Origin of the sequence: Sphingobium sp. LB126, assembly GCF_002795205.1 — a bacterium.
Classification (GTDB): domain Bacteria; phylum Pseudomonadota; class Alphaproteobacteria; order Sphingomonadales; family Sphingomonadaceae; genus Sphingobium; species Sphingobium chungbukense.
In genome coordinates, this window is sequence record NZ_NETV01000001.1 from 1,938,843 (window position 1) to 2,162,344 (window position 223,502).

The window sequence follows — 223,502 nt, forward strand, 5'->3', positions numbered from 1 at the left end:
TACTGGCGGAATGCCGATGAACACCGAAGTCCATAGCGCCGGATACGCGGTCCAGGCCGAAATCCTGCTGGGCGGTGCCGGAACGCTGCGTCTCGGCAATGAATTCCAACACCAGTGGCTCAACGATTTCTGGCCGCCCGTCGCGGGAAACATGATGATGGGGCCGAATGCTTTCATCAACGTCAACGGGGGGAAGCGCGATCGTCTCGGCACATTCCTCGAATGGGAAAAGAGCTGGGATCGCGGGTTCACGCTGGTCGCCGGCATCCGCAACGATCAGGTCTGGATGAATACGGGGACGGTCGCGCCCTACGGCACCGGAATGATGCAGATGGCCGACGTGATGGCGGCCGCCGCGTTCAATGCAGCCGACCGCAAGCGGCACGATAGCAATTGGAGCGGCACGTTGCTTGCTCGATATGCGCTGTCGCCTCATGCGGAAATCGAGTTCGGCTATGCCCGGAAGGTGCGTTCGCCGAATATCTACGAACGGTATAGCTGGGGCCGCGGCGGCATGGCGAGCCGGATGATCGGGTGGTTCGGGGACGGGAATGGCTATGTCGGCAACCTCGCGCTTCGCCCGGAAAAGGCGGATACGCTGAGCGCCGCTCTGTCGGTTCATGGCGGCGGCAAGGATGGCTGGTCGCTGAAGATCGCGCCTTATTTCACTCATGTTGACGACTATATCGACGCCGTGAAGCTGGCGGACTTTACCGACACGGCGGGCAGACCGACCGCTTTCGATCAATTGCAATTCGCCAACCAGAAGGCGGAGATTTATGGCATCGACCTGTCGGCCGCCGTCCCGCTCTGGTCGTCCTCATCGGCAGGGAGCGCACGACTGACCGCGCGCGCGAGTTGGTTGCATGGCGAGAACCTGGCGGACCATGGACCGCTCTATCACCAGATGCCGTTCAACGCGGCGCTGGGGCTGGAACATAGGATCGGCGGACTGGAAACCCGGATTGACCTGACCGTCGTCGGCGAGAAGGATCGTGTCGATCCGACCCGCAATGAGCCGCGAACGGGAAGCTATGCGCTGCTTGACGTCCAGTTGGCCTATCGCATCGACAATGTGCGATTGACGCTCGGCGCGGACAATCTGTTCGACGCGGCCTATTATGCTCCGCTCGGCGGGATGTCGCTCGGGGATCTGAAGGCGACCGGCGTTCTTCGCCCGGTCCCGGGCCGGGGGCGGTCGGTCAACGCAGGCGTCACGATCTCGTTCTGACGACAATGCGTTCGGAACGAAAATCCTTGATGCAGGGGCGGGGGACAGGCGATGGCCTGTCCCCCGCCTTGTCGCAGCGTTTGGGCGCGGGTCTGGCTGCTGCAACGTGCTGCCTGGCTTTGCTGGTAGCTCTGGACGCCAATCTTTCAGGCTTGGTGTCGTCGGTGTCGCGCCGGGAAGTGAGCAGCTTCACACTGTTCACGCCAACGCCGCCGCCTCCCACTGTGCCGCCTTCTCGGCCGCGTGAGATCAAGCGGCCGCCCGATCCGCAATCTGGAATGGCAATCGCTTCAGCGCAAACGAGGAAGCAGGCGGCCGCCCCAGCGCCTTCGCCGGTGGGTGCCCCGCTGTCATCGACGTCGCCACCGACGCCCTTGATGCCTTCAATCGACGGGCCTTCGCGGACCAATTTTGCCGTCGATCCTGCGCCGGCCCCTGACAGCAAAGCCGAAAGCGTGCTCGCGTCCTATCAGGGTCAGCTCTGGGCACGAATTTCAGCGCGCAAGCCCAGGGGGCTAAACCTGTCCGGCGTCGCCATGGTGCGCTTTGCCGTCGGTCGTGCCGGCGAACTGATTTCCGTCGAGCTTGCGGCATCCAGCGGAAACGCGGCGCTGGATCGTTTAGCGCTCCGGACGGTCCGCAATGCTGGTCCCTTTCCACCGCCTCCCGCGACGGTGGAAGGGGACCAGCTCGTCTTCACGATCCCCTTCAGCTTTCATTGAGGGCGCTGAGCGGGCGGCACGTCCTCGATCGTCAACATGGCGACACGCACCCTTTCCAGATAGGATACGCGGCTGTCGTCCCCGGCCTTGATGGCGGCCTGTGCTTCGTCGACAAGCACTTGTCCGGCTCGCGGCCCATGTTCTTCGAGAAGCGCCTGCGCGGTCATGATTTCATCGGTCAGGATTGCCTCATTGCCCGCGTCGCCCGCTTTCAGTCGCAGCGACAGTTTCTTTCTATCCATTATGTCGTCCTCCCCCAGATATGCCGATCACGCGCTGGCGCTTACCAGCCAGGCCTTGGCGCCCATGCGAACGCCGTCATCGTCGCGGTTGCGCTCGAACAGCGCGGCAAGATCCCGCTGAATGGCCTCACGCACCTCTGCGCCGCTCGGCCGAACGAGATCGCCGATGTGCATTCCGTCCAGCACGAAACGCGCGGCGCTCTCGGCATCGCTGCCGGGTCCGCCAATGCGCTGATCGCCGGTCCAGACATCGAACTTGATGTCGGAGAATCCCGCGCTTTGCAGAAGGTCGATCACATAGTCCTGTTCGGCCAGCGCGAATGGCCCCGGCGCACGCGGCTGAGGCGTCGGCAAGTCGATTTGCTCGCTGATGACTCCCATGATGCTGCGCTGCCAGGGATTCTCGGCGACCGGCGCCCAGACCGCAATGTCGAGCCGCCCGCCTTCGCGGAGCATCCGGCGCAGATTGGCGAAGGCAGGGTATGGCTGGGCGAAGAACATCGAGCCGAAGCGCGAGAACAGCCGATCGAACGGCGCTTCCTCCGGCATGGCTATCGCCGCATCGCCTTGCTCGAAGCGGATATTGGCGAGGCCTGCGCGCGTTGCCCGTTCGCTCGCGGCCGCCACGAGATCGGCCGATATGTCGAGGCCCAGCGCAAATCCGGTATTCCCGACGGCCGCGGCGATCTGCCGGGTCGTCCAGCCTCCGCCGCACCCAACGTCGACCACCGTTTCGCTGGCGGTATAGGCGGCCTGGGCGAGCAGCGCCTTGCCGATCGGCTCGATCATGCCCTCGAAACGGTCGAGCTGGGCGAGCCAGCGCGTGCCTGCCTGGCCTGCCCAATCATGCGCGGCAAGGCTGTCCAGATTCTCGCCAGCATCGTCCATCAAAGTCCTCCCATCATAGTTGCGAAAAATCAGTTCCAGATTGCGGCCGCGCTGCGCCACAGCATGTAGGCGGCGACCACGAAGATCAGCAGGGCGAAGATCGTATTGAGCGCGCCCTTGTGACCCGACAGCCGGTGCGAAAGTGCTGCGCCGGCGATACCGCCGACGATGCCGCCGCCGATGAACACCGCGGCAAGTCCCCAATCGACCAGCCCGGAAAAGGCATAGTTGAGCGCGGCCGTAAGACCGAAGGCCGTTACCGCGACCAACGACGATCCGACGGCATTGCGCATCGGCATCCCCGTCGAAGCCATCAGCCCCGGAACGATCAGGAAGCCCCCGCCGATGCCGAAGAAACCGGAGAACAGGCCGGTGGCGCTGCCATAGCCAATCACCTTGGGCGCGTTCTCACGGCGGCACTGGACATCGGGATTGCCGGGATCGCCGCGCTTCTTCAGCATGAGTGCGCCGACCAGGATCATCAACAGCGCGAACAGGAACAGCAGCTTCTGGCCGTCGAAGGCCTTGCCGAGCGTCGATCCGGCATAGGCCCCCGCGACGCCGGCGGCGGCGAACATGCCCGCGCAGCGCCACTTGATCGTGCGCTGACGGGCATGGGGAACGAGATTGGCGCCGGCATTGGCGGCAACCGCGAGCGCGCTGGTGCCGATCGCGACATGGGGCGAGGCGACGCCGACGAGATAGACCATGAGGGGGACGGCGAGGATCGACCCGCCGCCCCCCACGAGGCCGAGCGTGAAGCCGACGAGCGAACCCGATCCGGCTCCGAGCAGATATTGGACAGGTTCGAGCGTCATGGCCTTACAGCGTGTTGACCGGGAGCTTCAGATAGCTGGTGCCGTTGTCTTCCGGCTCCGGCATGTGACCGCCGCGCATGTTGACCTGAATGGACGGCAGGATCAGCCGGGGCATTCCGAGCGTCGCGTCCCGCGTCTCGCGCATGGCCACGAACTGGTCCTCGCTCACTCCATCGCGGACATGGACATTATGTTCGCGCTCCTCTCCCACCGACGTCTCCCAGGCATAGGTGTCGCGCCCAGGGGCCTTGTAGTCGTGGCAGAGATGCAAGCCCGTCTGATCGGGCAGCGAGAGCAGGCGCCGGATGGACCGGAAAAGCGTGCGGGCGTCTCCACCGGGGAAGTCCGCGCGGGCCGTGCCATAGTCGGGCATGAACAGCGTGTCGCCGATGAACGCCGCATCGCCGATCACATAGGTCATGTCGGCGGGGGTGTGGCCGGGAACATGCAACGCGATCGCCTCGATCGACCCGACCTTGAAGCGGTCGCCGTCATCGAACAGGCGGTCGAACTGCGAGCCGTCGCGGGCGAAACGCGTGCCCTCGTTGAAGATCTTGCCGAACACCTCCTGCACCGTGAGGATATGACGGCCGATCGCGAGCGTGCCTCCCAACTTCTCCTGAAGATAGGGCGCGGCTGAGAGATGGTCGGCATGAGCGTGCGTCTCGAGCAGCCATTCGACCTCAAGACCTTCGCTATGGATATAGTCGATCACCTTGTCAGCCGACGCGAAGGACGTGCGCCCCGAAGCCGGCTCGAAATCGAGCACGCTGTCGATGATCGCAGCCTTGGCGGTCGCGGGATCGGAGATGACGTGGGTCACGGTGAACGTGTCCTCGTCGAAGAAGCTGCGGATGACCGCGGGCCGCGCATTGCTCGCGGCCTCGACAATGCGGGCGGCTTCACGGATTTGCGGATCGGTCATGGCCTTGTCCTTTCATTCGATAAGCGGGTGTGCCGGCTTCGCGCTAAGGGGGAGGGGCGCGCGAAGCCGGCCCGACCGGCTCAGAGTGTCTTCTTGCTGAAATACCAGTCGGTGTAGTCGTAGCCCTCGTCCTTGCGCGCCTTGGCGGCCTCGGCGGTCGCGGGCGGCGGCACGATCACGGGTTCACCGGGCTGCCAGTTTTCGGGCGTCGCGACCTTGTTCGCGTCGGACGTCTGAAGCGCGGTCAGCAGGCGGACGAACTCGTCGACCGAGCGGCCGTTCGACATCGGGTAATAGACCATTGCCCGGATGACGCCTTCGGGGTCGATCAGGAAGGTCGCCCGCACGGCGGAGGTGTCCGACGCGCCGGGATGGATCATGCCGAAGGCCCTGGCGACGTTCATCGACAGGTCGTCGATGATCGGGAAGGTGATCTCGACGCCGAACTTCTCCTCGATGCTGCGCATCCAGGCGATGTGCGAATGCACGGAGTCGATGGAGAGGCCCAGCAGCTCGCAATTGAGCGCCTTGAAGCGATCGGCCGCCTTCGCGAAGCCCATGAACTCGGTCGTGCAGACCGGGGTGAAGTCCGCGGGGTGGGAGAAGAGGACCAGCCACTTGCCCTTGTAATCGTCGAGCGAGCGTTCGCCGTGGGTGGTCTTTGCCTTGAAGGCCGGCGCCGGTTCGTTGATCCGGGGCATGGAGGGGGCGGCCACGTCTGTCATTTTATCGTCTCCTGTGAGTGAGTGGGCGACAGACATTAGATACACATTTCTATTAATCGTGATAACACGATAAACCTAATTCCTCTGATCGGATTTTTCAATCTTTTCCGAAAGCGGCGGCAAAGGCCGGATTCGCGGCGCGCAAAAGCGGGCGCGCAAACGCTTCAAAGCATCATTTAATCTAATTTATAGGGTGATCGCGGCCCGAATCAGGCGGCGGCGAGAGCCTGTCTTACCCATGCGACGAGTCGGGCGCGGTCCATCGCCCCGGCCTGACGTGCGATCTCGCGGCCGCCCTTGAAGAGTATCAGCGTCGGGATCGACTGGATGCGGTAGCGCCCCGATATGCCCTGCTCGGCCTCGGTATCGACCTTCAGCAGACGGACATGCGGTTCCAGTTCGGCGGCGGCCGCCTTGAACGCCGGGGCCATCGCGCGGCACGGCCCGCACCAGCTCGCCCAGAAATCCACGAGAACAGGCAGACTTCCGCGCCCCACATGGCGGTCGAAGGCGGTGGCATCGACATCGACAGGCTGGCCCTGGAACAGCGGCATCGAGCATCGCCCGCAATTGGGCGCAGCGCCGATCTTCGCAGCCGGAACCCGGTTGATGCTCGCACAGACCGGGCAAACCACAAGCTGGGACTCGGACATGCGGACATCTCCTATGGAACGCTATCGCTGCTTAATCGTTTACCCGCATGATGTAACCGTGTAAGAAAGGGGGTTCAAGACTTGCCTCCCTTCAGGAGTAGGAAATTTGAATCCCAGCGCAAATGAGAGTGGCGTCTGTTCGCCGGTCCAGATCGGCGATGCCGCGCCCAATTTTCAGGCGCGCACGACCCTGGGCGAAATGAGCCTGTCCGACTATCGCGGCCGCTGGGTGTTGCTGTTCTCCCACCCTGCGGACTTCACGCCCGTCTGCACCAGTGAATTCGTCGCGCTCTCGCGCGCCGGGGAGCGGTTCAAAGCGCTCAACTGCGCGCTTGTCGCGATCTCGGTCGACAGCCTCTATTCGCACCTCGGATGGATACGGGCGATCCATGAGCATTTCGGTGTCACGGTTGGTTTTCCGATAGTCGAAGATCCCTCGATGGTCATCGGCCGTGCTTACGGAATGATCGCCGACGATGCGCCCGACGCGGCGACGCTCCGTGCGACCTTCTTCATCGACCCCGACGGCATCGTTCGCGCCAAGCTCTGCTATCCCGCCACTATTGGCCGCTCGGTAGAGGAGCTGCTGCGCGTCGTCGCCGCGCTACAAATGGTCGACAGCGACAATGTGGTCACGCCCGAAGGCTGGCGCCCTGGCGATGACGTGCTGCTCCCGCCCTATCAGGATCAGGATTCCGCGCTCGATGCGGCAGGCGATGCCTGCTGGTTCCACCGGACGCGGCCCGACAAGCACAAAAAGGCAGGCAAGTGACGACATTCACCGATAGCGAACTCGATGCGATCACCGACATTCTGAAGGCGCTCGGGCATGACGTGCGGCTAAAGCTCATGCGGACGCTGCTCGAGAATGGCGAGAAGTCAGTCGGTGAACTCGAAACCATGACCGGCATCGGCCAACCGGGCCTGTCGCAACAGCTTGCCATCCTGCGCAAAGCGGAGCTGGTGCAGACGCGCCGCGATGCTAAGCTGGTCTTCTACAGCCTCGCGCCGGATGCGCTGGAAAGCACGGCAAAGCTGCTCTGCGCCTTGTCGGGCATTTCCGCGAAGGACGTGCAGCCCGGCGTGAAAGGCGCGGGGTCGCGCGCACGGGGATCGGCTGCAACCTTCGCCCGGATCTTGTGATCGCGCGTCATTGATAGGCTGGGGACATCGGATCGGCCGCTTCGTCCCCGGACACCGGCCATCATAGGAGACGCAGGATGACGCAGGATTCCGGCAAGGGCGCAAAGCCTGACGATCCAAAAGAGAAACCGCCCAAAGCGGGCCGCAAGAAGCCCGGTGCGGGCAACACCGGGAAGAGCGGCAAGCCCAAGGAAGCCGCACCGCTCGATCCGGTCGAGGAAGCGGGCATAGAGTCTTTCCCGGCGAGCGACGCTCCAAGCTGGACGCCCTGATCCGTGGCTGGTCTGATACGGGCGACCGCCCTCGTATCGGCGGCGCGGCGGCTGTTCCGGTCCAGCGAAGCCAGCCTGATCCTGCTTTCGGTCGGCGTCGGTATCCTTGCCGGCTTGTTGGCCTCGCTTCTGGGCAAAGCCGCCTGGATCATGCAATCGCTGCTCTACGGCCTCGGCACGGACCTCCGGTTGAGCGGCCTCGTCTCGATTTCGCCCGCTCGCTTGCTGGCGCTGCCGATCGGCGGCCTGGTGCTGGGTGCGCTGGTGCTGTTCACACGCCGCAAGAAACGCACCTCGATCGACGTCGTGGAAGCCAACGCGCTTCATGGCGGGCGGATTCCCCTGCGCGATACCACGATGGTCTGCGGACAAACGCTGATCTCGAACAGCTTTGGTGCATCGGTCGGCCTCGAAGCCGCCTATGCGCAGGCCGGGGGCGGCATCGCCTCGCTGATCGGACAATGGCTCAATCTGAGGCGCGGCGATCTGCGTGTGCTGGTCGGCGCCGGATCGGGCGCAGCGATCGGGGCCGCCTTCGGCGCGCCGCTGACCGGCGCCTTCTATGCTTTCGAGATCGTTATCGGCGCCTATACCCCGGCAAGCATCGCCCCTGTCGTGGCTGCGACGATTTCCGCGGTCATCACCGCCAGGACGCTGGGCGCAACCCCCTATCTGATCGCGGCGCAAAGCAGCCAGCATCTCTCGGCCGCGAACTATATCCTCTACGCAGGGCTGGGGCTGATCGCGGCCCTGCTCGGCATCGCCATCATGCGGCTCGTCTCGCTCGCGGAAGCGGGGGTTCGGCGCACCGCGATTCCCGAATGGCTGCGGCCCGCTCTGGGCGGCGCTATCCTGATCCCGCTCGCGCTCATGACACCGCATGTCTTGTCGGCAGGTCACGGCGCGTTGCACCTGACCATCGCCGGCAATATCGCGCTGGGCGCCTTGATCCTGATCTTCGCGCTCAAGTCGCTCGCGTCGATCGTCTCCCTCGGCTTCGGCTTTAGGGGCGGTCTGTTCTTCGCCTCGCTATTTCTCGGCGCGGTGCTGGGACAGATATTCGCGCGCCTGTGGGCGTTCGTCCCCGATGGCATTCCCCTGTCGCCGATGGATGCTTCGCTGGTCGGCATGGCCGCGCTGGCGGCCGCGGTCGTCGGTGGCCCGATGACCATGTCCTTCCTCGTTCTCGAAGCCACGCATGATTTCGAGATCACGGCGGTCGTGCTGACGGCCGCGCTCTGTTCGAGCACGCTAGTCCGCGAGCGGTTCGGCTATTCCTTCTCCACCTGGCGCCTGCATCTGCGTGGCGAGGTGGTTCGCAGCGCGCGCGATATTGGCTGGATGCGAACGCTCACCGCGCGGCGCATGATGCGGACCGCGCCCGCCACCGCGTCGCCGGCGATGCCGGTCAAGGCATTTCGCGAGCATTTCCCGCTCGGTTCGACAAGCCGCGTGCTGCTTCAGGACGAACAGGGTCACTATGCGGGCCTCGTTCCCACGGCGGCGGCCTTCGCCGATCCGGCGCAGACCGAAAGGCCGGTGTCCGACTTCGCAATCCTCAAGGATGTCACGCTTTCGCCGGATATGTCGATCGTGCCGATCATGGAGCTGTTCGACAGCAGCGCGGCCGACGATCTTGCCGTGGTCGATGCTCAGGGCCGGATCGTGGGAATGCTGACTGAACGCTATGTCCGCAAACGCTATGCCGACGAGCTGGATCGGGCGCAGCGCGAACTCTACGGCGAGGATTGACTTGAGCCGCCGATCTCAAGGATCGACCCGTCATCCTTGCCGGCAAGCGCCAGCAACGCTCCCCTGTGGCTCACGACGACAAGGCCGGTTCCGGTATCGCGAAGCCAGGTGTCGAGCCGGCGTGCAAGCCGCGCTTCCGTCACCATGTCGAGGCCTTCGCTCGGCTCGTCGAGCAACAGCCACGGCTTCGCCGCGAGGACCGCGCGCGCGATCGACAATCGTTTGAGTTGCCCGCCCGACAGGCGCGCGCCGCCATCTCCGACCCATTGGTCAAGCCCGTGCGGCATGGTGCGGACGTCAACCGCGAGGCAGGCCACTTCCAGCGCTGCCCAAAGCTGTTTATCGCTGAGGCCAGAGCGGGCGACACGCAGATTGTCACGCACTGTTCCCGACAGGAGCTGCGCATCCTGCGGCGAGAGCGCGAAGGCCGCTCGCACCGTCTCAGGCGGCAGCGCCTCGATAGGCTGACCATCAAGGCAAATGCCTGAATTCCGATCCGGCGGACGAATGCCTGCCAGCGTTTCGAGCAGGCTGGTCTTGCCGCTGCCGGATTGTCCAGCAATCCCCAGGCGCTCGCCAGATTCGAGCCGCACATGCACACCACCTCGATCCAGGGCGATGCTCCGCCCGATCGGCCCGGATGCACTCTTCGCCGGGATGGGAGCACTATGCGGCCCCGCCATGTCCTCCAATCGCGCGAGGGCGGCCGTCACCAGCGCGCCCCGCGACACACCCCGAATATAGCCTGACAAGGTCTCGATCGCGCCCGCCGATGCCAGCACGGCGAGCACCGTCATGGGCAAAGGGGCGTTGGAGATCGCGAGGACCGCGCCCATCGCGATACCCCCGCCAAGGGTCAGCCCGGCGTCGATGACCGCTTCGCCGCGCGCGAAACGGCGCCGTGCCCGGTCCAGTTCGGCCGTCTCGACGGCAAGGCTCCGCTCGATCGCCGGGGCCAGGTCATAGGCCAGGATTTCGGGCGAGGCCGACGCATAATCGACCATGCCAACCTTCAATCGCGCCAGCGCCGCCGCAATGTCAGTGGCGGCGATCGTGAGCAAACGGGGCGTCGCCAGATTCGCCCACAAGGCGAGGCCGGCGATCAGCGCCAGCAAGGCAAGGCTGGCCCAGGGACTGGCAAGCCATGCGAGGACGAGGCCGATCACCGCGCCGGCAAGGGCGGCGGGAAGCGCGGGCCTGCGGACAAGGCTGTCTTCGAGCGCGCCGATGTCCTGCACGAGCCGGGTCACGGTATCGCCCGCTGATACGGCCCGCACGTCGCGCACCGACAGGATGCGGTCGAACAGGCGCGCGCGGACCGTGGCGAGCGCCATCAAGGCTGCGCGATGGCCATAAAGGCGTTCGCCATAGCGCGCCGTCGTCCGGACGATCGCGAGCAGCCGGATCATCGCGCTCGGCACGAGATAGTTGAAGCCCTGCGCAGCCAGCACCCCGCCAAGGCCGGCAAGCGCGGCGCCGGTGATGAACCATCCCGACAGGCCCAGCAGCAGGACCGCGGCGATCGTCGCGGCGGCGGCGAGCGCGCCGGCGATGCGGAAAGCGCGGCGCTCGGGGGCGATGGCTTCGGCCAGTAGCCGGTCCATATCCGCGCGGCTCATGCCAGCACCATTTCGCTATCGGCGATCGCGGCCAGCTCGGCGCTGTGCGTCACCATGAGGACCGTGCGGCCCGTGGCGGCCGAAGCCAATATCCCGGCAATGTCAGCCGCCGACCTCGCATCGAGATCCGCCGTCGGTTCGTCGAGCAGCCAGAGCGGCGCGTCTTTCAGAAGCACTCTTGCGACGCCGACGCGGCGGCGCTCGCCTCCCGACAGACCCGATCCACGGTGGTCGAGCGGCAGGGACATGCCTTGCCCGCGCGCCTCGATCATCGGTCCAAGCCCGGCAGAACGGGCAGCAGCTTCAACTTCGGAGTCGTCGGCCTCCGGGCGCGCAAGGCGGATGTTGTCGGCGAGCGTTCCGGGGATGAACGCGACCGATTGTCCCGCCCAGCCTATATGGCCGGGAAGCGCGACGGTTGCCGCGTCTCGGCCGTCGATGAGAATCCGTCCCCTGCCGATGGGCGCAAGCCCTAGCAGCGCGTGCAGCAGGCTGGACTTGCCGATGCCGGTAGCTCCGCGCAGCGCGAAAGTGGTGCCTGCCGCGACGTCCAGCGTGAACGGACCGATAGCCGTCTCGCCATAGTCGATGACCACGCCGTCGAAGCGCAGCGCGGGCGGAGCCTCGATCGCGCGAGGGGAGGAAGCCGGGGACGGGGGAGCGATCTTTTCCAGGCGTTCGACCGCGGCCTCTCCGACCTGCTTGTCATGATAGGCGGCTGCGAGGCGGCGCATGGGGAGGTAGAATTCGGGCGCGAGGACGAGGACGAACAGGGCTTGTCCAAGGGTCAGCGTCTCAGGTGCGGGGAAAGGCAGGATGCCCAGCAGGTTGAAGCCGCAATAGAGCGCGACCAGCGCCACCGACAGCGCGGCAAAGAATTCGATGATGGCGCTCGAGACGAAAGCGATCTTCAGCACGTCGACCGTGCGGGTCGCCACCTCGCGGGTGGCGTCGGCAAGATGGCGGCCGATGCGGTCCTGCGCGCCGAACCCGACGATCACCGGGAGCGCACGCACGCGGTCGACGAACAGACCGGACAGGCGGCTCAATGCGTCGAGCTGGCGGGCAGCGGCGCGGGCGGCCGCGCTACCGGCGAGCGCCATGCCAAGCGCGAACGGCATGAGCGTCGCAAGCATGATCGCACCGGCTACCCAGCTTCCGAACGCGGCGGCAACCGCAATGACGAGGGGCGACAGGACCGCCGCGCGGCGGAGAGGCTGGAAGCGGGCATGGAAGCCGCCCAGGTCTTCGATCCGGTCGACAGCATCGGCTACCGCCTCGCCCAGCATCCGGCGATCTCCCGGCGCCGCGACAAGGATTCGGGGATAGACCCGGTTCCTCCAGCTCGTCTTGGCGCAGACTGCCCCGATCTCGCCGGCGTCGGTTGCACCGATCTGTATCGCGGCGCGAAGCAAGCTGGCTGCGATCAATCCGGCGACGGCGACCAGCACATTGCCATGATCGCCGCGCGCGGCCGCCGCCACACCGGCAGCAAGCGCGCCCGCCATAAGGATTGCCGCGCCGCTATCGGCGGTCCAGAAAAGGGCCGCGCCCTGTCGATCAAATTGGTTGCTCATATACTCAGTTACGAGTAATGGCTAATCATAATCTTTTCAACCGACTCAAGGCAACCATGGAAGCCGGGCCGGAATGCAAGGAGTCTTGCCATGGACATGGCCGTGATCGAACTCTCCCGGCTGCAATTCGCGCTGACGGCACTCTACCACTTTCTATTCGTCCCGTTGACCCTTGGCCTCTCCTTCATGCTGGTCATCATGGAGAGCATCTATGTGATGACGGGCCGGGAGATCTGGCGCACCGTCACGCGCTTCTGGGGCAAGCTGTTCGGCATCAATTTCGTGCTCGGCGTCGCCACCGGCATCACGATGGAATTCCAGTTCGGCACCAACTGGTCCTATTATTCCCACTATGTCGGCGACATCTTCGGCGCGCCGCTCGCTATCGAAGGGCTGATGGCCTTCTTCCTCGAAGCGACCTTCGTCGGCCTCATGTTCTTCGGGTGGGACAAATTGTCCAAACAGGCCCACCTCTTCACCACCTTCATGGTCGCCCTGGGATCGAACCTCTCGGCGCTGTGGATTCTGATCGCCAATGGCTGGATGCAACATCCGACCGGCGCCCGCTTCAATCCCGCGACGATGCGGATGGAAGTCTCCGACTTCATGGCGGTGCTGTTCAACCCCGTCGCACAGGCCAAATTCGTGCATACGGTCAGCGCCGGCTACGTCTGCGCCTCGATCTTCGTGCTCGGCATTTCGGCCTGGTATCTGCTCAAGGGCAAGTGGGTCGCCGTCGCAAAGCGCAGCTTCACCGTGGCGGCCGCCTTCGGCCTTGCCTCCTCGCTGTCGGTCGTCGTGCTGGGTGACGAGAGCGGCTATGCCCTCACCGACAACCAGAAGATGAAACTCGCTTCGCTCGAAGCCATGTGGCACACTGAGCCGGCTCCTGCGGGTATCGCGATCTTCGGCATCCCAAGCCTGGAAGGGCGCGAAACCCGCTATGAAGTGAAGATCCCCTATGTATTGGGCCTGATCTCCACGCGCAGCCTGACGGGCGAAGTCTCCGGCATTTTCGAGCTGGTCGCCAAGGCGCAAGGTCGCATCGAACATGGCATCAAGGCCTATGACGCGGTGGAGCGGCTGAAGGTCAATCAGAACGACATGGCCGCGCGAGCGCAGTTCGAGGAAGCCAAGGCCGATCTCGGCTATGCCCTGCTGCTCAAGCGCTTCGTTGCCGATCCGCGACAGGCGACGCCTGAGCAAATCGAGAAGGCCGCATGGTCGACCGTGCCCAATGTCCCGGTCATGTTCTGGGTCTTCCGCGTGATGGCTGGCATCGGCTTCTTCTTCATCGCCTTCTTCGCTGCCGCCTTCTGGATGGCGTCGGTGCGGCGCTTCGGCTGCGACAACGGGTTCTGCCGCACCTTCATGCGCGCGGCGGTCTGGATCATGCCCTTGCCGTGGATCGCGATCGAATTTGGCTGGATTTTGGCCGAAATCGGCCGCCAGCCCTGGGCGATCGACGGCGTGCTGCCGACCTTCCTCGCCGCCTCGAGCCTGACCGTCGCGCAGCTCTGGACGACGATCGTCGGCTTCACGCTGCTCTATGGCGCCCTCGCCGTGATCGAAGTCCGCCTGATGATCGCGGCGATCCGCAAGGGGCCTGACGAGCATCGCGCGCCTGCGCCGGCACCAGCGTCGCCGAACGGCTACGCGCCCATTCCTGCCGAATAAGGAGAACAGGTCATGGCACCTCCCATCGACTATGAAACGCTCCGAGTGATCTGGTGGCTCCTGATGGGTGTCCTCCTGATCGGCTTCACCCTGACGGACGGCTTCGATCTCGGCACCGCCGCCCTCCTGCCGTTCGTCGCCAAGACCGATGCCGAACGCCGCATGGTCATCAACTCGATCGGCGCGACGTGGGAGGGGAACCAGGTGTGGTTCATCCTCGGCGGCGGTGCGATCTTCGCGGCCTGGCCATTCGTCTATGCGGTCAGCTTCTCCGGCTTCTACCTCGCCATGTTCCTCGTCCTCGCCGCGCTCATCCTGCGGCCCGTGGGGTTCAAATATCGCTCGAAGAAACCCGATGCGGCCTGGCGCTCGCGCTGGGATTGGGCGCTGTTCGTGGGCGGGTTCGTTCCCGCGCTGGTGTTCGGGGTCGCGGTCGGCAACGTGCTGACCGGCATCCCCTTCCGCCTCGATACCGATCTGCGCTCTTTCTATGAGGGGAGCCTGCTCGGCCTGTTCCATCCGTTCTCGCTGGTCGCCGGGCTGCTCTCGGTAGCGATGATCGTGCTGCACGGCGCGAGCTGGCTCGCGATCAAGATCGAACGCGGCGCAGTCCACGATCGCGCCCGCACCTTTGGACAGGTCGCGGCGGGTGCCTCGATCCTGCTGTTCGCGCTCGGCGGAGTGATGATCGCCACCATGGGCTATGGCTTCCGCCTGACGCATGGGGCCAATCCGCTCGGTCCCTCCAACCCGCTGCTGTCGGGAACGGTTGCGGCGCCGGGGGCGTGGCTCGATAATTACCGGGCATATCCGTGGATGCTGATCGCACCGATCCTCGGTTTCGTGGGGCCGCTGCTGGCATGGATCGGCATCCGCAAGGGCCGCGAGGCGCTGGCGTTCGGCGGCTCGTCGCTCGGTGCCGTGGGCATCATCGCGACGGTGGGCCTGTCGATGTTTCCGTTCATCCTGCCCAGCTCGATCGACCCGGCCTCGAGCCTAACGGTGTGGAACGCCTCGTCCAGCCATGTGACGCTGTTCATCATGCTGGCGGTGACGGTCGTGTTCCTGCCGATCGTGCTCATCTATACGGCTTGGGTCTATAAGGTGCTGTTCGGCCGCATCACGCTGCGCGACGTCGACACCAACCCCGACTTCTACTGATAGGGATGACTCCGATGTGGTATTTCAGTTGGGTATTGGGTGTCGGCCTCGCCGTCGGCTTCGGCATCCTCAACGGCATGTGGCACGAATTTCATTCCGACCCCGATGACGACGCGGCCGCCTGAAGGTCGATCTGATGATTAGCGTCGGCCCTCTCGCGCTGGCGTTGGAGCGGCTGTTCGCGGTCCTCGGAATTGTTGCCTTCATGGCGGCGGCGAGCTGGATCGGCCGTCGCCATGGCAAGGACAGCGATAAGGCCGCATGGCGCGCCCTGCTCGTCGGCCTCGTCGCCGCCCGCGCGGGGTTTGTGGGCCAGAACTGGTCCGCCTTTGCGGTCGAGCCTCTGAGCATATTCTATGTCTGGCAAGGCGGTTTCTTCCCTCTCGCGGGTCTGGCGGCCGCCGCGATTTCGCTGGTGCTGTCGCTGCGCCGATCGCCCGCGCTGTTCCCTACGGGCATGGCCTTCGTTGGCAGCGCCGCGGCCGCGCTCATCGCCACGTCGCTGTTCCTCGCCTCTTCGCAGAGGCCATTGCCGCAAGGCTTGGTCCTCCACTCGCTTGCAGGCGAAGCAAGCGCGCTCGACGATCGGAAGGGCAAGCCGTTCGTCATCAATCTCTGGGCGAGCTGGTGCCCGCCCTGCCGGCGCGAGATGCCTATGCTGATCGAAGAGGCCGCGCGCTCGCCTGTGCCGATCCTGCTCGCCAACCAGGGCGAGGACGCGACGAAGGTGCGGACCTGGCTGGACGGCCAACGCCTGACCTCGGCGCATATCCTCTTGGATAGCGATCAAAGCGCCGCCGCCGCGATCGGGTCCGCGGGTCTTCCCGCGACGCTGTTCGTCGACAGCAAGGGCGTCATTCGTGAGCTGCATGTTGGCGAAATCTCCCGCGCCGCCCTGCTCGCGGGATTGCGGGAACTGGATTAATTTTGACCAAGGAGAAACCCATGACCAGACAAGTGAATATCGGGATCGGCGAGGAAGATCGGATTGCGATCTCCGAAGGCCTGAGCCGCCTGCTGGCGGACACCTACACCCTCTATCTGACGTCCCACAACTTCCACTGGAACGTGACGGGGACGATGTTCAACAGCCTCCATACCATGTTCATGACGCAATATACCGAGCTGTGGAACGCGATCGACCCGATCGCCGAACGTATCCGCTCGCTGGGTCAGCCCGCACCGGGTTCCTATGCGCAGTTCGCCAAGCTCAGCTCCCTGCCTGACGCGCCGGAATCTCCGCCCAAGGCGCTCGACATGGTGGATATTCTCGCCAAGGGCCACGAAGCGGCGGCCCGCACGGCGCGCGCCCTGTTCCCGCTGGTCGAAAAGGCGAGCGACGAGCCGACCGCGGATCTGCTTACCCAGAGAATCGCGCAGCATGAGCAAACCGCCTGGATGCTCCGCGCCCTGCTCGAAGACTGAGGCGGAATGGGCGACAGGGCGTGACCGCGCGCACGATCGCGGCCGCACCCGATCTCCCGCAATGAGAAGGAGGAATTGGAATGTCCCGAAATGAAGGCACCATAGACCGACTGTTGAGGGTGATCGTCGGCCTTGTTCTGATCGCGCTGGTATTCGTCGGGCCACGCTCTGCGTGGGGGTGGATCGGCGTCGTTCCGTTGCTGACCGGGCTTGTGGGCATGTGCCCGATCTATTCGTTGCTCGGCATCAAAACTTGCCCGAGACGCTGACAAAAACGGTCCTCATCGCATGAAATGAAACCCTGGCCGCCACGATACGAGCGGCCAGGGCTTTCGCTGGATCAGGACACCGGGGCGGCGTGTTGCTCGGAGCCCTCGCCCATTCCTTGCGCGGGCGCAGGAGCTGCGCCAGCGCGCACGCATTCCTCGATGCGGCGGCCCACATCGGCATCGACGCTTTTCCAATAGTCGATGGCGCGTTCGAGCACCGGCGAGCGGACACCGCCCAGCAAGCTGCCGGCGACCGTCTCCACGAGCCGATCGCGTTGCGCGTCATTGAAGACTTCACGCACCAAGATGCCGGGCTGCGTGAAATCGTCATCGTCGGGCCGAAGCGTGTAGGCCTGCCGCACCATGTCGCCATCGGTTTCCCAGCCATCGGCAGCAGGGCCGGTTTCGTCGGCCCAGCTCCGTCCGCCGCTGTTGGGCGCATAGACAGGGGCATTGCCGCTGTGCTGATAGGCCATCTGCCCATCGAACATATAGGTATTCACCGGCACCTTGGGCTGGTTGACGGGGAGCTGGTGGAAGTTCGTCCCGATCCGGTTACGCTGCGCGTCATTGTAAGCGAACGCGCGGCCCAGCAGCATCTTGTCCGGCGAAAGGCCGATGCCCGGCACCGTGTTCCCCGGCGAGAAGGCCGCCTGCTCGATCTGCGCGAAGAAATTATCGGGATTCCGATTCAAGGTCATCGTGCCGACCTTGATGAGCGGATAATCCTTGTGCGACCAGGTTTTGGTGAGATCGAACGGGTTGATCCGGTAGGTCTTTGCTTCGGCATAGGGCATCGCCTGCACGAACAGCGTCCAGCTCGGATGATCGCCGCGCGCGATCGCCTCGAATAGATCGCGGCGGTGATAGTCGGCATCGGCGCCGGCCATCGTCGCGGCTTCGGCATTGGTGAACTCGGCCGTGCCCTGATTGCTGATGAAGTGATACTTGACCCAGAATTTCTCGCCCTGGGCGTTGATCCACATATAGGTATGCGAGCCGTATCCGTTCATGTTGCGCCAGGTGCGCGGCAGACCGCGGTCGCCCATGAGATAGGTGACTTGGTGGGCCGATTCCGGGTTCAGCGTCCAGAAGTCCCATTGCATATGGTTGTCGCGCAGCCCACAATCGGGAAGGCGCTTCTGGCTGCGGATGAAGTGCGGAAACTTCATAGTGTCGCGGATGAAGAAGACCGGCGTGTTATTGCCGACGAGATCGTAATTGCCCTCGCTGGTGTAGAATTTAAGGCTGAAACCGCGCACGTCGCGCCAGGTGTCGGGACTGCCCGCCTCGCCCGCGACGGTCGAGAAGCGCGCGAGCATTTCAGTCGAAGCGCCCTTCTGGAACAGAGCCGCGTGCGTATAGGCGGATACGTCCTCGGTCGTCTCGAGCACACCGAAGGCGCCCGATCCCTTGGCGTGGGGCTGGCGCTCAGGAACCTTCTCGCGGTTGAAGTGCGCCATCTGCTCAAGGAAATGGACGTCGTGCAAGAGGATCGGGCCATCGGCCCCGATGGTCAGGGAATTGCGGTCGCTTGGCGCCGGCGCGCCGGTGCTCATCGTCGATCCGGTAGCATTCTTGGTATCTGGCATGGCTGCTCTCCCTCTCCGGCAGGGCCGCCGTCCGCCGACTCCCTGCGAACAATCAATGATACGCTGAATCGGCCAAGCCTCAATACAAATATAGAATAATTGTGTAAGCATGATAGACTGACGCCCGAATCTCCAACGGCAGAAAGGACAAGGCGATGGCTTCGATAGAGCTGGCGAAGATCCTGCTCGATGCGCTCGATGATGAGCGGAAGGCAGAGGCGAGCTATGCGGCCGTAATCGACAAGTTCGGCCCGGTGCGGCCCTTCTCCAACATCATTGAGGCCGAACAACGCCACGCTTCGGCGCTCGAACGCCAGCTCCGGCGCCTTGGGCTGACCGTTCCGCCAAATCCGTGGACCGGAAAGGTATCGGCGCCGGCGACGTTGAAAGAGGCTTGCGAAAGCGCCGTCGAAGGCGAGATCGAAAATATAGCGCTCTACGATCGGCTGATTCCAATGATCGACGATCCTGCCGCGCGACAGGTCATGGAAAATCTGCAAGCCGCCTCGCGCGAGCGCCACCTTCCGGCGTTCAAGCGATGCCTGGAACGCGAACAAGATCGAGGCCGCGTGTGATACAAGGAAGCTCCTCGTAGCGTCGAGAGCGAGGGCCTGAAGGAATGAAGTGTGACCAAGTTTGTTTTTGATGCGTCGATCTTTGTGCGGCCCGGGCATGAAACAGACCCCGGCGAGTATTCCGACGAAACCCGCGCCGAAATCGCGAAGCTCCGTGTCCTATATCCGGAACTGGCGCATTGGGGCGACCTGGCCCTTGGCGGTGCGTTTGGCGAAATGTCAGAAGACGTTCTGAGTATCAGTTGGGCACATTTTCTATTCGAGACGCGCGAAGAGTTTTTCCTTGGATACTGCTGCTGGCGTCAGACCCGAGGGGACTGGCATGGCGGGATCGACTTTGACAGGCTCGAAGCACTTACCGACTGGAAGTGAGCCTCGCTGGCCGGTGGTGGCGTCGGATCGGCGGGATCAGGGAACGAGGATACTGCTCGCGTCGACGCCGGTCGCGCCGGTCTTGGTGTCGATGGCCGTCACGGTAACGGCATAGGCGCCAGCCATGTCAGCAGGGAATGCGCCGGTGAAATAGCCGGTTCGGCCGCCATAGGACAGGCGGACCTCGCCGGCGGGCCGACCGTCGTGCCGGATAGTGGCCCGCACGTCATAGCGCGCCGCATCCCAGATACCGCCAGGCTCGATCGGACAACCGCACATCAAGGCGACGTTGGCCGCGAGCCGCACGCTCGCGCCTACGCCGCCGCGCTGGTGCGCAGCCGGTTCGACAAGATCGACCACGAGGCCGGGCAGTTCGAGAACCCAACCATCGCCCTGCGTCGCGGGTCGTCCCGGCACGATCCAGCGCTGGGCGGTGACGCGCACCGCTGCCTGTGGCTGTGCGAGCGGGCCATAAGCCACGACTTCGACCAACCTCGGTTCGTCGATGTCGATCCGCGTCCTGAAGGCGGCCGATGCCTCGTCGGCAAGCGGCGTGCCGCGCGGGCCTCCCGTCATGATCCGGGCCGTGTCGCCGGTCGATCCCGCCGTGCGGCCGTGTGCGAGCACTTCGCCGCTTCGCACGTCGCGGAGGATGATCTCGGCCCCGCCCATCGACGTGCCGACGAATTTGCCGCCTTCGCTGATGACGCGAATGACAAGATCGGTCGGTTCGGCCGCGGCCGTCACGGGAAGGCCGGCAAGGATAAGCGCCGACAGACGGACAAGAGCGCCTGACCTCATTGGCCTCCACCCCCGTTCCTGATCGCGCGCGCCAGGGCGGCATCCTCCCACCGAATCGAAAAGGCTCCGCGAAGCTGGCCCGGTGCAAAGCCCGTTGCCTGATCTTCGGGATAATGCGCGCGGATCGCCGCCGTCACTTCGGGCGCGATGTTTTCGCCATGACAGGCAAGGCACATCGGCATGGTGGGTATGGCGCGCATATAACGATATTCGCCGCCCTCCCGTGCCGTCCAGCGCTTGGGTCGACCTTCATCGTCGATCGGCGCGGCGGCCCAGCTCGCCATGACGCGCTGCTCCGCCGCATCGGCCTTGGCGGCGGGGTTGCGGGTCTTGAGCGCGGTGCGTCGCACACTCGCTCCACTTTCCTCCGAGAGCTGCGCCGCAAGTGCCGGGGCGATGCTCGAACAGACGCCGATAGCACCTTGCGGCCCCTCGGCCGCCATCGCGGCCGTAAGCGCGCTCAGCAATTCCTTCTGGAAACGATCGGCCAGGATCTCGGATCGTGCTTGCGCTTCCTCGGCCATCCTTGCCCGATCGTCACCCAGCTCGTGCGGCGCACAGGCCGATAACGCCAGACCAGAGAGCAACGGAAGGACCACGCGGCGCATCGGGATTTCTCAGGACTGCCCAGCAGCCGGCCCGAAGCGGTCGCACAGCATGTCGATCAGCTTGCGAACGTCCTCGTCGGCAAGGCTGTAGTAGATGGTCGTGCCGTCTCGGCGGGTCTTGACTAGGCCACCTTCACGCAGCTTTCCAAGGTGCTGCGAAACGCTGGACTGCGATTGCTCGCACAGCTCCACCATCTGCCCAACGGCAAATTCACCCTGCGTCAACCGGCACAGAATCAGCAAGCGCTGTTCATTGGCGAGCAGCTTCAGCACGCTCGCCGCTTGGGCGGCGTGCTGAGCGAGGAGCGCGAAGGGCGTATCGAGCGGCATCATCTGGTTGCAGGCTTCCCATCATCTCGGAGCACAATGTAAATGGCCGGAATAACCAGCACGGTCAGCAGCGTCGAGGACGCAAGGCCGAACAGCAGCGAAATAGCGAGCCCCTGAAAGATCGGGTCGGTCAGGATGACGGCCGCGCCGATCATTGCCGCGGCGGCGGTGAGGACGATCGGCTTGAACCGGATCGTTCCCGCTTCGAGCAGGACATCGCGCAGGGATTTGTCGGGCGTTGCCGAATGCCTGATGAAGTCGACCAGCAGGATAGAGTTTCGCACGATGATGCCGGCGAGCGCGATGAAGCCGATCATCGACGTCGCGGTGAACGGCGCGCGGAACAGCATATGCCCGATGACGATGCCGACAAGGGTCAGCGGCACCGGAGTCAAGATGACCAGCGGCAGGCGGAAGCTCCTGAACTGCGCGACGACGAGTATGTAGATCCCCAGCAAGGCGACCATGAAGGCCCCGCCCATGTCGCGGAATGTGACCCAGGTGATCTCCCATTCGCCGTCCCAGAGCATCGACGGCACGCTTTCATCCTCGGGTTGCCCATTGAGGCGGATTTGCGGCTTCACCAGCCCCTGGGCCGCCCAATCATGGTCGTCCACGGCGCGATCGACGGCCAACATGCCGTAGATCGGCGCTTCATAGGCCCCGGCAAGCTCGGCCGTCACCATGTCGGCATAGCGACCATCGCGGCGGAAGATGGCGGGGCTTCCCGTCTCGGTGCGAGCATCGACGACCGCGCCCAGGTCGATGAGCTGGCCGCCCGGCGTTTGCGCGACGGGTGTGCTCGACAAGGCCTGCGTCCAGCTCCGGTCCTTCTGTTCGAGCGCGATGGTGATCGGAAGCGGCGTGCGGCCATCGCCGCGCGGCGCATAGCCGACCGTCTGGCTCCCCATGAGCATTCCGATGCTGTCGGCGATCTGGCGCTGCGAGAGGCCATAATAGTCGATGCGGTCGCGCTGGATGTCGAGACGCAACTTGGGCCGCGGCGTTCCAAAACTGTTGTCGACGTCGACGATGAAGGGGACGGATTTGAAAATTTTCTCAAGCTCCGTCGCCGTTTTTTCGCGCGTGGCCGCATCGGGGCCATAGACCTCGGCGAGCAAGGTCGCGAGCACGGGCGGCCCCGGAGGCGTCTCGACCACCTTGATCGACGCGGTTTCAGGGAGCTTCAGCGCCTTCAACCGCTGGCGCAGGTCAAGCGCGATCTGGTGGCTCGACCGGCTGCGCTCGCCCTTGGGCAGCAGCGTCACCATGACGTCGCCCTGTTCGGGCTGCGAACGCAGGAAATAGTGCCGGACAAGGCCGTTGAAGTTGAACGGCGCCGATGTGCCGACATAGGCCTCCATAGACGTTGCTTCGGGCAGGCCGCGCACGATGCCGGCAACGTCTTCCAGCACGCGGCCCGTATTTTCGAGCGCGGTGCCTTCCGGCATGTCGACCACCACCTGAACCTCCGACTTGTTGTCGAAGGGAAGTAGCTTCACGGTCACAGCCTTGAAGTAGAACATCGAACAGGCGACCAGCGTCGCCACACCGACGCCGATCAGGAAGTTGCGCGCGGACGTGCGTGTGTCGATCACGCGATGCGCGACGCGGGCATAGAGCTGCCCCAGCTTGCCGCCGCTTTCATCGTGGCCGTGGCCCGCTGCCAGCGTCTTGCGGGCAAAGCGGATCATCAGCCACGGCGCGATCACGACCGCGACGAAGAACGAGAAGATCATCGCGGCCGAAGCGTTGACCGGGATCGGCGCCATATACGGCCCCATCAATCCCGACACGAACAGCATCGGAAGCAGCGCCGCGACCACGGTCAAGGTGGCGACCACGGTCGGATTGCCGACTTCGGCCACCGCCTCGATCGCCGCCTGGGCGCGGCTGCGGTCATCGTCCATCGCCCAATGGCGGGCGATATTCTCGATCATGACGATCGCGTCGTCCACGAGGATGCCGATGGAGAAGATGAGCGCGAACAGGCTGACGCGGTTGATCGTGTAGCCCATCAAGTTCGACGCGAACATGGTGAGCAGGATCGTCGTCGGGATGACCACGGCGGTCACACCGGCCTCGCGCCACCCGATCGCGAAGCCGATCAGCACCACGATCGAAACGGTCGCCAGCGCCAGATGGAACAGCAGCTCGTTTGCCTTCTCGTTCGCCGTCTCGCCATAGTTGCGCGTGACCGCGACCGTGACGTCATCGGGGATCAGCTTGCCTTTCAGGCTGTCGACGCGCTCAAGGATGGCGTCGGAAACGACAACGGCATTGGCCCCGGCCCGCTTGGCGAAAGCGATGCTGACGGCAGGCGCGGAATGCCATTTGCCGTTCTCGGCCCCATTGTCCGACTTCGACCAGCGCCACGCGCGGGCCTGATCCTCGCGCGGCCCCTGCGTGACGCTGGCAACGTCGCGCAGATAGACAGGGGCGCCAGCGCCGGACCGCACGGTAAGCAATCCCACTTCCTGCGCCGACGACAGCGTGCGGCCCGCGGTCACGCCGACCGCCTTGCCATCCTCGCGGATATTGCCCAGCGGGAAGCTGCGATTGGCCTGGCTCGCGGCCTCGATCACGCTGCCCAGCGGCACGCCATATTGGCGCAGCTTCGTCGGATCGGGCGCGATGCGGATTTCCTCGGGGCGTCCGCCGACAAGGAAGCTGATGCCGACATTATCGACCTTGGCGATCTCGGTGCGCAGCTTGAAGGCCAGCTCGTAGAGGCTCGCGTCGTTCCACTGGCCTGCGGCTCCGGGCTTGGGTGTAAGGGTCAGGACGACAGCCGGCACATCATTGATGCCGCGCACCGTCACCTTGGGATCGGGGATGCCGACGGGCTTCCTGTCCCAATTGGCGCGCAGCTTTTCCTCGATCCGGATCGCCGCGTCCTCGGGGTTCGATCCGACGAGGAAGCGGGCCGTCACCATCACCCCGTCGTCTTGCGCCTGCGTATAGACATGCTCCACGCCATCTACGCTCTTGACGATCGTCTCCAATGGGATGCCGACCAGTTCGGTCGCGTCGGCGGCGGAGAGGCCTGGGGCCATCACCTGAATGTCCACCATCGGCACGCTGATCTGCGGCTCCTCCTCCCGGGGGATGGAAAGAAGAGCCAGCAGACCAACGGCGATCGCCGCGAGGAGAAACAGCGGCGTCAAGGGCGAGGCAATGGTGGCCCTGGTGAGGCGACCGGAAATGCCGAGATTCATGGGCGCGTAGCCTTGGGCTTGCCGGGGGAGAACAACGTGTCGCCGGCAGACACACCGCTCAAGATCTCGACCATGGCGGGGTCGGCCGTCGGCGCGATCTGGACCGGCACCATGCTAAGCCGCTTGCCTTCGCTCACAACCTGAACCTGATCTATCCCGTAGCGCGTGGTGACGAATGTGCGCGGCACCACCAGTGCCTTGCGCGTGCCGATCTCGACCGATGCGCTCACGCGGCGGCCGACGAATTGCGTTGAGAGGCCAGGCAGCGTCGCATCGACACGAACCTGGCCTCCGGTGATCGCAGGATAGACCTGCGTCACGCTGCCCTGGCGCGACCCAGAAGGCACCCCTGCATTATTTTGTCCGCCATCATTCAATGCTGGATCGTCAACGATCACGCGCGCGCCGGGTCGGATCTGTCCGGCAACGGATTCTGGCAGCATCAAGCGTAGGACGGGCGGGCCTGCGGTGACGGTCGCGATCGACATGCCCGGCGCGACCGGCGCGCCTGCGGGAATATCGGCGCGCAGCACACGCCCGCTTGCCGGGGCGATCACCGCCCCCTGCCCCGCGACGCTGGCACTGGCGCCCTGCTGCGCCCGCGCTGCGGCAACCTGCGCGTCGGCCGCGCGGGCGGCGGCGACGGCCTGATCCAGACGCGCCTTCGCATAGACGCCGTTGTTGTAGAGGTCGCGGATGCGCGCGAGGTCCGCATTGGCACGCGCCGCTTCCGCCTGAGCGGCGGCCGCCTGCGCACCGTAGGCGCTCGTCTCGTAGCCAAGCCGCGAGTCGACGATCATGCCGATGCGCTGGCCCTTCTGCACCGTATCCCCGGCGCGCACCGAAAGGGAGGTCAATATGCCGGGGATGCGGGCGAGGACTTCGGCCTGGTCGCGGGTGGCGATCTCCGCACCAACTGCCTTCATATCCGCGATCTCCTTGGGGACGAGTCGCACCATGTCGCCTGCGGGCAATGTCGCCGACGCCTCGTCCTGCTCCGGCTGACTGCCGCACGCCGATAACGCCAACGCGGCGCTTGCCAACCAGAGCCACTTGCCCCTGCCGCTCATCATGCCGCTCATTCCCCTCTTTCGCCCTTAGCCGCCGAGCACCGGCAAACCGGCGTCTTTCCATGCGCCGATGCCGCCGGCGAGATGCGTGTCGATCGCGCTCTGGGCCTGCGCGCACTGGTCGAGCGCCTGCCCGGAACGCCGCCCGCCCGCGCATTGCAGCACGACCGTCCGTCCTTCGGGATCAGGGATGTTACGAGGTGAAAAGCCCGACAGCGGCATGTTTACTGCGCCTGCGATGTGGCCGGTCGCAAACTCGCCGGCCTCGCGCACGTCGATCAGCAGCGCTTTGCCGTCCTTCAGCATGGCGTCCAGCTCGGCGGGGCCGATCTCGCGGTGAGCATCACGTTTCTTGAATCCGAACATGGTTGCCTCTTTCAATTTGTGGATTGCATATAACGTGTAATGATTATATTAGTCAATGTCATTGAATGAGGAAGGATCGCAGATGGGCAAGCCGTTGATCGTGGTATTGGGCGCAGGTCTGGGAGGCACGATCGCCTCCTATGAGATCAAGGCCGCCGTCAAAGGCCGCGCCGATGTGATGACCGTATCCGACACGGATACCTATAGCTTCATCCCCTCCAATCCGTGGGTCGCCGTGCGCTGGCGCGAGCCGGAGGCGATTCAGGTCCATCTCCCCCCGGTGTTCGCGAAAAAGAAGATCGGCTTTACCTCGGTCGGCGCCAAGCGACTCCATGCGAGCGAAAAGCGACTCGAACTCAATGACGGAACATCAATCACTTACGATTATCTTGTAATCGCGACCGGCCCCGATCTGGCCTTTAACGAGATCGAAGGGCTGGGGCCGCAAGGCCATACCGTCTCCGTCTGTCAGACCGCACATGCCGCCGACGCGGCCGATGCCTTCGACGCCTTCGTGGAAAATCCCGGCCCGATCGTCGTCGGCGCGGTCCAGGGCGCGTCCTGCTACGGCCCGGCCTATGAATTTGCGCTGATCCTCGACACCGAGCTGCGCCGGCGCAAGATCCGTGACAAGGTGCCGATGACCTTCGTCACCGCCGAACCCTATATCGGACATCTCGGCCTCGATGGCGTCGGCGACACCAAGAGCCTGCTCGAAAGCGAGCTGCGCGACCGTCATATCAAATGGATCACCAATGCGCGCGTCGCCAAGGTCGACGCCGGCCTCATGCACGTCGAGGAAGTGAACGATGATGGCTCGGTCAAGAAGGCGCATGATCTGCCCTTCGGCTATTCGATGATGCTCCCGGCCTTCCGCGGCGTTCCCGCGGTCAGCAATATCGAGGGGCTGACTAATCCCCGCGGCTTCATCATCATCGACAAGCACCAGCGCAATCCGGCGTTTCCGGAAATATTCGCGCTCGGTGTTTGCGTCGCCATTCCGCCGACCGGACCGACCCCGGTGCCGGTGGGCGTGCCCAAGACCGGCTTCATGATCGAATCCATGGTGACGGCGATCGCCGCCAACCTCGCTTTGATCCTCGAGGGCAGGGAGCCGACCGCCGAAGCGACATGGAACGCCGTCTGCCTTGCCGACTTCGGCGATGGCGGCGTGGCTTTCGTCGCCCAGCCCCAGATTCCGCCGCGCAACGTCAATTGGGCATCCAGCGGCAAGTGGGTCCATTTGGCCAAGATCGGCTTCGAGAAATATTTCCTGCGCAAAGTCCGCAAGGGCGAGAGCGAGCCTTTCTACGAAAAGCTGGCGATGCACGTCATGGGCATCCGCAAGCTGCGTTTCTGATCGTCATTTAGCGAAGGAGTGCAAAGATGACTCTCGATCGTGCCGTGATGGCGTTCGCCGGATGTGTCGTGTTGCTGGGTGTCGTCCTGTCGCTGACCGTGCATCCGTGGTGGATCGCGCTCACCGCTTTCGCCGGCCTCAACATGATACAGGCCAGCTTCACCGGCTTCTGCCCCGCCGCGATGGTATTCAAGGCGCTGGGCGTCCGTCCGGGGACCGCCTTCAAATGATCCGCAAGAGGGCGCTCCCCCGCCCCCTCTTGGCCTGCCTGCTCGCGAGCGTCGCCATGCCGGCCCAGGCGACGACGCTGGAAGAGGCGATCGCGGCCGCCATGAACCATGCGCCCGAAATAGAAGCGGCCCGTGCTGACGCGGATGCCGCCGATGCCCGGATCAAGGAAGCCAGAGGCCAGGGCCTTCCCAGCGCGACGCTGAGCGGGACGATCGGCTATGGCCGCCTCGATCCGCAGGGCTATTTCGGGCTTCCGGCTGCGAACGTCACCCCCCGCGCTGCGCAGCTCACCATCGAGCAACCTTTGTTCATGGGCGGCAGGGTCAGCGCCGGGATCGCGCAGGCGAAAGCCGGGAGCGAGGCCGCGCACGCGGGCGAAAGCATGACGCGAAGCCAAATCGTCGTCGCGACGGTCCAGGCCTATGGGGACGTGCTGACCACGCACCGCATGGTCGTGCTCTACGAACAGATGGTCGGCCAGATGGAGGAGATCCAGCGCCAGGCTCGACTTCGCTTCAAGGCCGGGGAAAGCCCCAGCACCGATGTCGCCCAGGCCGCGGCCCGTCTTGCCGAAGCCCAGGCCGCGCTTGAAGCTGCGCGCGGCGTTGCCGTCTCGGCCGATGCGCGGTTCACCAATCTGACCGGCCTGGCGCCGCAGGATTTGCAGCCCCTTCCGGCAAACCCGGCCATGCCGGGATCGCTCGATGAAGCGCTCGACATTGCGCGGGCGAACAACCCTGCTCTCGCCCAGGCCGAAGCCGCATTGGAGGCCGCGCGCGCTGGCGCGAGAGGCGCGCGAGCGGAACGCTTGCCCACGGTCGGGGCATTCGCGGAAGGCTCCACGATCCGCGACCAGTTCTTCCCCGACTATCGTGCCGACGGCGCCACGGTCGGCGTGCGGGCGCGCTGGCAATTATTCTCCGGTGGGCGCGTCTCGGCGAAGATCACCGAAACCGACAGCGCGGTTAGAGCTGCCGATGCGCGCGAGCGTGCGGCGCGGTCCGCCGTCGATGAACAGACGATCAGCGCCTTTCAGGGCGTTCGATCCGCCGTGCTGGTCGAAACCGCCGCTGGTCAACAAGCCCTTGCCGCTGCGCAGGCACGGGACAGCGTTCGCCATGAGGTCCGCGTCGGCATGAAGCCGCAGCTCGATCTGCTTGATGCCGAACGCGAAGCCATCGCGGCCGCCGTGAGCGAGGCCCGGGCGCAAGGCGATCGCATCGTTGCAGCCTACCGGCTGCTCGCCCTCCTCGGGCGCTGAATTTTCGCACGGGAGACACTTTGCACAAGGATTGGTCCAAAAGGAGCTCATCGCCCTCGCAATCTCCGTGGCAATACGCTGCAATGGCTGTGTAGCTTTTCCATGCCAAGACGGCAGTCAAATAGGGCGCCACTCGCGACGAGGTAATGGAGACGATGGGGATGGCACTCTACATGGGCGCCGGTCCCAGCCTCATGTATGCCGCACAGGCCGCCGAAGCCTTCGATCAATTTGAGAAAGATCGAATCTGAGTTTCGTGGGCAGAACCTACGTCCTCGTGCAACGAACGGCGAGCATTGTTCAATTCTATGTTTTCGACGTAGCCTGATCAGCAGTCCTGGGCAGGAACCGGCTCCAATCAATTTGCATGAACCGTATCAGAAGGAGAATCATCCCGATTTGCAGAGCGATACCACATGAGCTTTTCAACGTGCTCGCAAAAGCGTCGCCGAGGCTCGTTCCGCGCAACCCCTCCTTGGCGCTTGCTGCGTAGAGGGAATAGGAAACGAGACCTCCCGCAAAGAACGCTGCGGTAAAATTCAGCAGGCGCACACGCGCCAGCCCCGCCGCGGCAAACAATTGCGCGAAAGGCAGCGACGAAAGAGCAAACAGCCCCAGACCAAGAATTATGTTGCTCTGCCGCGCCACCGGAGCCTCACCCGCAGCGGCAAGATTGCGCTTCTGTTTCTGCGGCAACCACCCCCCAAGACAGCCAGAAAAAGGGTGAGGCAGGACGTCATAATCATCCTGAAATAACAAATAGATGAGCGATAAGCCAAGATGGGTGAGAGAGATGCAATATACTCGTCGTCAGGGTTTTGTCAGCAAAGGTTGACGAGGTTGCTGCTTTCCATGAGGGGCATATGAGCCGATTGAGAGCCCATCCTGAGCGCCATGCGGTGTCCCGCATCGGCTGGCTGCGCGCGGCAGTGCTGGGCGCCAATGACGGCATCGTCTCTACCGCGAGCCTGATCGTCGGCGTCGCGGCTTCTGGAGCCGACAAGACCAGCATTTATGTGGCGGGCACCGCCGCGCTGGTGGCGGGCGCCATGTCGATGGCCGCCGGCGAATATGTTTCTGTCAGCTCTCAGGCTGATACGGAGAAGGCCGATCTCGCACGCGAGACGGGTGAACTTGTCGATCAGCCTGATTTCGAACGCCAGGAGTTGACAGACATCTATGTCGCGCGCGGGTTAGACGAGAATCTGGCCCTGCAGGTCGCTGATCAGCTTATGGCCCACGATGCGCTAAGCGCCCACGCGCGCGATGAGCTGGGGATTTCCGAGGTGGTGAGCGCGCGCCCGCTCCAGGCCGCTTTGACTTCGGCGCTGACCTTCAGCGCTGGCGCGCTCATGCCGCTGCTTCTCGTCTCCATCGCGCCGCAAGCCAACCTTGTGCCGATCGAGGTGGTCGCAACTCTGTTGTTTCTGGCCATTCTCGGTGCGCTTGGGGCCTGGACCGGAGGCGCGCCGCCCACGCGATCGGTGCTGCGGGTCACCTTCTGGGGGGCGCTGGCGCTGGCGGCGACCGCCGGTATCGGACGGCTGTTCGGAACGGTCGTGTAGATATCCCGCCAAATGTCGTCAGGATTCGGTCAGCCTATGCTCCTAGCTCATCGCCTGGAAAGGTGATCATCATGGCACATTCTGATCGCGCAGAGACATTCAAGGTTTGGGATGCCCCGCTGCGGCTGTTCCACTGGCTGCTGGTTGCGGCAATCACGATCGCCTTCCTGTCGTCCGAAAGCGATAGCCCGATCGCGGCCTGGCACATGGTGGCAGGATGGAGCGCGGCGGTGTTGATCGCTTTCCGACTGATCTGGGGCTTGGTCGGCGGCGAGCACGCCCGCTTTGTGGATTTCATCAGACCCTCAGCGATCGCCGGGCACATCCGCGAACTACTGGCGGGCCGACCCGAGCGCGCCATCGGGCACAATCCCTTGGGCGCGATCGCAGTGATCGCTCTTATCGGCCTCACAGGGGTCGTTCTATGGAGCGGGATTGCCGTCGCGGCAGGTGGTATGGACGAGGATCTCCACGAAGCCCTTGCCTATGGCCTGCTCGCCCTCATCGGCATCCATGTCGGTGCTGTGTTGCTGATGTCGGCGGTTACCCGCGAGAATCTGGTTCGCGCCATGATCGGCGGCCGCAAGAAACGCGCCCTCCATCCCGGAGCGCAGGACGCGCGGGCACCGGGCATCTTTGCGATGCTGCTGGGAGTCGTGGCGATCGTCCTGACAAGTATCGCGATTCTCAAGATGGAGCCGATGGCCTTCTCGCCTCAGCACCGCGAGGCGCATCATGGCGTCCCTGGCGAACGCGACTAACGACTTGCGGGGATGACCTGATAGAAGACGCTATGGCCCACCTTCATCACCCACATGGGAAAGCCCTCAAAAGACATGCGCCTGCTCGTCGTCGAAGATAATGACCGGATGGCGGCACTGATCGCCGACGGCCTCCGACGCCGAGGCTTCGTGTGCGACATCGCGCTGGATCTTGCCCAAGCCGACGACGCAATGGCCGGCGCGCAATATGACGCGATCGTGCTCGATCTTGGCCTCCCCGATGGCGACGGCATCGACTGGCTCGCCGGTCGTCGCAAATATCAGCAGATGCCGCCCGCGATCATCCAGACCGCTCGCGGCGCGCTCGAGGATCGCGTCACCGGCCTCGATGCAGGTGCGGACGACTATGTCGTCAAGCCGGTCGAGGTCGATGAACTCGCCGCGCGCATCCGCGCCCTCCTGCGCCGCCCTGGCGTTAGGACGCAACCCGTCATTGAAGTCGGCACGCTTTGCTTCGACACTGCAAGCCGCTCAGCAAGCATCGCGGATCGCAATGTCGATCTCTCCCGCCGCGAGGCCGATTTGCTGGAACTGCTGATGCGCCGGGCGGGAACAGTGGTGCATCGCGATGTCATTGAAAACGCCCTCTACAGCTTCAACGATCCGGTAACTCCCAATGCAGTGGAAGCCGCTGTCTCGCGTCTGCGCCGCAAGCTGGACGAGGCGGCGATGCCGGGCACGCTCCATACCGTTCGGGGTGTTGGCTATATGCTGAAGGACGGCCCGGCATGACGCGGCGCCGATCGGTTTCCCGGCGTTTGCGGCGCGGACTGGGTCTGATCGGTCTAATCGGCACCGTGCTGCTGCTGGCAGCGGTCGCGTTCTTTTACAGCTTCACCTTCACCCATCTCGATCCGCAAGCAGCGATACTACGCGCGATCAAGGAGATGCTGGAGCATGTCGCGCTGCCGCTGGTCGTGCTGCTGGTGCCGGTCACCATCATGGTGCAACGAGTGATCCGCCAGGCATTCCTGCCTCTGGAGGAAGCCGCCGCCGAGATCGAAGCGGCGCGCGGGCATGAACGGGGTTTTCGGATTGACGCCTCGCATATGCCTGCCGAGGCCTTGCCCTTCACCGATGCCGTCAATGATCTGCTCGTGCGCCTCGATGACGCCGTAATGCGGCAGGAGGCGTTCGCGGCCGATGTCGCACACGAACTGCGCACACCGCTGGCGCTCTTGTCGCTCGAACTCGACCGGCTCGATCATGAGGACGCCGCACGCCTCAAGAACGATGTCGCCTCGATGCGCCGGCTGATCGACCAGCTCATGCTGCTGGCGCAGATCGATGCTGCTGCGGCGGCCCAGACGCCGCTGGAGCCGGTGCCTCTCACCGAGATCGCGACTCAGGTCGTTGGAGCCGTTGCCCCTGGCATCATCGCCGACGCCAAGACAATTGAGCTGGATACCGGCGATCATCCGCCGATCGTGAATATCCGCCGCGAGGCGGTCGCCGCGGCCCTACGCAACCTGATCGAAAATGCCGCGCGCGTTACCCCTGTCGGCGGGACGATCCAGGTCCGGGTTGGCCCTGGCGCCATATTGGCGGTACGCGATGAGGGGCCGGGACTGACGCCGGATCGGCTCAGCGACCTCGTGCAACGCCACCGCCGCGCCGATCATGCGAGCAAGACCGGCGCAGGCCTCGGCCTTGCCATTGTCGAGCGGATCATGGCTGCCCACGGCGGTACGCTCACGACCGATCCTACCTTGCACGAATTGGCTCTGCGCTTTCCCGAACCCTGACCATTCCCGTCAGCATCGTGTCAGGATTCGGTCAGGGACGTTCCTTAGCCGGGCGTCATGTCCAGACGAACGATCCTGCTTTCCGGCGGCGCCACGCTTGCCTTGATCCTGACTGGCTTGTGGTGGCTTGCCGCACGACCCAACGGATCGAACCTCCCGGCGACGGAGAGCGCTGCCCGGTCTGAAAGCGGGGTTCTGGCCGTGGATGCCCGTCGCGCGACGCAAATGGGAATCCGCATTGCTCCAGCGACAGCGGCCGAGGAAGCGCCGCTCGCTACCATACCCGCGATGATTCAGCCCCCCGCCAATGCCCGTGTGGCGGTGGCGGCAACCTTTCCTGGTACGGTGGTGCGAACCCTCGTGGTCGAAGGTGACAGCGTGAAACGCGGGCAGCCGCTCGCCATCATCGCGAGCCGCGACGTGCTGACGATCGGCGCTGATCTCAGCCGGGCCCATGCGCGCAGCGGCGTGGCACAGGCCAATGCGGCGCGATTGTCGCAGCTCAGCCGCGAAGGCATCATCGCCGGCGCTCGCGCGGATGAAGCCAATGCCGTCGCTGCCGAGGCACGCGCCGACGTTTCGGAGAAATCGCGCATCCTGGCGCTGGTGAATGGCCATGGCGGCAACGGTTGTTATACGCTCACCGCCCCCATCGCGGGGCGCGTTACCAGTGCCGCGATCCAGGCGGGCAATCCGGTCGACGGCACCACCGCGCCCTATGTGATCGACGCGGCGGATCGCTATGAGGTGGTCGGGCAATTGCCGGAGCGGCTGATTGGACAAGTCCGCCCCGGCATGAGCGTGCGGCTGCTTCCCGATCTTGTGGGCCGGATCATTGCGGTGGGATCGACGATCGATCCGACCACCCGCTCGGCGAGCCTCAAGGCGGAGATCCCCGGTGGCCCCGGCATGGTCGCGGGCCGGGCCACCAGCATCGTGATCGCTGGCCCCGCGCCAGCGGACGCGGCGAGCGTGCCCGATGCCGCCGTCACCATGATTGGCGGCAAAGCGGCGGTGTTCGTCGCCGTGCGCGGCGGCTTCGTGGCCCGGTCCGTCACAAGCGGGGGGAGCAGTAACGGCCGCACCGTGCTGCTCTCCGGAGTCAGCCCAGGTGAGCCGGTGGTGATCTCTGGTACGAGCGCGCTGAAGGCGCTCGCCTCGGCGCAGTAGGTCCACCATGCTGCGTTCGCTCGTCGCCACGGCGCTTTCTTACCGCCTGCTTGTTCTTGTGCTCGCCACAATCACAGCGGGGCTTGGCGTCTGGGCCTTCACCACCTTGCCCGTCGATGCTTACCCGAACATCGCGCAGACGCAGGTGAAGCTGATCCTCAAGGCCCCCGGCATGACGCCGGAGGAGGTCGAAAGCCGCGTCATCACACCGATCGAGACGGAGATGCTCGGCATCCCCCATCAGGCAATCCTGCGCTCGACCGCCAAATATGCCATTGCCGACATCACGATCGACTTCACCGACGGCACCGACATCTATTGGGCGCGCCAGCAGGTCACCGAACGCCTCTCGGGCGTCATGGGCGATCTGCCGGCATCGGTGAGCGGCGGCCTCGCCCCGATCTCGACTCCGCTCTCCGACGTCTACATGTTCACCATCGAAGGGCCGCTGTCGCTCCAGCAGAAGCGCGAACTGCTCGACTGGACGATCCGGCCCGCGCTGCGCACGGTGCCCGGCGTCGCCGATGTCAACGCGCTGGGCGGTTATGTCCGCACGTTCGAGGTCAGGCCCGATCCCGTCGCGCTGGCGAGCGCGAAACTCTCCGTGGCCGACCTGCGCACCGCAATCGAAAGCGGCAACCGCAATGACGGCGCGGGCCGCCTCGCGAGCGGCGAGGAAGCACTGATCGTCCGCGCGGTGGGCGCGATCCGCACCGTCGAGGATCTGGGGTCGCTCGTCATCGCCAGCCGCGACGGACGGATCGTCCGGCTCGGCGATGTCGCCACCGTCGGCATTGGCAGTCTCACTCGTTATGGCGCGGTCGCGCGCGGCGGCAAAGCCGAAGCCGTGCAGGGTCTCGTCATCGCGCTGCGCGGCGCGGACGCCCGCCAGGTGGTCGATGGCGTGCGGACACGGCTCGCCGAGATGCAGAGTGGCCTGCCCGAAGGCACGCAAATCCATGTCTTCTACGACCGCTCCGATCTGATCGAGCGCGCGGTCGGCACGGTCGAGAAGGCGTTGCTGGAGGCGACCGTGCTGGTCGTCGTGCTGCTGATTCTGTTTCTCGGCGACTGGCGCGCCGCCGCGATCGTCGCGGTGACCCTGCCGATGGCGGCGCTCATCACCTTCCTGTTCATGCGCGGCATGGGGCTGTCCGCCAATCTGATGAGCCTGGGCGGCCTCGCCATCGCGATCGGGCTGCTGGTCGATGGCGCGGTGGTCGTGGTCGAAAATGTCGTCGAGCGGCTGGGGCACGCGCATGGCGAGGATACGCCCCGGCTGAACCTTGTGTTCCGCGCGACCAGCGAGGTGATCGTGCCGGTGTCGGCGGGGATCGTCATCATCGCGCTGGTGTTCCTTCCGCTGCTGTCGTTGCAGGGGCTGGAGGGCAAGCTGTTCGCGCCGGTCGCGCTCACTATCGTCTTTGCACTGCTCGGCTCCTTGCTGCTCGCACTGACGCTTGTGCCGGTACTCGCCTCCTTCGGTCTCAAGAGCGGCCATCATGGCGATCCGTGGATCATGCGCCAGCTTGGCCCGCGCTATCGCGCGCTGCTGGACGGCGCGTTCGCGCGCAAGCGTCTGGTCTATGGCCTGTCCGCCGCCGGGCTGGTGCTGGCGGGTCTGGCTTATGGCGCCGTCGGCAAGACCTTCATGCCGACGATGGACGAGGGCTCGGTGATCGTCCAGCTCACCAAGATGCCGTCGATCAACCTCAGCCAGTCGGTCGCCGGCGACATGGCCGTGCAGCGCGCACTCCTCACCGTGCCGGAGGTGGAGGATGTGATCGCCCGCGTTGGTTCCGACGAGATCGGCCTCGACCCCATGGGCCTCAATGAAACCGACAGCTTCGTCCAGTTGAAGCCGCGATCTGAGTGGCGGGGTGACAAGGACTTCGTGGTCGAGGAAATCCGCAAGGCGCTAGAGGGATTGCCCGGCATCGAAGCCAGCTTCACCCAACCGATCGAAATGCGTGTCTCGGAAATGCTGACCGGCGCGCGCGGCGATCTCGCGGTGAAGATATTCGGTCCCGATTCGCAGATGCTCGCCGATCTGGCGGGCCAGGTCCAGCACATGCTGTCCGGCATTGACGGCGCCTCGGAAGTGCTGACGGTCGCCAATGACAGCGTGGATTATCTCCAGCTCGATATCGATCGCGCGGCGGCGGGACGGTTCGGAATGCCGATCGACCAGATGCAGGATGCCCTGCGCGCGCAGGTCGAGGGCGTCCACGCAGGGATCGTCGCCGATGGGCAGAAGCGCGTGCCTATCGTGATCCGCGGCGATGACAGCATCCGCAATGATCCGGCCCGCTTCGCCGATCTGCAACTGCGCACACCCGATGGCACGCTGGCGCGCGTCAGCGACATGGCGCGGGTGGAGCGGACGCAGGGTCCGGTGAAACTCGACCATGAGAACGGCTCGCGCTTCGCACTTGTGCAGGCGTTCGTCTCGGGACGCGACCTGGTCGGCTATGTCGATGAGGCCAAGGCGGCCGTCGCTGCCAGGGTCAGGCTGCCTGCGGGTTACAGCATCGTCTGGGGCGGCCAGTTCGAAAACCAGCAGCGCGCGTCGGCGCGGCTGATGCTGGTGATCCCGATCGCATTGGCGCTGATCTTTCTCGTCCAGCTGGCAACGCTCCGCTCACTCAGGGCATCGTTGCTCATCCTCGCGAATATCCCGTTCGCGATGGTCGGCGGGCTGCTCTCGCTCTGGCTGTCGGGTGAATATCTCTCCGTTCCCGCATCGGTGGGGTTCATCGCGCTGCTCGGCATCGCCGTGCTCAACGGACTGGTTCTAGTCGCCCATTTTCGCCAGCTCCGCGCCGAGGGGCTGAGCATGGCCGAGACGGTACGGCTGGGCGCGCAGCGGCGGCTGCGTCCCGTGCTGATGACCGCGAGCATCACGGCTTTCGGCCTCGTGCCCTTGCTGTTCGCCAGCGGGCCCGGGTCCGAAATTCAGCGGCCGCTGGCGATCGTGGTGATCGGCGGCCTCATCACCTCCACTTTGTTGACGCTGATCCTGCTGCCGATCCTGTTCGAGCGCTTCGGCGAAAGCGCTGAGGAAATCGCAAATGTCTGACCTTCTGTTCACCCTCCATTGCGCCGTCCGCGACACCGAAGCGTTGCTGGTCGCAATCCGCACCGTGTCCCCGGCACCTATCCACATCTGCGCGGAATCCGTCCGCGGCCAGGATTATGACGATGCCGGAACGGCGGAGAAAGTGTCCGGCGAGCTCAAGCGGGCCACGCTCGAACTGATCGTCGGCGCGGACAGGATGCCCGACCTGCTTCATGCCGTGGAGGAGGCTCGGCGCGACCTGCCGGTCCGCTGGCGAACCACCTGCCTGCTCGATCATGGAAGGATCGCCTGATGCGGGCCATGCTCCTCGCCTGCGGCCTGCTGCTGGCCGCATCGCCAGCCCTGGCACAGCGCACCGATTTGCCGCCCGCCGACAGGGTGAATGAGGCGTTGGACAATCATCCCAGCGTTGCCGCAGCCGCTGCCCGCGTCGAGGCGGCGCGGGCACGGGGCGATATGCTGCGAAAAGGTCCGCATGAGGTGACCGTCAGCGGCAGCTATATACGCCGCACCGTCGATCGCGAAGGCGGATTCAATGAGTTCGACACGACGATCAGCCGTCCCTTCCGCCTGCCCGGCAAGGCAGCGCTTGATCGCGAGGCGGGGGCGCTGGGCGTTGAGGTTGCCCGGAACCAGATGGAGGATGTCCGGCACCAGACGGCGCTCGTCTTCTCCGGCCTGTGGCATGACTGGCTGGCCGCCGGGAGCCATTATCGCAACGATCTCGACACCGTCCGGGGGCTGGAGGCATCGATGGCGGCCGTAGCGCGGCGCGTGGCGCTGCGGGATGCCGCGCAGCTTGACCTCGATCAGGCTGCCGCCGCGCTGGCACAGGCACGCGCGCAGGCGGCCTCGTCGCTCGCCTCACGCGAACAGGCGCGCGTTACGCTTGTGGCGACCTTTCCGGACATTCCACTTCCGCCCGAGCCGCCGGAGCTGGCGATACCCGTGCTGCCTGCCGATGGGCTGGAAGCCATGCGCGATCTGGTGATCGAACGCAGCCACGAAATCGGTGCCGCCGATAAGGAGGCGCAACGGCTGGACGTCACCGCACGCCGGGTTCGCGCCGACCGCGTCGCCGATCCTTCCTTCGGGGTCCGCCTGTTCAGCGAGCGCGGCGGTACGGAAACAGGGGCGGGTGTCGTCGCCTCGATCTCGCTGGGCGGCGGTTATCGCCGTGCGGCGGCCGACCAGGCCTCGGCCGAGGCCAATGCCGCGCGCATGGAACTGGCGGCCGTGACACGCACCGTCGAGGCGATGGCCAATGCTGGTCTTTCCAACGCCCGTACCCGGTTCAATGCCTGGTCCAACGCCGAAGCGTCCGCCCGCAGCGCCGGCGATGCCGCCGCAAGGACGGCTCGCGGCTATCAACTTGGCCAGATCGACCTGGCCGATCTCCTTTATGCGCAGCGGCAGACCAATGACGCGCGCCGCATGGAGATCGATGCCCGCTCCGAAGCAAACCGGGCGCTACTCAGGCTCGAAATCGACTCGCACAGCATCTGGGCGGCGGTCGACAGGGAGTGATCGAACCACGGTGGCTTCACCCTCTGTTGTCGGACGTCCGAGGATCACGAACCGGGAGCAGCGAAAGCTGTATCGGCCAGGTTCCAACCCCCTCCGATCGCCTTGTATAATGCGACCATCTGCACAGCGGCTGTCGTCCGCGCGCGCAGATTTGCGGTTTCGGCCTCATGAAGGAGGCGCTGGGCCGCAAGCAGCTCAATTCGCGTGATATCGCCTGCGGCAAAGCGCGCTTCAGCATGATCAAAGCTGCGGCGCGAGGCATCCAGCGCCGCTTGATGACGTGTCAATGTATCCAAGCTTGCATTATAATCGCCCAAGGTGCGCTCGGCATCTCCCAGTGCCGCCAGCACGGCCTGCTCATAACCCAGCGCGGCCTGCCGCTGGGCAGCCTCCCGGACACGTATCTCCGCGCGCACACGGCCGCCGTCGAACAATCGCCAAGAGATGAGCGGCAGGATGGAGTAGCGGGTGCTGGACGAATCGAACCAGTCGCCCGGACTGAGCGCCTGGAAGCCGCCGCCGGCACCAATGGACAGCTTGGGGAAAAGCTCCGCGGTGGCGACGCCGATATCAGCGGTGCTGGCAGCAAGCCGCCGTTCAGCAGCCAGAACATCGGGGCGGCGACGCAATATGTCGGCGCGTTCCCCTACGGGCAGTGCCGGCAGGACGCGCGCCGGCGCGGCGGTATCGAGCAGCTTCAGTTCCCGTTCCGGGGGTGCGCCGAGCAGGACGCCAAGACCGAGCACGGCTCCGCGCTGACGCGCCGCAATGCCCGGTAGCATGGCATTGGCGGCAGCCCACCGCTCATAGGCTGCGTCCACATCGGCGCGGGAAACATCGCCGAGAGCGGCACGGCTGCGCATGAGGTCCAGCGTCTGTTGCAACGTTGCGACCGTCGCCTGCTGCGTAAGCAATTCTTCCCCGGCGCCAGTCGCCTCGAACCATGTGCGAGCGACCTCCGCCGCGATCCGCATACGTACACCCTGCGCTTCGGCTTGGGTCGCCTGCAACCGCGCGCTGGCGCCTTCCAGCGCCCGGCGATTGGCGCCAAACAGGTCGACTTCCCACGCAGCATCGAAGCCGGCATCATAGATTGTCTGCGACGCATCTAGTCCCGGAATGGAACCAACCGGCAGTGGGCCATTCTCGCTTTGTCGGCGGCGGTTCACGCTGGCGCCTGCGGAAACAGCGGGCAGTTGCTGACCAGCGGCCCGATCGCGCAGAGCGCGCGCTTCATCGATCCGCGCCGCTGCCTGACGGATATCGAGATTTTGCGCCAGTGCAGTGTCGACCAGTCTCTCCAGTTCAGGGTCGCCCAGCGTTGACCACCAGCGGACAAGGTCGGCAGGGGCGGACGCCCCCGCCGCTGCCTGGGTCCAGCCGCTGCCCGTGTCCACGGAAGGCGGCGCGTGATAGTCGGGGCCGACGACACAGGCGGTCAACGAAATGCAGCTGAATAGCACCACCGCAAGACGCAACTGTCGATGAGGGGGAAATATCATTGCAGACGTCCTCGAACGAAGATGGTGGCCGTGGTGAGCGACACCAGGGCGATCAGCGCCAATGGCCAAAGGCTCGCAAGAATATCGCCGGGCGACATTGCTTTCAGAAAGCTGCCTTCCACGATGATCAGAAAATGGGTGAGGGGGATCGCCTGAGCCAGCCATTGCAGCAGCGTGGGCATATTCTCGACCGGGGTAGCGAAGCCCGACATCAGAACGGATGGCACGCCGATGGCGAAGGCGCCAAGGATGGCCTGCTGCTGGGGCGCGCTGATCGCGGATATCATCAGGCCGATGCCCACCACCGACAGGATGAACAGAACCAGGCTGACGAACAGCAGCCCAAACGAGCCGTTGAACGGAATCTGGAACGGACCCGCAGCGGCCGCCATCATCAGAAGACCGAGCATGGTGCCGATGACCAGAGCGGGCAGGGATTTGGATATAATGATTTCCGGCGTGGAGGTTGGTGACACCAGCAACTGGTCGAATGTTCCCAGTTCGCGCTCCCGCGCGATCGACAGCGAGGTGATGAGCAGCGCGCTGAAGAACGCCAGGATACCGGAGAGGCCGGGCACGATGAACCAGCGGTAGGTCAGGTTGGGATTGAACCAGTTGCGCACCGCCACCGCCGATGCGGGCGCACTGCCGGCGTTTGCTTCCGCGCCAACCTCGGCAGCGATGGCGGAGAGATAAGAAGCGGTGATCTGCCCTGAATTGCTGCGCCGGCCATCGATCAGCATCTGAACGCGACCATTGTCGCCGGTGGCGATTGCGCGCGAAAAGTCCGGCTGGATATCGAGCGCCGCGATCACCTTGCCCTGGTCGATAAGATCGCGCAGCTCTTGGCTGTCGTTCACGCGATAGACCTGCGTAATGAAGTCGGCCCGGTCGAGCCGCGTGATCAGTTCATAGGACCAGCGCCCCGAATCCTGATTGTGAACGGCGATATCGACATTGCGCACTTCCAGCGTCGCGGCGAAGGCGAACACCAGCAGTTGCAACAGCGGCGGCACAAGCACCACCATGCGGCTGCGCGGGTCGCGCAGGATGCTCAGCACTTCCTTGATGAACTGCGCCCGCAGCCGGGTGAAAGCGAAATGGCTATTGTGTTGCGCCATGGCTCCTCACTCCAGATTCTTGCGCGTGGCGCGTTTTGCCAGGACGAAAAACAGAAAGCCGATGGCAGCCATCGCCAGCAGGTTCGGCACAAAGACCACCCAGATGTCCCCGGCCAGAAACACGGTCTTCAAGGAAGAAACGAAATAGCGCGCCGGGATAAACCAGGTGATAGCCCGGATCGGCGCCGGCATGGCGTCGATCTCATACAGAAAGCCCGACAGCATGAATGCGGGCAGAAAGCCCGAGAACAAGGCAATCTGCGCGGCCAGAAACTGATTGCGGGTGATGGAGGAGATCAGCAGTCCCTGGCCCAGCGCAGGCACCATGAATGTCGCCGAAAGCAAAAGGAGTGCGGCCAGTGACCCGCGCAGCGGCACGCCGAACGCAAAGACCGCCAGCGCCGTGGCCCCAAGCGTGGCGAGCATCCCGAGCGCGAAATAAGGCAGGAGCTTACCGATCAGGATTTCCGCGACCGATGCGGGCGTGGAGAGTACCGCCTCCATCGTGCCGCGCTCCCACTCGCGCGCTACCACCAGTGCGGTCAACATGGTGCCGATGATGGTCATGACGATGGCGATGGCGCCGGGCACGAGCGAACGGCGGCTCTCCAGTTCGGCGTTGAACCAGTATCGCGGCTCCAGTGTTACGCCCGCCTGAGATGCCTCGATACCGAGGCCGCCCCGCCAAGTCTGGACGACGCCCTGTGCGTAGTTGGTGACATAGTTGGCGGTATTGGGCTGCGAGCCATCGGCGATGATCTGTACGAGGGGCCGCGCGCCGCGATCGGCCAGGCGCTGCTCGAAATCCTGCGGAATGACTACAAATCCGCGCAATTCGCCCGAAACGACCCGGTCGGACACCTCGCGCCGATCATGGGCGAAAGTCACGTCCAGATAACGGGTTCCGGCGAATGCGGCGGCCAGTGACTGCGCCGAGGCAGATTCGGATTCCTGCACGACGCCGATACGCACTGCCCGCACGTCCAGTGACACCGCATAGGAAAACAGAAGCAGCAGGACCACCGGAAGGACAAAGGCGATCAGCAGCGTGGACGGATCGCGGACCGCCTGCAGGCTCTCCTTGACCACCAGCGCCCAAAGGCGTTTCGGGTCGAAGCGGCGCATGGCCTCCGGCGGCATTCGGCGATCCCGGCGCGATCCATCCGCGTCGTTCATGCGGCGACCTCGCTACGGGCGACATCGGCGAGATCTTCGGCTTCGACCAGATGAATGAACGCGTCTTCCATGGTCGGGTCCGGCCGGGCATCGCTGGCGGCACCGCGTTTGAGAGCGTCCGGCGTGTCCAGCGCGATCAGCCGGGCGCGATAGAGCATCGCTACCCGGTCGCAATATTCCGCCTCGTCCATGAAATGGGTGGTGACCATCACAGTCACGCCCTTGCGGGCAAGGCCGTTGATGTGGGTCCAGAACTCCCGCCGCGTAATCGGATCGACGCCCGAAGTCGGCTCATCCAGAAACAGCACCGGCGGGCGATGCATCACCGCGCAGGCCAGCGCCAGGCGCTGCTTGTATCCGAGCGGCAGAGAGTCCGGCGCTGACGACAGCCAGGGCTGCAAGCCGAAGATTTCGATCATTTCCTCGATCCGCGCCCGCTGCGTCGCGCCGTCCAGACCATAGACGCCAGCGGAGAACTCCAGATTCTGTCGCACGGACAGCAAGCCATAGAGCGAGAACTTCTGCGCCATATAGCCAAGCTGACCTTTGACCGCCCCGGTCGCGCGGCGCAGATCAAGCCCCGCCACATGCGCCTCACCGCTGGTGGGTTTGAGCAGGCCGCACAGCATCTTGAAGGTGGTCGATTTGCCAGCGCCATTCGGCCCGAGCAGGCCGAAGATTTCGCCCTTGCCCACCTCGAAGCTGATATTGTCGGTGGCCGTGAAATCGCCGAAGCGTTTGGTCAGGTTCCGGCAGGAAACGGCGATATCCGATTCAAGCCGGATAGGCGGCAGCCCCTCGGCAAGGGCCGATGTGCCGCCGGGGCCGCCGCCAAGCAGATCGATGAAGGAATCCTCGAAGCGGGCGGGCACGGGTTTGAGTTGCGCCGCGATCCGATCGGCAAGAGCACTTATCTGGCCGGTTCCCGCACCGGGGCGCAACACGATGCGAACACCGCTGCCCTGAATCACGCCATCGCCCACGCTGCTCAGGTCCAGCGCCTCGGCCAGCACGGCCCGGCGCTGATCGCCAACCTGTTCCAGACGGAAGCTGCGGCCGGCAAGGCGCCCGGTCAGTTCTCCCGGCGGTCCATCATAGGCAAGCCGCCCCTCGTTCAATAGCAGCACGCTGTCACAGCGTTCGGCCTCGTCGAGATAGGCGGTCGACCAGACCACAGCCATGCCCTCGTCGGTCAGCGCCTGCACCATGCGCCACAATTCCTGACGGCTGACGGGATCGACGCCGACGCTCGGTTCATCCAGAAGCAGAACGGCAGGCCGTGCCATCAGTGCGCAGGCCAGGCCGAGTTTCTGTTTCATGCCGCCGGACAGCTTGCCCGCCAGACGCCCGGTAAAGGGGGCAAGACGCGTGAAGTCGAGCAATTCGGAAAACAACTCGCCGTTTCGGTCGGCATCCATGCCGCGCAACTGCGCATAGAGCCGCATATTCTCCATGACCGACAAGTCTTCGTAGAGACCAAAGCGCTGCGGCATGTAACCGGTTGCGGCATGGATGGCGTCATTGTCGTCCACCACATCAAAGCCCGCCACCGTGGCGCGGCCGCTATTCGGCGCCAGCAGACCCGTCAGGATACGCATCAGGGTTGTCTTGCCCGCACCGTCCGGTCCAACCAGCCCGGTCAGGCGGCCAAACCGGATCTGTGCGTTCAGATCCTGCAATGCCTGCACGCCGCCGAAATGCTTGCTCACCCCATCGATGACGACCGCGACCTCATCCAGCGGGGCAGGTGGCGGGTCCGATGCTGCGCTACCGGACGCCATGTCAGCGGCCTTTGGCCTGCGCGCTGGATGCTGGCCCGGCATCGACGTCGATGGTCACCGGCATGCCCTGGCGCAGCGCGGCATCCGCATTGGTGACCACGATCCGCAGGCGATAGACCAAATCCGTGCGCAGATCCGTGGTCTCTACCGTTTTTGGCGTGAACTCGGCGCGCGGTGAAATAAACCCGATCTGGCCTTGATAAACCTTGTCGGACGAGTCGCTATGGACGCGAACCCGCATCCCGGGCGCGATGCGCCCCAGATCCGGTTCTCCGATATAGGCACGCACATAAACCGGCGCATCAAGGCTCACGCTGTAGATCGGGGTCTGGCTAACAACCATGCTGCCGGGTTCGCGCACGCGGGCAATCACGGTGCCGGTGCGCGGCGCAAGCAGCACTGTATCGGCAAGCGCAGTGGCGGCTTGCGCCCGTGCCGCTTGTGCGGCGGCGAGGCGGGCCTGCCCCGCTGCGACATCTTCCTTGCGGAAGCCTTCTGTGGCTTGTGAATAGGCGGCCCGGGCCGCATTGGCGCCGGCGACGGCTTGGTCGCGCGCGGTGCGGGCGGCATCGACCGTCTTTTGACTGGCGGCGCCTGAGGCGAGCAATTGGCTCTGACGATTGAAATTGCGCTCCGCATCTCTGGCGACAGCCGAAGCCTGATTGAGTGCCTCGCGCGCCTGGACGATCTCCTGAGGGCGCAGGCCGCGGAGCAATTTGTCGAGGTCCGCCTGAGCAACACCCACGGACGCATCGGCCGCAGCCACACCTTCCTCGAACGGCTGCGCGTCGAGGACAGCCATGCGCGCACCCGCTTCGACGTGATCTCCTTCATCGAAGTGCATCTGCGCAACACGACCGGGTTGCCGGAAGGCGAGTTGAACCTCGCGAATGTCGACATTGCCATAGAGGCGCAGAGCCTCGTCGTCATGGCTGCCACGCTGCATCCAGACCCATCCGATCCCGATTATTGCGACGACAGCGACAATAATAAAGACCCGCTTGGGAATGCCGGGCAGGCGGATGCGCTTCATTGCACTGCTCCGATTCCGCGCAGATATATAGCGAACACGCCGGGAGCATCGCGACGAATATGGGTTACATCGCCCGCCAGCATCGATTGCATGACGAGCCCCTGGATCGTGCCGATAAACAGGGTGGTGGCGGCATCCGGATCGAGGTCGGCACGCAACTCGCCTCGCACCTTTCCCGCCTCGAGCAAGCCACGAAGCCGCTCTCCATAGTGCCGGATCAGCGTCTGGGCCATGCGCTTGGGAAGAGTCTCACCCGGCCGCTGCAACTCCCCGAAAAGCATTCGTGGCACGCCCGGGTGGTCAGACACGAAATCGATATGTGTCATGAAGACCGCTTCAAGGGCGGCCTTCGGAGACGCGGCCCCTTCCGCGGCCTTGTCGACGCGGGCGAGTAAACGGTCGGTCACCCAGGACATCACCGCCTCCAGGATGGCGTCTTTGGTCGGGAAATGACGGAACAGCGCCCCCTGGGTCAGCCCCATTCGCTGCGCGATGGCCGTCGTTGTGATGTCACTTGGGTTTTGTTCTGCAGCCAGGTCGACCACCGCCTCCACGGTTGCCGCTCGACGTTCGTCCGCTGGAAGATACTTGGAGCGGTCACTCATTGCTTGCGCTTTCTAAAGAGAGTAATCTATTACTATCTATCTGCGATGTGTAGCGGTTGCAAGATGGGAAGTGCCGGAATGGAGACAGTCATTGTTCGCAATGTATGGAAGATGACCCGTGGTTGGTTGAGCTGCGTTGTTGGCCCGGCTCCTGATTCATATTGTGAGCGTGGCCGAGCCTGAATCACAGTAATGTTCCCACCTCGATCAACGCCTAGAATGCAATATGCACCAGCGGGCAGTGCGGCGGTGATTTGAGCTCTGCCATTGGCCTCGAATCGATCCATTGATCAGGAACCAGCGTAAACTGAAGCGAGAAGATGAGTGATCGAGCTACGGCAGCTTCGCTATCTAATAGCAGCCGCAGAAGCAGGGAGTTTCAGCCGCGCGGCGCGCAACCTCAACATCAAGCAGCCGACGCTGAGCCGCTACATCCTCGAAACCGAGAAGCGGCTGGGCATGGCGCTGTTCGACCGTAAGACGCGCGGCGCCACCCTGACGGCGGACGGGGCGACCTATCTGCGGGTCGCCAAGCGGATCATGAAGGAGTGGGACGAGCTGGACGCCTGGGTCAGCGCCACGACCAACGGCCATGCCGGCAAGCTGGCGGTAGGCTTCTACACGTCCTTCTCGGCGGGAAACCTGCGCGCGACCCTGAGCAAGTTCGGCGAGCGCCATTCCGAGGTGAAGCTGCGCGGGTTCGAGCGCGACCGCGAGATGCTGCTGGCCGGCATCGAGAACGGGCTGCTCGACATCGCCATCATGATCGGCGAGGCGCCGCATCCAGGGCTGATGAGCCGCTCGTTCTGGAGCGAGCGCATCCTGGTGGCGATGCCCGAAAGCCACGCGCTTGCGACCCGCGAACGCATCCACTGGACCGACCTGACCGGCGAGCGGTTCTTGCTCACCGAGCAAGATCCCGGTCCCGAGACGCGCAACATGCTCCTCGGCAAGCTCGGGATGCCGGGCTACTCACCGGAGATCGACATGGACGACATCAGGCGGGACACTGTGCTGAGCGTCATTGCGCTCGGCGGGTATATCTCGATCGTCGCGGAATCGGCGCTCGGCATCCACGTCCCCGGCGTGGTCTTCCGCGAGGTCCACGAGGCCAACGGGCACACGCGGATCGGCTTCTCGGGCTATTGGCGCGAGGACAATGAAAATCCGGTGCTGCGCCGGTTTCTTGAGTTCGTCACCGCCCGCTATTCGATGCCGTCCATGCCTGGGCCGCAACCACTGTCTCAGCAACCGGGAAAGGAGCCGTCATGACGCAAGGAAAGACACTCATCATCGTGCTGGTCACGCTCATCATCGGGTTCGGGGCGGGTTTCGTCCTGCGCCCGGTGATCGTGCCCGTCGAACGGGCGGCGATCGTGGCCGCCCCGCCAGTCGCCGCGCCGACGCCGGCCGAGCCGCGCGGGATGCAGTATTTCGCGGCGCATCTCGATGAAGCCCGGCAGGTCGTGGCGCAATGCGCGGAAGGAACGGCGCGCGGCGACGAGTGCGCCAACGCCGAGCAAGCGGTGATCGAGGCGGAAGGCCGCGAGCGGTTCAAGAAGTTCATGGGCAACTGACGGCAGGCGGCGCGCTCTCACTTCCGCTGCGCGAGCCACCGGCGAAAGCCCCTGTCCGTCGCCATGAGCTGAATGGCCATCGGCACTAGCAGTTTCTCGGGCGGCACAGGCGAACTGCCCGTCTCGGCCGCGTGTGCCTCCGCATAGGCGGTCAGCTCGCGATATACCGCAGCGGGAATGTCCACCGTGGCCTTTATCGGCTTCTCGTCGGGAAGCGGCCCCAGCTTCAATTTGCTCATCGTGCGCCTCCAACCGGCTCCAATACGAGGTCGCGGGTCAGAACCACGCGCAACGGATGCCCGGGCCGGATGGTGAGTGTCGGCTGCACGTTGAGCTGCCGCCGCACGATCTGCTGGCCGGTCTGGTTGATGGTATCCTGCGACCCGCGGCGCAGGGCGCGAGTCAGGTCATCCTCGCTGTCCGCGCCCAGCTCGGCCCCCACGCCGAGCAGCGTCGAGACGGCAGCCGCCTTGAGCAGATTGCCCCAATGCTGGTTCACGCGATCCTGCAAGCCGGCATAGCCGGCCGCATCGGCGCCGGGCTGGCGCTCGAGAACGATCGAGCGGCCGTCCGGCATGATGAGCCGATCCCATGCCAGCAGCACGCGAGTCTGCCCGGCGGCGATCTCGCTGTCATATTCGCCGATCAGCCGCGCCCCTTGCGGGATGAGCAGGATGCGGCCGGTAGGGCTGTCATAGACGTTGGCCGTCACCTGGGCAGTGATCTGGCCGGGGAGATCGGAGCGGATGCCGGTGATGAGCGCCGCGGGCACGATGCTGCCCGCCTGCACGATGTTGGGCGAGGCCGGCGCGGTCAGGCGCTCGACGCTGACCGTCCGCTGGCTGGACGCCTGCGCCATGAAGGCGCGCTTGGCGGCCTGGTCGCCCTGCGCGGCCTCGGCCGGCTGCGGAGCGGTAGCGTCGGGCGTTGCGATTGCGAGGTTCGGCAACGAAGGCATCGCAGCGGCCCCGGTGCTGCTGCCGCCGAGGAACACGCCGCTCATGCGCGCCGCGTCGCGCTCTTGGCTGATGCGCTGGCGGGCGGCTTCCTCGGCCTGGGCGCGCGGATCGGGCTGGGCGCCAACGGGCGGGACCGGGACATTCTCCCCACGCTGCTGCGCCGAGACGATCGGGCCGCCGAGGTCGCCGGGAAGCGGCGGGCCGAGTTTCGGCGCCTGGCTGTAGTCGCGCGGTCCCGATGTGATGGTCTCGGAGGTAGCGCGGCTGTCGGTGCTGTAGAGTTCCTTCGCCTCCTTCTCGCCTGCCGGCTTGAGCGCATAGATCAGCGAGCCGCCGATCCCGAGGCCGGCGACGACGCCGATGGCGGCCAGCGCCTTGCGCGACAGGCGCATGACGCGCGGCGGGTCGCCGCGAAGCTGGAAGGCTTGCGGATCAGGGCGCGGCGCTTGCGGTGCGGCCGCCTCGGGCGGGGAGTTGTCGGCCGGATCGGTCACGGCCGCCCCCTGCGTCCGTCGTCGCGCACGATGCGGATGCGCTGCTCGCTGCGCCGGTCGCCCAGGCGCAGCTCGGCGGCGGCGAACAGCCGGTCCACCACCATGTAGCGGCCCTGCACGCGGTAATTGACCAGCTCGGCATCACCGGCCGCGCCGGTCACGAATAGCGGCGGCATCTCGCCCTGCGAGATCCCGGCCGGAAACTCGATGAACACCTGGGCGGCATCGTCGAAAGCGCGCACCGGCTTCCACGGCACGCGGTCGCCCTCGATCCGGTAGCGGAAATTGAGCGCCGCGAGGTCGAGGCCGGTCGCGACGGGGGCCGAGGCGGCGGCTGCGGTATTGGCGCTGCGCAGCGCGATGAGCTGGTCCTGCGGATAGGTCCACGAGACCGACGCCATGTAGGTCGAAGCCGTCGCGCGCAGCTCCAGATGATAGGTCCGCCTGTCGGTGTTGATGACGAGGTTCGTGGAAAGGTCGGGCCGCGTGGGCTTCACGAGGATATGCACGCGGGCCGTCGCGCCGCCGCCGCTCACCGTGTCGCCGATGATCCAGCGCACGGTGTCGCCGGCCGCGACCGGCCCCGGCCCCACGAGCTTCTCGCCTTCCTGCAATGCGATGTCCGTCACCTGGCCGGGCGCGGCATAGACCTGATAGAGCGCTCCGTCGGTCCAGGGATATTGCTGGATGGCGTTGAGGAAACCGTCACGCACCGGCTGCACGCGGGCGGCGGCGTTGGCGGCCCCGACGCGCCTGCGTGGATCGGCGTGCTCGGCAGTCGCCGCCCCGGCCGCGACCGGCTTCAATTGGCCGGGGAACGGCAGGGGTTCGGGGATCGTCACCACCTCGACGGCGCGGAGTGGTTCCGCGGCCGGCGTCGCCGCGATCTCGCGCGGCGGGTCGTCATAGCGAATCGCGGGCGGCTTCGCCGATGTGGTGGCGCAGCCGGCGAGCGCGGTGGCGGAGACAAGCAGGACCGCCGAGGCGGAACGGCGAAATGGCGTGTGCGTCATTGCGACAGCTCCCTTGACCAATTCAAAGCGTTGACGAAGACGCCGAGCGGGTTCTTGCGCAGGGCGTCGGGCGTGCGCGGCGGCTGCACGACGATGGTGAGGATGGCCGACCAGCGTTCGGTCGCGGCGAGGCTCCCGTCCTGATAGCGGCGCTCGGTCCAGGCGACGCGGAAGCTGTCGGGCGAGGCCCGGATCACGCTCGACACGTCCACCGCGACCTGCACCCGGCCGACATTGGCGAAGGGGTCGTTGGCGCGGGCGTAGTCGTTGAGCGCCACCGCGCCCCGATCGGTCGTGAAGTCGTAGGCGCGCAGCCAGTTCTGGCGGACGATCACCGGATCGGCCGGGATCGCCCTGACCTGCTCGATGAAGCGGGCGAGGTGGAACGCGATCTGCGGATCGGTGGGGCGATAGCCGGCCTCGGCGGGCGCGACCGCCTGCGCCTCGCCGAGCCGATCGACCTGCACCACCCAGGGCACGATATGCCCACGCGCCGATTGCCAGACGAGACCGGCGGAAAGGCCGCCCGAGAGCGCCAGTGCGCCGAAGAAGGCGAGGCGCCAGTTCTTCGCCTGCACGCGCGCGGAGCCGATGCGATCGTCCCATTGCTGGGCTGCGCGCTGATAGGGTGTCGTGGGTTCGGGGGTCTGGCCATAGCGGATGGTGGGGCGTCGGAACATGGGAGGTCAGTCCTTCTCTTTGATGTCGGGACCGGCGCCGCCGCCGTGGCTGTCGCCAGCCTTCATGGTGTGGGCGAGGACGGTCGCGCCGTGGCTGACGGCCTCGCGACGTTTCATCGCGGCGGCCCATTCAGGCTGGGCCGACGAGCCCGCCGATGCGGAACCGCCAGCGGGCGCGGCCGCCGGGGCGGCGGGCGCGGGTCCGCCGGTGATCGTGCCGCCGGTGGCGGTGAACCCGGCGCGGGCGCCGGAGCGGAAGTTGGACTTCATCGCCGCGCCGCCCTTGACGGCCGCCGCGCGCAGCGGCGAAAGGACGGCGCTCGCCGCGCTGCCCGCCGCCGCCTGGCCGACCGCGGCCATGCCGCCCGCGACAGCGCCCGCGCCGCTCTTGCCGAACGAGCCGAGGCTGTAGGCGCTGGTCGCGCCGCCAGCCATCTGAGCGCCGCCCCGCGCGGCGGCGCCGGTCATCCGGCCGGCCGCGCCGAGGGCGGAACCGGCGGTCCCGACGCCAAGCCGTGCGGCGGCCGCGCCACCGACCAGCGCGCCGCCTGCGGCCAGCGCGGTCCCGGCCGCCGCACCCGCGCCGAGCTGCGGCCCGCCCGAGACGATGCCGTTCGCAATGCCGGGTCCGAAGATCGACAGGCCCAGCAGCGACAGCGCGGCGAGCGCGATGGCCATGACCTGATTGATGTCGGGCGCGGGGCCGAGAGCCGCCCCGGTGAACTGGCTGAACAGCGTGGTGCCGATGCCGGTGATGACGGCGAGCACCAGCACCTTGATGCCGGTCGAGACGACATGGCCCAGCACCTTCTCGGCCATGAAGGCGGTCTTGTTGAAGAAGGCGAAGGGCAGCAGGACGAAGCCGGCGAGCGTCACCAGCTTGAACTCGATCAGCGTGATGAAGACCTGCACGGCGATGATGAAGAAGGCGAGCACCACGATCACCCAGGCGAGCAGCAGCACGAGGATCAGCGCGAGGTTCGAGAACACGGCCCAAAGGCTGGAGAACTGCCCCGCCGCATCGAGCAGCGGCTTGGCGGCTTCGAGCCCCTTCGCCGCGATCGTGCCGGGCTTCATGAACTCGTCGATCGTCATCGCCCCGCCGCTGGCCTGGAGGCCGAGCCCGGCGAAGCTCTCGAACACGATGGTCGCGAGCAGCGAGAAATTGCCGATGATGAAAGCGAAGGTGCCGATGTAGAGCGTTTTCTTGACGAGGCGCTGAAGCACGTCCTCGTCCGCGCCCCAGGCCCAGAACAGACCGGCGAGCGTCACGTCGATGGCGATCAGCGTTGTCGAGAGGAACGCGACCTCGCCGCCGAGCAGGCCGAAGCCTGAGTCGATGTAGCCGGTGAAGACGTTGAGGAAATTGTCGATAACGCCGGTGTCGTTCATGGCCGGGCGCCTTCATCCGGCGCCGTGTCGCTGCCGCGCTCGATCGCGGGCGGGGGCTCGTCCTGGCGGAAGAAGCGGCGGCGGTTGGCGGCCCAGGCCGCCTCGCAGCCGCTATCCGGCATGGTGAGCGAGGCGCAGCGATCCAGCTCGCGGGCGAGCCTGGCCTGGCCTTCGTCCGCCGGCAGGACGAGCGGGGGCGCGGGCGCAGGCTCATCGGGCTGGACGGCGGCGACGATCGCCACCGTCATCATCAGCCCGGCCAGCGCCGCCACCCCTGCGATCTTCGCCGTGCGCGACATGGCGCGTCTCAGTTGCCCATGAAGCGGCGGAACCGCTCGCGCCCTTCGGCCTCCTCGGCCGCCTGGCGGGCGGATTGCAGCGCCTGCGCCCGGCCTTGCGCCGCCACGGCGGCGGTCAGGTCCGAGAGCTGCTGCGATTGCAGCGCGAGGAGTTGGTTGCCGGCCTGCGTCGCCTGAAGCGCGCCGGTCGCGGACTGGCTGGCCGAGACCAGGCTGTCCATCGTCGTGCGGGCGCCTTCGATGTTGCCGACGACGCCGGCCTGCACCTGCAAGGCATCCTGAAAGGCGCCGACGCTATCCTCCCAGCGGGCATTGGCGTTGGCGACCATCTGCGCGTGATCGCCGGTCAGCGCCGCGCCCTTGTAGCGGCCGTTGAACGCCTGCTGGATGTCCTGCACGTCGAAGGCGATGCGCTGCGCCTGGCCGAGCAGTTGCTGCGTCTGCTGAATCTGCTGCTGGAGCGTGCTCACCGTCGAGAGCGGCAGGCTGGCGAGGTTGCGCGCCTCGTTGATGAGGCTGGTCGCCTGGTTCTGGATTTGCTGGATTTGATTGTTGATCTGCTGGAGCGACCGCGCGGCGGTCAGCACGTTCTGCGCATAGTTGGTCGGGTCATAGACGATGCCGCCGAATTGCGCGTAGGCCGGCATGGGCGCGATCATCGGCACGACGGCCGCGCTGGCGAGGACGCCGGCCAGGATGGCGCGGCGCAGGGGGAATCCGGTCATAGAGGTAGCTCCTGCTGGGGTTGGCGTTGCGGATCGGGGGGAAGAAGCTCGACAGCCCAGGCGCAGCCGCGATGGCGCAGCCATTCGGCCGCGAAGCCGGCCTGGCCGTGGGTCTCGATGATGTCGGCGATGGCGAGCTGGCCGGTCTTCGACGACGCGGCGGCGAAGGTCAGTGCGACCTCGCCCAGCCCCAGCTCGAACAGGCGGTTGCCGCGCCGCGACTGGCAGTAGTAGTCGCGCTTCGGCGTCGCCCGGCTGAGGATTTCGATCTGCCGGGCGTTGAGCCCGAAGCGTTCGTAGATGGCCGCGATCTGCGGCTCGGCCGCGCGCTCGTTCGGCAGGAAGATGCGTGTCGGGCAGGACTCGATGATGGCCGGCGCGATGCTCGACGTCTCGATGTCGGCGAGGCTCTGCGTCGCGAAGACGACGCTGGCATTGCGCTTGCGCAGCGTCTTCAGCCACTCGCGAAGCTGCGCGGCGAAGTCCGGGCTGTCGAGGACCAGCCAGCCCTCGTCGATGATGATGAGCGTCGGCGACCCGTCCAGCCGCCCTTCGATCCGATGGAACAGATAGGAGAGCACCGCGGCGGCCGAGCCGGCGCCGACCAGTCCTTCGGTCTCGAAGGCTTGCATGTCGGCTTCGCCCAGCCGCTCGGCCTCGGCGTCAAGCAGCCGGCCCCACGGCCCGCCGATGCAATAGGGCGCGAGCGCCTGCTTGAGCTGCTGGCTCTGCAAGAGGACCGCGAGCCCGGTCAGCGTGCGTTCGGCCTGCGGTGCGCTGGCGAGCGAGCCCAGCGCCGACCAGATATGCTCCTTGGCCTGGGGATCGACCGTAACGCCTTCGCTGGCGAGGATCGCCGCCAGCCATTCGGCCGCCCATGCGCGCTCGGCCGGATCGTCGATACGGGCGAGCGGCTGTAGCTGGACGCCGCCGTCGCCGTCGCCGTCGTCGGATAGCCCGCCGCCGAGATCCTGCCAGTCTCCGCCCGCCGCCAGCGTGGCGGCGCGGATCGAGCCACCGAAGTCGAACGCGAAGACCTGGGCGTTCTCGTAGCGGCGGAACTGCATCGCCATGAGCGCGAGCAGCACCGACTTGCCCGCGCCGGTCGGGCCGACGATCAGCGTGTGGCCGACATCGCTGCCATCGGGGTGAAGGGAAAACCGGAACGGGGTCGAGCCTTCGGTCCTGCCGTAGAGCAAGGGGGGTTGTCCGAAGTGCTCGTCCCGTTCCGGCCCCGCCCATACTGCTGACAGGGGGATCAGGTGGGCGAGATTGATGGTGGAGATCGGCGGTTGCCGGACGTTGGCGTAGGTGTGGCCGGGCAGACTCCCCAGCCATGCCTCGATCGCGTTCATCCCCTCGGGGATGACGGTGAAGTCGCGGCCCTGGATAACCTTCTCGACCAGCCGCAGCTTCTCGGCCGCAATGGCGGGATCGCGGTCCCACACCGTCACCGTCGCGGTGACGTAGGCCATGCCGGCATAGTCGGCGCCCAGCTCTTGCAGAGCCGTGTCGGCGTCGGCGGCCTTGTTCGAGGCGTCGCTGTCGAGCAGCGTGGACGCCTCGTTGGTCATGACTTCCTTGAGGATGGCCGCGACCGATTTGCGCTTGGCGAACCATTGCCGCCTGATCCTGGTCAGCAGCCTGGTCGCGTCGGTCTTGTCGAGCATCAGCGCGCGGGTGGACCAGCGATACTCGAAGGCGAGCCGGTTCAGCTCGTCGAGCAGGCCGGGGAAGGTGACGCTGGGGAATCCCGTGATCGTCAGCGTGCGGAGATGATGGTCGCCCAGGCGCGGTTCGAGCCCGCCGGTCAGCGGCTCGTCGGCGAGCAGCGCGTCCAGGTGCATCGGCGTCTCGGGGACGCGCACACGCTGGCGCCGGGTCGAGATCGTGCTGTGCAGATAGGTCAGCGTCTCGCCGTCATCGAGCCAGCGGACCTCGGGCACGAAGCCTTCGACCAGATTGAGAACGCGGTCGCTGCGGTCGGCGAAGCCCTTGAGCAGCTCCCACGGATCGACGCCGGAGGTGGATCGGCCCTCGTAGAGCCAACCTTCGGCGCGCGCGGCTTCTTCGGCCGGCGGCATCCACAGCAAGGTGAGATAATAGGCGCTCTCGAAATGCGCGCCTTCCTCGCGGAACTGTTCGCGCCGCTCCATGTCCACGAGCGCCGAGACCGGATCGGGGAACGTGGATTCCGGGTAGTCGAGCGCGGGCGTGCGCTGTGCCTCAACGAAGATCGCCCAGCCCGAACCGAGCCGCCGCAGCGCGTTGTTGAGCCGCGCCGTGGTGGCGACCAGCTCGGCAGGCGTGGCGCTGTCGAGATCGGGGCCGCGAAAACGCGCCGTGCGCTGAAAGCTGCCGTCCTTGTTGAGAACGACGCCCTCGCCGACCAGCGCGGCCCAGGGCAGGAAGTCGGCCAGGTGGGCGGCGCGATTCCTGTATTCGCGCAGGCTCATCATGGCCGCATCCACGCCGGATAGCGGAGGTGCCGGCGGGCCACGTCCACGAACTGCGGATCGCGCCGCGCGGCCCATACGGAGAGCGCATGGCCGATGGCCCAAATCGCCAGTCCGGCGATCCAGAGCCGCAGGCCGAGGCCGATCGCGCCCGCCAGCGTGCCGTTGACGATCGCCAGCGAGCGCGGGGCGCCGCCGAGCAGGATCGGCTCGGTCAGCGCCCGATGGACCGGCGCGAAATAGCCGGCGATCGGCTCGACGGGATCGGCCGCGCCCGTCATGCGACGACGAGCCCCCCGCCGAACGAGAAGAACGACAGGAAGAAGCTCGACGCGGCGAAGGCGATCGACAGGCCGAAGACGATCTGGATCAGCCGGCGAAAGCCGCCCGAGGTGTCGCCGAACGCCAGGGTCAGGCCGGTGACGATGATGATGATGACCGCGATGATTTTCGCGACCGGCCCCTCGATGCTTTCGAGGATGGATTGCAGCGGGGCTTCCCACGGCATCGACGATCCGCCCGCATGGGCGGGTGCCGAGATGGCCAGCGCGATGACGCTGGCGGTGGCGGCGAGCATGGCGCGGCGTGCGCCATGCCGAAGGGCATGGATCATGGTGCGTCTCCGAGGTTGGGGGGTGCGAGGGGGGTCAGGCGGTAATCGCCGGTCGCGGCGTCGATCCCCTCGACGCGGGCCAGCTCGGCGAGGCGGCGGCCGTGTCCGTCGCGGACCAGCACCGCGATCAGGTCGATGGTCTCGGCCAGCAGCGCGCGGGGGACCGTGACCACGGCCTCCTGGATGAGCTGCTCCATGCGGCGCAGCGCGCCGAGCGCGGTCCCGGCGTGGATGGTGCCGATGCCGCCGGGGTGGCCGGTGCCCCAGGCTTTGAGGAGATCGAGCGCCTCGGCGCCGCGCACCTCGCCGATGGGGATGCGGTCGGGGCGCAGCCGCAGGCTGGACCGCACGAGATCGGACAGCGTGACGACGCCATCCTTGGTCCGCATGGCGACGAGGTTCGGCGCGGCGCACTGAAGCTCGCGCGTGTCTTCGATCAGGACGATGCGGTCGGTGGTCTTGGCGACTTCGGCGAGGAGCGCGTTGACCAGCGTGGTCTTGCCGCTGCCGGTCCCGCCCGCGACAAGGATATTGGCGCGTGTCTGCACGCCATCGCGCAGCGCCGCGGCCTCGGCCGGCGACATGATCCCGGCCGCGGCGTAGTCGTCGAGCGTGAAGACGGCGACGGCCGGCTTGCGGATCGCGAAGGCGGGCGCGGCGACGACGGGGGGCAGCAACCCCTCGAACCGCTCCCCTCCTTCGGGCAGCTCGGCCGAGACACGCGGGGATCGGGCGTGAACCTCGACGCCTACATGGTGCGCGACCAGACGGATGATGCGCTCGCCGTCCGCGGCGGCCAGCGTCATGCCGGTGTCGCTGATGCCTTCGCCGAGCCGATCGACCCAGAGCCGTCCGTCCGGGTTCAGCATCACCTCGATCACGGCGGGATCGTCGAGCCAGGCCGCGATCGACGGCCCCAGCGCCGTGCGCAGCATCCGTGCGCCGCGTGTTTCCCCCAAGGAACGGATCGGTTGGATGGACAAGAAAAAGCCCCTGATGAGGGCCAGGCGAACCGCCGCCCGGCGTCAGGGGCACATCAAGAGAGACAGAAAAGACCGTCCTTCAACAAGTAAATGTGGTCGTCGTAGTCTGGCGTAGAAAGACAATAACTGGCGTAGTCAGCTCATTCTTCTTGGCCGCCAAAGTCCTCACCGATTTCTTGTCTGACCTTCGGCCCCTTCGCGAGTCGGCGGCCGAGCGCATCCATGAAGGCGTCGTAGCGGTCGCCGCCTTGCCGGCGCATCGCGGCCCGCTCGCTCTCGGGCGGCGGCGGGGTGTTCGACAGCCAGAAGCGCACGAACAGCGCGATCATCTCGACGCCGATCCCCGTGTCGCGCTCCATTCGGGTGATGCGGCGGTCCAGCTTGTCGAGGCGCTTGGCGATGGCGGCCTCGCGCTGCTCATCGGCGTCGGGCGACAGGAAGGATGCGATGGCCGCCTCGGCGATCAGCGAGCGGGATTTGTCCCTGCGGTCGGCATAGGCGGCGAGCGCGCGCATCAGCTCGGGGTCGAGATAGACCGACAGCGGAGTCTTGGTGCTCATAGCTCGATGCCGTCGTCGGGATCGAGCGACGCCTGCCGGGCCACGCGCTGCATCTGGCGGCGCACCGTCGCCTGCCGCGCCGCGTCGCTATCGGGGTCCGGCTCGTCCAGCTCGAACTCGTTGGCGGGCGCCGGCCGGGGCGTCGGCGCGATGTCGATATGGCGCTCCAGCGCCGGCTCGCGGCGCAGGTCCGCGTTGGCGGCATCGTCCTCGGCATCCGCCTTCCTGGCGGCCTTTTTCTTCTTCGGCTTCTTGGGAGATTCATGCTCGATCGGCTCGGGCATCGGCGGCGCCTCGATCGGCGCCAGTCCGCTCCAGTCGTCGGGACGCGGCGGGCCGCCGCCGACATTGCTGTCGGGCGGCGACGTCACCCGCTGCGTGAACCGCCGGTCCTTGAAGTAGCGGACCTTCTTCGCCCGGATCGGTGGGATGCCCGCGACCATGACGATCTCGTCGTCGGGCGGGAGCTGCATGATTTCGCCGGGCGTGAGGAGCTGCCGCGCCGTCTCGGAGCGCGAGACCATCAGATGCCCGAGCCAGGGCGAGAGCCGGTGGCCGGCGTAGTTCTTCATCGCGCGCATTTCGGTGGCGGTCCCGAGCGCGTCCGAGATGCGTTTGGCGGTGCGTTCGTCGTTGGTGGCGAACGACACGCGCACATGGCAGTTGTCGAGGATCGCGTTGTTCGGCCCGTAAGCCTTCTCGATCTGATTGAGGCTCTGGGCGATGAGGAAGCTCTGGATGCCGTAGCCGGCCATGAAGGCCAGCGCGCTCTCGAAGAAGTCGAGCCGCCCCAGCGCGGGAAACTCGTCGAGCATCAAGAGCAGCCGGTGGCGCGACTGCCGCGCCTTCAGGTCTTCGGTGAGACGGCGGCCGATCTGGTTGAGGATGAGGCGGATGAGCGGCTTGGTGCGCGAGATGTCGGACGGCGGCACGACGAGGTAGAGCGTCACCGGCAGCTCGCCCTCGACCAGATCCTTGATCCGCCACTCGCAGGTGCGCGTGACCTGCGCGACGACGGGATCGCGATAGAGGCCGAGGAACGACATGGCGGTCGAGAGCACGCCCGATCGTTCGTTGGCCGATTTGTTGAGCAGCTCGCGCGCGGCCGAAGCGACGACGGGATGGACGCCCGCCTCGCCCAAATGCGGCGTCGTCATCATCGCCCATAGGGTGCTTTCGATCGGGCGGCGGGGATCGGACAGGAAGGCGGCGACACCCGCCAGCGTCTTGTCGGCCTCGGCGTAGAGGACATGGAGGATCGTGCCGACCAGCAAGGCGTGGGAGGTCTTCTCCCAGTGGTTTCGCTTCTCCAGCGAGCCTTCCGGGTCCACCAGCACGTCGGCGACGTTCTGCACGTCGCGCACTTCCCAGGCGCCCTTGCGGATTTCGAGCAGAGGGTTGTAGGCGGCCGACGCGCCGTTGGTCGGATCGAACAGCAGCACCCGCGCGTGCCGGGCGCGAAAGCCGGCGGTGAGCTGGAGACCCGCAAAAACCGGGTAATTTCTGGCGAAGCGGGCTGGTTTGATGACGTCGAGGCTTCGGGGCGCAAGAACGGCATCGTTCGGAGCGATTTCCACGATGCCTGGCGTTGTTTTCGCCGGTTTGGCTGGCTTGCAGACAGAGTCAGCCCCTGCATTCCCGGCGTTCGTGGAAGATCAGGCGGTTGAAGTTGTAGGCCAGGTTGCAAAGGGTCAGTTTTGCCTCAGCGCGGGCCAGGCCGATGGTGCGGATGAACAGGTTGAACCGGTTCTTCTGATGCGCGAAGACATGCTCGACATGTGCACGGATCGAGGATTTGGCGGCATTGGCCCGTGCGGTTGCCTTCGACATCGGCTTGCCCATGGGTTTGCGGCGATGAATGCGGGACGTGAGCATCTGATCCGACAACCACTTCTCGTTGCGCCTGGATCGATAGGCACTGTCAGCCCATACCTCGGAACTGGTATTGTCCGTGCTGACGACCTGTCGGAGAAGACGCCCGTCCGCCGCTGACGCCGAAGTCACCGCCATGCCTCGGATGAAGCCGAAGCGTCGGTCGATGCTGATGTGAGATTTATAGCCGAAGACCGGCAGGGCGATCATGGGGAGCGGCGTCCCATCCGCCCGATACCGAACTTTCCCGCCGACCTTGAGGGTCCAGCGGGCGTCGGTATCTTTCTGTGCTGCCTTGTTCGGCTCGTCCGGCCAGATATCTCTGGCGCTCTTGCCCGACTTGATCGCTTCACGTTCGCCCTCGGTGTTCCGCTGTCTTGGTGCAGGCACCAGCGAGGCGTCCACGATCTGCCCGGACATTGGAATGTAGCCCTTCTTCTGGAGTTGCCAGTCAAAGGCCTTCATCACCCGCTTGAGCGTTCCCGTCTCGGTCAGGCGATTGCGAAAATGCCGGATCGTGTTCTCATCCGGCGTGCGATCCCCAAGCGACAGTCCCAGAAACCGTAGCCAACTCAGCCGATCGCGGATCATGAACTCCATCCGGGCGTCTGATAGATTATGCTGCGCCTGCAGGATCAGGGCCTTGAACATCATCACCGGATCGAAGGGTGGGCGTCCGCCTTTGGCTCCATCGCCATAACCAAGTCCTTCGACCAGCCACGCCCGGAAATACTCGAAATCCACCGTCTCCTGCAAAACCTCAAGCGGATCGCCCTCCTTGCTCAATGCCTCAAGGTGATCGCTCAAACTGAACAGGGACTTGGGATCCATAGCTGGCCTCCGTGATCGCGCGCCCTCAGTGAATCATTATAGCCGTCCAAACGCTACCGGTTTTTGCGGGTCTCCAGCTGCCAGTTCTCGCCTTTGATGTCATGCACGATGGCCGAGCCCGGCCAGGTGAGCAGCGTCGGCACAACGAGGCCGACGCCCTTGCCGCTCCGGGTCGGCGCGAAGCACAGCACATGCTCGGGGCCGTCGTGGCGCAGGTAGTCGCGCCCGAGCCGGCCGAGCATGAGGCCGTTCGGCCCGAGCAGCCCGGCGGCGGCGATCTCCCCGCGCGTCGCCCAGCGCGCCGAGCCGTAGGTCTCGGCGTTCTTCAGCTCGCGCGCGCGCCATACCGACATGCCGATGGCGACGACGATCGCGGCGAACCCGCCCGACACGGCGATGAACGCGCCCGTCTCGAATATCTCCGGCGCGTAGGCGTCGAACGAGAACCACCACCAGAAGAAGGCCGGCGGCGGATAGATCGGCCAGTCGCCGAGCATGAACCAGGGCGCCCCAAGCTCGGGCTGATAGGCGAGCGCCGCGGCGGTCCATTGCGTCGCGGTCCACAGGGCGGCGAGCACGATCAGGAAGACCGCGAAGACCTGACCCCAAAGGATTTTGGTTGCCGACATGGCATCGAAGTCGATGCGTGCTGGGCACCAAATCAAGTCACTGTTATTATGGAGGAAAGTCTAGCGTAGAAAGACAGGGAGTAGCGTAGTTTGGCCGATTATATTCTCAGGGTGATCGACGTTATTGGACAGATATTCACTCGATAGCCGGACCACCGCCCGAATCTCTGTGATCCGTCCTACAGGCCCAGCCCCCGGCCGCGTCCGAACGACCAATCGACGCCCCCGCCCGCGCGCATGACGCCGGAGATGTGCTTGCCGATCTGCCGATCGAGCGAGGGCGACCAGGGCACGAGCTGGAAGCTCAGGCCGTTGTCGATCATCGCGAAGCGCCCCGAGGCGAGCGTGATCCGCTGGCGCACCGTGCCCGCGACATACTCCCCGGCCTTGGACGGCGCGTGCGGCAGGCCGATCTCGGCCGACAAATCCTTGGCGGCCGCGTCCAGCTCGCGGCGGCGGAGCGTGTCGAGCAGATTGCGCGCGAAGATGATCCGCTGTCCCTGCCGCCGCGCGAGCCCCTCGTCGGCGAGATGCTCGGCGCGGGCCTCCATCGCGGCGCGCACCTCGGTCCCGAAGCCGCCGCCGAGATCATGGCCGTCGCTCGCGAGGTTGCGCCGGTCGAGCCAGGTCGCCCCCGGCGCGCGGACCTGCGCCTCAAGGTCCATGTCGGAGCGCACGGCGAGCGCCACCCGCTGCCGGCCTTTCCGGTCCTCGAAGCGGCGCAGCTCGACGATCGCGCCCGGCCGGCAATCGCCGGTCGCCTCGATGTCGGGAAGCTGGACATGGTGGGTGCGCCCGTCGATCCCGTCCACGATCGCATAGGCTTTGCCGGTCAGCTCGTCATGCAGGCCGCGATCGACCAGCCGGCCGACAACGGGCTGAGCGGGATCGGTGTCGAGGACATAGCTGCCGGCGCCCCGGTCGATGCCGCGGTCGCTCATCGCCTTGTGCATCCGTTTGATGATGTCGTCGCGCTCGCCGAGTTCGCGCAGCGCCGCCTGGGCATCGCCGGCCAGCGTCCACTGGCCGGGCGCGATCTCGCTGGCGAGGCCGAGCCGCTCCAGCTTGCGCAGCCGTCCCATCCTCAGCACATGGTCGCCGTCCGGCCGGACGCCGGGCTCGGGCGCCATGTCGATCAGGCCGTTGCGCTGCATGGTCCGCGAAAGGTCGCGGTCGATCTCGGTCCAGCGCTCGGCTTCGACCTGCCGCTCCAGCGATTGCCGGATTTCAAGGTCGGTGCGCGGGCCGAGTTCCTGGGTGACGATCTCGCGCGCCTGCGCCCGCATCCCCTCGCGGATATAGTCGCGCGAGATGACGAGGTTCTGCCCGTCCTCGCCGACGCCGCGCACTATGATGTGGACGTGGGGATTGTCGGTGTTCCAATGCTCGACGGCCCGCCAGTCCAGGCGGGTGCCGAGATCCTTTTCCATGCGCGTCATCAGCTCGCGGGTGAAGCCCTTGAGGTCGCCCATCTGGGGCGCATCCTCGGGCGAGACGATGAAGCGGAAGTGGTGGCGGTCGTTCTCGCACACCGTTGCGAACTCGTTGCGGTCGAGACCCTCGGCCTCGGCGCCGAACAGCACGCCCCGCTCGCCGTCGCGGGTGACGCCATCGCGTTGCAGATAGTTGAGATGAGCCGCGAGCGAGGCGCGGCCGCCATGCCGGACCACGCGCGCCTTGACGATGACCTGGCGCGATCGGTGGCCGAGCCGGTGGGTTGCGCGGACGCTCGCCACGCGGCCCCGGCCGAAGGTCGAGCGGCCCGGCGCGACGATCCGGCCGCGGCGCGAGACATGGCCGCCGGCCCGCTGCGCGGCGGCGAGTGCCTGGACGATGATCGGCAGCGCCCGCTGGCTACCGCGCGAGCGGATACGGCCTGGCCGGAGGCGGAAATCGTCGTCGCGGCTCATGCCGGGACAGGCCGCAATGTGCGGCAAACCCTGCGCGCTGCTGGTTTCCAGCCAGCGCCGCACAGTGCGGGATTTCCGCACACATTGCGCAGCAATGCCCGAAAGCCTTGAGAATCAAGGCCACAACCGAGGCGCAAGGGCTCCGCACATTGCCGCCCTTTATCTTGCCCTCGACCTTCCCCCTTCCGAAAGACAGCCCTGCTCCCTTCCGGCGCTGCGAAAGCCTGCGCCGAAACCCGCCAGAGAGCGCGAGAGCCGCTCACGGCGGAGGCCGCCCGGAAAGCGGGACGAACAGGCCGTTGGAGGGCGGCGCGGCATCGGCCATGACAAGCTCGGCGCGGTCGTCGGCCGGTCGTTCCGGCGGCACCTCGGATGCCGTGCGATCGGCGGACGGCGGCGCAGGCGACAGCGCGCCCGGCCGCACCGCGAACAGCGCGGCGCGACGCCAGGCGAAGGGATCGGATGGTGGCGCGACGGCAAGCTGAGTGTCGTCCGAACCGCCGGTGATCGACGCCAGCTTTGTGAGATAGGCGCGGGTCTCGGCGGGCAGCGGACGGCCGCGCGACAGATATTCGTCGTAGCGGCCCGGCCCCGCATTATAGGCCGCCAGCATCGCCGTCACGTTGCCGTAGCGGTCGTGCATCGCGCGCAGATAGGCCGCGCCCGCCATGATGTTGTCGCGCGGATCGAACGGATCGGACCCGAGGCGATGGCGCGCGTGGAGGCCCGCCCAGGTGCCGGGCATGATCTGCATCAGGCCCATCGCCCCGGCCGTCGAGACGGCGCGAACATCGCCGTTGCTCTCGACGCGCATGACCGCCCATATCCAGCGTTCGGGGATGCCGAAGCGCCGGGCCGCGTCGGCGACATGGGCGGCATAGGGATGGCGCGCGGCCGATCGCTCGGGCGGCGCGTCCTGCGCCAGCGCGGGAACGGGCGCAGCGCCCGGCGCGAGCAGCAGCAGGACCGCGAGCATGGCGGCCGACCCGCCCCCGCTCCGCCACCAGCCTGCCAGCGTGCTCGCTCCGGTAAAGGGTGCGCGCGAAGCGCCGGCCGGGGGCCGCCCTTGACCTTCGCTGCGCGCGCCGGCCGGCCTGCGACCGAGCGGGACGGAGGGATGAGGCGGTCTTTCCGCGAACAGAGGGATGATCGGGGAAGGCACCGATCAGCTCCGATCGTCGCGGGGCCGGGGGCGTTTCCACGACAGCCTGAACGTCCGTCCATCATCATCGGCACGGAACAGCACCGGCCGGAACGCCGCCGGGAAAAGCGGGCTGTCGATCTCCAGCGCTATGTAGTCGCCGGCACGTTCGCCGACCCGTTTCCACGCGCCGCCGACCTCGGGGCCATCCTCGTCGTCGAGGTGGACGCGGTAGTCGGGCGCGTTTTCGGCATCGCTCGGATCGAGCGCGACAAGCACGACCGCCTCGTTGATACCGAATAGTCGGACGCGGCCGGCATAGCCGTCGGCGATGGATTCAAAGATGTTGGTTTGCATGGCCGATCTCCTTGGCTTCAGGGGTGGAAGGTGTTGGGGACGGCGCGCGCAGCCAGAGCGGCGTGGCGCGTCCGATGACGGCGGAGGCCGGCAGCGGGCCGAAATAGCGGCCATCCAGACTGTCGGGATGGGCGGGATTGAGCAGCAGCAGTTCGCCCGATTGGAGCGTGCGGCACCCCTGCCAGACCGGCAGCGGTCGGCCCTGGCCATCGCGCGCGCGGGCGATGGCGACGCGCCGGCCATCAACGCTCACCGCATCGCCGATCCGGCACGTCCGCTGCCCGGCTTTAGCCGCGACATGCTTCAAGAGCGGCACGCCCTCGGGCAGATAGCCGCGCGCCGAAAGCCAATGCGCCAGCCGTTCGGGCGGCGCGACGGCGACCAGCGCGCCGATGGCGGGATCGCGGTTGGGATGGATGCGATAGAGGCCGATGGGCGCGCTGGCGCTGGCATTCCAGATGGCGCGCGGGAGCGGATCGGCGACGGCGATAGCGACGAACGCCGCGGCGAAGGCGGATGCGGCGATGGCCATCGCCATGACGTAGCGGCGGCGCGTCATCCCTCAATCTCCCGGCGCTTGAGCCAGGCGTGATGGCGCTCGATCGTGTAGAGGCGCGGCGGCTGGCCGGCGGCGATGCGGTTGTGGACGTGGCGCCAATGGTCGGCCGCCGCGTCGCAGGGATCGACGCCGGCCGCCTCCACCGCGTCGATCGCCGCGAGCACTTGTTGGACCTTGGGCCAGCCTTCGATCTTGAGCAGGATGTCCCCGCCCGGCCGCACGAACGGCAACGTCGTGTAGGCTTCGTTGGCCGCTACCGCGCGCACCACGTCGATGCGCGAGAGGATCGTGCCGAAGTCGTTCGACGCCCAGCGGACGAAGGCGAAGACGGCGCCCGGACGGAAGCCGACGACGCGGGTTCGGCGAGTCAAGATGCGGTCCTGGGCGATGCGGCCGAAGCGTATCCAGTGCTCCAGCTTCTTCTCGATCCAGGTCAGCTCGACATGGGTGAGGCCGTCGCGGGCGAGCGCGCTGAACGCGCCGCCGCCGCGCACGGCGGGGGGCCGATCGTCGATCATGGGAGGTCTCCGGGGATGATGCTCGCGACGGGGGCGGTGCGAGGGCGGCGACCTGGCCGCCGCGCGAGCGTCGAGCCGGGGAGCAAGGCCGCGCTGTCCACAGCCGCGCGCGCCGTTAGCAAGAATCCGAAGGATTCTTTTCTATTAGCACCGTTAGAAGGGGGGCGAATCCGCGAGGATTTCTGCGGCTTTGCGAGGCCCGCGCGTTCCCGAAAGTCCGTGTCCGGCGTTCCTGATCGTCCGAATCCCGCCGTTCCCGATAGTCCGAACCTCATGGCCAGTTCTCCCCAGGCTTGAGGCCGACGCGGCGCATGGCGGCGTCGAACGGATCTTGCGCGACGGGAGCGAAGTTCAACCGGTCGCGGCCGAGCGCATGTTCGAGCGTGAGGACGTAGCCGGGGAGCGGCTGGCGCGCGACGATGCCGCGCAGCTCGAACGCGAACCGGCGCAGCGGCGAGAGCACGCCGGATTTGAGGTAAAGGTGCGGAACGTCGAAGCTCCAGCCGCCGCTCTGCCGTCCGCCATGCTTGCGCACGATACGGTAGAGCCAGCGTTCGAGGCCGCCCGTCAGGTCGAAATAGGCGCGGTCGATGGTCAGCACGAGCGCGCGGTCGAGCACGCCGGCATAGAACCAATCGGGCAGGATCAGCTCGATCCCGAGCGCACGGCCGTTGCCGTCCGCCAGCTCGCGCCATTCGTTGATCCACGAGAAACGATGGCGGCGGCGCTGGTGCTGCTGCCGGATCGAGGTGGCGACGGTGGTGGATTGCAGGCGGTCGAGCGCGGCCTTCAGCCGCTCGTAGCTCGCCTTGCCGGTGCCGCGCCGGGTGAACGCCAGTATCTCGTGCGGCGTCGTCACCATCAGGCGGGAGGTCGGCCGTCCGGCGTCACGCGCCTCGATGAGCTGGCTCGCCGCCCATATCAGCACGTCGGCGTCCCAAATAGTCGCCATGCCATGCTCGGGCACGGCCTCGACCGAGATCCATGTCGCGCCCATGCGGAAGTCGATGGGCGCGGTGCGGCGGGCTTTGGCGAGCGAGAAGAACGGCCAGGCCATCAAGTCCTGCGCGTCGCGGGCCGCTAGGTCGCCGGGGACCGAGCGGAACAGCTCAAGCTGCGTGCGCTCGACGCTGGACCGGCCGGAGAGGGAGCGTGCGGTGGGCATCGGCGCTCAGCGGCGCACGCAGTCGGTGGGGAGGCGCTTGGCGGGATGGACGACGCCGTTGCCCGGATCGGAGGTCGAGCGGCGGGTGCCGAGCGCGGCCCAGGAGTCGAGGTCGTCGATCGCATAGACGATCCGGCCGCCAAGCCTGCGGAACACCGGGCCGGTGCCGTAGCAGCGGTGCTTCTCCAGCGTGCGGGCCGAGAGACCGAGGTGGATCGCCGCGTCGGGCGTCTTGAGATAGCGTGGCGTTGTGGCGGCGACAGGCTCGGCCATGATGATCCTCCTGATGATGGCCGGCCCCGGAAAAGGGGTCCGGCGGACAGGAGGCGATCGTGGCGAAACGACCCCGGCGCGGAGAAGGGACAGCGCCGAGGGGGACGGCAATGTCCCCCTTCAGCCGCCGCGCAGCAGGCGGAGATAGCCGCCGTCGCGGAGCTCGACGGCTTCCTTGAGCCACCGTCTGATGCGCTTGCGCTCCTTGCTCTCGATCCATTCGGCGTTGGTGTAGCGGCGGACCTTGGGGTGGATCAGCGAGGCGGCCAGCTCCCGCTGGCTGGCGCCCGCCCGGTTGCCGTCGAGCACTTGCAGCAGGGTCAGGAGATGCTCGCGCCGGAACGGCGGCGGGCGCAGCGCCGGCGGGCCGGCCGCCATGCCGCTGAGGCGGCGGCACAGGCGCTCGGCCGACGCGAGGCGCGCGAGAGGATCGGGTTCGATCGGCAGCATCACGGCCATCGGGCGGTGGCACGAACCGCACACGCACAGATGCTCGTCGCCATCGGGATCGGCGAGGATGACATGCAGGAAGTCGCCCATCCTGATCCGCGCACGAACGTCGCCCAACGCCTCCATGTCGAGGGGTGCGGCGCCGATGCCGGCGAGCGCGGGCGCCAGGACGATGCTGGCCGGCGACAGGTCGGGCCGCGCGACCGCCAGCTTGCGGTCGAAGGCCGAGCCAGGCGCGGCGTGGTAGCTGATGCCCCAGCGCCGCACGAGGCCGGCGGTCGCCTCGTCGGCGGAGATCGCGCCGCGTTTCACGCGGCCGAGCGCGCGGCGGTAGTCGGAGCGATAGCGAGCGTTGCGGCCGAGATAGCCGATGGCGATGTCCGAATATTGCAGCGCGTCGTCCCCGGCCTCGTCCGGGGGCGCACGCCAGTCCTTCTCAGGCGGCATCGAAACCCTCCCAAGCATGGCCCTCTGCGGAGCGCGTTGGAAGATGTTCGCCAGCCCGCCGCCCCGGAGAAGACCTGCCGGGCAGGCGGCCGCATAGCGGATTCAAGTCAGCGTTTTGAATGGATTATCCGCACCGCCGCGCGTGCTCCGGGGCCGCTCTCAGTTCGGCGGCGGACGCAGATAGTGCCGATAGCCCGTCTCGGTCATCCAGCGGGCGCGGGCGAGATGCGAGTCATATACGCAGCGGGCGCGTTCGGGTTCTGCGGCGGGGTCGATCCCGAAGATGATGCGAACGGCCTCGCGCCAGTCGGCATTTTCGTCGGCCGCATCGAGCAACCGCCAATAGGTGTGATGATGGCGCTCGTCATAGGCGGTGACATGGTTCGCGTCCGGAGCGCGATCCTCGAAAGCGGCTATCGCCATCGCCTTGTTCCACTTTCAGCCATAGCCCCCTGTGCCTGCTGATTCATGGTCTATACACCATAATGGAGCGAAGTAATCGCACCGTCTTTGCTATGTTTCTGTGACAGCGCGCGGATAATCGCCGCACATGTCACGGCCGTTACTGGAGTTGTTCGCGACTGGAATTGGTCACGAGCAGCACGCCCTGACCGCGATCCGAATCGAGGAAGACGATCCCGGCCGCCTCAAGCGCCTTCATCACCTGATGCCGGGTATTCTCGTTCACGGCCTTATAACTCTCCGATTCCAGCCGCTTGAGCGCGGTCAGAGCAATAATGGCCTTCTCGGCAAGCGTCTCCTGTGTCCAGCCAAGAAGTGCGCGAGCGGCCCGCACCTGGCGGGAAGTGATCATGCAAGATCACCTCCACAACCTTCGGGTCATTCGCTACGAAAACGACTATTATAGTCGTCTTTGGAGAATGGGAATATCCCAATCGCGAGCCGGGCGAACGCCCGGCGAGCGCGCCCCGTTCAGCAGCCGCGCGGCCCATCGGGACGCGCGGCCGCCGCCGATCCGGGGGATGGATCGGCGGCGTTTTGCGAGCGATGGGAAGGGAAACCGCAGGGCCGGATGGTCCAGCCCTGCGGCAATCGCGGTTAACCCGTCTTGAGGCGCTGCATCCCTTCGGCCAGCGTCCAGAGCGCGCGATTGAGCGTCACGTTCTGGTCGATGCCGTTGATCGGACGCGAACGGCTGCGGCGGATACGGCCCTCGGCATTGCGCTTGCGGCCATGCAATCCGCCCCGAATGACGTTCTCCTGAATGACGTTGAACGTGGTCCACAGGCTATCGCCCCGATCCTCGTAGCGGCGCGGCTCGATGATCTGCTCGGGGGTGAGCGGGCTCTCGTCGTCGCCATAGCGGGCGACAAGGCTGACCTCGCCGAGCAAGCGCTGCTCATCCTCGGAAAGCCGAACCTCTTTCATCGTCTCGCTGGCGTCGATCAGCCGGGGGAAGTCCTCGGCCACGGTGTAAACGCCTTCGATGATGTCGTGCTGGATATTGCCCTTATGGGGCACGCGGACCTCCTCGAACCGCTCGCCCGCGATCATGGAATTGGTGCAGACGAACCGCAGCATCCCGGCAAACATCTGATAGGCGCTGGTCCCATCATGGCTGTTCACGATGATGACCTCGGCGGCCTCGGGCTTGCCGATACCGTCGTCCCGGCGCAGGCGCAGCATGTGCTTGGCGTGGCCGTGGCGGCTGCCGTCGCGGGGGACGGACTGCACAGCGAAGAACGGGAACCATCCTTCCCGGCGCAACCCTTCCACAATGTCGATGGTGGGGACATAGACATAGCGTTCCGAACGGCTGTCGTGCGCCTCGCGGGCGAAGATGGACGGGACGTTACGATACAGCGCCTCGTTGTCGAGCGCCTCATAGCCGCCGATCTGATGGCTGTTGCGGCCGAACCGGGTAGCAAGGTGATGGATGCTCATGGGTCTTTCCTTCCTTGGGTCTGGGTTTCCGCGCAGCGGAGCGCCGCGCTGAAACCCTGCCCGTCGGCGAGACCGGGGGTGCAACCGGAGCGGGCGGCTTCGCGGGGAACCGGCTGCACGGAACGCGAAGCGTGGAGGAAGCTGGGCGGAAGCCGCTCCGAAGGGCGCTGGGGGCGGAGCCCCAAGTCTCCCGCCGCGCACGCGCGGCGGATTCCCGATCAATGCGCCATCCTTTCCGAAGGGAGGGGGGATAGGGGTTTGGGGAAAGGGGCGGAGGGAACCGTCCCCCTTTCCTCATGGGTGGGGGAGTTTGAGGGGGCGGGGCCTGGCCCTGCCCCCTCATGGGGAGAGCGGCGAGAGGGGGCGCCCCAGCCCCCTTTCGTCAGCGCGGCGGGCGGGTCGATCTCGCCCGCCGCGCGACACGGACGCGGACGGTGGTGGCAGACGGCTCGGGGCCGCCTGCCGTCCCGGTCAATCGGTATCCGGTCCCCAAAGCGGGCTGTCCTCCGGGAAGAACGGGGCTTCCAGCGCTTCCAGCGCGGCAATCACGGCCCACAGGCGGCGAATGTAGATTTCGGTGCGGCGCTGCGCGACAAGTATGCTCACCGCCGTTTCGTTCGCCTCCAGCCGTTGCACCGCATCCTCGAAGTCATCCCAAGGACTGAGGTTCTCCAGCGGGATCACATCGCCGTCCTCGTCAAAACCGCCGTGAAGATAGGTCGGCGCGTTCTTCGCTCGCTCACCGGCTTCCTCGGCTTCCCGAATGAGGGCGAAGGCTTCGCGGCGCTCCCGCCAATATTCGGCGCTGCCACCGTCAACATGCCTGATATTGTCCATGACTGTTTTCCCTTCTGCAAATCGTCCGCAGGGCGATGGCCAGGCCATCGACCCTGCCTTCGCGGCGAGCAGTCGGGGGTGTGGGGGGCAGCAAGAATCTGCCGGAGTGGTGCGGGCGCAGGGAGCGCAGCGACTGAGCCACGGTTCGGCTGATTGTTGTTGCTGGGGAGCGGGGGCGGAGCGCCCTGATTCCCACTCAAGAAAACGACAGCCGGGATACCGGCGCGGCCGTCAGGCCGGTAACGGCTATGTCAGTCGAACAGGTCGCCTTGCCGATATTCGGCAGGTTCCTCGCCTTCGCGGCCCTGCCAGACGATACGGTCGCCCTCGTAGATCGTGACGAAGCCCCATCCGCGCCGCTCCTCATCGGTGGGCGGCGGCTTGGTCTCGAAATTGTAGCACCAGGACCGGCCCTTGGTGCCGGCGAAGGCGACGGGGCCGCCCAGCCGCAGCACTACGCGATCACAAGCGCCGGAAGGCTCGGCGACGCGGCGGCGGATCACGCCCATCTGATAGGCGCGATAGTCGCTTTCCTCGCGTTCGCTCGGCGGCCGCCAGTGTCGGCATCGCCGGCAGCTCGCGCCGTCTGCGGGGCCTAGCCTGCGATCGTCGAGCGGCGGGCCGCCGTTATGACCGATGCGATCGGACATGGCGAAGATCCTTTCGGGAGCGGGAAAAAGGAGCGCCCCGCCCATTTCGGGCGGAGCGCGGAGCCGGTCAGCTTGCGAGCAGCTCGTATTCGCCGGCCACCGTCTCGGACTCGAAAAGCCGGAGATAGACCGGCTGAGCGACGACGGGATTGAGCTTGAACGAGATGTAGTCGCGCTTCTCCTTGCTGGTCTTCCGCCAGGCGGCGCCGAACTCGATCCGCTCGTCGTCGGCTGCGACGATGCGGAAGTGTGGGGCCTTCTCGTTGTCCTGGCCCTCGATCGGGAGGAGCACGACCTGTTCGCGCTTGCCGAAGAACCGGATTTCGCCGGAGAAGCCGTGGTCGGTGGTGGTGAAGTTTCCGCAGATCATAACGTCAGTCCTTTCTTGCCTCGGAACCGCGCCTGTCGCGGCCTCGATGGCTGTCGATCGGACGGGGGACGACCGGCCCGCACCCGCAGGGCGGAACGAAGTGGCTGGCGGCGGCGGGCGGCTTTTTTGGTTTCGCGATGCAAAGCCGGCATGGCCGACGGCGAAAAAAACCGCCCGCCGCCGTTGCGGGAAGACGGGTGGGCTTCGGCCAGACAAGCCTTTCGAGAGGCCGCGTGGGCGGCGGTGCCGTGCAAGAACATCGGCCTGACGGGATGATCGGAGGAGCTTTGCCGCCGCCGGCCGTGGCGGTGCCGGCGATGGTCTGGTGTTCGAGGCGGGCGTGGCGGGAGGGTTTTGCGCGAGCGAGGTGCGAGGGCGACGTGGCCCCGGCTTTCGTGGGGCGTGGCCGATGCAGCGGAGCGCGGCGCTGCCATGCGGAAATCGGCGGGAGGGGCGCGGCCTGCGCGTCGGACAGGTTCAGGTCCGGCCTGTGCGATGCCGGCCTAGCGCCGGATTCGGGACCGGGATGTTGGTGAATATGGGCTGTCCGCGCTGGTCGGCGCAGCACGTCGCCCGAAATGGGCGGGGCGCTCCCTTCCCCGCCGTCCGGCTATGACGACTCTTTCCCTTGCTATATGTTCTCTATTTGTTCCAATATGCAGCTTTGCGAATCGAGATCGAGGAACGGCGTATGAGCGTGATGATCCGCGGCCAGGACCGCACGAGATTGAGGGTGATGGGCGATGTCGAGGCCGAGCTGGCGGTTCCGGCCGACAGCGCGGGCCGCTGCTGGCTCAGTTTCTCGGACGGCACGCTGATCGAAGCCGCCTATGGCGATGACAATGATTGCCGTTTCGCGATCAGCGAGGAAGGCGCGGGGATCGCGCGGATTCGGCGCGAGCACGATGGCGATGTGCTGCGGCTCGATTGGCGGGTGGAATGGGTGACGGTCGCGGCGGCCGACAACGCGGCTCGCGCGACGGCGCAACACGAACCTATGCCGATGCTGCCCGGTCTGTTTTCGTCGTCGGATAGTGAAGCGATAGCTTCATGTTGATATGGACACCTAATGGTGACGCTCTTTTCGCAGGAACAAATTGAAGCAATCGCCGGTGCTCTTGGAGACACCGATGTCGGATTGAAGGGCTCGGAGATTGCCCTGTTGATCGCGGCTTGCGAGATGACCGATCCCGGCGAGATAACGAAGCGGCACCGCATCTATAACGCCTTCGTCACCAGCCAGAACGCCCGACAGGATCGCACCCGCATCCTCGGTTTTATCCGCAAAGCAATGAGCCCGGCCCGCTATAGTCGTGAGCCATATCGTTACGAACCGATGCGGGCGAATCTCAACCAGGCGCTTGCCTTTGCCGGGCTCGTGGTCAGTGAGGCCGGAAAGATCGAAACCGTTGAACAGGCGACGACGCTGCCAGAGGCGCAGCGCCGAGCGAGGGAATTGCGCACCGATCTGGAAACGCGCGGCGTCCATCCCGACGTGCTGCGCTTCTGCCGTGCGGAACTGTTGGCCGACGATTATTTCCACGCGGTCCAAGAAGCGGTGAAAAGCGTCGCCGACAAGATGCGGGTGCGGACGGGCCTGACCGATGATGGCGGAACGCTGGTGGACCGCGTGTTAGGCGGCGAGCCGCCGATGCTGGCGATCAATCCGCGCAACACGGCGAGCGAGCGCAGCGAGCAAAGCGGCTTCGCCAACCTGGTCAAAGGCGTGTTCGGGATGTTCCGCAATCCGACCGCTCATGAGGCGCGCATCCACTGGCCGATGACCAAGACCGATGCCGAGGATCTCCTGACGCTCGTATCGTTGATCCATCGTCGGCTCGATGCCGCCCACATGCCCCCGCGTCCCTGACCTGTCCCTACGATAAGCGGCCGCGCCCCAACCGGGCGCGGCCGCGAATTTTTGCGGGCTGCGAAAGGAAGGCCGGGACCGCCGATGCGGCCCCGGCCCGATGCCGTTCTATTCGGCGGCAATCGAGTAAGCGTCTTCCTCGTCCACCGGCTCAACGTCGGCGTCCACCGCTTCGGGTTCGGTCGGCTGCTCCACCGCCTCGACCTCCACGGCTTCGCCGTCCTGCGCTCCGGTATCGGGGGCCTCCGCTTCGGACGGCTGCGCGATCCCTTCGGCGTCCTCCGTCTCGACGGGTTCGGCCTCCGGCTCCGGCGTCCGCAACACAGCGGGAAGCCAGCCCTTCCCGACAAGACGCTGCTCGGCGGCTTCGGCCATTTCCGGCTTCTTCTTGTCCGCAATACGGCGGGCCGCATCCTCCGATACCCCTTCGGCAACGGCCTCAAGGATATGCGCCTTGGTGACACGGCCAAGGTAGCTGTCCACGGTCGGCGTCCAGTCCTTCGCCATGTCCAGCGCCAGCGCGGTCGCCAGCCTGTCCGCCGTTTGCAGCGTCCGGGGCTTGCGATCCCACGGTAGGCGCAGGGCGTTAACGGTGCGGGACGCGCAATGCGCCAGCAACGCCATCCGCTGCTCATCGTCCAGTGCGACGATGAAGCCCCACAGGTCCGCGACGTCGCGCGGCATCCGCTCGGCCCATGCGTCATGCGCCTCGCTCGCCCGCGCCGCCAGCGGTGTATCCTCGATCCCCGCCGCATGACCGCCAAGCGGGGTCACGGTCGGACGGATTTCAAGGCAACCGGCCTCGGCGTAGCTGTAGAACAGTTGCGCCGTAAGCGTGTGGGTCAGGGCTACCAACGCCATGCCGGGCTGTTCGCCAAGCGCCACGCGAAGGGCCAGCGTCCGGTGGGCGGACAGGTCGCGAATGAGGCTGTCGGAAATGGGCTTGCCCGGTTCCTCGTCCTCATCCTCGAAATCCTGAACTTCCTCGTCGCTGTCCTCGGCCTGCTCGTCCTCCACGGCCTCCGGTTCGATGGCTTCGGCCTCGTCCTCGGGCTGCGGATCGGCAAGCGCCTCATCCTCGGGACGGACGAAACCGCGCTCGATCCTGACCGTGCCGTCATGGTGAAGCACCACGAACGCTCCGCCATGCGCGATCACGTTGGCATCGTAGGCGTAACGCTTGGCCGAAATGGCGTCGATCTCATCGGACACCGCTTCCAGCTTCTTCGCCACGTCCTCGGGCATTTCGTCATAGGACGAATAGCCTTCGGCAAGCTCGTCATGCTCGGTGGACAGGGCCTCAAGCCGGGCCTCGTCCTCGTCGGACAGGTCCACGGCCTGCGGATAGAAGCGCCGCATACCGTGAGCATGGGGATAGTCGATATGGGCCTCAACCCACTTCCACCCCTCGGCCTGCACCCCGTCCGCGATCTCGCGCAGCTTCTCGACGGCAAGCATGTCGAGCAAGCCCGCATCCTCGAAGAAACCGCCTCGATCCTCACTGAACAGGTCGCGGATGATGTTGCCGCCCGCCTCGATATAGGCATCGGCCCCGACGAACACCGCACGGCGATCATCGGCGGGCACGTTGTTGGCGGTCATGTCGCGCCGAATGATCCACGGCTCCCGGTTGTGATGCAGGTTCTCGAACACCTGCTCTTGCCGGGCGTGGTCTTCGGTGATGGCGAATGCCATAAGCTGATCCAAGGTCAGCCCGTCCTCGCGATAGACCTGCAACAGCTTCGGACTGACAGCGCCAAGGCGAAGCCGCTGCTTCACCACGCCGCCCGACACGCCGAACCGCGCGCCGATTTCCTCCGCGCCCCATCCGTTGCCGTCCGCAAGCTCGCGGAACCGCTCGAACTGATCGGCGGGGTGCATCGGGGTCCGGGTCACATTCTCGTCCAGACTGATCTCGGACGGGTCGTTCTCGGTGTCGAGACGGCAGCGAACCGGGTGGTTCTTCCTGATCTGCCTGCGCTTGGCGCGCAACAGATAGGCCAGCCTGCGACCTTCGCCAGCGGTGACGAAATAGGCGCCGGTCGGCTTCTCGTCCTTCATTTCCGGCTCGATCACAAGGTTCTGGATCAGACCCTTATGCTCGATGGAAGCGGCCAGCGCCTCGATGGCGGCCTCGCCATGCGGCACCTTGCGGGCGTTCTTGGGGGACTTCTTGAGCTTGTTCAGCGGCACGAAAATCTCGATGCCCGACACAGGCTCGGCAGCGGTGGTTTCGATTTGAACGGTCTTGGTCATCTTCCTACTCCTTGGGTTTCCGCGCAGCGGGAAGCGCCGCGCTGAAACCCTGCCCGTCGGCGAGACCGGGGGTGCAAACGGAGGGACGGCTTCGCGGGGAACCTGCTGCACGGAGCGCAGCGGAGGAAGCTGGGCGGAAGACGTTCCGAAGTGCGCCGGGGGCGGAGCCCCAAGCACCGCGCCGCTCGCGGCGCCACAAACGACGCACCCTTGCGGCGGACGGCCGGCGCGGCGGCGTGCGCGCGGGCCTGTGGGCCAGCCGTCGCCGTGCCCTCCGGCCAGAGCGAGAGTGCTGCGCTGGGGAAAATGACGCGCGACCCCTGCGCGGCGCCAGCCGCCAGAGTGCGCTCCCTAGATCCCCGCGCTCACTATCGGGGCGTTGCGGGGTGTCCCCGCTCGAAGGGGTCTGGCGAGACCCGCAGGGGCTTGTCAGCAGGGGAAGGCTTTCCCCCTCAAACCGTATAGGATGAGGACAACAACAGCATATTCCGCACGCTGGAAGCGCGTTAAGAAGACTATCGGCTGTGGCTAGAATTAAGTGCCCCGGCGGTATGCGAGGCAGGGACCACCGGGGGATACCGGCTCCATATGGATGATCGGGGAGGAAAAGCCAAGGATCACCGCTGCGCGCCTACGTTCATCTGCCAGGCGGTTCTACAGCGTCCCGTCTCCACCGGCGCTTTGCGAGCCCATGCTACCAGTTCGCTCAATATCGCGGCCTGAGCTGAACAAATTTCTCCCGGATATTCGGTGACTTGTTACACTATGAGAGCGCCGCACCGTTTGCGCGGTTGTCATGACGGCTCGGTGCCTATACCCGTCAGTTTGCAGGAAAGGAGGAGCGCTGATGTCAACCAAGCAGATCGTCGCGCTGCTCAATTCGCACGTTGCTGGGGACGAAGAGCAATTTCTGTCGATAGCGCTCCAGGTTGCGGCACAGCAAGCGCGCCAAGGCAATGCCGAAGAGGCGAACCAGTTGAAGCGCCTCGTCCAAAAGGCGCGCGAACGGCTTGGCAACGCGCCTACCGGCCAAGCGCCAATCCCTCTGGCGCGGCCGCGCGGCGAGTTGCAAGGGCTGGTCGAGAGCAGCTATCCGAAGACCAAGCTCGACAACATGGTGCTTGGCGAGGCCATTCGCTCGCGGTTGCAGCGCGTTGTCCGGCAGCAAAGCGAGCGGGCGACCTTGCGCGATCATGGGCAGGTTCCGGCGACGCACCTGCTGCTTGTCGGGCCTCCGGGCACGGGCAAGACCATGACGGCCTCGGCACTCGCGGGAGAGCTGCGCTTGCCGCTGTTCACGGCACGGCTGGACTCGTTGTTCAGCCGCTTCTTTGGGGAGACGGCCGGCAAGCTGCGCTTGCTGTTTGATCAGATTGCGCAGACCCGCGGCGTCTATTTGCTCGACGAGTTCGACGCGATCGGTTCGCGTCGTGGCGATCCCAATGACGTCGGCGAGATTCGACGGGTTCTTAACTCGGTGCTCTCCTTCATGGAGGAGCCTAACTCAACCGACAGTATCGTCATCGCGGCGACCAACCATGTCGAGATACTCGACAAGGCGCTGGCACGCAGGTTTGATGAAGTCATCGAATATCGGCTGCCCGATCCCGAGTCCGCGCGCGCGATCCTCTCACGCCGGCTGGGACGCTACCGCCTGACCGCCAAGGCTTGGGCGTCGATCGCTCCCATCACGGAAGGCTTGAGCCAGGGGGAGCTGGTGCGCGCGGCCGATGCCGTCGTGAAGGACGCTATCCTCGAAGGGGCGAAGTCGATCTCGGCCGACCATTTGCGCATCGCGCTCCAAGACCGCCAAATCTTTCGACAGAGCTTTGGACATTGAAGCGCCGGCATCGTCCGTCGGCGAGAAGAGACCGCGTGGGGAAGCGGTGGGAATGACTTGAGGGGGGTATGCCCGAAAATGAAGCCGGTGCGGCGCCACGCCAGCCGCATATCTCGATCACGCGATGGCGCGAGGCAGCGCAGTATGTCTATCCCCGACTTCGGCGCGAACGACGCGAGCGGCGTGAAGACTACCATGCCCATGCCGCAGCCCTGCTCGGACAGCTGGGGGAAGCTCTAGGCAACCTCCCGCCGCCCCAAGAGGACGTCCGCATCCCGGTCGACGGGCTGAAACGCGGCGTTCTCGTCGAGGTCGAGACGATGGTGCCGAGCGAGCGCGCCAAGGCCACGAAGATACCGGCGCTGGATTTCCCGGCGCAGGAGATCGTCGTCCTCCGTTCCGAGCGTAGCGAGGATCGCACAGAGCGGGCGGTAGTGTTCGTTCCCGATGACGCTCGCGCATTCCTGACCGGCCGGATCGCGGCCTATGGCTCCGAAGATCTCGGCAATCACGAGCGTCCCGACATCGACAAATTCGAGGTGATCGAGGCGATCCGCGCCGGTGCGGCGCGCACGCTCGTCGTCGGCACGCCGGACTTGGCATCGCCAGCGCCGCAGTGGTGGGAGCTTTGGCTGCGTCGCCCCGATGCGATCGTGGAGGCGGTGGTGGCGGCCGCGCAGCAGGCGGGGCTCGACGTGTATCCCGACCGGCTGCAATTTCCTGAAACCTCGGTCATATTCGTGCTCGGAACAGCCGAGGCGACCCTTGGGCTCGTCGGCCGCCTCAACGGCGCGATCAGCGAAGTGCGGCGCGCCAGCCAGAGCATCGAGCCGTTCCTTGACCAAGGCGACAAGAGCTTGGGGCAGCACGCGCTTGTGGCCGAATATTGCGGGCGGGTGACGCCTCCGCCAGCGGATGCGCCGGTGGTTTGCGTGATCGACACGGGCGTTGCGGCAGCGCACCCGCTGATCGCTCCCGCGCTGGCCGGTGCGTGGACTGTGAACGATGCCTGGGGCACCGACGATCACGCCGGCGCCGGCGGGCATGGAACGGGCATGGCGAGCCTTGTCCTGCATGGCGACCTGCTTGGGCCTATGAGCGACCAACGCCAGGTCGTGCTCGGCCATGCCGTCGAATCCGTGAAGTTCCTTCCGCCCGGCGGCTTTCCGGCGACCGAGCCGGCGCGCTATGGCATTATCACGCAAGCAGCCGTGGCCGTGGCCGAAATCGAACGGGCCAATATCCCGCGCAGCTTCTGCATCGCCACCTCCTCGCCCGATCTTTCTTCGGAGGCGCCATCAAGCTGGAGCGGCGCGGTCGATCAGATTTGCGCCGGCTCAATGCCGGGTGAGCAGCAGGCGGGGCTCGCCGCCAAGGATCACCCCAAGCGTCTCGTGCTGATCGCCACCGGCAATATGGACGGCGGGCTCAAGGCCGTGGTCGAGCAGCATCATGCACTCGAAGACCCCGCGCAGAGCTGGAATGCGCTCACTATCGGCGGATACACGGCGAAGGCTGACCAGGCGCAAGACGAACCCGAGTTGATTCCGCTGGTCGCGCCGAACGAGCGCAGCCCATTCAGCCGGGGATCGCAGACCCTTCCGGCTGACCTGACGCCGATCAAGCCCGACGTGCTGTTCGAGGCCGGCAACATGATGATGGACAATGCCCAGTTTTGCGGCTGGCACCCGGCGGTCTCGCTGCTCTCGGCAGGCAGGGATGTGGCTACGGAGCCGCTGGTGCCCTTCTGGGCGACCAGCGCCGCGACGGGCGTGGCCGGCAATTTCATTGGGCGACTCAAGGCCGATCTACCCGGCCGGTGGCCGGAAACCTACCGCGCTCTCACCGTCCATTCCGCCGAATGGCCTGGGCCAATTCGTAAGCTGCTGATCGGCACCGGCCGTAGCTGGAAGACGGGCAGCAAGGGCACGAAGCAGCAAATCCTACGCAGCATGGGCTTTGGCGTGCCCAACCTGGTTCGCGCGGCCGCGTCGGCGCGCAATGATGTGACCTTGCTCGCCGAGGCCGAGATTCAACCTTATGCCGCTTCAGCCGACGGGCGCTCGGCCGTATTCAACGAGGTGCATTTCTACGCCCTCCCTTGGCCGAAGGCAGCGCTAGAAGCGCTGGAAAACGCTTCGGTGATGATGAAGGTGACGCTCTCCTATTTCATCGAGCCCAACCTTTCAGGCCGGGCCAGCACCCGACCCGACACCTATCGCTCCTACGGCCTGCGCTTCGCCTTGAAGAAACGGCGCGAGACGGCCAATGATTTTCGGACACGATTGAGCAAGACCGAGGAGAAGGCGGAAAAGGCCGGTCAGGAGACCGACTATTGGTTGCTCGGGCCGCAGGCCGTTCAGGCTGGGTCGCTTCATTGCGACCTGTGGCGAGGTCCGGCAATCGACCTTGCCGCGCACGACCAGATCGCGATCTATCCGGTTGGCGGCTGGTGGAAATCGCACATCGGACAGAACCGCATGAACGACAAGGGCCGCTATGCGCTCGCGATCTCCATCTCGGCGCCGGATCAGGACGTCGACCTTTATGCCGAGATCGCGGCGGCGATCGAGGCGCGGATTGCCGCCGAAGTGGCGGTGGCAGCCGGGCCGGATCAAGGGTGATGAGCCTCGCTCGGAGCCAGGTCGATTTGCTGCACCTCGTGCTGAGCCCGTCGGGCCTCCAGCCAGTCCAGGCCAGCGCTCGTCAACTCCCAGCGCTTCGCTGCGTGATCGCCCGACCCAATGCAGCGAACCCATCCGCGCTTCTGTAAATCGGAAGCCGCGAGACCAACGGATCGGTAGAATTTGAACGGATTGCTGAGCTGATCCTGAATCTCGCGACTGGTAAGCGGGCCGGATTCGAGGAGCGCGAGGATTTCCGGCGTGCGCCCCTGGCCCGGCGATGAATAGTGCCTGGACGCAGCCTGCTGGGCGCGATCCGCAGCATCGCGTTCGACTGCACGGCGCGCTTTGTTGGGACTCATCGCCTTGCCGGCGAGCTTCGCGGCCGCGATTGCGGTCGTGCCTTGTTTGGTGAGCCGGTAGATCGGCGCGCGTCCCGGCATCGGCCTTTCCTGAACGATGTAACCCGACATCCGCAATCGCTGGAGATACTGACCCGCGCTTGGAGCCCGCTTTGACCGGACACCCGCTGCGGCGCTGATGTCGAGTGCGCGGGCTGGTCCGAGCGCATCGAGAGCGAGTAGGAGACGCACCTGTTCGGGTTTCAGCGCTGCGGAGACGTCGTTGCCTGGTAGGTGCTCACCTTCGAGATCATAGGCGCTGTGCGTCAATCCCTTCTGAGTGAGCCGGATAAGCTGGCGTTTGGGAGTCCCAGCCTTCTCGACAAGCCCCTTGGCGACAAGACGCTTGAGTGCGCTGTGGGTCGACTGGCCGAGCCGCTCGACGAGTGCTGCTCGGCGCGCGCCGCCGACTGGCGGAATGAGCCTCAACGTCGCCTTTTCGAGCGAGCCGATCTTAGGTTCGCGATCCACCAGGACGTCGAGCGTCCTTTTCCCGCTTTGTGCATAGACCCATTCGGAGGACTCACCGGGTGTAGGCAGACGGCGGATAAGGCCGGATTTCATCAGCTTCTTGAGAATCTGGTCCACCGCTTGACGGCTGACACCCTCTCGCTGGCGAAGTTCTGCGGCCGTGGCTGGCTTTGCTAGAGCATCATAAATGGTTTGTTGCCGCGTCCCGAGCTGTCCCCGAAAATAGGGTTCGCGTTGCTTCACCGCGATCTCCGCATCGAGCGGTCGGCTCCCATCTCGAAACAGGCCGTGACTGACGCGCACAAGGTGCCCGTCCATCAGCAGCAGTTCGAGCGCGGCGCGCGAATTGCGCACATGCTTGATGTCACGCCAGCGCACCACGCCGCGCTCCCGGACGATTTCAAGCATGGTGTGCGCCCCAGTCCCTGGATTGGGTTCCCATCGGGGCGGCCCGGAAAGTAATTTGTCGGACGTTACCGCACGCACGGCAACCCGCACTTCAGTGGCCCCAAAATGATGCCGTAGAACCTGCTCCAGCCGAGTTGCATCCACTACAGGACAGTCAAACTCCACATCGACTCGATATCCTTTCGACTTCCGCACAACTTCCCCCGGAGTGGCATCACCGCAATAGCCGCAATGGAGGCAAGCGTCACGTTATGCCAGCATCACAACGCTGACCGGCTGGCTGTTGCCGAGCGCAGCGGCGTGGATCATCAGCTATTCGACTTGGCCCGCGCTCTATCCGGCCGTGCTGATCCTCATGCTCAATGCGGCGAGCGGCAAACTCACGGTGCGCCAGTGGTCGTTCCGTTTCTGCCGGATTGAGCGCCCCGCCCGCGCGGGCGGGGCACATGAGCAGTCGCTAGGTGATGACGACGCCGGCCGCGATAGCCATGCGGGCGTATCGACTCAGCGGATACTTCGCCTCGAAATAGAGGTCGCGTTCGACCGGGAGCCCCAGCGGGCCGCGCAGCGCCTCGATCTCCGCAAGGCTGACCGTGCCCAGTTCGGGTTCGCCGAGGCCGGGATCGCAGAGGCCGTAAAGGATGTCGGGCTCCTGGGGATCGCACTCGCTGATGAGCCAGGTGGCGCCAGCGTCGGGTGTGAACAGCTTGACGACGGGCTTGGGATCGAACTCGGGATGCTCGATGCTCAAGCGGCCGTTGGCGATGAGCTGCGCGCGGATGGTGTCGGTGATGAGCTGCATGACTGTCTCCATTCGGGAAGCCCTCCGATCGAGGGCGTGGAGGCGTTCGACCGGCGCAAGCGAGCGGCGGGGTCAGGCCCTACTCGGTCTGGTGCGGGCCGGGCTTGACCCCGACGCGGCGCCGGTCAGGCGTCCGTAACTGCCTCGCCGGGGAGGCCGAATGGGAGCGTCGATCGGCTTGGTCCGAGGTGCGCGTGAAGCGGCGGCGACAACAGCCGCGAGGCTTCCTGGGTCCGAGCGCATGATCGCGGATAAGCGCGCTGTCTCCAGCTTCGGCCCGATTGTCTCCAGCCGGCGGAGCCATTGTCTCCAGCCACCGGGTCGCGTGGAAGGGGCGAAATGGCCGCGCGGGGGCGCAAAAGATCGGGCGCAACCTGCGCCAGCCAACGCCAGGGGCGGCCCATTCTTGGCGATTTTCTGGAGACATTATGGAGACAACGGGCTTTACAGAGGGCGCTGTCTCCAACGAAAAAGCGGCCCGAAGGCCGCTAATCCGCTGATTTCTATATAGAAAACTGGAGCGGGCGAAGGGATTCGAACCCTCGACCCCAACCTTGGCAAGGTTGTGCTCTACCCCTGAGCTACGCCCGCTCTGGCGGCCGGAGGATGTGTCCTCTCGGCGGGTGGGGGGCAACTAGCAGCGGCTTCCCCCCTCGGCAAGGGGAGAATTTGCAGAAAGTCATTTTTTTCTGCCCAACGCCATTTCCTCCCTTCCAACGGGTTGCGCACCTTGCATTTTGGCGAAGTCCAGCCATCTGCTAAACCGCCATTCATAAAATCCGTTGGCGGCGATGGACATAATCGGCTCGCCTTTCGTATCGCAGAAGATAGGAGGAGCGCAGCGCATGCCAGACCCGTTGACGCGACGCAGCCTGCTTCAAGGCAGCGCCGCTGCCGCCGCCGCCATTTCCGTTTCGGGCGAAGCGCAAGCCGCGCCGGCCGGCAGCCCGCAACGCCGCAAGGAGCAACAGCAGATGAACCCGGTAGGACTGACCGTGAACGGCCGCGAAGTGCATCTTCAGCTCGATCCGCGCACGACCCTGCTCGATGCGTTGCGCGAGCATATGCACCTCACCGGCACCAAAAAAGGCTGCGACCATGGCCAGTGCGGCGCCTGCACCGTCATCGTGGAGGGGCGGCGGATCAATAGCTGCCTTACCCTCGCCGTCATGCATGAGGGCGACCGGATCACCACCATCGAGGGCCTGGGCACGCCGGAAAAGCTCCACCCGATGCAGCGCGCTTTCATCACCCATGACGGCTATCAGTGCGGCTATTGCACGCCCGGCCAGATCTGTTCGGCGGTGGCGGTGCTGGAGGAGATCGGGGCGGGCATCCCCAGCCACGCCACCGAAAATCTCGACCAGATCGCCTTTTCCGACAATGAGGTGCGCGAGCGGATGAGCGGCAACATCTGCCGCTGCGCCGCCTATCCCAACATCGTCGCGGCGATTCGCGAGGTTGCGGAAGGAGAAAAGGCATGAGGCCCTTCACCTACAGCCGCGCCGCCAGCGTCGAGGAGGCGGCGAAGACCGCCGCCACCACCCCAGGCGCACGATTCATCGCGGGCGGCACCAATCTGCTCGACCTGATGAAGCTCCAGATCGAGACGCCGGCCCATCTGATCGACGTCAACCATCTCGGTCTCGACCGGATCGAGCCGACGGCGGAAGGCGGCCTTAAAATCGGCGCGCTGGTCCGCAACACGGACCTTGCCGCCGACAAGACTGTCCGCCGCGATTATGCGGTGCTCAGCCGCGCGCTGCTGGCGGGCGCCTCGGGGCAACTCCGCAACAAGGCGACGACGGGCGGCAATCTGCTCCAGCGCACCCGCTGCCCCTATTTCTACGACACGCGCATGCCCTGCAACAAGCGTCGGCCCGGCAGTGGCTGCGGCGCGCTCAAGGGGATGAGCCGCAGCCTCGCCATCCTCGGCACCAGCGAAGCGTGCATCGCGCAGCATCCTTCCGACATGGCGGTGGCGCTGCGCCTGCTCGACGCGCAGGTGGACACGGCGAGCGCCGACGGCAGCCGCCGGTCGATCCCGATCGCGGATTTCCACCTGCTGCCCGGCGACACGCCGCATATCGAAAATGTGCTCAAGCCCGGCGAACTCATCACCTCGGTGACGCTGCCCCGGCCGCTGGGCGGCACCCATGTCTATCGCAAGGTCCGCGACCGTGCCTCCTATGCCTTTGCGCTGGTGTCGGTCGCGGCGGTATTCGCAAAGGACGGCCAGACCCGCTTCGCCTTCGGCGGCATCGCGACCAAGCCCTGGCGCACCCCCGCGGCCGACGCCGCTGCCTCCTCCGGCGCGGCGGCCGTGGCCGAAGCGGCGCTCAGCGACGCCCGCCCGACCGTGCACAATGCGTTCAAGCAGCAGCTGACCGCCCGCACCCTCGCCTCGCTCTACCGTCAGAAGGGGGCCTGAGCCATGAAGTTCGACACGCCCGCCACCACCAATCCGATCGACCGGGGCCGCGTCATCGGCATTCCCCATGACCGCATCGACGGCGCCGCCAAGGTCACGGGCACCGCACCCTATGCCTATGAACGCCACGATGCCGCGCCCAACGCCGCCTATGGCTGGATCGTCGGATCGGCGATCGCCAAGGGGCGGATCAACGCCATGGACCTGCGCGCCGCGGAGGCCGCGCCCGGCGTATTGGGCATCGTCACGCACCAGAATGCCGGCGCACTGGGCAAGGGCAATATGAACACCGCCCCTCTTCTCGGCGGGCCGCAGATCGAACATTATGAACAGGCGGTGGCGCTGGTGATCGCCGACACGCTGGAAAATGCGCGTGACGCCGCCCAGCTCGTCCGCATCGATTATGCGGTGGAGCAGGGCCGCTTCGACCTCGCGGCGGAGCGTGACAGGGCGGTCCGGCCGCAGGACGGCTTCGGCGGCCCGGCGGATACCCAGGCGGGCGATTTCGATGCCGGTTTCGCGAAGGCGGCGGTGAAGATCGATCAGCGCTATACCACTCCCGATCAAAGCCACGCGATGCTGGAGCCGCACGCCACAACGGCCGCATGGAACGGCGATCAGCTCACCCTTTGGACCGCGAACCAGATGATCGCCTGGAGCGTGGGCGAAATGGCGAAGACGCTGCAAATTCCGAAGGAGAATATCCGCTTCGTCTCGCCCTATATCGGCGGCGGTTTCGGCGCGAAGCTGTTCCTTCGGGCCGATGCGCTGCTGGCGGCGCTGGGCGCGCGCCTCGCCGGCCGTCCGGTCAAGGTCGCGATCGCCCGGCCGCAAATCCCCAACAACACCACCCATCGCCCCGCCACCATCCAGCGCATCCGCCTCGGCGCCGACAAGCATGGCGTGATCGACGCCATCGCCCATGAGGTCTGGTCGGGCGACCTGCCCGGCGGCGGCGCGGAGACGGCGGCGCAGCAGACGCGCCTGCTCTACCGCGGCGCCAACCGGCTGACGACGCATCGCCTCGCGACGCTCGATTTGCCGGAGGGCAATGCCATGCGCGCGCCGGGCGAGGCCGTGGGCCTGCTGGCGCTGGAAGTCGCAATGGACGAGCTGGCCGAAGCCTGCGGCATCGATCCGGTCGAACTGCGCATCCGCAACGATGTGCAATATGATCCCGAAGCGGGACCGCAGCGCCCCTTTTCCAGCCGCAAGCTGGTCGAATGCCTCCGCCAGGGTGCCGAACGTTTCGGCTGGAGCCATCGCAATCCCAAGCCCGGACAGGTGCGCGACGGCCGCTGGCTGGTCGGCATGGGTGTCGCCTCCGCCTTCCGCAACAATCTGGTCATGAAATCGGGCGCGCGCATCGGCGTCGATGGCAAGGGGCATGTCATCGTCGAAACCGACATGACCGACATCGGCACCGGCAGCTATACCATCATCGCCCAGACGGCGGCGGAGATGCTGGGCGTGCCGCTGGAGGCCGTGACCGTGCGCCTGGGCGACAGCCGCTTTCCCGCGTCGGCGGGATCGGGCGGGCAATGGGGTGCCAACAGCGCCACGGCGGGCGTCTATGCCGCTGCCATGGCGCTGCGCGCGAAGCTGGCGGAAAAGGCGGGTTTCCCGGCGGACCAGGCATTGTTCGAGGATGGGCTGGTGCGCCTTGGCAACCAGTCCCAGCCGATCGGCACGCTGGCCGGAGGCGAGGGCCTCTGGGCGGAGGACAGCATCGATTTTGGCGACCTTGCCGAACGCTATGCGCAGGCGACATTCGGCGCACATTTCTGCGAGGTCGGCGTGGACATCGACACCGCCGAGGTCCGTGTCCGCCGCATGGGCGGTGCCTTTGCCGCCGGGCGCATCCTCAATCCCAAATCGGCGCGTAGCCAGGTGATCGGCGCGATGACCATGGGGGTCGGCGCGGCGTTGATGGAGGAACTCAGCGTCGACACCCGGTTCGGCTTTTTCGTCAATCACGACATGGCCGAATATCTGGTGCCGGTGCACGCCGACATTCCGCAGCAGGACGTGGTGTTCATCGACGAACTGGACGACAAGAGCTCACCCATGAAGGCCAAGGGCGTCGGCGAACTCGGCATTTGCGGGGCCGGGGCGGCGGTCGCCAATGCGATCTACAATGCGACGGGCATCCGCCTGCGCGATTATCCGCTGACGATCGACAAGATTCTGGCTGCGTCAGTCGGCGATAGGAGCGCTTGAAGTTCTGTTGCGGCGCCCCTAGTGCCTCTCGCCAAGAGAGGAAGGGGCGCCAATGAAATATCTCCCGTTATCACTGGCTCTGGCCGCAATTCCGACGGTTGCGGCCGCCGAGACGGAGGCGCCCGATCCGGCGCGCATCGTCGTGACGGGGGAGGGGCTTTCCCTGCCGCCGGGAACCCCGGCCTATGGATCTTTGATCATCGACCGGGACCGCCTGACCAACAGCGCCTCCGGCCGGATCGAAAGCGTGCTGGGCGACGTTGCCGGGTTCCAGCAATTCCGCCGCTCCGACAGCCGCTCCGCCAATCCGTCGGCGCAGGGGGCCACGCTGCGCGCGCTGGGCGGCAATGCGTCGAGCCGGACATTGGTGCTGCTCGACGGCGTGCCGTTGGCCGATCCCTTTTTCGGCTATATTCCGTTCAGCGCCCTGGTGCCCGATCGCCTGTCGGTGGTGCGGGTCACGCGCGGCGGCGGGATAGGGGCCTTTGGCGCGGGCGCGGTGGCGGGGACCATCGAACTCGCCAGCGCTACCCGCGACCAGTTGCCGACCTTCGCGGCAAGCGCCTTCTACGGCAGCAGGGACGCGACCGAACTCTCCGCCAGCCTGACCCCGGACCTGGGCAGCGGTTACGTCTCCCTTTCCGGCCGCTGGGATCGGGGCGACGGCTTCCAGACCACGCCCAGGGACCAGCGCGTCGCCGCCACGGCACCCGCCGCCTATGACGGCTGGTCGACCAATTTGCGCGCCGTCGCGCCGCTTTCGGCCACATCGGAAATCCAGTTCCGCGGCACCCTCTTCCACGACGAGCGGACCTTGCGCTTCAAGGGCGCGGACAGCATGAGCGAGGGGCAGGACGCCAGCATCCGCTTCATCTCGCGCGGCGCCTGGCAGGTCGATGCGCTGGCCTATATCCAGGCGCGCAACTTCTCCAACATCGTGATTTCCGCTTCCACCTTCCGCAAGTCGCTCGACCAGCGCAACACGCCCTCGACCGGCATCGGCGGCAAGATCGAACTGCGCCCGCCGGTCGGCCCCGACCATGTGCTGCGCATCGGCGCCGACACGCGCTTCGCCACCGGCGACATGTTCGAGGACGCCTATAACGCCAATATCGCGGCGAATCCGGTCACCTCCCGGCGCCATGCGGGCGGTGAGCAGATGACCACCGGTTTCTTTGCCGAGGATGACTGGTCCCTCGGCAAACTGGTCCTGACCGGCGGTGTACGGGCGGATCGCTGGACGATCAGCAACGGTTTCTATCGCGCCACCGGCACGGGCGCGGCGAACAACAGCTTCGCCGACCGATCCGACTGGCAATTTTCCGGAAGGGCAGGTGCGCTCTACCGGATCGGCGATGCCGTCGCCTTGCGCGGCGCGGCCTATACCGGCTTCCGCCTGCCGACGCTCAACGAACTCTACCGGCCCTTCGTGGTCTTCCCGGTCACGACGCAGGCCAATCCCGCACTCAATCCGGAAAAGCTCAAGGGTGTGGAGGCTGGGGTCGACCTTAACCCGGTGAGCGGCATCACTTTCTCCGCGACGGCCTTCTACAACCGACTCGATGATGCCATCGCCAATGTGACGCTCAATCCCTCCAACCCCAATGTCCGCCAGCGTCGGAATGTCGATGCCATCGTCGCCAAGGGGTTCGAACTGACCGCCTCGGGCCGCATCGCGGATTTCCTGCTCTCGGCCTCCTATGCCTATAGCCACAGCACGGTCCGTGCGCCGGGCATGCGGTTCGATGGCCTGGATCCCGCGCAAAGCCCGCGCCACGCCGCCAGCGCCACGCTCGCCTGGGAACCCAGGCAAGGCCCGGCGCTCTCCGCCACGCTGCGCTATGTCGGCAAGCAATATGAGGACGACCTCCAGACCGACGTGCTGCCCGATGCGCTGACCGTCGACGCGGTGGCGCGCTTGCCGCTGGGCCATGGCGTTACCCTGGTCGCGCGCGGTGAGAATCTCTTCGATGAAGAGGTGGTCACCCGCAATGCCGGAGGGTCGATCGACCTGGGCACACCCCGGACGCTGTGGATCGGCGTCCGTTTTACCGGTTGAAGCGCAACCTTCGGAAAAAGCACGCTGGTTGAGGCAGGGCAAAGCTGTATGAGGGACGCCATGCGCTTCTCCTTCCTGCTCGCCCTGCCGCTCCTTGCCGCCACGCCCGCCCAGGCATGGGGGCCGGTCGGCCATCGCATTACCGGCGCCATCGCCGACCAGAATCTGAGCGGCGCCGCACGCGCCCAGGTCCGACTGCTGCTGGGTGTCGAGGATCTGGCGGAAGCGGCGACCTGGCCCGACGACATGAAGTCCGATCCCGCCGACTTCTGGCGCAAGACCGCCAGCCCCTGGCATTATGTCACGGTGAAGGAAGGCGATCGTTACGGCCCCGCCGACGCCCCGAAGGAGGGCGATGCGATCACCGCGCTCAAACGCTTCACCGCCACGCTGCGGGACGGCAAGGCTCCGCTGGAGGACCGCCGCCTCGCGCTCCGCTTCATCGTCCACATCCTTGGCGACCTGCACCAGCCGCTGCACGCGGGCGGCGGCAACGATCGCGGCGGCAATGATGTGAAGGTCACCTTCTTCGGTCAGGCGACCAACCTGCATTCGGTCTGGGATTCGGGCCTGATCGAACAGCGTGCCCTGTCCTATTCGGAATATGCGAACTGGCTCTCGCGCTCGATCACGCCGGCCCAGTTCATCGACTGGAGCGCCAGCGGTCCGGCGACCTGGGTTCGCGAAAGCATCGCCCTGCGCAAGACCATCTATCCGGCCGAGGCCGATCTGTCCTGGGACTATGCCTATCAGCATCGCGCCGAACTGGACGACCGTTTGCGGCGCGGCGGGGTACGCATCGCCGCCTATCTGAACGCCATTTTCGATTCGACCGCGCCGACCGGCGACATGCCATGAAGCTTGTCGCGCACACCCGCCGGCGAAATATCAAGCTATGGGCAAATCGGGCGACCATCCGGTCACGGGAGGAAAATGGTGCTGCCGGTGAGGATTGAACTCACGACCTCAGCCTTACCAAGGATGCGCTCTACCACTGAGCTACGGCAGCACTATTTTCAGCTCCATCCGGCGTTTCGCGCCAGCGGAGCCGGGCCTATGGCCGCCCCATCGTCCCATGTCAAGGCGGCTTGCGGCAGAAGATGCAAATTGCTTAAGGGCGGGTCATGACAAACGGTCAGGACGAACGGAAAGAGCGCTTGGCGCAGGCGTTGCGGGACAATCTGCGCCGCCGCAAGGCCCAGTCGCGCGAATCGCGGAGTGAGGAAACCCCCCAGCGCCCGGAGGACGCCAGGGGGTAGAAACAAAAGACATATGCTCCCGCGAAGGCAGGAGCGCATGCGGTTACAGGGGCGCGCAGGCCGCCTTCAACCAATCGAGCGCCGCGCCCTCGATCTGCGGGCCGACGACCTCCACCACCCTGGCATGATAGGCGTCCAGCCAGGCCCGCTCTTCGCTGGTCAACAGTTCCACGGCGATCGCATGGCGGTCGATCGGGGCGAAGGTCAGCGTCGCGAAGCCCAACATCTCCCGCTCGGCGCCCGGCACGTCCCGCGCCTCCACCAGCACCAGATTCTCGATCCGGATGCCATATTCGCCGGTCTTGTAATAACCCGGCTCGTTCGACAGGATCATGCCCGGCTGCAACGGCTCGTCCCCGCCGCCGAAGGTCGCGATCCGTTGCGGCCCCTCATGCACCGACAGGAAGCTGCCGACGCCGTGCCCGGTGCCATGGGCATAATCCAGCCCCTCGGCCCACAGGAACTGCCGCGCCAGCACGTCGAGCTGCCCGCCCCGTGTTCCCTTCGGAAACTGCGCCCGAGCGAGCGCGATATGCCCCTTCAGCACCAAGGTGAAGCGCCGCTTCATCTCGTCGGTCGGCGTGCCGATGGCGATGGTCCGGGTCACGTCGGTCGTGCCGTCGCGATATTGCCCGCCCGAATCGACCAGATAGAAGCTGCCCGTCTCGATTGCGCGATTGGTCTTTTCCTCGACCCGGTAATGCACCACCGCGCCATTCGGCCCCGCGCCGGAAATGGTGTCGAAGGACAGGTCCTCCAGCAGCCCCGTCTCCTTGCGGAACGCCTCCAGCTTCGCCGCCGCGCCCAGTTCGTCGACGCCGCCCCTGGGCGCTTCCACCGCGATCCAGTGCAGGAACCGCGACAGCGCCGCCCCGTCGCGCGCCTGCGCCGCCTTGTGTCCGGCGATCTCGACGGGGTTCTTCACCGCCTTGGGCAACACCGCCGGATCGCGCAGCGGCAATATGGTGGCGCCACCCGCATCCAGCGCCTCGAAGATTGCCGCCACCGCCCGCTCGGGATCGGCCACCACGGTCTTCCCCGCGAAACCCGCCAGCGCATCGGCAAAACCGGCGCGATCATGCACCCGCACCGCATTGCCCAGATGCTTCACCACCGCCTCGTCAATCTTCTCGGGCGCGACATAAAGGTCCGCCGTCGCATCGGCATGGACGATGGCATAGGCCAGCGCCACTGGCGTCCGCTCCACATCCCTGCCCCGGATGTTGAAGGTCCAGGCCAGCGAATCCAGCGCCGACAGCACCGCCGCATCGGCATGTTTGCCGACCAGCCAGTCGGCCATCGCCTGCCGTTTCTCCGCCGACGACTGCCCGGCATGACGGTCCTCGTGCACCACCAGCTTGGCATCGCTCGGCGCGGGCCGATCCGGCCACACCGCATCCACCGGATTGGTGTCGACGGCCACCAGTTCCGCGCCCCGTTCGGCCAGCGCCTCGCCCGCCGCCTTCACCCAGGCGCGCGTATGCAGCCAGGGATCGTAACCGATCCTCCCGCCGGCGGCCGCATGCTTGCCGAGCCAGGCCGCCACGGACGTCTGAGGCACGCTCTCATAGTGCCAGTGCGCCCCGTCCACCTGCTCGCGCACCTGGAGCGTATAGCGCCCATCCACGAAGATCGCCGCTTCCTCGGGCAGCACGACGGCGCTTCCCGCCGAGCCCTGGAAGCCCGTCAGCCAGGCCAGCCGTTGCGCATAGGCGCCGACATATTCGCTCATATGCTCGTCGGTCAGCGGCACGACGAAGCCGTCCAGCCGGTCGCGCACCAGCTGCGCGCGCAAGGCCTTCAGGCGGTCTTCATAGGTGGACATTGAAATTCCCTTGGATCAAACGGTCCTCTTGCACAGGACGCCATGCGCCCAACATAAGCAGACCAGGGCACTTACGCCAGATCAGGACTTTGAATGACCGCTTCCGCTCCGCTCTCCCCGAAAGATCCTCCCAAGGCCGAAACCCGCGCGCACAGCTTCACCCGCCACGGCATCACGGTGGAGGACCCCTATGCCTGGCTGCGCGATCCGGGCTATCCGGAGGTGAAGGACCAGGCCGTGCTGTCCTATCTGGAGGAGGAGAACGCTTTCTTCGAAGCCGCGATGCAACCGCAAAAGGCGCTGACCGACCGGCTGTTCGAGGAGATGAAGGGCCGCATCAAGGAAGATGACAGTTCGGTCCCGCAGAAGGACGGCGACTATATCTACTGGCGCGCCTTCGAGATCGGCGCCCAGTACCGTAAATGGTATCGCAGGCCCGTGACGGCCAAAGCGGACGGCAGCGACGACCAGCTCATCCTCGACGAACCCGCGCTGGCGCAAGGCCATGATTATTTCCGCCTGGGCGCCATGTCGGTCAGCCCGGACGGCCGCTACCTGGCCTATGCGATCGACGATAACGGCTCGGAACGGTTCGAGGCGCGGATCAAGGACCTGACGACCGGCGAGCTTCTCCCCGAAATCATCCCCGACACCCTGTCCTCGCTGGTGTGGACCAGCGACAGCAAGGGGCTGCTCTACGGCATCGCCAACGACCAGTGGCGCACCGACAATGCCCGCCTCCACTGGCTGGGCCAGCCGGTCGAATCCGACATCGAACTGTTCCACGAGGATGATGAGGGCTTCCGCGTCTCGGTCGGCCTCACCTCCTCGGAAAAATGGATCGTGATCGCGACCGGCGACCATGTGACGACCGAAGCCTGGCTGCTCCCCGCCGACAATCCCACGGCGAAGCCGCTGCTCGTCGCCCCGCGCCAGCCCGGCCGCGAATATGAGGTGGATGAGCATGAGGGCACGCTCTACATCCGCACCAACGACACCCACCCGAATTTCCGGCTGGTGAAATCGACCCTCGCCGCCCCCGACGAGTGGGAAGAGGTGATCGCGCCCGATACCCATTTCTACCTGACCGATTTCACGCTGTTCAAGGGCTTCTACGTCACCGAAGGGCGGCAGGACGGCCTCGACCAGATCGAGCTGCGCGACTATGCGAGCCATCAGGCGAAACGCATTCCCTTCCCGGAAGCCAGCTATTCCGCCTCGCTCGACGACAATCCCGAATATGACGTGACGAAGCTGCGCATCGGCTATGAATCCATGGTCACGCCCGACACCATCTATGATTACCACCTCGCCACGGGTGAACTCGAGGTCCTGAAGATGCAGGAAATCCCCTCGGGCTATGACGCGACCCGCTATGCCACCGAGCGGCTGATGATCCCCGCCCGCGACGGCACGCAAATCCCGGTGTCGATCGTCTATCCCAGGGACCTGCCCCGCGACGGCAGCGCCTTGCTCAACCTCTACGGCTATGGCGCCTATGGCATCGCGATGGAGCCGGGCTTCTCCACCAGCCGGCTGTCCCTTCTGGACCGGGGCTTCGCCTTCGCGCTCGCCCATATCCGCGGCGGGGACGATCTTGGCCAGCAATGGTATCTCGACGGCAAGCTCGACAAGCGCACCAACACCTTCACGGACTTTGTGGACGTGGCGAAGGGCCTGATCGACCTTGGCTATACCAGCAAGGGAAGGATCAGCATTTCCGGCGGTTCGGCCGGCGGCGAGCTGATGGGCGCGGTGATCAACAGCGATCCCGACCTGTGGGGCGCGGTCGTGGCGCATGTGCCCTTCGTCGACGTCCTCAACACCATGCTGGACGAGACGCTGCCCCTGACACCCGGCGAATGGCCCGAATGGGGCAACCCTTGCCTGGACAAGGCCGCCTTCGAGACGATCCTCTCCTATGATCCCTACAGCAATGTCAGCGCGCAGGCCTACCCGCCGCTGATGGTGACCGCGGGCCTCAACGATCCCCGCGTCACCTATTGGGAACCGGCCAAATGGGTCGCCAGGCTGCGCGCCAACAAGACGGACGGCAACATGCTGATCCTCAAGACCAATATGGGCGCAGGCCATGGGGGCAAGTCGGGCCGCTTCGAAAGCCTGCGCGAAACGGCGGAGGAATTCGCCTTCATCCTCTGGCAATTGGGCGTCGCGGACTGATGCCCTCCACCTACACCCGCACCTTCACCGCAGGCCCGGAGCATATCGACATGCTTGGCCATGTGAACAATGCGGTCTGGGTCCAGTGGATGGAGCAGGTCGCGACCGAGCACTGGACCCAGGATGCGGACCCGGCGCATGTCGACGCCTATGTCTGGGTCGTGACCCGGCATGAGATCGACTATCGCGGGAACGTCCGGCAGGGTGAAACGGTTTCCGTCCGGACCTGGATCGCGGAAGCGCCGCGCGGCGCCCGGTTCGACCGCCACATGGAATTTACCGGCCCCGACGGCAAGGTAAAGGTGGCGGCTAAATCGACATGGGCGATCATCGACAAGGAAACGGGAAGAATCCTGCGCGTTCCGACCGAAGTTTCTGCGCCTTTCCTGAACAACGGTTCATCCGGAACTTAGCCATATCTACGCACGTTCTCCGGTCCACCAATAATGATGACAGGAGAATTTATGCGTAAGATCGGCACATCTATACGTTTCTTTGCTGCTGCATCGGCTCTGTTTCTCGCCAGCGGTCCGGCATTGGCAGGGGACGAGGAGCGGGCGCTGGCCGCCATCGCCCAGGCCCAGGGCAAGATCGACGCCGCCGGAAAGCTCAAGGCGGGCGAAGCCAATCCGGCCGTTCTCGCCAGGGCGCAGGCATCGCTCCGTCTGGCCCAGGAACAGCTCAAGAGCGGTAAGGAACAGGCCGCCATCCGGGCAGCGATCGAAGCCCAGCAATTTGCCGATACCGCCATCGGGCAGAGCCAGGCCCGCGCCGAAACCGACGCCCAGATCCAGGCATCGACCGCCGCCTCGGCGCAGCAGGATGCCGCTGCCGCCAATGCGCGGGCGGAAGCGGCTGAGCGTGCAGCCTCCGCCGCCGCTGCAGACGCGCAGGCCGCCCGTGCCGCCGCCGCCACGCCCGCTCCCGCCACGACGACCGTGACCACGGAGACGGTGAAGACGGTCCCGACGACGGTCGTGCGCAAGGCCGCCCCGGCCAAGCGCAAGGTCGTGCGCAGGACCACCAGCCCCGCCCGCGCGTCGGTGGTGGAACGGACGACCACCACCGTATCGAGCCGTTAGAGCGATTTCCACTCAGATGGCGTCATCTGACGATTGAGAAATCGCGCGCTTGATCATCACGGATACGCTAAGGGCACGGCCCTTGGGCAGGGAACCATTCCGGGTTCCCTGCCCATCCTTCATGCCGCGCGGTCTTCCGCCTTCGTCTTCCACAACGACCAGACGACCCCCGCGCCGATCAGCGCAAAGGTCACGCCCAGGCTCAGCGCCGGCGGGAACTTGCCCCCATCCAGCAGGAAGTCCGCCACGAAGATCTTGGTCCCGATGAACACCAGGATCGCGGCAAGCGCATATTTGAGGTAGTGGAAGCGGTGCACCATGGCCGACAGCGCGAAATACAGCGCGCGCAGGCCCAGTATCGCCATCACGTTCGACGTATAGACGATGAACGTATCGGTCGTGATCGCGAAGATCGCGGGCACGCTGTCCACCGCGAACACCAGATCGGCGAAATTGATGACGATCAGCGCCAGCAGCAGCGGCGTCGCGGCCCGCACCATCCGGCCCGTCTTCGGATCCTTCATGCGGGCGAGGAAATGCTCGCCATGCAGCTCCGGCGTCACCCGCATATGCGCCGAGATGAAGCGGATCAGCGGATTCTTGCCGACATCCATCGGCTCGTCGCCCGCGAACATCATCTTGATGCCGGTGAAGATCAGGAAGGCGGCGAACAGGTACAGCACCCAATAGGCTTCATGCAGCAGCATCGCCCCGCCCGCGATCATCAGGCCGCGCAGCACGATCACGCCGATGATGCCCCAGAGCAGCGCCCGATACTGATATTTCGCCGGAATCGCGAAATAGGAGAAGATCAGGCTGATCACGAAGACATTGTCGATCGACAGCGCCTTCTCGATGAAGAAGCCGGTGAAATATTGCATCCCCGGCTCCGGCCCGCGCACGAACCAGACCCAGACGCCGAAAGCCATGGCGATGCTGATGTAGAAGAGGGAGAGTTTCAGGCTCTCCCTGATGCCGATCTCCTTGTCCTCCTTGTGCAGGAAACCAAGGTCGAAGGCCGTCAGCGCCGCAACGATGGCGAAGAAGGCCAGCCAGAACCACGCCGGTGTCCCCAGCCAGTCCATGAAGAGAAATTCCACGGGATATGCTCCTCTCGTTCAACAACAAGGTTGATCGGAGAATCCGCTGCGAAGGGGAGGGGGTGGTCCAAACCAAGCCGTCAGTCGCATCGGATAGTCCGATGCGGTCCGACATCACGCGCTGTTTGAGGTCAGCGCGCCAGAGGGGCCCGGTCCGCGAGCGCGACCATAGCTGCGGAAGCCGCCAAAATCAACCGGACCCCATTTCTCCCCACGACGGATGGGGAGGGGGACGGCGGCAGAAGGCGGCGGTGGAGGGAAAATGGTGCAGCCCGAGCCGCGTTGCCCTTGCCCCAGCGGCAAAGGCCGCCATCAACCCCTGCGCAGGTCAACCACTTCGAAAACATCCTCGATCTTCGGCTCGACCTCCGGCGCTTGGGCCATCTCGTCCCGCTCGGTCGCCTGCCGTGCCCACATGGTCGCGTAAAGTCCGTCCGCCCGCACCAGATCGCCGTGCCGCCCGCGTTCGACGATACGGCCCTGCTCCAGCACGATGATCTCGTCGGCATCGACCACGGTGGACAGGCGGTGCGCGACGATCAGCGTCGTGCGCTTGCGTGCGATGCTGCGCAGCACGTCCTGGATTTCCGTCTCGGTCCGGCTGTCGAGCGCACTGGTCGCTTCGTCGAGCACCAGCACCGGCGGGTCCTTCAGCAATGTGCGTGCAATCGCCACGCGCTGTTTCTCCCCGCCGGACAGTTTCAGGCCGCGCTCGCCGACCCGCGTCGCATAACCCTGCGGCAGTCCCATGATGAAATCGTGGATCGACGCCGCCTTGGCCGCTTCCTCAATCTCTTCCTGGGTCGCGCCCGCCCGGCCATAGCCGATATTATAGCCGACCGTATCGTTGAACAGCACCATGTCCTGCGGCACGATGCCGATGGCCGAACGCAGCGACCCCTGGGTGACCTGGGCGATGTCCTGCCCGTCGATCAGGATGCGTCCGCCCTGAATGTCGTAAAACCGGAACAGCAGCCGCGCGATGGTCGATTTGCCCGCGCCCGAAGGTCCGACGATCGCCAGCGTCTTGCCCGCCGGCACGGCGAAGCTCACGCCATGCAGGATTTCGCGTTCGGGATCATAACCGAAATGCACATGGTCGAAGCGCACCTCGCCCGTCTCGACATGCAGGACCGGTGCACCCGGCGCATCGGCGATCTCGGCCTGCGTGTCGATCAGCTTGTACATCGCCTCCATGTCGATCAGCCCCTGCCGGATCGTCCGATAGACCATGCCCAGCAGGTCGAGCGGCCGGAAAAGCTGGCTCAGCAACGTGTTGACCAGCACCACGTCGCCGGTCGAGAATTGCCCCTTGCTCCACCCCCAGACGGTATAGCCCATGGCCCCCGCCATCATCAGGTTGGTGATCAGGGACTGTCCGATATTCAGCCAGGCCAGCGAATTTTCCGACTTCACCGCCGCATCGGCATAGCGCCGCATCGCCTTGGCATAGCGCGCCGCCTCGCGATCCTCGGCGCCGAAATATTTGACCGTCTCGAAATTGAGCAGGCTGTCGACGGCATGGGCGACGGCGTTGGTGTCCATGTCCACCATGTCGCGCCGCAACTGGTTGCGCCATTCGGTGATGGTCCGGGTGAACCAGATATAGAGGCCCACCATCACCAGCGTCGCCGCGACCAGTCCGGGACCGAACTTCACGAAGAAGATGACGCAGACCGCCGCCAGTTCCAGCACGGTCGGCGCGATGTTGAACAGCATGAAATAGAGCATCGTGTCGATGCTCTTCGTGCCCCGTTCGACGATCTTGGTGACGGCGCCGGTCCGCCGGTCGAGATGGAAGCGCAGCGACAGCCGATGCAGATGCACGAACACATCGTCGGCCAGCCGCCGCCCGGCTTCCTGGCCCACCCGCTCGAAAATGGCGTTGCGCAGATTGTCGAACAGCACGCTGCCAAAGCGCGCGCCGGCATAGGCCACCACCAGCGCCACGGCGAGGCCCGCGCCGGACTCCATGCCCGGCACCATCCGGTCGACCGCGCCCTTGTAAGCGAAGGGCATGGCAAGGCTGACGATCTTCGCGACCAGCACCAGCACCATGGCGATCGCCACCCGTCGCCTCAGGGCAGGGGCATCGGCCGGCCAGAGATAGGGGAAAAAGCGCCGCAGCGTCGCCCAGATGGGCGGAAGGGGCGAATTGTCGGGCGTGGATGGCGGCATGGGGGTTATGTAGGGTTCTGAGCCGTCCGCATCCAGTAGGTTCAACCTTGCGGTCAAGTAATCCGTGCTCCTGCGAAGGCAGGAGCCCAGATCAGAGGGTGGAACTGGGCTCCTGCCTTCGCAGGAGCACGCAGCTACCATTTGCGCGGTAGGCGTTAATCCCGCAGCAGTTCGTTGATCCCGGTCTTGGACCGGGTCTGGGCGTCGACGCGCTTCACGATCACCGCGCAATAGAGGCTCGGCCCCGGCGTGCCGTCGGGCAGCGGCTTGCCCGGCAGGCTGCCCGGCACGACCACCGAATAGGGCGGCACTTCGCCGATGAAGATTTCGCCGGTGGTGCGGTCGACGATCTTGGTCGACATGCCGATGAACACGCCCATCGACAGCACCGAACCCTTGCCGATGCGCACGCCTTCCACGACTTCGGAACGGGCGCCGATGAAGCAGTCGTCCTCGATGATCACCGGATCGGCCTGCAACGGCTCCAGCACGCCGCCGATGCCGACGCCGCCCGACAGGTGGACGTTCTTGCCGATCTGCGCGCAGCTTCCCACCGTCACCCAGGTGTCGACCATCGTGCCTTCATCGACGAACGCGCCGATGTTCACGAAGCTCGGCATCAAAATGACATTCTTCGCAATGTGCGCACCCGCGCGGGCGAACGACCCCGGAACCGCACGGAAACCGGCGGCGCGGAAAGCGGCCTCGTCCCAGCCGGCGAACTTGCTCGGCACCTTGTCCCACCAATGGCCCGCGCCCGGACCATTGTCGATCATCGCATTGTCGTTGAGGCGGAAGCTGAGCAGCACCGCCTTCTTCGCCCACTGGTTGACCTGCCAGGCTCCGGCGCCCTCGGTGCCGGTCGGTTCGGCGACGCGCAGTTCGCCCTTGTCCAGCAGCGCCAGCGCCTTGTCGACCGCCTGCCGGACTTCGCCCTGCGTCTGGAGATTGACGTTGGCCCGGTCCTCCCAGGCGGCATCGATGGTCGCGATCAGTTCGTTGCTCATGGTTGTTCCCCAAAAATATCCGCCAGAAACGGCGTCAGATGGTCGGTTTCGAAATCGATGAAATCGGGATGATGCTCGTGATTGCCGGCTTCCGAGCCGTTATTGACCCAGATGGTGGCCATGCCGATCGCCTTGGCGGGGCGCAGGTTGCGGGCCATGTCCTCGAAAAAGGCGGCCCGCATCGGATCGACATGGTGGACCCGGCAGAGTTCGGCATAGCCCGACGGGTCGGGCTTGGGCACATATTGGCAGGCATGGATGTCGTGGATCAGCTCGAACGCCCCGGCGAGGCCGAGCTTGTCCAGCACGCGCCCGGCATAGGCAGCATCGCCATTGGTGAAGATCAGCCGCCGCCCCGGCAGCGCGGCGATATGGGCGTTCAGTGCCTCGTCCACCTCCAGCCGATCCATCGATATGTCGTGGACATAGTCGAGAAATTCGCGCGGCTCGATGCCATGATGGTGCATCAGGCCGGACAGCGTCGTGCCATGCTCCAGGAAATAGCGCTTCTGCGTCTGTTTCGCGACCACCGGATCGCAGCCCAGCAGCCCCTGGATGAACTCGCCCATCTTCACGTCGATCAGGGCGAACAGGTCCGCCTTCGCCGGGTAGAGCGTGTTGTCCAGATCGAAGATCCAGGTGTCGACATGGGCGAGATCGGCGCGCATGGCCGCGCCCTAATCCTCCCTGACGGCCAGGGCAAGGATCAACCGCAGCCGGGCGCTTCGGAGTCCTGATAGAAGTTCTGCACCGCCTGCCATGCCTCCTCGGCCGTTTCCACCCAGGTCAACAGATGGAGGTCCGACGGCGAGATCACGCCCTCGTCGGCCAGTGCTTCGAAATCCACCACCCGGGTCCAGAAATCCTTGCCGAAAAGCAGCACCGGGATCGGCTTCATCTTGCCGGTCTGGATCAGGGTCAGCAACTCGAACATCTCGTCGAACGTGCCGAAGCCGCCGGGGAACACCGCCAGAGCCCGCGCCCGTAGCAGGAAGTGCATTTTGCGCAGCGCGAAATAATGGAACTGGAAGCTCAATTCCGGCGTGACGAAGCGGTTGGGCGCCTGCTCATGCGGCAGCACGATATTCATGCCGATGGTGGTCTGGCCGACATCATCCGCGCCGCGATTGGCCGCCTCCATGATCGACGGACCACCGCCCGAGCAGACGACGAAATGGCGGCATCCCGCCTCGTTCACCGGATATTGCGCCGCGATCCGCGCCAGCTTGCGCGCTTCGTCATAATAGCGTGCTTTCCGGCCCAGATTCTCGGCAATGCGCTTCTGCTCCGGCGTCGTCGCCGCATCGATCCGCGCCTGTACCTGGTCGGGTTCGGGAATCCGGGCGGAGCCATAGAAGACGAAGGTCGACTCGATCTTCGCCTCGTCCATCAGCAATTGGGGCTTCAGCAATTCGAGCTGGAACCGTATCGGCCGCAGATCCTCCCGCAGCAGGAATTCGGTATCCTGGAAAGCCAGGCGGTAGGCGGCGCTGCTGGTCTGTGGTGTTTCCAGCCCCTTGCGGGCGTCGGCGGCTTCCTGACGGGCGGGGCGGAATTTGCGTTCTTCGATTTCTTTTCTGGTCATTTCCGGAAAGGTAGGATGTCGGGATGACAAAGCCAAGGCGCTTATCCGCAGAAGCCGCCAAACCATTTGGCGCTTAACGGCAAAAGCGCCCTGTCGCCATCAGCGGCAGAACCCGCCTTTTCCGCCCATGTCGAAATGGAAATGGTCGTGATGCGCCGCATTGTAATCGGGGCTGAGCACGGTGCGGAACCGCTTGCAGGCGCTGGCGCGGACGATTTCCAGAAACTGGCGCGTCCGCCTGTCGCCGTTCCAGTCCCTTTCGATCGAAATCCGCCGTCCGTCGCTCAGGACGAAGGCCGACACGTCGATCGCATTGCTGTGCGCATGTTCGCTCAGCTTGCCGCTGCCCGCGATCGGCCGGCAGTTATAGGTGCCGAATGTCTCGATCCTCTCGATCTCCGCGCCCAGGATCAGCCGGGCGGCGGGCTGCACGCCATAGCGCGCCCAGGCCGCGAAATTGGCGGCAAGGCCGCAGGTCATCGCGCCCAGATTGGTCGCGGGAACCCCGATATCGATCAGCTTGACGCTTCCCGTCGCGCTGCATCCGCCACCGAAATTCTGGTCGGGCAGGGGGGTGAAGAGGACCGACTGAGACGTCAGCTTCGCCATGCACTGGCGCAGTTCCATCGATGGCGGCGTGGCCGGGCGCGCCGTCCTCACCGGCTTGGCGGGCCGTTCCACGCGTCCGCGCGGCACCAGGTCGCCGCCGCACCCGGCCAGCGCCAGCACGGCGGCCGACAGGCCCGTAAAACCTATGCCGCGAAGGATCGCTTTCCCCCAAACCCGCTCAATCATGACGGCATGATTTACCACGTCCGGCTGGCTCAAGGGTTAACGGCCGACTCCTTTCATCGCACGCAGACATTCAACTTGACTCTTTGGCCGGAGACTTTAGGGCGGCCAGCGGGCCACGCGGTCCCAACGCCGCGCGTGCTCTCTGTAAGGAGACGCATTACATGACTGATCTGACTGCCGTTGACGCCACCCTTGCGCCTGCTGAAAAGCCCGCCAACCGTCCGGCCCGCCCCTATTTCTCTTCCGGTCCCTGCGCCAAGCCTCCCGGCTGGAGCGCCGACAAGCTGAGCGCGCAATCGCTGGGCCGCTCGCACCGCGCCAAGATCGGCAAGACCCGCCTCGCTTATTGCATCGACCTGATGCGCGAGCTGCTCAACCTGCCCGAAACCCACCGCATCGGCATCGTCCCCGGTTCCGATACCGGCGCCTTCGAAATGGCGATGTGGACCATGTTGGGCGCCCGCCCGGTGACGACGCTGGCCTGGGAAAGCTTCGGCGAAGGCTGGGTGACGGACGCCGCCAAGCAGTTGAAGCTCGATCCGACGATCATCCGCGCCGACTATGGTCAGTTGCCCGACTTGAACGGTGTGAACTTCGCCCATGATGTGCTGTTCACCTGGAACGGCACGACCTCGGGCGTGCGCGTTCCCAATGCCGACTGGATCCCGGCCGACCGCGAGGGGCTGACCTTCGCCGACGCCACCAGCGCGGTCTTCGCCTATGAGATCGACTGGACCAAGATCGACGTCGCCACCTTCTCCTGGCAGAAGGTGCTGGGCGGCGAGGGCGGCCATGGCGTGCTGATCCTCGGCCCCCGCGCGGTCGAGCGTCTGGAGACCTACACCCCCGCCTGGCCGCTGCCCAAGGTCTTCCGCCTTGTCTCAAAGGGCAAGCTGGCCGAGGGCGTGTTCAAGGGCGAAACGATCAACACCCCTTCGATGCTGGCCGTCGAGGATGCGATCTTCGCGCTGGAATGGGGCAAGTCGCTGGGCGGCCTCAATGGCCTCATCGCGCGCAGCAACGCCAATGCGGCGGCGCTCAACAAGATCGTCGAGGAACGCGATTGGCTGGGCCATCTCGCCGCCGACGAAGCGTCGCGCTCGACCACCAGCGTCTGCCTGACGGTCGAGGGTGCGGACGAAGCCTTCATCAAGAGCTTCGCGGCCCTGCTGGAGAAGGAAGGCGCGGCCTATGACGTTGCGGGCTATCGCGATGCCCCGGCGGGCCTGCGCATCTGGTGCGGCGCGACGGTGGAGACCGCCGACATCGAAGCGCTGGGGCCTTGGCTCGACTGGGCCTATGCGACCGTGAAGGCTGCTTAAACAAACTTCTTCCCATATATCCCGTCATCCCAGCGAAAGCTGGGATCTCAGGCATCTAGGTACGACTTTGCCGCCTGAGATCCTGACTTTCGTCAGGATGACGAATTGCAAGAAAGGCAATTCGTCATGCCCAAGGTACTTATTTCCGACAAGATGGACCCCCGCGCTGCCGCGATCTTCCGTGAACGCGGCGTGGAAGTCGACGAAATCACCGGCAAGACGCCGGAAGAGCTGAAGGCGATCATCGGCCAGTATGACGGCCTCGCCATCCGCAGCTCGACCAAGGTGACGAAGGATATTCTCGACCACGCCACCAACCTCAAGGTCATCGGCCGCGCCGGCATCGGCGTCGACAATGTCGACATCCCGGCCGCCTCGTCCAAGGGCGTGATCGTCATGAACACCCCGTTCGGCAACTCGATCACCACCGCCGAACATGCCATCGCGCTGATGTTCGCGCTGGCCCGCCAACTGCCCGAAGCCAATGCCCAGACGCAGCAGGGCCTGTGGCCGAAGAACGGCTTCATGGGCGTGGAAGTCACCGGCAAGACGCTGGGCCTGATCGGCGCGGGCAACATCGGCTCGATCGTCGCCAGCCGCGCGCTGGGTCTCAAGATGAAGGTCGTTGCCTTCGATCCCTTCCTGACCCCGGAACGCGCCGTCGAAATGGGCGTGGAAAAGGCCGATCTCGACACGCTGCTCAGCAAAGCCGACTTCATCACGCTGCACACGCCGCTGACCGACCAGACCCGCAACATCCTGTCGAAGGAAAATCTGGCCAAGACCAAGAAGGGCGTGCGCATCATCAACTGCGCCCGCGGCGGCCTGATCGACGAAGCCGCGCTCAAGGAAGCGATGGATGCGGGCCATGTCGCGGGCGCCGCGCTCGACGTGTTCGTGACCGAACCGGCGAAGGAATCGCCGCTGTTCGGCACCCCCAACTTCATCTGCACCCCGCATCTGGGCGCATCGACCGACGAGGCGCAGGTCAATGTCGCGCTCCAGGTCGCGGAACAGCTTTCCGACTATCTGCTCGACGGCGGTATCACCAATGCGCTGAACGTGCCGTCGCTGTCGGCCGAGGAAGCCCCGAAGCTCAAGCCCTATATGGCGCTGGCGGAAGAACTGGGCAGCCTTGTCGGCCAGCTCGAAGGCGACCGTATCCAGAGCGTCTCGGTCGAGGTCGAGGGCCATGCCGCCGAACTCAACCAGAAGCCGATCACCGCGGCGGTGCTCGCCGGGCTGATGCGCGTCTATTCGGACACGGTGAACATGGTCAACGCCCCCTTCCTCGCGAAGGAGCGCGGCCTCGATGTTCGTGAGGTCCGCCATGACCGCGAGGGCGATTATCAGACCCTCGTCCGCGTGACCGTGAAGACGGAAAGCGGCGACAAGTCGGTCGCGGGCACCCTCTTCGGCAATGCGCAGGCCCGCCTGGTCGAACTGTTCGGCATCAAGGTCGAAGCCGATCTGGCCGGTCACATGCTCTACATCGTCAACCAGGACGCGCCGGGCTTCATCGGTCGTCTGGGTTCGACGCTGGGCGAGGCGCAGGTCAATATCGGCACCTTCCACCTTGGCCGTCGCAACCAGGGCGGTGAAGCCGTGCTGCTGCTGTCGGTCGACGGCGCGGTGAACGAAACCGTCCTGGCCGACATCTGCAAGCTGGCAGGCGTCAAGACGGTCAAGCTGCTCCGCTTCGCCTGATCAGCTTATGGTTCGGGCTGGCCTATTGCGAATAATCCGCTAAAGGCCAGCCCATGACCACGATCCCACCCGGCCTCCTCCCCGAAGGACTGTCAGATCGCCTGCCACCGCAGGCAGAGGCGTCCGCGCGCCTCGCGCGCCGTGTGCTCGATACCGTCGCCGGCCATGGCTATGAGCGTGTCATGCCGCCGCTCGCGGAGTTCGAGGATACGCTGGTCGGCCGTTTGAAAACGATGCGCGCGCAGGACCTTGTCCGCGCCATCGACCCCGTTTCCCAGCGTAGCCTGGCCCTTCGCCCGGACATGACCGCACAGGTCGGCCGCATCGCCGCCACGCGCCTTGCCAGCGCGCCGCGCCCGCTGCGCCTGTCCTACGCCGGGCCGGTGATCCGCCTGCGCGCGAATCAGCTTCGGCCCGAGCGCGAACGTTTCCAGATCGGCGCCGAACTGATCGGCAGCGACAGCGCCACCGCCGCCGTCGAAATCGTGAACGTCGCCATAGAGGCCTTGCAGGCCGCGGGCGTCACCGGCATCACCATCGACTTTACCTTGCCGGACCTGATCGACAATCTCGCCGCCGGCCCGCTGCCGCTGGCGCCGGAGGAGATCGAGGCGGTTCGCACGGAACTCGATGCCAAGGATGCGGGTGCACTCGCCGCGATCAGCCCGGCTGCCGCCGCCTATCTTCCGCTGATCGAGGCGACCGGACCGTTCCACGCCGCGATGGAGCGGCTCGAAGCGCTCAATGCCGAGCTTGGCGGCGCGATCGACAGCCGGATCGCCGGCCTGCGCGCCATCGCGAAGCCCATCGGCTGGGACATCACCCTGACGCTCGACCCCACCGAGCGTCATGGCTTCGAATATCAGAACTGGTTCGGCTTCTCGATCTTCGCGGACGGCTTCACGGGGGAGATCGGCCGGGGCGGCAGCTACGCCATCACCCGCGCCGACGGCTCGGACGAACCGGCGATGGGCTTCTCGCTCTATCCCGATCCGTTGATCGACGCGGGCTTTGGCGGCGAAGCGCCCCGGCGCCTGTTCCTGCCGTTGCATCATGACCCGGTGCGAGCCGCCGCGTTGCGGGCGGAGGGCTGGCATAGCATCGCCGCGCTCACAGGGCAGGAAAATGGCGAGACGCTTCGCTGTTCGCACTGGCTCGACGGCGACGAGCCGCGCGCCTATTGACTTTACCGGGCCAGCACGGCTAACGCGCGGCCCGCACACCGGGCGATGCGCCCACCCTATCCCACCGGCATGTCGAGTCCCGTCGAAGGGCATGGCCGGTCCGCGCGGCGGGCGGAGGACTATATCCATGGCAAATGTTACCGTGATCGGCGCTCAATGGGGCGACGAAGGCAAAGGCAAGATCGTCGACTGGCTGTCGGAACGCGCGGACGTCGTCGCCCGCTTCCAGGGCGGCCACAATGCGGGCCACACACTGGTCGTGGGCGAGAATGTCTACAAGCTTTCGCTGCTCCCCTCGGGCATCGTGCGGGGCACGCTGTCGGTGATCGGCAATGGCGTGGTGCTGGACCCCTGGCACTTCCGCGATGAAGTCGCCAAGCTGAAGGGGCAGGGGGTGGAGATCACGCCCGACAACCTTCAGATCGCGGAAACCTGCCCGCTGATCCTGCCTTTCCACCGCGACCTGGATGGCTTGCGCGAGGATGCGTCGGGCGCGGGCAAGATCGGCACGACCCGTCGCGGCATCGGCCCGGCCTATGAGGATAAGGTCGGCCGCCGCGCCATCCGCGTCTGCGACCTTTTCCATCTCGACGATCTCGGCCCGCAGCTCGATCGTCTGACCGCGCATCACGACGCGCTGCGCGCCGGGTTCAACGAAGCCCCGATCGACCGCGATGCATTGATGGCCGAGCTGCGCGACATCGCCAGTTTCATCCTGCCCTTCGCCAAGCCGGTCTGGCTGACGCTGAACGACGCCAAGTCCAAGGGCAAGCGCATCCTGTTCGAAGGTGCACAGGGCACGCTGCTCGACATCGACCATGGCACCTATCCGTTCGTCACCTCCTCCAACACGGTTGCGGGCACGGCGGCGAGCGGCACCGGCCTTGGCCCGTCGGGCGCGGGCTTCGTGCTGGGCATCGTCAAGGCCTATACGACACGCGTCGGTTCAGGACCGTTCCCCACCGAACTGGAGGACGAGACCGGCCAGCGCCTGGGCGAGCGAGGCCATGAATTCGGCACCGTCACCGGCCGCAAGCGCCGTTGCGGCTGGTTCGACGCCGTGCTGGTGCGCCAGTCGGTCGCGGTGTCGGGCGTGACCGGCATCGCGCTCACCAAGCTGGACGTGCTGGACGGTTTCGACGAACTGAAAATCTGCGTCGGTTACAGGATCGGCGACCAGAGCTTCGATTACCTCCCCGCCCATGCGCAGGATCAGGCGAAGGCCGAGCCGGTCTATGAAACGATCGAAGGCTGGCAGGACACGACCGCGGGCGCCCGCAGTTGGGCCGACCTTCCGGCGCAGGCGATCAAATATATCCGCCGCATCGAGGAACTGGTCGGCTGCCCGGTCACGCTCGTCTCCACAAGCCCCGAGCGCGAGGACACCATCCTCGTGCGCGATCCGTTCGCGGACTGATCCGATGGCGGGCGATCGCTTCGAGCGGCACAAGCAGCCCTGGACGGCGGACGAGCTGCAAAAGCTCCATACGCTGGCGAAGAAGGGCATGGCGCTCAAGGCGATCGCCAAGGCCCTCACCCGCAGCGAGGAATCGGTCAAGGCCCGCGCCAAACAGGACGGGCTTTCCATCGCCAAGCTGCGCTAGGGCCAATCGACATTCAGCCCTGACGGCCTGCAAATGGCGCTTTCCCGTGCTTCCGGTGCTCACGTACTTTTAGTACGCTCCGCTCCGGGTCACGAAAAACCACCATTTTCGTCTCGTCATCATCTGAATGTCTATTGGCCCTAGAGCGGTTTGCGATCTGATGGAATCGGATCGGCCGCTCCATTTCTTTGTTTTACGGCGATTTCTTAACCGTCTGATGATGCCATCCGACTGGAAATCGCTCCAGGGCTGGACGCCGTCGAGCGCCAATGCGACATTCTTCTGAACATCAGGAGAGTCTCCCATGGCGCTTGATATCCTTGTCCTTTACGGCTCCTATCGTCGGGGTCGCCTCGGCATCCGTCTGGCGGATTATCTGATCCGGGGTTTCCAGCAACTGGGCCACAAGGCCGAACTGATCGACGCGCAGGCAATTGGCTTGCCCATGCTCGATCTACGCTACAGCGACTATCCGCCGGGCGAAGCGCCTGCCGCCATGGCCGCCCTGTCCGAACGCCTGACCGCCGCCGATGCCTTTGTCTTCGTCGCGGGGGAATATAATCGCGGCGTCCAGCCTGGCCTCAAGAACCTCACCGACCATTTCCTCAAGGAATTCGACCGTCGCCCGGCGGGCGTCGCCAGCTATTCCATGGGCCGCTTCGCCGGGGTCAACAGCCACGCCAACTGGACGGTGACGCTCAATGCCATGGGTATGACCGTCATTCCCGATCGCCTCAGCGTCGGGCAGATCGGCGACACGCTGGATGCCCAAGCCCGTCCCCATGGGGAAAGCGGCGCGGCGCTGGAGCGCGGCTTTGCCAGTTTCGCCCGCACCCTGGTCTATTGGGCCGAAGCCGTGGCGCGCTGACGCAGCCGCTGGACCTCAGGACCGCTTTTCCTCGTCCACCATATCGGATGCCAGCTCCAGTCCGGCGCGACCATGGGATGCGGTATGGGCGGGCGCCTTGGGGTGCGGTACATAATCCGGTTCCTCGACCTCCAGCATCCCCTCCCATTTGGTGATGACGGACGTGGCGATGGCGTTGCCCAGTACGTTGGTCGCGGTACGGCCCATGTCCATGAAATGGTCCACGGCCAGGATGAAGGCGACGCCCTCTACCGGCAGGTCGAACTGCCCCAGTGTCGCCGCCACCACCACAAGGCTGGCGCGGGGCACGGCGGCGATTCCCTTGCTGGTCACCATCAGCACCAGCAGGATGGTGATCTGCGTCGCGATCGGCAGATCGATGCCATAGGCCTGGGCGATGAAGATCGTCGCGAAAGTCGAATACATCATCGACCCGTCAAGGTTGAAACTGTAGCCCAGCGGCAGCACGAAACTGTATATCCGCCGCGGCACGCCGAAGCGGTCGAGCTGCTCCAGCATCTTGGGATAGGCCGCTTCCGAGGATGCGGTGGAAAAGGCGATCAATACCGGCTCGCGCACATAACGGACCAGCGTCAGCATCCGCTTGCCCAGGAATGCCGATCCCGCTGCAAACAGCAGCAGCCACAGGGCGATGAGCGCCAGATAGAATTCGCCCACCAACTGCCCGAAGGTCTTGAGTACACCCAGCCCCTCGGTGGTGATCACCGATGCCAACGCTCCGAACACGGCCAGCGGCGCCATGCGCATGACATAGCCGGTGACCTGCAACATCAGTTCGACCATCGCCTCGATCACGGTGACGATCGGCTTGCCCTTTTCGCCGATGGCGGTCAGCGCGACGCCGACGAACAGCGAGAAGACGACGATCTGCAGGATCGAATTTTCCGCCATGGCCCCGACCATGGAGGTCGGGAAGACATGCAGGATGAAGTCACGGAAGTTGAGCGCCTCGGTATTGACCCCCGAATCCGCGCCCGAGCGGACGAGGTTCAGCCCTTCGCCCGGCGCGAAGAAATTGACGAAGACGAGGCCCAGGGTCAGCGAGATCAGGCTGGCGATGATGAACCAGGCAAGGGCGCGCCCGCCGATTCGGCCGAGCGCCGCGCTGTCGCCCATATGGGCGATGCCGGCGACCAGGGTGGAAAAGACCAGCGGCGCGATGATCATCTTGATGAGATGCAGGAAGATGTCGGCCAGCAGGTGGAAATAACCCGCAACATCCTTTGCCAGGGCCTTGTCGCCGCCCACCCACAAATTGGTCGCAAAGCCCACGATCACCCCGAGAATCATGCCCGTCAGGATGAACGCCGTCAGTCGATTTCGCATGCAATTCCTCTAACCCGTGCCCGCCACAGCGACACCTAACAGGCGCACGGCACCCCCGCAATCGAGGTGGGCCGACCCGCTTATCCCGTTGAACGAACGACGCAGCATATTCCGCGCGCGTTTATTTCATGTCCGGCCGCCGCCGGCGCGGGGCGGGGCAGGTCAAGGGTATAGCAATCCCTCGTGCCAGCCGTCGCCGGTCCGCTCGAACAGGCGGCGTTCGTGCAGGCGATGCTCGCGATCCTGCCAGAATTCGATGCGTTCCGGTTTGACCCGAAAGCCCGACCAATGGGGCGGCCTGGGCACTGGCCCACCCTCGAACCGCAAGCTCGCCTCCTCATAGCGGGCCATGAACAGATCGCGGGATTCCAGCGGGCGCGACTGGTCCGAGGCCCAGGCGCCAAGCTGGCTGTCCCGGCTGCGCGTCGCGAAATAGGCATCGGCGGTGGCGTCGTCGACCGGACCCACCGGCCCCTCGATCCGGATCTGGCGCCGCAGCGATTTCCAGTGGAACAGTAGCGCCGCATGGGGATTGGCGTGCAGATCCTCCGCCTTGCGCCCTTCGAAATTGGTATAGAAGATGAACCCGTCCGGCCCATGCCCCTTGAGCAACACCATCCGCACCGACGGCCGCCCGCGTGCATCGGCGGTGGCGAGCGCCATGGCATTGCTGTCGTTGATCTCGGTTTCGCGTGCCTCATCGTACCAGGCGGCGAACAGGGCAAAGGGATCGGTCATACGCGCCGGTCTACGCGCGCCGAAAAGCCTTGTCGATAAGGCTTTCCCACGCTTGAACCATTCCGCACCTTTCGCCACATAGGGCGCGAACGGGTTTTTATTGCAAGAGGATGTGTTACCGCCCATGGCCGACCCTTATTCCACATTGGGCGTGGCGCGCAGCGCGAGCGAGGCCGAGATCAAGTCCGCCTATCGCAAGCTGGCCAAGGAGCTGCATCCTGACCGGAACAAGGACAATCCCCAGGCGGCGGAGAAATTTTCCGCCGCGACCAGCGCCTATGACCTCTTGTCGGACAAGGACAAGCGTGCCCGCTTCGATCGGGGCGAGATAGACGGCGACGGCAATCCGACTGCGCCCTTCGGCTTCGGTGGCGGTGGGGGAGGCTTTCGCGGGCATCCGGGCGGCCAGGGCGGCGGCTTCGAATTCAACGGCGGCGGCGCGGATTTCGGCGATATTTTCGAAGGGCTGTTCGGCGGCGGTACGGGGCGTCGCGGTGGCGGCGGAGGGGGCTTTGGCGGCTTCGGCCGTGGCGCGCCGCCGCAAAAGGGCGCGAACGTCACCTATCGCCTGGCCGTCCAGTTTGTCGACGCCGCAACCCTCGCGCCGCAGCGGATAACGCTTCAGGACGGCAAGACCATCGACCTGAAATTGCCCGCAGGGGTTGAAACAGGCACGCAGATGCGCCTTTCCGGCAAGGGCCAGCAAGGACCCGGTGGCGCGGGGGACGCCATCGTCACGATCGAGGTGAAGCCTCATGCCTTCTTCACCCGCGACGGCGACAATGTGTTGCTGGAACTGCCGATCACGCTCGATGAAGCCGTGAAGGGCGCGAAGGTCAAGGTTCCCACGGTCGACGGTCCCGTCATGCTGGGTGTGCCCGCGGGCACCTCCTCCGGCAAGACGCTGCGCCTGCGCGGCAAGGGTTTTACCGGCAAGACCGGCCAGCGCGGCGACCAGCTCGTTACCCTGCTGATCGACGTGCCCGCCGACGATCCGGCGATCCAGGCGCTGGTCGAAAGCTGGCAGGACAGCCGCGCCGTGCGGACCCATCTCGGCGTCTGAGGGGTTAGGAGGGAATGCCGCAACCCTCGCCCCTGTCTCCCGAGTCCCGTCGCAAGCATATCGCGGAAGAAGCCCGCATCCATTTCAACCGCCATATCGACCGGGTACGGCCTGGCAGCCACGCCTTTGAAATCGCCAAGCGCGTGGCCGTCGGCACCTATAGCGACGGCTTCATCCATGCCGGGAACCTCGCCTATCTTTCGTTGATGACATTGTTTCCCTTCTTCATCGTGGCGGCGGCGGTGGCGAGCATCTTCGGCCATTCTCAGGATGGGCTGGCGGCGGTCAGGGCCTTTCTGGAAACCGTGCCGCCAGGTGTCGCGGATGTCGTGCGGCAACCGATCATCGACGTGCTGAACGCCCGCACCGGGCCGCTGCTCTGGCTGGGGGGGCTGGTCGGCCTGTGGACCGTCGGCAGCCTCATCGAGACGATCCGCGACATATTGCGCCGCGCCTATGGCACAAAGAGCACGCGCCCCTTCTGGCATTATCGCCTGACCGCCATCGGCATCACGCTGGTCAGCGTCTTCGCGGTGATGTTCGCCTTCTCGATGCAGGTGATCATCACCGGCATCGACCAGTTCCTGCACCAGATTTTGCCATTCGCCGACCAGGCGATCCAGATCGTCGCCCTGACCAAGCTGGTGCCGATGGCGATCCTGTGCGTCGCCCTCTATTCTCTCTACGTCTCCCTGACCCCCAGCCTGTACAAGGACCCCTGCTTCCCCAAATGGCCCGGCGCCCTCGCCACGGCGCTGTGGTGGTATGGCGTCACTCTGTTATTGCCGCCCACGCTTTCCCTCCTGGGCGGTTACGATCGCACCTATGGCAGTCTGGCCGGCGTGATGATCACGCTTATTTTCTTCTTCCTTGTCGGGCTTGGCGTGGTAATTGGCGCGGAATTGAATGCGGCGCTGGCGGAGTTCCCGGAAGAGGAAGCCGCCACCGTCGCGCAGGTCGACAAAGGGAATGGAACGACGAAATGACAGGCTTGATGGCGGGAAAACGCGGTCTGATCATGGGACTGGCGAACGACAAGTCGCTGGCCTGGGGCATATCGAAGGCGCTGCATGCGCAGGGCGCGGAACTGGTTTTCTCCTATCAGGGCGATGCGCTGGCCAAGCGGGTCCGGCCGCTGGCGGAGGAACTCGGTTCCGATTTCCTGATCGACTGCGACGTGTCGGACATGGAAAAGCTCGACGCCGCCTTTGACGAGATCAAGGCGAAGTGGGGCAGGCTGGACTTCGTGGTCCACGCGATCGGCTTTTCCGACAAGAACGAACTGCGTGGGCTTTATGTCGACACCAGCCTGGAAAATTTCCTGCTGACGATGAACATCTCCGCCTACAGCTTCGTCGCCGTCGCCAAGCGGGCGCGTGCGCTGATGGCGGAGGGCGGCAGCCTGCTGACGCTCAGCTATTATGGCGCGGAAAAGGTGATTCCCCATTACAACGTCATGGGCGTGGCCAAGGCGGCACTGGAAACCAGCGTCAAATATCTGGCGATGGACCTGGGGCCGGAGGGTATCCGCGTGAACGCCATCTCCGCCGGACCGATCAAGACGCTGGCGGCGAGCGGCATTGGCGATTTCCGCTACATCATGAAGTGGAACGAGCTGAACAGCCCGCTTCGCCGCAATGTGACGATCGAGGATGTGGGCGGCGCCGGCCTCTACCTCCTCTCCGATCTCGCATCGGGCGTGACCGGCGAAATCCACCATGTCGACGCGGGCTACAACGTCATCGGCATGAAGGCCGAGGACGCCCCGGACATCGCATTGGACAAATAACAAACCCTCTCTCCCTTTGGGGAGAGGAAGGGACCGCCGCAAAGCGGTGGGAGGGAGAGGGGGAACCACCTCTCCCAACGAAAGGCAGATATGAGCTTCAACACCTTCGGCCGCGTCTTCCGCTTCTCGACCTGGGGTGAGTCCCACGGTCCCGCCATCGGCGCGATGGTCGACGGCTGCCCTCCGGGCCTGCCGCTCAGCGAAGCCGACATCCAGCCCTTCCTCGACAAGCGCAAGCCCGGCACGTCGAAATTCACCACCCAGCGCCGCGAACCCGATGAAGTGCGCATCCTCTCGGGTGTGTTCGAGGGCCGGACCACGGGTACCCCGATCAGCCTGATGATCGAGAATAAAGACCAGCGGTCCAAGGATTACAGCGAAGTCGCCAAGGCCTATCGCCCCGGCCATGCCGACTATGCCTATGATGCCAAATATGGCTTTCGCGATTATCGCGGCGGCGGGCGGTCCTCGGCGCGCGAAACCGCCAGCCGGGTGGCGGCGGGGGCGGTGGCGCGGCTCGTCATCCCCGATGTCGACATCTTCGCCTATGTCAGCGAGATCGGCGGCGACGCCATCGACCATGCCCGCTTCGACGCGAGCGAGATCGACAACAATCCCTTCTTCTGCCCCGACCCGGAAGCGGCGAAGCGCTGGGAGAAGCTGGTCGATGATGCCCGCAAGGACGGTTCCTCGCTCGGCGCGGTGGTCGAATGTATTGCCAGTGGCGTTCCGGCGGGCTGGGGCGCACCGCTCTATGCCAAGCTCGACAGCGAACTCGCCGCCGCGATGATGAGCATCAATGCGGTCAAGGGCGTGGAGATTGGTGACGGTTTCGCCGCCGCCCGACTGCGCGGCGAAGAGAATGCCGATCCGATGCGGCCCAATGCCGAAGGGGGTAAGGACGGTAATCCGGTCTTCCTCGCCAACCATGCCGGAGGGATCGCGGGCGGCATCTCCACCGGCCAGCCGGTCAAGGTCCGCATCGCCTTCAAGCCGACCAGCTCGATCCTGATCCCGGTCGAGACCGTCACGCGGGAAGGCGCCGCGTCGGAGATCATCACCAAGGGCCGTCACGACCCCTGCGTCGGCATTCGCGGCGTGCCGGTCGTCGAAGCGATGATGGCGCTGGTGCTGGCCGACCAGAAGCTGCTCCATCGCGCGCAATGCGGAGCGGATTGAACGCGCCGAATCGAGCCATAATTCCGGCAAAGACGCGATTCCCGCGAGACGACTCAGCCGATCTGCGGTAACATCTTCGTTACAGATCGCCCGCGGGAGGGCGAGCGGCAGTGCGTAAGCCTGGGGAGCGTCATCATGCCTTGCATGGATTGACGGTCAAAACGTCCCCTTCAGCCGCGAACACGGGCCAGCCATGCAACCATGGCTGGCCCATTTCGTTTCATCGCCGCCAGGAAAGGCGAACTTCGCCAGGACCAATTCCGCCCGACCGGCCCTGTCCCGGCGCCGGCCGCGGCGTCATGATGACGGGGAAACACCAAAGGATCGTCCGTGACCAGCCTGCCCTTCATCCAGGTCGATGCCTTCGCTGATGCCCCTTTCACCGGCAATCCGGCCGCGGTCATGCCGCTTGGCCGATGGCTGGACGACGCCACGCTTCAGGCGATCGCGGCGGAGAACAATCTCTCCGAAACCGCCTTCACCGTGCCCACGCCCGACGATCCCGACGCGGACTATGCGCTGCGCTGGTTCACCCCCGATGTGGAGGTCAAGCTGTGCGGCCATGCCACGTTGGCGAGCGGCCATGTGCTGATGGGCGGCCGTACCGCCGTCCACTTCCGCACGACGCATGCGGGGGTGCTCACCGTATCGCGCGATCGCGACGGCTATGCGCTCTCGCTCCCGGCCTGGACGACCGACCCCAGGCCGCTGCCCGACCTTGCCGCAGCGATGGGCGGCGATGTCCTCGAAACCCGTTGGCGCGAGGGCGGCTACGCGATCTTCGTCTATTCCGACGCCGCCGCGATCCGTGCGCTGCAACCCGATTTCGCGACGCTCAAAAAGGCCGGAAGCATCCTCCTCATCGCGACCGCGCCCAGCGAGGACAGCGATATGATCAGCCGCGTCTTCGTCCCCGGCGCGGGCATAGACGAAGACCCCGTCACCGGCTCGGCCCACTGCCTGCTCACCCCCTATTGGGCCAGGCGGCTCGATAAGACCAAGCTCGTTGCGTTTCAGGCGTCCCGGCGCGGGGGACGCCTATTGTGTCGCCTTTCCGGCAACCGGGTGATCCTGACGGGGGCTTGCCGGACGGTGATCGAAGGCAATTTCCTGCTTTAAGCAGGACTGCTTCTGGCCATTTGCGGACATGAGTTCTCCGTCACCCCGGACTTGATCCGGGGTCCCGCTTTCTTCTCTCGTGCGCGTTTGGCCCAAGGCAGCGGGACGCCGGGTCAAGCCCGGGGCGACGAAACGGGGAACGTTCGCTCTCCACCCTCAACGCGAATAAAGCCCCACCAGCTTCGCCAGTCCTTCCTTCACGACCTCCCGCTGCGCCTTGTCCGGCGACATGCCCAGCCGCACCACGGTCAGCCGCTGCGAGGGCGACACCAATATATATTGCCCATCATGTCCGACGCAGCCGAACAGGCTCCGCGGCGCCTGCCCCGGCATCAACGCGCTTTCCTCGCTGTCCCGGTTGAGCCACAGATGTGCCCCATAGGCTGCGTTGCGCGGCGAGGGCGTGCGCATATAGTCGATCCACTTTTCCGGCACGATCTGGTGCCCCACCACCCCGCGCCCATGGTTGCGCAGCAACTCCCCGAAGCGGGCATAATCCCGCGCCGTCATATGCATGAAGCTGCCCCCGATCATCGTGCCCGCCGCATCATATTCCACGGTCAGGCTGTCGAGCCGTGCAGGAATCTTCAGCCGCCCGTCGATGAACATCTGCATCGCCCGCCGCCGCACGTCGGGATCGGCGCTGTCGGTCAGCATCCGCGCCATCAGGTCGCTGAGGATGATCGTGCTGCCGGTCGAATAGGAAAAGGCCGAACCCGGCCTGTGGGCGAGCGGCTTGGCCTCGGCAAAGGCGCCCATGTCCTGTGCCCCGTCGGTGAACAGCATGCGTACCGTATCGGCCTCGGCCAGGGGCTCGGTATCTTCGACATGGTCGAGGCCGGAGGTCATGGCCAGCAACTGCCGCAGGGTGATCCGTCCCCGCGGATCGCCCGGCTGACCCCAGGCCGCCACCGGCACCGGCGAATCGAGCGCCAACCGTCCGTCGGACACCATCAGCCCGATCAGGACCGCCGTCACGCTCTTGGCCATGGACCAGGACAGCAGCTTCGTTTGAGGCCAGAATCCCGGCGCATAGCGTTCGGCCACGATCTTTCCGTCATGCATGACGATCAGCGCCCGCGTCTCGCCCGCCTCGCTGTCGAACAGCGGATCGATCGCCGCGCCGAGCGCGGCCGCATCCACATCGGAATCGCCGCTGATCCGGACGATGGGTTCCGGCCCGGCGGCGTGCACGGTCCACAGGCCCGCCACCGCAAGCATGGCCAAAATGCCGCCGATCGCGCCAAGGCGCTTTACGCTTTTCCGCTCAAGCCTCATAAGCCGCGGCCTTAGCATGGGATGTGGGAAAGAGTAGCATGTCCGGTCGCCGGAAATGGATTTACGCCTTGGCGGCCATGGGCCTTGTCGCGGTTGCCCTGCTCGCGTGGAACTGGAGTGCGCTGCGTGCCCACGCGCAGGTCGGCGCGGGCTTCGGCGCGCGCGTCGCCTGCTCCTGCCGTTATGTCGAGGGGCGTTCGATGGCGAGCTGCAAGGGCGACAAGGAACCCGGCATGTGGGCGGTGTCGTTGAAGGACCTGCCCGAATCGCAATCGGTCAGCGCCGCCGTTCCGCTGCTTGCCTTCCGCACGGCACGCTATCGCAAAGGGTGGGGCTGCCTGCTCGAACAATAGGTCCTGCCCCTTGGACTGGCACTTCGCCAACTGAGCCGCTAGAGCCACCCTTCATGCGTGCCGACATACCGACCATCCTCCACGATATTTTCGGCTTTCCCGGTTTCCGCGGCGTGCAGGAACAGGTGGTGGGCCGCATCATGGCGGGTCAGCCGACGCTCGCGATCATGCCGACCGGCGCTGGGAAGTCGCTCTGCTACCAACTTCCCGCCGTCGCGCTGGACGGTTGCTGTGTCGTCGTCTCCCCCCTGATCGCGCTGATGCACGACCAGTTGCGCGCCGCGCAGGCGGTCGGCATCCGCGCTGCCAGCCTCACCAGCGTCGACGCCGACTGGCGGGAGACGCAGGACCGGTTGCGCAGCGGCGATCTCGACCTTCTCTATGTCGCCCCCGAACGCGCCAGCGGAGAGGGCTTCCGCAACCTCCTGCGCAGCACCAAGATTGCCCTCTTCGCCATAGACGAGGCCCATTGCGTCTCCGAATGGGGGCATGATTTCCGCCCGGACTATCGCCTGTTGCGTCCGCTGCTGGACGAATTTCCGGATGTTCCCCGCCTCGCGCTGACCGCCACCGCCGACCATCACACCCGCGACGACATCCTGGTCCAGCTTGGCATCCCGCGCGATGGCCTGATCATCGCGGGGTTCGATCGCCCGAACATCCGCTATGCCGTCCATCCCCGCGACGGCCTGCCGCGCCAGCTTTCCGACCTGATCGCCGGTCAGACCGGCCCCGGCATCGTCTACGCCCCCACCCGCGCCGCGACAGAGAAGCTGGCCGAGACCCTGTCCCGTACCGGCCGCCCGACCCGCGCCTATCATGCCGGTCTCGACCCGCACATCCGCGCCGCCAATCAGGCGGCGTTCATCGCCAGCGAGGATATGGTGATGGTCGCCACCATCGCCTTCGGCATGGGCATCGATAAGCCCGACGTCCGCTTCGTCGCCCATGCGGCGTTGCCCAAGTCGATCGAGGGCTATTATCAGGAATCCGGCCGCGCGGGCCGCGACGGCGAACCGGCGCAGGCCCATCTCTTCTGGGGCGCCGACGATTTCGCCCGCGCCCGCCAGCGCATCGGCGAACTCGATCCCTTGCGCCAGCAGGGCGAGCGCGCCCGCATCACCGCGCTGGGCGGGCTGGTGGAAACCGGCACCTGCCGGCGCGCCATCTTGCTGCGTCATTTTGGCGAGAATCCACCGCCGGGCTGCGGCAATTGCGACAATTGCCTGAACCCGCCGCCCAGCATCGACGCCACCCAGACCGCCCGCAAATTCCTGTCCGCCGTCTATCGCACCGGCCAGAGCTTCGGCGTCGGCCATATCGAGCAGGTGCTGACCGGCGCCGTCACCGACAAGATACGCGAGCGCGGCCATGACAAGATTTCGGTCTACGGCATCGTCGACGGGGAGGAGACGGCGCTGCTGCGTCCGGTCTCCCGCGCTTTGCTGGTGCGCGACGCGCTCCAGACCAACGAACATGGCGGGCTGGAATTCGGTCCCAACGCCCGGCCGATCCTGCGCGGCGAGGAAGAGGTCAGCCTGGTCCTCCCGCCCCGCAAGGAACGCCGCCGCAAGAGCGCCCGCAACGGCAGCGCCGAAAATCCCGTGGGCGATCCGCTGTTCGACGCGCTGCGGGCTTGCCGCCGCGAACTGGCGCAGGAGGCAGGCGTGCCGCCCTATGTCGTCTTCCACGATTCGACCTTGCGCGAAATGGCGGAGCAGCGTCCGGCGAGTCTGGCGGAACTCGGCAACATCAGCGGCGTCGGCCAGCGCAAGCTCGATGCCTATGGCGATGCCTTCCTGGCGGCGATCCGGCCTTATCTTTGATCGAACGATATGAAGACGGGAATGGCGTGCGCCCGCCTAGGAGCAGGTTGCCCTGCGGCCTACCCCCTTGAATCCCTCGCCCCACAAGCGCAAGGAGACCCGCAAAGGAGTCCCGCCCATGTTCCGCCAACTCACCAAAAGCCTCTATGTCTCTCCGCAGATCAGCGTCGATCAGGTGGCGGAAGCCAAGGCGCTGGGCGTCACCGTCATCATCAACAACCGGCCCGACGATGAGGAGCCCGGCCAGACCAACGGCGCGGAGATCGAAGCCGCCGCGAAGGCGGCCGGCATGACTTATGCCGCCGTTCCCGTCGCCCATGGCGGCTTCGCGCCCTGGCAGCTCGACGGCATGGCCGCGGCGCTGGAGCAGGCGGGCGAGGGCAAGATACTCGCCTATTGCCGCTCCGGCACGCGCAGCACCTTGCTCTGGGCGCTGACCCGCGCCCGCGCGGGCGACCATCCCGCCGCTCTCACTGAACAGGCGGCGTCGGCGGGCTATGACGTCGCCGCTGTTCGACAGATCATGGACGCGCTCGCCGCCGGTTGATGCCCACCGCGCCGGAAACCTATGACGCCATCGTCCTGGGCGCTGGCGGCGCGGGCCTCATGTGCGCGGCCATGGCGGGCCAGCGGGGCAGGCGCGTCCTCGTCATCGACCATGCCGATCAGGCGGGAAAGAAAATCCTCATCTCCGGCGGTGGCCGCTGCAACTTCACCAATATCCACACCGCGCCCGACCGCTATCTGTCGGCCAACCCCCATTTCGCGAAGTCTGCCCTGGGCCGTTACACGCCGCAGGATTTCCTCGGGCTTGTCGAACGCCATGGCATAGCCTGGCACGAAAAGACGCTGGGCCAGCTTTTCTGCGACCAAAGCGCTCGTCAGATCGTCGCCATGCTGCTCGCCGAATGCGAAGCGGGCGGCGTTACGGTCCGGCTCGACCATGCGATTACCGCCGTCACCCACGCGGACGGCCGTTATCGGGTGGTCCATGGCGACAGGAGCGCGACCGCCCCCGCGCTGGTCATCGCCACGGGTGGCCCCTCTATCCCCAAGATCGGCGCGACCGGCTTCGCCTATGATCTCGCGCGCCAGTTCGGCCTGAAAATCGTCGAACCCCGGCCCGCACTCGTCCCCTTGACCCTGGGGGCGAGGATCTGCTTTTCCGATCGCTCTCGGGCGTATCGACCGACGTGATCGCCCGTCACGGCAAGACTGGCTTCCGCGACGCCGCGTTGCTCACCCATCGCGGCCTGTCCGGCCCCGCGATCCTGCAAATATCCTCTTATTGGCGTCATGGCGAGACGATCGCGCTGGATTTTCTCCCGGCCCAGCCGAGTGGTTGGCTGACCGACGCCAAGCGCGACAGGCCGCGCACCACGCTCATGCAATTGTTGCGCGGTCTTCTGCCCGATCGTCTGGCCGACACCCTGACCGACCGGCTGTCGCTTCCCGGCGACCTCGGCAATCTGCCCGATCGCAAGCTTCAGGAGGCTGAACGCCGTCTCGCCGCATGGAGCTTCGCGCCCAATGGGACCGAGGGCTTCGCCAAGGCGGAGGTCACGATCGGGGGTATCTCCACCAACGAGCTGTCTTCCCGGACGATGGAAGCCCGCCATGTCCCCGGGCTCTACGCCATTGGCGAAGCGGTCGATGTCACCGGCTGGCTGGGCGGCTATAATTTCCAATGGGCCTGGGCCAGCGGGTGGGCGGCGGCCCAAGCCATCTAGAGCATCGTGCGCAAAAGTGGGCACCGGTTTTGCGCTTAAAACGATGCGACAACGAAAGCTGAGAGCGCGCGGCTTGCGTATGATTTAACGCAGTGCGCTTTAGCGCCTGAAAAAAAGGAGCCCCGGTGCAAGGGGCACCGGGGCTGCTCAGGGATTGTCCCGGCGAGGGGGAGGGAGAGCCGGAACGACCCCAACATAGAAGCCGATAATTCAGTTTCAAGATGCTACGGAGAAAAACTCCGCCGGGTGCACGAAACGGCGCCTCATTCGACGCGCCGCTCCTATTCACCCATCTTAGCGACAGTCGCCCCGCTCCACCTCTCGTCCGGCCAGTGCACCCGCGCCAGCGCCCAGGATCAGGCCCGTCGTGCTTGGCCGGTTCCAACGGCCGCCGCGGCCAATCTCGCGACCCAGCAGGCCGCCCAGCACACCACCCACCACGGCACCCGTGGTGCCTGACGAACAACTGGTATAGCGGGGACGATAGCGCGGGCGTTCGCGGACATAATCCTCGCGATATTCGACCGGCCGCCGATCATAGTCGCGATAGCGGTCGCCCCGATCATAATAGCCCCGATCATGGTAGTCGTCGCTGCGATAGGTTTCGCTGCGATAATAGCTGCCATCATCGCCTTCATAACGTTCGCTATAATGGTAATTGCCCTGCGCCAGCGCGGGCGATGCCGTAAAGCCCAGCACGGCGGCTCCGGCGATCGAAACGGTTGCAATCATTGTCCTGAACATGGCGACCTCCACCAACCCTTTGTGATCGGGTACATGAACAGCGGCGCATGACGGCTGCCTGAATAGCGCGGTTAACCATCGTTCAGAAAAATCGGGTGATCGCGCAACACCGCCGATCCAGCCGGAAACGGGCCGTTTTTTCGGTCAGACCGTTTCGACGGTGACATGTTCCATCCGGGGCAGGGCATTGACCGCCTGCCGCACCGCCGCGACATCGGCACCCGGCGCCAGGCTGAGGATCGCCGCATGGGCATGCGGCCCGACCCGCCAGACGTGCAGGTCGCGCAGGACGGCCCCTTCGGCCTCGGCCAACGCCTTGATCCGCGCCATCAATGCGGGCTCCGCTGTGTCGAGCAGGATTGCGGAGGTGTCCTTCATCAACCCCCAAGCCCATTGCGCGATCACCGCGGAGCCGAGCAGGCCGACCGCGGGGTCCATCCACCACCATCCCATATAGCGTCCGGCCAGCAGGGCGATGATCGCCAGTACTGATGTCAGCGCGTCGGTCAGCACATGTACGTAGGCGGCGCGCAGATTATTGTCGGCATGACCCTTTCCATGGGCATGGGCGTGCGCATGATCGTGGCTATGGTCGTGCCCCAGCATCAGCGCGCTGATGAGATTGATGACCAGCCCCAGCACCGCGACCGAGGCCGCTTCCCCGAAGGCGACAGACACCGGCTGGAACAGGCGCGTGGCCGATTCGACCGCGATGAACAATGCCGTGAAGGCGAGGATCAGCGCGGAGGCGAAACCGGACAGGTCGCCCACCTTCCCCGTGCCGAACGTATAGCGCGGATTGCGGGCGTGGCGCTTGGCATAGTTATAGGCCGCAGCGGCCACCGCCATCGCCCCGGTATGGGTCGCCATATGGAATCCATCGGCCAGCAGCGCCATCGATCCGGTCAGCCAACCGAAGACGATCTCCACCACCATGGTCGCCGCCGTCAGCCAGAGGACCCATATGGTCCGCCGCGCATTCTGGTCATGGCCGGCGGTCAGATAGATATGGTCGAAATAATGGCTTTCCTCGCCATCGCCATTGGTGAATGCAGGCGGCAGGTCGTGATGATGATCATGATGGTCCTGCGCGTCATGATGATGCCCATAAGAATCGCCGTGCATGCTCATTTCCCATATCGCCGGATCAGCGCCAGCATTTCTTCCGCCGCCGCTTCCCGGGCGTCATCGCTGATGCCCGGCCGCGCGACATGTTCGCGCATATGCTGCTCGATCAATTCGTCCATCAGACTGCCGACAGCGCCACGGACGGAAGCGACCAGTTGAAGGGTTTCCGAACAGCCGGCATCACCCGCCAATTGCCGCTCCACGGCGCCGATCTGTCCAGCGATCCGCCGCACCCGCGCCAACAGCTTGTCCCGATCCGCGATGATATGCATAGGATACCCCCCTATACTATATATCGAACGAAAACAATCCGTGCATTTCCGCTCCGCATTCCTACAAGGACGGATGGCGACCATGACCGATTGCGATGAAATCCCGGCTTATGATCTTGCGATAGTGGGCGGCGGATTGGCCGGCAGCCTCATCGCGCTCGCCTTTGCCGCGCGCCGTCCCGACATTTCCCTATGTCTGCTGGAAGAGGCGGATCGACTGGGGGGCAATCATGTCTGGTCTTTTTTCGACGGCGATGTGGATGCCGAAGACCGCTGGCTGGTCGAACCCTTGATCTCTCGTCGCTGGGCGGAGGGGCATGAGGTCCGTTTCCCCGGCCACGGCCGCCGACTCTCCACGCCCTATAACAGCATCACCTCGGTACAGCTTGACACCCATGCCCGCACGGTTCTGGGCGATGCCGTCCAGATCGGTGCACAGGCCGTCCGTTTGACGCCGACCGCCGTCACCCTGTCCGACGGTCGCACCATTGCTGCCCGGGCGGTCCTCGACGTGAGGGGAGGGGGCGATCTCTCGGCCCTGCGTTGCGGCTGGCAGAAGTTCGTCGGCCAGACCCTGCGGCTGGATGCGCCGCATGGCCTTGCCTGTCCTGTCATCATGGATGCCGGGGTGGAGCAGTTGGACGGTTATCGCTTCATGTATCTTCTGCCCTGGGATGAGCGGACCCTGTTCGTGGAAGATACTTATTATAGTGACGCGCCCGATCTGGACGTTCCTGCCGTCGGCGCCAGGATCGCCGCCTATGCGCGCGCGCAAGGATGGCGGGTCGATGAAATCGTCCATAGTGAAAGCGGTGTCCTTCCCGTCGTCCATGGCGGCGATTTCGACCGCTTCTGGCCGAAGGATGACCCCGTCGCACGGGCAGGCGCGAGGGCGGCGATGTTCCATCCCATGACCGGCTATTCCTTGCCCGACGCGGTTCGTTTTGCACTCCGCCTGGTCGACGCCTGGTCGATGGAAGGGGCGCTGCTGGCACAAGTGACGCGTGAATGGGCGGTGGCCCATTGGCGGCAGGGCCGCTATTACCGGTTGCTGGGACGCATGCTGTTCGGCGCCGCGCGTCCTGACCAGCGCTGGCGCATTTTCGAGCGTTTTTATCGGCTTGATCCTTCCCTGATCGGCCGCTTCTATGGTGGGCGCTCGACGCGCGGCGATCGCATCCGCATCTTGTGCGGGCGGCCCCCGGTGCCCATAAGGGGCGCCATGCGAGCACTTCTGAGCCCTCCCGCCTGATGCCCAGACCCCGATGAACCGAAAAGCGATCATTATCGGTGCTGGCTTTGGCGGGCTTGCGCTCGCCATTCGTCTGCAATCCGCCGGAATCGATACCACGCTGGTCGAGGCACGCGACCGGCCGGGTGGGCGTGCCTATATGTGGGAAAAGGATGGCTTCGTCTTCGACGCGGGGCCGACCGTCATCACCGATCCCGATTGCCTGGGCGAACTGTGGCGCTTGTCCGGCCATGACATGGCGGAGGATGTCGACCTTGTGCCGGTGTCGCCCTTCTACCGGCTCAACTGGCGCGACGGGACGAATTTCGACTATTCCAACGACGAAGCCGCGCTGCGCGCCCAGATCGCCAGACTCAATCCCGAGGATGTGGTGGGCTATGAAAGCTTCCTCGACTATGCCGATGGCGTCTATCAGGAAGGGTATCGCAAGCTTGGTTCGGTCGCCTTCCTGGACTTTGCCTCTATGGTCCGCGCCGCGCCCGCGCTGGCGAAGCACCAGGCCTGGCGTTCGGTCTATTCGGTCGTCTCCTCCCATGTGAAGAATGAGAAGCTGCGGCAGGCACTCTCCTTCCACACGCTGCTGGTCGGCGGCAATCCGATGCAGACCAGTTCGATCTATGCCCTGATCCACAAGCTGGAAAAGGATGGCGGCGTCTGGTTCGCGAAGGGCGGCACCAACCGGCTGGTGCAGGCGATGGCGACGCATTTCGAGCGGCTGGGGGGGACACTGCGGCTGGCCGATCCGGTGGTGCAGATCGAAACCTATGGCGACCGGGCCGTCGCCGTCCGCACCGCCTCGGGCTGGCGCGGGGAGGCGGATGCCGTCGCCTCCAACGCCGATCTGATGCACAGCTATCGCGACCTGATCGGCCATCATCCGCGCGGGGAGAAACAGGCCGAAAAGCTCGCCCGCAAGCGCTGGTCGCCCAGCCTGTTCGTGTTGCATTTCGGGATCAAGGGGAGTTGGCCGGGCATCCCACACCATATGATCCTGTTCGGCCCGCGTTATGAAGGGCTGCTGACCGACATTTACGATCATGGCGTGCTGCCGCAGGATTTTTCGCTTTATCTGCACCATCCGACCGTGACCGATCCGTCGATGGCGCCCGATGGCCATTCGACCTTCTACGCGCTGGCGCCCGTGCCGCACATGGGCAAGCTGCCGATCGATTGGGACCAGTTCGCGCCGGTCTATGCCGAGCGTATCCTCGACGAGATCCAGCATCGTCTGATCCCCGACATCCGATCGCGCATCGTGACGCAATTCCATTATGCCCCGCCCGATTTCCGCCACGACCTGTCGGCGCATCTGGGCAGTGCCTTCAGCCTGGAGCCTTTGCTGACCCAGAGCGCCTGGTTCCGTGCCCATAATCGCGACGATGTCATTCCCAACCTCTATCTGGTGGGGGCGGGCACGCATCCCGGCGCAGGCATTCCCGGCGTGGTCGGCAGTGCGAAGGCGACCGCGGCGCTGATGCTGGAAGATCTGGTTTAACGAACGCAGGATTTATGAAGAGACTGGCTGTCTATTGCGGCTCGGCGACCCCGGCCGATCCCTTTTATGTCGAGGCTGCCCGCCATGTCGGGCGCGTCCTGGCCGATCGCGGCATTGGCGTCGTTTATGGTGGCGGTCGCCTGGGACTGATGGGCGCGGTAGCGGATGCCGCGCTGGAAGCGGGTGGGGAAGTCATCGGCGTCATCCCCGATGCGCTGGTCGGCGCCGAAGTCGCCCATCGCGGTTGCACGGAACTGCACGTCGTCCAGACCATGCACCAGCGCAAACAGCTTTTCACCGATCTGTCCGACGGCTTCGTCACCCTGCCGGGTGGCGTCGGCACGATGGACGAGTTGTGGGAGGCGATAAGCTGGGCGCAGCTTGGCTATCATGGCAAGCCGGTGGGACTGTTGAACGTCGCGGGCTTCTACGATCAGCTCATATCGTTCAACCAGCATATGGTGGAGGCCGGCTTCATCCGCGCTCAGCACGCCAATATCCTGATCCACGCCAATGCGATCGAAGCACTGCTCGACAGAATGGCCGCCTATCAGCCCCATGAAACCATCTTCGGGATGAAAGCCGACCGCCTCTGACGGTGCCTTTTCGGTTGCGTCGCGACGAGGCAAGTGACTCGACGCGGGAGGCGAGGGAGGGCATGTCCCAATCCATGGACTTTACCCACCCCGCCCCATCCCCTTCCGCAAATGGGAAGGGCGCCGCCGATCGTTCCACCCTTATCGCCCAGGCCCGCGACAGCATTGTGCGGGGTTCCAAATCCTTTGCCCTCGCCTCCCGATTGTTCGACCGCGCAACTCGCGAACGCGCCTGGCTGCTCTACGCCTGGTGCCGCAAATGCGACGACATCGCCGATGGCCAGGACCATGGCGGCACCATGCACGGCGTGGCCGATGGCCAGGCGCGCCTTTCCTCCATCCGCGTCCTCACCAGTGCGGCGCTCCGCGGTGAACCCACCGGCGACCCCGCTTTCGACGGCTTCGGCCTGGTCATGCGTGAATGTGCGATCCCGGAACGCTACGCCCATGACCTGATCGAGGGCTTTGCCCTTGACGCCCGCGAATGGCGCCCCCGCAGCGAAGCGGACATGCTGCGCTATTGTTACCACGTCGCTGGCACGGTCGGCTGCATGATGGCGATCCTGATGGGCGTCGATTCGGGCGACGAAGCCACGCTCGACCGCGCCTGCGATCTGGGCCTCGCTTTCCAGCTCGCCAACATCGCCCGCGACATCAGCGAGGATGAGGCCGCCGACCGCTGCTACCTGCCGGAAGAATGGCTGGTCGAAATGGATATCCCGCCCGGCGAGCATATGAAGCCCTGGGTCCGCCCCCGCCTTGCGATTCTCGCGCGCCGCCTGGCCGACATGGCCGCCGCTTATGAGGAGAGCGCGCGGCATGGCACAGGCGCCTTGCCGCCCCGCTCCGCCTGGGCCGTACTGGCGGCGGCAGGCATTTACGGCGACATCGCCCGGAAGGTGGCGCGGAAAGGCGAGCATGCCTGGGATCATCGCGTGACGACGGAAAAAAGCGAAAAGCTCGGCTGGGTTCTGCGCGCCGGTCTCCAGGTCGCGGGCCGCGGCCGTCGCTGGCCCGCCGAAACGCTACGCCTGGACACGCTCTGGAGCCGTTCGCGAACCTAAAAAAAAGGACCGATACTTTCGTACCGGTCCCGAGTGATGTTCGCAGGAGGAACAAGGTGGGGCGGGCGGGCCGTCCTTATCGGCCCGCCCTGCCGATTTCTTACGGGTTGTAGGCGCGTTCGCCATGCTCGCCGAGGTCGAGACCTTCCAGTTCGACCTCCTTGCTGACGCGCAGGCCAGTGACCGCCTTGGCGATGAAGATGGCGATGACGGTGCCGATCGATGCCCAGACGATGGTGGTCAGGACCGCTTCGATCTGCACGATCAGCTTGGCACCCATGTCATAGTCCGCGGCGCCCGGGCCGCCCAGCAAGGGCGAGTAGACGATGGCGGTGCCGATGGCGCCGATCATGCCGCCGATGCCGTGGATGCCGAAGGCGTCCAGCGAGTCGTCATAGCCGAGCTTCGGCTTGAGGACGGTGACGGCGTAGAAGCAGACGATCGAAGCGACGGCACCCAGGACGATCGCACCGAACGGGCCGGAATTGCCGGCAGCCGGGGTGACGGCGACCAGGCCGGCGATGATGCCCGAGCAGAAGCCCAGGGCCGAACCCTTGTGACCGTTGATGCGTTCGGCAAGCATCCAGAACAGACCGGCCGAAGCGGTGGCGACGAAGGTGTTGATCATCGCGAGAGCAGCCGAGCCATTGGCTTCCAGCGCCGAACCGGCGTTGAAGCCGAACCAGCCGACCCACAGCAGGCCGGTGCCGACGCCCGTCAGCGTCAGGCTGTGCGGCGGCATCGGCTCCTTGGGGAAGCCCACGCGCTTGCCCAGGATGAGGCATGCGACCAGCGCCGAGACACCGGCGTTGATGTGGACCACGGTGCCGCCCGCGAAGTCGAGCGCGCCGGCCTTGAAGAACAGGCCGCTCGCCGCCCACACCATGTGCGCGACAGGGAAGTAGACGATGGTCAGCCAGATGGCGGCGAATACCATCACGGCCGAGAATTTGATGCGCTCGACCACCGAACCCAGCACCAGCGCCACGGTGATCGCGGCAAAGGTCATCTGGAAGCTGACGAACACATATTCGGGGATCTCGACGCCCGCAGTGAAGGTCGCCGCCTGCGAAGCGGGCGTGATGCCCTTCAGGAAGGCCTTGTCGAAGGTCGAGATGAAGTTGCTGAGGCCGCTGGTATAATCCGGGCCGAAGGCCATGGAATAGCCGTACATCACCCAGATCAGCATGGCGAGGCATGCCACGGCGCCGATCTGCGTCATCACCGACAGCATGTTCTTGGTACGGACCAGGCCGCCGTAGAACAGCGCCAGGCCCGGCAGGATCATCGCCAGCACCAGGATGGTGGAGGTCATCATCCAGGCCGTATCGCCCTTGTCGACGGTGGCCGCGGGCGCGGCGGCCTGTGCCCAGGCGGGCATCGCGGCGAAGAGCGACAGGCCGATGGCCCCCGCGACGCCGCAAAGCTTCTTGGAAAAGGTCATTAATTTCCCCCTTACAGAGCGGTTTCGCCGGTTTCGCCGGTACGGATGCGCACCGCCTGCTCGACATCGAGGACGAAGATCTTGCCATCACCGATGGCGCCCGAATTGGCGGCCGCCTGCGTGGCTTCAACGACGCGCGGCGCGAGGTCGTCGTCGCAGACCACCTCGATCTTGATCTTCGGAACCATGTTGGTCGAATATTCGGCGCCGCGATAGATTTCGGTCTGCCCCTTCTGGCGGCCGAAGCCCTTCACTTCGCTCACCGTCATGCCGGCGATGCCGAGCGAGGAAAGAGCCTCGCGGACATCGTCAAGCTTGAACGGCTTGATGATAGCCATGACAAGTTTCATGTCGCCCCCTGTTACTGGTGTGCGACAAGTTACACAGCAAGTGCCGTGCCAATTTGTGAAAGGCGCGTTAACGCAGGATTTTCTTCCAGGTGGCTCATGCTGCGCCGCCAAAAATTTGTGCAGTGGCGTGGCTCTGCCTAAAAATTAGGCAGAAATAAGGAACCTACCAGCCTGCGCCCGTCCTTGCCGCCTCCTGCTCCTCGGGCAAGGTGGAACGGCCCAGCAGGGCATTGCGATGGGGAAAGCGGCCGAAACGCTCGATCACCCTGTAATGCTGCCGCGCAAAATCCAGCGACTTTGCATCGTCTGCCCCCTCGAACAGGCTGAGCGACAATGTCTGGTCATCCATGTCTTCGCTATGCTGGAAGGGCATGTAGAAGAACAGGCGGCCTGCCCCGCCGATCTGGATGTCATATCCCTGCGCGACGGCGCCGCGCGCCACCTGCCGCGCCAGTCCGTCGGTGGCGAAGGCCTGCGCCGTGCCCCGGAACATGTTACGCGGCAACTGGTCGAACAGCAGCACCGCAGCCAGCGCGTCATCGGCCCGATCGAGAAATTCGGCCGCATCCAGGCGGCGCTTTTCCTCCCACAAGGCGTGGAAACGGACATGGCATCGCCGGTCCAGCGCGGGATCGCGGTTCCACCACCCCGCCTCGCCAATCTGGTTGAACCAGAAATCCAGCAGTGCCGCCGCCCAGTCGGCCGTCACCGCATCATGACTGTCGGTCAACATGTTCATAAATGGACAAAGATGGAAGGGCGCAGGAGTTCCTCAACCCACGGCTTCCCTGCCTCAGGTCGCCGTGCCACCCACGGTCAGGCCTTCCAGCAGCAGCGTGGGCTGGCCAACCCCTGCGGGCACGCTTTGGCCGCCCTTCCCGCACATGCCGATGCCTTCGTCCAGCGCCCAGTCATGGCCGATGCCGATGACCTTGGTCAGCGCTGTCGGGCCGTCGCCGATCAGCGTCGCACCCTTGATCGGCTCGCCCAGCTTGCCATTCTCGACCTTGTAAGCCTCGGTGCAGGAAAAGACGAACTTGCCGGACACGATATCGACCTGCCCACCCCCGAAGCTTTTCGCGAAAATGCCCGACTTCATCCGGGAAAGCAGTTCTTCCGGATCGTCATTGCCTCCCTTGATGAAGGTATTGGTCATGCGCGGCATCGGCGCATGCGCATAGCTTTCGCGGCGGCCGTTGCCGGTTGGTTCCACGCCCATCAGCCGGGCGTTCAGGCGATCCTGCATATACCCCTTGAGGATGCCATCCTCGATCAGCACATTTTCCTTCGTCGGCGTGCCTTCGTCGTCGATGGAAAGCGAGCCGCGCCGGTTCATGATGGAGCCGTCATCGACCACGGTGACGCCCGGCGCCGCGACATGTTCACCCACCCTGCCGGAAAAAGCGCTGGTGCCCTTGCGGTTGAAGTCACCTTCCAGGCCGTGACCGATCGCCTCGTGCACCAGCACGCCGGGCCAGCCCGGCCCCAGCAGGACGGTCATCTCGCCTGCGGGGGCAGCCACCGAACGCAGATTGACCCGCGCCTGCGCCAGCGCCTCGTCGATCGCGCGGTTCCAGATCGCCGGGTCCATCACCTCGTCGTAGAGATAGCGCCCGCCGATACCGAACACGCCGGTCTCGCGGCGCCCATTCTCCTCCAGGATGACAGAGACGTTGAGTCGCACCAGGGGACGGATGTCGGTCGCGGTGAAGCCGTCGGCGCGGACGATCTCGACCACCGACCAGCTTCCAGCCAGGCTCACCGACACCTGCGCGACACGCGGATCGCGAGCGCGGGCGGCAGCGTCAATCGCGGCGCAGAGCGTCACTTTCTCGGCAAAGGGCACGATCTCCAGCGGATTGACGTCGGTATAGAGATGGCGGTTGGTATGCAGCGGGGGCGGCGCAGGCTGGCCCTTGGCCGGATCGAGCAGCGTCAGCGTCTCGGCCGCGCGGCGGATCGCGGCTTCGCTGATGTCATTGGCATGGGCGAAGCCGGTCATCTCGCCCGACACCCCGCGCAGGCCGAAACCCGCATCGGTCGAATAATCGGCGGTTTTCAGCCTTCCATCGTCGAAGCCGAAGCTCTCGCTTGCCCGATATTGCAGATACAGCTCACCATCGTCGCAGCTTTTGAGCGCCTGTGTGGTCAGGCGACGCGCGCTATCGGGATCGAGCAGGCCCGGACGATAGATCAGGCCGCGCGCGTCGGTGAACTGGAGATCAGTTTCGGTCATGCCGCCCGATATAGGAGGGGCAGGCCGCAAGCCCAATCAAAATCGTAGGCTTAAAGGCTGGCGCCCGAGGAAATGTCAGGCAGGCCCGCGATTTCCGGTGTGTCTGCAACGCCACCGACCAGCACGAACCGGCGGTCGCAATAGCCGCAGTCGACATAGCCATGCTCATCGATCTCAAGGAAGACGCGCGGATGGCCGAGGGCGGCGGGAATGTCGCCCGAACCGTCGCAAGAGACACGGGACTTGGAGACTCGGAGGATTTCAGGCGGCTGGATCATGGCGGCACCGATTAGCAGCGCCGAGGTTGCACCGCAATATCCGCCAGAAGCCGTTCACATCAGCAGCAATGGCGGCTTTTTCCCGTGGCACGGTTTTCCCGCTGCGACGTCCACAGTCTTGGCCGGCATCTTCCAATCGAGGCAATCGCGCGCGGCGGCCAGCGAAAGCGGCGAAAATATCAATAGAAAGGGTGCTATCGTACTGCCTAGCAGGAGTGTGAGAGGCATAAGCCGACTGCCTTACAAAGGGCTGATGTTCGGCGGACGATAAACCATCCGGCCTCTTGGGCAAACAGCTTTAAAGAGAGATGGTGGGCGATGACGGGCTCGAACCGCCGACATTCTCGGTGTAAACGAGACGCTCTACCAACTGAGCTAATCGCCCGATGTCCGTGCTGACCGCAGGGCCTTCGGTGCGCGCCTATCTACGACAATCCGCTCGCCGGTCAAGCCGTGATGACAGCATATTGTTCATGCGCACAGGAAACGGCGGCTGGCCGTGAACCAGCGGGCCAGCGCCTCCGCCGTATGATCGGTCAGCGTAATGAACACGCGGCGCCCGTCATGCGGATCGGCCTGGCGATGGACGAAGCCTTGTTCCGTCAGCGTCCGGATCCAGCGCAGGGCCGTGGTCGGCGGCACGGCCGAGGCGATGCACAGGCTGGACACCGAGACCCGCTCATGCTCCAGCCGCGCCGCCAGCAGGTCCAGCAGCATGTCCCAGGCGGGATCGGCAAAAAGGTCGGCGGGCAGGAAATCGTCGCGCAACCGCCGCGCCCGCAGCAGGTCGCGTACCTGCACGGCGTCGACTTCGACAGTGTCCGATGGCTTGTCCGCGCTGCCGATCGGCTCGAGCGCGGGCATGCCGATATAATCGCTGGGCTGGTCAGAAATGCGCGGACCAAGCTCGAAGGAGGACGTGGCATGGCGCGGGCGCAGGGTCAACGCCTCCAGCGTGCGCGCGAGCCGGCTCACTTCCTCGCTCAACTGCTGGAGCCTCAGGCCTTCATTGTCGCGGTTCGCTTCGAGAACATGATGGAACTGCGTCTGATCGGCGGCGGCGAGCAGCGCCGCGGCCAGGTCGGCATGGTCGGGCGCGCACAAGAGTTGCGTGCGGTCGCTGCGAATACAGGCATAGGCGAGATCGATGGTGTGCAGACCTGCGACCAGAATGACCGGCATATCATTCTGCATCGCCAGGGTCTCGACCTGGACCAGCAGCCGTTCGAGCAGATCATTGGGCGACGGACAGAATAGCAGGACAAGGTCGCAGCCGATCTGCGTATCGAGGCGCATCGCGGCCTGTTCCAGCGTCACGGTGCCCAGCAGTCTCAGACCCGCCGCGTGGCTCAGCGCCTCGGCATCGTCGAGATACGGGCTATCCGCCAGGATCAGCAGGCCCGGCCGATCGTCCTTTGCGCCAAAGGGCTGGCCCGGCGATGTGCCGAAGCCGAATTGATCCATTCCCATGCCGAAATCTCCCCGATTGCCGGACGAAGCTTATCGGAAATGCTTTGTTACGCAGCCAAACTAATCTCCGATATGGAGATTATGTCGCCGACGAACGGCCTCGCATTGCGCTTTTTGGATCTTCGGGAGGGTGGAATACCGAAATGGAGCGTCCCTCCCCGCCGAAATGGCGGGACCGGGATTCATCCGAAATGGATCAAGTTTTGCGTGACCGTCAGACGGCCGTGCTGCGCGCGAAGGCGATGTAGAGGGAACGCAGCCGCATCGCGACCGGACCTGGCGTGCCGTCACCGATGGCCTGGCCATCGATCCGCACCACCGACTGGCAGAGCGTCGAGGCGCTGGTGATGAAGGCTTCCTTGGCCGTCAGTGCCTCCGCTACGGTGAAGGGTCGGCGGATGACGGCGATGGCGCTTTCCTCCGCCAGCGCAGTGAGCGCCGCGCCGGTGCAGCCCGCCAACACCGCCTGGCTGTAAGGGCGGGTGATGATGCCTTCCTCCGTCACGATGAAGGCGGTGGAGGACGCGCCTTCGGTGACGAAGCCGTCCTCGACCATCCAGGCCTCCTGTGCCCCGGTATCGGCGGCGGCGCGCTTGGCCATGGCCTGGGCCAGCAGGCCGACGCTCTTGATGTCGCGCCGCGCCCAGCGCAGGTCGGGCATCGTCGCGACCGCTATGCCATTGCGGACGGCGGGCACGTCGAGGAAAGGCTTGGCCTGGACGAACATCACCAGCGTCGGTCGGATGTCGGGCGAGGGCAGGAAATCGCGGGTCGCGTCGGCGCCGCGCGTGATCTGGAGATAGACCAACCCCTCCACCAGGGCATTGCGGGCCACAAGCTCCCTCTGCGCCGCCTCGATCTCCGTGCGGGAAAGCGGCAGGGCGATGCCGATCGCATCCGTCGACCGCTTCAGCCGGGCGAGATGGGAAGCGCTGTCGACCAGCTTGCCGTCGATCACCGCCGCGACCTCGTAAATGCCGTCGGCGAACAGGAAACCACGATCCAGCACAGAGACCTGGGCTTGCTCCAGAGGCACGAAGCGGCCGTTCAGATAGGCGACGGACATGATGGGTTTCCTTGCTGTGGGGCGGCTGATCTGGCTGTCCGGAGCCTCTGGGTCAAGCGGCCCGCCCGCGCAATGCTTTCTGCCGCCGCCGCTGCACGGACGAGCCGATCCCCATCGCCTCCCGATATTTGGCGACGGTGCGGCGGGCGATATCCATGCCCTTGGCGCGGAGCAGGTCGACCAGCGTGTCGTCGGACAGGATGGCATCGGGCGCCTCCGCACCGATCAGCGCCTTGATGTGGCTCTTGACCGCTTCGGCGGACACGGCGCCGTCGCCACCGGCCGCGGCCACGCCGCTGGAAAAGAAATATTTGAGCTCATACAGCCCGCGCGGGCAGGAAAGATATTTGTTCGACGTCACCCGGCTGACGGTCGATTCATGCATCTGGATCGCATCCGCCACGGCCTTGAGGGTCAGCGGTTTCAGATGCTCCACGCCCTTGCGGAAAAAATCCTCCTGCTGCCGGACGATCTCGCTCGCGACCTTGATGATGGTCTTCTGTCGCTGGTCCAGCGCCTTCACCAGCCAGTTGGCGCTCGCCAGGCAATCGGTGAGCCAGGCTTTCGAGGCCTTGTCCTGCGGCCCGGAAGCCAGTTCGACATAATAGCTGCGGTTGATGAGCACGCGGGGCAGGGTGGCGCCGTTGACCTCGATCGACCAACCCTCGCGCGTCGGCTGCACGAACAGGTCGGGTGTCACGGGCGCGACGCTTTCCATCGAAAAGCGCAGGCCCGGCTTCGGGTCATAGCCGCGCAATTCGCGGATCATGTCCGCCATATCCTCCTCATCCACGCCGCAGATGCGGCGAAGCTGGGGCAGCGCGCCCTTGGCGAGCAGGTCGAGATTGGCGAGCAGCTTCGCCATGCAGGGGTCGTGGCGATCCGCCTCCTTCGCCTGCAACGCCAGGCATTCCGACAATGACCGCGCGCCGACGCCTGTAGGATCGAAGCTCTGGATCACCGCCAGCACCTGCTCGACCTGGTGGAGCGGCACGCCGAGGCCATGGGCCGTCTCCAGCAGATGGGCCTCCAGATAGCCCGCCTCGTCAATCTGGCCGATCAACTGGGTGGCGATGGTCAGGTCCTTGCCCGACAAAATGCTGCGGGCCTGATCCATCAGATGCTCCTGAAGGCCCTGTTCCGGATTGGCGAAGCTGTCGAAATCGGGTGCTTCACCGCTGCCGCCGGACACCATGTCCATGCCGCCGGAGCCGATCGCACTCGCCACCCGGTCGCCTGGCCCATCGTCTATGAAGGTTTCCGCGCCATAGTCGACGTCCAGTGGCGAATCCGCGCCGCCCAGTCCCTGCCCGATCAACTGGTCGGCATCGCCCGTCTCGGCGTGCAGGTCATGCTGGTCCGCCGCCCGGTCCACTCCGTCGGCGGGCGGCGCGAAATCGTCGTCCGGCCCGCTGGATTCCAGCAGCGGGTTCTTCTCCATCTCGCCCGCGACGAATGCCTCGATCTCCAGATTGGACAGCGCCAGCAGCTTTATCGCCTGCTGGAGCTGCGGTGTCATGACAAGCGACTGGCTCTGCCGCAGGTCGAGACGGGGCCCGAGCGCCATCAGCCCTTCCCCTCGCCGTTGTCAGGAAGGGCCAGCCTGCCGGTCATGTCAGAGCGAGAAATTCTCGCCCAGATAGAGCCGCCGCACGTCGGCATTGGCGACCAGTTCGGTCGGGCTACCCGCGAACAGCACCTTGCCGTCATAGATGATGCAGGCGCGGTCCACGATCTCCAGCGTTTCGCGGACATTATGGTCGGTGATCAGCACGCCGATGCCGCGGGTCTTGAGCTGCTTCACCAGATCGCGAATATCCGCGATGGACAGCGGATCGATGCCCGCGAAGGGCTCGTCCAGCAGCACGATCGACGGGTTGGCCGCCAGCGCGCGGGCGATCTCGCAGCGGCGGCGTTCGCCGCCCGACAGCGCCATCGCGGATGAATCGCGCAGCCGGGTCAGGCCAAACTCCTCCAACAATTGTTCCAGCCGCGCGGCCCGTGCCGCCTTGTCCGGCTCCGCCAGTTCCAGCACCGCGCTGATATTCTGGGAAACGGTGAGGCCCCGGAAGATCGATGTTTCCTGCGGCAGATAGCCAAGGCCCAATATCGAGCGGCGATACATGGGCAGGCCGGTGATGTCCTGCCCGTCCAGCACGATACGGCCATGGTCTGGCCGTACCAGCCCCATGACCGAATAGAAACAGGTGGTCTTGCCGGCGCCATTGGGGCCGAGCAGGCCGACGACTTCGCCCTTGCCGACGGTCAGCGACACGTCGGCGAGCACGACACGCTTGTCATAGCTCTTGGCGATCGAGATGACGGACAGGCCCTCTCCTACTTCCTGTGGGGGGAGGGGCGATGCCGGGGCTGTCCGGTCCTGCATCATCACGTCGTCCATCACTTCATCCTTGCTGTCGCATGGTTGATCGCCGGTAAAAATCCTGCCCCGGCCGCGACAATTGGCAAGCTTTGTGCATGGGATGGCCGCCGGGGCAAGGGGAAAAATGGCGTCATTGCCATTAAGGCCGTGAACCGCGGCAAGATTGGGACTGACGGGGCTGCTTTCAATGACGCAGTGCCGCAGGCTCAAAAGTAATGATTGGTGGGGCACCACAAGAGCATATGCGGCCATTTTCCGAGGTTTGACCTCCAACGACCGCATGAGAAAGAACGGCCATGTCGCTGCCCTCTAATCGAGCGGCGCTGTCGCGGGGCTTTAGAAATCATCATTGCGGCTGGCGCCACCGCAGGCAGAGCACCGGCAGCAGCAATAGGCTCATCGCCGTAGAACTGATAAGGCCGCCCAGGATCACCACCGCCATCGGTCCCTGAATCTCGCGCCCTGCCTGCCCGGCGTCGATGGCCAGCGGTGCAAGCCCCAGCGCGGTGACGAGCGCGGTCATCAGGATCGGCGTCACCCGTTCCCGCGTCGCGCGCAACATCGTGTCCAGCGACCAGTTCGCGCCTTCTGCTTCCACCAGATGATCGGCATGGGACAGCAGCAGGATCGCGTTGCGCGCGGCGATGCCGAACAGCGTCACGAAACCCACCAGCGCGCCCAGCGACACGACGCCCCCGGTCAGCAACACCGCGACCACGCCGCCTGCCAGTGCAAAGGGTGTGCTCGACAGGATCAGCGCGGTTGGCCGCCCGCCGCCAAAGGCCAGCGCCAGCAGGGCGATCATGGCAATAGCGGCGAAGCCGATATTCAGCATCAGCTGGTTCGATGCCGCCGCTTGTCCCTCGGCAGCCCCGGCATAGTCGAGATAGACGCCGGGGGGCAGGTGGACCTGCGCGGCGATGCGGGCGCGAGCGGCATGGACGAAGCCGCTGACGTCGGATCCGGTGGGATTGAGCGTCACCACCTGTCGCCGCTGACCACTTTCGTGGACGATGGTGGAGCGGCCTTCCTCCTCGCGGATCGTCGCGATGGCGCTGAGCGGGGTCGCGTTACCGTCCGACGCGCGGACGAGCATCGCGCCGATGCTTTCCGGGTCCTGCCGCAGTGCGGGCGGCAAGGCCAGGGCAATGTCCACGGTGCGGTCGGCATCGCTGGCCTGCGTGACGACGTGGCCCTGAAAGGCGATCTCGATGGCGTCATAGGCATCGGTCGCGGTGATGCCGTGTAGCGCCATGCGGTTCGGGTCGAGACGGATGCGCAATATTGGCGTTCCCGCAGGCGCCTTGACCTGCACGTCCGCCGCGCCGGGCATGGCACCCACGACCTGGGCTATGTCTCCGGCGACACGGTCCAGCGTGTCAAGATCGGCACCATAGATGCTGATCGCGACCGCCGCCGTTTCGCCCGACAGGCTTTCGCCGATACGATCGCCGAGGAAGGTCAGGACCTCGCTCTGGATTCCCGGATAGCGGGAGAGGATTTTGCGAATGCCCGCCTGTGCGGCTTCCTCGCCCGCGCCGTCGACGGGTTTCAGCTTGACATGGAACTCGCTGTGGTTGGGCAGGAAGGTATCTTCGCCCGCTTCGGCGCGGCCGATCTGCTGCGTGACAGTGGCGACTTGCGGCAGGGCAAGAAGGTCATGCGAGATGCGCCCGCCCGCCCGCCGCATCCAGTCCATCGACGCGCCGTTCGGCCCCAGCACTTGCAGCACATAATGGCGCTCGCGGAAGGCGGGGAGCAGTTCATTGCCGAGCGACAGGAACAACAGCCCGCCAATGATACCGGTCAGCGCCGTAGCCGCGGCGATCGGGCGCGGATGGGCGCAGAGGCGGCGGACCAGCCGCTCATGCGCGCCCTTGATGCGGGCGATGAAGCGCGGCTCCTTCGGATGGACGGCATGGCCCAGCAGCAGGAAGGCGAGCGCGGGCGTCACGCTGACCGCGACCAGCAGGGATGCGAGTACCGCGAGCGCGAAGGCCAGCGCCAGCGGGCGGAAGAAGGCGCCGTGCAGCCCGGTCAGCAGCAGGATCGGCGCCATGGTCAGCAGCAGCACCCAGGTTGCATAGACGACCGGCGCGCGCACCTCGACCGAGGCGGCCTCCACGACGGCGGCCCGCGACAGGCCCGGCGGGGCGAGGCGCAGGCGGCGGGCGATATTCTCTATGTCGACGATGGCGTCGTCGATCACCACGCCCAGCGCCACGGCGAGGCCGCCCAGTGTCATCGTGTTGATGGTCTGGCCGAAATGGTCGAGCACCAGCATCGCAGCCAGCAGTGACAGCGGGATTGACAGGAAGGCGATCAGCGCGACGCGCAGGCTGCGCATGAAGGCGATCAGCACGAAGCCGATCAGCAGTCCGCCGATCAGCAGGTCGTGGCGGATGCCCGCGAGCGCCGTCTGGATGAAATTGGCCGGACGGTGGAGCGCGGGATAGAGCGTCACCCCCTGCGCGGTGAGGGCGGGACGCATGTCGTCCAACGCCTTTTCCACCGCCAATGTCGTGTCCAGCGTATTGGCGCCATATTGGCTCGACAGCGCCAGCAGCACGCCGGGCTTGCCCATGATGAGCGCGTCCCCGAATTGCGGCGCGGGCGCGTCGACTACATCGGCGACATCGCCCAATCGCAGCGACCCGCCGTTGAGTGGCATCAGCACCGAATTGGCGAGGCTCTTCGCCGTCACCGCGCCATTGTCCGGCTGGACCAGGATGCGCTGGCTGGGCGTGTCGGCAAAGCCGCCGCCGCGCACCGCCGCGCTGGCCTGGATGGCGGCGCCAAGATCGTTGAGAGAGAGGTTGCGGGCGATGAGGTCGGTCGGGCGGACGCGGATCTCGATCCGCCGCTGCGCCCCGCCAAAGACGGTCGCGCGCGCTACGCCGGGCACGCTCAGCAGCCGCTGCCGCACGGTCCATTGCACCAGGTCGCGCAGGGCCATGGGACTCAAACGGGACGAGGTGAAGCCGATCTTCAGCAGGTCCATGGTGGAGGAGGTCAGCGGTGTCAGCGTTGGCGGGCCGACGCCGACGGGCAGGCGGGCGGCGGCATCGCCCAGCGCCTCGGCCACCACCTGCCGGGCGCGATAGGGATCGCTGCCCTCCTTGAACACGATGGTGATGACCGACAGGCCCTGGATGGATTCCGATCGCACCGATTCCACGCCATTGGCGCCGTTGATGACGCTTTCCAGCGGATGGGTGACGAGCGCTTCCACCTGTTCGGGCACGAAGCCGGGCGCTTCGGTCTGCACCGTGGCTTGCGGCGGCACGAAGTCGGGAAAGACGTCATAGGGCGCCCTGCGCAGCGACAGGCCGCCGACCATCAACAGCATCACCGCGGCGGTCAGCACCATCCAGGGATGGCGCACGCTTTGGCGGACGACAAGGGCGAGCATGGCGCTAGTCGTCCTCCCTCATCGGTTCGCCGCCGCGTTCCATGAAGAGCAGCACGGCCGGTCCCCCGATCGCGACGCGGTCGCCCGGCCGGACGCCGGACGGCGCGAACCAGCCACCCGCCTGCGGCCGCGCGCCGGTCAGTTCGACCCGGCGATAGCCGCCGCCCGGTTCGAGGCGATAGACCCAGAGGCTGCCCTGATAGCGCAGCAGCGCATCGCGCGGGACCAGCGTGCCGCTTTCGCCGGCGCTGCCCGCCATGCTGACGGGCAGCACGCGGCCGGTGCCCAGCTCGCGCGCCAATGGCCCCCGGACGATGGCCAGGGCACCGGCGCTTTGCAGGTGCAGATCGGCATTGGCGGCCGCGCCGATCAACCGGACATGGGCCGCGCCAGGGCCTTCGCCGACCTGCACCACTGTCCCGTCCGGCGGCGTGCCGTCGGTGAAGTCGACGCGGATCAGGCTGGTCTCGCCATCGGCCAGGCTGCGCACCGTCTGGTCCAGCGCTTGCGGCGAAGCCCGGGCAAGGGCGGGGCCATATTCCAGCTCGATCCGCCGGATGGCGGCGGTGAGCCGAGCTTGGTCCGCCAGGGCCTGGGCGCGGGCGATCTCGACGGCGTGGACCGACGCGCTTTGCTCATCACTGGCGAGCGCGTGCTGGCGCGCATAATCGGCCTGCGATGCAGCCAGCGCGGCGCGGGCGCTCACGATCTCGGCCTCTATGGCAGCCAGTGCGCTGATGTCGAGCGCGCGGGCAAAGCCACGGCGGATGGCGGGCGCGCGCGACGGCGCCAGGGTGACGAGCCGGATGCCGGCGCGCGCCGCGCCAGCCCGGTCCAGCATCACCATGCCATCCTGCGCGACGGGGGCGGAGGCCTTCGCCCCTGCCGCGTCATCCTCGTCCCGGCCGCTGAGGAGGGCAGGGAAGGCAACGAGCAGCGCGCCCGCCAGCGCGGCACCCGCGATACCGGAGGCGGCGGCCAGATAGAGCGGCTTCATGGGGTCGGCTCCAACGCGCCGGGGGTGAGATGCATTTCGGGTCCTTCCAGCGGGCGGCGCAGCGCGTCCTCCAGCGCCGCATCGGCGGCCTGGACGCGGGCCAGCGCGGCTAGTTCGGTGAGTTCCGCCTGCGGCACACCGCCTTGTGCTGCGGCCCAGTCGGCGCGGTCGATCGCGCCCCGGCGAAACTGTGCATCGGCATTGGTGGCGAGGCGGCGGGCGATGGGCAGGTCCGCCTGCCGCACCCGCGCCAGCGCCGCGCGGGCGAGGCGGGCTTCGCTGATCGCGCTCTCCAGCCCGGCATTGGCGGCGGCGACCACCGCCTCCAGCTTGCGCGCCGCCTCGCTGCGCCGGGCCTCGGCGGCGGCGATGGCGTGGCGGTTCATGTCGAGCGGAGGCAGCGCCAGCCCGACCGAAAAGGGCAGCTTGGTAAGACCGCGCTCCCAGCTATAGCCGGGCGATATGCTGATCGCGGGATATTGCCGCGCGACCTCGCCGCGCAGGTCGTTTTCGGCCTGATCATAGGCGGCGAGGGCCTTCAGCACGTCGGCCCGCGCGACCGTGGCGCCGGTGGGGTCGCCCAGGCCGGCGGTCGGATCGGGCGGGGGGCTGTCGAAGCCGGGCCAGTCGAAGGCGATGGGTGCCAGCGCCCCGGCGGGCAGGCCGATGGCGGCGGCCAACGCCTGCCGCGCCGCCGCCGCGCGGCCATGGGCGTCCTCGACCGATGCTGCCGCGCCGGCAGCATCGGCGCGCACCCGCTCCAGATCGGCGCGGGCAACGGCGCCGGCCCTCAGCCGCTTTTCCATCGCCGCCTGTTGCTGGTCGCGGAGCGCGAGGAGCCGTTCTCCCGTCGCTGCCTCGCGGACGGCGACCAGCATGTCGATCAGCGCGCGGCGTGCCTGCATCCGCGCCGCCCAGAGTGTGTCGGCATAGTCATGGCGTGCGATGGTGACGGCGATCTCCCCGCTGCCGATCCGGGCTGCTCGCTGCCCGCCCAGGTCCAGCGGCACGTCGATGGCGCCGCCCAGCAGCCAGGGCGAGCTGGTGGAAGGGTCGCGCGCATATTCGGTGCTGAGCGTCAGGGCCGCGCCGGGGGCCTGACGCGCCGCCCGCGCCTGCGCCCTTGCCGAGATCCAGGTCGCGCGGGCGGCAGCGATGTCGGGATTGTGCACCAGCAGCGCCGCCAGCACCGATAGCCGGGACCAGCGCGCCGCATCATAAGGAGCATCCGGCGCGATCCGGGCCTGCTCGGCGCGGACGGCTTCCGCATCGGTGGGCCGCCGCGCGCGCGCGGCGGCCATTGCCGCTACGTCCATCGGTTGGGGACGATAGGGCACGCAGCCCCCGACAAGAGCTGGCAACAGGAGGAAAAAGGGCCTGCGGATCATGCGAAGGGCTTTAGGCTCGCGGCAGGGAAGCGCCTAATTGCAATATAGTAAGGTTCAGCGCGGGCAGGCGGATCGCCGCCCGACGATGGTACAGCGGCGGATGACCCCGCCCTCCAGCGCGTGCAGCTCCACTCGCCAGCGCCGCCTGCCCGTCCGCTCCAGCGTCATGAAGCCGAAGCCGCCCGTCCAGCTGTCGAAGCGTAGCAGTTTCGCGCCGGGCGCGGGTTCCTGGCCCAGCGCCCGGCCGGCGGGGATCGGCGTCACATCCTCCTGCGTGCCGGCCATGCCGGAAATCCATTGGCCGGGATGGCCGGGGCCGTAATCATCCTGCTGCCATGCATGGACATGGCCCGCGAGCAGCGCGTCGATGCCGGGCAGGCGCAGCGTGGGATCGTCGATGCCGAAGGTCGACCGTACCGCCTCATAGCCCGGCTTGATCCGCAGCGTTCCCTTCTTGTCCGACGCGTTGAGGCCCAGCAGCGGATAATGATCGGCGGCGAAAGTGAAGCTGTGCCCCTTCGCCATGGCCGCGATCGCCCGCTGGATAGAGCGGATCTGTGTGTAACGCGGATCGCCGGGCGGGATTTCATCCTCACCCATGATGGCAAGGTCCATGGCGATGATCTGCGCCCCGCCGCCCAGCGGCACGGCGAAGGGCGGGCTGTCGTCGCCGCGCGCATCGCTGGCGGCGTCATTGCAATCGCGCCCGGCCTCCAGCGGCTGCGCGGCGAGCAGGCGCCACCAGCCCTGACCAGCGCGCAGGCAGCTTTCATGATTGCCGCGTATCATCAGCCAGGGCGCGGCCTCGAGCAGGGGCGCTGCCGGGGTGAAGAAGTCCGCGTCCCATGCATCCCAGCCATAACCCCAGGGCGTGTCGGTGCAGCCCGCATGGCCGGCGCAGGGATTTTCGCGATAGAGATAGTCGCCGACATGCACCACCAGGTCCGGCTTCCACGCCGCCGCCTGCGCCGCGATGCGGGCGAAGGGCCAGGCGCGGGGATCGTTGCATGCCTGATAAGCATTGTCCGATGCCTTGATCCGGCAGCCGGTGTCCCCGATCACCACGATCCGCCGCGCGGTCCTGCGGGGCACCGGCAGTGCGCGGGTGCCGATCCGCACCGCCCGTGCCGTCGCGGGTACGGCTGCTTCGCAGACCCGCACAGGAAAGCGGGAGGGCTTGCTGTTTTCCGCCATCGACCTGGTGGGGCGCAGCGGCAGGTCGGCTGGCTCGGCGCGCACCGCCATCGCCATCTGCCGTCCGTCCAGCGTCAGTACGGGGCAGGCGTCCCCTGCCGCCATCACCGCCCGCGCCACCGGCCCGCCGCCGGTCATCAGCATATAGGTGGAGAGCGGCGCTGGAACTTCCGCCGCCGCCCCGCTCGCCCAGAGGAGGGCGGTTGCCGCCAGTCCCTTCGTCAAGCCGCCGCCCATCCGCCCGCTCCGGTCAGAAGGTGAGGGTGATGTCGCCCGTCACCGAACGGCCGGTCTGGAAGAAGAGCTGGTCGAACTGCGCCGTCTTGCCCGCATTGATGTTGGTAAGGCTGGTCGAGTTGAAGAGGTTGTTCACCTGCACTCCGATGCGCGCCGGCCCGACCTCATAGCTGGCCGACAGGATCGCGCTGTTGTAGCCGGCAATCCGATAGCTGGGATTGGCGGCACCGGTGGCCGATTGCGGGCCGGTATATTTGTCGATCAGCGAGAAGCGGATCGGCCCGTTCTTGAACAGCACGCCACCCGCCGCCGTCCAGGTCGGCGCATTGGCGACCTGAAGGTCCGCGGTGCCCGGATTGTCGGTCTTGGCATAGTTGCGCGACGCATTGGCAAAGACTGCCAGGCCATTGTCGAAGGCATAGGTGACCTGCCCTTCGACTCCCTTGTAGATCACCCGGCCGAGATTGATGAAGACCGTGCCTTCGCTGGCGGGCGCGGTCGGATCGGTCGAGATCTTGTTGCGGAAATCGATATAATAGACGTCCGCGTCCAGGCTGAGATGCGAACCATGATAGACGAAGCCGGTCTGATAATTGGTCGATTTCTGCGGCGCGGCGGACGAGAATTGCGGATAGACCACGTAGAGGGTGCTGAGCGAGGGCGCCAGGAACCCCTTGGCGAACTGGCCATAGATGGACAGCCGGTCGTTCACGGCATAGTTGGCGGTCAGGAAGGGCAGATCGGCCTGATAATTTTTGGAGATATGCTGCGCGAAACGGGTCGTCTGGTTATAGGCCGCGTCGATCCGCCGCTCGAAATCGACATGCTTGAAACCCGGTGTGATGGTGAGGCCCGGCAGCGGGCGAAGCTCCAGTTCGGTGAACAGTTCATAATGGTTGGTGCGACTGTTCTGGTCGAACTTGACATTGGCAGGTGGCTGCACCGTGCCAGCCGGATATTTGGTGAGGTCCAGTGCCTTTTCGACATAGTTGGGCGCCATGGTGACGAGGTTCACGTCGCGCTGCTGGCGATAGGTATTGGCCCATTCGATCCAGAGGCCGCCGGTCAGCGTGGCGAAGTCGGTCAGTTGCACCTTCGCCTTGGCGATGTCGCCCCAGACGCGATATTTGTTGGTCTTGGTATAGCCCGGTACGCCGACCGTCAGCGTCTTGGGATGGGCGGGGTCGAGCGCGACCATGTTGGCCGTCGCGATCTGCGTCGGGGTTGCCGTCGCGAACAATGTCACATCGTTGCCGCTCAGCGTCTCATTGTCGTAGCTGTAGGTGTAGGCGCGATTTTCGAAGGTCGAGCCGGGCGCGATATTCGCCTCCAGCTTGACGATCTCGAAATCGGTCGTCTTGTGGGTGTGGTTATAGCCAGAATAGGTCTGGCTGGCGGGGTCGTTGTTCAGGCTGAAATTCTTGCCGTAGAGCGCGATCTGGCTACGCGTCGCGCCGTCTTTGTCAGGCTGGTTGAAGCGATTCTCGTTATAGGTGCCGAGCAGCGTCAGCGTCACGTCAGGGCTGATCGGGATCATCACCTTGCCGAAGATGTTGTTCGACTTGAACGGGCTGAAGCTGCGGGCGCCGTCCGATTCGATATGCTGGGCCGACAGCATGACCTCCGTTCCGCCCAGCCGGTCGATGGCGCCGCTCTGCAGCACGGCGCGGGTCAGCCATGTGTTCCAACTGCCATAGCTGCCCTTGATCTCCGCGCTCGCATCCTCGCGCGTGGCGCGGGAGAAGAGATTGATGCTGCCGCCAAAGGTCGCGATGCCCAGGTTCGACGCATTGCCGGGACCGCGATCCACCACCAGCGTCTCGATCGTGTTGGACGGGAAGAAGGTGTTGCTGTGGTGCGAGGGATCGTTGGTGTCGCCGAACGGGACGCCGTCATAGGTGATATTATATTCGCCGTCTTGGAAACCGCGCAGTTGCGCCTTGGATTCCGACAGGCCCGGTCCGTTGGTGTTGCCGAAATTGGAGACGCTGGGCGAAATCAACGCGATCTGGTTGAAGTCGGCGGTCGCGGGCAGCGAATCCTCGATGAAGGAGCGAGAGATGATCGCCTGTGGCTGCGTCGCCTGGAGCGAGGCGGTGACGGGCGCGATTTCGTTCGCTTTGGTTGCGGTGACGAGGATATTGGACCCTTCGCCGATCGCCTGCTCTGCGCTGGCGTCGGCGACGGGCGCTTCGGCGGCCATGGCGGCGGTGAACGGCGCGGTGGCGATAGTGCCGAGCAGCAGCGCCCGGAGCAATGTCGGCTTGGTCATGAAACTCGTCCCCTTCTGACGGCCATATCGGCGTTTCCGGGCGAGCTATGGGCCGGTCATGACGGATCTGTTACGGTATGATAACAGTTTAAAGTGTGGGAAAATGTAAGGTTCCCTGCGGCACGCCGCCGCGCTAATGCAGGCGCAGCGAATGGATGGAGCCCCGGCGTTGCGGATATTGGTGGTGGAGGACGATCCTGAACTTGCCGCGTTCATCGCGGCGGGGCTGGACCGGGCGGGCCATGCGGTCGTGCTGGCGGGCAGCGGGGAGGAGGCGGACGGGCTTGCCGATGCGCGCGATTTCGATGCCGTGATCCTGGACCGGATGCTGCCAGGCATGACGGGGCTCGACCTGCTGCGCCAGTGGCGCGGGCAGGGCAGGCGCACGCCGGTGCTGTTGCTGACGGCCCTGGATGGCATAGACGACCGGGTAGAGGGGCTGGATGCGGGCGCCGACGACCATGTCGGCAAGCCCTTTGCGATAAACGAGCTGCTGGCCCGGCTCCATGCCATCGTCCGCCGCACCCAGGCACCCGAAGCGGCGGCCCGGATCGAGCAGGGGGGACTGGTTCTGGACCTGTTGCGGCGGCAGCTTCGTTACAAGGGCCGTCTGGTGGCGCTCCAGCCGCGCGAGATGCGACTGTTGGAGGAACTGATGCGCCAGTCCGGGGAGGCGGTGACACGGGCGATGCTGCTGGAACGGGTCTGGGGCTTCACCTTCGATCCGCAGACCAGCATCGTCGAAACCCATATGAGCCGCCTGCGCACCAAATTGGCCGACAGCGGCGTGCCGGTCGCGATCGAGGCGGTGCGCAATGTCGGCTATCGGCTCGTCCTGCATGAATAGCCTGCGGCCCCGCTTCCTGGGCAGCGCCGCCTATCGTATCGCCCTTGTCTATGCGCTGGGCTTTGCCGTCGCGATCCTGTTGCTGGGCATCGCGGTCACGCTGGTCGCCCACGCCGCCTTCATGCACCAGTTGGAGGCGCAGATTATCGAGGACAGCGGTGCGCTCGTCGCCGAATATCAGCAGGAGGGGCATGAAGGCCTGAATTTCGCCATTGGCGAGCGGGAGGCGGGCAATACCACCAATGAGCTGCTCTATGCCGTGTACGCGCGCGACGGCCGGCACATCGCGGGCGGGCTGCACGCCAACCGGCCGCCGCGCGGGTGGAGCGACCTCGACTTCCAGGACCGGCTGGAGGGACCGGACGTCGCTCGCGCCTGGGCGGTCGACCTCAGCGATGGGACGCGGCTGGTGGTCGGCGCGGACTGGTCCGTGGTCGAGCGGGTGGACCATATGCTGGGCGGCATTTTTCTCGCCGCCTTCGCCGTGGTGCTGCTGATCAGCATGACAGGCGCAGTGCTGCTGGGTGCCTATCTGCGCCACCGCCTCTCCGCCATCAGCAGCGCGGCCGACAGCATCATGGCAGGCGACATCAAACGTCGAGTGCCCGAAAGCCGAAGGCGGGACGAGTTCGACGCGCTTGCCCGTTCGCTCAACCAGATGCTGGATCGCATCACCGCTCTGCTGGAAAATCTACGCCAGTTGTCGGGTGACATCGCCCACGATCTGCGCACGCCACTGGCGCGGTTGCGTAACCATCTGGAAGAGAGCCTGGAGGAAAGCGGCGACCCTGCGCGCCAGCGGGACCGGCTTTCCTCCGCGCTGGAGCAGACGGACAAGGTGCTGTCCCTGTTCGCCGCGATCCTGCGAATCAGTGAGATTGAGGGCGGTCGGCGCAGGGCCAGTTTCCGAAGCGTGGACCTGACTGCATTGGCGCAAGAAATTTGCGAAACCTATGCACCCGCGGTCGAGGAGGGCGGGCGCGTCTTGCGCAGCGATATCGCGCATGGGGTGCATGTACAGGGCGACTCCGAACTGCTGGCGCAGGCGATCATCAACCTTCTCGACAACGCGCAGGCCCATACCCCTGCGGGGACCCGCATCCAATTCGTGCTCGAGCGGGAGAGCGGGTCCGCGTGCATCCTCGTGCGCGATGATGGTCCGGGGGTGCCGGCGCAAGCGCTAGACAGCATTTTTCGCCGGTTCGTCCGCCTTGATCCCGGGAGAAGCACGCCGGGGCACGGGCTTGGCCTCAATATGGTCGCGGCAATCATTACCATGCATGACGGCAGGTTGACGGTCGGTGACAACGTGCCGGGCCTCAAAATCGGCTTCACCCTTCCATCCGCTACAATTTGATCGATTGCTGAAATGCAATTCTGTGCGGACGCCATCCTCGCAGCGAAGCTGCCGATCGAATGGGCTGAGCAGGAGCGGCTGTTCGGCTTCGCTGGCTGATCGCCCAACCATCACGCAAACCACAGTGAAGCCGGGTGATTCTCGACAGAGAATCCGGCCGTTCTCGTGCCGCCAACCGAGCGCGGCGCCGCGTCTCTGGCTTCAGGCCGGAAAGGACGCGCCGCGAAATGCCGCGCAACCGCGCCATATTCACGCGGGATGCCCCCGAGGGGGTGAATTTAGTTTGCTTTGAGAACTGTTTGGTGCGGTCGAGAAGACTCGAACTTCCACGGCCTTTCGGCCACAACGACCTCAACGTTGCGCGTCTACCAATTCCGCCACGACCGCACATTTTCCGGGAACCGGCGGGGCCGGTGCCTTGGTAGGAGGCGGCCCTTAGCAAAGGCTTTTGGGTCATGCAACAACCTATCTTCATCTGCGTTGTTTTGGTCAGAGAAAGTCGGGGAGCGACGAAAGGATAAGGAAGGTTGGCCACATGTCCGCGCGCTTCTGGTTATTTTCATTGGCTTGTGCAGGAATGGCTTTGACGGGAGGCTATGGGCTGGGGCTCTATGCCACGACACCGCCAAGGTTGGGAACGGAAACGCCATTGCCTGACGCGGTCGCGCCTGACGGTTCGGACCATGATCCGACATCTGCCGATCTGAACGGACCCGCTATCATCCATTGCAGCGGTTGTGGCCCGACGCTGGCGGACCGCCAGATGGCGGCGGACATGGCGGGCTGGAGCGGGATGAGCGATCCGTTGGTGCGCGACTATGCGGCGCGGGATGAGCCGAACCAGACCGATTATGCCGATCCTCCCCCTCCGGTACGGACACTGCCCGCCTCCATCGAACGATTGGCCGCGGGCGAGAGCGATGGCGATTGGCCGCCGGTCCAGATCGCGCAGGCCCGCAATAGCAAAACGCCCGCCGAGGAAATCCCGGCGGACGCTGCTTTCTCTTACTGATCCGGCCGTTTATTCGGCCGCTACGACCTGGGGTTCTGCATCGCTGAGCGGATAGGCGAGCCGGCTGACCATCTCCTTCGGGCAGACCTGCCAGAAATAACGGCGCCAGCGGTCCCAGTCGTCCAGAATGGTGTTCGACCATTTGCTGTCGGTCGCCACCGCATGCTGGGCGATCAGCGCTTTCAACTCCGCTTCCCAATGGGTGCTTTCCAGCCGCTGCCAGACGATGCTTTCCGGGTTGGCGCGCGTCGGGAAGCTGCCATCCTCGTCCAGGATGAAGGCCATGCCGCCGGTCATGCCCGCGCCGAAATTGGCGCCGGTCCTGCCCAGGATGACCGCCGTGCCGCCGGTCATATATTCGCAGCCGTTTGCGCCGCAGCCCTCGACCACCACCTCTGCGCCTGAGTTGCGGACGGCGAAGCGTTCCCCGGCCTGGCCCGCCGCGAACAGCTTGCCGCTGGTCGCGCCGTAGAGGACGGTGTTGCCGATGATGGTGTTGTCCTTGCTCGACAGGGGCGAGGAGACGGTCGTGCGCACCGTGATGATGCCGCCCGACAGGCCCTTGCCGACATAGTCGTTGGCGTCGCCGAAGACTTCCAGCTTGATCCCCTTGCACAGGAAGGCGCCCAGGGACTGGCCCGCCGACCCGCGCAGGCGCACCGTCAGATGACCGTCCGCCAGCGTCGACATGCCGAACCGTTCGGTCACGGCAGCGGACAGGCGGGTCCCCACGGCGCGATGCGTGTTGCGCACCGTATAGGTGAGCTGCATCTTCTCGCCGCGTTCAAACACCGCGCGGGCATCCTTCATCATCTGCGCGTCAAGGCTGTCCGGCACCGGATTGCGCCATTCGGTCAGCGAGAAACGGCGCTGATCGTCGGGTGCATCCACCTTGGCGAGGATCGGGTTGAGGTCGAGATCGTCCAGATGCTCGGCGCCGCGGTTGACCTGCTTCAGCAATTCCGTGCGGCCGATCACTTCGTCGAGGCTGCGATAGCCCAGACGGGCGAGGATTTCGCGAACCTCTTCCGCGATGAAGGTCATGAGGTTGATGACCTTCTCCGGCGTGCCGGTGAACTTTTCGCGCAGCTTCTCATCCTGCACGCACACGCCGACGGGACAAGTGTTGCTGTGGCACTGGCGCACCATGATGCAGCCCATCGCCACCAGCGACAGCGTGCCGATGCCGAACTCTTCGGCGCCCAGGATCGCCGCGATCACGATGTCGCGGCCGGTCTTGAGCCCGCCGTCGGTGCGCAGTTTCACGCGATGACGCAGGCCGTTGAGCGTCAGCACCTGATTGGCTTCCGACAGGCCCATTTCCCACGGCGTGCCCGCATATTTCACCGACGTCTGCGGCGAAGCGCCGGTGCCGCCGACATGGCCCGCGACGAGGATGACGTCTGCGTGGGCTTTTGCCACGCCCGCCGCCACGGTGCCGATGCCCGCCTGGCTGACCAGCTTCACGCACACCCGAGCGCGGGGGTTGATCATCTTGCAGTCGTAGATGAGCTGCGCGAGATCCTCGATCGAGTAGATGTCATGGTGCGGCGGCGGCGAGATCAAAGTCACGCCGGGCGTCGCGTGACGCAGCTTGGCGATGAACTCGGTCACCTTGAAACCGGGGAGCTGACCGCCTTCGCCGGGCTTGGCGCCCTGCGCGACCTTGATCTCGATTTCTTCGGCGCTGCCCAGATATTCGGCATGGACGCCGAAGCGGCCCGACGCGATCTGCTTGATCACCGAGTTCGCATTGTCGCCATTCTCATAGGGCTTGAAGCGGTTCGCATCCTCGCCGCCTTCGCCCGACACGGCCTTGGCGCCGATACGGTTCATGGCGATGGCCAGCGTCTCATGCGCCTCCGGAGAGAGCGCACCCAGCGACATGCCCGGCGTCACGAAGCGCTTGCGGATTTCGGTGGTTGCCTCGACCTCATCGATCGGCACCGCCTCGCGGGCGAAGTTGAACTCCAGTAGGTCGCGCAGATAGACCGGCGGCAAGTCGCGCACGCCGCGCGAGAATTGCAGATAGGTCGAATAGCTGTCGGTCGCGACCGAGGTCTGCAACAGGTGCATGAGCTGCGCCGAATAGGCATGCGTCTCGCCGCCGTTGCGCTGGCGGTAGAAGCCGCCGACCGGCAGGCGCACGATGGCGCTGTCATGGGCGGCGTCATGGCGCATCTTTGCGCTGAAATGGAGCGACTGATAGCCCTCGCCCGAAATCTTCGCCGGCATGCCGGGGAAGAGATCGTTGACCAGCGCGCGGGACAGCCCCACGGCTTCGAAATTATAGCCGCCGCGATAGCTGCTGATGACCGCGATGCCCATTTTGGACATGATCTTCAGCAGGCCTTCGTTGATCGCGATGCGGAAACGCTCGAAACAAGCCTCCAGCGTCAGGTCACCGAACAGGCCACGCGCATGGCGGTCCGCGATGCTGGCTTCGGCCAGATAGGCGTTCACCGTGGTCGCGCCGACGCCGATCAGCACCGCGAAATAATGGGTGTCGAGCGCTTCGGCGCAGCGCACGTTGATCGATGCGTAGCTGCGCAGCCCCTTGCGGACGAGATGGGTATGCACCGCCGCCGCCGCCAGCACGCCGGCAATGGCGACGCGCCCCGCATTGACATGCTCGTCGGTCAGGAAGATTTCGGTGCGGCCCTCGCGGACGGCCTGTTCCGCTTCTTCGCGGATGCGGGCAATGGCGGCGCGGAGCTGCTCCTGTCCGCCCTCGGCCGGGAAGGTGCAGTCGATTTCCGCAACAGCAGGACCAAAGTGCCCCTTCAGCTTCGCCCATTCGGATGAGGTCAGAACCGGCGAATCCAGCACCAGCACATGGCTGTTCTGCGCGTCCTCCTCCAATATGTTGTGGAGGTTGGAGAAGCGCGTCTTCAGGCTCATCACATACCGCTCGCGCAGCGGATCGATCGGGGGGTTGGTGACCTGGCTGAAATTCTGGCGGAAGAAATGGCTGATCGTGCGCGGCTTGTCGGAAATGACGGCCAGCGGCGTGTCGTCACCCATCGAGCCGACGGCTTCCTTCGCATCCTCGACCATCGGGGCGAGGATCAGTTCCATATCCTCCAGCGTCATGTTGGCGGCGACCTGGCGGCGCGTCAGTTCCGCCTTGTCCCAACTGGGCAGGGCGGACGGCGCGTCGGCCAGATCATTGACCGTCATGAAGTCCTTGATCAGTTCCGAATAAGGGCGCTCGCCCGCAATCTGGTCCTTGATCTCGCGGTCGTCGAAGATCACGCCTTCCTGAAGGTCGACGGCGATCATCTGGCCGGGACCCATGCGGCCCTTCTTGACGATGGTGGTTTCGGGAACCACGACCATGCCGGTTTCCGAACCGACGATCAGCAGATTGTCGCCGGTCAACGTGTAGCGCAGGGGGCGCAGCGCATTGCGATCGACGCCTGCCACGACCCAGCGGCCGTCGGTCATGGCCAGCGCGGCCGGGCCGTCCCACGGCTCCATCACGGAGGCGAGATATTCATACATGTCCGAATGCGTCTGCGGCAGTTCGGCGTCGGCCGACTGATAGGCTTCGGGGACGAGCATCAGCTTGGCGGTCGGTGCGTCGCGGCCCGAGCGGCAGATTGCCTCGAACACGGCGTCGAGCGCGGCGGTGTCGGACGCGCCCGCCGGAATCACCGGCTTGATGTCCTCCGACTGCTCGCCAAAGGCGAGCGAGGCCATCTTGATCTCATGGCTCTTCATCCAGTTCTTGTTGCCGCGAATGGTGTTGATCTCACCATTATGCGCGAGCGTGCGGAACGGCTGGGCCAGCCACCATTGCGGGAAGGTGTTGGTCGAATAGCGCTGGTGGAAGATCGCCACCCGGCTCTCGAACCGGTCGTCCTGGAGGTCCGGGTAGAAGACCGACAGCGATTCCGCGAGAAAGAGCCCCTTGTAGATGATCGAGCGGCAGCTGAGCGAACAGACGTAGAAATCCTGGATTTGCGCGGCGATCACCTTCTTCTCGATCCGGCGGCGGATCAAGTAGAGGTCCTTTTCGAACTCGGCCTGGTCGCGTTCCTCCGGCATCGGGCCAGCGATCATGATCTGCTCGATCTCGGGGCGGGTGCGCTGCGCCTTTTCGCCGATGACGGAGACATCGACGGGCACCTGGCGCCAGCCATAGATGGTGTAGCCCGCATCGATGATCTCGGCCTCGACGATGGTGCGGCAGGTTTCCTGCGCGCTCAAATCGGTACGGGGCAGGAAGATCATGCCGACGGCGAGGCGGTTGGGCAGCGGCTTGTGGCCCGAATCCGCGATGGCGTCATCGAAGAAGCGCACCGGCAGGTCGACATGGATGCCAGCGCCGTCGCCGGTCTTGCCGTCGGCGTCCACTGCGCCACGGTGCCAGACGGCCTTCAGCGCGTCGATGGCGCTGGCCACCACGCGGCGGCTGGGGCGGCCATCGGTCGCGGCCACCAGGCCGACGCCGCAGGCATCGCCTTCCATCTCCGGGTGATACATGCCCTCGGCCGCGATCCGTGCGCGCTCTTCGGGGCTGGCCATGAAATTGGTGTCGGTCATGATGACTTACCCTTGCATGTGGCCGGTCCTGTTTTTGGGCACGGCCGCTGTCATTCCGTTGGTTGCCGGCATGGCCGGCGCTCTTGTCAGTGGGCCTTCTTGGCGTCCGCACCGAGCAATGCGGTGAGACGCTCGCGTTCAGCCTTTGTCAGATCATTATAGGTTCGCGGCTTAGGCAGCTTGGCGAGTTCTTGAGCGGAGGATTTCATGATCTCCGGCATGGCCCGCATCATTTCGGGCATGATCTTCTGCATCCGGCCGATATAATGCGGGTCGGCGGCCAGCTCCATGAAGCCCGCGCCGAATTTGGCGCCGGCGGGCGTTTTCAGGAACGCGCCGATCTGGTCGAGCTCGGCGGCGTTGTAGCGATAGGCGAACGCCTCCGCCATGCCTTCCCGCATGTCCGGCTCATAGCGTCCCATGAAGCGACCCATGGCTGGCATCATGGTGTTGACGATCACGTCCATCCGCTTGCGGAAATTGGGATCGATGATCGCCATCATTTCCTCAATCGTGCCTTCACCCAGATGTTCGGCCTGTTCCGGGTCGAGACCGCCGACTTTCAGGAACTCGCGGATCGGCATCTTGGTCATGCCGTCCATCATCGGTCCCATCATCTTCTGCATCATCGGCCCCATCATCTTTTCCATGGTGCCGTTGGGCAGGATAATGGCGGCGATCGGTTGAGCCTTGGCCAGCAGTGCTGGATCGACAGACTGGACGGCTGTCGCCGGAACCGGGGTCTGCGCCTGAGCCGCGATCGGCGTCGCCAGCAGGAGAAGGAAGGCGGCGCGCATCAGGCGGCTTGCCTTTCCCCGGCCGCCGCCTTCGCCTTGGCCTTCAGGTAGCGGTGCATATGCTCGGTCACGTCGCGGCCGTCGCGGATCGCCCAGACCACCAGCGAAGCGCCGCGCACGATGTCGCCCGCAGCGAACACGCCGTCCATGCTGGTCATCATCGTCTTGTGATCGACGCGCAGCGTGCCCCAGCGGGTGACCGACAGGTCGTCCGCGCCGAACAGCTTGGGCAGCTCCTCCGGGTCATAGCCCAGCGCCTTGATGACGAGATCGGCGTCCAGCGTATGTTCCGTGCCCGGATCGGGTTCCGGCGCGCGGCGGCCCGATGCGTCGGGCTGACCAAGGCGCATCTTCGTGACCTTGACGCCGGTGACATGCTCCGTGCCTTCAAAAGCGATGGGGGCGGAAAGCCAGACGAACTCGACGCCTTCCTCTTCCGCATTGGCGACTTCGCGCTGCGAGCCGGGCATGTTGTCGCGGTCGCGGCGGTAGAGGCACTTCACCGAAGTCGCGCCCTGACGCACGGCGGTACGGACGCAGTCCATCGCCGTGTCGCCGCCGCCGATGACGACGACCTTCTTGCCATTGGCGTGCAGCGAGCCGTCCTCATGTTCCGGCACGGCGTCCCCGAAACCGGCCTTGTTGGAGGCAATCAGGAAATCGAGCGCCTTGACCACGCCCGGCGCGCCGACGCCCGGCGCCTTGATGTCGCGGGGCTTGTAGACGCCGGTCGCGATCAGCACCGCATCATGGCGGCTGCGCAGTTCCTCCATCGTCGCGTCGCGGCCGACCTCGAAGCTCTCATGGAAGACGATGCCGCCATCCTTCAGCCGCTGGATGCGGCGCATGACCACGTCCTTCTCCAGCTTGAAGCCGGGGATGCCATAGGTCAGCAGGCCGCCTGCCCGATCATGCCGGTCATAGACATGCACCTCATAGCCCGCGACGCGCAGATATTCGGCCGTCGTCAGACCCGCCGGCCCCGCGCCGATGACGCCGACGGACTGGCCGGTCGGCGCGCCGGGCACCAGCGGCTCGACCCAGCCTTCCTTCCAGGCGGTGTCGGTGATGAATTTTTCCACCGATCCGATGGTGACGGAGCCATGGCCCGAAAATTCGATGACGCAATTGCCTTCGCACAGCCGGTCCTGCGGGCAGATGCGGCCGCAGATTTCCGGCATGGTGCTGGTCAGGTTCGACAGCTCATAGGCTTCGCGCAGGCGTCCCTCGGCGGTCAGGCGCAGCCAGTCCGGGATATGGTTGTGCAGCGGGCAATGGGTTGAGCAATAGGGCACGCCACATTGCGAGCAGCGCGACGCCTGTTCTTCCGCCTTGTCCAATATAAAGCTGCGGCTGATTTCCAGAAAGTCGTCGGCGCGATCGTCGGCCGAACGCTTCTCGGGATAGGCTTGGCCCGTTCCCACGAATTTCAGCATTGGATTGTCCGCCATGATGAGTCCCTGAATGAGTTACAAGGGTGCCCATAGCAGAAAGACCCACGGAGTCACGTTGATTCTGCAAATTAAGTCAGCATATATGACATATTTTGACGGAATTTTCTGGGGAGGTGGCGGGCTCCTGAAATAATCTTGCGTAATTTAGGTCCGATTTGGCCCTACCGCATGGAAAGCCACGCCAGGGCGGTGATGCCGGCAATGATTCGATACCAGGCGAATGGGGTGAAGCCGTGCCGCGACACCAGGCCGACGAACCATTTGATGACGAGCATCGCGACGATGAAGGCCACGATGAAGCCCAGGGCGATGCTGCTCCAGCCGACCGTGGCGGAAGTCAGCTTGTCGCCGTTTTTCAGCAGTTCCAGCGTGGTTGCGCCCAACATGGTGGGAATGGCGAGGAAGAAGCTGAACTCCGCTGCCGTGCGCCGCTCGACGCCCAGCGTCAACGCGCCCATGATGGTCGCGCCCGACCGGCTGACACCGGGGATCATGGCCAGGCACTGGATGAAGCCGATGCCTAGCACGCGGACAAAAGGGATGTCTGCGATGCCGTGAAAGCGGTTTTCCTTCACCATCCGCTCGATCGCCAGAATGGCCACGCCGCCGACGATCAGGGCCCAGGCGACGACTTTGGGCGCGCCCAGCAACTCCTCGATATATTTGTGCAGGGCAAGGCCGATCACCGCCGCGGGAATGAACGCGACCACCAGATTACGCAGGAAGCGCCAGCTCGTCGGCTCCCGGCGCAGCAGCCCCATGCCGACCGCCCAGAAGGTTCGCCAGTAGAGCACCACCACCGCCAGGATCGCGCCCAACTGGATGATGACGTTGAACATGGCCCAGGTGGACGCATCATATCCCAGCAATTCGCTCGCCAGGATCAGGTGGCCGGTCGAGGATACGGGGAGGAATTCGGTCAACCCTTCGACGATGCCAAGCAGGATGACTGTCAGATAATGGAGGTCCATGGGCGGAGCAGATCCTTATGGAGCGGACAAAGGGAAGCCCTCCCCCGGACGGGAGAGGGCGTAGAGGACGTCAAATCATTGTGCAGGAGCGAAAGGCCCAAGCAAAGCGGCGGCGACACGGTCGGTCGCGACGCGCCATCGGTCCGGCTGATCCGGCGGAAGCCGATCAGGCCTGAACACGCCCGGCAAAGCGGCCATGTTTGCGATAGCGGACCAGCCATTTTTCCGCGACGGCCGGCATTGGCGTGGGTTCGACGTCCAGATCGGCCAGCCCCTTCGCGCCCGGTGCGACGACATTGTCCTTGCCAAGCATCGCAAGCTGATCCCGTGTGATCGGCCCGCCTGGCAGGATCGCGATCAGTGAAGCGAGGGATGCGGGAACTGCGCACAGGCTGCGATCGCGGCCGATGGCCTTGGCTATCCAGGCATTGAGTTCCAGCATGCTGTAGGTTTGCGGTCCGCCCAGTTCGAAGGTCTTGCCGCCATGAACGCCGGGCTTTTCGGCGGCGTTGGCGATCGCCTGCGCGACATCGGCGACATAGACCGGCTGGAATTTGGTGCCCGCGCCGATCACCGGCACGACCGGGGCCAGGCGGATGATTTCGGCAAAGCGATTGAGGAACTGATCCTCCGGCCCGAAGATGATCGACGGGCGGATGATCGTGGCGTCGGGGAAGGCGGCCCGAACGGCTGCTTCGCCCACGGCCTTCGACCGGCCATAGGCGGACGGGCTTTGCGCGTCCGCCCCGATCGCCGACACATGCACGAGCGCCTGAACGCCGGCTTCCGCCGCGGCCCTTGCGACATTGGCGGCGCCCTCATGGTGCGATCCTTCGAAATCGCCCGACAGGACGCCGACCAGATTGATCACGATGTCGCTGCCCACGATGGCGCGGGCGACGCTGGCGGGTTTGCGGATGTCGGCTGCCACGAACTGGGTCTGGCCGAGGCCCCCCAGCGGTTTGACGCGCAGCGCTGTCGCCAGATCACGCTGGGCCACGCGGACGCGGGCACCGCGCGCCATCAGCGCCTGTGCGACCTGCCGGCCGAGAAAGCCGCCGCCGCCGAACACCGTTACCAGACTGTCCTTCATCGCGTGTCCAATGCCTGTCTTTTGATGGGAAATGACTCTGCGCATCCCCTTGCAACAGCCGCCGCCCGCTGACAACCGCCGGGCGGCGGCCTTGCGCTCTTTTTTACCCGATCCAGCCCCGCAAATCAGCAATCATCCACAGGCCGAGACCCAGGAACAACAGGGCCGCGCCGATCTGGAGCGCACGCATCGGCACCTTCTTCGCCAGCACCTCTCCGAACAGCACCGCGGGTACGTTGGCGATCATCATGCCCAGCGTGGTTCCGGCGGTGACGGCCAGCACATTGTCGAAGCGCGCGCCCAGCATCACCGTCGCCACCTGAGTCTTGTCGCCCATCTCGACCAGGAAGAAGGCGACCAGCGTGGTGATGAACACGCCCGCCTTGGACGGCGCCTTCAGCGGCCCGTCCTCGTCGATCTTGTCGGGGATCAGCGTCCATGCAGCCATGGCGATGAAGCTGGCGGCGATGGCATAGCGGAACCAGGGCTGGGTCAGCACGCCCGCGACCGAATGGCCGACCAGCGCGGCGAGGAAGTGATTGGCCAGCGTCGCGAAGAGGATGCCGAAGATGATCGGCACCGGCTTGCGGAACCGGGTGGCGAGCAGCATGGCCAGCAATTGCGTCTTGTCGCCCATTTCCGCGAGCGCGACGAGCGTGGTGGAGGTGAGGATGGCTTCCATGGCAGGTCTGTCCAGGGCCGGGCGAAGATGAAAGACACAATGCCACCGCCTTCCCCCACCCGGCCGGACGGAGAAGGTGATGCCATTGGTCTCGCCCGATGAAAGGGAAATCCCTTCCATCCCGCCCGCCATGGCCTCTCGGCCAAATATGTTGACGAACGGCCCGTTCCTGAAAGCGGAACGGCTGGCTACTCCCCAGATGACGAACGGGCGTCTAATTCAAATCAGGCCGGAGGGCAAGCCTTAGGGTTCACCCTTGGATTCCTGCATCCGCCGTTCGGCGAACCATTGTTCCAGCGCCTTGGCCGTGCAGCCGGTGAAGCCGTTGCTGCCGATGGCGGAGCAACTGCCTGGCAGGGTCTGCCGCTGGACCTGTTCCATGGTCGCGACCTGGCTGCCCCAGCCGGGACCGCCCGCCGGTTCGGGCTTTTCGCGCAATTTCTTGGGAATGCGATAGCGTTCGGATTCGGGCTTGCGCGCGCAGACGATGATCTCGTCGCCTTCGCCCTTGGGGCAGGGGTCATTGCCGTAGACCACCAAATTGAAAATTTTCTGCGGCGGTTCGGCACGGGCCGCGCTGCCGACTGTCAACGGCGCAACGGCGATAGCGGCCAGGGAAAGGGCAGTAAGGAGACGCATTGATTCCATTCCTTCTTCGTCCCCTGTTCCCGCCCTCCCGATTGTCCGGTTGCCGGCAGCTTTTTCAAGACGCCGCCCGGCGGCCAATACCGTCAGGGCTGCGGCGTGGTTCCCTGTTGCGCGCCCTGCGTCTGGCCTTGCTGTTGCTGGGCAGCCTGCGCCTTTTCCTCGGCCACGGCTTGCGCCTCGATCGCCTTGCTTTCGGCGTCGATGGTGGAGAGGCGCCGTGCCCGCTCCGCCGCGACCAGATCCTTCCAGCTCGCATTGTCCGCGGCCTGCCGTTCCGCCTTGGCCAGCCGCGCCAGCTGCGCGAAGCAGCCGGTTGCGCCGCCGCCGCCGACCGGGGAACAGCTTTCCGTGCCGCTGCGGCCGACATATTCCATCGACTTCACACGCTCGCCCCAGGCTTGGTGGCTGGGCTGGTTGGGATCGCCGCGCAGCGGTTCGGGAATACGGTAACGTTCCTCCTCACCCTTGCGTGCGCAGACGACGATGTCGCTGCCCTGGCTCTGCGGACAGGGATCGTCACCATAGACGATGACCAGATTGACGCGTTCCGATCCCGATTGGACGGCCGGCGCCTGTTCCTGCGGAAGGTTCGGCCCCTGTTGCGCCAGAACCGGGGAGGCGGCGCCCAGCAAAAGCATGGCGGCGATCAGGCGGGTCTTCATCATGCTTCTCCTCAGAAACGCTTAGACAGGGCGATGGCGGTACGACAGCCCAATCTGATGGCGCCCGACAATAAGGGATAGACCGGAGCCTGCTCCGCACCATGGGCAAGGGCGGCGTCGCGATGCTCCACTTCCTCCGCCTGGAAATCCGCGATCGCGGTGGAGAGTTCCGGATCGTCCTGCCCCAGTTCCTGGAGCTGTTCGGCATAGTGCCGGTCGATCTCGGTCTCGATCGCGGCGGTACAAGCCATGGCGGCACGCGGCCCGATCGCCGCCGTCACCGCGCCCAAGGCGAAGCCCGCCACGTTCCAGATCGGCTGCAACGCGGTCGGCCGCACGCCCCTGCGCGCGATCATCGCGTCGAAATGTTGGCGGTGCCGTTCCTCCTGCGCAGCCATGCCGGCGATGACGCGAGAGTCCGGATGCCGATCGCCCATCACGGCGAGCTGCCCGGCATAGATGCGGGTGGCGCCGAATTCGCCCGCCTGATCGACGCGCAGCATCGAGGCACGCTGCCCGTCAGTGACGCGGCGGCCCGGGCGTGGGAAATCGGACCGGGGGAAATCGGGCCGGGGAAAATCCTTCGCACTCATGCCTTGCTCCCTTTTCCGAGCAGCAGCACCAAGATGAGGAGCGCGGCCGCCCCCGACAAGAGGCCGTTATAGCCCGCCATCGAAATGCCGAACAGGCTCCATGGCGCGACGTCGCAGCGGGTGATCGGCGTCGCCATGATCTGGTTGAGGATATCGGCCGAACTGCCGCCCGCCGGACTGGTCGAACAGGCCGTCAGCCCTTGCCACCAGCCATATTCGACCCCGGCATGGAACAGGCCGACGGCCCCGCCGATACCGATGGCGAGGCCGGCCAGCCCGGTGAACAGCGCGCTGACGCAGGCCTTGTCCCGCGTGGCATAGGCGACGATTGCCAGCGGGACGGCGGCGAAATGGGCATAGCGTTGCCACCAGCACATTTCGCACGGATGCAGGCCGCCGATGAACTGGAAGGCATAGGCGCCCCCCAACATGGCCAGAGGAAGGATCAGCGCGATCGCGCGGGCGAGGGGCAGGCTTTTCATATCGCCCGCTTAAACCGCGTGGAGCCTTTCGTCATGCTGAACTTGCGTCGGCATGACGAAAGGACAAGGAGGGTCAGCGCGTCGCAGGCTTGCGGGCGGCGGGCTGGGGCTTAGATTCTGTCTGGGCGACGGCCGCGCCGGGCCTGGCCGCGAGGCGGGAAATGGTCTTCAACGCATAGTCGAGCTGAAAGTCCTCGATCCCCTTCTTCTTCAATTCCTCCGCGGTGGCGGCGAAGCGGGGATCGTCCTTGCTGTCTTCTTCCAGAGCGGCATTGTCGGTCTTGATCTCGTTGATCAGATGCCGGCGCAGGTCGCTTTCGCGGAATTTGGGACGATTCTTGTAATCGGGGTCGGAAAGCTGCGGCACCTTCACATCCGGCTCGATCCCGCCTTCCTGCACGGACCGGCCCGAGGGGGTGTAATAGCGCGCCGTGGTCAGCTTGAGCGCCGTGGTGTTGGAGAGCGGCAGCATGGTCTGCACGCTGCCCTTGCCGAAGCTGCGCTCGCCCATCACCAGGGCGCGGTGCTGGTCCTGGAGCGCGCCCGCGACGATTTCGGAGGCGGAAGCCGAGCCAGCGTCGACCAGCACGATCATCGGCAGGCCCTTCGCATCGTCGCCGGGCTTGGCATAATAGCGTTCGACATCGCCCTTGTTCCGGCCGCGCTGCGACACGATCTCGCCCCGTTCCAGGAAGGTGTCGCTGACCGACACGGCCTCGTCCAGCAGGCCGCCGGGGTTGGAGCGCAGGTCGAGGATATAGCCGGTCGGCTTGCGGCCCAGCGATTTGTCGATGCTGCGGATCGCCTGGCGCACGTCAGCGCCGGTATTGGCCGAGAAGCTGACGATGTTGATGACGCCGATGCCGTCCTTCACTTCCCACTTGACCGGCTTGATCTGGATGATCTCGCGCGTGAGGGTGAGTTCGATCGGCTTGTCTCGGCCGGTGCGGACGATGGTCAGCTTGATCTGCGTGCCGGGTGCGCCGCGCATCTTGTCCACCGCCTCGTCCAGCGTGCCGCCATAGATGAGCTGACCGTCGAGATGGGTGATATAGTCGCCGGCCTTGATGCCCGCGCGCCAGGCCGGCGTGTCCTGCGTCGGGGCGATCACCTTGACCGCGCCGTCCTCCTGCGTGACGGAGAGGCCAAGGCCGCCATAGCTGCCCTCCGTCTGCGTGCGCAGATTCTGGAAATCGCGCGCGTCGAGGAAGCTGGAGTGCGGGTCGAGACTGGCGAGCATGCCGTCGATCGCGCCCTTGATCAGCTTTTCATCGTCGACCTTCTCGACATAGTCGCTGCGGACCTTCTGGAACACGTCCATGAACTCGTCCAGCGCCTTGTAGCTGCTGGCTTCCCCGTCGGCGAGCGCCGCCGTGGTCGCGGGTATGAGTGCGAGCGCGCCGAGGGCGATGGCGCCCCGGAAGAAATTGGATTTCATCGCTGTCCTTGAGTCCTGCATCGATGGATCAGTATAGCGCTTTTATGAGCAGACGCAAAAATCTTGGTGAGATGACGGGATTTGCCCGCAAGGGGCATGGGTAAGCCCGGATCATGGTGGACAGGAAAATCGCGCGGACGGCCATTTGCAGCCATTTGCGGCCACTTCCGTTCGCCCCGAGTAGGGGCTGAGCGAAGTCGGAGGCCTGCATCGAAGGGTCTGCGCAGGTCCAGGCCGTTGCCCTCCACCTGATCGCATTTTTTTCGACCTCAGCCCAATCCCACCAACGGCACGATATCGACGGGACGGCCATTGCGGCGCAGTTCGACAGTGATGCTGGGCCGTCCGGGCCCTGTATTGCCGATCGGATCACCCTGCCGCACATTGTCGCCCACCGCCGCGTTGAGGCGCAGCAGGCCGGTGATCAGGGTGGTCCAGCCGCCGCCATGGTCGATGATGACGATCTGCCCATAACCGCGATACGGCCCGGCAAAGACGACGCGTCCGGCGGTCGGGGCCACGGCCAGCGCTTGGGGCCGGGTGGCGATGGTGAGGCCGCGCGAGCGGATGCCGCTTTCCGACACTTCGCCCATGCCCGTCACCAGCTGTCCGACCACGGGCAGGCGGTAGGGGGGGGGCGCGCTGGGACCGCGCTGGCGTTCCGGCGCGGATGCGCGGGCCTGATCGGGCCGGGCGGGACGAAGCACGGGGCCGGACAGGGCGGCGAGTTGATCGCGCAGGTCGCCCGCCTCCTCCAGCCTGTCCATCAGGTCGACAATGTCGCGCGCCCGCTCGCCCAGCGCCAGCGCGCGGTCGCTTTCCAGATCGGCATTGGCTCGGTAATCCCGCGCGGCGAGCCGTTTCTGCGCCTCCAGCGTCTGGAGCGCTCCCTGTCGCTGTTTCAGGTCCTGCTGGCTTTGCGCCAGCGAGTCCGCCGCCCGCTCGGCCGTGGCGCGCAGGGCATGGCTGCGGTCCAGTTCCGCGCGCAGCCCGGCCGTGCGTTCGCGAATGACGGGCAATATCTGCCCCAGCACGGCACGCATATGGATGGCGTCGTTCATCGATCCGGGCTGGACCAGAGCGAGTGCAAGGGGACGTTGCGCCATCATCTGGAGTGCGGCGGTCAGGCGCACGACCGGTTCCTGTCGGGCGGCGAGGCGGGTGGCCTGATCGCGTTGGAGGCGGGCGATGATGGCGATGCGCGCCTGCGCGGCCTGGATGTCGGCCTCCGCCTGCTGGATGCGGGCGGCCATGGCGGCGGCGCGGCGGCGGGCCTGTTCGGCCTCGTCGCGGGCGGCGGCGGCCTGGCGTTCGAGCCGTTCGGAGCGTTCGCGCGCTTCCTCCGACTGGCGGCGCGCGGTTTTCAGGGCCGATTGTTCTTCGGTGAGGCTGGTGCCCGCCATGCCGGGGAGGATGATCGCCTGGCCATCGGCGGCGGGCAGGCGTGAGGCGGCAATGGCTGTTGCGCCAGCGAGCAGTGCCGCGGTGATCGCCGTCCGTTTCAACCAAGCCCCCCGTCGATGATGTGCGACATCGACGTCCCATGACTATGCCGTGTCGTGATGGAAGGAAAGGGCTTCACGCGCCGCGGCGGACCGGAGGAAAGCTATCCTTCGCGATGATAGGGATGCCCGGCCAGGATGGAGCAGGCGCGCCAGAGCTGTTCGGCCAGCATCGCGCGGGCCATCATATGGGGCCAGGTCATGGCCCCGAACGCGATCAGCAGGTCGGCATGGTCCCGTTCCATGTCGTCGAAGCCGTCGGCCGCGCCGATCAGGAAACGGCATTCCCGCTTGCCGTCGTCGCGCCAGCCCCCGATGCGTCGGGCGAAATCCAGCGAGCCGAGTTGCTTGCCCTTTTCGTCCAGCATCACGGTGACGCATCCTAGAGGAGCAGGGGGCAACCGGCCGCCCCGATCGGGCAGTTCGGTGATCCTGAACGGCATGGTCAGCCGCTTGGTGTAGCGGTCGACGAGATTCGCCTCGGGCGAGCGCCCGATCTTTCCGCGGGCGATGATGTGGAGGAGCATGGCCTTCCCCTAACGGCTCACCGCGCGCTTGTCGAAGGCGGTTGGCATCCCGCGGAAAGGCGATAACCGCCTTCCCGCGACAAGGATGCAACCAAAGTGCCTCAGGCCGTGCCCGCCACCGGCGCGTCGACGAAGCCCCACATCCGTTCCAGATTGTAGAAGCTGCGCACTTCCGGCCGGAACAGGTGGACGATCACATCGCCGGCATCGATCAGCACCCAATCGGCCACGGGCAGACCCTCGACCCGGGCGGATCGACCCGTCGCCTGCTTGATCCGCTCGGCCAGCTTCTGCGCCATCGACGCGACCTGGCGGGACGAACGCCCGCTGGCGATCACCATATGGTCGGCAATGCTGCTCTTGCCTTCGAGGGGGATGGAGATGGTTTCCTGCGCCTGGTCGTCGTCGAGCGATTTCAGGACAAGGTCATGCAGGGCGGCAACGCTGTCGGCTCCCGGAACCATATTGGCTTGGGCCGTATCGTTGGCAGGGTGGGGTCTGGTCAAAAGTGCTCCATTCTAGACGATCATCCGGCGCGTGAGCGGGTCACGCACACGCGTTTCACTATATTCGCGATGCCAGAGGGGGTCCGCCTGCCGCAGCAGGGTCGCCGATCTTGGATCAGGGCGAAAGCGCAAAAGCACGAGCGCCGGAAGTCTCCAATCCGTCCAGTCTGCACTCTGGCGCGCGGGCCGGACGAAGCGCCGCAGCCAGCTCATGGCCGGTGAGCCACGGGCGGCTTCATCATAGCCGGGGCGGGCGATAACGGCAATGGGCATTTGGCGGGCTATGCCGCGCCAGTCCCTCCATCGACCGAATTGGGCTAGATTGTCCGCGCCCATCAGCCAGATGAAGCTATGGCGGGGATAGCGGCGCTTGAGCGCCGTCAGCGTGTCGATCGTATAGCGGGTACGCAGTTGCACCTCGATCGCGGTGGGACGGATGCGGTTGCGCCGCGCGACTTTTCGTGCACGGGCAAGCCGGGCGGAAAGGGGCGCCATGCCGGCCCTGGGCTTCAGCGGATTGCCGGGCGATACCAGCCACCAGACTTCATCAAGGTCCAGCGCATGCATCGCGAACAGCGAAATGGCTCGATGCCCACCATGCGCCGGATTGAAGGAGCCGCCCAGAAGGCCAATTCGATTCATGCTTCCGCCCATGCCAGTTGGCGCTGGCGGGGGCAAATTTCATCGATGATCAAACCTCCCTGAAATTCCTTAACGGGCTGGATCATATGTAGGTGGCTGAAGCCTTATAATTAGGATGCTAATAATTATGATCCTATTCCGCGGCATCGGGCAGGGCCTCCGGCAATGCACGGACGGCTTCGGCCGAGGCGGGCTCGCGGACGAGCGCTTCCACCGGCTCAAGCTCTTCCAGTTCCTTGCCGCCGGTTTCGATATTGAGGTCGCGCAGCTTGCGGCCCGTCACCAGCACCCGGCTTTCGAAACTGCCGACGAAGCTGTTATAGTCGGCCACCGCGCCGTTGAGCCGGTTGCCGAGCTTCTTGAGCGACCCTGCGGCTGCGGCAAGCCGTTCATAAAGTTCCTTGCCCAGCGCGCCGATCCGCTTGGCCTCGTCCGCCATCTTCTCCTGTCGCCAGACGGCTGCGACGGTGCGGGCGATGGCGATGAGGTTGGTCGGGGTCGCCAGCAGCACCCGCTTGCCGAAGGCATAGTCCCAAAGCTGCGGATCATGTTCCAGCGCGGCCGAGAGGAAATGTTCACCCGGCACGAACATGATGACATAATCGGGCGCCTCGTCGAACTGGTCAGCATAGCTTTTCCGCCCCAGCGTCTCGACATGGGCGCGCATCGCGGCGGTGTGGGCGGACAGGAAGCGCTTCTTCTCCTCATCGCTCTCCGCGCCATAGGCGTCCTGATAGGCATTCAACGACACCTTGGCATCGATCACCAGCGCTCGCCCACCGGGGACGCGCAGGATGGCGTCGGGGCGCAGCCGGCCATCCTCGCCCTCCACGCTGACTTCGGTTTCGAAATCGACATGTTCGCTGAGGCCGCAGGTTTCGAGGACGTTGCGCAACTGCTGTTCGCCCCAGCGTCCACGCGCCTTGGGTGCATGGCGCAGCGAATCGACCAGCCGCTGCGCCTCGGCCCGCACCGCTTCCTGACCCGTCTTCATCGATTCGATCTCGCCGCGCAGGATGCCATAGGCCTCTGTGCGCTGCTGCTCGATCTGGGTGATCTTCTGGTCATAGCGCTGGATCGTCTCGTTGACCGGGTGGAGCAATTGCTTGAGCTGTGCCTCGCTCTTTTCATGCGCCTGCGCCATGCGCTGGTCGGCGCGTTCGAGGAAATGGCTCTGCGCCTGATGCAGCAGCTTGCCGCCAATCTCGCTGAACTGCGCCGAAAGCTGTTCCTTGGCATCCTTGAGCGCGGCGATCTGCGCTTCGAACGCTTCCGCCCGTGCTTGGGTATCGGATCGCAGAGCCGCCAGTTCGCGCGCCGCGACTTCCCTTGCCGAGCGTTCCGTCTCCAGCTTCTGCGCCAGTTCCGCCGCCTGTGCCGTACGCTCCTGAGCCACGACCAGTTCCTGAAGCGCCGCGTTGCGCTGGGCCGAGGCGATGTCGAGCTTGTCCGCCAGATCGGCCTTTTCCGCCGCCAGCGGCGCGACCGACTTGCCCCTCAGCAACCAGCCCAGGCCCAGTCCGACGACCAGTGCGATGAGCGAGAGAATGACGGCCAGGCTGTTCATGGATACCCCTTTATGGAACGAAAGGTGAACCTAGCGGGGCGGTGTCATCGCCGCAAGCCTCGTCATGTCAAGATCGGTGATCGCGGGCGGCGGAAGCGGCATGACGTCATGGCATCCACTCCACGGGCATCAATGCCGTGTTCCCCGCCCTGCTGAAAGTGTATGAGGGGGAAGCACGGGCCCAGGGCGGGCGCATGAGGGGCGCGCCATGCCGCTCCGCTGCTGAAGGGAGGCGTCATGATCCTCGACTTTCTTTCTCTGCCGCAGTTCATCGCGCTGCATGTCGGCGTCAGCCTGATCGGCATATCGAGTGGCCTGATCGCACTTCCGGCCCTGGCCCGGGGTTGGTGGGTGCCGCGCACGCAGGCGATCTTCCTGGTGTCGACGCTGCTCACCAGTCTTAGCGGTTTTCTCTTCCCGTTCCACGGTTTCACCCCCGCGATCGGGGTGGGTGTGATCTCTACCCTTGCCCTCGCGGCGGCCTTTGTCGCGCTGTTCGCCCTCGACCGGGCAGGCTGGGCGCGGGCAGCCTATGCGGTCAGCGCGACCGTGGCGCTGTGGCTCAACCTCTTCGTGCTGGTGGTGCAGGCATTTCAGAAGATAGCGGTGCTGAGCGCCCTGGCGCCGGCCGCCATGCTGGCCATGCAACTGCTGTTGCTGATCGCGATGCTGGTCCTGGGCGCGGCTCTCCTGCGGCGCGCTCAGGCCGACGAAGCGCGAAAGGCGGCGAGGCGGGTCACCGCCTGATCCAGTACCGTGTCCGATTTGGAAAAGCAGAGGCGGACCAGGTGCGTCACCGGATGCGCGGGGTAGAAGGCGGAAATCGGGATGGCGGCGACGCCCGCCTCATCGATGATCCGCTCGCAGAAGGTCACGTCGTCCAGCACGATGCCAGAAGCCGGCAGATCGATGGTCACGAACCAGGTCGCGGCGCTGGCGTTCACGACATAGCCCGCCGCGCGCAGCCCCTCCACCAGCCGGTCGCGCGAGGCCTGATAATCGGCGCGCATCGCGGTGAACCAGCTTTCCGGCTGCGCCAGCCCTTCGGCCACCGCCCATTGCAGATGGGGCGGGGTGGTGAAGGTGATGAACTGATGTGCACGGGCGAGCAATGTGGCGATGGCGGGCGCGGCGCACATCCAGCCGACCTTCCAGCCGGTGACCGAGAATATCTTGCCCGCCGATCCGATCTTCACCGTGCGATCCCGCATGCCGGGAAAGCCCATCAGCGGTTTGTGCGCGATATCGTCGAAGGTGACATGCTCCCACACTTCGTCGCAGATCGCGATCAGATCGCGGGTCACGCAATATTCGGCCAGCAGCGCCAGTTCCTCGTCGCGCAGGGCGATGCCGGTCGGATTCACCGGATTGTTCATCAACAGGAAGCGGGTCTTTTCGGTGACGGCCGCCGCCAACGCCTCGCGCGTGATCCTCCATGCGGGCGGTGTGAGGCGCAGGACGCTCGCCACCCCGCCCGCCCGCTCGATCAGCGGCAGATAGGCGTCGTAAAGTGGTGCCAGGACCAGCACCTCGTCGCCCGGCCGCACAAGGGCGAGCAGGCTGGCGGCGATCGCCTCTGTCGCGCCGGAGGTGACGATGACCTCCTGCGGCTCGAGGTCGAGGCCCTGGTGGCGGGCATAATGCGCTGCCACCGCCGCGCGCAGCTCGATGATACCCGCCATCGGCGGATATTGATTGGATCTGTTCAGCAGCGCATCGGCGGCGGCATGGAGGATTTCCGCCGGCCCCTGCGAATCGGGAAAGCCCTGACCGAGGTTGATCGCACCGGTTTCTCGGGCGCGGGCGGACATCTTCTCGAAAATGGTGGTCGGCATGTCCCGATAGACGGGATGGCCGAGATGCGGATCCTGTGCGCTCATGCCAGGCGACATGCCGGTTTTTGGTGACGGGGGTCAAGTTGCACGCGATCGGCCTTCTCGCTTTGCTGCCGGATGCGTTAGGATACAGGCTTTCTCCAACGTCATGAGCGAGCAGAGATGATCGACCGCCTGTTCCTGAAACATCCCCGCGACGTCAACGAAAGCTACGGGCAGCATTTCCATGTGGCGGCGCGCTTCGGTTTCCTGATGGTGCGGGCGGGGCTCGCCTGCATGGTTCATGGGCTGGTGCCCGCCCTGTTCACCCGCACCGGCAGTGCGACGGTGAAGCGGCTCTATGGCGAGATGCGGCAACGCCAGCCTGATCTGGCCGAGCAGCAGCCCGCGTATCTCAGCCCGCAATGGCGGCCGGAATATGAGATTTGAAGGAATGGAAAAGCCGCCCGGTCAAGGCGGCTTTTTGAGAGGTTCCGTCGTGGCGCCGAATGTCCGCTATTTCCGCGTCATTCCCACTCGATCGTGCCGGGTGGTTTCGAGGTGTAATCGTAGACCACACGGTTGATACCCTTCACCTCGTTGATGATCCGCGTCGCCACGCGGCTCAGGAAGGCGGCGTCGAAGGGATAGATGTCCGCCGTCATGCCGTCGGTCGAGGTCACGGCGCGCAGCGCGCAAACGCTGTCATAGGTGCGATGGTCGCCCATCACACCGACGGTGCGGACCGGGAGCAGGACCGCGAACGCCTGCCAGATCGCGTCGTAGAGGCCCGCGTTCCGGATTTCCTCCAAATATATGGCGTCCGCCTTGCGCAGGATGTCGCAGCGGTCCTTCGACACTTCACCGGGGATGCGGATCGCGAGGCCGGGGCCGGGGAAGGGGTGGCGGCCGACGAAAATCTCCGGCAGGCCGAGTTCGCGGCCGAGAACGCGCACCTCGTCCTTGAACAGCTCGCGCAGCGGTTCAACCAGCTTCATGTTCATGCGTTCGGGCAGGCCGCCGACATTGTGGTGCGACTTGATCGTCACCGAAGGGCCGCCGGTGAAGGATACGGATTCAATCACGTCGGGATAGAGCGTGCCCTGCGCCAGGAAGTCCGCGCCGCCGATCTTCTTCGCTTCTTCTTCGAACACCGCGATGAATTCGGCGCCGATGAACTTACGCTTCTTTTCCGGGTCGGTGAGGCCGGCAAGGCCGCCCAGGAAACGCTCCTCGGCATTCACATGGACCAGCTTGATGCCATAATGTTCGCGGAAGAGGCTCACCACCTGCTCAGCCTCGCCCAGGCGCATCAGGCCATGGTCGACGAACACACAGGTGAGCTGGTCGCCGATCGCTTCGTGGATCAGCACGGCCGCGACGGCGCTGTCGACGCCGCCCGACAGGCCGCAGATCACCCGGCCTTCACCCACTTGCGCCTGGATGTCGGCGATCTTTGTGGCGCGGAATTCGGCCATGGTCCAGTCGCCCGCAAGGCCGCAGACATGGCGCACGAAATTGGCGAGCAGCCTGGCTCCGTCGGGGGTGTGCACGACTTCGGGATGGAATTGCGTCGCGTAGAAGCGCTTTTCCTCGTTCGCAGTGATCGCATAGGGCGCGCCGTCGCTGACCGCCACCACCTCGAAACCCGGCGCAAGCTGCGTCACCTTGTCGCCATGGCTCATCCAGACCTGATGGCGCTCGCCCTCCGCCCAGAGGCCGTCGAACAGGGCACAGCCCTTCTTCACCTCGATGAAGGCGCGGCCGAATTCGCCGCTCTCGCCGCCTTCGACATTGCCGCCCAATTGCTGCATCATCGTCTGCTGGCCGTAGCATATGCCGAGGATCGGAATGCCCGCATCGAAGAAATGCTGCGGGGCGCGGGGACTGTTCTCCCACATCACGGATGAGGGGCCGCCCGAAAGGATGATGCCCTTGGGCTTCAGCCGATCGAACGCTTCGGCGGCGCTGTTGAAGGGGGCGATTTCGGAATAGACGCCGGCTTCGCGGACACGGCGGGCGATGAGTTGCGTCACCTGGCTGCCGAAGTCCACGATGAGAATGGAATCCTGAAGGGGCAGCGTCATCGAATCGCCTTTGCTTTTCCTGAGGAGGGTTAGGGATTCGCGCCCGGTTAGTGCGCTTGAGCCCCCTTGTCCAGCGGAGCCGGGTCTTTGGCCCGTCCGGCGGCCCATCCCAGCAATGCCCCGCCTGCCAGGATGGCCGCCGCGATCACGAAAGCGCTGCCGATGAAGGGCAGCAGCGGTTTCGCGCCCACCGATATGGAATAGATCGCGCCGAAGAACAGCGGCGACAAAATGCCCGCGATCGAACCGACGCTGTTGTTTGCGCCCTGCAACTGGCCCTGCTCCGACTCCGATACGCGCCGGGTCATCAGCGACTGGATGGTCGGCATGGCGAGGCCCCAAAAGGCATTGGGCAGCATCGCCGCGACGAACAGCCAGCCCGTCGGTGCCAGCCCCATGGCAAGAATGCCGACAGCGCCGAAGCCGAGACCGACCACCATCGTGATCCGGTCGCCCAGCCGCTTCGCGACCGGCCCGACCAGCAAGCCCTGCACGCCCATGTCCATCAGGCCGACCAGCGCGAGCAATGTCCCCACTTGCCAAGCCCCCCAGCCGTAGCGGTCGCCCGCATAGAGCACGAACACGGCGGAGAAGAGGTGATGCGCGAAATAGAGCAGGAAATTGACGATGGCGAGGCTCGACAATTCCGGATGCGATCGCAACAGTCGCAGCGCGCCGAAGGGATTGGCCCGCCCCCAGGAAAAGGCCATCCGCTTTTCAGGCGCGAGCGATTCGGGCAACACGAACAGTCCATAGAGAAAGGCGAGGCCCGACAGGCCCGCCGCCGCCCAGAAGGGCGCCCGCAGCGAAATCTCGCCCAGCATTCCACCCAGCAGCGGCCCGGCAACGAAGCCGCCGCTGAAGGCCGCGCCGATCAGCCCATAGCCCCGCGCCCGGCCTTCGGGCGGGGTGATGTCCGCCATATAGGCGAATGCGGACGTGAAGCTGGAGGATGTGACCCCGGCCAGCATCCGCCCCAACGCCAGCCACCAGAGATTGGGTGCCAGCGCCATCAGGACGAAGTCGAGCGCCAGCCCTGCCACCGAAATCAGGATCACCGGCCGCCGTCCGAACCGGTCGGAAAGCGATCCGATCACGGGCGAGCAGATGAACTGCATCGCCGCCCACAAGGCCACGAACAGTCCGTTCCACATCCCGGCCGACGCATTTGACCCTGCGAGCGTCTCGATGAGATGGGGCAGCACCGGGATGATGATCCCCATCGACATGACGTCGAGCAGGGCGGTCACCAGAATGAACGCGATGGCAGCCGTGCGGCGACGGGATGAGATGGTGGACACGGGAACTCCTGGATTCGGACCGGGCCTAGATGCTGGTCATCATCATGCCAAGCCCAACGGTCTGATCCGGCTGCTCCACAGCAGCAGCAGCGCGGAAAAGGCCGCGGCGATCCAGAGCGCATGCAGGCCGATCAGCGCGAAGAGGCATCCCCCTGCCACGGCGCCCGCCACCAGCCCCAGCCATAGCAGGAGATAGGGTAGCCAGTTCCATGCGGACCCTCCCGTCAGCGCCACGGCCAGTTGCTGCCCCAGCTTCACCAGTGCGCCGGTCATGTAGGTGACGCCGATGCTGACCTCGCCATCGCGCTGGAACACATTGTTGACCGTGCCCATCGCCGCCGCCATCAGCAGCGTCAGGCCATTGCCGGACTGCCCGGTCAGCGTCAGCAGCGCGGCCACCGTCAGCAGCGCGGTGGTTAACCCCAATACCGCCTGCTTGCGCCATCGCCCGGCCGTGCGCGCGACCAGCGCACCCGCGATGACGCCGCCGACGAAGGCGCCGACCAGCCCTGCCGCCGTCCATGTCACCGCCGCGCCGGAGGCAAGCCCTACGCCCAGCCGTGTCGAATTGCCGCTCATGAAGGAGACGAACAGCCCGCCCAGCTTGAGGAAGCCGAGTGCGTCGATGAACCCCGCCTGGGCCGCGAGGCCGATAGCCAGCATATGGCGGGGAACATCGTAGTGGCGCATGACGGTCGTCTCGGCTTTGGCGGATCAGGCGCGCGGCGGGGCCTTGTGCTCCGGCGCGATCGGTTCGGCGATGACCGGCACGGTGGGCGATTCGACTGCGCCCTTGACCAGCGCGTCCAGGCTCGATCCGTCCAGCCCCAGCTCTTTCATCAGCCCGTCGATGACGGGCGCCTGCGCCCGGTAGCGCAGCGCGGCTGATACGGCGGCATTGGCGAGATTGGGTTCCCCACCGGCGACCACCGAAAGCCCGTCGCCGCCGCCCTGGCCGGTAAGTCCGTCGACCTGCACGATCTTGATCGAGTCGATCGATTCCATCGGCTTTGCGGCCTCGCGTACCAGATCGGGCAGCACCTTGAGCAAGGCCATCTTGGTCTGGAGCGACATCTGGTCGGAGGAAAGGATGTTCGCCGCCTCGTTGACCGCGCGCTGCCCTGCCGCCTCGACTTCGAAGCGCACCCGGTCGGCCTCGGCGCGTAGCTTGGCGGCCTCCGCCTCGCCCTCGGCGGCGACACGCAGCGCCTCGGCCCGGTCGGCGGCGGCCTGCTTTTCGGCCTCGGCCTCGACCCGGACCTGGATGGCGGCGCGTTCCGCCTCCCGCGCCGCGTCGATCAGTTCGATCCGCTTGGTACGCTCGGCAATTTCGGTCTGGCGGGATGTCTGGACCTGTTCCTCGGCCGCGACCGCCTTGGCACGGGCTTCGTCGGCCTGCGCCTTGGCCTGGCTTTCCTCGCGACTCTTGTTCTGCACCGCGATCTGCTGTTCCTGCCGGGCGAGTTCGAGCGCCTGTTCCTGCGCGATCCTGGCTTGCTGCACGGCGCGGTCGGCCTCGATCTGCTGGCTGTCGACCAGCTTCTTCGCCTCGATCCGGGCCTGGTCCGCCTCTTGGCTACGCAGCGACTGTTCGCGGGCGACTTCGGCGATCTGGGCGGCGCGGCGCATCTCGACCTCGCGCTCCTGCTCCAGCCGGGCGAACTCGGTGTCGCGGGCAATGAGCAGCGATTGGCGCTCCGCCTCCAGATTCTTGGTCTCGATCTGGACGCGGGTTTCCTGTTCGATGTCGTTACGGCTCTTCTTGCGCAGCTCGATCTGTTCGGTCAGCTTTGTCAGACCCTCGGCGTCGAAGGCATTGTTGGCGTTGAAATGCTCGATGGACGTCTGGTCCAGACCGGTCAGCGACACGCTTTCCAGCTCCAGCCCGTTCATGGCGAGGTCGACCGAGGAGACCTGTTGGACCTTCTGCACGAATTCGCTGCGTTGTTCGTGGAGCTGGTTCATCGTCATCCCCGCCGCGACCGAACGCAGCGCGTCGACGAACTTGCCCTCGACCAGTTCCTTCAACGCTTCAGGATGCATCGTCCGCATGCCGAGCGTCTGCGCGGCGATGGCGATCGACTGCGCGTCCGGCTTCACCCGGACATAGAATTCGGCCTTCACGTCGATGCGCAGCCGGTCGAGCGTGATCAGCGCGTCGCTATTCTTGCGTTCCACCGCCAGCCGCACCGTGTTCATGTTGACCGGCATCGTCTCGTGGAAGATCGGCAGCACCAGCGCGCCGCCGTTCATCACCACCTTCTCCCCGCCGAAGCCGGTGCGCACGAAGCCGATCTCCTTCGATGCACGCTTGTAAAGCCGCGCCAGCACGACGCCGAGCACGATCAGCAGAAGCAGCGCGGTGCCGGAGATGATCAGATAGGGCATGAGCGAAAAGCTCTCCTGCACGACGGGCGGATTCATGGGAAACTCCTAAAGACGGGGCAGATAATGGTCGCCATGGGAAATGGCGCGGAAGACATGATCCTCGCGGCGGACGAGCAGGATGGTTTCGCCCTCCTCCAGCGTTTGTCCGGCATTGTCGGGTTCGACCATCACATAATGGGCCTGGCCATAGGGATCCTCAACCCTGGCACGGGCGGGGAAACCGCTCTGCGCACGGCCGGTGACGATGCGGGCGAAGCTGCCGACCAGCGCGTCGAGCGGCACGGCGCTGCTTTCATCGCGCGGGAGCAGGGGGCCAAGCCATCGCGCGGCGAGGGCGGTGGCGGGGATGGCGGCGACGGCAGCGGCGGGTGCGGCGATGAAGGGCGAGAGCAGTGCGCCGGTCACATCCAGCGCCAGATGCTGACCGACCAGCCCGATCATGCCGAACAGGGCGAGGAAGATCGCCAGCAGCATCAGCAGCGGAAGGCGCCCGAAGCCGAGCCAGCCGAGCAGGTCGGCTTCCGCATGCAGATCGAGATCGAAATCGCCCGAGACGCCGATGGCCTGCACCGCTCCGATCAGCAGCATCAGCATGATGGCCGAGACGAAAACGATATTCTCGGTCGCGAAAAGGAACGCGGCCACCCCTGACTCCCCTGATTCGCATCAATGCTAAGGCATTGACCGCAAACAGCATAGGGCAAAGCGTGGCCGCTCAGCGGCGAAGCGATGAAGGTCAGCGCGCGGCGCGATCCCCGCGAAAATACACATCCGCGATGCGGCCATTCTGCACCGAGCAGGTGAAGTGCCGACCCTGCCCGTCCTGCGCCCGCCAGCCGGAGCGGACCTCGACATCGCCCTCGACATCATAGCCGTTGCGGGTTTCGCGCGGTTCCTGCACCTGACGCACCTCGGCGTAGCCGCCGTCGCGCTCGGCCTCGTCGCGGGCGGCGAGGGCGCAGCTGGTGATGGCTTCCTCGCTTTCGGCGCTCGGGGCGCCGTTCGCATGGTCCCGCCGGCCATAATCATCATTGCGGGGCGCGGACTCGGCGCTTTGCCGATCCGCTCCCACAACGTCCGAAAAATCATCGTCGGCGCGGGGCGGGAGTGCATGATCGTCCGGTTCGGCCTGCGCTTCATCGGCAGGCGGTTGCGCCAGGTCGTCCTGCTCCTGCTGCGGATAGCCCTGCCGAGGCTGAAGTGCCTGCGCCGATGTCGCACCGGTCAGCAGCGCGAGAGCCAGCAGCGATCCTGTCATCCATCTTGCCTTGTTCATCACGCGCGTCCCTCATCCATATTCCGGTGATGGCTATGCCGGTCCGGCTGTCAGGGGGCTGAACGGCTATCTCGGTTCGTCGCGTATCGGCAGGCCGGTGAAATGCGCGGCGAAGGCATAGCTGTCGGCCACCTCGTCGATCAGCTTGTCGATCGGCTTGCCGGAACCATGGCCCGCCTTGCTGTCGATGCGGATGAGGCGGGGTTTCGAGCCTAGGTCCGCCGCCTGGAGTGCGGCGGCATATTTGAAACTGTGCGCCGGCACCACTCGGTCGTCGGTGTCGCCCGTGGTGACGAGGATCGCCGGATAGTCCTTGCCGGGGAGGATGTTGTGATAAGGCGAATAGGCGTAGAGCAGGCGGAAATCCTGCTCATTGTCCGGTGATCCATAATCGTCGATCCAGTAACGCCCAGCGGTGAAACGGTCGAAGCGCAGCATGTCCATCACCCCGACGGCGGGGAGCGCGGCGGCGAAAAGGTCGGGCCGCTGGTTCACCACCGCGCCGACCAGCAGGCCGCCATTGGACCGGCCCTCGATCGCGAGGCCGTCCTTGGTCGTGTAGCCATTGGCCTTCAGATATTCGCCCGCCGCGATGAAATCGTCGAACACATTCTGCTTGTTGGCGAGGCGGCCTGCGTCGTGCCACGCCTTGCCGAACTCGCCCCCGCCGCGCAAATTGGCGATGGCATAGACGCCGCCCTGCTCCAGCCATGCTATGCGTGTCGCCGAATAGCCGGGCGTCAGTGCGATGTTGAAGCCGCCATAGCCGTAGAGGATGGTGGGAGCAGGGGTTTTGGACAGAGCCAATGCCTTCTTGCGGATCACCGTCATCGGGATCATCGTGCCGTCCTTCGACGGATAGTTGACCTGCTCTATCCCATAATCGTCGGGATTGAAGGGCAGTTCCGGCCGGGCGAACAGCTCGTAGCGCAGCGTGTTCGTGTCGAAGCGGTAGATGCTCGACGGCGTGGTGAAGCCGGAGAAGCTGAAGAAGGTTTCCGGATCGCCGTCGCGCCCGCCGAAGCCCGCCGCCGTTCCCATGCCGGGCAGCGGTACGTCGGCGACCTTGCGTCCTTCCAGGTCAACCAGTTCCGCCACGGTTTCGGCGTCGGACAGATAGGCGAGGATCAACCGGTTCCCCACCAGCGATCCGCCCGCCAGCGTGTCCGGGCGTTCCGCCACCACCTGTGTGCCGCTGCGGCGCGGATAGCGCGCATCGATGCTGACGACGCGCAGATGCGCGGCATATTGGTCGGTGATGAAATAGAGGGTCGATCCCCGGCTGCCGATCAGGCGCCAATCGTTGGTGAGCCCCTTGACCAGCGAGCGGACCTTGACCTTGCCACCGGTCAGTTCCGCGACATGCAGTTCGCGGCGGGGATCGGTGCCCTGGAAACTGCTGATGATCAGCCAACGGCCATCCTGCGTCACTTGCGCGGTGTGGCTGAGCCGGGGCTGGTCGGGCGTCGCGTAGATCAACTGGTCCTGCGCCTGGGGCGTGCCGAGGCGATGATAATAGAGTTGCTGCCCCAGGATGGAGGACTGGGAGCTTGCGCCGTCCCGCGGCGCGGCGAAGCGGGAATAGAAGAAACCCTGGCCTTGCCCGTCCCAGGCAAGCTGGGAGAATTTCACCCATTGCACCACGTCGTCCAGCGGTTTGCCGGTGCCGACGTCCAGCACCTTGAGCGTGCGCCAGTCGCTCCCGGCCTCCTGCACCGCATAGAGCAGGAAACGGCCGTCCGGGGAGGGCGCCCATTCGGCCAGCGCGTCCGATCCGTCCTCCGCCCAGTCGTTGGGATCGATCAGCAGGCGCTTCTGGCCGTTGAGGCCATCGCGCACATAAAGCGGGGTCTGGTTCTGGAGGCCCTTGTTATAGCCGTAGAAATAGCGTCCGCCGGCCTTGCGGGGGATGGTGTATCGGCCGTGCGAGAAGAGCGCCTGCATCCGCGCCTTCAGGGCATCGCGGCCGGGCAGGTCGTCGATATAATGGCGGGTGAGGGCGTTTTCCCGTGCCACCCAGTCGCGTACGGCTGGATCGGTGCGAACGTCATTTTCCAGCCAGCGATAGGGGTCGGTTATTTTGACGCCGAAATGATCCTCGACCAGGTCGAGCCGCCTGGCGGCGGGATAGTGCAGGGTCGACGCTTTTGCGCTCGCAACGATCGCGGCGGCATCCGGCTCGGCGTGCGCGGTCGGCGCGGCGAGCAGCAGCGACGCCAAAGCAAGGCAGCCAAGCGCGCGCATCCTCTTCCCCCTATCCCCATGAAAGCAAAACGAAACAGGCCGTGGCTCCTATCAAGCCACGGCCTGTTCTGAAATCAAATTACCACCTTGATGGAAGTGGTATCAGCGGATCATGCCGTTTCCAGCTCGTCGGCATCGGCGCTCTGGACCGGACCGGAATCCTGACCCTTGGCGTCGACGTCGCGGTCGACCAGCTCGATGATCGCGATCGGCGCCGCGTCCGAAGCGCGGATGCCGGCCTTGATCACGCGGGTGTAGCCGCCATTGCGGTCCTTGTAGCGCTCGGCCAGGACGTCGAACAGCTTGGTGAGCTGCGTGTCGTCCTGAAGGCGGGCATGGGCCAGACGACGGTTGGACAGGCCACCCTTCTTGGCGAGGGTGATCAGCTTTTCGACGTAGGGACGCAGTTCCTTCGCCTTGGGCGTGGTCGTCAGGATCTGCTCATGCTTGATGAGCGAAGCGGCGAGGTTGCGGAGCAGCGAGTTGCGATGCCCGGCGCTGCGCTGAAGCTTACGATGACCAACCTTGTGACGCATATGTCTTTCCTTCCGTTCGTTAAGGGGCCGTTTCAGGTACCCCAGACCAGGCGGCAATTAAGGGCGCCGCCATTTCCCTGCCTGAAAATCAGGCGAAGTTCACACCGTTCCTGGAATGAATCCGGGGACGGTGTGGCAAGGGTCAGCCCAGCAGCTCCTGTTCGAGCTTCTTGGCCATTTCCTCGATATTTTCCGGCGGCCAGCCGGGGATGTCCATGCCCAGGCGCAGACCCATGGACGACAGCACTTCCTTGATTTCGTTCAGCGACTTGCGGCCGAAATTCGGGGTGCGCAGCATCTCGGCCTCGGTCTTCTGGACCAGATCGCCGATATAGATGATGTTGTCGTTCTTGAGGCAGTTGGCGCTGCGGACCGACAGTTCCAGTTCGTCCACCTTCTTGAGCAGGTAGCGGTTGATCTGGTTCGCGTCGCTCTCGCCCTCGCTGGCCGAGCCACCGGCAGCGGCACCGGCAGCCGGAGCGGCGGCGGGCAGCGCGTCCTCGAAGTGGACGAAGAGCTGGAGCTGGTCCTGCAGGATGCGGGCGGCATAGGCCACCGCGTCTTCCGGCGTGACGGTGCCGTCGGTCTCGAGCGTCAGCGACAGCTTGTCATAGTCCAGTTCCTGGCCGACGCGGGTATTGTCGACCTTGTAGGCGACCTGACGGACCGGCGAATAGAGCGCATCGACCGGGATCAGGCCGATCGGGGCGTCGGCCGGACGGTTGGCGACGGCGGGGACATAGCCCTTGCCGACGTCGGCGGTCAGTTCCATGTTCAGCGTGGCGCCCTGGTCGAGGTGGCAGATCACCAGATCGGGGTTCATCACTTCGATGTCGCCCACGGTCATGATGTCGCCGGCCCTCACTTCGGCGGGGCCGGTGGCGGATAGCTGGAGACGGCGCGGACCGTCGCCTTCCATCTTGAGCGCGACCTGCTTGATGTTGAGGACGATGTCCGTCACATCTTCGCGTACGCCGGCGAGCGAGGAAAATTCGTGGAGGACGTTCTCGATCTTGATCGAGGTGACCGCCGCGCCCTGGAGCGAGGACAGAAGAACCCGGCGGAGCGCATTGCCAAGCGTCAGACCGAAGCCGCGCTCCAGAGGTTCGGCGACGAACGTCGCCTTGCGCTTGCCGTCGCCCGTGACCTTGATCTCAAGGCTGTTGGGCTTCTTCAATTCCTGCCAGTTCTTCATGTTGACAGTCATGTATTTCCCCTGGGGATGAGGCCGAAACGCTTAAGATCCTGAACCCAACAGGACGTTCCGGCCGATGCAGATGGGTAAGCGGGCGACGCGTCCGCCGCCCGCCATTACCGTGGCGGCCGGTGATTAGACGCGGCGGCGCTTGGAAGGACGCACGCCGTTGTGCGGGATCGGCGTCACGTCGCGGATCGAGGTGATGTGGAAGCCGACGGCCTGCAACGCGCGCAGGGCCGATTCACGGCCCGAACCGGGGCCCTTCACTTCGACTTCCAGGGTGCGCACGCCATGTTCGGCAGCCTTGCGGCCGGCGTCTTCGGCGCAGACCTGCGCGGCGTACGGGGTCGACTTGCGGCTGCCCTTGAAGCCCATCATGCCGGCCGAGGACCAGCTGATCGCGTTGCCCTGGGCGTCGGTGATGGTCACCATGGTGTTGTTGAAGCTGGCGTTGACGTGCGCGACGCCGGCCGAGATGTTCTTGCGTTCGCGGCGCTTGATGCGCTGGGGTTCGCGTGCCATTTTTGCTCTATCCTACTGAAACTTGTGGTGCTGGAAGCGTCTTCCCTGGGGAGAGCTGCCTCCGGCGGAGAAGAAAACGAAATAGTCCCCCGGACTATTTCTTATTTCTTCTTGCCAGCGATCGGCTTCGCCTTGCCCTTGCGGGTCCGCGCATTGGTGTGCGTGCGCTGGCCGCGGACCGGCAGGCCCTTGCGGTGACGCAGGCCGCGATAGCAGGCCAGATCCATCAGGCGCTTGATGTTCATCGCGGTTTCGCGACGCAGATCGCCTTCGACGGTGTGATCGGCGTCGATGGCTTCGCGGATCTGCAGGACTTCGGCGTCCGACAGCTCCTGAACGCGGCGGCTGTGGTCGATGCCCAGCTTGTCGGCGATGTCGACGGCGGTCTTGCGGCCGATGCCGTGAATGTAGGTGAGCGCGATGATCACGCGCTTGTTGGTCGGGATGTTGACACCCGCAATACGTGCCATGGTATTCTGTACTCCTGCTCCACGGGGCGGTTGGCGCCGCTCCATCTCAAAGCGTCAGGGCTGAAAATCCTTGCATAAGGATTCGCAGCCGATTCGATAGACCCCAAGACGCAAAAAAGACGGCCAGTGCCGTTGCACCGCCGCTCGCCAGCGAATTGGGAAGGGGTGCCCTTACCGATTCGACTTTGAACTGTCAATGATGGGGCGGCGCAAAAGCGGTGAAATCCGGCGCTTCTTCGGGCCCGCCCATTCGGCCGGGGCGGACCGGTCGTCCCACCCTTTTCGGGTTGATGCCATCCCTTGCCATGAGGCATGGAGGCGGGATGCGTTTCATTCTGCCCCCTGCCGTGCCGGCTACCGCTTTCCTCCTGCTGGCTGCCTGCGTCGGCGCGCCCGAGCGGCACGCGCCTTCACCGACGCCCGCGCCAAGGCCCGCCCCGGCACCGCAACCCGCGCCGCCGCCGCCCGCGCCGGCCGAGTGGCAGGACCGCGACACCACGGCCGGCGATTGGCGCTATCAGGTCGATGGCGCCGGATCGGTCGCCCTGTTCGGCGCCGATGCGCAAAGCAGCCTGTTCGTCATCCGCTGCGACAAGGCGACGCGACGCATCAGCCTTTTGCGCCCCGGCATCGCCCAGCCGGCGATGACGCTGCGGACAAGCTATGGCGCGGTGAGTTGGCCCGCCAGCGCGGCCGCCGGGACGGTCCCTGCGACGCAGGCGATCCGCGCCGCCAACGACGCGGCGCTCGATCAAATCGCCTATAGCCGGGGCCGTTTCGCGGTCGAGGTGCAGGGTCTGCCCACGCTCATCCTGCCCGCCTGGGCGGAGGTCGGCCGCGTTGTCGAGGATTGTCGCGCCTAAGTCTTTGATTTCAGTTGATTTCCGTGATTTTCGAAGCAAATCGCCTGCGAAACGCGGACGTAGAAGTATGATTCGAAAAAAGAATTTTACAAGCCTTGAACATGCGGCCCGTCTGATTCACATATCATCTCATAGACGGCGAAGGACCAGTACCGGGAACGGCTATAGGGGCTTCAACTAGCGAAAGGAGGTGATCCGATGTCTCATGGTTCAGCAATGGGGTCGGTCAAGTCCATTCGGGGAACGCGCCGCTGAGCGACGCCTTTAGCGTCGGTTTTCCAGAATTCGGGGACTGTCGACTGCGATTTCGCGGGCGAAGCTTCGCATCCGGAAAATAGCGCGATCAACGTTTCCCTTGGGCGGCGCTTCCGGCCGCTGACCATGTCAATGATGGGCCGTTGGGCATTTTCGCCCAACGGCCCCTCTCATTTTCAGCGCGATGAGGAAGGAATGGCGGGTCTGCGCGTGCGCTCGCAGACCCGCCGGGCATGATGCTGGCGTCGATGGGACGATCAATCCGGCCGGGGTGGGGATGCAGGCCTGTCTGGATTGAGCGTCGATCGGGCCGCTGCTCTGGGTTTTGCTCCTAGAGGCGCATCGTGCCCGTATCGATATAACGCTGGTGCCAGGCCAGTGCCTCGCCCGGCAGCATCGGCGATTGCAGCCCGTAGGAGCCAGTCATGGCCCGTGCGAAATAGTCCTTCAGCATCGGGCGGAAGTCGGGATGCGCGCATTTCTCCATGATCAGTTCGGCCCGCTGCCGGGGCGCCAGCCCGCGCAGGTCGGCGAGGCCCTGCTCGGTCACGATCACCTGCACATCCTGGTTGATATGATCGACATGGCTGCAATGCGGCACGATGGCCGAGATCGCGCCGCCCTTGGCGGTCGACGGCGTCATGAAGATCGACAGGAAGGCGTTGCGCGCGAAATCGCCCGAGCCGCCGATGCCGTTCTGGATGCGGGACCCCATCAGATGCGTGGAATTGACATTGCCGTAGATGTCCGCCTCGATCAGGCCGTTCATCGAGACGCAGCCCAGCCGCCGCACCAGTTCGGGGTGGTTGCTGATCTCCTGCGGGCGCAGGATGATCTTTTCGCGATAACGGCCCATGTCCGCGTTCAGCCGGGCTGCGGCTTCAGGGCTGAGCGATAGCGACGTCGCACTGGCAACGCGCAGCTTGCCGGTGTCGAGCAGGTCCAGCATGCCGTCCTGGATCACTTCGGTAAAGGCGACCATATTCTCGAACGGCGCGTCGATCAGGCCGGTCAGCACCGCATTGGCGATATTGCCGACCCCCGATTGCAAGGGCAGCAGCGAAGCGGGCAGGCGGCCCTTCCCCACTTCATGGTTCAGGAACTCCAGCAGGTGCCCGGCGATGGACCGCGCCTTGTCGTCGGGCGGGGTGAAGGGGGCGTTGCGGTCCGGGGCGTCCGTCTCGACGACTGCGATCACCTTTTCGGGATCGCAGCGGAAGGTCGGCTGGCCGATCCGCTGGTCGGCGCGCACCAGCGGGATCGGTTGGCGATGCGGTGGCAGCGCCGTACCGTAATAAATGTCGTGCATCCCTTCGAGCGCGGGGTTCTGCCAGCGATTGACCTCCAGGATCACGCCCTTTGCCCGGTCGATCCAGGTCTTGTTGTTGCCGACCGAAGCGGACGGGATCAGTTCGCCATCGGCGGTGATCCCCGTCACCTCGATGACCGCAATATCCAGATCGCCCAGGAAACCCTGCCAGGCCATCGGCGCGACCTGGCTCAGATGCATGTCGAAATATTGCATCTGGCCCTTGTTGATCCGCTCGCGGGCGATGGGATCGCTATTGTAGGGCAGGCGGAATTCCACCCCGTCGGCCTGCGCCAGCGCGCCGTCCAGTTCCGGCCCGGTGGACGCCCCGGTCCACACCTTGACCCGGAAAGGATCGCCCGCCGCATGGGCGGCGGTCATCCGCGCGGCAAGCGCCAGCGGCACGGTCTTCGGATAGCCGGACCCGGTAAAGCCGCTCATTCCGACGGCCATGCCGTGTTCGATAAGGGCAGCAGCTTCCTCGGCCGTCCGGCATTTGGCGGCCAGCCCGGCATGGGCGATACGATTGGACATGGGCATCCTCTTCTCCTCGGACCCGGCGTCGCCGGACGATGCGATCGCTTCTGGCTTTTCGGGCCGCCAGACAATAAGGATTCGCCGCACAATATTTGTGCGGGAACCGTTCAGATGACAGATCTTCTGATCGCCATGCGGACATTTGTGCGACTTTGCGAGAGACCCAATTTCTCCCGCGTGGCCGCAGAAATGCATGCCAGTCATACCACGATCGCGCGCCGTCTGGACCAGGTGGAGGCACATTTCGGCGCGACGCTGTTTCACCGCACCACGCGCAGGCTGATCGCGACGCCGGATGCCGACCGTCTGCTGGTCCACGCCCGTTCGATGCTGGACGCGCTGGACGTGGCGGAACAGGATTTCGGTCCCGTGCGCAATCAACCGAGCGGGCTGGTGCGGATCGGGTTCACCACTGCGCTCGGCCTCTATTATGTCGAGCGCCTGGGCGAACTGACCGCCCTCCATCCGGCGCTCCAGCTCGATTGCGCCATGACCGACTGGCAGCGCGACGTGGTGGAGGACCGGCTCGACCTCGCCCTGCGCGTTGGCCCGGTAAGCGACGACAGCCTGGTGATTCACCCGCTGGGATTGCTGGCGCGCTTGCTGGTGGCGCATCCGGCCTATCTTGAGCGCCACGGCACGGCCACCTGCGCCGAAGACCTCTTGCACCATCAATGCATCGCCTATGCCTATGGCGATGTGCCCGCCCGCTGGACCATAGATGGGCGGGAGAGGGTGGTCGGCGGCACATTCCGCAGCGATAGCAGCGAAGCGGTCCATCGCGCCGCGCTCAGCGGCCTCGGCATTGCGTTGCTCCCTGCAATCCGGGTCAGGGACGATATCGAAGCGGGGCGCCTGGTCCCTGTCCTTCCCGACAGCGTCATCGCCCCGCTCGACATTTTGGCGGTGCACCCTTCGCACAAGCGGCTGCCCCCGCGTGCGCGGGTGGTGCTCGATTTTCTCAAGGCGAATTTCCCTGGCGACCGACAGGGCGGCGCTGCCTAACGCTCAACTCCCCTGGCCTTGCCCCAGGCGCGGGCCGCCGTATATCCCAGATAGCCTGTGCCGAAGAGGGCGTAGAGCGGCTCCGGCAAGGCGTTGAAATAGGCGTGCATCGCGCGGATGATCGCGGCCGCCATGGCCGGCCGTACGCCGCCGATCAACCCCAGCGGGACCGACCAGAGCAGCAATCCGTACATCATATAGAGAAAGGCCGGGCGCGCCCGCAGCGTCCACCGGTCCTCCGTGATTCGCCTTCGCCGTACAGACGTCATGCCTCTTGTCTCCTAACGGATCCTGTTTGCCAGCCAGCCATAGAGGAAGGCCTCGTTGGCCGGCCGGCTTTCCGCGAGCGCGAGATAGCGTTCCCCCTGAAGGGCTTCGAGCGCCTTGAGCAGCACCCTTTCGCCTGCCCGTCCGCGCACCTGCATGAACGCGCCCAGCGCGGCGAGGGTTTTACCGCCCACTGCCTGATCGACCTTCAGATCGGCATAATCCCGCGCATTGCGGTTGAGCGCGTTCAGGGCCCGCTGGAGGAAGCCGCCGGCCGTCGCCGGACCCATATTCACGGCCGTATCGAAAAGTTCCTCGGCGATCCTCGGGGCCAGCTCCGCGACAAAGGCATAGCCGGGCCTTTCCCAATAAAGCCGCCGGTAGATCGCCTCCGCCACGCTGCGGGGCAAGGCGCGCATGTCGCCCATGAACCCGTTCGCCCGTGCCACCGCCTGGGTAATGCCGAAATGGGTGGGGCCGCCGCGATCCGCTGGATGGTTGCTATAGCCACCCTCGCGCGCGATCACTTCGTCGATCAGAGCCGAAATATCCATGAAACTGCCCTCCTGTCGCAGAAAGGCGGATTATTTATCCCATTTGGTTCGTTGTAGGACAGCGGAAAAGCGCTGCGCGGCACGAACGGCGAAATGGATCATGGCGGGAGGATTGCAAGGCGTCTGGCGCCTTGATCGATTTGGTCGGGACGAGAGGATTCGAACCTCCGACCCCCACACCCCCAGTGTGATGCGCTACCAGGCTGCGCTACGTCCCGACCGGAGCGGCGCAATTAGAAGCAGTTTGGAGAATATGCAAGCCATTCGATGCAGGCTTTTCGCGCTTTCGTCGGAAACCCTAATCATGTTGCCTCGGCGGCCTCATCTGTGTTAGCCGCGCGCCCTTGATCTGTGGGCGTTTATCCTGCGCCCGCGACTGGACAAGACAATAAGGCGAAAGTCCCAACCATGTTCATTTCCACAGCCTTTGCCCAGACTGCGGGCGGGGAATCGTCCGGCGCCTCCATGCTGGTGCAAATGGCCCCGCTGGTCCTCATCTTCGTCGTCTTCTATTTCCTGCTGATCCGTCCGCAGCAGAAGAAGATGAAGGAACATAAGGCCAAGATCGACGCCGTGAAGAAGGGCGATCAGGTCGTGACCGGCGGCGGTCTGGTCGGCAAGGTCGCCCGCGTCGACGAATTCTACGTCGATGTCGAACTGGCGCCGAACATGAAGGTCAAGGCGGTGAAGTCCACCCTGACCGACGTGATCGATCCCGCCACCGCCAAGCCCGCGAACGACTGAGCGGCCCCATGCTGAACTTCCCTCGCTGGGCGGTCGCCGGAATCCTGCTGCCGCTGCTGATCGGCATCTTCTGCGCCGTGCCGAGCTTCCTGCCGGATTCGGTGGTCGGGCATCTGCCCAAATTCATGCAGACTCGCGTGAATCTGGGGCTCGACCTGTCGGGCGGCAGCCATTTGCTGCTGGAAGCGTCCACCCAGGATGTCGCCAAGCAGCGGCTCGCCAATATGGAGGAGCAGGTCCGCACGGAACTGCGCCGGGGCGACACCAAGATCGCGATCGGTGACATTTCCAGCCGCGACGGGAAGCTGAGCTTCATGGTCCGCAATCCGTCGGAGGTCGATGCCGCGGTCGAGCGCATCCGGCCGCTGACGCAGGGCGCGGGCCTGACCGGCCAGCGCGACTTCAATGTCGAGGTGGTGAACAGTTCCACCATCACCATCACGCCGACCCAGGCGGGGATCGACAATGCGGTGAAGAGCGCGATGGAAGTCGCGACCGAAGTCATCCGCAAGCGCATCGACGAAATGGGCACGCGCGAACCGACCATCCAGCAGCAGGGCGGCAACCGCATCGTCGTGCAGGTGCCGGGCCTTCAGAATCCCAAGGCGCTCAAGGACCTGCTGGGGCAGACCGCCAAGCTGGAATTCAAGCTGGTCGATGTCAATGCCAACCCCGCCGAGGTCGCGCAGGGCCGCGCGCCGGTGGGCAGCGAAGTGCTGCCCTATCCCGGCAATCCCGCCGGGCCCCCGGTGATCGCCGTCTACCGGCAGGTCATGGTGTCGGGCGAAGACCTGACCGACGCACAGCAGGGTTATGACCAGCGCGGTAACACGCCGATCGTCAACATCCGCTTCAACGGCGCGGGCGGCCGCAAATTCGGCCAGGTGACGTCGCAGAATGTCAACCGGCCCTTCGCCATCATCCTCGACGGGAAGGTGCTTTCCGCGCCGAACATCAATGAACCGATTTTGGGCGGCAGCGCGCAGATCAGCGGCAATTTCACGGTAGAAAGCGCCAACCAGCTCGCCATCGCGTTGCGTTCGGGCAAGCTGCCCGTCGCGCTGACGGTTGTGGAGGAGCGTACGGTCGGGCCGCAATTGGGTGCCGACTCGATCAAGGCCGGCCTTACCGCCTCGATCATCGCCGTGGTGGCTGTCGCCGCCTTCATGTTCGTCAGCTACGGCCGTTTCGGCATGTATGCCAATCTGGCCGTCGCCATCAACGTGTTGGTGATCCTGGGCGTGATGGGCATTTTGGGCGCGACGCTGACCCTGCCGGGCATTGCCGGTTTCGTGCTGACCATCGGTACGGCGGTCGATGCCAACGTCCTCATCTACGAGCGCATCCGCGAGGAACGCCGCCGTGGCCGGAATGTGGTCCAGTCGATCGAACATGGCTATAAGGAAGCCAGCCGCACCATTTTCGAAGCGAATGTGACGCACGCCATCGCCGGCGGCATCATGCTCGCCCTGGGGTCCGGCCCGGTGAAGGGCTTCGCGATCGTGCTGCTGATCGGCATCGCGACCAGCGTGTTCACCGCCGTCACCTTCACGCGCTGGCTGGTGTCGCTCTGGGTTCGGGCCAAGCGTCCGACCGAGATCCACATCTGACGGGGCGGGAGAGAGAATATGAAACTGCTGAAACTCGTCCCCGACAACACCAATATCGGCTTTGTGAAGCTGCGCCACTGGGCCTTTGCCCTGACGGCGCTGCTGACCGTGCTGGCGGTCGGCGCGACCTTCTACAAGGGCCTCAACATGGGCGTCGATTTCGTCGGCGGCCTGATGATCGAGGCGAAGTTCCAACAGCCCCCGCATCTGGAGAAGGTGCGCGGCGTAGTGGACCGCCTCGGCGTGGGCGACGGTTCGCTCCAGCAATTCGGCGATCCCAAGACGGTGCAGATCCGCCTGCCGCTGCCCGAGCAGGGCGGTGCGGGCGCGGCCAACGCCATCGTTGAAAAGGCGCGCAAGGCGATGACGGCGGAATTCCCCGGTGTCACCTTCTCCCGCTACGACACGGTATCGGGCAAGGTGTCGGGCGAATTGATCCAGAACGGCGTGCTGGCGGTGATGCTGGCGGTGGTCGGTATCGCGATCTTCTCCTGGTTCCGCTACGAATGGCAGTTCGGCATCTCGACCTTCGTCGCGATCATGCACGACGTGCTGATGACTTTGGGCTTCTTCGCCATCACCCAGCTGGAATTCGACCTCAACATCGTCGCCGCCGTGCTGACCATCGTGGGCTATTCGATCAACGACAAGATGGTGATCGACGACCGCATCCGCGAAAATATGCGCAAATACCGCAAGATGGACATGAAGGCGCTGATCGACCTGTCGGTCAACGAAACGCTGCCACGTACCGTCATGACGTCGGTGACGGTGCTGTTGGCGCTGGGTGCGCTGCTGCTGCTGGGTGGTCATGTGCTGCGCGGCTTCACCGCGGCCATGATGCTGGGCATCGTCGTCGGCACCTATTCGTCGGTCTATGTGTCGTCGTCGCTGCTGATCACGCTCGGCCTCTCGCCCATGGGATCGGAGAAAAGGGCGAGCAAGCCCAACATCGCTGCCCAGGCCGAACGCATGGGACCGCGCGACGATGGAGCGCGGCCCTGAACGGGAAGAGATCGGGGATTGAACTGCGTCGCGATGCGGCGGGGCAGGGGCCGATCGTCACCGGTTTTCAGGGGCGCGGCTTCCGGGTCAGGGACGACGTCTTTCCCGATGGCCTGCTGCTTTCGCCGGTCCGGGCTCTGGCCTGGGCGAATGCACCGGCCATCGACGCCCTGACCGTCGCCGATCTGGGCGACCTGTTCGACCTTGAGATCCAGCCCGAATTCCTGCTGGTCGGGACTGGCGCCGGCCTGCGCCAGCCGCCGCGTCCCTTCGTCCGCGAGCTGGAAGGCCGCGGCATCGGTGTCGAGGCGATGGACAGCCGTGCCGCCGCCCGCGCCTGGGGTGTGCTGCGTGCCGAGGAGCGGTGGATCGTCGCGGCGTTGTTGCCCCTTTCATAAGGGGATTCGCCCCGCCTTGCGCTTTCTTTTCCCTTTGCCTACTCTTGGGGCAAGTTCCGGCGCCTTTCGGCGCTGGCGAAGAAGAAAAGAGATACGGCCATGGTGCAGCACAGCCGCCCATCGCCGCAGAGTTCCGGCCCGGCCGGCGGAATTTCGGGCAAAGGGGTCCGTTCCGGTCAGGGCAATGGGAGCAAGGCTGCGGCCCTCACTCCCCCGTCGCAATCGCGGGGCCTTTTGCCTCATCCGCTGCGCGGGCGCCGCTCCTATGCGGCCATCGACCTTGGCACGAACAATTGCCGCCTGCTGATCGCCAAACCTTCGGCCGACGGCTTCATCGTCGTCGATGCCTTTTCGCGAATCGTTCGTCTGGGGGAGGGCCTCTCGGCGTCCGGCAGGATCAGCGACGAAGCCATCGAGCGCGCGATTGCGGCCTTGTCGGTCTGCGCCGACAAGCTGCGCCGCCGTCATGTCACGCTGGCCCGGTCGGTCGCGACGGAGGCTTGCCGCCGTGCATCCAACGGGGCCGAGTTCATTCAGCGCGTGTACCGGGAAACCGGCATCGCCCTCGACATCATCAGCGCGCAGGAAGAGGCGCGGCTGGCGGTGCTGGGATGCCATGCGCTGCTGGAACCGGGCGATGGCCCTGCGCTGATCTTCGACATCGGCGGCGGGTCGACCGAACTGGTCCTGGTCAATTCCCGTCAAGAAGGTATGCCGCATATCGTCGATTGGGTGAGCGCGCCCTGGGGTGTCGTTTCGCTGACCGAGAGCGAGCCGTTCGACCATGCCGATCCCACCGACCGGCTGGCGGCCTATGGCCGGATGCGCGCGCGTGTCGCGGACGCTTTTTCGCCCCTTGCCCGTCGCCTGCCCTCTCCACAGGCCGATATTCGCCTGCTGGGAACGTCGGGAACGGTGACGACGCTGGCCAGCCTGCATCTCGACCTGCCGCGCTACGACCGGCAGGCGATCGACGGGCTGATCGTGCCCTCGACATCGATGCGGGCCATTTCGGCGCGGCTTTCCTCCATGGCCCTGGCGGAGCGGCAGAAGCTGCCCTGCATCGGGACGGAGCGGGCCGATCTGGTCGTGGCGGGTTGCGCCATATTGGAATCGATCCTCGACATCTGGCCTGCCCAGCGTCTGGGTGTGGCGGATCGCGGTATTCGCGAAGGCATATTGCGCGGCCTGATGGATCGCGATGGAGTGAAGATGTGAGGGATAGGCTGTGAGAGGCACTGGCGCCGGCAAGGTGCGGGTCAAGACGGCGAAGGGGCGGACGGCCCAGTCCACCCGCTGGCTCGAGAGGCAGTTGAACGATCCCTATGTCCGCCGCGCCAAGGCGGAAGGGTGGCGCAGCCGCGCCGCCTTCAAGCTGATAGAGCTGGACGAGAAATTCCATTTCGTGAAGGGATCGCGCGCGGTGGTCGACCTGGGCGTGGCGCCCGGCGGCTGGGCGCAGGTGGTGCGCAAACTCTGCCCCAAGGCGAAGGTGGTGGGCATCGACCTGCTGCCGACCGATCCGATTCCAGGGGTCACCCTGTTCCAGATGGATTTCATGGACGACAAGGCGCCCGCCCTGCTGGCCGAGGCGTTGGGCGATGCGCCCGATCTGGTGATTTCGGACATGGCGGCGAACACGGTCGGCCATGCGGCGACGGACCATCTGCGTACCATGGGGCTGGTCGAGGCGGCGGCGATGTTCGCGGTCGAAAATCTGCGCAAGGGCGGCACCTTCGTCGCCAAGGTGTTCGCGGGCGGCACCGACGCCGATCTGCTCGCCATCCTCAAGAAGCATTTCACGACCATCAAACATGCCAAGCCGCCCGCCAGCCGCAAGGGCAGCGTCGAATGGTATGTCGTGGCGCAAGGGTTCAAGGGGCGGCCGGGACAAGGCTGAACCTTCATGAAGCTAAGCTATTGAATCCACCCCCTGTTCCTGCGAAGGCAGGAGCGGGAAGCCTGCCTTCTGGAACCGGGTTTCCAGACGTCGGGCGCGGCAGGGGGGATCATCATTTGGTTTCGACGGTATCGACGGTCGCCTATCTCGGGCTGGAGGCCCGGGGTGTAGAGGTCCAATGCCAGCTGGTCCCCGGACTTCCCAATTTCATTGTCGTCGGCCTGCCCGACAAGGCGGTCGCCGAAAGCCGCGAACGGGTGCGCAACGCCATCGCCGCGATCGGCCTGTCGCTGCCCCCCAAGCGGATCACCGTGAACCTGTCGCCTGCCGATCTGCCGAAGGAAGGATCGCATTTCGATCTCCCCATCGCTCTCGCCCTGCTGGGCGCGATGGGGGTGATCGATGCCGAAACGCTGTCGGGCTATGTCGTCGTCGGGGAACTGGGGCTGGATGGCCGTATCGCGCCGACGCCGGGCGTGCTGCTTGCGGCGCTTCATGCCGGGGAGCGTGAACTGGGCCTGGTCTGCCCGGTTGCGCAGGGGAGCGAAGCGGCCTGGGCGGGGCAGGTGGAAGTCGTTGCCGCGCCCGACCTGCTTGGCCTGCTCAACCATTTCAAGGGCACCGCCGCCCTCACGCCGCCGCAGCCGGGAGCGGTGGAGCCGCCGCTGCGCGCCGTCGATCTCAAGCAGGTCAAGGGTCAGGAGACGGCCAAGCGGGCGCTGGAGATCGCGGCGGCGGGCGGGCATAATCTCCTCCCAATGGGAACGTAAAGACCCATTCTCCACAGATAATACAAACCAAGAACAGATAATTATTGCATTTCCGGTTTTATCCAGCATGATGTCGCTGCGCGTATGAAGGGGCACAACATCTTGTGCTTCAGCGCGTGGAGTAAAGTGATGAGTAAACCGTTGAAGCCGGGCAGCCCGGCACCCCGTTCGGGTCAGTATCAGCAGATTGGTCCGCGCGGTGGCGCAGGCGCAGAACGGACGGTTGTGCGTGGCGAGCCCCTCCCGCCCACTCCGAAGCCGGGCATGGGCTACCGCTTGGTTGATCCGACCAAGACGCGCTAACGATTCGCTGTCCGACTGGCACGATCCGCGTTCATTCTTTGGACCCTGCGGCAGGCGGTGGATTTCCCCCAGAAGCTGTTACTCCACGTAAAATGCGTTTCTAAGACTTGTCGGAAAGCGGCGGGCGGCTCGAAAGGGTCGCCCGATTTCGTTCACGCGATGATGGAGGCGTAGGTGCTACCCGAGACGAAACTCGACAGGTTCATATACATGGGTGCTGTGCCGCTTTTAGCGGCCATGCTCGGCGGAGTTGCAGGTGCGCTGTTACAGGCCCAGTCTTGCAGCATCGTTGGGGCAAGTGAAATCAAAGCATTACTGGAAAATGCTCAGTTAAACGGCGCGCAAAAGATACAATTCATGAAAGACTATCTAGAGTTGACTGATCGACCTTGGTCGTTGGCGCGATCTGTGGTGACGTTTGTGACCTCCGCCGGGACACTGGCGCTTGGTTTTTTTGCTGCCAGTGGCGGTTTCAGTCGCAGATAGTGCTGACGCATAGTTAAACGGAGCGGAGACGTCGTTAAAAAAAAGCAGGGTAGCGCCCGAGAATGGCCGAAACCATCCGAACGCTACCCCGCAGTCACCCTCTTCCAACCCTCAGGAAAACTTCATTCATCACCCTGCCCCGCTCGGCGCGCTCCAGCGCCTTGCGGTCGCCGCACCTGATGCAGCAGTAGTGTCGCCCGTCCTTCTTCCCGAAGATTGGGCAATCGGGTACGGAGGTGGAATGCCTTCTAAATCTCATCTTTCATCGGCGGTGTCATATGTCCGATACTATGCGAGCGTGTTGCTAGGCAATGAAGCCCATGTTCAGGAATTGATTGAACGTGCCGTTGGAGAGGTTGAAAATCGCCCGCAGTCATACAAGGCCTGGGACGTTAGACAGGCGCTCTTCGTAGCTTTTCATGAGCAACTCGCCACGCGCGAGATGTGCGAGCCCTCAGCAGTCCCGGAGGGGCGGAATGATGCCGCAATTCGGCGCTTGCAGCGAATGGACCTCCTTACCCGGAGCGCGACCCTGTTGCAGGCGTTAGGAGGCTATAAACCAGACGAGATTTCCGTAATTCTAGGAATTGAGGGCAAAGAAGCTGCTCGTCTAGCTGGGGAAGGGTTGGCAGAGCTGAGACTTCAGGAGCCAACGACCGTTGTCATAATTGAAGATCACCCAGTTATTTCGGCACATCTCCACCAGATCGTGACCGACATGGGGCATGAAGTGTCAGCGATTGTGACAACAAGGCATGAGGCGGTCGCAGCAGTCCGCGCTAAGCGTCCCGGCCTCATCCTCGTTGATATTGAACTCGAAGATGGCAGTTCAGGCGTTGACGCCGTGAACGAAATTTTTCTGGAGCGCCAGTATCCTACGATATTCGTGACGGCCTTCCCGGAGCGATTGTTAACAGATAAGCGCCCGCAGCCAACATATCTGGTAACCAAGCCTTTTCGGCCTGCTATTGTGCAGAATGCGATAGCTCAGGCGCTCCTATCTGCTCAGTTTGATGAGCCTGAGGCAGAGGACACCATCGCGAGATTGCCAGTCATTCTACCGCAAGAAATCGATCCCATCGATGGGCCAATCGGCGCTGAAGTTGCGGGGGGCAAGCTGCGCCTTGTCGATGCTACCATCGCTCAGACTAAAGTCAGCCCCGACAGTTTGGATGAGTTGCGACAAGATCATTTAGCGACGGCAATGAGGCTCTGTCGCAACCTAGAGGGTTCAAACGTCGGGCCTGGGTTTAGTGCGCGACTCGAAACAGTCAGGAAAACCCTCAACAAGCCCCTTTCGGCAGAACGTGGTCTCCAACTCGCAATTCAATCGCGCGGCTTGGAAATGATGATGCCGCAGATCACAGAAAGGCTAGACGACGTCACTGCTGCCGACGTTGGAGCGCTCGTGAGCGATCTTGTCGCACTCAGTAGGCAGTTCCCTACGGTGAGGCAGTTCCTTGAAGAGGCGCGCGCCATCGAGGGCGCTGGCGAGAGAGCGCACGATGCAGCAGTTCAGTTAGCCGACGTCATCATCGATCAGCCGCCTAGTTTAGTTGAGCCTGACCTGAAAGAGGCACTGTTAGATTTGAGGACAGCAGCGGCGGACGGGCGAGAGCCGCTTGCGGAACTGGGCCTAATCCGCGCTGTCGGGAATATACTTCGTGCAATTGGTCGGGCTCTCAGTCGCAGGGTTTCAGGCATCAAATCTAGTGCCGCCAAATCCTTTGACGATACCTTAGGAGAGACCTTGGGAAAGGGGCTTGCAGACCAGCTTAGGTCTTCCGCCCTTCCGCCCTTTGTTCACGCGGGTCATCGCGGCTCCGCAGTCTGGGCAGCGGGCGAGGCTGGACAGGACATTGGCGAGCGGAGCCTTTGCCCCTCGACCTCTAACGGCGGTGGTCTCCCCGTCCTTCATCGCGCGGACGGTCAACCAATCGTCTTGGCTGATGACAGCGGGGTAGGCGTTAACGACAGGCTGTTCCAGTACGCGGGTGCGCTTGCCCTCGATATATTCGATGCGGCCGGGGATCAGCGTTCCGATGACGGAAGGGTTGCGGAGCAGCTTGGCGATGGCCGAGCGGTGCCACATCTTCCCGCGCCCAAAGACAGGGACGCCTTCAATGTTGAGCGCCTGGGCTATCTTATGCTCCCCGACACCCTGTAACGTCATGGCGAAGACCCGGCGCACCACCTCGCCCCGCTCGGAAACGATAGACCAGCCCTCAGAGCTCCATCGGAGCCAGCCGGGGGCGCGCTCGGTCAGCTTGTCGGTTTCCCGAGCGGTGATCTTGCGGCGCTTTTCTGCCCACGCGGCACTGACGCGCCGGGCCTTGGTCTTCGACTCCTCATTGGCCCGCATGGCGACCATGAGTGCGATCATGAGGGCAAAAGGCTCCCGCTGGAGGCGCTCAGTCGAGTATTCCTGCCCGTCCCCGAGCGTCACAACCGCTACGCCAGAGCGCACGATTTCCAGCAGCTGGTACTGGGCTTCGTGTGGGTCCATTCGGCTCAATCGGTCGAGGCTCTCTACGATGAGGTAAGAGCCGTCCGGGACCAGCCCCGACTTGCAGGCAGCGATAAAGCGACCCAAGCCCTTGTCAGTCCCAGCATTGCCGCCACGAAACGCGGATACGCCTTCATCGGCGAATGACAGGCGGTCGTCGAGGGTGAGCCCCTTTGACTTAGCCCATCGCGCCGCTGCGTCCGTTTGGCGACGGTAGCTGTCCCCTTGAGCCTGCTCGGGCGTGGAGAAGCGGGTGTAGCTATAAACTCGGGCCTTCGTGACGGCTGCTAGGTCAGCGGCAAACTGAGATTGATCAACGTGAAGCATTACGGGTCTCCGGCGGAGCAAGGTTCTTTCTCCTAAGGTGCGGCCCAATTGCGGGTCTTCACGTCACATACGGGCTGATGGTCGGCCCTCCCGGCGCGGGCAAGTCGCTGATGGCGAGCTGCATGCCGGGGATATTGCCGGAACTGACACCGGCGGAAGCGCTCGAAACGTCGATGGTCGCCAGTGTGGCGGGAACGCTGGAGGGCGGCCGGATCAGCCGGGCGCGGCCCTTCCGCAACCCGCATCACAGCGCGTCGATGGCGGCCTTGGTCGGCGGTGGGCACAAGGCGCGGCCGGGCGAGGTCAGCATGGCGCATCTGGGCGTGCTGTTCCTTGACGAACTGCCCGAATTCCAGCGCATGGTGCTCGATTCGCTGCGCCAGCCGCTGGAGACGGGGGAAGTTACGGTGGCGCGCGCCAATGCGCATGTGACCTTTCCCGCGCGGGTCCATGTTGCGATGCACGTAGACAAAATCCTAACGCTTGCCGCGATAGGACAGCCCAATGGCTCAAACTGCGATCATATACGCCCGTTTTTCTACCACTGAGCAAAGCAAGGGCTACAGCTTAGAACGGCAGAAAACGGCGGGTATTGAGTTCGCTACTGCTCGTGGTTGGACCGTTGAGAAAACAATCACGGACGAAGGTAAGAGTGCCTTTCACGCGAAGAATCGTGCTGAGGGGTCTGCCTTATACGAATTTGAGGTAGAAGCCCGTAACGGCCTCCACCGTGACAAGGCGCTCATAGTCGAAAACATCGACCGCTTGAGCCGTCAGGGAGCGAAGGCCGCAGCACAGCTCATCTGGGCGCTCAATGAGGCAGGCGTTGACGTAGCCACCTTTCACGATGGCTATTGCTACAAGGCTGGCAACAACGGCGATATGATGGAGTTGTTCTCCGTCATCATCAAAGCTCAGTTGGCGTTTGAAGAAAGCGATAAAAAGAGCCGCCGTACGAAGGCGTCTTGGGACAAGCGATTCGAAGCAATTGCGGATGGCAGTCAGAAAAGACCGATCCCGCACACTCCCACATGGATCAACCGCGTTGATGGCGAGTATGTTCTGGACGAACATCGAACGAAGGTGCTGAACGAGATATACGATCTCTATATCAATGGCATGGGCCTCCATCGTATCGTCACGTTGCTCAATGATCGTGATGAACCGGTTTGGAATCAGTTCAAGAACCGAACCAAGAACGGTTGGTTCTACAGCTATGTCTATCGCCTTCTCACCAAGCGAACCGTGTTGGGCGAATACGTCACCAATGATGGACGGACGTTGGCAGCAGACTTCTATCCGCAGGCGATTTCCGCTGAAAAGTTCAACCAAGCGCAAGCCACGCTATCTATGCGGAAGAGCAACCAGAAGCGGTCAAGGAATCAGAACCGCAATCTGCTCACACAGATGGTGTTTTGCGACGAGTGCGGCGGTGGTGCCCATTTCGAGCATACGACCGATACGGTCCAGACCTATAAAAAGGTAAGCGGCGAAGTGGTCAATTACCGTCGCAAAACCTACCGCCGATTGCGGTGTGACCGATCCAGACGGAAACATTCATGCGAAAATCCCACGATCCTCAATTATGACGTGGTTGAGAAAACCGTGCTGGACGAGCTTTTGCCACGCCTCGTGGCTAAGCAGGCTGAAAATCACAAACTTGCGGAACTCCGTGAAAAGCTGGCTGAGCTTGGCAGGCAGAAGGATGCCAGCCAAACCCGTTTGGACAACATTATTGACGCAATAGCGGATGGCGGCAGCAAGGCGCTCGTGGCACGAGCAAATGCCCTTGAGATGGAGGTGGAGAAGCAATCCCAGGCCATTGAGTGTTGATTACCGTTGAGAAGTGACCCGGGATTTCCACCGAGAAGTGACCCGCCTGATATTATGTTTCGGATGTCATTGATGGGTCAAGGTGCAGGTTTCTCCTTTCTGGGTTTGGCCTGGTGGGCCGAGCTGTTTTTGAACCGGAAGCTGTCGTTGCCGGTTTCCAGGATATGGCAGTGATGGGTGAGCCGATCGAGGAGCGCGGTGGTCATCTTGGCGTCACCGAACACGGTGGCCCATTCGCTGAAGCTCAGGTTGGTGGTGATGATGACGCTGGTGCGTTCGTATAATTTGCTCAGCAGGTGGAAGAGCAGTGCGCCGCCTGATGCGCTGAACGGCAGATAGCCTAGCTCGTCGAGGACGACGAGGTCGGAGTGGACGAGCCGGTTGGCGATCTGCCCGGCGCGCCCCTGGGCCTTTTCCTGTTCCAGGGCATTGACCAGCTCGACCGTGGAGAAGAAGCGGACGCGCTTTCGATGATGCTCGATAGCCTGAACACCCAGCGCCGTGGCGACATGGGTTTTGCCGGTGCCCGGTCCGCCGACCAGCACGATATTGTCGGCAACGTCGATGAAGTCGCAGCGGTGCAACTGGCGCACCAGCGCCTCATTCACCTCGCTGCTGGCAAAGTCGAAGCCGGCGAGGTCGCGATAGGCGGGGAACCGCGCGACCTTGAGCTGATAGGCCACAGACCGCACCTCGCGTTCGGCTGTTTCGGCTTTCAGCAACTGGGAGAGGATCGGCACCGCCGCCTCGAAGGCGGGCGATCCCTGCTGCATGAGGTCGGTCACAGCCTGGGCCATGCCGGGCATTTTCAGGCCGCGCAGCATCACGACGAGGGCGCCGGTGGCGGGATCATGACGCATGACGGTTCTCCCGGCGCAGGGCATCGTAGCGTTCGACATTGGCCATCGGCTCACTGACCAGCCTCAACGCCTGTGGCGCCGTCACCGGCGGCGTCGAGAGCGGCTTTCCATCAAGCAGCCGGTGCAGCAGGTTGAGGATGTGCGTCTTGGTCGGAACGCCTGCATCCAGCGCCATGGCGACGGCGGTCAGCACCGCCTGCTCGTCATGATGGAGGACCAGCGCCAGGATCTCGACCATCTCCCTGTCGCCGCCGGGGTTGCGCAGCAGATGCCGTTGCAACCGCTGGAAGGCATCGGGCAGTTCGAGGAACGGCGCGCCGTTGCGCAGGGCGCCGGGCTTGCGTTGAACGACGGCGAGATAATGACGCCAGTCATAGACGGTGTGGCCGGGACCATCATGGGATCGGTCGATGATGCGCTGATGCTCGCATATGACCTGTCCCTCTGCGACGACCAGGAAGCGATCGGGATAAACCCGAAGGCTGACGGGCCGATTGGCGAAGGACGCCGGAACGCTGTAACGGTTGCGTTCCAGGTGGATCAGGCAGGTTGGCGAGACCCGTTTGCCATATTCGACAAAGCCATCGAACGGTCTGCCCACCGGCATCAGGCTTTCCACTTCATCGCCCCAGGCATCGGCGACCGAACCCGGTTCGATCCCGTGCGGGATATCCTGCCACAGCGCCTTGCAGCGCTCCTCCAGCCACAGGTTCAGGGCATCCAGGCTTTCCGCCTGCGGCGTGGGTTGCCATAGCCGATGACGGGCATCCTGGACATTCTTCTCGACCTGGCCCTTTTCCCAGCCCGCTGCCGGATTACAGAACTCGGCCTCGAACAGATAGTGACTGACCATGGTGAGGAAGCGGTTGTTGACGTTGCGCTCCTTGCCGCGCCCGACCTTGTCGATGGCGGTGCGCATATTGTCGTAAATCCCACGGCGCGGAACGCCGCCCAGCACGCGGAATGCGTGATTATGGGCATCGAACAGCATCTCGTGGGTCTGGAGCAAATAGGCCCGCACGAGGAAGGCCCGGCTGTAGCTGAGCTTGAAGTGCGCCACCTGCAGCTTGGTGCGCACGCCGCCGATGATCGCCCAGTCCTCGCTCCAATCGAACTGGAATGCTTCCCCCGGTGCGAAGGACAGCGGCACGAATGTCCCGCGCCCGCTCATCTGTTGCTCACGACGATAATCATCGCGCCAGTCCCGGGCAAAGGCCGCCACCCGATTGTAGGAGCCGTCATAGCCCAGGCTGACCAGATCAGCATGCAGCTGCTTCATCGTCCGCTTCTGCTTGCGGGTCCGACCCATCTCCCGTCTCAGCCAGGCTGACAGCCGCTCCGCGAACGGGTCCAGTTTGCTCGGCCGATCGGGCACCTTGAACCGCGGCTCGATCGTGTCCGAACGTAGATATTTACGGATCGTATTACGTGACAGCCCGGTACGCCGCGCAATCTCGCGGATCGAAAGATGATCGCGGAAATGCCAGCGCCGGATAACGCTCAATAACGCCATGTCCAACACTCCATGACCCCTCGCTCGTCAATGCCAGGGGTGAGTTCAACATGGGTCACTTCTCAGTGGAAATATCGGCCCTTCCCGGGTCACTTCTCAACGGTAATCAACAATCCTGGCCCAGAGGGTGGCGACCCCCTTCTTGCTCTGTTGCGACAATTGCGACCCCGCGTGCGTTTTTTAGTGAAGGGGGCGCTAACAAAAGGAATCGAGTCGCGCGAATCCGCGTCGGCGGAGTCGTGACGAGTCGAAGGATGAACGGGACGAAACGTGGAAGCTGAATTTTGGTTCCGGCCGGTCGCAAAAATTCTTGCGCGGGATTGCTATGCGGGGCGGACCGCCTTCGCCGACGGGCTCAGTCCCAGCATTTCGGGCACTTGCGACGCGGGTGCAGCCGCGCCGAAATGGAAGCCCTGACCGAAATGGCAGCCGCCCGCGCGCAGATAGTCGAGTTGGCGCACATTCTCGACGCCTTCGGCCACGGTGCGGATACCCAGGCTATAGGCGAGGTTGAGCACCGTCCGTACGATCGCGGCGTCATCGGGATCGGTTTCCAGATCGCGCACGAAGCACTGGTCGATCTTGATGATGTCGATCGGGAACTGCTTGAGGTGCGACAGGGAGGCATAGCCCGTTCCGAAATCATCGAGCGCGATCGAGACGCCCGCCGCGCTCAGGCGATGCAGGCTGCGTTCCACCACTTCGGCATTGCGGCCGAGGAAGACGGATTCGGTGACCTCCAGCTCGATCCGGTTGGGCGGGACGCCCGTGGCTTCCAGCGCGTCGAGCAGCCGGTCGGGGAAGCTGCCGTCATGCAGTTCGACACCGGGCACGTTGATCGCGACATGGCCGAAATCTAGGCCCTGGTCCTGCCACATGCGGCAATCGGCCAGCACCTGGGCCAGCATCCGTTCGGTAATCACGCGACCCAGTTCGGAATGTTCGAAGGCGGCGGCGATCTCGCCCGGCATGATGATCGATCCGTTCGGGCGGACGCAGCGCAGCAGCGCTTCGAACCCGATGACCCGGTTCGTGGAGAGGTCAACCTTGGGCTGATACCAGGGTGCGGGCGGAGCGTGGACCAGCGCGTCGCGCGCGCGTTCCAGCATCCGCGCATCGCGCTGCCAGCGCACCAGCAGGCCCGGTTCGAAGAGGCAGGCCCGGCCCCGGCCGCCGTTTTTCGCTTCATAGAGAGCGATGTCGGCATGTTTCATGAGGTCGGCCATGTTGCCCGCATGTTCGGGGAACAGCGCGACCCCCATGGAGACGCGGCAGTCGATGTCACGGGTGCCGTGGCTGAGCGGCTGGTGGAGCTGCTCGGTCATGCGCGCCAATATGGCATCGAGGTCGGACGCGATACGCAGCCGGGTCAGCAGCACCGCGAATTCGTCGCCACCCATGCGCGCGACCAGATCGCCGGGCCGCACCGCATCGCGGAGCCGTTCGGCGACGGCGCAGAGCAGGGCGTCGCCCGCATCATGGCCGGCGCTGTCGTTGATCCGTTTGAATTCGTCGACATCGATCAGCACGACGGCCATCTGCCCGCCCGAACGGCTGGTGGCGGCGGAGGCCTGGGTCAGCATCGCCATGAAATGCGACCGGTTGGCAAGGCCGGTCAGCGCGTCTGTCATGGCCAGATGGGCGAGATGACGCTCCGCCTCCTTGCGGGCGGTGATGTCGACGATGCTGGAGAGGATGCAATCCTCCCCCCCGATCACGATCGGGCGGGAGGCCAGCAGCACATCATGCACGGCGCCGTCGCCACTGACGATGCGGCATTCGAGATTGTCGACTTCCTGTCCGGCGGCGATGCGGTCGCGCAGGTTCGTCCCACAGCCCGATGGTGGCCCGGCGCCTTCTTCGCTCAGCAACGGGACGCTTGAAAGGTCGCCATAGGCGCCGAAAGTGCGGACGGCTGCGTCGTTGAAGCGCACGACCGAACCGTCCGGCCGCGTCACGAGCAGCGGGATCGGCACGCTCAGGAACATGCGCTCCAGCGTCTCGCTATTGGCGGCGAGCGCGGTGCGGGCGGTCTGGGCCATCTGGCTTGCCGTCCATTCCTTGCGCTGGAGCCGGTTGGTTCGCGCGATCGCCATGCACATGCCGCAATGCAGGATCAGCACCGCCATGATCATGCCGGGCGCCGTGGGCGCGAAGGGGGCCGGGGCGAGATAGCCGACCAGCAGCAGCCCCGCGCAGCCCAGCCCGCCGCCGACATTGCCACGGAAGCTGGTGGGCACCACCAGATAGAAGATCAGCGGCAGCATCACGAGGACGAAGATCGCGATGTCGCTGCGCGAGGAAACGAGGAATGCGACACCGATGGCCGTCACGAGTTGCCAGGCGAAACAGATCCGCTCCACCGCCCGGAAATTGACCATATGGCGGGACAAGGACAGGCAGACGAGCGACCAGAGGACCACCGCGGTGCGAGCGGGAACGGCGATCCAGAAATGCGGCGTGCCGGCAAAGCGCCAGTCGCTGAAGAGGAAGAGGGCGTTGAGGATTGCCGACAGCAGGAAAAGCAACCGGGCGTGGCGTTGCGACTCGGGCAGTCGGTCGGCCTGGAAGGCGGCCTCCATGTCCGGGGCGTTGAATTCGCCGGTGATTGTTGAAAGCTGGGTCACATTCCATCCAAGCGCGCACCGTCGTGGCGGCATCGGTCCAGAATAGCTTCCCTGTTCTTATCAATTCCCTAACCCTGCCTTCACCATGTCGGACCGGGGACGGAACGAGTGCGGCCGGCACCGTCCTTGACCCACCGGGCAGGCATCGTTATAGGCGCGCCTGCTCAAAGGTCCGGGATGGATGGATTCGTCTGCCCAGAAACGGTCCTTGGGGCGCCAGAGCTGAACATTGCCGGTGCTCTTGCGGCTCCGGGCGGGTTTCCGCCGGGGCCTTTGCTGTTTGGAAGCGATTCGCTTTTTCAGGCTGCATGGAACGCGGGAATGCAGGTAAAGTAACTGAAAAAGGTGAAGGGCTTCATGCCAACGATCAACCAGCTGGTCCGCAAGGGCCGCGAGCTGCAGAAGACCAAGTCGAAGGTCCCTGCAATGGAAGCGAACCCGCAGAAGCGCGGCGTTTGCACCCGTGTCTACACGACGACCCCGAAGAAGCCGAACTCGGCACTTCGCAAGGTGGCGAAGGTGCGTCTGGTCAACCAGCGCGAAGTCATCACCTATATTCCCGGTGAAGGCCACAACCTTCAGGAGCACAGCGTCGTGCTGATCCGCGGCGGCCGCGTGCGCGACCTTCCCGGTGTGCGCTATCACGTGCTGCGCGGCGTTCTGGATACCCAGGGCGTCAAGGACCGTAAGCAGAGCCGTTCGAAGTACGGCGCGAAGCGTCCGAAGTAAGGGAGACTAGAATATGTCACGTCGTCGTCGCCCCGAAAAGCGCGTTATCCTGCCCGATCCCAAGTTCGGCGATATCGTGCTGTCGAAGTTCATGAACAGCATCATGCAGGACGGCAAGAAGGCCGTCGCCGAGTCCATCGTGTACGGTGCGCTCGAAACCGTCGAGACGAAGTCCAAGAAGGACCCGATCGCGATGTTCCATGACGCGCTGAACAATGTGAAGCCCGGCATCGAAGTCCGCAGCCGCCGCGTCGGCGGTGCGACCTATCAGGTCCCGGTCGAAGTGCGTCCCGAGCGCGCCCAGGCTCTGGCCATCCGCTGGCTGATCACGGCTTCGCGCAACCGCAGCGAAACCACCATGGCCGCCCGCCTGTCGGGTGAGCTGCTGGATGCCGCCAACAACCGCGGCAATGCCGTCAAGAAGCGCGAAGACACGCACCGCATGGCGGAAGCGAACCGCGCCTTCTCGCACTACCGCTGGTAATTCAGGGCGGGCGCTCAGGTGCCCGCCTTGTCATTTCAGGTTTCGAAGATCGGTCCGTTCGCCGTGGGGCTACCCATGGCGGACGGATTGGTTTAGGGGCCAGCCGCAAGACTCATTCACTCACCGCCGGCGCGCCGGCAACGGAGACGCATCATGGCCCGCAGCCATCCGCTCGAACGCTATCGCAATTTCGGTATCATGGCGCATATCGACGCCGGCAAGACCACCACGACCGAGCGCATCCTTTATTATACCGGCAAGTCCTACAAGATCGGCGAAGTCCATGAAGGCGCCGCCACCATGGACTGGATGGAGCAGGAGCAGGAGCGTGGCATCACCATCACCTCCGCGGCCACGACCTGCTTCTGGAAGGACCACCGCCTCAACATCATCGACACCCCCGGCCACGTCGACTTCACCATCGAAGTCGAGCGTTCGCTGCGCGTGCTCGACGGTGCGGTTGCCGCTTTCGACGGCGTCGCGGGCGTTGAGCCGCAGTCGGAAACCGTGTGGCGTCAGGCGGACAAGTACAAGGTCCCGCGGATGTGCTACATCAACAAGCTCGACCGCACCGGCGCCAATTTCTATTATTGCGTGCAGACCATCATCGACCGTCTGGGCGCCACTCCGGCCGTTCTCTATCTCCCCATCGGCGCGGAATCGGACTTTGTGGGTCTGGTCGACCTGGTGCACGACCGCGCCATCATCTGGAAGGATGAGAGCCTGGGTGCCGAGTTCGAATATATCGACATCCCGGCTGACCTCGCCGACAAGGCCGCCGAATATCGCGAAAAGCTGATCGAACTTGCCGTCGAGCAGGATGATGCCGCGATGGAAGCCTATCTGGAAGGCAATCTGCCCGACGTCGATACGCTCAAGAAGCTGATCCGCAAGGGTACGCTGGGTCATGCGTTCGTGCCGGTGCTGTGCGGTTCGTCGTTCAAGAACAAGGGCGTGCAGGCGCTGCTCGACGCAGTGGTCGACTATCTCCCTTCGCCGCTCGACATCGAAGATGTGCAGGGCATCAACCCGAACACCGAAGAGCCCGATAGCCGCGCCACGGCGGACGACGCGCCCTTCTCGGGCCTGGCGTTCAAGATCATGAACGACCCGTTCGTCGGTTCGCTGACCTTCCTGCGCATCTATTCGGGCACGCTGACCAAGGGCACGTACCTGAACTCGGTCAAGGACAAGAAGGAAAAGATCGGCCGCATGCTGCTGATGCATGCCAACAGCCGCGAAGATATCGACACCGCCTATGCCGGCGACATCGTCGCGCTGGCCGGCATGAAGGAAACCACCACCGGCGATACGCTGTGCGCCGAGCGCCAGCCGATCATCCTGGAGCGGATGGAATTCCCCGAGCCGGTCATCGAACTGTCGGTGGAGCCCAAGACCAAGGCCGACCAGGAAAAGATGGGCGTCGCGCTCAACCGCCTGGCCGCCGAGGACCCGTCCTTCCGCGTCACGACCGATCACGAGTCGGGCCAGACCATCATCAAGGGCATGGGCGAACTGCACCTCGAAATCCTGGTCGACCGCATGAAGCGCGAGTTCAAGGTCGAGGCGAATGTCGGTGCGCCGCAGGTGGCCTATCGCGAGTATCTCAAGAAGCCGGTCGACATCGACTATACCCACAAGAAGCAGTCGGGCGGCACCGGCCAGTTCGGCCGCATCAAGGTGAAGCTGACGCCGGGCGAGCGCGGCGCTGGCATCATCTTCAAGGACGAGATCAAGGGCGGCAACATTCCGAAGGAATATATCCCCGCCATTGAGAAGGGCATGCGCGAAACGGCGGCCACCGGCTCGCTCATCGGCTTCCCGATCATCGACTTCGAAATCCTGCTCTATGACGGCGCCTATCATGACGTCGACTCGTCGGCGCTGGCGTTCGAAATCACCGGCCGCGCCGCCATGCGCGAAGCGGCGCAGAAGTCGGGTATCACCCTGCTCGAGCCGGTCATGAAGGTCGAGGTCGTCACTCCGGAGGAATATCTGGGCGACGTCATCGGCGACATGAACAGCCGTCGTGGTCAGATCCAGGGCACCGATACCCGCGGCAACGCGCAGGTCGTCGAGGCGATGGTTCCGCTGGCCAACATGTTCGGCTACGTGAACTCGCTGCGGTCCTTCACGCAGGGTCGTGCGAACTATTCGATGATCTTCTCGCACTATGACGAAGTGCCGCAGAATGTGGCGGACGAGGTCAAGGCGAAGATGGCCTGAAGAATCCCGTGACCGAACCGGGCAACCGGTTCGGTTAGGGCTGGTAATCTGTAAATTTGCTGCTATGGACGCGCCTTCGCGAGGCGCGGCCGAGCGGTCAGACCAAAGCTGATTTGATTAGAAGGTAGGATAAAATGGCTAAGGCTAAGTTTGAGCGGAACAAGCCGCACTGCAACATCGGCACCATCGGTCACGTCGACCATGGCAAGACCTCGCTGACCGCGGCGATCACCAAGGTGCTCGCCGAAACCGGCGGCGCGACCTTCGTCGACTATGCCAACATCGACAAGGCTCCCGAAGAGCGCGAACGCGGCATCACCATCTCGACCGCGCACGTCGAGTATGAGACCGAAGCCCGTCACTACGCGCACGTCGACTGCCCGGGTCACGCCGACTACGTCAAGAACATGATCACCGGTGCGGCCCAGATGGACGGCGCGATCCTCGTCGTTTCGGCCACCGACGGCCCGATGCCGCAGACCCGTGAGCACATCCTGCTCGCCCGCCAGGTCGGCGTCCCGCAGCTCGTCGTGTTCATGAACAAGGTCGACCTCGTCGACGATCCGGAAATCCTGGAACTGGTCGAGCTGGAAATCCGCGAACTGCTGAGCAGCTATGACTTCGACGGCGACAACATCCCCGTCATCCCCGGCTCGGCCGTCAAGGCGCTGGATGGCACGAACGACGAAATCGGCAAGAACGCCGTTCTGAAGCTGATGGAAGCGGTCGACACCTTCATTCCGCAGCCGGAGCGTCCGATCGACAAGCCGTTCCTGATGCCGATCGAAGACGTGTTCTCGATCTCGGGCCGCGGCACCGTCGTGACCGGCCGCGTCGAAACCGGCATCGTCAAGGTTGGTGAAGAAGTCGAAATCGTCGGCATCAAGGACACCCGCAAGACCACCGTCACCGGCGTGGAAATGTTCCGCAAGCTGCTCGACGAAGGTCGTGCGGGCGACAATATCGGTGCGCTGATCCGTGGCGTGGGCCGTGAAGAAGTCGAGCGCGGTCAGGTTCTGGCCAAGCCCGGCACCATCACCCCGCACACCGAGTTCGACGCGGAAGTCTACGTCCTGTCGAAGGAAGAAGGCGGCCGTCACACCCCGTTCTTCGCGAACTATCGTCCGCAGTTCTACTTCCGCACCACCGACGTGACCGGCGAAGTGATCCTGCCCGAGGGCACCGAGATGGTCATGCCCGGCGACAATGTGAAGCTCGGCGTCAAGCTGATCGCCCCGATCGCCATGGACCAGGGTCTGCGCTTCGCGATCCGTGAAGGCGGCCGGACCGTCGGCGCAGGGGTTGTCGGCACGATCTCGAAGTAATATAGGACCGCAGCGGCGCGAATCGCCTGATTCGCGCCGCTGAGGATTTTAACCGCCCCGGATCGCCTTTCTCCGGCTCGACTGAGCTAGAAGGGCCAGAAACGGGGCGGTAAATTTTTGTTGGCGCATTTTCACAAGTCATCGGCTGCTCCGGCTGATTTTTGAAAATGCTCTGAGTTTTTGGCTCTTTCGCATCGGTACAGGAACAATGGACAGCAACATCCGCATTCGCCTCAAGGCGTTCGATCATCGCGTGCTTGATCAGGCGACCGGCGACATCGCCGACACCGCCCGCCGCACTGGCGCCCTTATTCGCGGTCCGATTCCCCTTCCGACGCGCATCGAAAAGTTCACGGTCAACCGTGGTCCGCACATCGACAAGAAGTCGCGCGAGCAGTTCGAGGTCCGCACCTACAAGCGTATGCTTGACATTGTGCAGCCGACGCCGCAGACGGTCGACGCGCTGATGAAGCTGGACCTGGCTGCCGGCGTGAACGTCGAGATCAAGCTGGCCTAAGCTGGCAAGTCCCTGCTTTCCGTAAGGAGGGCAGGGTATCGGGCATTCTGGCCACTCTATTTTGGGCTGGCCGGAAGCTCAAACGACACAAGGGATACCGCACGGCCCGCCGGTGAACCGGCCAAGGCTCGTGGTCCTGGTCCCCCGTCGCCTTTCCCTGGCGGGATCGGCATCCAACCCGGACGGGGTGATTGTTATGCATGGGTTGGCCGCGAGGGAGAGATCCTGAGCGGTTTTTTCGTTGGATACGCCCGCTGCTACAGCGGGCCTCTATGGGAGTAATCAGTGATGCGCACAGGCGTGATCGCTAAGAAAGTCGGGATGACCCGTCTGTTCCAGGAGGACGGACGTCATATTCCGGTTACGGTTCTTGCCCTTGAGGGCAATCAGGTCGTGGCCCGCAAGGAAGTTGAGCGTGACGGCTATGTCGCGGTGCAGCTGGGTGCGGGCGTCGCGAAGGTCAAGAATGTCGCCAAGCCGCAGCGCGGCCACTTCGCCAAGGCGCAGGTGGAGCCGAAGGCGCGTCTGGTCGAATTCCGTGTCGCCGAGGACGCGCTCCTCGATGTCGGCGCCGAGATCGCGGCCGATCACTTCATCGCCGGCCAGCTGGTCGACGTCGCCGGTCACACCCAGGGTAAGGGTTTCGCCGGTGCCATGAAGCGCTGGGGCTTCGGCGGTATGCGCGCCACCCACGGCGTGTCCATCAGCCACCGTGCCCATGGTTCGACCGGTAACCGTCAGGATCCGGGCCGCGTCTTCAAGAACAAGAAGATGGCGGGTCACATGGGTGACCGCGAGCGCACGCAGCAGAATCTCGAAATCGTCCGCACGGATGTCGAGCGTGGCCTGCTGTTCGTCAAGGGCAGCGTTCCCGGTGCCAAGGGCACCTGGCTGACCGTCAGCGACGCCGTCAAGGTGAAGCGTCCGGCCGATGCGCCCTATCCGGCGAGCCTCAAGGCTGCCGCCAACAGCAACAACGCTCCGGCCGAAACGCCCGCTGAAGAAGCGGCTGCTCCCGAAGCGACCGAAGGCCAGGAGGGCTAATCCATGAAGGTCAATGTACAGACCCTCGATGCCGCAGCCGCCGGCGAGCTGGAGCTGAACGATGCCGTGTTCGGTATCGAGCCCCGCACCGACATTCTGCACCGCGTCGTCACCTGGCAGCTCGAAAAGCGCCGGGCTCCGACCCGCGCTACCCGTGAGCGTTCGGACGTTGCCCGCACCGGCAAGAAGTTCGGCCGCCAGAAGGGTGGCGGCACGGCTCGTCACGGCGATCGCCGCGCTCCCGTCTTCATCGGCGGTGGTAAGGCTCACGGCGCCCGCGCCCGCACCTTCGGTCACGACCTCAACAAGAAGGTTCGTGCGCTCGGCCTGAAAATGGCCCTGTCGTCGAAGGCCAAGAGCGGTTCGCTGATCGTTCTCGACAATCTCGACGTGGCGGAAGGCAAGACCAAGGCTCTGGTCGCGCACCTCGCCAAGCTGAACCTCAACAAGGCACTGTTCATCGACGGCGACGCGGTGAATGTCAGCTTCGCGAAGGCTTCGGCCAACATCATCGGCGTGAACCTGCTGCCGGCCGTTGGCGCCAACGTTTACGACATACTGAAGGCCGACTCGCTGGTGCTGACCCGCGCCGCGGTCGAAAAGCTGGAGGCCCGTTTCAATGGCTAAGAAGGAAGCGACCACCGTCGACAACCGTCACTATGACGTCGTCGTCGCGCCGGTCATCACCGAGAAGTCGACACTTCTCTCCGAGAACAACGCCGTGGTCTTCAAGGTCGCCAATGACGCCTCCAAGCCGGAGATCAAGGCCGCCGTCGAAGCGATCTGGGGCGTGAACGTCAAGAGCGTGAACACGCTGGTCGCCAAGGGCAAGACCAAGAAGTGGAAGGGCAAGCCCTACACCCGCTCGGACGTGAAGAAGGCGATCGTTCGTCTGGCCGACGGCCAGTCGATCGACATCACCGAAGGAGTGCGCTGATCATGGCGCTGAAGACTTATAACCCGACCAGCCCCGCCCAGCGCGGCCTGATCCTGGTCGACCGTTCCGGTCTGCACAAGGGCAAGCCCGTCAAGGCGCTGACCGAAGGCAAGCGCAAGACCGGCGGCCGCAACAACAAGGGTCATGTGACCTCGCGCGGCATCGCCGGCGGTCACAAGCAGCGTTACCGCATCATCGACTTCAAGCGTCGTCTGTGGGACGTGGAAGGTACGGTCGAGCGTCTGGAATATGACCCGAACCGCACCGCCTTCATCGCGCTGGTCAACTATCCCGACGGCACCCAGGCCTATATCCTGGCGCCGCAGCGTCTGGCGCCCGGCGACAAGGTCGTCGCGGGCAAGAAGACCGACGTGAAGCCGGGCAACGCGATGGAACTGGGCCAGATGCCGGTCGGCACCATCATCCACAATATCGAGATGAAGCCGGGCAAGGGCGGTCAGCTCTGCCGTTCGGCGGGCACCTATGCCCAGCTCGTCGGTCGCGATCGCGGCATGGTGATGGTCCGCCTGTCCTCGGGCGAGCAGCGCTACATCCGTTCGGACTGCATGGGCACCGTCGGTGCCGTGTCGAACCCGGACAATGCCAACACCAACCTTGCCAAGGCCGGCCGCAACCGCTGGCTCGGCAAGCGTCCGCTGACGCGCGGTGTGGCTAAGAACCCGGTCGATCACCCGCATGGCGGTGGTGAAGGCCGGACCTCGGGCGGCCGTCATCCGGTCACGCCCTGGGGCAAGCCGACCAAGGGTGCGCGCACCCGCCACAACAAGGCGACGGACAAGTTCATCATCCGTAGCCGCCACGCGAAGAAGAAGAGGTAAGCGAGATGGCTCGTTCCGTCTGGAAAGGTCCGTTCGTGGACCTCAGCCTTCTGAAGAAGGCGGAAACCGCGCAGGACGCCGGTGGCCGTTCGGGTCCGATCAAGACCTGGTCGCGCCGTTCCACCATCCTGCCGCAGTTCGTTGGCCTGACGTTCAACGTCTATAACGGCCGCAAGCATGTTCCGGTCTCCGTGAACGAGGAGATGGTGGGTCACAAGCTGGGCGAATTCGCCCCGACCCGCTACTTCCCCGGCCACGCCGCCGACAAGAAGGGCAAGCGCTGATGAGCAAGGAAAAGGCTCCCCGTCGCGTCGCCGACAATGAGGCGCTGGCCGTTGGCACGCAGATCCGTGGTTCGGCCCAGAAGCTGAACCTGGTTGCCACGCTCATCCGCGGCCGCAAGGTCGAGGATGCGCTGAACATCCTCGCCTTCTCGAAGAAGGCGATGGCGGTCGACGTGCGCAAGGTGCTGGCTTCGGCCATCGCCAATGCGGAAAACAACCACAATCTGGACGTCGACGCGCTGGTCGTCGCGGAAGCATCGGTGGGCAAGAGCTTCACCATGAAGCGCTTCCACGCCCGCGGCCGCGGCAAGTCGACCCGGATCCTGAAGCCCTTCAGCCGCGTCCGCATCGTCGTTCGCGAAGCAGCTGAAGAAGCGGAGGCGTAAGACTATGGGTCACAAGAGCAATCCGATCGGTCTGCGCCTGCAGATCAACCGTACCTGGGACAGCCGCTGGTTCGCGGAAGGCGCCGATTACGGCCGCCTGCTGCTGGAGGATCTGAAGATCCGCCAGTATATCATGAAGAACCTGCCGCAGGCCGCGATCTCCAAGGTCGTGATCGAGCGTCCCGCCAAGCTGTGCCGCGTGTCGATCTACGCTGCCCGTCCCGGTGTCATCATCGGCAAGAAGGGCGCGGACATCGAGAAGCTGCGCAAGAAGCTGGGCAGCCTGACCTCTTCGGACGTCAGCCTGAACATCGTCGAAATCCGCAAGCCGGAAATCGACTCCAAGCTTGTGGCGCAGGGCATTGCCGATCAGCTGGAGCGCCGCGTGGCGTTCCGCCGTGCCATGAAGCGCGCGGTGCAGTCGGCCCTGCGTCTCGGCGCGGAAGGCATCAAGATCACCTGCGGCGGCCGTCTGGGCGGCGCGGAGATCGCGCGCGTCGAATGGTATCGCGAAGGCCGCGTTCCGCTGCACACGCTGCGCGCGAACGTCGACTATGCCGAAGCTGAAGCCCACACCGCCTATGGCGTGTGCGGCATCAAGGTCTGGATCTTCAAGGGCGAAATCCTTGGTCACGATCCGATGGCTACCGACCGGCTGATGCTGGAGGCTCAGACCTCCGGCGTGCGCCCGGCGCGCTGAGAATAAGGTAGGTATAGCGTCATGCTGCAACCGAAAAAAATGAAGTTCCGCAAGACCTTCAAGGGCCGGATCAAGGGCGACGCCAAGGGCGGTTCGGCTTTGAACTTCGGCGCCTATGGTCTGAAGGCTCTGGAACCCGAGCGCGTCACCGCACGCCAGATCGAAGCGGCCCGCCGCGCGATCCAGCGCCACCTTCGCCGTCAGGGCCGTCTGTGGATCCGCGTATTCCCCGACGTGCCGGTTTCCAAGAAGCCCGCCGAAGTCCGTCAGGGTAAGGGTAAGGGTTCGGTCGAATATTGGGCAGCTCGCGTCAAGCCGGGCCGCATCCTGTTCGAACTGGACGGCGTTCCCGGCCCGCTCGCAGCAGAGGCTTTCTCGCGCGCCGCGATGAAGCTGCCGATCAAGACGAAGGTTGTCGCTCGCCTCGGCGACACCTCCCACCTGGAGGGTTAATCCGTGGCGAATGTAGCTGACCTCAAGACCAAGTCGGACGACGAGCTGTCGACCGAACTGAACAACCTGAAGCGCGAGCAGTTCAACCTGCGTTTCCAGGCGGCCACCAACCAGCTCGAAAAGCCGAGCCGGGTGAAGGAAGTCCGCCGCTCGATCGCGCAGATCAAGACCCTTCAGTCCGAGCGTTCGCGCTCGGCTGCGAAGTAAGAAGGAAACACACGATGCCCAAGCGCGTGCTGACGGGAACGGTGGTTTCCGACAAGACCGACAAGACGGTGGTGGTTCGCGTGGAGCGCAAGGTTAAGCATGCGCTCTACGGCAAGATCATCCGCCGCTCGAAGAAGTACCATGCCCATGACGAGGGCAATGTCTACAAGGAAGGCGAAACGGTCCGCATCGAGGAGACCGCTCCGATTTCCAAGCTCAAGACCTGGAAGGTCATCGAGCGCGTGGACACCCATAAGTCGCCGGAGACGGCCGCTTAAGGGAGGCTCGCTGAGCCTTAGGTAAAAAATGCGGCGCGGGGCTGGCCTTTTCCTTTTGGAAAGGGTACAGGCCCGCGCTTCGCGTAGAGTCAAATGGCTCGCCTAGGGCTCTAGGCAACGAAATTCGGAACCGCCGGGAATTGCCCCGGTAGGCCAAATAAGAAGGAACCGGATCCATGATCCAGATGCAATCCAATCTTGACGTCGCTGACAACAGCGGCGCCAAGCGCGTCCAGTGCATCAAGGTGCTGGGCGGCTCGAAGCGTCGCTTCGCGAGCGTGGGCGACATCATCGTCGTCTCGATCAAGGAAGCTGCGCCTCGTGGCAAGGTGAAGAAGGGTGACGTGCATCGCGCCGTCATCGTGCGCACCGCCAAGGACGTGCGTCGCGCTGATGGCAGCGTGATTCGCTTCGACGGCAATGCCGCTGTGCTCATCAACAAGAACGAGGAGCCGATCGGCACCCGTATCTTTGGCCCCGTCGTTCGCGAACTGCGCGCCAAGAAGCACATGAAGATCATCTCGCTCGCCCCCGAGGTGCTGTAATGAGCGCTGCCAAGATCAAGAAGGGCGACAAGGTCGTCATCCTGGCCGGCAAGGACAAGGGCCGCACCGGCGCCGTCCTGCAGGTGCTGCCGAAGGCCGACAAGGTCCTCGTCGAAGGCATCAACGTGCATGCGAAGCATCGCAAGCCCGACCAGGCGAACCCGCAGGGTGGCATCGAGCGCAAGCCCGCGCCGCTCCACATTTCGAACGTCGCTGTCGCCGACAAGGATGGCAAGCCGACCCGCGTCCGTTTCGAGGATCGCGACGGCAAGAAGGTCCGCGTCGCCGTCAAGTCCGGTGAGGTGCTGTAATGAGCGACAAGTATATCCCGCGCTCGAAGTCGCTCTATGACGCCGAAATCGCCAAGGCGATGACCGAGAAGTTCGGTTACGAGAACGTCATGCAGGTTCCCAAGATCGAGAAGATCACGCTCAACATGGGCGTGGGCGAAGCGACCCAGGACAAGAAGAAGGTCACGCAGGCCGCGGAAGAGATGGAACTGATCGCTGGTCAGAAGCCCGTCATCACCAAGGCTCGCAAGTCGATCGCGCAGTTCAAGCTGCGTGAGGGCATGCCGATCGGGGCCAAGGTCACGCTGCGCCGCGAGCGCATGTACGAATTCCTTGATCGCCTGATCAACATCGCTCTGCCGCGCGTGCGCGACTTCCGTGGCCTGAACCCCAAGAGCTTCGACGGCCGCGGCAACTATGCCTTCGGCATCAAGGAGCAGCTGATCTTCCCGGAGATCAACTATGACCGCATCGACAAGGTGCGCGGCATGGACATCATCGTCACCACCACGGCGAAGACGGACGAGGAAGCGCGCGAACTGCTGCGTCTCTTCGGCTTCCCCTTCCCGCTCGAAGAGAAGCAGGCGGCCTGAAGCCCTTTTTAGGGAATCTGGCCCCGCTTCTCTCCCAACGCTTAAGCTAAGGAAGAGAACTTAAGTCATGGCGAAACTGAGTTCGATCAACAAGAACGAGCGCCGCAAGAAGCTGGTGAAGAAATATGCCGGCCGCTATGCGAAGCTCAAGGCGATCGCGAATGATACCGCGGCCGATGACAGCGATCGTCTGATCGCGCGTCTGAAGATGGCGGAGATCCCCCGCAACGGCAACCCGACCCGCGTTCGGAACCGCTGCGAGCTGACGGGGCGTCCCCGCGCTTATTACCGCAAATTCCGTCTCTGCCGCGTGCAGCTGCGTGATCTGGCCAACAAGGGCCTGATCCCCGGCGTCACCAAGTCGAGCTGGTAAGGATCATTTGAGATGGCATTGACCGATCCCCTGGGTGATATGCTCACCCGCATCCGCAACGGGCAGCAGGCGAAGAAGGACAGCGTGATGTCCCCCGCTTCGAAGCTGCGCGCCCGCGTGCTCGACGTGCTGCAGCGCGAAGGTTACATCCGTGGCTATTCCGAGGAACTGCTCGGCAAGCATGCTGGCCTGCGCATCGAGCTGAAATATTTCGAAGGCCAGCCGGCGATCAAGCATGTCGCCCGCGTGTCGAAGCCGGGCCGCCGCGTCTATTCGGGTTCCAAGGAACTGCCGGTTATCCGCAATGGCCTGGGCATCACCATTGTCTCGACGCCTCGCGGCGTTCTGTCCGACGCCGAAGCGCGTGAGCAGAATGTCGGCGGCGAAGTGCTGGCGGAGGTGTTCTGATGAGCCGTACTGGTAAGAAGCCGGTTGCCGTCCCCGCGGGCGTCACGGCGTCGATCGAAGGCGGTCAGCTGTCGGTGAAGGGGCCCAAGGGCACCCTGTCGCTGCCGCTGGCCGACGAAGTCACCTACAGCATCGAAGACGGTGTGATCGCGGTGAAGCCTGCCAATGACAGCAAGCGCGCCCGCGCTTTCTGGGGCATGCAGCGCACGCTGGTCGCCAACCTGATCACGGGCGTGACCGAGGGCTACACCAAGAAGCTGCTGATCACCGGCGTCGGTTATCGTGCGGACGCCAAGGGCAAGGTTCTGAACCTGAAGCTCGGCTATTCGCATGACGTCGACTTCGACGTGCCGGAAGGCATCGAGATCAAGACCCCGGATAACACCACGGTCGAGATCAGCGGCATCGACAAGCAGAAGGTGGGTCAGGTTGCCGCCGAGATCCGCCGCTGGCGCAAGCCCGAACCCTATAAGGGCAAGGGTATCAAGTACGCCGGCGAGTTCATCTTCCGCAAGGAAGGGAAGAAGAAGTAAGATGGCAAAGCTTTCCCTCTTCGCGCGGCGTCGTCGCCGCGTCCGCACCGCGCTCAAGGCTGTTTCGGGCACCCGTCCGCGCCTCAGCGTCCACCGTTCGGGCCGTCACATCTACGCCCAGGTCATCGACGACGCGCAGGGCAAGACCCTGGCGTCGGCTTCGACCCTGGACAAGGATGTGGGTGCCAAGGCTCTGGGCAAGACCGGCGCCTCTTCCGAAGCCGCTGCCGAAGTCGGCAAGCGCGTCGCCGCTGCGGCGACCGCTGCCGGCGTCACCCAGGTCGTGTTCGACCGTGGTGGCTTCCTGTTCCATGGCCGCGTCAAGGCGCTGGCCGATGCGGCCCGTGAAGCCGGGCTGGAGTTCTGATCATGGCTGAAGAAAACACCATTGAAGCCGGCGCACCGACCGAGGGCGTCGAGGCTCAGACCGAAGGTCGGGGTCCCGGCCGTGGCCGTGGTCGTGGCGGCGATCGCAACCGTGGCGAGCGTGGCGGCCGTGGCCGTCGCGACGACCGTCGCGGCAACCGCGACGAGGAGCAGGGCGAAGAGCTGATCGAGAAGCTGGTTCACATCAACCGCGTCTCGAAGACCGTCAAGGGCGGTAAGCGCTTCGGTTTCGCCGCTCTGGTCGTCGTCGGCGACGGCAAGGGCCGTGCCGGCTTCGGCCATGGCAAGGCGCGCGAAGTGCCTGAAGCCATCAGTAAGGCGACCGCTTCGGCCAAGAAGGCGATGGTTCGCGTTCCGCTGAAGGAAGGCCGCACGCTGCATCATGATGGCCTCGGCCATTTCGGTGCGGGCAAGGTGACGGTCCGTTCGGCGCCTGCCGGTACGGGCATCATCGCCGGCGGTCCGATGCGCGCCGTGTTCGAAAGCCTCGGCGTCGCGGACGTCGTGACCAAGTCCAACGGCACGTCGAACCCCTATAACATGATCCGGGCGACCTTCGCGGCGCTGGGTGAACAGGTCAGCCCGAAGGCGGTTGCGCAGCGTCGTGGCAAGAAGGTCGCCGACCTTCTGCGTCGCGGTGGCGCCTCGGCTGAAGTCGCGCAGGCTGACGCCGAAGCGATTGCGGAGTAAGACATCATGGCGAAGATCAAGATCAAGCAGATCGGTTCGCCGATCCGTCGCCCCGAAGCCCAGAAGAAGATTCTGATCGGCCTCGGCCTTGGCAAGATGAACCGCGTCGTGGAGCTGGAAGACACGGCGGAAGTCCGCGGTGCCATCGCCAAGCTGCCGCACATGGTGGCCGTGGTCGAAGGCTGAGCCTTCCGATCATGACGGAATGAAGCGGAAGAGGGGGCAACCCCTCTTTCGTATTTTGGGAAAGGGCGCTAATGGCGTGCCCTCTTTTAGTTGTCCCAGATGGGACTGCGCGAACATAGCGAAAGCGAGTGCAAACAATGACGAAGCTCAACGAACTCAATGACAATGCCGGTGCCCGCAAGGGCCGGATGCGCGTCGGCCGTGGTATCGGCTCGGGCAAGGGCAAGACCGCCGGTCGCGGCCAGAAGGGTGCCAAGGCGCGTTCGGGCGTTGCCATCAACGGCTTCGAGGGTGGCCAGATGCCGCTCCACATGCGTCTGCCGAAGCGCGGCTTCAACAACATCTTCGCCAAGGATTACGCGATCGTGAACCTGGGCGCGGTGCAGAAGGCGATCGACGCCGGCAAGCTGGACGCCAATGCGACCATCGACCATGCGGCGCTGAAGGCCGCTGCCCTGGCCCGTGGCGGCAAGGACGGCGTGCGCCTGCTCGCCAAGGGCGATCTGACCGCGAAGGTCAGCTTCCTGGTCGCTGGCGCCTCCAAGGGCGCCGTCGAGGCGGTCGAGAAGGCTGGCGGCAAGGTCGATGTGATCGAGGTGGTTCCAGCGGCTGAAAAGGCCAAGGCGAAGAAGGGCACCGCCCTTGCGGCCAAGAAGGCCGCAGCGAAGGCCTGATTTCGGTCTACCCACTCTTGCAAGCATGGCCCCGCTGCCCGATATGGGTAAGCGGGGCCATGTGCATCAGGGGCTTTTTCGTCGCATCGGCGGCAATATCCGGTTCGACAGCGCCCCATCGCCCCGCTAAGGGGTTAGCGATTCCGCTCCGGGCGCGTGTCCCGGCTAGATGTTTTGAAGGGCAGCCAAGATGGCATCGAGAGCCGACCAGCTCGCATCCAATCTCAGCCTGGCGAAGTTCAGCCAGGCGACCGACCTCAAGAAGCGCCTGTGGTTCACGCTGGGCGCGCTGATCGTCTTCCGCTTCCTCAGCTTCGTGCCGCTGCCGGGGGTCGATCCGACCGCCCTGTCGCAGCTCTACAAGCAGACGAACGGAGGCATCCTCGACATCTTCAACACCTTCTCGGGCGGTTCGCTTTCGCGCATGAGCCTGATCGCGCTCGGCGTGATGCCCTACATCACCGCCTCGATCGTGGTGCAGCTCGCCGCCTCCCTCTCGCCGCAGCTTGCCGCGATCAAGAAGGAAGGCGAAAGCGGGCGCAAGAAGCTGAACCAATATACCCGCTACGGCACGGTCGGCCTGACCGCGGTGCAGGGCTATTTCATCGCCGTCGGCCTTGAAAGCTTCGGCGCGCAATCGGGCGTGCAGGCGGTGGTCGATCCGGGCATCCTGTTCCGCGTCGCGGCGGTGATTTCGCTGATCGGCGGCACCATGTTCCTGATGTGGCTGGGTGAGCAGATCACCTCGCGCGGCATCGGCAATGGCGTCTCGCTCATCATCATGGCGGGTATCGTCGCCCAGTTGCCGGTGACGCTCAGCAATCTGTTCAAGTCGAGCAGCACGGGTGCGATTTCGGGCCTCATCATCTTCCTGGTGATCGTGCTGGGCTTTGGTCTGATCGCCTTCATCTGCTTCATGGAGCGGGCGCAGCGCCGGGTGCTGATTCAATATCCCAAGCGGCAGACGCGTCAGGGCCTGATGCAGGCCGACCGCAGCCATCTGCCGCTGAAGGTCAACACCGCGGGGGTGATCCCGCCGATCTTCGCCAGCTCGCTGCTGCTGATGCCGCTCACCGTGTCGCAGTTCGCTGGGCAGACCGTTGCGGGCGAGAGCAAGCTGGGCGATTTCGTGCTGACGCTGAACCAGTATCTGTCGCACGGCAGCCCGGTCTATATGGCGCTCTATGGCCTCGGCATCGTCTTCTTCTGCTTCTTCTACACCGCCGTGGTGTTCAATCCGGAAGAGACGGCGGATAACCTCAAGCGCAATGGCGGGTTCATTCCGGGCATCCGTCCGGGCAAGAACACCGAAAATTATCTGGATTATGTGCTGACCCGGATCACGGTGATCGGCGCGGCCTATCTGGCCTTCATCTGCCTGGTGCCCGAATTCGTGATCGCCCGGGCGGGGATTCCCTTCTACCTTGGTGGGACTAGCCTATTGATCGTCGTCAATGTTACGGTCGATACCGTGACGCAGATTCAGAGCCACCTGCTCGCCCATCAATATGGGGATCTGATCAAGAAGGCGAAGCTGAAGGGGCGCCTGCGCTAGGGCGCAGGGCAGTCAAAGCGCGAAGAACAGGGGAGAATGCGCGACATGAATATCATATTGCTCGGCCCTCCGGGTGCCGGCAAGGGAACCCAGGCGACTCGTCTGGTGGACAGCCGGGGCATGGTGCAACTGTCGACGGGCGACATGCTCCGCGCGGCGGTGAAGGCCGGGACGCCGATCGGCCTCAAGGCCAAGGCCGTGATGGAAGCGGGCGAACTGGTGTCGGACGAGATCGTGTCGGGCATCATCGGCGAGGCGCTGGACGCGCTGGCGCCGGAAACCGGCGTGATCTTCGACGGCTATCCGCGGACGGAGGCGCAGGCCCATTCGCTCGATAGCATCCTGTCGGACCGCAATCGCACGCTCGACCATGTGATCGAGCTGGAAGTGAACGAGGACGCGCTGGTCGAGCGCATCACCGGCCGCTTTACCTGTGCGACCTGCGGCGAGGGCTATCACGACAGGTTCAAGACGCCGAAGGTCGAGGGCAGCTGCGACAAATGCGGTGGTCATGAATTCAAGCGCCGTCCGGACGACAATGAGGAAACCGTGCGCACCCGCATGGCCGAATATCGTGCCAAGACCGCGCCGATCCTGCCGATCTACGAAGCGCGCGGCATCGTGTCGCGGGTCGACGGCATGGCCGACATGGACGATGTGACGGTCGAGATCGCCGCCATCTTGGACGGCAAGGGCGCCTGAGTTACGCTGCCCCTCCTGCACGGGAGGAACGAGCCATGCGCAAGATCATGATTTTGGGATGGGCTGGTGCGGCGATGGCCGCGCCGGCCCATTCTGCCGTTACAGCCAGCAGCGATGGCGGCTTTGCGGTGGAGAACAGCGTCGAAGTCGCTGCGGACGCGGCCACCGTCTATCGCTTGCTGGGCCAGCCCGGACGCTGGTGGAGCAGCGAACATACCTATAGCGGCAAGGCGGCCAATCTGCGCCTTCAGCCGGTGGCGGGCGGCTGTTTCTGCGAAACCATGCCGGGCAAGAGCGGGCGGGCGGGGAGCGTTGAGCATGCCCGGGTGATCTACGCAGCGCCTGACCGGCAGTTGCGGCTGTCGGGCGCCCTGGGGCCATTGCAGGCGGAGGCGGTGACGGGAACGCTGACCTTCGACATCACGCCCGCCGGCAAGGGGGTGCGAGTCGTCATGAGCTATGTCGTGGGCGGCTATATCCGCATGGGTGGGATGAGGATCGCGCCGATCGTCGACAAGGTGCTGGCGGAACAGTTGGTGGGACTCAAGCGCGCGGCCGAGGCGGAAAAATCCTAGCGGCCCGCACGATATAGGAAAATGCAGGCAGTGCGCGGGCTTAACCACGATATTAACGGAATGATTGCTGCTTCGTTGCTATAGCGCCGCCATGGCAGGGTCGCGCCTCTCCTCTGGCCGTTTGACGGAACTGGACGCCTTGCGCGGCCTGGGCGCGTTATGCGTGCTGGTGTTCCATTACTCGACGCGCTTTCACGAGCTGTTTCCGCAAGCGGCGCATGTGCCCTTCAGTTTCCTGGGCGGCAATTACCGCGTGCTGCTGTTCTTCACCATTTCCGGCTTTGCGATCTTCTTCACCCTGGACCGCATCGGCACCGTGGCCGATTTTGCCGTCAACCGTTTCGCCCGGCTTTATCCCGCCTATCTGGTGGCGATGCTGCTGACGTTGGGCATCGAATATCTGGCGCGCGCGTCGCAATTGCTGATCGGGCCGGGCGCGATCCTGGCCAATTTCACCATGTTGCAGGGTTTCGCCTTCCTGCCCGAGGTCGATGGCGCCTATTGGACGCTGACGGTCGAGATCGCCTTCTATTTCTGCATGGTGGCGATCTGGAAATGGGTGGGCCTCAAAAGGCTGGAGCCGGTGTTGCTGGGCTGGCTGGCGCTGCGCTGGCTCTATGCGCTGTGGCCGGGCATGCCGGAACGGATCGTGATGCTGCTGGTGCTGCGTTATCTGCCCTTTTTCATCATCGGCATATTATCCTATCGCGTCTGGGCGGGGCAGCGGCGCTGGCGGCAGCAGGTGCCCTATGCCGCGCTGGCGCTGCTGTCGATCGCGACCGTCGACAGTCCGGACATCAGCCTGGCGGGCATCATTCTGCTGGCGGCGTTCGCGGCGCTGGTCGCCGGACGGCTGCGTTTCCTGCGCCTGAGGCCGCTCGTCTGGATGGGTGGGATCAGCTATTCCTTCTACCTGATCCACCAGCATGTCGGCTTTGTCGTGATGCTGAAGATGGCCGAAGCGGGATATAGTCCCTGGACCGGGTTCGCAGCCGCCTTCGCGGTGGCGCTCGGCCTTGGCACGCTCATCAACTGGTGCGTCGAGCGGCCGGCTGGGGAGGCGATACTGTCCTGGTGGCGTCGCCGGAATCGGCCGGTCATGCCGGATGATATCCTGCCCAGCCAGACATGAAGAAGGGGCGCCGCCGGTGAGCCCGGCAGCGCCCCTTCAGCAATAGCCGCGATTTACTGGGCGCGGGGTGCCGCCGCCGCTGCGTTGGCGGGCAGGCCGCCGAGTTGGGTCACCAGCTTGGTATAGGCGTCGAGATAGGCGAGCACGATCACCTGGCCGATCTCGGTATTCTGATAGCCGCCGCCGCCGGCAGCGGCCAGACCGCCCATCCAGCCCGCGCCGCCGCCTGCGCCGAAGCTCAGGTCCGACTTGCGGGAATAGCCTTCCGTCAGCGCCTCTTCCTCGGTCGTGCGGGCGTTGACGATCGAGAGCGTCACATTGGCCTCGCTCTTCTTGATCGAGATGCCGCCGGCCAGTGCGCCGAAGGTCCGGCCGCCCAGGAAACCGCCGAGCATGCCGCCCAGAGCGTTGCCCCCCGAATTCTTGTTCGAGGAGACGATGTCGGGCTGGAGGAAATAATCCGCCGCCTTCACCTGGCCCTTGCCAAGATTCGAACCCGCCTGGAGCTCGCCGGAGTCGGCCATGGCGCGTTCCATATTGCGGTTGGCCATGGCGCGGCCACGGTTGACCAGGCCGAAGCAGCCCGACTGCTGGATGAAGACCTTGAGGATCGCCTCCGGGCTGCCCAGGTTCAACTCACGCCACCACTGGTTGTCGGGCTCGACGATCGCAACCGTGCCCAGGCGACGGGTGCAATGAGGGATTTCGGCGGTTTTCTTGGCCTGCTGCTGCCGTGCGGACGATCCCTTGTCGGCAGCCATTGCGGGAGAAGCCACGACAGCCAGACCGGCTGCGGCAGCGACGAATTTCGTGAACACACGCATTGTCATGCACCCCTGAAAGTTGCTGATGTCTTTTTGCTTTTGTAGCGCCCCGATATTGGAGCCAAGCTCTAGCACAACCGCGTGGGCGCGCAAGTAATGCGAATGGTTATCATGGCTGTGGCCTTCTTCGGTGCGCCGTCTGGCACGTCGATGCGCGAGGCTGCTGACAGGCCCGTAAATGGCTGCTATCGGCGCGGTCCATGACCGATCTCTCGCACATCCGCAATTTCTCGATCATCGCCCATATCGACCATGGCAAGTCGACATTGGCCGACCGCCTGATCCAGCGCACCGGGGGGCTGACCGATCGGGAGATGAGCGCCCAGGTTCTCGACAATATGGATATCGAGAAGGAGCGCGGCATCACCATCAAGGCG

General features: G+C 64.9%; 218 protein-coding genes, 5 tRNA genes, 7 pseudogenes and 1 riboswitch (2 of these 231 cut by a window edge). Of the genes and pseudogenes, 108 read left to right on the forward strand and 122 right to left on the reverse strand.

Annotated elements, in window-relative coordinates; translation table 11 throughout:
* Together CAF53_RS09430 and CAF53_RS28045 are read left to right on the forward strand one after the other, a co-directional pair.
* Positions 1-1,231: the 3' portion of a TonB-dependent receptor gene (locus tag CAF53_RS09430; RefSeq protein WP_012049934.1), read on the forward strand. Its footprint begins 995 nt before the window's first position; only the last 1,231 of its 2,226 coding nucleotides appear in the window; its start codon lies off the left edge, out of view; its stop codon occupies positions 1,229-1,231.
* Positions 1,232-1,299: 68 nt separating this feature from the next.
* Positions 1,300-1,953 (forward strand): energy transducer TonB, encoded by a 654-nt coding sequence (locus CAF53_RS28045; RefSeq protein ID WP_152523616.1) that lies wholly within the window; start codon positions 1,300-1,302, stop codon positions 1,951-1,953.
* Here CAF53_RS28045 and CAF53_RS09440 read toward each other — a convergent pair.
* From CAF53_RS09440 to trxC, 6 genes are all read right to left on the reverse strand, one after another.
* Positions 1,947-2,195: a hypothetical protein gene (locus CAF53_RS09440; protein ID WP_012049931.1), complete on the reverse strand. Its 249-nt coding sequence runs from the start codon at positions 2,193-2,195 to the stop codon at positions 1,947-1,949. The genes CAF53_RS28045 and CAF53_RS09440 overlap by 7 nt on opposite strands.
* Before the next feature lie 27 nt (positions 2,196-2,222).
* Positions 2,223-3,083: a class I SAM-dependent methyltransferase gene (locus tag CAF53_RS09445; protein ID WP_012049930.1), complete on the reverse strand. Its 861-nt coding sequence runs from the start codon at positions 3,081-3,083 to the stop codon at positions 2,223-2,225.
* Positions 3,084-3,112: 29 nt separating this feature from the next.
* On the reverse strand, positions 3,113-3,901 hold the full coding sequence (locus tag CAF53_RS09450; protein WP_012049929.1) for a sulfite exporter TauE/SafE family protein: 789 nt from the start codon (positions 3,899-3,901) through the stop codon (positions 3,113-3,115).
* Between the two features lie 4 nt (positions 3,902-3,905).
* The gene (locus CAF53_RS09455) at positions 3,906-4,826 is read right to left on the reverse strand and encodes an MBL fold metallo-hydrolase (protein WP_012049928.1); all 921 of its coding nucleotides are present in this window, start codon (positions 4,824-4,826) and stop codon (positions 3,906-3,908) included.
* Positions 4,827-4,906: 80 nt separating this feature from the next.
* Positions 4,907-5,551 (reverse strand): peroxiredoxin, encoded by a 645-nt coding sequence (locus CAF53_RS09460; protein WP_012049927.1) that lies wholly within the window; start codon positions 5,549-5,551, stop codon positions 4,907-4,909.
* 209 nt (positions 5,552-5,760) lie between these two features.
* On the reverse strand, positions 5,761-6,204 hold the full coding sequence (gene trxC / locus CAF53_RS09465) for a thioredoxin TrxC (RefSeq protein ID WP_012049926.1): 444 nt from the start codon (positions 6,202-6,204) through the stop codon (positions 5,761-5,763).
* Positions 6,205-6,310: 106 nt separating this feature from the next.
* On the opposite strand from trxC, the gene CAF53_RS09470 reads away from it, so the two are divergent.
* The 4 genes from CAF53_RS09470 (at position 6,311) to CAF53_RS09485 (ending at position 9,371) form a co-directional block, all read left to right on the forward strand.
* Complete coding sequence (locus CAF53_RS09470; RefSeq protein WP_012049925.1) at positions 6,311-6,976, forward strand: peroxiredoxin; 666 nt, start codon at positions 6,311-6,313, stop codon at positions 6,974-6,976.
* Positions 6,973-7,347 (forward strand): metalloregulator ArsR/SmtB family transcription factor, encoded by a 375-nt coding sequence (locus tag CAF53_RS09475; protein WP_012049924.1) that lies wholly within the window; start codon positions 6,973-6,975, stop codon positions 7,345-7,347. Before CAF53_RS09470 ends, CAF53_RS09475 begins: the two co-directional genes overlap by 4 nt.
* Positions 7,348-7,424: 77 nt before the next feature.
* Positions 7,425-7,619 carry a hypothetical protein gene (locus CAF53_RS09480; RefSeq protein WP_053555252.1) on the forward strand — a complete coding sequence of 65 codons (195 nt, stop codon included), beginning with the start codon at positions 7,425-7,427 and terminating at the stop codon, positions 7,617-7,619.
* A gap of 3 nt (positions 7,620-7,622) precedes the next feature.
* Positions 7,623-9,371, forward strand: coding sequence for a chloride channel protein (locus CAF53_RS09485; protein ID WP_100237959.1), 1,749 nt, complete (start codon positions 7,623-7,625; stop codon positions 9,369-9,371).
* On the opposite strand, the gene CAF53_RS09490 is transcribed toward CAF53_RS09485, so the two are convergent.
* Positions 9,356-10,990, reverse strand: coding sequence for an ATP-binding cassette domain-containing protein (locus CAF53_RS09490; protein ID WP_012049922.1), 1,635 nt, complete (start codon positions 10,988-10,990; stop codon positions 9,356-9,358). The two genes, CAF53_RS09485 and CAF53_RS09490, sit on opposite strands and share 16 nt — an antisense overlap.
* Entirely contained in the window at positions 10,987-12,567 is a 1,581-nt protein-coding gene (gene cydD / locus CAF53_RS09495; protein WP_012049921.1) for a thiol reductant ABC exporter subunit CydD, read from the reverse strand. The genes CAF53_RS09490 and cydD overlap by 4 nt, the downstream gene beginning before the upstream one ends.
* A 90-nt stretch (positions 12,568-12,657) precedes the next feature.
* Here cydD and CAF53_RS09500 point away from each other — a divergent pair, with 90 nt between their 5' ends.
* The 6 genes from CAF53_RS09500 (at position 12,658) to CAF53_RS09525 (ending at position 17,099) form a co-directional block, all read left to right on the forward strand.
* Entirely contained in the window at positions 12,658-14,244 is a 1,587-nt protein-coding gene (locus CAF53_RS09500) for a cytochrome ubiquinol oxidase subunit I (RefSeq protein WP_012049920.1), read from the forward strand.
* A gap of 12 nt (positions 14,245-14,256) precedes the next feature.
* Entirely contained in the window at positions 14,257-15,405 is a 1,149-nt protein-coding gene (cydB, locus tag CAF53_RS09505) for a cytochrome d ubiquinol oxidase subunit II (protein WP_012049919.1), read from the forward strand.
* 14 nt (positions 15,406-15,419) lie between these two features.
* A complete protein-coding gene (gene cydX, locus CAF53_RS09510) occupies positions 15,420-15,530 on the forward strand; it encodes a cytochrome bd-I oxidase subunit CydX (RefSeq protein WP_012049918.1) in 111 nt (36 codons plus the stop codon).
* A gap of 11 nt (positions 15,531-15,541) precedes the next feature.
* Positions 15,542-16,330 carry a TlpA disulfide reductase family protein gene (locus CAF53_RS09515; protein WP_012049917.1) on the forward strand — a complete coding sequence of 263 codons (789 nt, stop codon included), beginning with the start codon at positions 15,542-15,544 and terminating at the stop codon, positions 16,328-16,330.
* A gap of 20 nt (positions 16,331-16,350) precedes the next feature.
* Positions 16,351-16,830: a Dps family protein gene (locus CAF53_RS09520; protein ID WP_012049916.1), complete on the forward strand. Its 480-nt coding sequence runs from the start codon at positions 16,351-16,353 to the stop codon at positions 16,828-16,830.
* A gap of 80 nt (positions 16,831-16,910) precedes the next feature.
* Positions 16,911-17,099: a DUF2892 domain-containing protein gene (locus CAF53_RS09525; RefSeq protein ID WP_100237960.1), complete on the forward strand. Its 189-nt coding sequence runs from the start codon at positions 16,911-16,913 to the stop codon at positions 17,097-17,099.
* Between the two features lie 71 nt (positions 17,100-17,170).
* Here CAF53_RS09525 and CAF53_RS09530 read toward each other — a convergent pair whose 3' ends face one another.
* Positions 17,171-18,691 carry a catalase gene (locus CAF53_RS09530; RefSeq protein WP_012049914.1) on the reverse strand — a complete coding sequence of 507 codons (1,521 nt, stop codon included), beginning with the start codon at positions 18,689-18,691 and terminating at the stop codon, positions 17,171-17,173.
* A gap of 155 nt (positions 18,692-18,846) precedes the next feature.
* Here CAF53_RS09530 and CAF53_RS09535 point away from each other — a divergent pair, with 155 nt between their 5' ends.
* Positions 18,847-19,266, forward strand: coding sequence for a DUF2202 domain-containing protein (locus CAF53_RS09535; RefSeq protein WP_012049913.1), 420 nt, complete (start codon positions 18,847-18,849; stop codon positions 19,264-19,266).
* A gap of 51 nt (positions 19,267-19,317) precedes the next feature.
* Entirely contained in the window at positions 19,318-19,638 is a 321-nt protein-coding gene (locus tag CAF53_RS09540) for a hypothetical protein (protein ID WP_016747690.1), read from the forward strand.
* Between the two features lie 36 nt (positions 19,639-19,674).
* On the opposite strand, the gene CAF53_RS09545 is transcribed toward CAF53_RS09540, so the two are convergent.
* Genes CAF53_RS09545 through CAF53_RS09570 form a run of 6 tightly spaced genes read right to left on the reverse strand, consistent with a single transcriptional unit; the run spans position 19,675 to position 26,031 of the window.
* A complete protein-coding gene (locus tag CAF53_RS09545) occupies positions 19,675-20,439 on the reverse strand; it encodes a hypothetical protein (RefSeq protein WP_012049912.1) in 765 nt (254 codons plus the stop codon).
* Positions 20,436-21,047 (reverse strand): DUF3365 domain-containing protein, encoded by a 612-nt coding sequence (locus CAF53_RS09550; RefSeq protein ID WP_012049911.1) that lies wholly within the window; start codon positions 21,045-21,047, stop codon positions 20,436-20,438. The genes CAF53_RS09545 and CAF53_RS09550 overlap by 4 nt, the downstream gene beginning before the upstream one ends.
* Positions 21,048-21,056: 9 nt before the next feature.
* Positions 21,057-21,380 (reverse strand): metalloregulator ArsR/SmtB family transcription factor, encoded by a 324-nt coding sequence (locus CAF53_RS09555; protein ID WP_012049910.1) that lies wholly within the window; start codon positions 21,378-21,380, stop codon positions 21,057-21,059.
* Complete coding sequence (locus CAF53_RS09560; RefSeq protein ID WP_012049909.1) at positions 21,377-24,595, reverse strand: efflux RND transporter permease subunit; 3,219 nt, start codon at positions 24,593-24,595, stop codon at positions 21,377-21,379. The genes CAF53_RS09555 and CAF53_RS09560 overlap by 4 nt, the downstream gene beginning before the upstream one ends.
* On the reverse strand, positions 24,592-25,668 hold the full coding sequence (locus CAF53_RS09565; protein WP_029549118.1) for an efflux RND transporter periplasmic adaptor subunit: 1,077 nt from the start codon (positions 25,666-25,668) through the stop codon (positions 24,592-24,594). Before CAF53_RS09565 ends, CAF53_RS09560 begins: the two co-directional genes overlap by 4 nt.
* Positions 25,669-25,692: 24 nt before the next feature.
* The gene (locus CAF53_RS09570) at positions 25,693-26,031 is read right to left on the reverse strand and encodes a rhodanese-like domain-containing protein (RefSeq protein ID WP_012049907.1); all 339 of its coding nucleotides are present in this window, start codon (positions 26,029-26,031) and stop codon (positions 25,693-25,695) included.
* Between the two features lie 82 nt (positions 26,032-26,113).
* Here CAF53_RS09570 and CAF53_RS09575 point away from each other — a divergent pair, with 82 nt between their 5' ends.
* From CAF53_RS09575 to CAF53_RS09590, 4 genes and pseudogenes are all read left to right on the forward strand, one after another.
* Positions 26,114-27,391, forward strand: a complete 1,278-nt coding sequence (locus CAF53_RS09575; RefSeq protein ID WP_029549117.1) for an FAD/NAD(P)-binding oxidoreductase — start codon at positions 26,114-26,116, stop codon at positions 27,389-27,391.
* A gap of 26 nt (positions 27,392-27,417) precedes the next feature.
* Positions 27,418-27,621: a DUF2892 domain-containing protein gene (locus CAF53_RS09580; protein WP_012049905.1), complete on the forward strand. Its 204-nt coding sequence runs from the start codon at positions 27,418-27,420 to the stop codon at positions 27,619-27,621.
* Positions 27,618-28,883: a TolC family outer membrane protein gene (locus CAF53_RS09585; RefSeq protein ID WP_012049904.1), complete on the forward strand. Its 1,266-nt coding sequence runs from the start codon at positions 27,618-27,620 to the stop codon at positions 28,881-28,883. The genes CAF53_RS09580 and CAF53_RS09585 overlap by 4 nt, the downstream gene beginning before the upstream one ends.
* Before the next feature lie 40 nt (positions 28,884-28,923).
* A pseudogene (locus tag CAF53_RS09590) lies at positions 28,924-29,134 on the forward strand (carboxymuconolactone decarboxylase family protein); the annotation flags it as partial.
* A gap of 55 nt (positions 29,135-29,189) precedes the next feature.
* Here CAF53_RS09590 and CAF53_RS09595 read toward each other — a convergent pair.
* On the reverse strand, positions 29,190-29,579 hold the full coding sequence (locus tag CAF53_RS09595) for a hypothetical protein (RefSeq protein WP_146001582.1): 390 nt from the start codon (positions 29,577-29,579) through the stop codon (positions 29,190-29,192).
* Between the two features lie 167 nt (positions 29,580-29,746).
* On the opposite strand from CAF53_RS09595, the gene CAF53_RS09600 reads away from it, so the two are divergent.
* The 8 genes from CAF53_RS09600 (at position 29,747) to CAF53_RS09635 (ending at position 38,751) form a co-directional block, all read left to right on the forward strand.
* Positions 29,747-30,448 (forward strand): VIT family protein, encoded by a 702-nt coding sequence (locus tag CAF53_RS09600; RefSeq protein ID WP_012049902.1) that lies wholly within the window; start codon positions 29,747-29,749, stop codon positions 30,446-30,448.
* A gap of 71 nt (positions 30,449-30,519) precedes the next feature.
* A complete protein-coding gene (locus CAF53_RS09605) occupies positions 30,520-31,209 on the forward strand; it encodes a cytochrome b/b6 domain-containing protein (RefSeq protein ID WP_012049901.1) in 690 nt (229 codons plus the stop codon).
* A 75-nt stretch (positions 31,210-31,284) separates the two neighbouring features.
* Positions 31,285-31,962 (forward strand): response regulator transcription factor, encoded by a 678-nt coding sequence (locus CAF53_RS09610; protein WP_029549116.1) that lies wholly within the window; start codon positions 31,285-31,287, stop codon positions 31,960-31,962.
* Entirely contained in the window at positions 31,959-32,975 is a 1,017-nt protein-coding gene (locus CAF53_RS09615) for an ATP-binding protein (RefSeq protein WP_012049899.1), read from the forward strand. Before CAF53_RS09610 ends, CAF53_RS09615 begins: the two co-directional genes overlap by 4 nt.
* A gap of 57 nt (positions 32,976-33,032) precedes the next feature.
* Positions 33,033-34,145 (forward strand): efflux RND transporter periplasmic adaptor subunit, encoded by a 1,113-nt coding sequence (locus tag CAF53_RS09620; RefSeq protein WP_100237961.1) that lies wholly within the window; start codon positions 33,033-33,035, stop codon positions 34,143-34,145.
* A 7-nt stretch (positions 34,146-34,152) separates the two neighbouring features.
* A complete protein-coding gene (locus tag CAF53_RS09625; RefSeq protein WP_016747685.1) occupies positions 34,153-37,224 on the forward strand; it encodes a CusA/CzcA family heavy metal efflux RND transporter in 3,072 nt (1,023 codons plus the stop codon).
* Entirely contained in the window at positions 37,217-37,516 is a 300-nt protein-coding gene (locus CAF53_RS09630; RefSeq protein ID WP_016747684.1) for a DUF3240 family protein, read from the forward strand. The genes CAF53_RS09625 and CAF53_RS09630 overlap by 8 nt, the downstream gene beginning before the upstream one ends.
* Entirely contained in the window at positions 37,516-38,751 is a 1,236-nt protein-coding gene (locus tag CAF53_RS09635) for a TolC family protein (RefSeq protein WP_016747683.1), read from the forward strand. Before CAF53_RS09630 ends, CAF53_RS09635 begins: the two co-directional genes overlap by 1 nt.
* Before the next feature lie 44 nt (positions 38,752-38,795).
* Here CAF53_RS09635 and CAF53_RS09640 read toward each other — a convergent pair whose 3' ends face one another.
* From CAF53_RS09640 to CAF53_RS09665, 6 genes are read right to left on the reverse strand one after another with little or no spacing between them, the layout of a single operon-like run.
* Complete coding sequence (locus tag CAF53_RS09640; protein WP_012049894.1) at positions 38,796-40,253, reverse strand: efflux transporter outer membrane subunit; 1,458 nt, start codon at positions 40,251-40,253, stop codon at positions 38,796-38,798.
* The gene (locus tag CAF53_RS09645; RefSeq protein WP_100237962.1) at positions 40,250-41,374 is read right to left on the reverse strand and encodes an ABC transporter permease; all 1,125 of its coding nucleotides are present in this window, start codon (positions 41,372-41,374) and stop codon (positions 40,250-40,252) included. The genes CAF53_RS09640 and CAF53_RS09645 overlap by 4 nt, the downstream gene beginning before the upstream one ends.
* A 6-nt stretch (positions 41,375-41,380) precedes the next feature.
* Entirely contained in the window at positions 41,381-42,550 is a 1,170-nt protein-coding gene (locus CAF53_RS09650; RefSeq protein ID WP_049771264.1) for an ABC transporter permease, read from the reverse strand.
* Complete coding sequence (locus CAF53_RS09655) at positions 42,547-44,331, reverse strand: ATP-binding cassette domain-containing protein (protein ID WP_037505522.1); 1,785 nt, start codon at positions 44,329-44,331, stop codon at positions 42,547-42,549. Before CAF53_RS09655 ends, CAF53_RS09650 begins: the two co-directional genes overlap by 4 nt.
* Before the next feature lies 1 nt (position 44,332).
* A complete protein-coding gene (gene hlyD / locus CAF53_RS09660) occupies positions 44,333-45,364 on the reverse strand; it encodes a secretion protein HlyD (RefSeq protein WP_012049890.1) in 1,032 nt (343 codons plus the stop codon).
* Complete coding sequence (locus CAF53_RS09665; protein WP_012049889.1) at positions 45,361-45,969, reverse strand: TetR/AcrR family transcriptional regulator; 609 nt, start codon at positions 45,967-45,969, stop codon at positions 45,361-45,363. The genes hlyD and CAF53_RS09665 overlap by 4 nt, the downstream gene beginning before the upstream one ends.
* A 324-nt stretch (positions 45,970-46,293) precedes the next feature.
* On the opposite strand from CAF53_RS09665, the gene CAF53_RS09670 reads away from it, so the two are divergent.
* Together CAF53_RS09670 and CAF53_RS09675 are read left to right on the forward strand one after the other, a co-directional pair.
* Complete coding sequence (locus CAF53_RS09670) at positions 46,294-47,241, forward strand: LysR family transcriptional regulator (protein ID WP_012049888.1); 948 nt, start codon at positions 46,294-46,296, stop codon at positions 47,239-47,241.
* Positions 47,238-47,546, forward strand: coding sequence for a hypothetical protein (locus tag CAF53_RS09675; RefSeq protein WP_012049887.1), 309 nt, complete (start codon positions 47,238-47,240; stop codon positions 47,544-47,546). Before CAF53_RS09670 ends, CAF53_RS09675 begins: the two co-directional genes overlap by 4 nt.
* A gap of 17 nt (positions 47,547-47,563) precedes the next feature.
* Here the strand turns inward: CAF53_RS09675 and CAF53_RS09680 are convergent, their stop codons facing one another.
* The 29 genes and pseudogenes from CAF53_RS09680 to CAF53_RS09825 all read right to left on the reverse strand — a co-directional run bounded on the left by CAF53_RS09680 (position 47,564) and on the right by CAF53_RS09825 (position 71,634).
* A complete protein-coding gene (locus CAF53_RS09680; RefSeq protein ID WP_012049886.1) occupies positions 47,564-47,785 on the reverse strand; it encodes a DUF2274 domain-containing protein in 222 nt (73 codons plus the stop codon).
* Positions 47,782-48,999, reverse strand: a complete 1,218-nt coding sequence (locus CAF53_RS09685; protein ID WP_012049885.1) for a TrbI/VirB10 family protein — start codon at positions 48,997-48,999, stop codon at positions 47,782-47,784. The genes CAF53_RS09680 and CAF53_RS09685 overlap by 4 nt, the downstream gene beginning before the upstream one ends.
* Positions 48,996-50,012 carry a P-type conjugative transfer protein TrbG gene (gene trbG, locus CAF53_RS09690; protein ID WP_012049884.1) on the reverse strand — a complete coding sequence of 339 codons (1,017 nt, stop codon included), beginning with the start codon at positions 50,010-50,012 and terminating at the stop codon, positions 48,996-48,998. The genes CAF53_RS09685 and trbG overlap by 4 nt, the downstream gene beginning before the upstream one ends.
* Positions 50,009-50,692: a conjugal transfer protein TrbF gene (trbF, locus tag CAF53_RS09695; RefSeq protein ID WP_012049883.1), complete on the reverse strand. Its 684-nt coding sequence runs from the start codon at positions 50,690-50,692 to the stop codon at positions 50,009-50,011. Before trbF ends, trbG begins: the two co-directional genes overlap by 4 nt.
* 6 nt (positions 50,693-50,698) lie before the next feature.
* The gene (gene trbL, locus CAF53_RS09700; RefSeq protein WP_012049882.1) at positions 50,699-52,084 is read right to left on the reverse strand and encodes a P-type conjugative transfer protein TrbL; all 1,386 of its coding nucleotides are present in this window, start codon (positions 52,082-52,084) and stop codon (positions 50,699-50,701) included.
* On the reverse strand, positions 52,081-52,383 hold the full coding sequence (gene trbK-alt / locus CAF53_RS09705; RefSeq protein ID WP_012049881.1) for a putative entry exclusion protein TrbK-alt: 303 nt from the start codon (positions 52,381-52,383) through the stop codon (positions 52,081-52,083). Before trbK-alt ends, trbL begins: the two co-directional genes overlap by 4 nt.
* 8 nt (positions 52,384-52,391) lie before the next feature.
* Positions 52,392-53,108 carry a P-type conjugative transfer protein TrbJ gene (trbJ, locus tag CAF53_RS09710; RefSeq protein WP_012049880.1) on the reverse strand — a complete coding sequence of 239 codons (717 nt, stop codon included), beginning with the start codon at positions 53,106-53,108 and terminating at the stop codon, positions 52,392-52,394.
* A complete protein-coding gene (gene trbE / locus CAF53_RS09715; protein ID WP_012049879.1) occupies positions 53,105-55,567 on the reverse strand; it encodes a conjugal transfer protein TrbE in 2,463 nt (820 codons plus the stop codon). Before trbE ends, trbJ begins: the two co-directional genes overlap by 4 nt.
* Complete coding sequence (locus CAF53_RS09720) at positions 55,564-55,845, reverse strand: VirB3 family type IV secretion system protein (RefSeq protein ID WP_012049878.1); 282 nt, start codon at positions 55,843-55,845, stop codon at positions 55,564-55,566. Before CAF53_RS09720 ends, trbE begins: the two co-directional genes overlap by 4 nt.
* Positions 55,842-56,177 (reverse strand): TrbC/VirB2 family protein, encoded by a 336-nt coding sequence (locus CAF53_RS09725; protein WP_100237963.1) that lies wholly within the window; start codon positions 56,175-56,177, stop codon positions 55,842-55,844. Before CAF53_RS09725 ends, CAF53_RS09720 begins: the two co-directional genes overlap by 4 nt.
* Positions 56,174-57,160, reverse strand: a complete 987-nt coding sequence (trbB, locus tag CAF53_RS09730; protein WP_012049876.1) for a P-type conjugative transfer ATPase TrbB — start codon at positions 57,158-57,160, stop codon at positions 56,174-56,176. The genes CAF53_RS09725 and trbB overlap by 4 nt, the downstream gene beginning before the upstream one ends.
* Positions 57,161-57,300: 140 nt before the next feature.
* Positions 57,301-57,720: a ribbon-helix-helix protein, CopG family gene (locus CAF53_RS09735; protein WP_012049875.1), complete on the reverse strand. Its 420-nt coding sequence runs from the start codon at positions 57,718-57,720 to the stop codon at positions 57,301-57,303.
* A pseudogene (traG, locus tag CAF53_RS09740) lies at positions 57,717-59,195 on the reverse strand (IncP-type conjugal transfer protein TraG); the annotation flags it as partial. The pseudogene traG and the gene CAF53_RS09735, both read right to left, overlap by 4 nt.
* Positions 59,196-59,343: 148 nt before the next feature.
* The gene (locus CAF53_RS09745) at positions 59,344-60,423 is read right to left on the reverse strand and encodes a transposase (RefSeq protein WP_100236968.1); all 1,080 of its coding nucleotides are present in this window, start codon (positions 60,421-60,423) and stop codon (positions 59,344-59,346) included.
* 80 nt (positions 60,424-60,503) lie between these two features.
* Positions 60,504-61,052: pseudogene (locus CAF53_RS09750) on the reverse strand (type IV secretory system conjugative DNA transfer family protein); the annotation flags it as partial.
* A 179-nt stretch (positions 61,053-61,231) separates the two neighbouring features.
* Positions 61,232-62,962, reverse strand: a complete 1,731-nt coding sequence (locus CAF53_RS09755; RefSeq protein WP_029548809.1) for a VirD2 family relaxase/mobilization nuclease — start codon at positions 62,960-62,962, stop codon at positions 61,232-61,234.
* Positions 62,963-63,221: 259 nt separating this feature from the next.
* Positions 63,222-63,938, reverse strand: a complete 717-nt coding sequence (locus tag CAF53_RS09760; protein ID WP_226948653.1) for a lytic transglycosylase domain-containing protein — start codon at positions 63,936-63,938, stop codon at positions 63,222-63,224.
* A 189-nt stretch (positions 63,939-64,127) separates the two neighbouring features.
* The gene (locus CAF53_RS09765) at positions 64,128-64,460 is read right to left on the reverse strand and encodes a DUF736 domain-containing protein (protein WP_012049871.1); all 333 of its coding nucleotides are present in this window, start codon (positions 64,458-64,460) and stop codon (positions 64,128-64,130) included.
* Positions 64,441-65,019 carry a S26 family signal peptidase gene (locus CAF53_RS09770; RefSeq protein ID WP_012049870.1) on the reverse strand — a complete coding sequence of 193 codons (579 nt, stop codon included), beginning with the start codon at positions 65,017-65,019 and terminating at the stop codon, positions 64,441-64,443. Before CAF53_RS09770 ends, CAF53_RS09765 begins: the two co-directional genes overlap by 20 nt.
* A complete protein-coding gene (locus CAF53_RS09775) occupies positions 65,016-65,537 on the reverse strand; it encodes a DUF2840 domain-containing protein (RefSeq protein WP_012049869.1) in 522 nt (173 codons plus the stop codon). Before CAF53_RS09775 ends, CAF53_RS09770 begins: the two co-directional genes overlap by 4 nt.
* Positions 65,538-65,808: 271 nt before the next feature.
* Entirely contained in the window at positions 65,809-66,702 is an 894-nt protein-coding gene (locus tag CAF53_RS09780; protein ID WP_012049868.1) for a replication initiator protein A, read from the reverse strand.
* 6 nt (positions 66,703-66,708) lie between these two features.
* A complete protein-coding gene (locus CAF53_RS09785; protein WP_012049867.1) occupies positions 66,709-66,975 on the reverse strand; it encodes a transcriptional regulator in 267 nt (88 codons plus the stop codon).
* 120 nt (positions 66,976-67,095) lie between these two features.
* Positions 67,096-67,872 (reverse strand): DUF2285 domain-containing protein, encoded by a 777-nt coding sequence (locus CAF53_RS09790; protein ID WP_012049866.1) that lies wholly within the window; start codon positions 67,870-67,872, stop codon positions 67,096-67,098.
* A gap of 159 nt (positions 67,873-68,031) precedes the next feature.
* Positions 68,032-68,295, reverse strand: coding sequence for a DUF2285 domain-containing protein (locus CAF53_RS09795; protein ID WP_012049865.1), 264 nt, complete (start codon positions 68,293-68,295; stop codon positions 68,032-68,034).
* 139 nt (positions 68,296-68,434) lie between these two features.
* Positions 68,435-68,686 (reverse strand): hypothetical protein, encoded by a 252-nt coding sequence (locus tag CAF53_RS09800; protein WP_012049864.1) that lies wholly within the window; start codon positions 68,684-68,686, stop codon positions 68,435-68,437.
* A gap of 245 nt (positions 68,687-68,931) precedes the next feature.
* A complete protein-coding gene (locus CAF53_RS09805; RefSeq protein ID WP_012049863.1) occupies positions 68,932-69,777 on the reverse strand; it encodes a DUF932 domain-containing protein in 846 nt (281 codons plus the stop codon).
* A 471-nt stretch (positions 69,778-70,248) separates the two neighbouring features.
* Positions 70,249-70,614, reverse strand: coding sequence for a hypothetical protein (locus CAF53_RS09815; RefSeq protein ID WP_012049862.1), 366 nt, complete (start codon positions 70,612-70,614; stop codon positions 70,249-70,251).
* A 251-nt stretch (positions 70,615-70,865) separates the two neighbouring features.
* Positions 70,866-71,264, reverse strand: coding sequence for a hypothetical protein (locus tag CAF53_RS09820; protein WP_012049861.1), 399 nt, complete (start codon positions 71,262-71,264; stop codon positions 70,866-70,868).
* A gap of 67 nt (positions 71,265-71,331) precedes the next feature.
* Positions 71,332-71,634 (reverse strand): DUF736 domain-containing protein, encoded by a 303-nt coding sequence (locus CAF53_RS09825; RefSeq protein WP_012049860.1) that lies wholly within the window; start codon positions 71,632-71,634, stop codon positions 71,332-71,334.
* Positions 71,635-72,325: 691 nt separating this feature from the next.
* On the opposite strand from CAF53_RS09825, the gene CAF53_RS09830 reads away from it, so the two are divergent.
* Both CAF53_RS09830 and CAF53_RS09835 read left to right on the forward strand, forming a co-directional pair.
* The gene (locus CAF53_RS09830) at positions 72,326-72,691 is read left to right on the forward strand and encodes a hypothetical protein (RefSeq protein WP_012049859.1); all 366 of its coding nucleotides are present in this window, start codon (positions 72,326-72,328) and stop codon (positions 72,689-72,691) included.
* A gap of 12 nt (positions 72,692-72,703) precedes the next feature.
* Positions 72,704-73,504, forward strand: a complete 801-nt coding sequence (locus CAF53_RS09835; protein ID WP_030090180.1) for a TIGR02391 family protein — start codon at positions 72,704-72,706, stop codon at positions 73,502-73,504.
* Between the two features lie 108 nt (positions 73,505-73,612).
* Here the strand turns inward: CAF53_RS09835 and CAF53_RS09840 are convergent, their stop codons facing one another.
* Positions 73,613-75,760, reverse strand: coding sequence for a ParB/RepB/Spo0J family partition protein (locus CAF53_RS09840; RefSeq protein ID WP_012049857.1), 2,148 nt, complete (start codon positions 75,758-75,760; stop codon positions 73,613-73,615).
* A gap of 847 nt (positions 75,761-76,607) precedes the next feature.
* Between CAF53_RS09840 and CAF53_RS09845 the strand changes: the two genes are divergently transcribed.
* Positions 76,608-77,600, forward strand: coding sequence for an ATP-binding protein (locus CAF53_RS09845; protein ID WP_012049856.1), 993 nt, complete (start codon positions 76,608-76,610; stop codon positions 77,598-77,600).
* Between the two features lie 68 nt (positions 77,601-77,668).
* Entirely contained in the window at positions 77,669-80,224 is a 2,556-nt protein-coding gene (locus CAF53_RS09850) for a S8 family peptidase (RefSeq protein ID WP_012049855.1), read from the forward strand.
* Here the strand turns inward: CAF53_RS09850 and CAF53_RS09855 are convergent.
* The 3 genes from CAF53_RS09855 to CAF53_RS09865 form a co-directional block, all read right to left on the reverse strand.
* Complete coding sequence (locus CAF53_RS09855) at positions 80,215-81,504, reverse strand: hypothetical protein (RefSeq protein WP_016745823.1); 1,290 nt, start codon at positions 81,502-81,504, stop codon at positions 80,215-80,217. The genes CAF53_RS09850 and CAF53_RS09855 overlap by 10 nt on opposite strands.
* Positions 81,505-81,961: 457 nt before the next feature.
* A complete protein-coding gene (locus tag CAF53_RS09860) occupies positions 81,962-82,306 on the reverse strand; it encodes a DUF2958 domain-containing protein (protein ID WP_016745822.1) in 345 nt (114 codons plus the stop codon).
* A 516-nt stretch (positions 82,307-82,822) separates the two neighbouring features.
* A tRNA-Gly gene (locus CAF53_RS09865) sits at positions 82,823-82,897 on the reverse strand.
* A gap of 254 nt (positions 82,898-83,151) precedes the next feature.
* On the opposite strand from CAF53_RS09865, the gene paoA reads away from it, so the two are divergent.
* Genes paoA through CAF53_RS09890 form a run of 5 tightly spaced genes read left to right on the forward strand, consistent with a single transcriptional unit; the run spans position 83,152 to position 89,874 of the window.
* Positions 83,152-83,790, forward strand: coding sequence for an aldehyde dehydrogenase iron-sulfur subunit PaoA (gene paoA / locus CAF53_RS09870; protein WP_046762441.1), 639 nt, complete (start codon positions 83,152-83,154; stop codon positions 83,788-83,790).
* Complete coding sequence (locus CAF53_RS09875) at positions 83,787-84,737, forward strand: FAD binding domain-containing protein (RefSeq protein ID WP_100237965.1); 951 nt, start codon at positions 83,787-83,789, stop codon at positions 84,735-84,737. Before paoA ends, CAF53_RS09875 begins: the two co-directional genes overlap by 4 nt.
* Before the next feature lie 3 nt (positions 84,738-84,740).
* Positions 84,741-86,957 (forward strand): aldehyde oxidoreductase molybdenum-binding subunit PaoC, encoded by a 2,217-nt coding sequence (paoC, locus tag CAF53_RS09880; RefSeq protein WP_100237966.1) that lies wholly within the window; start codon positions 84,741-84,743, stop codon positions 86,955-86,957.
* Between the two features lie 52 nt (positions 86,958-87,009).
* On the forward strand, positions 87,010-89,016 hold the full coding sequence (locus CAF53_RS09885; protein WP_100237967.1) for a TonB-dependent receptor: 2,007 nt from the start codon (positions 87,010-87,012) through the stop codon (positions 89,014-89,016).
* A 60-nt stretch (positions 89,017-89,076) separates the two neighbouring features.
* Positions 89,077-89,874, forward strand: coding sequence for a S1/P1 nuclease (locus CAF53_RS09890; protein WP_046762656.1), 798 nt, complete (start codon positions 89,077-89,079; stop codon positions 89,872-89,874).
* A 76-nt stretch (positions 89,875-89,950) separates the two neighbouring features.
* On the opposite strand, the gene CAF53_RS09895 is transcribed toward CAF53_RS09890, so the two are convergent.
* Positions 89,951-90,025, reverse strand: a tRNA-Thr gene (locus CAF53_RS09895).
* 115 nt (positions 90,026-90,140) lie between these two features.
* Between CAF53_RS09895 and CAF53_RS29025 the strand changes: the two genes are divergently transcribed.
* Positions 90,141-90,275 (forward strand): hypothetical protein, encoded by a 135-nt coding sequence (locus CAF53_RS29025; RefSeq protein ID WP_277949200.1) that lies wholly within the window; start codon positions 90,141-90,143, stop codon positions 90,273-90,275.
* A gap of 43 nt (positions 90,276-90,318) precedes the next feature.
* Here CAF53_RS29025 and CAF53_RS09900 read toward each other — a convergent pair whose 3' ends face one another.
* The gene (locus CAF53_RS09900) at positions 90,319-92,100 is read right to left on the reverse strand and encodes an aminopeptidase P family protein (RefSeq protein ID WP_100237968.1); all 1,782 of its coding nucleotides are present in this window, start codon (positions 92,098-92,100) and stop codon (positions 90,319-90,321) included.
* Between the two features lie 93 nt (positions 92,101-92,193).
* Here CAF53_RS09900 and CAF53_RS09905 point away from each other — a divergent pair, with 93 nt between their 5' ends.
* The 3 genes from CAF53_RS09905 to CAF53_RS09915 are packed head-to-tail and all read left to right on the forward strand — an operon-like array spanning position 92,194 to position 95,363.
* Positions 92,194-94,281 (forward strand): S9 family peptidase, encoded by a 2,088-nt coding sequence (locus CAF53_RS09905; protein ID WP_100237969.1) that lies wholly within the window; start codon positions 92,194-92,196, stop codon positions 94,279-94,281.
* Positions 94,281-94,694: an acyl-CoA thioesterase gene (locus tag CAF53_RS09910; RefSeq protein ID WP_046762446.1), complete on the forward strand. Its 414-nt coding sequence runs from the start codon at positions 94,281-94,283 to the stop codon at positions 94,692-94,694. The genes CAF53_RS09905 and CAF53_RS09910 overlap by 1 nt, the downstream gene beginning before the upstream one ends.
* A 51-nt stretch (positions 94,695-94,745) precedes the next feature.
* A complete protein-coding gene (locus CAF53_RS09915; protein ID WP_046762447.1) occupies positions 94,746-95,363 on the forward strand; it encodes a hypothetical protein in 618 nt (205 codons plus the stop codon).
* A 119-nt stretch (positions 95,364-95,482) separates the two neighbouring features.
* On the opposite strand, the gene CAF53_RS09920 is transcribed toward CAF53_RS09915, so the two are convergent.
* The 6 genes from CAF53_RS09920 to CAF53_RS09945 form a co-directional block, all read right to left on the reverse strand.
* Entirely contained in the window at positions 95,483-96,463 is a 981-nt protein-coding gene (locus CAF53_RS09920; RefSeq protein WP_100237970.1) for a TerC family protein, read from the reverse strand.
* A gap of 312 nt (positions 96,464-96,775) precedes the next feature.
* Positions 96,776-98,641 carry an ABC transporter ATP-binding protein/permease gene (locus CAF53_RS09925; protein ID WP_100237971.1) on the reverse strand — a complete coding sequence of 622 codons (1,866 nt, stop codon included), beginning with the start codon at positions 98,639-98,641 and terminating at the stop codon, positions 96,776-96,778.
* A gap of 155 nt (positions 98,642-98,796) precedes the next feature.
* A complete protein-coding gene (gene dapD, locus CAF53_RS09930) occupies positions 98,797-99,648 on the reverse strand; it encodes a 2,3,4,5-tetrahydropyridine-2,6-dicarboxylate N-succinyltransferase (RefSeq protein ID WP_100237972.1) in 852 nt (283 codons plus the stop codon).
* Entirely contained in the window at positions 99,645-100,316 is a 672-nt protein-coding gene (locus tag CAF53_RS09935) for a pyrimidine 5'-nucleotidase (RefSeq protein ID WP_046762451.1), read from the reverse strand. The genes dapD and CAF53_RS09935 overlap by 4 nt, the downstream gene beginning before the upstream one ends.
* A 38-nt stretch (positions 100,317-100,354) precedes the next feature.
* Entirely contained in the window at positions 100,355-101,233 is an 879-nt protein-coding gene (locus CAF53_RS09940) for an LOG family protein (protein WP_100237973.1), read from the reverse strand.
* A gap of 99 nt (positions 101,234-101,332) precedes the next feature.
* Positions 101,333-102,028 carry an extensin family protein gene (locus tag CAF53_RS09945; RefSeq protein WP_197707388.1) on the reverse strand — a complete coding sequence of 232 codons (696 nt, stop codon included), beginning with the start codon at positions 102,026-102,028 and terminating at the stop codon, positions 101,333-101,335.
* Positions 102,029-102,189: 161 nt separating this feature from the next.
* Between CAF53_RS09945 and CAF53_RS09950 the strand changes: the two genes are divergently transcribed.
* The 6 genes from CAF53_RS09950 to CAF53_RS09975 all read left to right on the forward strand — a co-directional run bounded on the left by CAF53_RS09950 (position 102,190) and on the right by CAF53_RS09975 (position 108,713).
* A complete protein-coding gene (locus tag CAF53_RS09950) occupies positions 102,190-103,350 on the forward strand; it encodes a phosphoserine transaminase (protein ID WP_100237975.1) in 1,161 nt (386 codons plus the stop codon).
* 126 nt (positions 103,351-103,476) lie between these two features.
* Entirely contained in the window at positions 103,477-105,057 is a 1,581-nt protein-coding gene (gene serA / locus CAF53_RS09955; RefSeq protein WP_046762454.1) for a phosphoglycerate dehydrogenase, read from the forward strand.
* Between the two features lie 53 nt (positions 105,058-105,110).
* Positions 105,111-106,241 (forward strand): ATP phosphoribosyltransferase regulatory subunit, encoded by a 1,131-nt coding sequence (locus CAF53_RS09960; RefSeq protein WP_046762455.1) that lies wholly within the window; start codon positions 105,111-105,113, stop codon positions 106,239-106,241.
* A gap of 127 nt (positions 106,242-106,368) precedes the next feature.
* On the forward strand, positions 106,369-107,658 hold the full coding sequence (locus CAF53_RS09965; RefSeq protein ID WP_100237976.1) for an adenylosuccinate synthase: 1,290 nt from the start codon (positions 106,369-106,371) through the stop codon (positions 107,656-107,658).
* 4 nt (positions 107,659-107,662) lie between these two features.
* On the forward strand, positions 107,663-107,845 hold the full coding sequence (locus CAF53_RS09970) for a hypothetical protein (protein WP_021245469.1): 183 nt from the start codon (positions 107,663-107,665) through the stop codon (positions 107,843-107,845).
* Between the two features lie 304 nt (positions 107,846-108,149).
* The gene (locus tag CAF53_RS09975) at positions 108,150-108,713 is read left to right on the forward strand and encodes an NAD(P)H-dependent oxidoreductase (protein WP_046762458.1); all 564 of its coding nucleotides are present in this window, start codon (positions 108,150-108,152) and stop codon (positions 108,711-108,713) included.
* A 15-nt stretch (positions 108,714-108,728) separates the two neighbouring features.
* Here CAF53_RS09975 and CAF53_RS09980 read toward each other — a convergent pair whose 3' ends face one another.
* A complete protein-coding gene (locus tag CAF53_RS09980) occupies positions 108,729-110,060 on the reverse strand; it encodes a dicarboxylate/amino acid:cation symporter (protein WP_100237977.1) in 1,332 nt (443 codons plus the stop codon).
* A 162-nt stretch (positions 110,061-110,222) separates the two neighbouring features.
* A complete protein-coding gene (gene pdxH, locus CAF53_RS09985) occupies positions 110,223-110,798 on the reverse strand; it encodes a pyridoxamine 5'-phosphate oxidase (protein ID WP_046762460.1) in 576 nt (191 codons plus the stop codon).
* A gap of 124 nt (positions 110,799-110,922) precedes the next feature.
* On the opposite strand from pdxH, the gene CAF53_RS09990 reads away from it, so the two are divergent.
* The 5 genes from CAF53_RS09990 to CAF53_RS10010 all read left to right on the forward strand — a co-directional run bounded on the left by CAF53_RS09990 (position 110,923) and on the right by CAF53_RS10010 (position 115,948).
* On the forward strand, positions 110,923-111,861 hold the full coding sequence (locus CAF53_RS09990; protein WP_046762461.1) for a J domain-containing protein: 939 nt from the start codon (positions 110,923-110,925) through the stop codon (positions 111,859-111,861).
* 14 nt (positions 111,862-111,875) lie between these two features.
* Entirely contained in the window at positions 111,876-112,847 is a 972-nt protein-coding gene (locus CAF53_RS09995; protein ID WP_046762462.1) for a YihY/virulence factor BrkB family protein, read from the forward strand.
* A complete protein-coding gene (fabI, locus tag CAF53_RS10000) occupies positions 112,844-113,650 on the forward strand; it encodes an enoyl-ACP reductase FabI (protein ID WP_100237978.1) in 807 nt (268 codons plus the stop codon). Before CAF53_RS09995 ends, fabI begins: the two co-directional genes overlap by 4 nt.
* A 90-nt stretch (positions 113,651-113,740) precedes the next feature.
* On the forward strand, positions 113,741-114,829 hold the full coding sequence (gene aroC, locus CAF53_RS10005) for a chorismate synthase (protein WP_046762464.1): 1,089 nt from the start codon (positions 113,741-113,743) through the stop codon (positions 114,827-114,829).
* Between the two features lie 330 nt (positions 114,830-115,159).
* The gene (locus tag CAF53_RS10010) at positions 115,160-115,948 is read left to right on the forward strand and encodes a PhzF family phenazine biosynthesis protein (RefSeq protein WP_046762465.1); all 789 of its coding nucleotides are present in this window, start codon (positions 115,160-115,162) and stop codon (positions 115,946-115,948) included.
* A 156-nt stretch (positions 115,949-116,104) separates the two neighbouring features.
* Here the strand turns inward: CAF53_RS10010 and CAF53_RS10015 are convergent, their stop codons facing one another.
* Complete coding sequence (locus tag CAF53_RS10015; RefSeq protein ID WP_100237979.1) at positions 116,105-117,226, reverse strand: serine hydrolase; 1,122 nt, start codon at positions 117,224-117,226, stop codon at positions 116,105-116,107.
* 38 nt (positions 117,227-117,264) lie between these two features.
* On the opposite strand from CAF53_RS10015, the gene CAF53_RS10020 reads away from it, so the two are divergent.
* The 4 genes and pseudogenes from CAF53_RS10020 to CAF53_RS10035 all read left to right on the forward strand — a co-directional run bounded on the left by CAF53_RS10020 (position 117,265) and on the right by CAF53_RS10035 (position 121,135).
* Positions 117,265-117,579, forward strand: a complete 315-nt coding sequence (locus CAF53_RS10020) for a hypothetical protein (protein ID WP_046762467.1) — start codon at positions 117,265-117,267, stop codon at positions 117,577-117,579.
* Between the two features lie 53 nt (positions 117,580-117,632).
* Positions 117,633-119,405 carry a DNA helicase RecQ gene (recQ, locus tag CAF53_RS10025; protein ID WP_046762468.1) on the forward strand — a complete coding sequence of 591 codons (1,773 nt, stop codon included), beginning with the start codon at positions 117,633-117,635 and terminating at the stop codon, positions 119,403-119,405.
* Positions 119,406-119,523: 118 nt separating this feature from the next.
* Entirely contained in the window at positions 119,524-119,952 is a 429-nt protein-coding gene (locus CAF53_RS10030) for a TIGR01244 family sulfur transferase (protein ID WP_100237980.1), read from the forward strand.
* Positions 119,952-121,135: pseudogene (locus CAF53_RS10035) on the forward strand (NAD(P)/FAD-dependent oxidoreductase). Before CAF53_RS10030 ends, CAF53_RS10035 begins: the two are co-directional and overlap by 1 nt.
* A gap of 294 nt (positions 121,136-121,429) precedes the next feature.
* Here the strand turns inward: CAF53_RS10035 and CAF53_RS10040 are convergent.
* From CAF53_RS10040 to CAF53_RS10050, 3 genes are all read right to left on the reverse strand, one after another.
* A complete protein-coding gene (locus CAF53_RS10040) occupies positions 121,430-121,879 on the reverse strand; it encodes a glycine zipper 2TM domain-containing protein (RefSeq protein ID WP_046761769.1) in 450 nt (149 codons plus the stop codon).
* Between the two features lie 144 nt (positions 121,880-122,023).
* Positions 122,024-123,010 (reverse strand): CDF family Co(II)/Ni(II) efflux transporter DmeF, encoded by a 987-nt coding sequence (gene dmeF / locus CAF53_RS10045; protein ID WP_100237981.1) that lies wholly within the window; start codon positions 123,008-123,010, stop codon positions 122,024-122,026.
* Positions 123,007-123,279, reverse strand: a complete 273-nt coding sequence (locus tag CAF53_RS10050) for a metal/formaldehyde-sensitive transcriptional repressor (protein ID WP_046761767.1) — start codon at positions 123,277-123,279, stop codon at positions 123,007-123,009. Before CAF53_RS10050 ends, dmeF begins: the two co-directional genes overlap by 4 nt.
* Positions 123,280-123,352: 73 nt before the next feature.
* Here CAF53_RS10050 and crtY point away from each other — a divergent pair, with 73 nt between their 5' ends.
* From crtY to CAF53_RS10070, 4 genes are all read left to right on the forward strand, one after another.
* Positions 123,353-124,531 (forward strand): lycopene beta-cyclase CrtY, encoded by a 1,179-nt coding sequence (gene crtY, locus CAF53_RS10055; RefSeq protein WP_100237982.1) that lies wholly within the window; start codon positions 123,353-123,355, stop codon positions 124,529-124,531.
* A gap of 13 nt (positions 124,532-124,544) precedes the next feature.
* Positions 124,545-126,026, forward strand: coding sequence for a phytoene desaturase (locus CAF53_RS10060; RefSeq protein ID WP_046761765.1), 1,482 nt, complete (start codon positions 124,545-124,547; stop codon positions 126,024-126,026).
* Positions 126,027-126,040: 14 nt separating this feature from the next.
* Complete coding sequence (locus tag CAF53_RS10065; protein ID WP_046761764.1) at positions 126,041-126,622, forward strand: TIGR00730 family Rossman fold protein; 582 nt, start codon at positions 126,041-126,043, stop codon at positions 126,620-126,622.
* 74 nt (positions 126,623-126,696) lie between these two features.
* Complete coding sequence (locus CAF53_RS10070) at positions 126,697-127,686, forward strand: phytoene/squalene synthase family protein (RefSeq protein ID WP_100237983.1); 990 nt, start codon at positions 126,697-126,699, stop codon at positions 127,684-127,686.
* Positions 127,687-127,786: 100 nt separating this feature from the next.
* Here the strand turns inward: CAF53_RS10070 and CAF53_RS10075 are convergent, their stop codons facing one another.
* From CAF53_RS10075 to CAF53_RS10145, 15 genes are all read right to left on the reverse strand, one after another.
* Complete coding sequence (locus CAF53_RS10075; RefSeq protein WP_100237984.1) at positions 127,787-129,130, reverse strand: ammonium transporter; 1,344 nt, start codon at positions 129,128-129,130, stop codon at positions 127,787-127,789.
* Positions 129,131-129,141: 11 nt separating this feature from the next.
* Positions 129,142-129,480 carry a P-II family nitrogen regulator gene (locus CAF53_RS10080; protein WP_013847864.1) on the reverse strand — a complete coding sequence of 113 codons (339 nt, stop codon included), beginning with the start codon at positions 129,478-129,480 and terminating at the stop codon, positions 129,142-129,144.
* Positions 129,481-129,643: 163 nt separating this feature from the next.
* Positions 129,644-130,219, reverse strand: coding sequence for a DUF924 family protein (locus CAF53_RS10085; protein ID WP_100237985.1), 576 nt, complete (start codon positions 130,217-130,219; stop codon positions 129,644-129,646).
* 54 nt (positions 130,220-130,273) lie between these two features.
* Complete coding sequence (gene tldD / locus CAF53_RS10090; RefSeq protein WP_100237986.1) at positions 130,274-131,716, reverse strand: metalloprotease TldD; 1,443 nt, start codon at positions 131,714-131,716, stop codon at positions 130,274-130,276.
* Positions 131,717-131,766: 50 nt separating this feature from the next.
* A complete protein-coding gene (locus CAF53_RS10095) occupies positions 131,767-131,994 on the reverse strand; it encodes a zinc-finger domain-containing protein (protein WP_100237987.1) in 228 nt (75 codons plus the stop codon).
* Positions 131,995-132,303: 309 nt separating this feature from the next.
* A tRNA-Val gene (locus CAF53_RS10100) sits at positions 132,304-132,379 on the reverse strand.
* Positions 132,380-132,465: 86 nt separating this feature from the next.
* Entirely contained in the window at positions 132,466-133,464 is a 999-nt protein-coding gene (locus CAF53_RS10105; protein WP_100237988.1) for a winged helix DNA-binding protein, read from the reverse strand.
* A gap of 214 nt (positions 133,465-133,678) precedes the next feature.
* Positions 133,679-134,530 (reverse strand): D-amino-acid transaminase, encoded by an 852-nt coding sequence (locus CAF53_RS10110; protein ID WP_100237989.1) that lies wholly within the window; start codon positions 134,528-134,530, stop codon positions 133,679-133,681.
* A 52-nt stretch (positions 134,531-134,582) separates the two neighbouring features.
* A complete protein-coding gene (gene rpoN, locus CAF53_RS10115) occupies positions 134,583-136,097 on the reverse strand; it encodes an RNA polymerase factor sigma-54 (protein ID WP_046761756.1) in 1,515 nt (504 codons plus the stop codon).
* A 48-nt stretch (positions 136,098-136,145) separates the two neighbouring features.
* Complete coding sequence (gene lptB, locus CAF53_RS10120) at positions 136,146-136,931, reverse strand: LPS export ABC transporter ATP-binding protein (protein WP_046761755.1); 786 nt, start codon at positions 136,929-136,931, stop codon at positions 136,146-136,148.
* A 328-nt stretch (positions 136,932-137,259) separates the two neighbouring features.
* Positions 137,260-140,325, reverse strand: coding sequence for an efflux RND transporter permease subunit (locus CAF53_RS10125; RefSeq protein WP_100237990.1), 3,066 nt, complete (start codon positions 140,323-140,325; stop codon positions 137,260-137,262).
* 4 nt (positions 140,326-140,329) lie between these two features.
* Positions 140,330-141,322, reverse strand: a complete 993-nt coding sequence (locus tag CAF53_RS10130) for a hypothetical protein (RefSeq protein ID WP_100237991.1) — start codon at positions 141,320-141,322, stop codon at positions 140,330-140,332.
* Positions 141,319-142,659: a TolC family protein gene (locus tag CAF53_RS10135; RefSeq protein WP_197707389.1), complete on the reverse strand. Its 1,341-nt coding sequence runs from the start codon at positions 142,657-142,659 to the stop codon at positions 141,319-141,321. The genes CAF53_RS10130 and CAF53_RS10135 overlap by 4 nt, the downstream gene beginning before the upstream one ends.
* A 105-nt stretch (positions 142,660-142,764) precedes the next feature.
* Positions 142,765-144,141 (reverse strand): metallophosphoesterase, encoded by a 1,377-nt coding sequence (locus CAF53_RS10140; RefSeq protein WP_100237993.1) that lies wholly within the window; start codon positions 144,139-144,141, stop codon positions 142,765-142,767.
* A gap of 13 nt (positions 144,142-144,154) precedes the next feature.
* Entirely contained in the window at positions 144,155-146,413 is a 2,259-nt protein-coding gene (locus CAF53_RS10145; protein ID WP_100237994.1) for a TonB-dependent receptor, read from the reverse strand.
* A gap of 151 nt (positions 146,414-146,564) precedes the next feature.
* Here CAF53_RS10145 and CAF53_RS10150 point away from each other — a divergent pair, with 151 nt between their 5' ends.
* Both CAF53_RS10150 and CAF53_RS10155 read left to right on the forward strand, forming a co-directional pair.
* Positions 146,565-147,260: a response regulator transcription factor gene (locus CAF53_RS10150; protein ID WP_232307414.1), complete on the forward strand. Its 696-nt coding sequence runs from the start codon at positions 146,565-146,567 to the stop codon at positions 147,258-147,260.
* Positions 147,253-148,617: an ATP-binding protein gene (locus CAF53_RS10155; protein ID WP_100237995.1), complete on the forward strand. Its 1,365-nt coding sequence runs from the start codon at positions 147,253-147,255 to the stop codon at positions 148,615-148,617. Before CAF53_RS10150 ends, CAF53_RS10155 begins: the two co-directional genes overlap by 8 nt.
* Before the next feature lie 300 nt (positions 148,618-148,917).
* Here CAF53_RS10155 and CAF53_RS10160 read toward each other — a convergent pair.
* A tRNA-Leu gene (locus CAF53_RS10160) sits at positions 148,918-149,004 on the reverse strand.
* Between the two features lie 190 nt (positions 149,005-149,194).
* Here CAF53_RS10160 and CAF53_RS10165 point away from each other — a divergent pair.
* The gene (locus CAF53_RS10165; protein WP_232307413.1) at positions 149,195-149,629 is read left to right on the forward strand and encodes a hypothetical protein; all 435 of its coding nucleotides are present in this window, start codon (positions 149,195-149,197) and stop codon (positions 149,627-149,629) included.
* 9 nt (positions 149,630-149,638) lie between these two features.
* Here the strand turns inward: CAF53_RS10165 and gltB are convergent, their stop codons facing one another.
* The 16 genes from gltB to rmuC all read right to left on the reverse strand — a co-directional run bounded on the left by gltB (position 149,639) and on the right by rmuC (position 167,741).
* On the reverse strand, positions 149,639-154,177 hold the full coding sequence (gene gltB / locus CAF53_RS10170) for a glutamate synthase large subunit (RefSeq protein WP_100237996.1): 4,539 nt from the start codon (positions 154,175-154,177) through the stop codon (positions 149,639-149,641).
* A gap of 86 nt (positions 154,178-154,263) precedes the next feature.
* Entirely contained in the window at positions 154,264-154,974 is a 711-nt protein-coding gene (locus tag CAF53_RS10175) for a DUF2059 domain-containing protein (protein ID WP_100237997.1), read from the reverse strand.
* Positions 154,974-156,425 carry an NAD(P)-dependent oxidoreductase gene (locus CAF53_RS10180; RefSeq protein ID WP_046761745.1) on the reverse strand — a complete coding sequence of 484 codons (1,452 nt, stop codon included), beginning with the start codon at positions 156,423-156,425 and terminating at the stop codon, positions 154,974-154,976. Before CAF53_RS10180 ends, CAF53_RS10175 begins: the two co-directional genes overlap by 1 nt.
* Before the next feature lie 164 nt (positions 156,426-156,589).
* Positions 156,590-157,399 carry an undecaprenyl-diphosphate phosphatase gene (locus CAF53_RS10185; RefSeq protein WP_100237998.1) on the reverse strand — a complete coding sequence of 270 codons (810 nt, stop codon included), beginning with the start codon at positions 157,397-157,399 and terminating at the stop codon, positions 156,590-156,592.
* A 166-nt stretch (positions 157,400-157,565) separates the two neighbouring features.
* Positions 157,566-158,492, reverse strand: coding sequence for a complex I NDUFA9 subunit family protein (locus CAF53_RS10190; RefSeq protein WP_197707390.1), 927 nt, complete (start codon positions 158,490-158,492; stop codon positions 157,566-157,568).
* A 103-nt stretch (positions 158,493-158,595) separates the two neighbouring features.
* The gene (locus CAF53_RS10195) at positions 158,596-159,174 is read right to left on the reverse strand and encodes a TMEM165/GDT1 family protein (RefSeq protein WP_046761742.1); all 579 of its coding nucleotides are present in this window, start codon (positions 159,172-159,174) and stop codon (positions 158,596-158,598) included.
* Positions 159,175-159,187: 13 nt separating this feature from the next.
* A riboswitch (yybP-ykoY riboswitch) is annotated at positions 159,188-159,384 on the reverse strand.
* Between the two features lie 33 nt (positions 159,385-159,417).
* The gene (locus tag CAF53_RS10200) at positions 159,418-159,813 is read right to left on the reverse strand and encodes a hypothetical protein (protein WP_046762546.1); all 396 of its coding nucleotides are present in this window, start codon (positions 159,811-159,813) and stop codon (positions 159,418-159,420) included.
* A 92-nt stretch (positions 159,814-159,905) separates the two neighbouring features.
* Positions 159,906-160,487, reverse strand: coding sequence for a hypothetical protein (locus CAF53_RS10205; protein ID WP_100237999.1), 582 nt, complete (start codon positions 160,485-160,487; stop codon positions 159,906-159,908).
* A gap of 8 nt (positions 160,488-160,495) precedes the next feature.
* Positions 160,496-161,077: a demethoxyubiquinone hydroxylase family protein gene (locus CAF53_RS10210; protein ID WP_100238000.1), complete on the reverse strand. Its 582-nt coding sequence runs from the start codon at positions 161,075-161,077 to the stop codon at positions 160,496-160,498.
* Positions 161,074-161,559 carry a disulfide bond formation protein B gene (locus tag CAF53_RS10215; protein WP_100238001.1) on the reverse strand — a complete coding sequence of 162 codons (486 nt, stop codon included), beginning with the start codon at positions 161,557-161,559 and terminating at the stop codon, positions 161,074-161,076. The genes CAF53_RS10210 and CAF53_RS10215 overlap by 4 nt, the downstream gene beginning before the upstream one ends.
* Positions 161,560-161,632: 73 nt before the next feature.
* Positions 161,633-162,997 (reverse strand): S41 family peptidase, encoded by a 1,365-nt coding sequence (locus tag CAF53_RS10220; protein ID WP_046761738.1) that lies wholly within the window; start codon positions 162,995-162,997, stop codon positions 161,633-161,635.
* A 269-nt stretch (positions 162,998-163,266) separates the two neighbouring features.
* The gene (locus tag CAF53_RS10225; protein WP_100238002.1) at positions 163,267-164,502 is read right to left on the reverse strand and encodes a peptidoglycan DD-metalloendopeptidase family protein; all 1,236 of its coding nucleotides are present in this window, start codon (positions 164,500-164,502) and stop codon (positions 163,267-163,269) included.
* A gap of 101 nt (positions 164,503-164,603) precedes the next feature.
* Entirely contained in the window at positions 164,604-165,026 is a 423-nt protein-coding gene (locus CAF53_RS10230; protein ID WP_100238003.1) for a 23S rRNA (pseudouridine(1915)-N(3))-methyltransferase RlmH, read from the reverse strand.
* Between the two features lie 101 nt (positions 165,027-165,127).
* Entirely contained in the window at positions 165,128-165,532 is a 405-nt protein-coding gene (gene rsfS, locus CAF53_RS10235; RefSeq protein ID WP_046761735.1) for a ribosome silencing factor, read from the reverse strand.
* A gap of 12 nt (positions 165,533-165,544) precedes the next feature.
* The gene (locus tag CAF53_RS10240; protein WP_100238760.1) at positions 165,545-166,174 is read right to left on the reverse strand and encodes a nicotinate-nucleotide adenylyltransferase; all 630 of its coding nucleotides are present in this window, start codon (positions 166,172-166,174) and stop codon (positions 165,545-165,547) included.
* 133 nt (positions 166,175-166,307) lie between these two features.
* Positions 166,308-167,741, reverse strand: a complete 1,434-nt coding sequence (gene rmuC, locus CAF53_RS10245) for a DNA recombination protein RmuC (protein WP_046761734.1) — start codon at positions 167,739-167,741, stop codon at positions 166,308-166,310.
* Between the two features lie 237 nt (positions 167,742-167,978).
* Between rmuC and CAF53_RS10250 the strand changes: the two genes are divergently transcribed.
* Complete coding sequence (locus tag CAF53_RS10250; RefSeq protein WP_046761733.1) at positions 167,979-168,488, forward strand: hypothetical protein; 510 nt, start codon at positions 167,979-167,981, stop codon at positions 168,486-168,488.
* Here CAF53_RS10250 and CAF53_RS10255 read toward each other — a convergent pair.
* Complete coding sequence (locus tag CAF53_RS10255; RefSeq protein ID WP_100238004.1) at positions 168,443-169,633, reverse strand: aminotransferase; 1,191 nt, start codon at positions 169,631-169,633, stop codon at positions 168,443-168,445. The two genes, CAF53_RS10250 and CAF53_RS10255, sit on opposite strands and share 46 nt — an antisense overlap.
* Positions 169,634-169,738: 105 nt before the next feature.
* Between CAF53_RS10255 and CAF53_RS10260 the strand changes: the two genes are divergently transcribed.
* On the forward strand, positions 169,739-170,005 hold the full coding sequence (locus CAF53_RS10260) for a DUF6356 family protein (RefSeq protein ID WP_046761731.1): 267 nt from the start codon (positions 169,739-169,741) through the stop codon (positions 170,003-170,005).
* A 77-nt stretch (positions 170,006-170,082) separates the two neighbouring features.
* Here CAF53_RS10260 and guaA read toward each other — a convergent pair whose 3' ends face one another.
* From guaA to rpsM, 11 genes are all read right to left on the reverse strand, one after another.
* Complete coding sequence (gene guaA / locus CAF53_RS10265) at positions 170,083-171,642, reverse strand: glutamine-hydrolyzing GMP synthase (RefSeq protein WP_046761730.1); 1,560 nt, start codon at positions 171,640-171,642, stop codon at positions 170,083-170,085.
* A gap of 47 nt (positions 171,643-171,689) precedes the next feature.
* Complete coding sequence (locus CAF53_RS10270) at positions 171,690-172,943, reverse strand: TCR/Tet family MFS transporter (protein WP_100238005.1); 1,254 nt, start codon at positions 172,941-172,943, stop codon at positions 171,690-171,692.
* Positions 172,944-172,985: 42 nt separating this feature from the next.
* A complete protein-coding gene (locus CAF53_RS10275; RefSeq protein ID WP_100238006.1) occupies positions 172,986-173,633 on the reverse strand; it encodes a DUF1275 family protein in 648 nt (215 codons plus the stop codon).
* Between the two features lie 24 nt (positions 173,634-173,657).
* Positions 173,658-175,367, reverse strand: a complete 1,710-nt coding sequence (locus tag CAF53_RS10280) for a flotillin domain-containing protein (RefSeq protein WP_046761728.1) — start codon at positions 175,365-175,367, stop codon at positions 173,658-173,660.
* A gap of 9 nt (positions 175,368-175,376) precedes the next feature.
* A complete protein-coding gene (locus tag CAF53_RS10285; RefSeq protein ID WP_046761727.1) occupies positions 175,377-175,976 on the reverse strand; it encodes an OB-fold-containig protein in 600 nt (199 codons plus the stop codon).
* A 91-nt stretch (positions 175,977-176,067) separates the two neighbouring features.
* Positions 176,068-176,607 carry a hypothetical protein gene (locus CAF53_RS10290; RefSeq protein WP_100238007.1) on the reverse strand — a complete coding sequence of 180 codons (540 nt, stop codon included), beginning with the start codon at positions 176,605-176,607 and terminating at the stop codon, positions 176,068-176,070.
* A 66-nt stretch (positions 176,608-176,673) separates the two neighbouring features.
* The gene (locus CAF53_RS10295) at positions 176,674-178,851 is read right to left on the reverse strand and encodes a prolyl oligopeptidase family serine peptidase (RefSeq protein WP_100238008.1); all 2,178 of its coding nucleotides are present in this window, start codon (positions 178,849-178,851) and stop codon (positions 176,674-176,676) included.
* A gap of 110 nt (positions 178,852-178,961) precedes the next feature.
* Positions 178,962-179,387: a 50S ribosomal protein L17 gene (gene rplQ / locus CAF53_RS10300; RefSeq protein ID WP_100238009.1), complete on the reverse strand. Its 426-nt coding sequence runs from the start codon at positions 179,385-179,387 to the stop codon at positions 178,962-178,964.
* 142 nt (positions 179,388-179,529) lie between these two features.
* The gene (locus CAF53_RS10305; RefSeq protein WP_046761723.1) at positions 179,530-180,594 is read right to left on the reverse strand and encodes a DNA-directed RNA polymerase subunit alpha; all 1,065 of its coding nucleotides are present in this window, start codon (positions 180,592-180,594) and stop codon (positions 179,530-179,532) included.
* 123 nt (positions 180,595-180,717) lie between these two features.
* A complete protein-coding gene (gene rpsK, locus CAF53_RS10310; protein WP_004208752.1) occupies positions 180,718-181,107 on the reverse strand; it encodes a 30S ribosomal protein S11 in 390 nt (129 codons plus the stop codon).
* A gap of 101 nt (positions 181,108-181,208) precedes the next feature.
* Entirely contained in the window at positions 181,209-181,577 is a 369-nt protein-coding gene (gene rpsM, locus CAF53_RS10315; RefSeq protein ID WP_046761722.1) for a 30S ribosomal protein S13, read from the reverse strand.
* A gap of 323 nt (positions 181,578-181,900) precedes the next feature.
* Between rpsM and CAF53_RS10320 the strand changes: the two genes are divergently transcribed.
* On the forward strand, positions 181,901-182,440 hold the full coding sequence (locus CAF53_RS10320; protein ID WP_100238010.1) for a hypothetical protein: 540 nt from the start codon (positions 181,901-181,903) through the stop codon (positions 182,438-182,440).
* Positions 182,441-183,026: 586 nt separating this feature from the next.
* On the opposite strand, the gene CAF53_RS10325 is transcribed toward CAF53_RS10320, so the two are convergent.
* On the reverse strand, positions 183,027-184,538 hold the full coding sequence (locus CAF53_RS10325; RefSeq protein ID WP_100238761.1) for an acetyl-CoA hydrolase/transferase family protein: 1,512 nt from the start codon (positions 184,536-184,538) through the stop codon (positions 183,027-183,029).
* Between the two features lie 114 nt (positions 184,539-184,652).
* On the opposite strand from CAF53_RS10325, the gene CAF53_RS10330 reads away from it, so the two are divergent.
* The gene (locus CAF53_RS10330) at positions 184,653-185,546 is read left to right on the forward strand and encodes a LysR family transcriptional regulator (protein ID WP_100238011.1); all 894 of its coding nucleotides are present in this window, start codon (positions 184,653-184,655) and stop codon (positions 185,544-185,546) included.
* Here CAF53_RS10330 and CAF53_RS10335 read toward each other — a convergent pair.
* The 3 genes from CAF53_RS10335 to CAF53_RS10345 form a co-directional block, all read right to left on the reverse strand.
* A complete protein-coding gene (locus CAF53_RS10335) occupies positions 185,543-185,815 on the reverse strand; it encodes a 3TM-type holin (RefSeq protein ID WP_046761719.1) in 273 nt (90 codons plus the stop codon). The two genes, CAF53_RS10330 and CAF53_RS10335, sit on opposite strands and share 4 nt — an antisense overlap.
* Before the next feature lie 12 nt (positions 185,816-185,827).
* Complete coding sequence (locus CAF53_RS10340; protein WP_100238012.1) at positions 185,828-186,367, reverse strand: glycosyl hydrolase 108 family protein; 540 nt, start codon at positions 186,365-186,367, stop codon at positions 185,828-185,830.
* Positions 186,368-186,508: 141 nt separating this feature from the next.
* Positions 186,509-186,585: transfer RNA gene (locus CAF53_RS10345), tRNA-Pro, on the reverse strand.
* Between the two features lie 190 nt (positions 186,586-186,775).
* Here CAF53_RS10345 and yajC point away from each other — a divergent pair.
* The 9 genes and pseudogenes from yajC to CAF53_RS28050 all read left to right on the forward strand — a co-directional run.
* A complete protein-coding gene (yajC, locus tag CAF53_RS10350) occupies positions 186,776-187,111 on the forward strand; it encodes a preprotein translocase subunit YajC (RefSeq protein WP_046761717.1) in 336 nt (111 codons plus the stop codon).
* Positions 187,112-187,119: 8 nt separating this feature from the next.
* The gene (gene secD / locus CAF53_RS10355) at positions 187,120-188,721 is read left to right on the forward strand and encodes a protein translocase subunit SecD (RefSeq protein ID WP_100238013.1); all 1,602 of its coding nucleotides are present in this window, start codon (positions 187,120-187,122) and stop codon (positions 188,719-188,721) included.
* A gap of 18 nt (positions 188,722-188,739) precedes the next feature.
* Positions 188,740-189,726: a protein translocase subunit SecF gene (gene secF / locus CAF53_RS10360; protein WP_046761715.1), complete on the forward strand. Its 987-nt coding sequence runs from the start codon at positions 188,740-188,742 to the stop codon at positions 189,724-189,726.
* Positions 189,727-189,839: 113 nt separating this feature from the next.
* Positions 189,840-190,124 carry an MTH938/NDUFAF3 family protein gene (locus CAF53_RS10365; protein ID WP_084732993.1) on the forward strand — a complete coding sequence of 95 codons (285 nt, stop codon included), beginning with the start codon at positions 189,840-189,842 and terminating at the stop codon, positions 190,122-190,124.
* Positions 190,125-190,223: 99 nt separating this feature from the next.
* Positions 190,224-191,342 carry a Ppx/GppA phosphatase family protein gene (locus CAF53_RS10370; RefSeq protein ID WP_046761714.1) on the forward strand — a complete coding sequence of 373 codons (1,119 nt, stop codon included), beginning with the start codon at positions 190,224-190,226 and terminating at the stop codon, positions 191,340-191,342.
* Positions 191,343-191,352: 10 nt separating this feature from the next.
* Entirely contained in the window at positions 191,353-192,024 is a 672-nt protein-coding gene (locus tag CAF53_RS10375) for an RlmE family RNA methyltransferase (protein WP_100238014.1), read from the forward strand.
* A gap of 116 nt (positions 192,025-192,140) precedes the next feature.
* Positions 192,141-192,779: pseudogene (locus CAF53_RS10380) on the forward strand (magnesium chelatase domain-containing protein); the annotation flags it as partial.
* A gap of 528 nt (positions 192,780-193,307) precedes the next feature.
* Complete coding sequence (locus tag CAF53_RS27055; RefSeq protein ID WP_157801248.1) at positions 193,308-193,583, forward strand: hypothetical protein; 276 nt, start codon at positions 193,308-193,310, stop codon at positions 193,581-193,583.
* A gap of 241 nt (positions 193,584-193,824) precedes the next feature.
* Positions 193,825-194,580 (forward strand): annotated as a pseudogene (locus CAF53_RS28050) (response regulator); the annotation flags it as partial.
* Positions 194,581-195,321: 741 nt separating this feature from the next.
* Here the strand turns inward: CAF53_RS28050 and CAF53_RS10395 are convergent.
* Positions 195,322-196,416, reverse strand: a complete 1,095-nt coding sequence (locus tag CAF53_RS10395) for a recombinase family protein (RefSeq protein ID WP_100238017.1) — start codon at positions 196,414-196,416, stop codon at positions 195,322-195,324.
* Here CAF53_RS10395 and CAF53_RS10400 point away from each other — a divergent pair.
* Both CAF53_RS10400 and CAF53_RS10405 read left to right on the forward strand, forming a co-directional pair.
* Positions 196,398-196,865, forward strand: a pseudogene (locus tag CAF53_RS10400) (ATP-binding protein); the annotation flags it as partial. The gene CAF53_RS10395 and the pseudogene CAF53_RS10400 sit on opposite strands and share 19 nt — an antisense overlap.
* A gap of 55 nt (positions 196,866-196,920) precedes the next feature.
* Complete coding sequence (locus CAF53_RS10405; RefSeq protein WP_100238018.1) at positions 196,921-198,249, forward strand: recombinase family protein; 1,329 nt, start codon at positions 196,921-196,923, stop codon at positions 198,247-198,249.
* Positions 198,250-198,326: 77 nt separating this feature from the next.
* Here the strand turns inward: CAF53_RS10405 and istB are convergent, their stop codons facing one another.
* The 3 genes from istB to CAF53_RS10420 all read right to left on the reverse strand — a co-directional run bounded on the left by istB (position 198,327) and on the right by CAF53_RS10420 (position 203,249).
* The gene (gene istB / locus CAF53_RS10410) at positions 198,327-199,109 is read right to left on the reverse strand and encodes an IS21-like element helper ATPase IstB (RefSeq protein ID WP_100236963.1); all 783 of its coding nucleotides are present in this window, start codon (positions 199,107-199,109) and stop codon (positions 198,327-198,329) included.
* Entirely contained in the window at positions 199,099-200,622 is a 1,524-nt protein-coding gene (gene istA / locus CAF53_RS10415) for an IS21 family transposase (RefSeq protein WP_100236964.1), read from the reverse strand. The genes istB and istA overlap by 11 nt, the downstream gene beginning before the upstream one ends.
* A gap of 323 nt (positions 200,623-200,945) precedes the next feature.
* A complete protein-coding gene (locus tag CAF53_RS10420) occupies positions 200,946-203,249 on the reverse strand; it encodes a bifunctional diguanylate cyclase/phosphodiesterase (RefSeq protein ID WP_100238019.1) in 2,304 nt (767 codons plus the stop codon).
* A 357-nt stretch (positions 203,250-203,606) separates the two neighbouring features.
* Here CAF53_RS10420 and rpsL point away from each other — a divergent pair, with 357 nt between their 5' ends.
* From rpsL to CAF53_RS10565, 29 genes are all read left to right on the forward strand, one after another.
* Complete coding sequence (gene rpsL / locus CAF53_RS10425; protein WP_007686591.1) at positions 203,607-203,978, forward strand: 30S ribosomal protein S12; 372 nt, start codon at positions 203,607-203,609, stop codon at positions 203,976-203,978.
* Between the two features lie 13 nt (positions 203,979-203,991).
* A complete protein-coding gene (gene rpsG / locus CAF53_RS10430; protein WP_037464411.1) occupies positions 203,992-204,462 on the forward strand; it encodes a 30S ribosomal protein S7 in 471 nt (156 codons plus the stop codon).
* A 153-nt stretch (positions 204,463-204,615) separates the two neighbouring features.
* Positions 204,616-206,688 (forward strand): elongation factor G, encoded by a 2,073-nt coding sequence (fusA, locus tag CAF53_RS10435; RefSeq protein WP_046761682.1) that lies wholly within the window; start codon positions 204,616-204,618, stop codon positions 206,686-206,688.
* Positions 206,689-206,822: 134 nt separating this feature from the next.
* Positions 206,823-208,013: an elongation factor Tu gene (gene tuf, locus CAF53_RS10440; protein WP_046761681.1), complete on the forward strand. Its 1,191-nt coding sequence runs from the start codon at positions 206,823-206,825 to the stop codon at positions 208,011-208,013.
* A 208-nt stretch (positions 208,014-208,221) separates the two neighbouring features.
* Positions 208,222-208,530, forward strand: coding sequence for a 30S ribosomal protein S10 (rpsJ, locus tag CAF53_RS10445; RefSeq protein ID WP_007686587.1), 309 nt, complete (start codon positions 208,222-208,224; stop codon positions 208,528-208,530).
* A 288-nt stretch (positions 208,531-208,818) separates the two neighbouring features.
* Positions 208,819-209,574, forward strand: a complete 756-nt coding sequence (gene rplC / locus CAF53_RS10450) for a 50S ribosomal protein L3 (RefSeq protein ID WP_100238020.1) — start codon at positions 208,819-208,821, stop codon at positions 209,572-209,574.
* A gap of 3 nt (positions 209,575-209,577) precedes the next feature.
* Entirely contained in the window at positions 209,578-210,201 is a 624-nt protein-coding gene (gene rplD / locus CAF53_RS10455) for a 50S ribosomal protein L4 (RefSeq protein ID WP_046761679.1), read from the forward strand.
* On the forward strand, positions 210,194-210,511 hold the full coding sequence (locus CAF53_RS10460; protein ID WP_100238021.1) for a 50S ribosomal protein L23: 318 nt from the start codon (positions 210,194-210,196) through the stop codon (positions 210,509-210,511). Before rplD ends, CAF53_RS10460 begins: the two co-directional genes overlap by 8 nt.
* Positions 210,512-210,513: 2 nt before the next feature.
* The gene (gene rplB, locus CAF53_RS10465; RefSeq protein ID WP_046761677.1) at positions 210,514-211,350 is read left to right on the forward strand and encodes a 50S ribosomal protein L2; all 837 of its coding nucleotides are present in this window, start codon (positions 210,514-210,516) and stop codon (positions 211,348-211,350) included.
* A gap of 5 nt (positions 211,351-211,355) precedes the next feature.
* On the forward strand, positions 211,356-211,634 hold the full coding sequence (gene rpsS, locus CAF53_RS10470; RefSeq protein ID WP_046761676.1) for a 30S ribosomal protein S19: 279 nt from the start codon (positions 211,356-211,358) through the stop codon (positions 211,632-211,634).
* A complete protein-coding gene (rplV, locus tag CAF53_RS10475; protein ID WP_021239759.1) occupies positions 211,634-212,020 on the forward strand; it encodes a 50S ribosomal protein L22 in 387 nt (128 codons plus the stop codon). The genes rpsS and rplV overlap by 1 nt, the downstream gene beginning before the upstream one ends.
* Before the next feature lie 4 nt (positions 212,021-212,024).
* Positions 212,025-212,720, forward strand: coding sequence for a 30S ribosomal protein S3 (rpsC, locus tag CAF53_RS10480; RefSeq protein WP_021239758.1), 696 nt, complete (start codon positions 212,025-212,027; stop codon positions 212,718-212,720).
* A gap of 21 nt (positions 212,721-212,741) precedes the next feature.
* Positions 212,742-213,173: a 50S ribosomal protein L16 gene (gene rplP, locus CAF53_RS10485; RefSeq protein ID WP_007686573.1), complete on the forward strand. Its 432-nt coding sequence runs from the start codon at positions 212,742-212,744 to the stop codon at positions 213,171-213,173.
* 3 nt (positions 213,174-213,176) lie between these two features.
* A complete protein-coding gene (rpmC, locus tag CAF53_RS10490) occupies positions 213,177-213,380 on the forward strand; it encodes a 50S ribosomal protein L29 (RefSeq protein WP_100238022.1) in 204 nt (67 codons plus the stop codon).
* A gap of 14 nt (positions 213,381-213,394) precedes the next feature.
* The gene (rpsQ, locus tag CAF53_RS10495) at positions 213,395-213,658 is read left to right on the forward strand and encodes a 30S ribosomal protein S17 (protein ID WP_006960320.1); all 264 of its coding nucleotides are present in this window, start codon (positions 213,395-213,397) and stop codon (positions 213,656-213,658) included.
* A 176-nt stretch (positions 213,659-213,834) separates the two neighbouring features.
* Entirely contained in the window at positions 213,835-214,203 is a 369-nt protein-coding gene (gene rplN / locus CAF53_RS10500) for a 50S ribosomal protein L14 (protein ID WP_007686569.1), read from the forward strand.
* A complete protein-coding gene (gene rplX / locus CAF53_RS10505) occupies positions 214,203-214,514 on the forward strand; it encodes a 50S ribosomal protein L24 (RefSeq protein ID WP_046761674.1) in 312 nt (103 codons plus the stop codon). Before rplN ends, rplX begins: the two co-directional genes overlap by 1 nt.
* Complete coding sequence (gene rplE / locus CAF53_RS10510) at positions 214,514-215,086, forward strand: 50S ribosomal protein L5 (RefSeq protein ID WP_046761673.1); 573 nt, start codon at positions 214,514-214,516, stop codon at positions 215,084-215,086. Before rplX ends, rplE begins: the two co-directional genes overlap by 1 nt.
* Positions 215,087-215,153: 67 nt before the next feature.
* Positions 215,154-215,459, forward strand: a complete 306-nt coding sequence (gene rpsN / locus CAF53_RS10515; RefSeq protein WP_007707881.1) for a 30S ribosomal protein S14 — start codon at positions 215,154-215,156, stop codon at positions 215,457-215,459.
* Positions 215,460-215,471: 12 nt separating this feature from the next.
* Positions 215,472-215,867 (forward strand): 30S ribosomal protein S8, encoded by a 396-nt coding sequence (gene rpsH, locus CAF53_RS10520; RefSeq protein ID WP_046761672.1) that lies wholly within the window; start codon positions 215,472-215,474, stop codon positions 215,865-215,867.
* Positions 215,867-216,400: a 50S ribosomal protein L6 gene (gene rplF / locus CAF53_RS10525; protein ID WP_046761671.1), complete on the forward strand. Its 534-nt coding sequence runs from the start codon at positions 215,867-215,869 to the stop codon at positions 216,398-216,400. Before rpsH ends, rplF begins: the two co-directional genes overlap by 1 nt.
* Position 216,401: 1 nt before the next feature.
* Positions 216,402-216,767 carry a 50S ribosomal protein L18 gene (gene rplR / locus CAF53_RS10530; protein WP_046761670.1) on the forward strand — a complete coding sequence of 122 codons (366 nt, stop codon included), beginning with the start codon at positions 216,402-216,404 and terminating at the stop codon, positions 216,765-216,767.
* Between the two features lie 2 nt (positions 216,768-216,769).
* Complete coding sequence (gene rpsE / locus CAF53_RS10535; RefSeq protein WP_046761669.1) at positions 216,770-217,477, forward strand: 30S ribosomal protein S5; 708 nt, start codon at positions 216,770-216,772, stop codon at positions 217,475-217,477.
* Positions 217,478-217,483: 6 nt separating this feature from the next.
* Positions 217,484-217,663 (forward strand): 50S ribosomal protein L30, encoded by a 180-nt coding sequence (gene rpmD / locus CAF53_RS10540; protein WP_046761668.1) that lies wholly within the window; start codon positions 217,484-217,486, stop codon positions 217,661-217,663.
* A 137-nt stretch (positions 217,664-217,800) separates the two neighbouring features.
* A complete protein-coding gene (rplO, locus tag CAF53_RS10545) occupies positions 217,801-218,337 on the forward strand; it encodes a 50S ribosomal protein L15 (protein ID WP_046761667.1) in 537 nt (178 codons plus the stop codon).
* A gap of 190 nt (positions 218,338-218,527) precedes the next feature.
* Positions 218,528-219,892 (forward strand): preprotein translocase subunit SecY, encoded by a 1,365-nt coding sequence (gene secY / locus CAF53_RS10550; RefSeq protein WP_046761666.1) that lies wholly within the window; start codon positions 218,528-218,530, stop codon positions 219,890-219,892.
* 45 nt (positions 219,893-219,937) lie between these two features.
* A complete protein-coding gene (locus CAF53_RS10555) occupies positions 219,938-220,594 on the forward strand; it encodes an adenylate kinase (protein ID WP_046761665.1) in 657 nt (218 codons plus the stop codon).
* A 35-nt stretch (positions 220,595-220,629) separates the two neighbouring features.
* Positions 220,630-221,169, forward strand: coding sequence for an SRPBCC family protein (locus tag CAF53_RS10560; RefSeq protein WP_046761664.1), 540 nt, complete (start codon positions 220,630-220,632; stop codon positions 221,167-221,169).
* A 91-nt stretch (positions 221,170-221,260) separates the two neighbouring features.
* On the forward strand, positions 221,261-222,301 hold the full coding sequence (locus CAF53_RS10565; RefSeq protein WP_100238023.1) for an acyltransferase: 1,041 nt from the start codon (positions 221,261-221,263) through the stop codon (positions 222,299-222,301).
* A gap of 53 nt (positions 222,302-222,354) precedes the next feature.
* On the opposite strand, the gene CAF53_RS10570 is transcribed toward CAF53_RS10565, so the two are convergent.
* Positions 222,355-223,125 (reverse strand): CsgG/HfaB family protein, encoded by a 771-nt coding sequence (locus tag CAF53_RS10570; protein ID WP_046761662.1) that lies wholly within the window; start codon positions 223,123-223,125, stop codon positions 222,355-222,357.
* 200 nt (positions 223,126-223,325) lie between these two features.
* Between CAF53_RS10570 and lepA the strand changes: the two genes are divergently transcribed.
* Positions 223,326-223,502 carry the beginning of a translation elongation factor 4 gene (gene lepA, locus CAF53_RS10575; protein WP_046761661.1) on the forward strand. 1,629 nt of this gene lie beyond the right edge of the window, so only the first 177 of its 1,806 coding nucleotides appear in the window; the start codon lies at positions 223,326-223,328; its stop codon lies beyond the right edge, outside the window.

Excerpts from the sequence above, each read along its gene's own strand:
- CAF53_RS10175 (WP_100237997.1), bottom strand. The coding sequence starts at position 154,974 with ATGCGCGCCGCCTTCCTTCTCCTGCTGGCGACGCCGATCGCGGCTCAG.
- CAF53_RS09770 (WP_012049870.1), bottom strand. The coding sequence starts at position 65,019 with ATGACGCGCCGCCGCTACGTCATGGCGATGGCCATCGCCGCATCCGCC.
- CAF53_RS09570 (WP_012049907.1), bottom strand. The coding sequence starts at position 26,031 with ATGTTCGGATTCAAGAAACGTGATGCTCACCGCGAGATCGGCCCCGCC.
- rplC (WP_100238020.1), top strand. The coding sequence starts at position 208,819 with ATGCGCACAGGCGTGATCGCTAAGAAAGTCGGGATGACCCGTCTGTTC.
- CAF53_RS09665 (WP_012049889.1), bottom strand. The coding sequence starts at position 45,969 with ATGAGTGACCGCTCCAAGTATCTTCCAGCGGACGAACGTCGAGCGGCA.
- CAF53_RS09825 (WP_012049860.1), bottom strand. The coding sequence starts at position 71,634 with ATGATCTGCGGAAACTTCACCACCACCGACCACGGCTTCTCCGGCGAA.
- trbL (WP_012049882.1), bottom strand. The coding sequence starts at position 52,084 with ATGAACGACACCGGCGTTATCGACAATTTCCTCAACGTCTTCACCGGC.
- CAF53_RS29025 (WP_277949200.1), top strand. The coding sequence starts at position 90,141 with ATGACAAACGGTCAGGACGAACGGAAAGAGCGCTTGGCGCAGGCGTTG.
- rplV (WP_021239759.1), top strand. The coding sequence starts at position 211,634 with ATGAGCAAGGAAAAGGCTCCCCGTCGCGTCGCCGACAATGAGGCGCTG.
- CAF53_RS09635 (WP_016747683.1), top strand. The coding sequence starts at position 37,516 with ATGCGGGCCATGCTCCTCGCCTGCGGCCTGCTGCTGGCCGCATCGCCA.
- CAF53_RS09820 (WP_012049861.1), bottom strand. The coding sequence starts at position 71,264 with ATGTCCGATCGCATCGGTCATAACGGCGGCCCGCCGCTCGACGATCGC.
- CAF53_RS10070 (WP_100237983.1), top strand. The coding sequence starts at position 126,697 with ATGGACTTTACCCACCCCGCCCCATCCCCTTCCGCAAATGGGAAGGGC.
- rplX (WP_046761674.1), top strand. The coding sequence starts at position 214,203 with ATGAGCGCTGCCAAGATCAAGAAGGGCGACAAGGTCGTCATCCTGGCC.
- CAF53_RS10405 (WP_100238018.1), top strand. The coding sequence starts at position 196,921 with ATGGCTCAAACTGCGATCATATACGCCCGTTTTTCTACCACTGAGCAA.
- CAF53_RS09565 (WP_029549118.1), bottom strand. The coding sequence starts at position 25,668 with ATGATGAGCGGCAGGGGCAAGTGGCTCTGGTTGGCAAGCGCCGCGTTG.
- CAF53_RS10085 (WP_100237985.1), bottom strand. The coding sequence starts at position 130,219 with ATGAACATGTTGACCGACAGTCATGATGCGGTGACGGCCGACTGGGCG.
- CAF53_RS10190 (WP_197707390.1), bottom strand. The coding sequence starts at position 158,492 with ATGAAGGACAGTCTGGTAACGGTGTTCGGCGGCGGCGGCTTTCTCGGC.
- CAF53_RS10460 (WP_100238021.1), top strand. The coding sequence starts at position 210,194 with ATGGCTAAGAAGGAAGCGACCACCGTCGACAACCGTCACTATGACGTC.
- CAF53_RS09655 (WP_037505522.1), bottom strand. The coding sequence starts at position 44,331 with ATGGCGTCCGGTAGCGCAGCATCGGACCCGCCACCTGCCCCGCTGGAT.
- CAF53_RS09970 (WP_021245469.1), top strand. The coding sequence starts at position 107,663 with ATGGCGGGCGATCGCTTCGAGCGGCACAAGCAGCCCTGGACGGCGGAC.
- fusA (WP_046761682.1), top strand. The coding sequence starts at position 204,616 with ATGGCCCGCAGCCATCCGCTCGAACGCTATCGCAATTTCGGTATCATG.
- CAF53_RS09460 (WP_012049927.1), bottom strand. The coding sequence starts at position 5,551 with ATGACAGACGTGGCCGCCCCCTCCATGCCCCGGATCAACGAACCGGCG.
- CAF53_RS10110 (WP_100237989.1), bottom strand. The coding sequence starts at position 134,530 with ATGTCCGTCGCCTATCTGAACGGCCGCTTCGTGCCTCTGGAGCAAGCC.
- CAF53_RS09725 (WP_100237963.1), bottom strand. The coding sequence starts at position 56,177 with ATGATCCATGCCCTTCGGCATGGCGCACGCCGCGCCATGCTCGCCGCC.
- secY (WP_046761666.1), top strand. The coding sequence starts at position 218,528 with ATGGCATCGAGAGCCGACCAGCTCGCATCCAATCTCAGCCTGGCGAAG.
- rplQ (WP_100238009.1), bottom strand. The coding sequence starts at position 179,387 with ATGCGTCACAAGGTTGGTCATCGTAAGCTTCAGCGCAGCGCCGGGCAT.
- CAF53_RS27055 (WP_157801248.1), top strand. The coding sequence starts at position 193,308 with ATGGGTGCTGTGCCGCTTTTAGCGGCCATGCTCGGCGGAGTTGCAGGT.
- CAF53_RS09680 (WP_012049886.1), bottom strand. The coding sequence starts at position 47,785 with ATGAGCAAATTGAAGCTGGGGCCGCTTCCCGACGAGAAGCCGATAAAG.
- CAF53_RS10075 (WP_100237984.1), bottom strand. The coding sequence starts at position 129,130 with ATGACCTTTTCCAAGAAGCTTTGCGGCGTCGCGGGGGCCATCGGCCTG.
- secD (WP_100238013.1), top strand. The coding sequence starts at position 187,120 with ATGCTGAACTTCCCTCGCTGGGCGGTCGCCGGAATCCTGCTGCCGCTG.
- hlyD (WP_012049890.1), bottom strand. The coding sequence starts at position 45,364 with ATGAAGCGCATCCGCCTGCCCGGCATTCCCAAGCGGGTCTTTATTATT.
- CAF53_RS09950 (WP_100237975.1), top strand. The coding sequence starts at position 102,190 with ATGACTGATCTGACTGCCGTTGACGCCACCCTTGCGCCTGCTGAAAAG.
- rpsN (WP_007707881.1), top strand. The coding sequence starts at position 215,154 with ATGGCGAAACTGAGTTCGATCAACAAGAACGAGCGCCGCAAGAAGCTG.
- CAF53_RS09755 (WP_029548809.1), bottom strand. The coding sequence starts at position 62,962 with ATGAGCCGCGACGACGATTTCCGCCTCCGGCCAGGCCGTATCCGCTCG.
- CAF53_RS09855 (WP_016745823.1), bottom strand. The coding sequence starts at position 81,504 with ATGCTTGAAATCGTCCGGGAGCGCGGCGTGGTGCGCTGGCGTGACATC.
- CAF53_RS09980 (WP_100237977.1), bottom strand. The coding sequence starts at position 110,060 with ATGCGAAATCGACTGACGGCGTTCATCCTGACGGGCATGATTCTCGGG.
- CAF53_RS09905 (WP_100237969.1), top strand. The coding sequence starts at position 92,194 with ATGACCGCTTCCGCTCCGCTCTCCCCGAAAGATCCTCCCAAGGCCGAA.
- CAF53_RS09500 (WP_012049920.1), top strand. The coding sequence starts at position 12,658 with ATGGACATGGCCGTGATCGAACTCTCCCGGCTGCAATTCGCGCTGACG.
- CAF53_RS09765 (WP_012049871.1), bottom strand. The coding sequence starts at position 64,460 with ATGCAAACCAACATCTTTGAATCCATCGCCGACGGCTATGCCGGCCGC.
- CAF53_RS10080 (WP_013847864.1), bottom strand. The coding sequence starts at position 129,480 with ATGAAACTTGTCATGGCTATCATCAAGCCGTTCAAGCTTGACGATGTC.
- CAF53_RS09915 (WP_046762447.1), top strand. The coding sequence starts at position 94,746 with ATGCGTAAGATCGGCACATCTATACGTTTCTTTGCTGCTGCATCGGCT.
- CAF53_RS09940 (WP_100237973.1), bottom strand. The coding sequence starts at position 101,233 with ATGACCAGAAAAGAAATCGAAGAACGCAAATTCCGCCCCGCCCGTCAG.
- CAF53_RS09995 (WP_046762462.1), top strand. The coding sequence starts at position 111,876 with ATGCCGCAACCCTCGCCCCTGTCTCCCGAGTCCCGTCGCAAGCATATC.
- CAF53_RS09555 (WP_012049910.1), bottom strand. The coding sequence starts at position 21,380 with ATGATGCCGCTCGATACGCCCTTCGCGCTCCTCGCTCAGCACGCCGCC.
- rmuC (WP_046761734.1), bottom strand. The coding sequence starts at position 167,741 with ATGAACAGCCTGGCCGTCATTCTCTCGCTCATCGCACTGGTCGTCGGA.
- CAF53_RS09445 (WP_012049930.1), bottom strand. The coding sequence starts at position 3,083 with ATGGACGATGCTGGCGAGAATCTGGACAGCCTTGCCGCGCATGATTGG.
- CAF53_RS09610 (WP_029549116.1), top strand. The coding sequence starts at position 31,285 with ATGCGCCTGCTCGTCGTCGAAGATAATGACCGGATGGCGGCACTGATC.
- CAF53_RS10020 (WP_046762467.1), top strand. The coding sequence starts at position 117,265 with ATGTCCGGTCGCCGGAAATGGATTTACGCCTTGGCGGCCATGGGCCTT.
- crtY (WP_100237982.1), top strand. The coding sequence starts at position 123,353 with ATGGCGACCATGACCGATTGCGATGAAATCCCGGCTTATGATCTTGCG.
- dmeF (WP_100237981.1), bottom strand. The coding sequence starts at position 123,010 with ATGAGCATGCACGGCGATTCTTATGGGCATCATCATGACGCGCAGGAC.
- CAF53_RS09910 (WP_046762446.1), top strand. The coding sequence starts at position 94,281 with ATGCCCTCCACCTACACCCGCACCTTCACCGCAGGCCCGGAGCATATC.
- rpsL (WP_007686591.1), top strand. The coding sequence starts at position 203,607 with ATGCCAACGATCAACCAGCTGGTCCGCAAGGGCCGCGAGCTGCAGAAG.
- CAF53_RS10180 (WP_046761745.1), bottom strand. The coding sequence starts at position 156,425 with ATGGCGGACAATCCAATGCTGAAATTCGTGGGAACGGGCCAAGCCTAT.
- paoC (WP_100237966.1), top strand. The coding sequence starts at position 84,741 with ATGAAGTTCGACACGCCCGCCACCACCAATCCGATCGACCGGGGCCGC.
- CAF53_RS10555 (WP_046761665.1), top strand. The coding sequence starts at position 219,938 with ATGAATATCATATTGCTCGGCCCTCCGGGTGCCGGCAAGGGAACCCAG.
- CAF53_RS09780 (WP_012049868.1), bottom strand. The coding sequence starts at position 66,702 with ATGCCCACCGCACGCTCCCTCTCCGGCCGGTCCAGCGTCGAGCGCACG.
- CAF53_RS09720 (WP_012049878.1), bottom strand. The coding sequence starts at position 55,845 with ATGACGGGCGCGGCCGATCCCGTCGAGCCGATCGCCGGCTATTTCGCG.
- CAF53_RS09440 (WP_012049931.1), bottom strand. The coding sequence starts at position 2,195 with ATGGATAGAAAGAAACTGTCGCTGCGACTGAAAGCGGGCGACGCGGGC.
- CAF53_RS10295 (WP_100238008.1), bottom strand. The coding sequence starts at position 178,851 with ATGCGCGCGCTTGGCTGCCTTGCTTTGGCGTCGCTGCTGCTCGCCGCG.
- trbE (WP_012049879.1), bottom strand. The coding sequence starts at position 55,567 with ATGATGAGCCTGCGCGAATACAGGAATCGCGCCGCCCACCTGGCCGAC.
- CAF53_RS10050 (WP_046761767.1), bottom strand. The coding sequence starts at position 123,279 with ATGCATATCATCGCGGATCGGGACAAGCTGTTGGCGCGGGTGCGGCGG.
- tldD (WP_100237986.1), bottom strand. The coding sequence starts at position 131,716 with ATGACCGAAACTGATCTCCAGTTCACCGACGCGCGCGGCCTGATCTAT.
- CAF53_RS09975 (WP_046762458.1), top strand. The coding sequence starts at position 108,150 with ATGGCGCTTGATATCCTTGTCCTTTACGGCTCCTATCGTCGGGGTCGC.
- CAF53_RS09835 (WP_030090180.1), top strand. The coding sequence starts at position 72,704 with ATGGTGACGCTCTTTTCGCAGGAACAAATTGAAGCAATCGCCGGTGCT.
- CAF53_RS10150 (WP_232307414.1), top strand. The coding sequence starts at position 146,565 with ATGGATGGAGCCCCGGCGTTGCGGATATTGGTGGTGGAGGACGATCCT.
- tuf (WP_046761681.1), top strand. The coding sequence starts at position 206,823 with ATGGCTAAGGCTAAGTTTGAGCGGAACAAGCCGCACTGCAACATCGGC.
- CAF53_RS10255 (WP_100238004.1), bottom strand. The coding sequence starts at position 169,633 with ATGTCGCCTGGCATGAGCGCACAGGATCCGCATCTCGGCCATCCCGTC.
- CAF53_RS09800 (WP_012049864.1), bottom strand. The coding sequence starts at position 68,686 with ATGATCACTTCCCGCCAGGTGCGGGCCGCTCGCGCACTTCTTGGCTGG.
- CAF53_RS09615 (WP_012049899.1), top strand. The coding sequence starts at position 31,959 with ATGACGCGGCGCCGATCGGTTTCCCGGCGTTTGCGGCGCGGACTGGGT.
- rpsK (WP_004208752.1), bottom strand. The coding sequence starts at position 181,107 with ATGGCACGCGAACCCCAGCGCATCAAGCGCCGCGAACGCAAGAACATC.
- rpsS (WP_046761676.1), top strand. The coding sequence starts at position 211,356 with ATGGCTCGTTCCGTCTGGAAAGGTCCGTTCGTGGACCTCAGCCTTCTG.
- gltB (WP_100237996.1), bottom strand. The coding sequence starts at position 154,177 with ATGACCGACACCAATTTCATGGCCAGCCCCGAAGAGCGCGCACGGATC.
- dapD (WP_100237972.1), bottom strand. The coding sequence starts at position 99,648 with ATGAGCAACGAACTGATCGCGACCATCGATGCCGCCTGGGAGGACCGG.
- CAF53_RS09850 (WP_012049855.1), top strand. The coding sequence starts at position 77,669 with ATGCCCGAAAATGAAGCCGGTGCGGCGCCACGCCAGCCGCATATCTCG.
- cydD (WP_012049921.1), bottom strand. The coding sequence starts at position 12,567 with ATGAGCAACCAATTTGATCGACAGGGCGCGGCCCTTTTCTGGACCGCC.
- CAF53_RS10370 (WP_046761714.1), top strand. The coding sequence starts at position 190,224 with ATGGTGCAGCACAGCCGCCCATCGCCGCAGAGTTCCGGCCCGGCCGGC.
- CAF53_RS10570 (WP_046761662.1), bottom strand. The coding sequence starts at position 223,125 with ATGCGTGTGTTCACGAAATTCGTCGCTGCCGCAGCCGGTCTGGCTGTC.
- rpsM (WP_046761722.1), bottom strand. The coding sequence starts at position 181,577 with ATGGCACGTATTGCGGGTGTCAACATCCCGACCAACAAGCGCGTGATC.
- recQ (WP_046762468.1), top strand. The coding sequence starts at position 117,633 with ATGCGTGCCGACATACCGACCATCCTCCACGATATTTTCGGCTTTCCC.
- CAF53_RS10210 (WP_100238000.1), bottom strand. The coding sequence starts at position 161,077 with ATGAGTGCGAAGGATTTTCCCCGGCCCGATTTCCCCCGGTCCGATTTC.
- CAF53_RS09805 (WP_012049863.1), bottom strand. The coding sequence starts at position 69,777 with ATGAGCATCCATCACCTTGCTACCCGGTTCGGCCGCAACAGCCATCAG.
- CAF53_RS10320 (WP_100238010.1), top strand. The coding sequence starts at position 181,901 with ATGCGTTTCATTCTGCCCCCTGCCGTGCCGGCTACCGCTTTCCTCCTG.
- rplB (WP_046761677.1), top strand. The coding sequence starts at position 210,514 with ATGGCGCTGAAGACTTATAACCCGACCAGCCCCGCCCAGCGCGGCCTG.
- CAF53_RS10395 (WP_100238017.1), bottom strand. The coding sequence starts at position 196,416 with ATGCTTCACGTTGATCAATCTCAGTTTGCCGCTGACCTAGCAGCCGTC.
- CAF53_RS09775 (WP_012049869.1), bottom strand. The coding sequence starts at position 65,537 with ATGATCGACGATCGGCCCCCCGCCGTGCGCGGCGGCGGCGCGTTCAGC.
- CAF53_RS09535 (WP_012049913.1), top strand. The coding sequence starts at position 18,847 with ATGGCTTCGATAGAGCTGGCGAAGATCCTGCTCGATGCGCTCGATGAT.
- CAF53_RS09530 (WP_012049914.1), bottom strand. The coding sequence starts at position 18,691 with ATGCCAGATACCAAGAATGCTACCGGATCGACGATGAGCACCGGCGCG.
- CAF53_RS09900 (WP_100237968.1), bottom strand. The coding sequence starts at position 92,100 with ATGTCCACCTATGAAGACCGCCTGAAGGCCTTGCGCGCGCAGCTGGTG.
- CAF53_RS09925 (WP_100237971.1), bottom strand. The coding sequence starts at position 98,641 with ATGCCGCCATCCACGCCCGACAATTCGCCCCTTCCGCCCATCTGGGCG.
- pdxH (WP_046762460.1), bottom strand. The coding sequence starts at position 110,798 with ATGACCGATCCCTTTGCCCTGTTCGCCGCCTGGTACGATGAGGCACGC.
- CAF53_RS09990 (WP_046762461.1), top strand. The coding sequence starts at position 110,923 with ATGGCCGACCCTTATTCCACATTGGGCGTGGCGCGCAGCGCGAGCGAG.
- rplP (WP_007686573.1), top strand. The coding sequence starts at position 212,742 with ATGCTGCAACCGAAAAAAATGAAGTTCCGCAAGACCTTCAAGGGCCGG.
- CAF53_RS09785 (WP_012049867.1), bottom strand. The coding sequence starts at position 66,975 with ATGGCCGAGCCTGTCGCCGCCACAACGCCACGCTATCTCAAGACGCCC.
- guaA (WP_046761730.1), bottom strand. The coding sequence starts at position 171,642 with ATGACGCTGCCCCTTCAGGATTCCATTCTCATCGTGGACTTCGGCAGC.
- CAF53_RS09860 (WP_016745822.1), bottom strand. The coding sequence starts at position 82,306 with ATGCAGCTCATCACCGACACCATCCGCGCGCAGCTCATCGCCAACGGC.
- CAF53_RS10260 (WP_046761731.1), top strand. The coding sequence starts at position 169,739 with ATGATCGACCGCCTGTTCCTGAAACATCCCCGCGACGTCAACGAAAGC.
- CAF53_RS09620 (WP_100237961.1), top strand. The coding sequence starts at position 33,033 with ATGTCCAGACGAACGATCCTGCTTTCCGGCGGCGCCACGCTTGCCTTG.
- rpsE (WP_046761669.1), top strand. The coding sequence starts at position 216,770 with ATGGCTGAAGAAAACACCATTGAAGCCGGCGCACCGACCGAGGGCGTC.
- rpoN (WP_046761756.1), bottom strand. The coding sequence starts at position 136,097 with ATGGCGCTCGGGCCCCGTCTCGACCTGCGGCAGAGCCAGTCGCTTGTC.
- CAF53_RS09845 (WP_012049856.1), top strand. The coding sequence starts at position 76,608 with ATGTCAACCAAGCAGATCGTCGCGCTGCTCAATTCGCACGTTGCTGGG.
- rpsG (WP_037464411.1), top strand. The coding sequence starts at position 203,992 with ATGTCACGTCGTCGTCGCCCCGAAAAGCGCGTTATCCTGCCCGATCCC.
- CAF53_RS09745 (WP_100236968.1), bottom strand. The coding sequence starts at position 60,423 with ATGGATCCCAAGTCCCTGTTCAGTTTGAGCGATCACCTTGAGGCATTG.
- rplD (WP_046761679.1), top strand. The coding sequence starts at position 209,578 with ATGAAGGTCAATGTACAGACCCTCGATGCCGCAGCCGCCGGCGAGCTG.
- CAF53_RS09885 (WP_100237967.1), top strand. The coding sequence starts at position 87,010 with ATGAAATATCTCCCGTTATCACTGGCTCTGGCCGCAATTCCGACGGTT.
- trbF (WP_012049883.1), bottom strand. The coding sequence starts at position 50,692 with ATGTTCCGACGCCCCACCATCCGCTATGGCCAGACCCCCGAACCCACG.
- rplR (WP_046761670.1), top strand. The coding sequence starts at position 216,402 with ATGGCAAAGCTTTCCCTCTTCGCGCGGCGTCGTCGCCGCGTCCGCACC.
- CAF53_RS10340 (WP_100238012.1), bottom strand. The coding sequence starts at position 186,367 with ATGGATATTTCGGCTCTGATCGACGAAGTGATCGCGCGCGAGGGTGGC.
- CAF53_RS09890 (WP_046762656.1), top strand. The coding sequence starts at position 89,077 with ATGCGCTTCTCCTTCCTGCTCGCCCTGCCGCTCCTTGCCGCCACGCCC.
- istB (WP_100236963.1), bottom strand. The coding sequence starts at position 199,109 with ATGCGTCATGATCCCGCCACCGGCGCCCTCGTCGTGATGCTGCGCGGC.
- trbJ (WP_012049880.1), bottom strand. The coding sequence starts at position 53,108 with ATGACCGGATTCCCCCTGCGCCGCGCCATCCTGGCCGGCGTCCTCGCC.
- trbG (WP_012049884.1), bottom strand. The coding sequence starts at position 50,012 with ATGACGCACACGCCATTTCGCCGTTCCGCCTCGGCGGTCCTGCTTGTC.
- rpsJ (WP_007686587.1), top strand. The coding sequence starts at position 208,222 with ATGGACAGCAACATCCGCATTCGCCTCAAGGCGTTCGATCATCGCGTG.
- CAF53_RS09560 (WP_012049909.1), bottom strand. The coding sequence starts at position 24,595 with ATGAATCTCGGCATTTCCGGTCGCCTCACCAGGGCCACCATTGCCTCG.
- paoA (WP_046762441.1), top strand. The coding sequence starts at position 83,152 with ATGCCAGACCCGTTGACGCGACGCAGCCTGCTTCAAGGCAGCGCCGCT.
- CAF53_RS10105 (WP_100237988.1), bottom strand. The coding sequence starts at position 133,464 with ATGGGAATGGATCAATTCGGCTTCGGCACATCGCCGGGCCAGCCCTTT.
- CAF53_RS09735 (WP_012049875.1), bottom strand. The coding sequence starts at position 57,720 with ATGAGCACCAAGACTCCGCTGTCGGTCTATCTCGACCCCGAGCTGATG.
- rpmD (WP_046761668.1), top strand. The coding sequence starts at position 217,484 with ATGGCGAAGATCAAGATCAAGCAGATCGGTTCGCCGATCCGTCGCCCC.
- CAF53_RS09450 (WP_012049929.1), bottom strand. The coding sequence starts at position 3,901 with ATGACGCTCGAACCTGTCCAATATCTGCTCGGAGCCGGATCGGGTTCG.
- CAF53_RS09760 (WP_226948653.1), bottom strand. The coding sequence starts at position 63,938 with ATGCTCGCGGTCCTGCTGCTGCTCGCGCCGGGCGCTGCGCCCGTTCCC.
- CAF53_RS09490 (WP_012049922.1), bottom strand. The coding sequence starts at position 10,990 with ATGAGCCGCGCGGATATGGACCGGCTACTGGCCGAAGCCATCGCCCCC.
- CAF53_RS10290 (WP_100238007.1), bottom strand. The coding sequence starts at position 176,607 with ATGAACAAGGCAAGATGGATGACAGGATCGCTGCTGGCTCTCGCGCTG.
- CAF53_RS10240 (WP_100238760.1), bottom strand. The coding sequence starts at position 166,174 with ATGAATCGAATTGGCCTTCTGGGCGGCTCCTTCAATCCGGCGCATGGT.
- CAF53_RS09580 (WP_012049905.1), top strand. The coding sequence starts at position 27,418 with ATGACTCTCGATCGTGCCGTGATGGCGTTCGCCGGATGTGTCGTGTTG.
- CAF53_RS09935 (WP_046762451.1), bottom strand. The coding sequence starts at position 100,316 with ATGCGCGCCGATCTCGCCCATGTCGACACCTGGATCTTCGATCTGGAC.
- CAF53_RS09455 (WP_012049928.1), bottom strand. The coding sequence starts at position 4,826 with ATGACCGATCCGCAAATCCGTGAAGCCGCCCGCATTGTCGAGGCCGCG.
- CAF53_RS10165 (WP_232307413.1), top strand. The coding sequence starts at position 149,195 with ATGGCTTTGACGGGAGGCTATGGGCTGGGGCTCTATGCCACGACACCG.
- CAF53_RS09600 (WP_012049902.1), top strand. The coding sequence starts at position 29,747 with ATGAGCCGATTGAGAGCCCATCCTGAGCGCCATGCGGTGTCCCGCATC.
- CAF53_RS10125 (WP_100237990.1), bottom strand. The coding sequence starts at position 140,325 with ATGCTCGCCCTTGTCGTCCGCCAAAGCGTGCGCCATCCCTGGATGGTG.
- serA (WP_046762454.1), top strand. The coding sequence starts at position 103,477 with ATGCCCAAGGTACTTATTTCCGACAAGATGGACCCCCGCGCTGCCGCG.
- CAF53_RS10065 (WP_046761764.1), top strand. The coding sequence starts at position 126,041 with ATGAAGAGACTGGCTGTCTATTGCGGCTCGGCGACCCCGGCCGATCCC.
- CAF53_RS09515 (WP_012049917.1), top strand. The coding sequence starts at position 15,542 with ATGATTAGCGTCGGCCCTCTCGCGCTGGCGTTGGAGCGGCTGTTCGCG.
- istA (WP_100236964.1), bottom strand. The coding sequence starts at position 200,622 with ATGGCGTTATTGAGCGTTATCCGGCGCTGGCATTTCCGCGATCATCTT.
- CAF53_RS10275 (WP_100238006.1), bottom strand. The coding sequence starts at position 173,633 with ATGCGCCACTACGATGTTCCCCGCCATATGCTGGCTATCGGCCTCGCG.
- CAF53_RS10205 (WP_100237999.1), bottom strand. The coding sequence starts at position 160,487 with ATGATGAAGACCCGCCTGATCGCCGCCATGCTTTTGCTGGGCGCCGCC.
- CAF53_RS10195 (WP_046761742.1), bottom strand. The coding sequence starts at position 159,174 with ATGGAAGCCATCCTCACCTCCACCACGCTCGTCGCGCTCGCGGAAATG.
- CAF53_RS09790 (WP_012049866.1), bottom strand. The coding sequence starts at position 67,872 with ATGCCGCCTGAGAAGGACTGGCGTGCGCCCCCGGACGAGGCCGGGGAC.
- rplO (WP_046761667.1), top strand. The coding sequence starts at position 217,801 with ATGACGAAGCTCAACGAACTCAATGACAATGCCGGTGCCCGCAAGGGC.
- CAF53_RS10565 (WP_100238023.1), top strand. The coding sequence starts at position 221,261 with ATGGCAGGGTCGCGCCTCTCCTCTGGCCGTTTGACGGAACTGGACGCC.
- CAF53_RS10040 (WP_046761769.1), bottom strand. The coding sequence starts at position 121,879 with ATGTTCAGGACAATGATTGCAACCGTTTCGATCGCCGGAGCCGCCGTG.
- CAF53_RS10325 (WP_100238761.1), bottom strand. The coding sequence starts at position 184,538 with ATGTCCAATCGTATCGCCCATGCCGGGCTGGCCGCCAAATGCCGGACG.
- CAF53_RS09675 (WP_012049887.1), top strand. The coding sequence starts at position 47,238 with ATGACGCAAGGAAAGACACTCATCATCGTGCTGGTCACGCTCATCATC.
- CAF53_RS10015 (WP_100237979.1), bottom strand. The coding sequence starts at position 117,226 with ATGAGGCTTGAGCGGAAAAGCGTAAAGCGCCTTGGCGCGATCGGCGGC.
- CAF53_RS10095 (WP_100237987.1), bottom strand. The coding sequence starts at position 131,994 with ATGATCCAGCCGCCTGAAATCCTCCGAGTCTCCAAGTCCCGTGTCTCT.
- CAF53_RS09875 (WP_100237965.1), top strand. The coding sequence starts at position 83,787 with ATGAGGCCCTTCACCTACAGCCGCGCCGCCAGCGTCGAGGAGGCGGCG.
- CAF53_RS10220 (WP_046761738.1), bottom strand. The coding sequence starts at position 162,997 with ATGAAATCCAATTTCTTCCGGGGCGCCATCGCCCTCGGCGCGCTCGCA.
- CAF53_RS10200 (WP_046762546.1), bottom strand. The coding sequence starts at position 159,813 with ATGCGTCTCCTTACTGCCCTTTCCCTGGCCGCTATCGCCGTTGCGCCG.
- fabI (WP_100237978.1), top strand. The coding sequence starts at position 112,844 with ATGACAGGCTTGATGGCGGGAAAACGCGGTCTGATCATGGGACTGGCG.
- lptB (WP_046761755.1), bottom strand. The coding sequence starts at position 136,931 with ATGGACGACGTGATGATGCAGGACCGGACAGCCCCGGCATCGCCCCTC.
- CAF53_RS10185 (WP_100237998.1), bottom strand. The coding sequence starts at position 157,399 with ATGGACCTCCATTATCTGACAGTCATCCTGCTTGGCATCGTCGAAGGG.
- CAF53_RS09480 (WP_053555252.1), top strand. The coding sequence starts at position 7,425 with ATGACGCAGGATTCCGGCAAGGGCGCAAAGCCTGACGATCCAAAAGAG.
- secF (WP_046761715.1), top strand. The coding sequence starts at position 188,740 with ATGAAACTGCTGAAACTCGTCCCCGACAACACCAATATCGGCTTTGTG.
- CAF53_RS10145 (WP_100237994.1), bottom strand. The coding sequence starts at position 146,413 with ATGACCAAGCCGACATTGCTCCGGGCGCTGCTGCTCGGCACTATCGCC.
- CAF53_RS09520 (WP_012049916.1), top strand. The coding sequence starts at position 16,351 with ATGACCAGACAAGTGAATATCGGGATCGGCGAGGAAGATCGGATTGCG.
- CAF53_RS09645 (WP_100237962.1), bottom strand. The coding sequence starts at position 41,374 with ATGGCGCAACACAATAGCCATTTCGCTTTCACCCGGCTGCGGGCGCAG.
- CAF53_RS10280 (WP_046761728.1), bottom strand. The coding sequence starts at position 175,367 with ATGAATCCGCCCGTCGTGCAGGAGAGCTTTTCGCTCATGCCCTATCTG.
- yajC (WP_046761717.1), top strand. The coding sequence starts at position 186,776 with ATGTTCATTTCCACAGCCTTTGCCCAGACTGCGGGCGGGGAATCGTCC.
- CAF53_RS10335 (WP_046761719.1), bottom strand. The coding sequence starts at position 185,815 with ATGACGTCTGTACGGCGAAGGCGAATCACGGAGGACCGGTGGACGCTG.
- trbK-alt (WP_012049881.1), bottom strand. The coding sequence starts at position 52,383 with ATGTCGCGCACGGCGAAGATCGCAGGGGTGGCGGCGCTGGCCGGGCTG.
- CAF53_RS09630 (WP_016747684.1), top strand. The coding sequence starts at position 37,217 with ATGTCTGACCTTCTGTTCACCCTCCATTGCGCCGTCCGCGACACCGAA.
- CAF53_RS10330 (WP_100238011.1), top strand. The coding sequence starts at position 184,653 with ATGACAGATCTTCTGATCGCCATGCGGACATTTGTGCGACTTTGCGAG.
- CAF53_RS09550 (WP_012049911.1), bottom strand. The coding sequence starts at position 21,047 with ATGCGCCGCGTGGTCCTTCCGTTGCTCTCTGGTCTGGCGTTATCGGCC.
- CAF53_RS09840 (WP_012049857.1), bottom strand. The coding sequence starts at position 75,760 with ATGACCAAGACCGTTCAAATCGAAACCACCGCTGCCGAGCCTGTGTCG.
- CAF53_RS10030 (WP_100237980.1), top strand. The coding sequence starts at position 119,524 with ATGTTCCGCCAACTCACCAAAAGCCTCTATGTCTCTCCGCAGATCAGC.
- CAF53_RS10560 (WP_046761664.1), top strand. The coding sequence starts at position 220,630 with ATGCGCAAGATCATGATTTTGGGATGGGCTGGTGCGGCGATGGCCGCG.
- CAF53_RS09545 (WP_012049912.1), bottom strand. The coding sequence starts at position 20,439 with ATGAGGTCAGGCGCTCTTGTCCGTCTGTCGGCGCTTATCCTTGCCGGC.
- CAF53_RS09960 (WP_046762455.1), top strand. The coding sequence starts at position 105,111 with ATGACCACGATCCCACCCGGCCTCCTCCCCGAAGGACTGTCAGATCGC.
- CAF53_RS09640 (WP_012049894.1), bottom strand. The coding sequence starts at position 40,253 with ATGATATTTCCCCCTCATCGACAGTTGCGTCTTGCGGTGGTGCTATTC.
- rplN (WP_007686569.1), top strand. The coding sequence starts at position 213,835 with ATGATCCAGATGCAATCCAATCTTGACGTCGCTGACAACAGCGGCGCC.
- rplF (WP_046761671.1), top strand. The coding sequence starts at position 215,867 with ATGAGCCGTACTGGTAAGAAGCCGGTTGCCGTCCCCGCGGGCGTCACG.
- CAF53_RS10305 (WP_046761723.1), bottom strand. The coding sequence starts at position 180,594 with ATGACTGTCAACATGAAGAACTGGCAGGAATTGAAGAAGCCCAACAGC.
- cydB (WP_012049919.1), top strand. The coding sequence starts at position 14,257 with ATGGCACCTCCCATCGACTATGAAACGCTCCGAGTGATCTGGTGGCTC.
- rplE (WP_046761673.1), top strand. The coding sequence starts at position 214,514 with ATGAGCGACAAGTATATCCCGCGCTCGAAGTCGCTCTATGACGCCGAA.
- CAF53_RS09650 (WP_049771264.1), bottom strand. The coding sequence starts at position 42,550 with ATGAACGACGCGGATGGATCGCGCCGGGATCGCCGAATGCCGCCGGAG.
- CAF53_RS10140 (WP_100237993.1), bottom strand. The coding sequence starts at position 144,141 with ATGGGCGGCGGCTTGACGAAGGGACTGGCGGCAACCGCCCTCCTCTGG.
- CAF53_RS09830 (WP_012049859.1), top strand. The coding sequence starts at position 72,326 with ATGAGCGTGATGATCCGCGGCCAGGACCGCACGAGATTGAGGGTGATG.
- CAF53_RS09525 (WP_100237960.1), top strand. The coding sequence starts at position 16,911 with ATGTCCCGAAATGAAGGCACCATAGACCGACTGTTGAGGGTGATCGTC.
- CAF53_RS10215 (WP_100238001.1), bottom strand. The coding sequence starts at position 161,559 with ATGAAAAGCCTGCCCCTCGCCCGCGCGATCGCGCTGATCCTTCCTCTG.
- rpsH (WP_046761672.1), top strand. The coding sequence starts at position 215,472 with ATGGCATTGACCGATCCCCTGGGTGATATGCTCACCCGCATCCGCAAC.
- CAF53_RS09815 (WP_012049862.1), bottom strand. The coding sequence starts at position 70,614 with ATGGACAATATCAGGCATGTTGACGGTGGCAGCGCCGAATATTGGCGG.
- cydX (WP_012049918.1), top strand. The coding sequence starts at position 15,420 with ATGTGGTATTTCAGTTGGGTATTGGGTGTCGGCCTCGCCGTCGGCTTC.
- aroC (WP_046762464.1), top strand. The coding sequence starts at position 113,741 with ATGAGCTTCAACACCTTCGGCCGCGTCTTCCGCTTCTCGACCTGGGGT.
- CAF53_RS09625 (WP_016747685.1), top strand. The coding sequence starts at position 34,153 with ATGCTGCGTTCGCTCGTCGCCACGGCGCTTTCTTACCGCCTGCTTGTT.
- CAF53_RS09605 (WP_012049901.1), top strand. The coding sequence starts at position 30,520 with ATGGCACATTCTGATCGCGCAGAGACATTCAAGGTTTGGGATGCCCCG.
- CAF53_RS10155 (WP_100237995.1), top strand. The coding sequence starts at position 147,253 with ATGAATAGCCTGCGGCCCCGCTTCCTGGGCAGCGCCGCCTATCGTATC.
- CAF53_RS10060 (WP_046761765.1), top strand. The coding sequence starts at position 124,545 with ATGAACCGAAAAGCGATCATTATCGGTGCTGGCTTTGGCGGGCTTGCG.
- CAF53_RS09575 (WP_029549117.1), top strand. The coding sequence starts at position 26,114 with ATGGGCAAGCCGTTGATCGTGGTATTGGGCGCAGGTCTGGGAGGCACG.
- CAF53_RS10130 (WP_100237991.1), bottom strand. The coding sequence starts at position 141,322 with ATGAAGCCGCTCTATCTGGCCGCCGCCTCCGGTATCGCGGGTGCCGCG.
- CAF53_RS10230 (WP_100238003.1), bottom strand. The coding sequence starts at position 165,026 with ATGCTCCTCCACATCATCGCCCGCGGAAAGATCGGGCGCTCGCCCGAG.
- trxC (WP_012049926.1), bottom strand. The coding sequence starts at position 6,204 with ATGTCCGAGTCCCAGCTTGTGGTTTGCCCGGTCTGTGCGAGCATCAAC.
- CAF53_RS09585 (WP_012049904.1), top strand. The coding sequence starts at position 27,618 with ATGATCCGCAAGAGGGCGCTCCCCCGCCCCCTCTTGGCCTGCCTGCTC.
- CAF53_RS09795 (WP_012049865.1), bottom strand. The coding sequence starts at position 68,295 with ATGGCGATAGCCGCTTTCGAGGATCGCGCTCCGGACGCGAACCATGTC.
- rpsQ (WP_006960320.1), top strand. The coding sequence starts at position 213,395 with ATGCCCAAGCGCGTGCTGACGGGAACGGTGGTTTCCGACAAGACCGAC.
- CAF53_RS10250 (WP_046761733.1), top strand. The coding sequence starts at position 167,979 with ATGATCCTCGACTTTCTTTCTCTGCCGCAGTTCATCGCGCTGCATGTC.
- CAF53_RS09945 (WP_197707388.1), bottom strand. The coding sequence starts at position 102,028 with ATGATTGAGCGGGTTTGGGGGAAAGCGATCCTTCGCGGCATAGGTTTT.
- CAF53_RS09965 (WP_100237976.1), top strand. The coding sequence starts at position 106,369 with ATGGCAAATGTTACCGTGATCGGCGCTCAATGGGGCGACGAAGGCAAA.
- rpsC (WP_021239758.1), top strand. The coding sequence starts at position 212,025 with ATGGGTCACAAGAGCAATCCGATCGGTCTGCGCCTGCAGATCAACCGT.